Source organism: Bacillus sp. PK3-067, from assembly GCF_056738645.1.
The window spans coordinates 3,506,914-3,737,599 of the sequence record NZ_CP096490.1; the positions used below are offsets into that span (position 1 = coordinate 3,506,914).

Genomic DNA, 230,686 nt, shown 5'->3' on the forward strand with positions numbered 1-230,686 from the left:
GCCATTTTCATGTATACTTTTTCTAATTTCATTTCAAACCAAGTGTGTGCTGTACTGATTTCAAAAGGACAGAATTTCATTTTTTAAAATGTAAAAAAGATAAGGTCCTGTCTACTTTTGGTATAGGACTTTTTCTTTTCACACATACTATTTTTGAACCTGTTTACCAATACGTGTCCTAATGGTGTCTTGAATTCCTCCTAAAAAGGGCTGCAGATACGACTGCATGCCCTTTTATTTACGTTGCTTCTCTATATTGAATAAAATAATTAAAAACTAAAAATGTAATATTACATATTTTTTCTGTTCAGATTATGTTAGGATTTACTTCGTAGTCGAATTATAGTTTCGTATCTAATTCAGCAATATGTGAACTGTTTACTTAAAGAAAAGACACCCAAAAGGTGTCTTTTCTTTTAATCTAAAAAACATTTTTTCTTTTCAGTAAGATCCAATTATCCCTCTAACCTAAACCTCATAATTAAAGGGAATTTAATCATGGTACTCAAGAGTTTTCATACATTTCAATATACCTATAACTTAATTTAAAATCACATTTCCAGCACTATATTTGCTTTCCTACAGATTTTCTGTCTTGTTCTTAATTCTGTCAAAATCCTCATGTAGCTATACAAAGAATATATGCTACTATGATATTAAGAAACTATGCGTTCCCTTAACCCTGTATCCGGCCCTGTATTTATTACAGGGTCTTTGTTTATTTTATTTACTTTTATTGGCTTATAAGGGTTAATACACAACCAATTTCAATTAAAATTGTTTAAATGTTAGTTAGAATTTGAAATAATATATCTATTAACTTTTTTAACAAATGTAATCTAATATTAAATTTCTAAATCTATACTGTACTATACACCAGTTAACACTATATAAATAGTATTAACTATCTTAATTGAATATTAGTAATAGTAAGTATAAATATTATCAATTTACTACATCTTACATTTATGTAAAAATAAATACATGTTAAGCTTTTTCAAAATCTTTCCCCTAATAAAGATTTGAAGTAGCATTTCATGATTCTCCTTACTGTTAATATGCCTTGAAAAAGAACCCTATAGGGTTCTTTTTCTTCTCATTATAACCTCAGTAAGTCCATGCAAAAAGGACTGCTAGTTATTAGAACATTGCTTCATTTTCAAAGAAACAAAAAAGGAATCCTTTACGGATTCCTTTTTGCAATGCACTCTTTTTCAAATGGTACATTTTGTACCTACTTTTAGTATACCTTATAATCCCTATAAGATAAATAAGATTAAATTGAATTTACTTCATTTATTTTCATAAAAGTATATAAATCTATAAATTAATACTACTAGGTTCACTTCCAAAAGGTTTGTATTTTTTCAATAAAAAGAATACATTATACTTCTTTATAATTTTACACTTTAGGTTTATCTGTTAATGCAGTAACAATCCTATCCACTAAGTCTTCTGGCATCCATTCATGATTTATATCATTCGTTTCATTTGTCCCTAAAGAATCAATAAACTTTTTAAACTTTGGAAATAAAACAATAGAAGTGATCCAATGTATCGTATGATTTATGGAGAAGAAATGAAAAGCTCCTTGCTTTTCACCCTCCTGTAATATTTCTTTTAACTGTTCAAAATTACCTATGAAATACGGTTTAATCTTTTCTAATCGTGCACTTTCCTTAATAATCTCCTCATATGCCAATGATCCAATTTCAGGGTTCTCTTTTATATGTGTAGTAAAAACCGTTAAATAGTCTCTAAGGGCATTGATAGGATCAAATTGATTCTTCTCAAGAAAATTGGGTAGCTCATTAGCAAGACCATATTTCTTAAATACCTCATAATATAGGTTTTCTTTCCCGTTAAAATAGTAAGAGGCCATAGCAACATTCACTTTCGCTTCTTTTGCAATTTCTTGTATGCTCGTACCTTCGTAGCCACGCTCTCCAAATTTTTTCTTAGCAGCCTTTAAAATATTTTGCATTGTCTGCTCTCGAGATTTCCCCATTTCACACACCTCAAATAGTATATATTTCACTTCAAAAACCCAATAAGGACTTTGAATAGAGTATCTTTTTAATGAAATTTAATTATATATTTAAAGTGGTAACTTAACAACCGATGAAGTTCTGATTACTTTAAACAATATCCCCTTGCGTAATATCAATAGCTTTCAAATACTTTACGCTCTTTTCTAATCGAGTGAAAGTCTGGACAAAAAACATCTAATATTATCTTAACTTCGTGTGCAAACAAAAAAATAATAAGGACCAAAGTTTATCTATTTTATAGATAAACTTTAGTCCTTTCATTACATTATACAGATTTAAAATAAACTCGTATATTGATGAGATAATTATCCATCAATCGGCCATCATTTACTGACTAGATCTGTTTAATCTCGATATAAGGTCCTTTAATGTTTAATTTGTTAATATCATTAGAGATATTGCCTACAGTTGATTTTTCATTAAAAGTATAGACCTTTTCACCATTTACAAAGATACCCCAATTTTTATCTTCGTAACTGATACCATAACCAGCATTGCTAGATGTAGCTTTAAGTTGATTTCTATTCATTGAAAGAGATAATTTCCCTTTTCCTTTGTTAAGTTTATCATTCACGCTGTTGATACTATTCATTTGTTCTTCAAGGGCTTTTTGGTTATCAAGAGTAACTTGATGGTTTTTCCAGTCTAATTTATAGTGGTTCGTAAAGAATTCATTATATGTATCTTTATTATTTGTTCCCCACCATTTTGAACTTACCCATTCGATATTGTACTGATCTGAAATTCTACGATTTGTTATTTTTAAATCTGATGTAGTTTCTGTTTTATCAGCAGTAATAACCGCTACTACGTTTGGAGAAAAACCATATCCTGTTAAAGCTGGTACTGTATCTTTTGAAACAAAATTATTCGTTCCTTCATTATAACTACGTGATTTCATAAATAGTTGATTACCATAGAAAGTATTGAATGAATCACGATTATAAATTCCCCACTCTGGGAAGTTAAATGATTGGAATCCTACTTTCCAATTTAATTTTTTATCTGTGTGGGTCTCTAATACCGTTTTATAATCTACTTGATCATAAGATACACTTTCTTTCCAAGCAAAGCTACCTGTGATACTTGCATCGGCATTTGGCCCTTTATCATTTACTCCTACTTTAACACTTCCACCAAGTGTATACCCTACCTCCGAAGTGACCTTTGCTGAAGTCATTGTATTAACTGGGGCAGCTTTATGGAATTGAGCACTATCACCACTTGTTATTTCTGCTTCAGTATGATAGGCTGATGGCCATTTTAAACCTGCGTTATAGTATCCGCTATTAATTGTATATTTAGCATCTATATTACTACCATCAGTGGTAACAATTGCAATCTTTTTATCTGCGTAAGGATCCTCAATAAAAGAAACCTTTATTGAATTTTTGATATTTTGCTTCATGTCATAAGTAGTTTTAAAACTATTATAGACCTTCCCACCATTTTGAAGATTTTCTACAGTTCCTTTAGAATCTGCAAATGCAGATGTTGCTTGTAAACCAAATGATCCAGACATAATAACGGACGCTACCGCAACGCATTTAGCTATTTCTTTTGCTTTTTTCATACAGACAGCCACTCCTTCTTAAACATTTAAAAGATATAAATATATTATTTCTAGTTCACAAAAATAGAGATAGATTCATAGCCATACAATATAGAAATTCATTAACTTTTATGACACTAACTAAAAACACATATTTCACTAATCTTCCTCTCACTATTATTGATAACTATTATCAACATTATTAAAACATAAAATAACGATTTAAACAACAATTTTAAATACAAATTTAAAATTGTTGTTTAAAAAAATTAAAAAAATTATAGAATTCTTCATTTCGAGAATTACTATATTTTCAATTACTTATTACAGCCTATATTCAGATACATTATTTCCTTTCCATTCATAATAATCTAAAATTCCTTCATAAATGGCTTCTGCTGCAATTTGTCTGCCATTTTCCGTAGATAATTTACTGTAATCAATACCATTATCTATAAATGCCAGTTCCGTCAACACAGCTGGCATGTCATTTTCCCTTATAACATGAAGGTCTCCATGTTTAACTCCTCTGTCTCGTGTTTGAAGTGCCTCTACTAAACGTGTTTGAATTTTTTCCGCTAAAACACGACTTTCTTCCACATGAGGATTTGTTTTTTCAGATTTAGAAGATTTATAGTAATATGTTTCTGTCCCTTTTGCATTACCATTAAAAGCATTTGCATGTACGCTTATAAAGATATCACCCCGATTTTTCTTAGCAAATTTAACACGTTCCTGTAAAGAACTTTTTTGATCATGTCCTGGTCTATTATCAGATTGACGAGTTAATAAAACTGTAAATGGTGTATGCTTTTCAAGTAATTGTTGTAGACGTAAAGAAGTGTCTAGTACAATCTTACTTTCAGGTAATCCCTTTGTGGATTTCCCAGGATCTTCGCCACCATGTCCAGGATCAATAATAATTGTTTTGCTTTCTAATGGGTTTTTTTGACGATGTTGCATCATATCTGTTTTTGCAGTAAGTTGAGCAGCTTCAGCACGTGCTATAAATCTATTTGGTTGCCAACCGTTCTCGGTACCATTAGAGATTTTTAAATCTATTAAAATATTGGCATATTTTTCTCCCCAATGACCTTTTAAATCTTCAAATCTAACCTGATCATTATGATTTGGTGTGCTTTGTAGTTTATATGCATTTACTAGCATCGTAGCCATAGCAGCGCGAGTTACTTTTCCGGATGGATTGAAGATTCCATTACCCTCACCTTTAACAATACCAGCTTTTTCAGCAGCAGCAATATACGGAGTCGCCCAGTGGTTTTGTGAATCTGTAAATGATGGTTTTGCATTAGAGTCAATTTGTAGACCTAAAACTTTTGTCATAATTTTTGTAGCCGAAGCTCTGTCTAATGAGTCATTTGAACCGAAAGTTCCGTCTGGATAGCCATTCAATACCTGTTTATCAACTAAATAATTAACGGATTTGTCCGCCCATGCAGGAACATCTGGGAACTTATGAGTATTTGCAAATGTATTAGATGAGTAGGATAATAGACTTCCAGCAAGAATTCCTGTAGCAATTAATTTGTATTTCAAAATGTAACACCTCTATCAAGTTATTACAATTTGGTAAATATATCATTTATAATTAATCTTTAAATAATACGACCTTGAATAAAGAATAGATTAAGTTCTTCGCATTACTATATAGCAGATAATGAATTTAAAATCGAACTATTACTCCAAAAATAATCCTCGGACATACACTTATAGATAGAGATTATTAAATATAATTACCAACATTGTGTAACCAGTATAGTTACTCATATATATGAGTGTCAATTAAAATAACCTTACACTTTTGTAAGATAATCACCTTAATAGTAAACCAAGTAATTATTAAATAATATAAATAGTTACTACATATAATAAAATAATAATCTTAAATTTTGAACAAAAGCTAATTATTTTGATAGAAAAACAACTTATAATAACCACATTTTTAACAATGCTTTTGAATCCTACTTTACTCTATAATTCTCTGTTATATCCCAACGTGAATGCTCCTATACTATAGTCAATTGCTGCAATGAATACTACAACTTATAATATTGTATTCCCTCAAAAAACATCTCTAGAAGCCACCTAAAGTAGCCTTTATTAATACACCCACACAATCCATCTTTTCACTCCCTTAAGACATCCTCAAATTTTACAAGGAATGAAAAAAGAAGAGGGATACCTTCCCTCTTCACCAAAAAAATTAAAAAACACCTTAATTTATATCCCCTGCCCTTTACAATCTCACGTCTATTGATAGCCAGTTTAATTCTTCAATTCTATTTTCGTAGATCCATATATTCTTCTAAAGTCTGTTTTTGTTTATATATAGTTCTTAACAGAAAGACTGTATATCCTTCTATTTGTTTGACATCATTAAAATGCTCACAGATATAAATAAATTCTATTCCTACATATAGATAAAAAATCTAAAAATTTATATAATAAGATTAGAAGTGTAGCATATTATTATTGAAGGGTCTTGGTATAATGCTAGGCATTAATGTAAAAAAAACAAATGAAGAGTTAATTATTTCATGGCAATTGGCGGAGATTACAATTCCATTACGTGATGTGATTGAGGTTACCGAAGATGCTACCTATGCTGGTGTTGAAGAAGTAGATGTAATACGTATTGGAACAGCTTATGGGACAACAGACCGTATTTTAATTAAAACAGTAAAACAAAATTATGTATTATTTACTACAAATAAAGTTGCTATTTTAAATGCCATTCACGCTTAAATATAGGAGTCTTCTTGGCTAAAATGATAAAAATAAGCACATCTTGTTATAAAAACAGATGTGCTTATTTTTTAATTTCTATGCATTTTTACGTTTTAAGAAAATCACTCCACCAACAATTAACAGTAATGCTCCTGCAGCCATAGAGATCCAACTTGTAAGATTAGTACCTGTTTGCGGTAACCATCCAATTTTAGATTGAATTTCTTTCTTAAGTTGTGGTTGTTCTTTTACTTGCTCGTTAGGTTGCTCTGGTGTTGTCGTATTTTTACCTGAATTTGGCTGTTCTGGTTTTGGTTGTTCCGATTTTCCCTCTTTAAATTTCACTGTTTGTCCCTTATCTTCAATTTCAGCGTGAATAGCTACTAATATATTATCTTGATACAGTTCTTCAAATACTACTACTTCTTTACCTTGTAATGCAGAAGCATTGAAAGTGAAGTCTAATGTGATAGAACCATTCTTCTCTTTAGCAGTAAACTTAGATTCTACTGTTACTTCTTTACCATCAACTAATAATGGCTTGTTTGTTGCTTTATCCACTAGTTTACCTTTTACTACGTACTCTTTACCCACGATTAAGTCTTTGTATTCCACTTTATCTTGGATTGTTACAGATTTAGAAGCATCTAACTCTTTAGAACCATCAGCTTTGTTTGTTGCTGTCGTTTTTACTGATGGCTTAACGAACTTAACTGTTTGACCTTTATCATTGATATCAGCATGTGTCGTAACAACTTTTCCGTCTTTCAATAACTCTTCGAATACTACTACTTCTTTTTCTTCTAAACCAGTTGCATCAAAAGTGAAATCTAGTGTAATAGAACCATTTGCTTCTTTTGGTGTAAACTTCGTTTCAGCAGTTACTTCTTTACCATTTACAACTAATGGTTTATTAGTCTCTTTATTCATTAATTTACCTTTTAAAGTATACTCTTTGCCTACTTGTAGGTCTTTGTATTCCACTTTATCTTGGATTGTTACAGACTTAGACGTGTGCATTTCTTTTGTACCATCTGTTTTATCAGTAGCTTTTGTTTCTATTGAAGGAATCTTTTCATCTTTGACAATGTGTTTAATGATTTGACCATTCTCTTTAATTTCAAAAGAGAACGTTTCTTCATTTAATACATAACCTTTTGGTGCAACAGTTTCTTTATATGTGTATTTTCCAAATGGTAACTTTTCAAATTTAGCGATTCCTTTATCGTCTGTTTTTCCTTTTACTACTTCTTTTCCTGCTTCGTTATAAATCGTAAATTCTGCATTTGGAAGCTTGTTATTTCCATCAGCTACATCTACCTTTGTAATTTCTAGATCACCTTTGATAAGATGATTAACTGCCAATAGCTCAATAATCTTTCCATGTTCCTTTATTTCGAACATAATCGGTTCTTTAACAAGAACGTAACCATTTGGAGAAGCCTTTTCTACAAATGAATATTTACCATACGCTAAATCTTTGACGTTAATCTCACCATTTTTATCTGTCTTATATTCCCCAACTACTTTTCCACTTGCATCTTTTAGCTCGAATGCTGCACCTTCTAATTTTTTACTAATATCTTCATTATCTACTTTTAGTAATTTTACACTACCTTTCACTTCGGTATTTTCCACTGTAAAAGTAAGTGTTTTATTGTGCTCTTTAATTTCAAAAGGATACTTTGTTTTATTTCCAATATATCCATTAGGTGTTTTTGTCTCTAAGAAATAATATTTACCATACGTAAGACCTTCAACGTTTGCAATTCCATTTTCTTTTGTTACTACTTTTTTCACTTCTTTTCCATCTTCAGTGAAGACTGTGAATTCAACATTTGGTAAAATCTTTCCTGAATCACTAAGCTTTTTAATTTCGATGCTACCTTTTACTTTGTTATTTACTATTTGGACAGCTCCTGTTTCTCCTGTCTTAACTTCAATAGTTTGTGGTTTATCATCTGAAACATAGCCTGTTGGTGCTTTAATTTCTTTTAATGTGTAAGTACCAATTGGTAAGTTGTTTAATTCTGCCATACCATCAGCACCAGTCGTGATTTTTCCGACTGATTCATTATTTACATTAAAGACCTCAAATACTGCACCAGCTAAAACTTCTCCATTTTCTCCAACCTTTTTAATTTTTAAAGAACCAGCTGCTTCCCAATTTACTGCAAGATCACTACTAAGCTTTTCTTCATTTCTCTCTAATAGTACCGTAGCATTCTGAACAGTATCCGTACCACGGTAAGCAATTGCTTGAACTTTAGTTAAATTAGCAGCAACACTTAAATTAAATTCACCCGTTTTTGTATTCTTAGGAATTTGGATACGAAATTTTTCTCCAACTGAAAGCTGATCTTTCACTTCTCCATTTTCACTTACAATTCTAACTCCATTAGGTGCATTTTTCGCTACTACCTTATAAGAACCACTCTTAGCATTTGTTTGTACTGAATATAGATTTGTTTCGAAGAATTCACCCTTTAATTCTGCTTTTTGCTTTTCAGCAGGAATCACATTCATAAAAACATCTTGAGTCTCTTCACTATTATTAGCATTACTAATAATAGCCTTAGCTGCTTTTTCAACATTTTTATTCTCATGTTTTAATTCATTTACATCGAGTTGACCTAATGCATTCCAAACCGCAAGTTGCGTTGCATAATGCGCTTCATTTTTATTAGCTACTCCCAGCTGTTCAGCACTTTTTTGCGGGAAACCATTTAATAAGACTCTATATACTACATTATCTGTTTTCCCCATTTCAGGAAGATCTTCACCATTTGGTGATTTTAATCCAAGGGTTAAGCAATAAGCAATTTGACCACTTGAATTTTTAATCATTTCAGTGCGAATGTACTTACCTAGACTATTACTATAACTCCAGTCCATTGAATATTTCTCATGCGTCATAACCTCTGCACTAGCCCTAGGTAAAAATACATTAAGGAATAATGCCAGTACTGATAATAATGTAAAAACTCTTATAATGACTCTCTTACCCAATTTTGTAACCTCCCTAGAATAAATTAATCCGAGTATATATCGCAATATCTAAAACATTCACGATCGACCCATTTATCATTATAAAACAATAAATTACAAATATTAAATAATTTTAATAAAATAGTCAAAAAATTTACACATTTTATTATTTATCAAGTTTTTTAACGAATTTACTATATACAAATTCTAAAACACGCCTACAATTTAAAAGACAAATATGTATGTTAAATATATAAATAGCAATTCCTTTACTCCAGTTATTAAGCTTTCCCCTATTAAAAATATCTTCTTCATTTTCTTGTTAACCTGAGTAACTTATACACCTCTTCTAATCTATTACACTCCTCCATTTAAATATAAAGGTGACTTCTCGTTCAAAGAATAAAGTGAAACTTTAATCCTCCCGATTCCCATCTAACTTCCTTGCTTTCATTGAATTTTTGGGCGGGAGTCTTACTGCCCCAAAATAGCGGAATATATTATGCAATATTGCATTTGATAATCATTTTCACTGTAACTATAATGATTACAGGGTTACTATTAATCCAATATTCTACATGGAGGTTTTATTATGTTTAAAAAAATTATTGTATCTTCTATGGCGCTTACTATGTTCGGTGGAGCTGCAACTATGCTAGAGGCACCTACTGCTCAAGCAGCTTCTTATAACTCAACGTCATCCTCTTACTTTGATGTCACTCCTGAAGAGGCCGTGGCTTTCTATCAATCTCAAGACTATAAAAAATTAAAAGTATTTTTGGATGACTTTGAAGCAAGAAACCCTTATACTCCAGGTGGAGGCTACGCTCAAGGGAGTGTACGTATGCAAAAATTCAACGATGCTCTTAGAGATGCAAAATTAACAAATGTCTACCAAGAATTTATTAGAATCTCATACTACAATCATTATCCAGAACCAAAATAATAACAACGGATTAAATGTTTATTATTTCTATAACTTAGCCTAATTTTAAATGTATAACCTAAAAATAATTACTAAAACCACTCATATAAGGGTGGTTTTTCTATCTCCCCATATAATTTAGCGGAATGTTACATCATCTTTATTTTAATATGTTTTATAGTAGACATTCTCTAGTTGACACAATCTAGTAGGTTAGCAATGGGAATATCAAAATATATTTATAATTATTTTCTGTTTAATAGCAAAAAACGAACACCCTCTCACAATTAGATAAGGTGCTCGTTTTCATTTTTATCGGTAATTCTCAATTCACTTTAGCTTCTTTCCAATAAGTAAAGATTAAATTAACTTAAAAACAAAGCGTTTTAAAGTTAATTCATAGATCTTACTGAAACTTGGAATTGCCCCTTAGAACCATCATCATTTGAAACGTAAATTTTATATGTTCCATTCGGCAATGGAGATAAAGCATTCCGTACATTTGTAACATTAATTTGTTGTTCTCCAGGTTTTATATAACCACCAACAATTAGCTCTGTATTTGGACCTTTTACACTATATCCCATTGTATTTTGACCATTATTTTTCATAGAAAAGCTTAAGTCAGTACTCCCATCATATACGAAAGAAGTTACAGCCTCGCCACTATAATCCATTGTTTGGGTTAATAATAAGTCTGCAGAAACATGTTCAACTACATGAATTGGATCATTCGTTTTGTGTACTTCTTCAGCATAAGTATTATTCCCTAACACACCAAGTGTTAATGCTGAAACTACTCCACAACTAAGCACTAGTTTATTTAACTTCATTTTAAGTTCCCCCTTGATGTTTGTATTCTATTACCATCATACATCCTTTTTTAAGTGCGTTTTTATGTAATAATTCATATCTATAAACCTATATATTTTAACTTTCTGCCTTAATAGTTATTGAGAAAGCCACATAGATAAAGCTACAATATTACACTTCATAAAAAACTTATAAATTTTAAAATCTTTTTCTAACAAAGTTTTATACGAGGAAGTACCAAAATACTCAAATAAATAGCATTTCTATTTCAGATAAAATGTACTAATAAAATTTTTCTAAAATTTCACTTTGTAATTTGATATATTCCATGTTAATATAACGAAGGCTACAAAACAGGAGTCACCACACATATCATTTTCACAGAATATTCATACTTAAAGAACCTTATTTTATCAGTAACTCAATCCCAATTTTACCTATACAAAAGTTAGTTTATAATTTCATATGCACATGAATTTAAATAGATTTTTTATCTATTATTTTTTCTATTTTCCTTATCGATTTTAATACGAGTAATATAACAGCACTTTTCAAGTACCCTTCCTTTTTAGATAAAAAGTCTACTAATACTAAACATCTTTGTCCAACTCATACATAATTCTACTTACAAACTATCGGAGATGCAAAACTATGGGAATTTCTACTCTTTTATTAAATACCTTTATTATAATAATTTGTATCCTTAGCTATCACGTACTCTGGCTAGAGTTTAAAGAAAAAATAACATGTAATAATATGTTATTTTCTATCCTTTCCTCCATTGCTATTATTTTTTGTATGACTTTTCCTTTTCATTTACATGTGGGATTTATTTATGATTTACGTTTTATTCCTATTATATTAGTTTTTCTATATGGAAATACAAAAAACATTGTTTTTATAGGAATTTTATATCTTTCTTACCGGTTTTACTTAGGAGGAAATGGCGTTCTTCCATCATTTATTATCTTCACTATTATTTTGGGTATAACAATGCTCTTTCGTTACTTATTACCTATGTATTTTAAAGAAAAAAAGATATTATTAAGCTTACTTCTTATTTTAGTATGTACAGCTTCACTTTCTATTTGCGGTATTGTAACTCAAATAAATACAGGAGGTAAAATAGACTCTACTCTCATAGAATTTTTATTAAATTATATAGTCATTAATATTTTCACAGTATTATTATCAGTTTATTTTATAGAGGAAATGATTGAGAAATATAAAATGAAAGAAAAACTGCAACGGGCTGAAAAATTTTATATAGCTAGCGAACTAGCAGCGTCAATTGCACACGAAATCCACAACCCACTAACCACGGTACATGGATTCACTCAATTATTAAATGAAAAACATGCCTCTAAGCTATCTCAGGAGCAATACTTAGAAATCATGTTAATTGAAATGCAGCAAATACAATCTACTATTAATAACTATTTATCTTTAACCAAACCACAGAACACCCTAAAAGAGAAAATAGATATTAATCACATTTTAAATCAGGTGAAAGATACTATTTCACCACTCGCTCTGTCATACAAAGTTGAAATCAAACAAAATAGTACAGATTCCTTTTATATAAATGGGGACCCCGAAAAATTCAAACTCTGTCTAAACAACATCATCCAAAACGGAATTGAGGCTATGAAAAATGGTGGATTATTACAAATAAATATACAAAAAGTAAAAGAAAATATCATAATTGATATTATTGATTCAGGAATTGGGATGTCATCTCAACAAATAAAACGAATTGCTTTGCCATTCTATTCAACAACAGAAAAAGGAACTGGGCTTGGTACTATGATTGCTTATAGTATTATTAGAGAATTAAACGGAGATATAGAGATAGAGAGTGAATTAGGTAAAGGGACACGTTTTTCTATTAGTATCCCTTGCTAACGTGATAACAATTTTCTATTTAGTTAATTACATAAAAGGATCAGATCTTATCTATTGTTACAGATATACTCTGATCCTTTAGTTTAATTCAATTAAAAACACTTAATATTTATAACTTTTCTTACATCGTGATGAAATACTAGTTCATCGATTTTATCTCATTTACTGATTAGATTTGTTTAATGTAAATATAATATCTCGCGATACTTAATTTGTTATTATCATTAGGGACATTTCCTGCAGTTGTTTTTTCATTAAAGTACAGACCTTGTGCCATTCATTGAAAAAGACAACTCCCTTTTTACTACTTCACTTCCACCGTATAATTCCCTGTTCCACCACCATACTGATACACATGTAAATAATACTTCCCTGGATACGTGTAGTAACTACCTACTAGTTTATTCCCTTGTTGCTGAGCATACGTAACATAATTATTTAAATCTGCTTCAGAATAAAGTACCCAGTTCATTCCGATATTATTTTCATTCGTTACGTTAATTTGAAGGTTTTTAGCATTCTCCACATTAATTTCAAAGAAGTCACTTGTATCGCCATTTCCTAAACTAGCACGTAAAACTTGATTTAACTGCAGTTTGTTTGCTGTTTGGAATGAGTTATTCGGTTCTTTTTCTACACTGTTATCTTCTTTCTTTTGAACAGTTACAGTCGCTGTAGCAGTATTAGTTGCTCCTTTATCGTCTGTTACTGTTAATTTAGCCGTATACGCTCCTTCTTTTGTATATACGTGAGTTGGATTTTGCTCATTACTTACTGCTCCATCACCAAACTCCCATTTATATGAAATAATTTTCCCATCTTCATCTTTTGATCCGTTGCTTGTAAATGAAATTGCTTCATTTACATTTCCACTATACGGACCGTTTATAACCGCAACTGGTGCTTTATTCTCTGCCCCTTCTTCCGTATCAATACCATGGAACACAACATCATATTCAAATTGTCCTGATGCATTCACGCGATAATTTACGAAGTATGCTGTTACTGTTTTATAGCCTGTCCATTCCTTTACACTTAAACGTTTTAACGTATCATTAACGTTTTGTGTAATTGTTTTCCAATCTTCATATTCTCCTTTTGCTGCAGTTCCTGTATATGTTCCTTGTAGTGTGAATGTATTAAAGAACTGTGATTTATTTTTCTTCACTGATACATTTTTCAATTTTGCTTCCGCTGTTATTTCTGCTGCAATATCTGAAACTGGCTTCGATGCATGATTCGCTAAATAATCGTCTGATACTAATGGCACATTATACTTCTCACGATTATCAACTAGCATTTGCATATAGTCTTGATATTCTTTATTTAAATTCGCATCTTTACTTAATGTAGAGCGATATGCATCATATGCTGTTACATCATTTTTCCTAATAAGATCATGTATTTTATCGAACATATCATATCTCTTATTGTACATATACGATTGTAAAGCAAAGGAATAATTATAGAAATCCCACGTTCCATACTTTGCATTTAACGTTCGCTCTGCCGTATAACGCTCTGCTGGATTTGAAGATAATCCTCCTATAATACTCTTTCTCGGTACAACATTATCCGTTCTCGTTGCCCCTGCAAAAAATTCAGCATTCCCTTCTTCAAACCAAGATAATCTTTCATTTTCATATATTTTCCCTTGTCCCCATAACCCTGGTACTTCATATCTACCTTGTAAATAATGCGTGAACTCGTGTCTGAATAATTCTTCTAAACTATAAATACTTTCTTCTGGCGTACGCTCATAAGTAAAGAACGTACCTGTTCCTTCTATATAAAGACCACCGTTATTCGTTTCATAACCGTACAATTGACGATTAAATTGATATTCTGCTGGGCTATTATAAATAACCATCGTTAGTACATCATCAGGATTTCCTTTTTCTAAAGGTTGATCACTTTCAACCGTACGATGGAATTGTGCCTTCACTTCTTTTGCCGCCCAATATAAACGTTTTACTTTTTCTTCTGTCACTTTATCTCCAGCTTTTAAAACAATTGCCCCATCATCAAACGTATACGTTTTTGGCAAATATTTTTTCTTTCCATCTTCTCTTATTTGATCTAAATTCACCACTTTACCATTTGCATCTTTTCCGCCATAATTCGTTGCGATTTGCTCAGCAGCTACGAAATATTGCTCCCCTAAATACGGATAAATTTTCATCGCATCTGTTACAACTTGTAACCCTTTCGTTCCTGTACTATGGAATGTACCGAGTCTACCTGTATAATAAATGCCATTATTAATAAGCCAACCGTTTTTTGCTGTAATCGTTCCCATTAATGCAAAACGACTTAGTTCATTAATATAACTATCTATTTTCTGATACCATACTGTATCTTTCGGTGCTTTCCTCGTATCGTACAAATACGATTGAATGTCGTAATCAACACCTTGCATAATATCGTAAATAGCATTTCCAGCTGAAAGATTATCTACTAATGTAGAAAAATTATCATTATATTGTTTAAAAATCTTTGCAGCTGATGTTATCGTTTCCACATCACTCGAAGCGTTTCCTATTAACTTTCCGTATGATGATACCACTCTATTTTGCTCTAATGTACCCAGCTTGAAATTTGAATTGTTAGCTATCGCTTTTAATGCAGGTAAGCATTTATCATGATAACTCCGTTCATTTAATTTACTAAGTTCCGAATTATAAAATCCTAAATAAAATCCTGAACGCAATACCTCCACTAATGTCTCAATCCCTTTTGAATCATCCTTCGTATAGGCTTGTCCTTGCTGCTTCAATTTATCAATAATCGCCTGCATCCTACTATCATTTTGATAGAATGCTAGACTGTCTGTATTAAACTGAAATAGCCCCGTAATTTGCTCCCAATCAATTGTTACAAGTAAATCTACTAACTGCTGATTGCTTAATTGATTTAATTCAGCAATTGTATAAGTTTTCGCTACAGCTAATTGCTTACTTTCTTTTTTCACCTCAGGTGGTCTTTGTGATAAATCGGCAAATTGTAGCCTTTTCTCAAAAGACTTGCTTTCGAGCACTTTCGATGAATGAGCTAATTCTTGTACTGGTAGTTGTACACCGACTGGCTCCATTTTGAGCACATTTCGATAAGAAACTTGCTCTCCCTTAGTATCTTCTGCCAAACTGCCCCCTTGAAAACTCCCTAACATTAAACTAGCAAAACTTACCCCTACTAACATTTTCTTTGAATAGCTTTTCATGCTCTCCCCTACCTTACATTTTTAGTGTCCCGCTCCATTATTTTACTATTTTTACTTTTTGTCCTGTATTGAGAAAAAATAAGGTAACGTTCACACATATATTCATTTCATGTAAAATTAACGCTTGACTTTCCGTGCATTTTAGATCAAAAAAAGATAGATAATAGCAAAATTTCTGCTACATCTATCCTCGTTTTCAACACTATGACTTTAACTTTATAAACGTAACTTCCGGTAATGTTTGCATATGCTGAATAAACTCATTCTTTTCTTCTGACGATATATTTTTCAGCTGCATTCCTACCTTATAAACAGTTTCTGTACCTTGCTGTGAAGCTTCCACCTCATATGAGAGTATTGGGATGCCTTTCACTTGTAGTGTTTCTAATATTTGTTGTATCGCTTCATGTTTATTTACAAACATTTGCACTGTTATATTTTGTGGAAATAGAAATTGCACCTTAAAAATACGACTTATAATTTCTAAACCAATTAAAACGAGGATCGTCGCTCCAATGCCTACTACATACATTCCCGCTCCAATTGCTAATCCTATACCGGCAGTAGCCCATAAACCAGCCGCGGTCGTTAATCCTTTCACCGCCTGCTTTTGAATAATAATTGTGCCTGCACCTAAAAAACCAACTCCACTAACGACTTGTGCTGCAATCCGACTTGGGTCTAGAGACGTATGCTCTTCATACACAATATCTGAAAAGGCATATTTCGAAACAACCATTATTAACGCACTTCCTACCGCTACGAGGAAATGAGTCTTTAATCCAGCTTCTTTCGATCGAATTTCTCTTTCAATACCAATCATTGCTCCTAACAAGCCAGCAACACCGATTCGTATAATAAAATCAAAATCTACACTCACGGGCACTTCCCCCTTTCATTCATTATAGATAGATAAAACAAAAATTATCACAAACATCCATTTATCACCATGAAAGAATACCACTAAAATACACTTAATACTCCGACTGTTTTATGTTAATATTTTAAATATTAACATAAAATAAATAACTCCTGATTTTAAACCTTCACTAATTTTCTAAAAAACCAAAGGTGGATTGCATGAAATTAGGTTGAGAAATTTTAGAAAACGCTTTCATTTTGTTTCATAATTTTTTATAAAAAATACATAAATAAAGGAGCTTACTAACAATGAACGTCTCGTTACTTACACCTACTACTGATTTACAAGAAGAATACTTAGATTTCTATAACGAATGGAAAGATAGCGGTGAAACAATGATCCCGTGGGTTATCTCAAAAAATCCTGCCAACTTCCCAGCTATGGTTCAAGAACTTCTCGATGCGCATAACGGAATAAATATCCCTGAAACTTGGGTACCAGACTCTACATATTGGCTTGTTACAGATGAAAATAAAATTCTGGGAGCTGTTAATATACGTCATAGTTTAACCGAACATTTATTTAACGCTGGCGGTCATATTGGTTATGGCATTCGCCCTTCTGAAAGAAGAAAAGGTTATGCTACGAAGTTACTAGCATTATCATTAGAAAAAACGAAGGAATTAGACATCACGAAAGTACTTGTCGTTTGCGACGCAGTGAATACCGCTTCTGAAAAAACGATTTTACATAACGGCGGGCTTCGTGATGATGATTTCACTGAGGAAGATGGGAATGTAGTAAGAAGATATTGGATTGAGCTATGAATGATCACAAATAAGCGAGAAAGTGATTATACACTTTCTCGCTTATTTTACACTGCTTCTATTTCAAACTGCACTGTAATACCACTTGGATCTACCACCACAAACCCATTTGTAGTTTCATTTATTTCATGTTGTTTTTCTATTAATCTTTCTTTCACTTCATCTAACGCTTCTTTATACGGTAGTACAATCGTATACACCTTTAGCCCAGTTGCATGTACTGGTGGGTGTGGATTGTTTACTCCGTTCCACGTATTTGCACCAATATGGTGATGATATCCCCCTGCTGAAATAAATAAGCAATCCTCTTCACGCTGTTGTACTTCAAAACCTACTGTTTCCACATAAAATTCATGTGATTTCTCTACATCAGCTATTCGTAAATGTACGTGCCCAACGACAGTATTAGCAGGCAAACCATCAAACTCATAATCAACGAGTGTTGCCAATTCTTTTAAATCAAGTGGTGTACTTCCTCCTGGCCCTTCTCCCCATTGATCACGCGGACGGTCTGCATAAATTTCAATACCATTCCCCTCTAAATCTTGCAAATAAAAAGCTTCGCTATATGTATGATCACTTGCACTATTAAACCTTGAAATTGGTAAAATTTCATTTGAATATGTATAACGCCCTTCTTGCTCATCCGGGCTGTCAATTACATTCTTATTACGAAGAACCCCAAATAGCGCAGAAGCAAAAGCTTCACGAGTCGGAACTAAAAAGGCTACATGATATATACCAGTCGTACGCGGTTCTTGCAGTACCCCGTCCTCTAACCTTTCAAGAACAAGTAACGCGTTCTTTCCACCTTTTCCAGATAAATATGCTTTATTCCCCTCTCGCTTAATTACCTCTAATCCTACAACATTCTCATAAAAAGCAATTTGACGCTCTAAATCTTTCACTTTAAATTCAACATGACCAATACGTGTTTTCGGATGAATTTTTACCATGAATAACTTCATCTCCTTATCCCTATATTTTCCCATTACATATAACCGTTACTATGAAGGATACAACTAAAATCATCCTATGTAAATAAGAAAAGTCAGAATTCACATACATTTTTATTTTCATAATAAAAAGCCATCTTTTCTAACTTTTAGAAAAGATGGCTTTTTAACTCTTATCTCATTTTATGTACTTCAGCAACTAGCTTTCCACCCTGAATGCCCATATAAAGCTTCACAGGTGCATCATTCGTATTTTCAAATACTAAATCTAAGTATGGATATGCAATTGTAGCATCTCTTCCTTGTGGAACATAACCTACCGTTTTAGAATGTGTAGTTCTCTCCACCATTTTCAGACCAGCTTGATCTGCTGCATTGTATAAAGTTGAAGATGTTTGACAAACACCACCGCCATATCCATCTACTAATTTACCATCAACTATTTCTTTCCCTAATTGATATCCTTTATCTGGTGTTGTATCACCGATTAATGAATTAAAAGAGAAACGGTCTCCTTTTGCTAACACAACTCCATTTATGCTCGCTGCTGACAAACGAATATTCTCAATACGGCCACCTGTTGAACCACCTAAGTTCGTTTCATATCTACCAATTACCGTACCATTTCCTTGCGCATCACTTAATGTTGCGACTGGTTTTTTCTCCACGATCGGCAACTGATACGTAGCATCCCACATACCAACATTTAACAATTTATCTACTAATTCTTTTTCCATTAATTCATAAGAAGGTTTTCCTTCTTGCCAACTTCCATCAGGTGCTATACGTGAAGGAACCATTTTTTTGTCGACGCTTTTTCCAACCTCACCAACAACCTTTGTTACAGACTTTTTAAATTTCGCTTCATCTTCAAAATAGCCTAAACTAGATAAATCTAATTTTTTCACTTCAGTACCAGTTCGACCATCAACTAAACTAATAGTATCCTGCACTTCTGCTTTAGCCTCTACAGTATGCCCACCAATATCACTTACCAATGCAACATCACTTACTTTTGCACCACAGCCACTCATTATAGCTACACATAACACCCCAACCAATATACCCTTTACTTTACGGAACAATATACTCTCTCCCTTTCCCCAACATCACTATTATGTATTTATTTCATTTTTATGTATGTTTTGTTACAATCATTTTACAATATGTTTATAAAATGTTACAAGTTATTTTTCACTCTATATAAATTACTCTTTTCTTTTATAAATGTCTATACATATTTACATAAAAGTTTGAGTTTGATAGAATTGTAACTTTTATGTAAACTCTCTCTTTTATCCAGTATATACCATTAAGCAAAAGAAATACAAATCAAAAACCCTCAAGCTATTTTTTATAAAGTGAAACTGTAATCAGTGGGGGTTTTACGGGCATCCCGACCTTCTTTGTTTCTGCTGAATTTTGACATGGGGGTCTTATTGCCCAGCAAATAGAGGGATAAAGAGAAATCCCGTCAACATAAATAGGTATTTGCCGTGCCACCACTCCGCTTTTGCACATACATTATGGTGAATTCAACCTATTTTAAAGAAATGGAGGATGTTATTATGTATCCCTACAATCCATATGATCCATATAATCAATATGCGTACCAACAACCACAGTATGACTTACAAACACAATATCAATCTTATATAGATCAAGCAGAGCACACGAATCCATATGACCAAAATAGACAATTCCAACTTCCAATCTCTTTTCCTGGCACTGGAAATCGTCAATTAGAAAGACGCGTAAATGAGCTTGAACAAAGAGTTCGTCAACTAGAAAATACAGTTGAGCGCCATACACGTAGACTAAACCGCTTAAACCAACGTTTACGCACAGTAGAAAACAGACTAAACATTCCATTCGCAGCATTAGAAGACGGATTTTAATCGAGAAAATAAAGATTATATAAAGGAAGGGGCTTCCCCTTCCTTATATAAATTGACGAAAGTTTTTTCCATCTCTATACTGATAAGAGTTAATGAAATGAAACAAGGTGATAAATATGGATTTTGAAATAAATTATCTTTCCTTTTATGTTGTACAAGTAGAAGGAAAAGGTGAAGCAGTTGATAAACGCTACAAACATTTTCAAACTTTAGACGCTGAAGAATATGAAGATAGTTCCTTAAAAGAATTTTTGAATGGTGAGTTATTAAAAATATCGAAGCGAAAAGTAGAACGTCATGCAAAAACAGAACAAGCCCCAACAAAAATTGGTCGCTTTATTGTAGAAGAAGGGCACGAACTTGATTCAAACCCTCATTACAACCTTTTTAATCGTATTCGCTTTGCAGAAACAAAGGACAATTTTAAAGATATGAGCGAACCTCTCGTTTATACATATCTTGACACAAGCGCTGTACGCGGTGGTGTATTTTTAATTGCTCAGGCAAAACTACGCAAATACTTTGATGACCCATTCGTATTCGTAATGAAATGCGACTTCGAACCAAAGGTTGCTTCTATTTCTGATGAATCCACACTGATTCGTAACGTTGAAATGGCCATCACAACAAAGAATATGAAATCTATCCAATATCCGTACATGCCTGAAGAAGGTATGGTTGAAGTAGGCGAACTAAAAATACACCAAGCATCACATGCCCGCTACTTTGAAGACTTCTTAAAATTCGTCGAATATGAACGCTCTATGCCTGAAATTATGAAAACACAAGTAATGGACATGGTATACGACCAAATTGAAGATGTATTTGAAGAAGGTACGGAAGAACGCGAACAATTCGACCAAGCGATGGAAGTATGGGCTGCTAGTCCGAAGCGGGAAATTATGGAACAATTTTCAACCGAAGAAGTAATGGAAGCTACCGCTCAAATCGTCGAGCATGCTCCTGAAGTGGAATTAAAACTAAAAGCCGATCATATCTCTGTGAAGGCTTTGCTTGCTGATTTCGGGGATCAAATACATATTGCGAAGGTAAATGACCGATATGTACTTATGATTGAAGCAGACACACTTACGTTTGAAAAAGGCTTCTCTCCGATTGAGTTTCTGAAGCCAGATGAGCTGCAGGATGTGATTGAGCGGATTGAGAATAAGCAGCAGTATTCGTTTGATCCGAGCGGTATTGAATAAAATGAAACTTTAATCAGTGGGGTTTTGTTCATCCCCCACTAATTATTAACCCTCACCAATCGGGCTTTTACGGGATAAATACTTCCATATAACTGTTGTTACTGGGCGCTTATAATAAGCGCTCTTTTGTTTATATTAAAAACCGATTCTACTAAGAATCAATTTTTCTGCTTTATAATAAAACATGTTTATTTTCAAATTTTTTTGATGCAAGATGACATTTGTTGCAGAATCAAATACATCCCTTCCTTGTTATACAAGCTTATTTCCATTAGAAATATCTACTTCAATATTTCTATTTGACCAAGTCCTTCTATAAGTTGTTAAGATGCAAATTTCACTTTACTACCTCAAATTTATTGTACTCGTAAAAAGATAATTGAAAACGATATTCCGGATGTTCTCTCACCCAATCGTAGGCTTCTTCTAAAATTTCCATTTTGTTTTGCAAGTCATTAAGTTCACTACATTCGTCCCTTTTCTGTTTGCACAGAGGGCAGAATCCATTCACTATTTCCGCACTCGTCGCCCTAATAGTTTTACTTTCTAAATCAACTACTAGACGAAGAATAACAGAATGCTCTTCTTTTGTAGTCACCTTCATTTCAGCAATCCGATCCTCATTCCAAAAGACACCGTTTAATTCCATCTTTACTGTGACATCTTTAATATCCAAGTCTACCACTATCACACCTCCCTTGTACAAAGCTCAATCTTACTCTTCTATTTTAAACTTTAATACACCACAACTTAAAGAGATATTAAGTTTTTTCCAATTCTTCTTTACTATGAAAGAAAGTGTAGTTAATGCTAATTGTGTGGTAAATATTATCCCAAAAACTAAAACAGTTAAAATGTTAAAGATTGTTTCCATTAAACTACACTCTTTTCTTTATATATATATTTATTTTATTAATACGGTTTAAAGCTCTTATTACGTCTTAACACTCCCAAAGCAATTATAATGCACAATCACAACAACAAGTTGATGCCTATTTAATATCAATACGCTGTTATTACATGTATGTAGTTAGAGGCGGAGGAGAAATTCATTTAACCTCTGTATTCTCCTCCATCTCAGCCAAATACCTAATCTGCCGTTCCGCTTTTCTCACTGCTGTACGAAAATGTTTTTTCAGGAGTTCTACTGTATTTTCACTTATATAATATCTTTCCGTTATACTTTCCCACGTGTCACTACTTTCAAATGTACTCCATTCAAAAGGGCGTTCTGTATTTTTCTTTAGTTCTTTAAATACCCATTTTCGCATCTTTTTTTTCGCTTTTTCTGTTAGTTTTCCGTTTTTTACAAGTTCAAGTTCACCATGTCTTTTGTATCGCTTATTAATATCTCTCTCGCTATATACTTTAAGAAGTATATTTGCTGTATTTTCAGCATCTGCTAAAGCACGGTGCTGTTTTCCTTCCCACGTTAAAGCGAGCTGTTCTACCGCAAAGTGTAAACTTGGCGTATGTTCAAACAATTCCTCATATGCTTGGAAAACAAATTTTTGCAAATCAATTCTATTTTCTTTTTCTATACTTGGGCATTCAACACCATATAATGTACAATCATGAGATAGAAAGCGATAATCTTCTTTTCCCCATGAAACAAATATAGAACCTTCGCCGATGAACTGAATAAATTTCTCTATAATTTGAGGGAATTTTTCTACACCCATTAAATCTTTTTTCGTAATACCGGTTAATTTTGTTGTATGACGAGTTAATCGTGCACTTGGTTTTACTAACTCCGAAAATTCTTCAATTATCTTCATTGTACCTATTTCTATTTTTACAGCTCCGATATCAACTATTTCTGATGGATCTTCTGATTTATACGGTCTGAAATTCCTTTCAATATCAAACACAATGAAATGTGTAGCGTTTTTCAATTTATTTACCTCTTTCTAAATTCCTTTTCACACAAACACTTTATTTTCAGTATTTATTTATTCATGTACTTTATACAAAAATACTCCGAATAAATAAATGAAAATTCAGTCTTGTTATGATATGTAAGTAGGAGGACATCTATAAAAATGCAAAAAAAAGAAGGGCGAGCCCTTCTTTTTTCAAAAATTACTTCTTGTTTACGTTAGTAGCTTGAGGTCCACGGTTACCTTGTTCTACTTCGAAAGTAACTTCTTGACCTTCTTCTAAAGTTTTGAAGCCTTCGCCTTGGATAGCTGAGAAATGAACGAATACGTCTTCTCCGCCTTCAACTTCGATGAAACCGAAACCTTTTTCTGAGTTAAACCATTTTACTTTACCGTTTTGCATGAAAAAAATCCTCCTACAATGTACCTATATGTACATATTCATTTTCAACCACCTTACAATAATAAGCCAGATATTAAAAAACTGCAACCCCTGAGGAGATTTAACATTGCTATCCTCCTCGGAAGTTACAGCTCATTTAAATCTCTATATTATTAAAAGTAAAATGGTTTAAATATACTATATCATATCAATATAATAAAAGTAAAGTTTTTTTCTTAAATTATTTTTTGTTCCCACTGCATTGCTTTTAATTCACCTGATCCGGCTACTACATAACCATCTTTTTGATTAACAATGCGCCATCCGTGCCCTTTAACTGAATCACATACTGTAACAATACCTTCTTCAAGAAGCACACGGCACACACTACTAATCCCCGCCTTATTTTGCGTTGAAGTTGTATATAAAACATGTTGATCTACACTTAAGTCTAAATAACTACTTGCTTTCTGCTCACTTTGACATGTATGCCAATATATTTTTTCACTTGCAATACTTTCATCTATTTTACAATAAGAAATATTTCCGCTAACTCCCTTGCACGATCCACTTGCCGCTACTAAATAAGAATTGTGTAAAGTCAACGCGGAGATCATTTGATTCATCGCAATTTTAATCCTCTTTAATTTACGTGTCTTCAAATCAAAGAGCCAAACACCACCATATTTAGCATGTATTTTCGTACCAATAAATAAGTAATGTTTATATAAAAATAATGATCGAATAGACGGTGCCGCACTGCCATACTCAAGAAACGGATGAATAGTTTCCCATGTCAAACCGAAATTATTAGAAAGATACAGCGTTTTTTCTCCATGAGCAACAACAGTTCCTTGTACATTGCTACATACATTCCAACTCGTTGCTTTTGTTGGAAAACGCTGAATTGTCCAGTTCTCTCCACCATTCATACTGCGAATAAAAATCCCTTCGTCACCTACACCATAAACTACATTATCTTCGCTATGTAAATCCCTAATTCGTTTTTGAAAACCATTTAAAATTCGTTTCCATTCTCCGTCTTGTTCAACAAATAAGCCATTATATGTAGTAGCTAACAGCAGTTTTCCATCTCTTAACTTTGTAATAGCAGTTGCACTTAACATTGTCTCCACGTTGACACTCCCATTCTTAGAACTTCTCAGCAAATGCAATTGCAAAATTACTGCATTTTTCAACATCCTCTTCATCTTCTGGAGCTAATTCAATTTTCAGCCCTTCTTGTACAAGCTCTGCACCGCGTTCCACAAGACGTTCTTCAAATATCGTTACCGCTTCACAAAACAGTTCATACGCTGTATCACCCGATCCGAATACCGCTACCTTTTTCCCAGCTAAATCTATATTTTCTAAGTCATCATGAAAATCTTCCGCTTCAAATGGTAATTCACCATCGCCCCACGTATAAGATCCTAAAATGATTCCATCATAAGCTAATAATTCTTCAGCGTCCATGCCTTCCATTTCTTGCAATACTACTTCATGATCAAAAGCATCTAAACTAACTTTAATTAAATCAGCAATACTCTCTGTATTTCCTGACATACTTGCATAAGCTATTAAAATTTTTGCCACTTTGGCATCCCCCTCTAACAATAAATGATTCTCATTCTCATTATATTAATAATGAGAATCAATTTCAATTGATTTTTTCTACTTTTATTTACATTTCACATTACTTATTTCAAATAAGGTGAAACTTTAATCAGTGAGGGTATTCATCCCCCACCTAACTTCTTTGTTTCCGCTGAATTTTGAGGCGGGGGGCTTACTGCCCGGCAAATAGCGGGATAAAGTGAAAGTTTAATGAGTCCTCACCAATCAGGCTTTTTCAGACAACCCACAAAGAGCGGAATAAATAAAAAAGCACAGATGACTATACAATCATCTGTGCTTTTTTATTATTTTTTAAAAATACCAAAAGGCTTTCCTACTGGTAAAACAACTTTTCCGAAGTGTGTATTTAACACTGCTGCAGCTGAACCGTAGAAAGATAATAATGAAATAAGAAGTTCAGAATATGCTGCTAAATTATGCATTGCATGCGGCATAACACCTAAAGTACTTAATGAAAGACCGATAAATAAGAAATCAATAAGGACGAAAATCATAAATAATACTTTATGTGTTTCCATTGCACCAATTGTCATAAAGATTGTGAAAATCAAATATCCGATAAAGGCTACACCAAGCTGTTTTGAATCTGCAGCTTGTGCTAATTTTTCGCCAAATACTCCAAGTTGAATTAACCAAGTCATTCCAACACCTAGCCAAAATAGACCGTACGCACCGAATGCTGTTGTACCGAATGTATTGTTATGCTTTGCATCATGAATGCAAGCAAAGATTTGTGCAAATCCTCCTAAAAAGATTGCCCACGGTAATACAAGTGAAACGCCATCTGTTAAGCCTAACTTTTGAGATGATGCTACAAGTGTTACCATCGCTAATCCAAATAGACCAATTCCAGATGGATCCGCTGTTGTCATTTTCACATGATGTGTAGTAGTTTGATTGCTCATATAAACCTCCTGATTATAAACATACTCGAATACAATACTTAAATCAGAAGACTATGTCAATGGTTTTTTTTGTATGTTGTCAGACGTTATATTTTATAATGATTAAATATATTTCTGACCACTTCATAAGGTTTTATATTCACTTTTCCAACTCGTTTATCGGTAGCCATAACGGAATATAATTTCCCCTACCTTCCAGCTGAAATTCCTCAGCTGTTCCGCTTCCGAACACTCCGCCTGTAATATAGGCAGCATAATAATATTCATTTCCTTTATATTTTACCTTTGCAATAAGGTGCTCCACTTGTATATGTACCCCTAATTCTTCGTATACCTCTCTTTTCGTTGCCTCTTCAGGCGTTTCACCTTCCTCAATCCCTCCGCCAGGAAAAACATAATATCTTTCCTCTTCTCGAATACGTTTTATAAGAGCGATTTTTCCTTCCTGTACAATGATAGCGGCTCCGCGATTTCTTATCATTTTATTACCTCAATACGAATCGCAACTGTTCCCCACTCTTTTTCTTGTTCTTTCGTATATATTTTGTATGTACTTTCTAACATTTCCTCTAAACTATCATTTTCACAATCCAATAATTTTTTATCGATTTGTTCATATATAGCTTTAAAGCTCTCGTATCGCTTTATTTCCGTTACTTTTACCGTCATCATTTCTGTTGTCTTAAGATTCGTAAATACGATTTCATCGTCTTTGTTTATTAGTTGACGTTTTTTATCGTATAGGCGTACTTCATATACTTTTTTCCCTGATCGAATTGACTGAAACGGTTTATTATATAAACCCATTTCGTATCGCATACATCCCACTCCCTTTTGTTCATTTCACCTATTAATACAGTTCACATTACTACATCTTGCATATAATATTCCATACGTATCACTTAATTGAGAAAGGAGGCTGAAGAAGCATGTTATATTTAAATCAAAAACCTGAATATAATAAATATGATATTGGTGATTATACTTATAGTAAAGTAGGGCCAACCATTTTTTCTTGGAACGATGAAACAAAATTGAAAATAGGTAAGTTTTGTTCATTAGCAGAAGAAGTCGTTTTCATACTTGGCGGTGAACATCGCGCAGACTGGATAACAACTTATCCATTTAATGCACTTTTTGATGAAGGAGCACATATTACTGGTCACCCTTCTTCAAAAGGTGATATCGTAGTTGGCAATGATGTATGGATTGGTTATCAATCCTGCATTTTATCTGGTGTTACAATTGGTAACGGTGCCATTATTGGTGCAAAAAGTGTTGTTACAAAAGACGTCCCTCCATATGCAATTGTGGCTGGTAATCCAGCAAAATTTATTCGATATCGTTTCCCGCAAGAAACAATTGACAAACTAGAGAATCTTGCATGGTGGGACTGGGACATTTCTGTTATAAAAGGAGCTATTCCATTACTACTTTCCGACAAAATCGACGAATTTTTCACCTCGCCCGAAAATGAATCTATATGATTAAAACAGAAAGAGCATCCAATTATTTTTCAGGATGCTCTTTCTGTTTTTATTTTTTATGTCCATGCAAATGATTGCACGGAGAACATTGAAATGGAATCTTATCTAAGCAATTAAAGTTTGTTTCGCAAATTTGTTCAATCGTTGGAACAAATGGAATGACAACTATGTTACTTTCTACTATTTGTGTAACAGGTGGCAATACTGTGCCTACTTGATGTTCAAAACGAATACTCGCTTGATTTATATAATTTCCTGAACCATTTGGCGCGCTCTGTACTGCTACTTGGAACGAAACTGTCCTTGCTTCACCAGGATTTAAACTTCCGATAAGAAACCCTACTGCCGGGCTTACATTCGGCACTGGCGTATTATCAACCGTTACACTTCCAGGAACAAATCGAACACTACTATCTAACATATCTTGAAAACGAATATTTTGCATTACAGTATCACCCGTATTTGTGATGACTGTCGTAAACGTAATGACATCTCCAATTGTTGCTACCTGTAAATCTGCCGTTTTTACGACTGTCGTTGAGACATTTTGAGGAATAAACGGGATAACAACTGTATTACTATCACCTTCAACTACTACTGGCGGCTCATTCGGATTTACAGTTGCAAGCCCATTCGCTGTAGCAGTATTTGTAACTAAATTATTTACTTGCCCTCCTATTATTACAACTTGGAAATTAATAATTGCTGCATCATTTGGCTGAAAATCACCTAACGGAATACCAGTATTCGGATTAGCAAATGGAAGAGGTACATCATTTACAGTTACCGTACCATTTATAAATAGCGTATTCGGATCAATGATATCTGTTAACACAATATTGGTCACAGGAACTGTACTATCATTTATAACAGCGATTCCGTAAGTGACAACATCCCCTATCATTGCTACTTCAAAGTTTGCTCCTTTTGCAACAAATAAGATTGCAGTATTTACCGTCACTATAACTGTATTGCTTGTATCCATCACTGTAACTGGCGGCTCCCCTGGTACTAAAATATATTCTGCTAACGCCCCAGCAACGTTCACTACTGTACCACCATCCGGAAAACTTGTAATCGTAGCTTCATATGTTACAAGTGCCGTCTCACCAACTGGTATATCAGGTATCGTAAATCCAATCTGCGGATTTACCCCCGGTTGCGGAACCCCATTTATCGTTACACTATTTGGAACGAAATCAGCTTCCTGAGATAGCACATCGATAAATTGAACATTCATTGCATCAGCAGTACCAGTATTTAATATACGAACAGTATACGTTACCGTTTCTCCTACACCAACAACTGAATGGTCTACTTCTTTTAGCATATCTAAGCTACCTCTATTTACCGGCGTAACCGTCGTATTACTTGAATTTGTAATTGTAGACGGAGGTTCTCCTGGAATCAATTCGAAATCACCCGTTACTCTTGCTGTATTCATAATGCTACTAGAAGGCGGAACTGCGATTACATTTACTTCAAATGTAATTAATACACTATCCCCTACTGCAAGATCAGGCAATGCAAAGCCTACAAATGGATCTAAACCTACTTGCGGAATCCCATTTATTTGTACACTTCCAGGAACGAATTCTAAACTAGGTGATGGAACATCGATAAACTGAACATTCGTTGCTGTTACCGTTCCCGTATTTGTAACTTGCACACTATACGTTAACGTATCTCCTAATCGTGTCGCTTCTTTATTTACAGATTTTATAACGCTGAATCGTCCTCTATTCACTCTAGTTATCGTCGTATTACTCGGCTCTGTTACTACAACTGGTGGTTCTCCTGGCACTAAAGTAAAGCTTCCTGTTATATTTGCAACGTTCGTAATTGTTCCTGATGACGGGATGTTTGTAACTGTCGCTTGAAACGTCACTATAACTGTTTCACCAACTGGGATATCTCCAACTCCAAATCCAGTAATCGGATTTAAGTTTGGTTGCGAGGCTCCATTTATCGTTACACTATTTGGTACAAATGACGCCCCTGCTGAAATGGTATCAACAAACTGAACAGCATTAGCTGTTACTGTTCCAGTATTTGTTATTTGAACCGTATACGTTAATATATCTCCAACGAGAGTAGCAACCCTATTTACTTGTTTAATAACATTAAATTGCCCTCTATTTACAGTTGTAAGTGTTGTATTGCTCGGCTCTGTTACTATAACTGGTGGTTCTCCTGGTACTAATACAAAACTTCCAGTTACATTTGCCGTATTGGCAATTGTTCCGTTTGATGGCGCACTAACAACGGTTACTTGGAAGATGACTTCTACACTTTCACCTGGGTTTATATCTGGAAGCGGGAATCCATTATTCGGATTGAATCCAGGTTGTAACACACCGTCTATCGTTACAGTGTTCGGCACGAATGCTATAGAGGAAGGTAATACATCACTATATTGAACATTCGTTGCTGGCACTGTTCCTGTATTTTGAACTACTGTTGTATATGTGATTGTATCGCCTACTGCAACAACCGGCTGACTCACTGATTTTAAAACATTCAAACCAGGCTCATTGATTTCTGTTAATGTCGTATTACTTGTCGTTGTTTCCGTAATAGGCGGTTCTGTTTCACTTACAGCAAATGTAGCTGTAACGTCTACAAAATTAACAATCGTTCCACCTTCTGGTATGCTTGTAACCACTTCCTGATATGTGACAAGTACAAAATCATCGACAGGTATATCTGGAACTGTAAAACCAATGAAAGGATCTAATCCTGGTGCTGGTACCCCGTTTATGCTCACACTTCCTGGTACAAATGCTACACCCGCGGAAGTAGTATCGATAAATTGAACATTCGTCGCTGGCACTGTTCCGAAATTAAAAATCAATACATCATACGTTAATATTTCTCCTACCGTCGCTACTTCTTTATCTACTAGTTTCAACGGAAAAATAAAGGCTATATTAATTGTCGTAACGACTAAATTTGTTAATATCGTTTCCGTAATCGGTGGTTCCTGCGGATTTGGTTGTGAAGTAAATGTAACATCTGCATCATTTAATATGACTTCATTATCTGGAATTTCTGTAATCGTCACTTGGAATGTGACCTCAATACTTCCACCAGCGATTAATAATGGAGTAACTGTAAATCCTATTTCTGGATTTAAACCAAGTTGCTGCACTCCACCTATCGTTACACTATTGTCAACAAACGTCGTTCCTTCTGGTATGACATCTTGGAAGAACACATCTGTAACAGGGATAATTCCTACGTTTGAAATGAGCACAGTATACGTTAATACATCCCCAACGGCCCCAGTTGCAACATCAACTGTTTTTGTTGCAGTTACTTCACCAGGAGGAGGTAACGGTATTGTAACTACCGTTGTATTACTTGAATTCGTTGTTGTTACAGGTGGCTGTAAAGGATTTAATAAGAAAGTGGCTGTAGCAGATGCTGTATTTAATACCGCTCCACGTGTAGACGGTGCAACTACCGTAACTTGGAACGTTACTGTCAATGATGTTCCAGCTGCAATATTAGGAAGCGGGAAACCAACATTTGGGTCAAATCCAGATTGTGGCGTTCCATTTATCGTTACACTATTTGCTACAAAAGTTGTTTCTAAAGCAATTGGATCAAGGAAAGAGACATTCGTTGCTGTTACTGTACCGTTATTTCGAATGACAACAGAATACGTGTAAGTTTCTCCAAGTGCTGCTTGTTGTACAGATGAAGATTTTTGTATATTTAACTGTGCTGTGTTTACTTGCGTCACTACAAAATTACTATTTGTAACAGTCGTTATTGGAGGGTTTGCTGGATTTATAAGAAAACTTGCAGTAACGTTCGATTGGTTTCTTATATTTCCACCGCTCGGAACACTCGTCACTGTAACTTGAAACGTAATCGTAGCCGTTTGCCCGACCGGAATATTTGGTACCGGGAAACCTAGCATAGGATCCGCGCCTTGCTGTACGACTCCATTTATCGTCACACTATTTGCTACAAAGGCAGTACCAGACGGAATTGGATCTTGAAAAACAATATTCGTTGCAGGAACAGTTCCTGTATTTTGAATAAGAATCGTATACGTTAACGTATCTCCTACACCGGCTTGTAGTGTATTTACACTCTTCATTACATTAAGTGATCCTACATTCACTCGCGTCACAACAATATTACTAATCGTTACAATTGTAATTGGTGGCTGGAGAGGACTTACTTGGAAATCAGCAGTGACATTCGCATTATTCGGAAGAACTCTATTTGGTGGTACACTCGTGATTGTCACTTGAAAAGTGACCGTCACCATTCCTCCTACTGGAATATTAGCAAGTGGAAATCCAGTTGTCGGGTTTAAACCTGGTTGAGGCGTCCCGTTTATTGTTACACTATTCGCTACAAAAGTGGTTCCAACTGGAATCGGATCAAGGAATGATACATTTGTCGCTGTCACCGTTCCACTATTTTGTATACGAACTGTATACGTTAACGTATCTCCTACACCGGCTTCAGTAGCACTTACACTTTTCATTACATTTAACCCTGAAGAATTCACGATCGTCATAACAGTATTACTTGGTACTGTTACAGTAATCGGCGGCTCTGTTGGATTTACAAGGAAATCTCCAGTTACATTCGCATTATTTACAACATTATTTCCTTGGGGAATTTCATCAATTAATACTTCAAATGTAACAATAACACTGGCGCCAGTAGGCAAATTATTTAATGGGAATCCAAGTTCTGGATCTGCCCCTTCTTGTAAAACACCATTCACAACTACACTATTTTCAATAAATAATGTCCCTTGGGGAATTGAATCTTGGAAAAATACATTCGTAGCTGGTACACTACCTGCATTTATGACTTCTATTGTATATACTAAAATATCCCCTACTGTTGCAACATCCGTATTGACTGCTTTCACAACTTCAAAGTTTCCTGATTGTACTGTCGTATTCACAACATTACTCGGTACATTGATTGTTACTGGTGGTTCATTCGGATTCACTTGAAAGCTTGCTGTTACATTTGCTTGATTTAAAATATCTTCATTTTCTGGATTCTGTACAATTACTACGTCAAATGTGACTACAACCGTTTGAGCCGCAGGAATATTCGGAAGAGAGAATCCTGTATTCGGATTTAGTCCACTTTGCTGTACTCCATTAATTGTTACAGAATTTGCAACAAATGAAACAGCAGAAGAAATAGGGTCTTGGAAAAATACATTTGTTAACGGAACATTCCCTGTATTTTGAACGGCAATTGTGTATGTTAAAGTGTCTCCTACTGCCGCTTGCGTTGTATTCACTTCTTTTATTACATTTAAACCGCCTGTATTAACTTGTGTCACAACTGTATTCGTTTGTCTATTAATCGTTATTGGTGGCTGATTTGGAATAACGACGAAATTAGCAGTTACATTTCCGCGATTCGCAATTGTGCCTCCTGATGGCGTTGATGTCACTCGTACTTGAAAAGTCACTGTCCTACTTCCGCCGGGAGATATATTTGCTACTGTAAACCCAGTCGCTGGATTTACCCCAGGTTGTGAAACCCCATCCACAGTCACACTATTTGCTATAAATGTCGTTCCAATTGGTATTGGATCTTGAAAAATAACGTTCGTTGCAAGTACATTTCCTGTATTTTGAATTGTTACCGTGTACGTAAGAACATCGTTAACCGTTGCAAAAGCTCTATCCACTGTTTTTCTCGTTGTTATATCAGCTATATTAATTGTCGTAACTACAGTATTACTTGTCGCTTGCCCTGAAACTGGTTGTTGACCAGGCACTGGAGTAAAGGTAAATGTTGCACTTGCACGGTTTGGAATTGGATTGACAAGAGGGTTCGATGTTACTCGAACTTGAAAGCGCACTACAGTCGTTTGCGAAGCATTAATACTTCCTAGATTAATACTACTTGCTGGATTCGCTCCTGGACGCGCTACTCCATTTACCGTAACGCTATTTGCGACAAATGTTGTTCCAGCAGGGATACTATCAACAAAAATAACATTGCTCGCAGTGACATTTCCATTATTTGTGATATTAACTGTGTACGTTAATACATCATTAAGCGTTGCCGTCTGTAAATCTACAGATTTCTGCATACTTATAGTTGCTTGATTCACTGTCGTTTGTACTGTGTTTGAAGAAGACGTACTTGTAATAGGAGGACTACCAATGAAAGGACGAAATTGATATGACACCATTGCACGATTTAAAATAGGATTGGGATTCGGGAATGATATTATTCGAACTTGAAATGTAACAATTCTTTGCGTGTTATTTGGGATTGTACCTAAATTAATTCCATTAGAAGGGTTTGCATTCGGCTGTGTTACTCCCCCTACCGTAACACTACCTGCAACAAACGTCGTTCCGTTCGGAATACTATCACGTAATACAACGTTTTCTGCACTTCCTGTTCCTGTATTTGGGACCGTAATCGTATAAGTGAGGGTATCCCCTACCCCTGCGACTGTTCTATTAACTGATTTAACAGGATTAATAATTGGACCTGTTGCATCAATTTGAACACCAAAACCAGCTGCTGCGTATCCATCTCCATTTGTAACAAATCGAACCGTTGCTGATGTTTGACTGTTTACTAAAGATGAGGAGGCATCTACATTCGTAATATCCCACCCTTGTCTTCGGACGGCCAAAGCTACCCCTAACGGCTGATTCAAATCTCCAAACGTGCCGCTCGTATCTAAATTTCCACTATCATTACAAATTTGTGACTGAAAGAAATTATTCGCAGGATTTCTCGGTCCGAATAATGCAACTGTAGCATTTGCATTCGGCCCAAAGCGAAGTTGATCTCCAACAATGTTAGAATCACCTTCTTGAGCAGTTACGAGCACTCTTCCTGTAACAGCTCCTGTTGCCGGCGTAGCAAAACCTGAAATTGTAGCATCAACTGGCGGGGATGAAGCATCGATAATTTCTTGACCTGCATATACTGACAAATTTCGAAGTGGTAAACTTGCATTTTGATACACAACCTCAAGCGTCCATCCAGCTGAACGACTGATTGTCGGGTCGGCTGAAGTTCTTGCAGCTGGCACAGCACCCGTTGTATATGTGCCTGCTCCACCTGCACTAACAAGATTTGTTACATTGGCAGAGCGAGCATAATAAAACTGATTTCCTACTGAACCTTGCTGCGCGGTAGCAGGATCTGGCGTAACAGAAAACGTCCCTGCTGGCGTTGTAAATGTAATGTTATCATTTAAAAATGGTAACACATCTTCCGTATCAGTCCGGAAAGTACCAGCCCAAACTAATTCTGCATATAATACACTGCTTCCCGCTGGAAGATTTAAAATTGCACTTGAAGAATTCAATTGCCATTCATCTGTTGTCCCTGCTGGGAACCCTGGTACTTGCAATGCTGTATTTACTGTCGTAAACACAGCAAGTGTACCAAAAATATTACCTGGTGCAGGTGATGTAGGGCTAAGTCCCAGCGTATTCCCAGTAAACGTGACGGCACCAGGTACTGTTGTCGTAAACCTATTTATAAAAGGCACACAATCATCTCATTTCAATTATAGTAAAAAGTGCTCTATACTATAAAATGTAGACAAACTATACAATGTACGTTGTCCAACAAAATTCCGCACATATGAGAGGGGTTTATAAAACTATGCGCTACGTTATCATAACAGGAACTTCACAAGGTTTAGGTGAGGCAATCGCTACGCAATTATTAGAAAAAAATACAACTGTCATCTCTATTTCTAGAAGAGAAAATCAAGAGCTTACAAAACTTGCAGAGCAATATAACAGCAATTGCATTTTTCATTCCCTAGATCTTCAAGATGTACATAACTTAGAAACTAACTTTAAAGAGATCATTTCATCTATTAAAAAAGACAATGTATCCTCTATTCATTTAATTAATAATGCGGGTACAGTTGCACCTATGAAGCCAATTGAAAAAGCTGAAAGTGAACAATTCATTACGAACGTTCACATTAATTTACTTGCACCTATGATTCTTACATCTACATTTATGAAACATACGAAAGACTGGAAAGTAGATAAACGCGTTATTAACATTTCATCTGGTGCAGGAAAAAACCCTTACTTTGGCTGGGGCGCTTATTGTACAACGAAAGCTGGTGTAAATATGTTTACACAGTGCGTAGCAACTGAAGAAGTGGAAAAAGAATATCCAGTAAAAATCGTCGCTTTTGCACCTGGCGTTGTTGATACAAATATGCAATCACAAATTCGCGAAACAAATAAAGAAGATTTCATAAATTTGGACCGCTTCATTGCATTAAAAGAAGAAGGAAAACTATTATCACCTGAATATGTTGCGAAAGCTATTCGTAACTTACTAGAAACTGAGGACTTCCCTCAAGGCGAGGTTATTAGAATCGATGAATAACAAAAAGGCGTGCTAAAATAGCACGCCTTTTTGTTCTACTTCTCTAAAAATATAAGCACAGACTCCGCAATTTGCTCATAACCAATTTCTTGATAAATTTTATTCGATGTCGGATTCGCTAAATCAGTATATAACGTAGTCGTCTTGTACCCTTCATCTAACATACGTTGACTAAGTGCCGCTACACACTTAGATGCGTATCCCTTTTTCCTTGCTTCTTTCGGCGTATATACAAAATTAACTGTTATATTATTTTTAGTTGGTCTCGTTTTTGCAGCTACAGAAACGAGTTTCCCATCCACTTCCAAACCAAACAGTCGATTTGTAGTTATTAATGTATATGCAGTTTGTTTTGCTTCTTCTTTCGTAGTAGGAAGCTTTACATCTTCACAAAATTGATATATCCACTGTTCTATTAATGGTAATTCATCATTATTTACCGCTCGAAAAAGTCCATTCGCATTACACTTCTTCTTTACTCTGTTCAACTCATACACACCTTGCTCCATTGCAACATTCATTTTCTTATTTTCTAATACCGCAATCTCTTCCGCTAATTTCTGTACAATTTTCTTATTACCGATCAATCCAGGAATATCCGGATATACTTTCGTTAACTCTTTTGCAAGTTCCTCAATAGCTACTCCCGAAATTTCAGAAGTTGCAACAATGATTTGTTTCTTCTCTTCTGTTTGCAGAAATACAACCGCAATTTCTTCTCCTTGTTTCGCTATCCCCATAAATGTTGGTTGTTGGACCATTTGTAATACACCTAATATGAGATTGTTTTCCTGCTCATTCTTTTCTAGAAATGGTGTAACATCTTCTTTAAAATGAAAAATCTCTTCATATACATGTAATTGAATCATCGACAATCTCTTCTCTCTATTTATATTTTAATTAAGTATTGGCGATTAATTCATTAAATCCCTCTTTTACGATTCAATAATATTCAAAGCTAATGTATTCAAAGCATTTTCAGCTTGTAAAATTCTCTGTTTTTCCTTTTCAAATACATCTTCTTCTTTTCGAAATGACTCTTGTCGATTTTTAATCATACGATTCATTTCTTTTTTACTCGGTCCACCGTATACATTTCTTTTTTGAATAAAAGCTTCTGGCGATATAATTTCTTTCCACTCTTTTTCTAATAAATTTATTTTAAAATGTTCTTGCAAGTACATATTTACCTCTTTGAAGTGTAATTCATGTAGTTCTTTTTTCTGCTCCAATGACATATTTGCAATAGCACTTGCTGCATGATGAGCATACCGAAATGGAATTTCATAGTTTTTTGTTAAAACATCGGCGAAATCCGTTATCGTTATTGCATGTTTATAGGAACGACTTTTTAACGTTTCTTCTTCTACTTTCATCGTTCGGATCACTGCATTCATCATACAAAAAACACGAATTGCCTTTTCAATCCCTTTATATAAATATGGCTGCAAGTCATCTTCCGTATCGACAATATCACCAAATGGTGTATTATGAATCATTTGAAATACTGTAAATGCTTCTCCTAAAGCACTACTTGTAATTGCACGAGCGTGTTCAATTGAAACCGGATTTCGTTTTTGCGGCATAATACTACTGATTTGTACATATGGCTTTGCAACAGTAATACCGTCATATTCTTTCGTTGCTAACAACAAAAAGTCATGAATCCATCTACTCGTATTCGTCATCATTACCATAAGTAGCGAGCTAACTTCTAATAAATAATCCGCTCCAGCAACAGCATCATATGAGTTCTCAATTACATTTGTAAATCCAAGTAGATGAGCAACTCGTTCTCGTTTAATCGGGAAACTTGTTGTAGAGAGTGCAGCTGCCCCCATTGGAGACTGATTTAAAAGCTGGTACGTTTTTTTCATTCGTTCTAAATCTCTTTGCATCGTATCATAAATTGCTAACGTATAATGACCAAATGTTGTTGGCTGTGCTGGTTGTGTATGTGTATAAGCTGGCATGATCGTTTCCTTATGATCAACGGCAAGTTGCAGTACACTTTCTTGCAATAACAAATGATGTTCTATTAATCGTAATACATATCGCCTTAAACTCATGCGATACATCGTTACGCCCATATCATTTCTACTTCTACCAATATGCATATTACTTACAAAATCGCATTTCGCTTCTTGAGAAATTAAATGTTCGACTAAAAAAAAGAGATCTTCATGCTGCTCTGTATAGAGCAATTGCTCTTCTGGAATTCCCTCTACCTTTTTTAATGCGTGTAATATAACTTTAGCTTCTTCCTTTTTCATTAAATTTTCTTCCGTCAGCATCGTAATATGTGCTTTATGCACTTGAAACATATCTTTCAATAAGTAATTTCTTTGAAAATGAAATACATGTTGTAATACACAATCCACATATGTTTTCCCAGGGAAATCAGCGCCTTCACTCTTTATAAACTCTTCTTTACTTTGTTTCATCACCTTTTCCCCTCTCACCTAAGTATTACTACCCATCATACCCAGAGATAGAAAAAAAGTGCTTGTACATAAAAATAAACTCGGTGCTCTCTGCACCGAGTTTATTTAATAAAAGTCGCATCATACTTATCACTTTGCAACACTTGGAAATGTAAGTTTGCTAAATGTTTCCGTATTTCTGCACTATCGTCTTCATTTAAATTATTTGCCAAAAACACAATCTCCGTACAGTTTCCACGTTTATCCATAGCGTAAACTGCTTTTGTAACCGTCCATGGTGTATAACCATTCTTTTGCCCAGCATGTCTAAATGTTTTACGGTATTTCTTGGCACTCATGTCTGTTTCAACGATATTTGCCCACACTTTTTCTTCAGCTTCTGTCAAGCCACCTTTATGGTTTGCCTTTTGAAGTAATACCATATAATCATTTGCAGAAGCTGCTGGTAATCTATCTGACCAAATTTTGTCGTAACGTTCCTCTAAATAAAGCGGAATTTCCTTCTGTAATAATGGTCCCTTCTTCTTTAAGCGTTCATGAATAATCATCGCATATTCACGATATTGCTCTTGAGACATTTCTTTTAACTTTTTCTCTATTTTATATTTTGGAACATGTAATTCTTTATGCAAATATCCCGGGATATACAAAGATGAAACGATTGGAAATAGTGGTTGATGTGCAGGAAGTGATAAACTTTGTAAATTTCGATTGATGTTATCTAATCCTAACAATTCCATTAAGTATTCAGCATTTGCATTCGAACTAAACTTAACCATTCCTTTTGCCACTTCTTCTAAAGAAACCGCTCCTTCAGTTATCTTGCCCGTTTTCTCCAAATACTTTTGCCATCTATCTTGTGCACCACCATCTGTATTCGGCACATAATAGCGATTCACATCATTAATCGACACGAAACTAGAAGAATCAATTTTCCCTTCAGTAACTTGTTTCGTATATTCAAGCGCCACAATTAATTTCATCGTACTAGCAACTGGCAATACAACATTTGGGTTTACAGAATAAACAACTTTATCATTTCTCTTTACTAGAAGCGCACTATTTTTTTCATCTTTATGTTCTTCAATAAAAGATGCAATATACTGTGCATCATCATTATTTGAACTCCACACTTTTTTCACTAAAAAGTTACCCGATATTAGCAAAACAAAAATACCCACAATTACTGCGCATACTATAGTTTTTTTCAAGTAAAATTCCTCTCCTATTGTGTAACTCTTCTCTATTTATCATTTAAAAACAAAATAATGGAGATGGTTATTTACATAACCATCTCCATTATTTTAACTTGTATGCTCCTATTATGTCTACGTCATAAATTTCACAAAATCCTCAAGAAACTTTTTATAATGTAACGACCAACCAATTCGCACCCAATTTTTTAATGCTTTTGCATCAGGTTGAGGCCGAAAATCAGCAATACTCTCTCCTTTTGCAATTCCAGCTGTATCTACATCGACACGACGATATACATAATCTAAAAGGGATGGATTTGCCGCAACCATCATTGTAACGACGTCATGTACTGGACTTCCTTTTATTTTCGGATTTAACTTTCTATAAGCTTTATAATAGTACGTAAATATCGGCTCGATTAACTTATTAAAACTCGTTTTAGAGTGTTTCGTAATATATTTTACCATTTCCGGTGTAATAATTGCTTCAGATGTAACGTTAAGTGGCACTAATGTCACATTTTTGGCATTTTGCATAACTAATTGTGACGCAATGGGATCACCATGAAAATTCGCCTCTGCGACTGGTGTTACATTGCCAGGCATTAAGAAAGCACCGCCCATTATATAATATTCTTTCACATACTTCATCATCGGCTTTTCTAAAATAAATGCTGTCGCTAATGTTGTTGATCTACCAGCATCGACTATTATTAATTCTCCTTTATATTTTTCAAGAAGATCAAAAAATGTACAAAAAGGCTTTATATTTGGTGAAAAAGTTTTTGGAGGTTTAATTGGCCCTAAACCGTCTGTCCCATGAATTTCTGGATAATACGTCGTAATATCTCCGGATAAAGGAATTTTCGCACCATTAATAACAGGTATATCTTCCCGTCCTGCCATTTGCAATAAATATGCGGCATTACTTGTCGCCTTTTCTTGTGTTACATTTCCATATCCCGTTACTACACCAACAATATCAATATCAGGATGCAACAATCCATACATAATTGCTAAAGAGTCATCAATTCCTGGGTCTCCTAAAAATAACACTTTTTTCATCGACCTCAACTCCATCCCCTCAGTTGTTATTAATTTATGAATAACCGTGGATATACAGAATAAAAAAGAACAAATTCATACGAAAAAACGCAGTCTTATAAGGACTACGTTCTTCAGCTAACCTATACTGTTTTTTTTACAGCACTCATACTTCCAATAACATAAGCGATAAACGCAAAACAAATCGGGAAGACAACTGTATGTATACCGAACGGATTTGGATAGAAAAGATGAATACACATATATGAGCCTACCCCAACTAAAATAGACGCAAGCGCTCCTGTAGCATTTCCTTTCCTCCAATATAACCCTAATACGATTGGCCAAATGAATGCTGCTTCTAATCCACCGAAAGAAAATAAATTTAGCCATATTAAAAAATCTGGTGGTTTAATCGCCGCTGCATAAACGAGTAGTCCTACAATACCAGTAATCCACAAACTTCCTTTTTTTATCGTACTGTCTGCTGCATCTTTATTTATGTAATTTACATATATATCTTTAATAATTGACGAGCTTACAAGTAATAATAAAGAGTTTACTGTAGACATAATCGCTGCCATCGGTGCAGCTAAGAAAACTCCAGCTAACCAAGGAGGTAACACTTCCATCGCAAGTAGCGGCATTACTTTATCTGGTACCGTTATACCTGGAAGTACTACTCTTGCAAATACACCAGTTAAATGCATACCGATCATAATTGTGCCAACGACAACGGTTCCAATTATTAAAGCTTGATGCATCGCTTTTGAATTTTTATAAGACATGGCACGCACGCTAATTTGCGGTAAGCCGACAACGCCAATTCCAATTAAAATCCAAAATGATGTAACATATGATTTCGTTAAACTGCCATCTGCTCCGAATGGTGTAATTAACTTTGGATTAATTTGAACAAGTTCCTGCATAATATTTTCAATTCCACCACCAGCAATGACAGTAGCAATTAAAATGATTGTCGTTCCAACTAACATAATGATTCCTAATAATGTATCTGATAGAGCAACTGCACGAAATCCACCAATTAATACGTACACAAGTACAGAAAAAGTAAATAAAAATAGTGCTGTTGTATACGATAGACCAGTTAGTGACTCGATTAATCGTCCACCACCGACCCACTGGGCTACTGTCGCTGAAAATAAAAAGATAATAATACATAACGCAGAAAGTATAACAACTGCTTTATTATTGTATCTCCCTTTTAAATAATCGATAAGAGTAATTGCTTCCATCTTCCTAGCGATAATTGCAAACTTTTTACCGATAACCGTTAAAACGATATAGCCTGTTACAACTTGAATCGCAGATAACAGTACCCATCCAAGACCCATATTGTAAGCAATACCAGGGCCACCAATAAAGCTACTTGCACTACCGTACGTAGCAATCATTGTCATCGCTAATAATAAACCGCCTAGCTCACGCCCACCAAGAAAATATTCTTGTAAAAATTTATTATGAGCAGTTGCTTGCACACGTCTTGAAGCATATACACCAATTAAAAATACAACGATAAACGAAATTATCATTGGAATGATTACATACCAATTCATCTATTATTCCTCACTTTTTTCTTCCTCATCGAGTGAAATATCTTGAAATACAAAACGAACAACTAAACTAAGTAAAATAACCATAACGATAAATCCAACGATACAGCTATAAAAAAACCATGCGGGAAAACCTAATACATATGTATATTCATTCGGATTTTTACTACCAAGCCCATAAGCAAATCCGTACCATATTATAAAATTAATAATAGCAAGTCCAAGACCAATTAACGCTTCTCTATGGGCTATTCGAAAGCGTGGATCATCATGATAATCTTTCATTTTTACCCCTCCTCTCACGATGTATTATTGTACCATTGTTCTTCTAGTTTTTCCTACTAGAAAGCAAAAACAAGCAGGATTTTTTATAATCATATAGAAGATTCTCTTACATTACATATTTTTTACAATTGTAACACAAATGAAATTTGAATTTTCAGTATTTCTTAATTATGATTTTAATTAGAGGCTTTCCATCTAGTTTCCACATCCTTGATTTCGGAATAAGCGCCGTCTCGTACTGCGTTTACATTATATTTTCAAGGGGGTTATACAATGAGTCAACTAGCTGTAAATCTTCATGAAAAGGTAGAGAAATTTCTTCAAGGTACAAAAAAGTTATATGTGAATGGATCTTTCATTGAAAGCGCTTCCGGTAAAACATTTAAAACACCTAACCCAGCAACTGGTGAAACACTTGCCGTCGTTTCTGAAGCTGGTCGCGAAGATATTCATAAAGCTGTAGTCGCAGCTCGTATGGCTTTTGACGAAGGTCCTTGGTCTCGTATGAGCACCGCTGAGCGAAGCCGTCTCATGTACAAGTTAGCTGATTTAATGGAAGAACATAAAGAAGAGCTTGCACAGCTCGAAACATTAGATAACGGAAAGCCAATCCGTGAAACAATGGCAGCAGACATACCACTTGCAATTGAGCATATGCGCTATTACGCTGGATGGGCTACGAAAATCGTTGGTCAAACAATTCCTGTTTCCGGTGATTACTTTAACTATACACGCCATGAAGCTGTTGGTGTCGTTGGTCAAATTATCCCTTGGAACTTCCCGCTTCTTATGGCAATGTGGAAAATGGGAGCAGCGCTTGCTACAGGATGTACAATCGTTTTAAAACCTGCAGAACAAACTCCACTATCTGCTCTATACTTAGCTGAATTAATTGAAGAAGCTGGATTCCCGAAAGGTGTTATTAATATCGTACCTGGATTCGGTGAATCAGCTGGACAAGCTCTCGTTAATCATCCACTCGTTGATAAAATTGCATTTACCGGTTCTACTCCTGTCGGTAAACAAATTATGCGACAAGCATCCGAAACATTAAAACGCGTTACACTTGAATTAGGCGGTAAATCACCAAATATCATATTGCCAGATGCTGATTTATCTCGCGCGATTCCTGGTGCACTTTCTGGTGTTATGTTTAACCAAGGACAAGTATGCTCTGCTGGATCACGCTTATTTGTTCCGAAGAAAATGTATGATAATGTCATGGCTGATCTCATCCTCTATTCTAAAAAACTAAATCAAGGTGTCGGTCTTAACCCTGAAACAACAATTGGCCCTCTCGTTTCCGAAGAACAACAAAAACGTGTAATGGGCTACATTGAAAAAGGGATTGAAGAAGGCGCTGAAGTCCTTTGCGGAGGAAGTAATCCATTCAATCAAGGCTACTTCGTTTCTCCTACAGTATTCGCTGACGTAAATGATGAAATGACGATCGCAAAAGAAGAAATTTTCGGTCCAGTTATTTCTGCAATACCATTTAACGATATTGATGAAGTAATTGAACGTGCAAATAAATCACAATTCGGCTTAGCGGCTGGTGTGTGGACAGAAAATGTTAAAACAGCACACTATGTTGCAAGTAAAGTACGTGCAGGTACAGTATGGGTAAACTGTTATAACGTCTTTGATGCAGCATCTCCATTTGGAGGATTTAAACAATCTGGTCTTGGCCGTGAAATGGGATCTTACGCATTAAATAACTATACAGAAGTAAAGAGCGTTTGGCTTAACTTAAATTAATGAGAAAGAACCTGACCTACCTGGTCAGGTTCTGTTCATTATGTATTCCTTTAAACTTGCAGTCCTCCGCTCACATTTAATACTTCACCTGTAATATAAGATGCGTATTCTGATGCTAAAAAGGCTGCTGCGTTCGCAATATCTTCTGGCGTTCCAATTCTACCAACTGGAATAGCGCCAACCATCTTTTCTTTCACTTTATCTGGTATCGTTTTGGTCATATCTGTATCCATAAACCCCGGACAAATCGCATTACAAGTAATACCGAAACTTCCAACTTCTTTCGCTGCTGTTTTCGTTAATCCTACAACTCCTGCCTTTGTAGCCGCATAATTTGCTTGACCTATGTTTCCTTCTCTACTAATTGAAGATATATTAATAATGCGTCCATACCCTTGTTGTCTCATGTAAAGAAGCGCGGGTTGCATACAATAAAAAACTCCAGTTAAGTTCACTTGTAATACTTGTTCCCAAGCAGACTTCTCCATTTTATGTAACATTGCGTCTCTTGTAATTCCAGCATTATTCACCAAAATATGTAATGTACCAAATTTTTGAACCGCATATTCAATTAACGACTTTGCTTCATTTTGATTACTCACATCACATCGATATGAGCACACTTCATATCCTTCATCTGATAACTCACGTGTCGTTTTTTGTAGATTTTCTTCATTTACATCGCTAATTAATACTTTCGCCCCTAGTTTTGCATAAACCCTTGCAATCTCTTTTCCAATTCCCTGTGCAGCTCCTGTTACAACAGCTGTTTTCCCATTTAAAAACTCCATTCCTATCCCCCATTTCTATTACTTATACTGTATATTTCGGCTCCTTGCTTTCCAATTCCTCTTTGTATAAAAAAGTCTATTTGTGTCAAACTAACTTTGCAACGTCGCATAAACGCAAGGAGATTGTGTCGAATGAACAAAAAGAATTTCAAACAAAGCAAAGCAACTGATGGCATTGATGTTGAGTTCTCTCGCGAACTCGCTGACCACAATGACTTAGAAGCAAACGCACGTGCAAATGCCGCTGATGCACGTCAAAAGCGCCAATCAACCGAAAAATAAGGTACATCACAACCTTATTCTTTTCAAAAGGGACCTACTACCCAACAAAATAAACCGAGAGACATCTCTCGGTTTATTTTCTATATTTTTTTGCATAATGAGCCAAAGTAAGCAATGGATATATATGAGCATAACTATGATAACGAATATAAAACCCACCTGGTAAACCTGTTCCAGTAGGATATTTTTCATTTATATAAGAGTTGGAGAGCAAATATGAAATACCTTTTCGAATGACTGGCGTTTCTTTATCATAGTAAGAAATGAGGGCATCTAACGCCCATGCTGTTTGGGATGGTGTACTAAATGGCAAAGTAACAAATCTTTTTTCCACACTACTTTGGCAAGATTCTCCCCAGCCACCATCTTCATGCTGTATATGTTCAAGCCATAAAGCTGCTCGTTTCACTGATGGATCGCTAGATGGTATTCCTAGTGACCGTAAACCAGTCAACACTGCCCACGTACCATATATATAACAAATTCCCCATTTCCCATACCACGATCCATTTTCCTCTTGTACATTCATTAACCAATTTATCGCACTTTGTTTTTGTTTCTCGGGCAATTCATTTTGCGTATACGTTCCGAAAAATTCTAATACTCTTCCTGTAATATCTGGTGTAGAAGGATCTGTAATCATATCACTTGCATTTTCGATTGGTAAATTTGCTAATATATGGCTCGTTACCCCTTTTTCAAAAGCCCCCCAACCACCATCATTATTTTGCAATCCTTTAACCCAATTAACCGCTCGCTTCCAAGCAGTGTCTACATTTTCGTTCCCTCTACTTCGCGCCAATGCTCTTAACGCAGCAGTTGTATCATCAACATCTGGAATCGTCGTATTCACATCCGAAAAGCCCCAACCACCCGGGAAGAGATCCGGTGCATGTACACTCCAATCTACTTTCTTCGTTTGCTGTTTTCTTAGTAAATATGCTGATGCATTGTGAATCACTTTACTTGCTTTCGGAACTTGAGCTTCTTGCAAAGCATAACTGAGTAAAGCTGTATCCCATACAGTTGATGGAGAGTTTTGCAAATGGCTCCCTCTCTCCATCTTCCATATATAAGATGTGATTCCCGTTATAGCTTTTTGAATAATTGGTGATTGAATAGAATGTCCTAATGCAAGTAAAGCATAAATCATATAAAACGAGGCAGTTGCGTAGCTATATAATGTTCCATTTTCATCAATACGCTCTTTCATAAAACGTTCTACTTCCTCATATCCTTTATGATGCAAAGAAAGTGGATACGTTATAATTTTCTTCACGTCACTTACTAACGTTTGAAAAACTGGAGACCGATCCTCCCGAAACCATTCTCCCCCCCCGCCTGCAATGTGATTTAAATTTGGCAATAACTTTTTCCCTACTCGAAATCTTTTATTTAAACACAACATCATCGGAATTAAATGAATACGTGCTGAGCTACTCAGTTCAAAAATACTGAGAGGGGAATCATTCTGCAGAAACATAATTGGTGTTGGCAAATGAAAGAGAGAAGGATATTCATATTCTCCATGAATCGCTAATAAAAACTTCGTCATAAAATGAGCACGCGCTACCCCACCGCGCTCATTTATAAACATTTCCGCTCGCTTCATATTCACATCTTCTTTTGTATATTTTTCCGATGCAAGTAAGGCAGCATAAGATTGAATTGTAGCAGATAAATTACCACCCACTTCATCTTCATACAATTTCCATGTTCCTTCATTTGTTTGGAGTGATGCTAATCTTTTTACAAACGGTTCTATCTCTTTATCTTTACCTAATAATTTTAATAAAAAAATCATATGACAATCTGTTAGTGGCGCTCCTTCAAAACAAAACCGCCACGTACCATCTTGCCGTTGCATTGTTTGAAGTGCAGTTGTTCTTCTCGCTATTTCTTCATGCACTTTTTCATATAATAACAAGTTGCTCACCCACCCTTTCGAAATCCGTATAACGATATTCAAAAAGGTAGCTGAATATGTATAAAAACAAAGAAAAGCAGAACATATAAAATGTTCTGCTCATAAACAATACCCTACTCCGACAATAATCCCTAATAAAGCACCGACTACTACTTCATACGGTGTATGCCCAACAAGTTCATTTAACTTCTTATATTCTGTTTCTCTACCGTGAAAAAAATCATTCAATATTTTTGCTTGTTTACTTACTGCAAGCCTTACTCCTGAAGCATCATACATAACAATAATGGCAAAAATTGTAGCAACCGCAAACATCGAGCTTTCCACACCTTCCACTACTCCAACTCCTGTAGCAAGCGCTGTAACTGTTGAAGCATGAGAACTTGGCATCCCACCTGAAGCAAAAAACTTTGCAAAATCAAATTCACCTGTTTTAACTAATTTGAAGACTACTTTCGTTAATTGTGCTAAAAACCATGAAATTACAGCTGCCATAAGCGGATCATTATGTAAAATTGTTTCCATATTCTCAGCTCCTTACTGACTATAATGGAAATTCTATATAATATAAGTATAAAGAAAAATGCGTAGAAAATACTACGCATTATGATACTTTTGCTGATTTATTTTTTATAAATTTCGGTTGTTTCTGCACTAAAAACTTAGTCTTCGCTACCGAGAATACAAATAATGCAACCCATATACAGAAAAATGCAATCATATGAGTAGATGTGAAATGTTCACCAAATACGAATACACCTAAAATTAAGCTAATTGTTGGTGCAATATATTGTAAAAAACCTACCATATAAAGCGGAATAAGTTGGGCTCCTTTTGCAAAATAAAAAAGTGGTAGAGCTGTAACAATACCTGCTCCTATTAATAGTAATGTCGATAACATTGAAATAGATCCAAATGAGCCGAAACCATGGGCGCCTGTCATAACAAGGTAAATGATTGCAAGCGGTGTCACTAACATCGTTTCCATCGTAAGTCCAATTGTAGCATCATAGTTTAACAGTTTTTTCGTTAATCCGTATAATCCAAATGAAAAGGCAAGTGAAAGAGAAACCCACGGAATAGATCCGAAACGCACTGTTAAAATGATAACCCCCACTCCAGCTAAACCAACTGCAACATATTGCCAGAAGTTTAACTTTTCCTTTAAAACGACTGTACCAAGTAAAATACTAATAAGCGGATTAATATAATAGCCAAGACTCGCTTCAATAACATGATTATGATTAACGGCCCATATGTAAACAAACCAGTTTCCGCTAATCAAGACTGAAGCTATTGTTAATGACATTAATAATTTAGGTCGTTTAAAAAGATTCACAAATTCCCCAATAAACTGACGAAACCTCTTCGTAACACCTAATACGAGTAACATAAAAACAAATGCCCAAACGATGCGGTGTGCTAATATTTCATCTGCTGGAACTTCCTCAACCCATTTCCAATAAATCGGTAGGATTCCCCACATCGTGTAAGCACCAGCCGCGTATAGTATCCCTTTTTTTTGCTCTGCTGATTGACTCCCCATCTTCCTTTTTCTCCTCTTCTCATTTTTTCTCCATTATACGGTCTCACATGCTCACTTTACCAATAATCAATCTGCATTTCTTTCGACATTTCTCATACAACGAATAATAAACATACCGTTATTACAACAAGTAACGGTATGCCGAAAACAAATTTCTTTTTATGAGTTTTATGATGAAACATATACATGCCGATCCAAGCTCCAACTGCTCCTCCAGCTGCCGCCGATAAAAACAACGTACTTTCTGGCGTTCTCCACTGTTTCTTCTTTGCTTTTCGTTTATCAAGCCCCATAAGGCTAAAAGCTATAACGTTAATAATAAGAAAATAAATCCATTTCATCGCTTTCTCTCCTTATGAAAAATTCGATTAATAGTAACACGAAAAAACGACGGAAACAACTGAAGAACTCTTTTTATCCAACTAGTTTCATTCCTTTTTCTTAATTAGTTACCTTCATATTTACATAACCAACTAAAATCGCAGTTAAAGCATTTAATATAGAAAAATGTTATGAGTAGAATCTTATATTTCATTACATTCATCCACTACCATATCATCAAAAAAATTGCTCTCAATCACTTTCTCATCAAAACGAAGAACTACAATTAGCCCTACATATAAAGAAACAAAATTTAGAAACCATTCCCCATTCTCATCTTTCTTAGCTAAGCATTTAAATATCTCTTGAAATTGCACCCGCTCGTCTGCAGCAACAATGGGACGTACACCAAAATATTTCAATACAAGATTCAGCTTCAGCTGTACGGATAATGATAAAATATATTTTAATAGCTTCGTATACTCTGCACTATCTTTTTGACTATACAACTTCACAAGCTTTGGATGTAAATTCGAAATCGATAATTCCTCGTCAGTCACTCTAGTTACTTCTATCGTTTCAATCATCTTTTTCATATCCATCACATTCACCCCTTCTGAAAAAATTCTAAAGCCAAAGAGTACTTAATTCAAAATGTACAACAATTGTGCGTTTCTCGTCTCTCGTTCTTCCTCACTGACTAAATCATACTTTTTTAGGAGGTGAAAAACATCATTTAATAATTTCTGTGAATGAATACCTTGCAAAAAACTCTTTAACTCTTTAAAGATCCCTTCAGGTAAAAAATTCTTTTGACTTTCAAGCTTATTCATCACATCTTCAATAGAATGATCAATGTTACATGCCATACTAAACTTCCCCCTCTATCCTCTATAAATAATATCCTCAGCTAACGATGTAAACACTTCTCCAACAAGAGAATCTTCATCATATACAGATGAACCATTATTTTCTTCACGTTTCGCAAAAGGTATTTTGGCAATTACTTCTGTTTGCAATTGTTCTGCAAGCATTTCACCGCCGCCTTTTCCGAAGAGATAATTTTTCGATCCATCTTGTTCTTCATAATAAGCCATATTTTCCACAATACCTAAAATCTCATGCTTCGTATGTTTTGCCATTACACCAACTCTTGAAGCAACGAATGAAGCTATATTGTGCGGAGTTGTAACAATTATTTCTTTCGCTTGCGGAATCATCGCTGCAACATCAATCGCAACATCTCCTGTACCTGGTGGTAAATCAAGTAATAAATAATCTAATTCTCCCCAGTGCGTATTCGCAAGGAAATTTTGAATCCATTTATTTAGCATCGGTCCGCGCCACATCACTGGGTTATTTCCTTCTGTAAAGAATCCCATCGACATGATTTTAACACCGTGACTAATGACTGGAATTGCCGTTTGATCAATCATCGTTGGTTTCTTATTCGTTTCCATCATAGCTGGAATACTAAAACCATATATATCTGCATCTAATATCCCCACTTTTTTGCCCATACGAGCTAGTGCAGTTGCAAGATTAATTGTCACCGTTGATTTTCCAACTCCGCCTTTTCCGCTCGTTACAGTAATAAAACGTACTCCTGAATCCGGGCGAAGCATGCTCGGCATACCAGTTTCTGTTCTAGTATTTCGCTTTAACTTCTCTGTTAAAGCTGCACGTTCTTCTTGTGTCATAGAACCAAATGTTACCTCCACTTTAGAGGCACCAATTGCGTGAAGCGATTCTTCAATATCTTGTTGAATTTTTGCTTTTAACGGACAACCTTGGATTGTTAGTACTACTTCAAGTTTAACCTCTGTTCCGTTCATTTGTATATTTCTAACCATATTTAATTCTACAACACTTTTGTGTAACTCTGGATCCTCTACATGTTTTAATGCATTCATTATTTGTTCTTGAGTAAGCATAGAACTCATCCCTTCTCTTATTCTAATTTATATACAACATTTTCTTGGCACTTCATCTGGTGAAAAAGCTTATTATCCCCCGCTAACGGGTGGGATTAATGCGACTATATCTCCGGCTTTTATCATCTCTTCATTCATTACAAACTCTTCATTAACAGCCACCATCACTTTATCCAGCGATTGTAAACAATAGCTGGCTTTGAGCCATTCTTTTAATTGCTGCACTGTCATTTCTTGCTTTTCTGAAATTACTAATCGATCCGATCCAACTTCCTCACGCAAATTTGCAAACAGTAAAATTGTAATCATTTTCTCATTCTTCCTTCTTTGGTTTTCCTTCTGGATAAGGTGTGTTTTCAAGTTGATCTCCAACCCACATCGTTCCATCTTCCCAAAATTCTTTTTTCCAAATTGGAACGATTCGTTTTATACGTTCAATCGCGTACTCATTCGCTTCATAAGCTACTTTACGATGCGGTGATGAAACTGCAATGACTACCGCAATATCCATTATTTCTAGTCGCCCTACACGGTGCGTAATTGCTACTTTTGCATCCAGCCATCTTTCACTAATTTCTTCACCAATTCTCATAAGTTGTTTTACTGCCATCGGTTTATATGCTTCATACTCTAAATGTAGCGTTCGTTTTCCTTTTGTTAATTCTCTCACCGTACCAATAAATGTTGTAATCGCACCTGCTTCCCTTCTTGCGACTTTATTCGTTACTTCTTCAACTAAAATCGGTTTATCTACAATCTCAAATAGCACTTGTCCCATTAAAACCACCTCTCACTTTATGAAATGTCCAAGTCCATTCACTACCTTCGTTATCTTCTAATAAAAGAACATCGACAAACATATCTTTTTTATATCCTCTTGTCCCGCCCGGCAATACGATAAACGCGTTGGATTCTGCCAATGAAGAAACTGAGCTAGATTTATCAAACCCTGATGGATAAGCGATTAATTTCCCCTCATCATATTGCAATTTTGCTCGTACAAATCTTGTAAATGGATTCGGTTTTAGAAAATCTTCTCCTAATAACGCTTTTTCTCTTTTTAAATGTACTTTTTCACTAAACATATACGTCCGAATACACGGTCTTACGAATAATTCAAACCCTACGTAACAAGCTGATGGATTCCCTGATAAACCAAATAATAACTTGCCATTTAATTGTGCTACAGTCGTAACACTTCCTGGTCGCATTGCAACTTTATTAAAAAGAACAGATGCACCTAACTTTTCGTAAATAGCTGGTAAATAATCATAATCTCCTACTGATACACCGCCCGTTGTAATTAACATATCTACTTGGCCAAGCGCTTCTTTCACAGCTGTAAAACACGTATTAAAATCATCACTAAACTTCCCAAAATATTTTACTCTTCCGCCCGCTCTTCGAATTTGAGACAATATCATGTACGTATTACTGTTTCGGATTTTCCCTGGCTGTAATGAATCATTGACATCCAGTAATTCACTCCCAGTCGCTAACAGTCCAATTACAGGCTTTCTCGCAACTGGTACTTCACTATAACCGAATGTAGCAAGAAGAGCTGAAATACCTGGATTAATGTACGATCCCTTCTTTGCAAGAACTGTTCCTTTACGAGCATCTTCACCTTGAAAAGAAATATTGTCGCCCGTTTTGAATGATCGCTTCACTTCCATATAATTGTTGCCATTCTTCTCATATTGACGAGTCAGCTCTAACATAACAACCGCATCACACCCATTCGGAATTTGTGCTCCTGTCATAATTCGAACTGCTTGAAATGGACCTACTTTCTCATGGAATAGCGATCCTGCACCAATTTCACCCACTACTTCAAATACAATTGGCGTTTCATAACTTGCTAAATTAGTATCTTCTGCTCGAATAGCAAATCCGTCATACGGCGAACGATTAAATGACGGTACATCATGGTCAGCTACTAAATCCTCTGCTAATATACGTCCATAAGCTAATTCAATTGGTAATAGCTCCTTTAAGCCCTTATCAGCAAATCCCATCACTTTACGAACAGCTTCTTCAACCGTAATTGGCACTCTTCTTTCCATTGTTGACACCCTCTCTATTAACCGAATACGCGATAATATAGTTGTTTCGCTTTCGAAATATCATTTGTACCATGAATAAAAACACGACCATCCCGAAAAAAAACGATGCGGTAATCATCGAATTGGCAAGATAGTAAATACGGATTCCGATCTACTTTTCCCAGTTTTTTTAATACTTTTTCTATATCATCAAAATTGTATTTCCTATTGTCTACTGTTCTAATTTGAACTGTATTTCTTCCGCATAAAACAGCTGCTTTCGTTTGATTTTCGTATGATAAATAAGGATAAGTTCGATTCAAACCGCATGAGAGACAAGCGTCTGTTTTTATTTTCCCTAATTTTATAAAATGATTTTGATTACTCCATATATCAAACATGAAAAATGTTTTTCTAATTGCTGAGAAATCTTCCACTAAAATTTTGAGCGCTTCTGCCACTTGATATGCTGCGACGATTTGAACAGTCGGGCTAATAATCCCAGCAGTATCACACGTCACACCTGTAACAGGGATATTTTTCAGCATACAATGTAAACACGGTGTCTCTTGCGGAATAATTATATAACTCATACCATATGATCCAACGCAAGAACCATATACCCACGGAATATTATGTTTTTGTGATAAATCATTTATTACAAATCGAATATCAAAATTATCTGTTGCATCAATGATTACATCTACATTTTTTAATAGACCTTCCATATTTTCTGAAGTTGCATCCATTACGAAAGCATGTATTTGTACTTCCGAATTAATTTGTTCTAGCCGATTTTTTGCAGCAATTGCTTTCGGCATTTTCTCTCTCGCATCTTGTTCAGAGTACAATTGTTGCCTTTGTAAATTACTCCATTCAACGTAGTCACGATCGATAATCGTCAACTTACCAACACCTGCACGTACGAAACTTTCGGCACTTGCACTTCCTAATGCGCCTGCCCCTACAATTAACACATGTTTATTTCGAATTTTTTCTTGTCCTTTACTCCCAATTGGTTTGAACAACTGTTGTCGTGAATACCGATCAGCCATTACATACCCTTCCTCTCAAGAACTCTATTTCATATTAGAATGTTGTTTCTGATAACAAGCAAAGTAAGCAAAACCAACAAACCCAGCTCCTCCAATTACATTTCCGATAAAAACAGGAACAAAATTTTTAGCCAGATCCATCCACGTTAGATGACCAGCAAAAATAACAGCGGAAATGACAAACATATTTGCTACTACTTGCTGAAATCCAATCACTACAAATGCCATAATTGGAATCCAAATTCCGATGATTTTCCCGACAAAATCACTCGTCCCGTAAGCGAGCCAAAGAGCAAGACAAACGAGCCAATTACAACCAATTGCTAAAATTAAAGTTCTCCCAAATGATTCATGTAACTTCCCTTCCGCTATCGCTACCGTTTTATTTAAATACTCTCCCTCTGTTAATCCGCCAAGATGTCCAAAGCAATACGCAACGAAAATTGCCCCAATAAAGTTCATGAGAGTAATCCAAACCCAGTTATTCAGTACACTTATTAATGTAATTTTCTTTGCATAAAGCGCCATAGACAGTGACATCATATTTCCCGTAATTAATTCTCCTCCTGCTAATACTACGAGCATGAGTCCAACAGGAAATACTGCTCCTCCTAAAACATTCACTAGACTTCCCCAGCGCTCAGGTAAATTCCCTAAAACTCGAATGTTAAGTAAAAAACCTATCGCAATAAACGCTCCTCCTAAAAAACCGAGAATAAGCATCGCTGGCAATGTCTGTCTTACTTTTTGAACACCGGCCTCAATGACAAGCTCAGCAATTTGTTCCGGCTTATGAAATGCCATTACCCATTCCTCCATTTTCTCCAAATAAAAAAGCAGCTTCAAAAAACCTCCTCAAAATAAAGGTTTTTGAATGCTGCTTAATTTCTCTGCACATCTTTTACAGAGATATCAATCATCACTTTTACTATAAAATAGAAAATCCACAACTCTTGTAAATTTTCCATTTTTCACTATGACGCTAGCTTTATATATTAACCACCGATATGTGACATTTCAATTTTAGGTATTGTTTTCTTATTTGTATGATTTAAGCGTTCATCTGAATAACGATCTTCCCTATTATTCCATATATCGCGTACTACATCTGTAATGTCCTCATCTGTATGTTCAGAACGAAGCAATTCTCTTAAATCATTTCCTTTAGAAGCAAATAAGCAAGTATATAATTTTCCTTCTGCAGAAATACGAGCTCTCGTACATGATGAGCAAAAAGAATCTGTTACTGATGAAATAATACCTATTTCCTCATCGCTTCCTATATAACGATACCTAGTAGCCACTTCACCAGAATAATTTGCTTCTATCCGTTCTAACGGCATAACTTGATGAATCGTATCTACTATTTCTTGTTTAGAGACGACCTCTTTTAAATCCCAACCATTATAATTTCCAACATCCATATACTCAATAAAACGAAGAATATGCTTATTTTCCTTAAAATATTGCGCCATCTGCAAAATGTCCTGTTCGTTTTTTCCCTTTTGAACGACCATGTTTATTTTAATTTTCATTCCAACTTCAGCTGCAGCCTGTATTCCTTCCAGAACCCTTTGCACTTTGCTCCTATTACCATTTAAATAGAAAAACCGCTCTTCTTCTAAGGAATCTAAGCTAACTGTTACACGTGATAGTCCCGCCTTATATAAATCAGGAGCAAACTTTTTAAGTAACGATCCATTGGTTGTTAAACCGATATCTTCTACACCATCAATTTTATTAAGGCGCTCAATAAGCTTTGGAAGCCCTCTTCGAAGTAACGGTTCTCCGCCTGTAATCCGTAATTTTCTCACACCTAAAGAAACGAAAATACGTGTTATCCTTTCAATTTCATCAAAAGATAAAATTTTATCATTAGACAAAAACGAGTAATCAGGACCAAATATTTCTTCTGGCATACAATATCGGCAGCGAAAATTACAGCGATCAGTAACTGAAATACGTAAATCCTTTAACGGACGTTGCAACTTGTCTAATGTAACTGATTTCATCTTCATTGCCTCACTTTTATTTTATATTTAAAACACGTTCTGGATGGGTATATACATTTAAGGAGTGATTACGAATAAATCCTATTGTCGTAATACCTAAATCTTCCGCTAGTTGCAAAGCTAACTCAGTTGGAGCTGATTTTGATAGTATAATTTCACAACCGATTTTTGCAACTTTCAATAATATTTCCGAAGAAATACGACCACTAAAAACAATGATTTTATCTTTTATAGAAATATCGTTTCTTAAACAATAACCGTAAATTTTGTCTAGTGCATTATGCCTACCAATATCCATTCGGCTTAAAATAATACCATTAACATCACATAAAGCTGCATTATGAACCCCACCAGTACGATGAAACGTATCCGCAGATTGCTGCATTTCTTTCATTAACCGAAAACAATCATCGGCAGCAACCTGTACATGGACACCCCTCATTTTTTTTGCACTTAGTGCATCATTTGCAAAAACAAACCCTTGCCTACTCATACCACAACAAGACGTAATATAGCGTTTATTTTGCATTTGTTCATAATACGGATTTACTTTTGTCGTTGTTACATGCACAAATCCTTCTTTCTCCTGCACCCATACACTATCAATGTCTTCATACTTCCGAATGATTCCTTCAGACGCTAAGAAGCCTATTACCATATCTTCTATATATTCTGGAGTACTAACCATTGTAACAAACTCCTGTCCGTTCATTTTAATGGTGACAGGAAACTCTGTTACAATGCTGTCCTCTATATGTTTAAATGCTCCTTGTTCATAACGAAAGATTTCTCTTTCTACCTGTATCGGTTTCACGATCAGTATCCTTCTCTCACGTTATATTTTTATCAAAAACAAATACAGAAACTGCAATATCTTCTTCTACTTTCATATCTGAAAACAAATTCACTAATTTCGCTCCAACAAGTTCCTCCAAATGTTCACGGGAATTCGCAGCATACACTTCTTGAATCATTTTCGTTCTAGCCATATGAACCATTTCCGCACCGTCCATCGTACTTGAAATAAATTTTTCAGTAGGTGTTAAGTTTCCATAAAGAGTCGCTATAGCCATATTTTCCGCAAAAACAGTATGAATTCGTTCTGGTCCTTTTCCGAAAAGTTCCTTTCGAAGTTTTCGTATCATATCATTAAATTCATGTACTTTTTTTGACATACAATTATACCTCCCAAAAGCCTCATTTTACTCTATTATATATTTTACCAAAATGAGCCTTCCGCCCAAACTATTTCCTACAAATATTTGGGCGGAAAGGTTCACTTCATGAAGTTTATTCGTCTTTTAACCCTTTCCCCATACCTTTTAAGAAATGAAGCCCAAACCCGATAGCACGGTTAATATCTGGGTCTTTCAATACTTTCATAAGATCGAATACCCCTACTTTTTTATTACTTTCTAGATGTTCATTACCTTCTTCTAGCCCGACTAATAAACTACCTATAAGCTTTTTCGTAAGTTCTGGGTCAAGTTCAGTTAACGCACCTGCAGCGCCCATCATATTATTAATTAAATTTGTAACAGGCTCACGAGTTACTTGACCTAGAACAATTTTCGCAATTGGTTCTTTCGCTTTTAGCATTGAATTTGCAGCTTCTAGCATTCCAATGTCATTTAATTCCCCTACTATATTAAACATCTGATTTAGAGCTTCTTCATTATTAGTTAGAAGCTCTTTTAAATCATCTAACTTTTGCTGTTTTATTTCTTCCTCAGTTAATTCTTGTTTTTGAATCATTTTTATAGGTGCAGCCATAGTTTTCTCCTCCTACTTATCCGTTAAATGCACATATCCTGGACGTGCCCACTTACGATGTACCTCAATTCCAGCTTGAGGGTGACGTTTTTTATTGCGTGGGTTCGCTTTTGGCATCGGATTTTCGCCATCAACTTCTAATACTTCCATACGTACTTTTGTTTGTTTATACGCAGGTGTATTCGTACGTACATCCACAGCAGGACCTGTTAAGAAATTAATTGCCGTTTCGTTATCTGTAGAGTTCATCGGTAAATATAACTCATTCGCTTTTACACGATCTGTAACGAGTGCACGTAATTTTAATGCTCCAAAAGGAGAGACAAGACGAACTAACGAACCTGTTTTTACGCCACGTTCTTTTGCAAGGTCTGGAGAGATTTCAACGAAAACACCAGGTACTTTCGTTTGAATACCTGTTGATTTATTTGTCATATTCCCTTCATGGAAATGCTCAAGCATACGACCGTTGTTAATGTGAAGGTCAAACTCAGCTGGAAATTCAGCTGGACGTACCCAGTCAGCAATCGCAAAACGAGCCTTTTTATCTGGGAAGTTAAATCCGTCTTGGAACAGAAGTGGTGTATTCGTTCCATCAAAACTTCCCCAATGGAAACTGTTCCATCCTTCAAGCACTTCATAGTTCGCTTGCGAGAACAATGGTGATAAACTTGCCATCTCAGCAAAGATTTCACTTGGGTGGCTATAATTCCAGTTTGCACCTAGTTTATTCGCAACTTCCTGGACGATCCACCAGTCTGGTTTCGCATCTCCTAGCGTAGGAAGAACTTGATATAATCTTTGGACACGGCGCTCTGTATTTGTGAAAGTACCTTCTTTCTCAAGAGATGGCGCTGCTGGTAATACAACATCTGCATATTGAGCAGTTTTAGAAAGGAAAACATCTTGCACAACGAAGAAATCAAGGCTCGATAACACTTCATGTACATGATTTGCATTAGAATCTACAAGAGCCATATCTTCTCCGACAAGATACATTGCTTTCATTTTTCCTTCGTCAATTGCGTGAAGCATTTCGATATTATTAAGACCTGGTTCACTATCAATTTTCACTCCGTAAGCAGTTTCAAATTTCGCACGTTCCATTTCGTTAGTAACGTGCTGATATCCTGGAAGCCATCCTGGTAAAGTACCCATATCACAAGCACCTTGTACGTTATTGTGGCCTCGAAGTGGGTATGCGCCTGCTCCTGGACGACGGTAGTTCCCTGTTGCAAGAAGTAAGTTTGAAATTGCAGCGGAAGTATCAGAACCACCTGTATTTTGCGTTACCCCCATACCCCAAAGGATACATGTACCATCTGCATCACGAATCATTCCAGCCATTTGAATAAGCGTTTCTTTTGAAATACCTGTTACTTCTTCTGCATATTCAAGTGTATATTCCTCTAGGCTTTCTTTGAAATCTTCAAAGAAGTTTACATTCTCATTAATGAATTCCTGATCATGCCAACCTTGATCAATCATATATTTCGTAACAGCCATTAACCAAACTTGATCTGTTCCTTGTTTTGGACTAATAAAGACATCTGATCGCTCTGCCATTTCGGTTTTACGAAGATCAGCTACAATTAACTTTTGTCCGTGTAATTTATGTGCACGTTTAATACGTGTAGCTAGAACAGGATGACCTTCTGTCGGATTACATCCTACAATAATAACAAGACCAGATTGCGCAATATCTTTAATCGTTCCGGCATCACCGCCCATACCAATTGTACGGAACAAACCATCCGTTGCTGGTGATTGGCAATAACGTGAGCAGTTATCAATATTATTCGTTCCAAATACTTGTCGAGCCAATTTTTGAATTACATAATTGTCTTCATTTGTAATTTTAGAGGAAGAAATAAATCCGATAGAACCTTTACCGTACTCTTCTTTAATAGCGCCTAATTTATTTGCAACTACATTCAGTGCTTCTTCCCATGTAGATTCAACAAACGTTCCATTTTTACGAATTAAAGGTTTTGTTATTCGTTCTTTAGAATTTACGAAATCCCAACCAAATTTCCCTTTTACACAAGTGGAAATTGCGTTAACTGGTGCATCTGAAGATGGCTGTACTTTAAGAATTTTACGCCCCTTCGTCCACACTTCAAACGAACAACCTACACCACAAAATGTACATACTGTTTTCGTTTTCTTCGTACGAGTATCACGCATGGCCGCTTCCACTTCTGATACCGCAAAAATACCGCTATATCCAGGCTCAACTTCTTTAATTAAATCTACCATCGGTTCAAGAATATCTGGTTTTAATCCCGTCATAAATCCAGCTTCACCGAGCATCGTTTTCTCCATTAAAGCGTTACAAGGACAAATCGTTACACATTGACCACAGCTAACGCATGAAGAATCATTAATATTTACTCCTTCATCCCAAATAACTCGTGGGCGTTCCGCTTCCCAGTCTATCGATAACGTTTCATTTACTTGTAAGTTTTGACACACCTCAACGCATTGACCGCATGCAATACATTGATTAGGATCATAGCGATAAAACGGATGCGTCATATCAACTTCACTTACATCTACTTTCGGTTCATACGGATATTTTTGATGTTCAATTTCCATTAATTCTGCTGTATTATGCAGTTTACAGTTCCCATTGTTGTTGTCACATACTGTACAGTATAATAAATGATTTTCTAGTAACCGATCCATCGCCTCTGTTTGTGCTTCTTTTGCGCGAACAGAAGCACGTTCAATGTTCATACCTTCCGTTGCTATCGTCGAACAAGAACGCATTAACTTTCCGTCAACTTCTACAATACAAGTGTCACATGTTTGAATAGGATCTACTTCTGGCACGTAACAAATTTGCGGATGTTCAATCCCGTTCTCATTAATAACACCCAATATCGTTGAACCGGGCTCCGCTGTATACTTTTTTCCGTCAATTGTAATATGAACCATGTTGTTATTCATGGTCTTTCCCCCTTTTTGAGAATAAAAAAACTCCACCACGAAAATATACGCACCACATTTCGGCACGTTATTATCATGGTGGAGTAGTTTATTAGCACATCTTGCTAAAATACCAATCCATTTATTCATAAATAAAACGATAGAGTCATAACAGGTCATATCACGATTCCATCTTTAACACTATAATTATAGCGTTAAAGTTAAAAATATACAATATAAAATTTAAACTACGCATATGTCAGCTTGTAACTATCCATAATAACCCATATAAAGTGAAACTTTAATCAGTGGGGGGGTTTCTTCATCCCCCACTGATTATCAGCCCTCACCAATCGGGATAAAACATAACAAGGAGTAAGCGAACAAATGGGGTCTTTTAATAAATGGATTCGTGGTGAAAAATCTCTTTCTACCCAAGAGCAAGCTGATTACGCATTAAATAAATCTATCTCTTCTTCCCTTTCCCTTAATTTAAAGCACTTGTCCAAACTGTTTAGCGGTATTCCAGAATTAATAACACGCACTTTTCCATTAAAAAACGGACAGGAAGCTGCACTCATATATATGGAAGGACTTGTAGACAAAACTGTTATTAACGTAAACATTCTTCGTCCTCTCTTATTTAAAGATTGGAATGAAGACGATTTTTGGAAAGCCTCTGTTTCTATCGGAAATATTAAAAAAGTTCAACAGTGGACAGACATTGAACAATCTCTTTTACACGGCAAAAGTATTTTATTTATAAACGGACAACTATCCGCTTTAGAGCTCGATACGCAAGCGGCACCAAAAAGGAGTATTGAAGAACCTACAACAGAGAGCTCCATAAAAAGCTCACACGAAGGATTTAATGAAGTAGCGAGCGACAGCCTTGCACTTATTCGTCGATATATTCCAAATCGCGAACTGAAAGTGAAGGAATTCACTGTTGGTGAACGAGCTACTTCAAAGGTTTTTTTGCTTTATCTAGCAGATGTTGCGAACGAAAATGTCGTAAAAGAAATGGCATCCCGTATCGAGTCAGTAAAAGTTGATGCGATTCTTACTACTGGTGAATTAGAGGGGTTTGTTGAAGATAATTCATTTACTCTCTTTCCGCAATTATCAATAACTGAACGCCCCGACACAACAGCACATCATATTCTTGATGGGCGAATTGCCGTTGTTGTAGATCGCTCACCAGGCGTATTAATAGGACCTATGACCTTTTCATCCTTTTTTCAGACGATAGATGATTACAGCTTCAGACCTATGATTCCATCTTTTATACGACTCCTTCGTTTCACTGGGCTATTTATTGCAATATTTGCTCCTGCTCTTTATATTGCTATGATTTCCTTCCATTATGAAGTGATTCCGCTCAAATTGTTGTTAACGATTGGAGAATCTCGAGCCAAAATTCCTTTTCCTCCCATATTAGAAGCTTTATTAATGGAATTAGTTCTCGAAATGCTCCGAGAAGCAGCGATTCGGCTTCCTGGACCTGTTGGGCAAACAATCGGCGTCGTAGGAGGAATTGTAATTGGACAAGCTGCCGTTCAAGCTGGGATTGTTAGTAACGTTATGGTTATCGTCGTATCAATTACTGCGGTTGCCTCCTTCATTATTCCTAACTTAGAAATGTCAGCAGGAATTCGGCTTCTTCGATTCCCAATGATGATAGCCGCCTCTTTATTTGGCGTCATTGGAATTATGGTTGGGATGGCAATCATTATTATTCATATACTTTCTATGGAATCTCTCGGTGTTCCTTATGGTAGTCCTTTTTCTCCGTTATTTGCTTCGGATTTAAAAGATACCCTTGTACGTTTCCCATGGAAATTTATGAAGAAACGGCCACTATCTCTACAATTAAAACAAGATAACCGGCAAAGAGATGTTGAGGAAAAGGAGGATAATAAGTGACAAAACGTGCAAAGAGGGAGATTAGTTTATTTCAATACATTTTAACGATTAGTGGTGTTCAAGTAGGATTCGGTGTCCTTACACTTCCGCGTGAAGTTGCACAAGGGGCAAATACAGATGGCTGGATGTCTATTATTATTGGATGTGCTCTCACTACTTTAGTCAGTTTATGTATTGTGAAAATTATGGAAAATCATCCTGGATATACTTTACTCGATGTGCTAACTCGTTATCTTGGGAAGTGGCTAGGAAGAGTAGGAATGATTTTTTGGATTTTATATGCTGTCCTTGCAGCTATTTCCTTAATTTTTTCCCTCTTATACGTTATTCACATTTGGATTTTACCTAGAACTCCAATGTTTTTAATTATGATTTTACTATCTATTCCAATGTTAATGCTAGCATGTAAAGGCGTTCTTATTATAAGTCGCTATGCTGTTTTCACTGTATTTTTCACACTATGGATGCCTTTTCTATTGTTTATTCCGCTTAAAGATGGGCATTGGATTTATCTTCTTCCTCTTCTTAAAGAAGGCTGGATACCAGTTTTAAACACAGTAAAATCAACTATCATTGCGTTTCTCGGATTTGAGTTTGCATTTGTCCTTTATCCTTATCTCAGTAATAAATCATCTGCAAAAAAAGGAATTGTTCTTGCGAATTTGATTACGCTATTTATTTATCTTCAAGTCACCTTTGTCTCTTTTGTTTATTTTAGTCCAGATGGTATAACAAAGTTTTTATGGCCGACTCTTTCTCTTGTTACACCGTTTCACTTCTCATTTCTTGAGCGATTTGAAATTATCTTTTTGTCATTTTATCTCTTTATTATTTTTGATTCCTGTATTCCTTATATTTTCACTGCTTCAGATGGAATTAATCAATTTCTTAACAAAAAAGGCAGTTCATTACCTATTTATGTTTTATTATTCGGGTGTATTTTCATCTTATTCTTTTATATCCCTTCTTCTTATCAGATAAGTGCGTTGCGGGAATTTTGGGGAACTGCTAGTTATTTTATCGTTTTTCTATTCCCAGTCGTATTTCTCTTATACATGACACTTTATCAGCATTGGAAAAGGAGAAGAGTTTAAATGAGGCGCTTTATTCATTTCACTATACTTTACTTTCTCATAACCTTTTTAACAGGCTGTGGAGATCGACTCGACTTAGAAAAACAATCGATTTCATTAATTTACGGCTTTGACGCAAAAGCAAAAGGAAAATTAATTGTGTACCACGTGAATCCTATTTTTAATGAAGACGTAGAAAAAAAGTACGAAACACATGAAGCGAAAGTACGTACACCTCGAGAAGCAAAAGCAACGTTTAATAGCTCAAGTGGCGGTTTAGTATCTACAGAAAAGTTACAGCTCATTTTATTTAGCACAAATTTTTTAAAACAAGAAGGGGCTATGCCTTACCTTGATGTTTGGTATCGTGATCCTAAAAACACTGGAAACATGCGCATGGTTGCAGTAGACGGTCCAATTTCTTCAGTTATATATAATAACTTTAAAGATAAGCCTGCCCTTCCCGAGTATTTAACAGATTTAATTAATACGAACAAACTGTACAATCGGACCGTTTTTACGACATTCCATGAATTTCACAGGCAAACGTTTAATAAAGGTATAACACCTGCTATTTCAGAAATAAAAAAAGGTAAAAAGGATGTTATCGTTACTGGTTCCGCGCTATTAACTTCTCGCGGAATTTATAAAATGTCATTAAATCGTTATGAAAGCGCCCTTCTTCTTTTGTTACAAAAGAAAGCGAATACACCGGTTTCGCTTACATTGAAAATCCCTTCTACTTCAGTTGAAAGTAATAGTGATTTAAAAGATACCGATGGCGGCGATTTCGTAACAATAAATGTTCTTAGCATGAATCGTGATATCCATACAGATTATAGCGATAACCACTTCAAATTTCATGTTAAAATGGATTTGAAAATTGCTGTCTCTGAACTTACATTCAATATGGATATAGACAAAGATAGAAAGAAATTAACTTCTCTTATTACAAAACAACTAAACAAAGATTTGAACGATTTAATCCACAACATTCAAAAACAGCAACTTGATCCATTCGGATTTGGTGATTATGCGAGAGCGTTTCAATATAAAGAATGGAAACAAGTCGAAGATGATTGGCCGAGTGCCTTTTCAAAAGCTAATGTGAAAGTGGCACCAACTATTAAAATTTTAGAAAATGGGATTATTAAATAGAAAAAACACGCTACTTGTTCTTATATGAATAAGTAGCGTGTTTTCATTTCCATTACAAGTATTATTTCAATGGACTATACTTTATTTCTATTTCTATTTCTAACATTACTATGTTTTTTAGCATATACAAAATATATGAAAACACCTATTATAATCCATGCCACAAAACTAATTAAAGTAAGCTTAGAAAGGTTCAAAGCTAAATATATACAACTTACTATCGAAACGATAGGTAAAAAAGGTACTAGAGGAGCACGGAATGGCCTCTTCATATTAGGATGTGTCTTTCTTAATACAATGACAGCTATAGATACAAACACAAATGCTGTTATCGTTCCCATATTCACTAAATTAGCTAATAAATTCAAATCCACTAATCCCGCTAATAAAGCTGCTAGTATACCTGTAACCCATGTATTAAAAAATGGAGTTTGTAAACGTTTATGGACACTTGAAAGTCTTTTTGGTAACAATCCATCTCGACTCATCGAGTAAGATACACGAACAAATGCAAACATAGCTACTAACAGAACTGTTGTTAGCCCTGCTATCGCTCCCACCGATAACAACCCAGCAATTCTATCTTCTCCTACAGTGCGCAACGCATATGCAACAGGATCAGCAACATTTAATTCCGTAAACGGAACCATTCCAGTTAACACGAATGAAACACCTACATATAGAACCGTACAAATGAACAAGGAAACAAGTAGCCCGATTGGCACGTTACGTTGTGGACGCTTCACTTCTTCTGCGGCTGTTGCAACTGCATCAAATCCTAAAAAAGCAAAAAATACAGTAGCAGCGCCTCCTACCACACCGTGAAAACCAAACGGTAGAAATGGTTGCCAATTCTCTGGTCTTACATATTGTGTCCCTACAACAATAAACCCTACAATAACAGCCAGTTTAATAATAACCATTATATTATTTATTCGTGCACTTTCTTTTGCACCACGGCTTAATAAAAATGTAACAACTAAAATAATAAGAACTGCTGGTAAATCAATGATTCCACCCTTCCCCATTCCTGGTGCCGAAGCAAAAATCGTAGGAATGTGAATATTAAAACCTAGTAGCAATGACTGAAAATATGCTGACCAGCCTGCTGCAACCGCAGAAGTCGCTAATAAATACTCCAGCATAACACACCAGCCAACTATAAATGCAAAAATCTCACCTAGTGTCATATATGTATATGAATATACACTTCCCGAAACTGGAACTGTAGATGCAAATTCAGCATAACAGAAAGCTACACATGCACATATAATTGCCGCTAATACAAAAGATAATACAATCGCCGGACCAGCATGTTTCGCTGCTACAATACCAGTTAATACGAAAATACCTGTACCAATAATTGCTCCAATCCCTAAAAGAGTTAGATCAATCGCTCCTAAAGTTTGATTCAATACTTTTTTCTTTTCTTCATCCATTGCTTTCTTTATGAAAAGACTCATTCTTTGAAACCTCTTTTTCAAGTTTATCTCTTACTTGTTACATTCTTTATTACTGTTCTATTTTAAAAATAAAAATATACATAGTTCACTTCCCCTATAGACTTAGTAACCCACCTCAAAAAAACAGAAAAATCAATCTCTTTATGCCGTATTGAATTTTCAAAATATTAATCGTACCAAAAAACCATTAAGAATGCTGATTGAATTTATCATACAATTAATTATATTGTCAATAATAAATCAATCAAAAACAATCGGTTGATTATGTATCAAATGTTATTTTTATACATAATTATTTTCTCAAAAACATTGTTGTTTTCCACCTTAATATTCATACACATTTTATTACATTGATTTTCATACAATTTTCATTACATACAATGCAATAAAAATTAAAATAACCTCAAATGAATTATTATTTAAAAATAATAATTCATTTGAGGTTATTTTACCATTTTAATACTAACAAAAAAGTGCAGATTTTCATCTGCACTTTTTTTATTCTTCCGCTTCAGCTTCTGCACTACTATTTCCAAGATGCTCCTTCTGAGCTTCCTCTTGCAGCTCCGCTGAAATCATCCCATAATAAAGTTCCGGATATAACCCAAATATTTGATATACACTTCCTAAAAACGGCATCAGAATCCCTCTTTTCTAAAGTTGTATTGCCACTTTTAAGGATTCCCTTTTCATTCATTATACATTCGTTTTTGACGTTTCTTCTTCATCTTGAACACCTAATAAATTTTGCCATTTTTTATACGGAGCGCTATTTGGATCTACATATCCTTTCGCATGCGAGCGATCCCACAATTGTTTAATAAACATTTCTTTCTCTTTCTTTGCCACCATATCGGCACCTGTACCGTAATAGTTCTGGAAATACAACTCGATTTCATCAAGGAATAGTCTTAATAATTCATCTGATGTTTCTTCTAACGTCGGATCATACTTCGCTTCACGATCATACATTAAAATCATATCTAAAAGATTGTGGACATGTTCTTTTCTAAGCCATCTTACATCTTGGGCTCCTAATACGAACGGATGTGTATATAAATGTCCACCTTGTATCATCGCCTTTTCTTGCTCTTCTTCAAATCGTGACAAGATGTTTTCATAAATAAACGGATTATGAAGCAACGCTCTGTGTAATTTATAACTTTCGCTTGAAATATTTTTCCCCATTGACTGAATTAAAAAGCTACGTCCTACACCGTTATATTGATACACAAACTGTCCATCAACAGCAACTAAACTAATCCAGCGATACATATATGCGTATAGTAATGCACGATTACATTTATCATAATCTAATTTTGTTTGAGTCGCATTTAAATCTGGCATAAAGGCTGGTAAGTGCCAATACTTATCTAAATGCGGCGTTAAACTAGATTTTTTACTATTTAATTTGTTTACACGGCGATAATACGATTGGAAATAGTCACCTTTATCATTCATAAATCCATTTGAAATATGTCCTGATGATAATTTAGGAAAGTCTTGCAGCGATAAGCCGTAATGCGCTCGATAACAGATCACTTCAAATGGCGAAAAGGCTTCATGTACTGTATCTTTTTCTTTAAACATTGCTTGAATTAATTCCTCTTGCAACTCTTTCTTTAAAGAAGGATGTATACCCCAATATTGTAATTCCCTATGATGAGCAACTTTCGGAACGAATGGACTCGCTAAATGGAACAGGTCTTCAATTTTTTCACGAACGTATTCATCGCGATCACGTTTCTTATAATCTGCTTCTTTTCGCAACGCTTCAATAATATTCAGTTCTAATTTATCACGATAGCGTACTTGCAGTTCGTCATAACAATAGCTCAGTATATGTTCTCGGTAGAAATCCTCTACCTTTTTCGACTGAATCTCTTCTGTTTTCGCATCACGACAATATTCCCCGTACAAACTCATGTAAATTTCCGCTGATATATCTTTCGGTAGTACACCTAAATTTAAATGTTGCTGCATATCTTGCCATATCTTTTCTTGCAGCTGTTCCTCAGCTAATACATATACATTCGTCGGGTTTGTTTTCCCTTCAAATTCCTTACTGCGCTTTTGGATTTCAAACAGTAAATTTTCACGTGTTTCATGTAAATTATCAAAAAATCTTTCCCAATATTGAATCATTTTATTAACTGCTTGATATAGCGATTGATATACAAGTTCTAATAGCATTTCTTTTCGATATTCATTTAATTTGTGTACATATTGCGTTACGATGTCTTCAAATTCTCTTTTGAATAAACGTTGCTGATTATTAATCATTTTTCCGAACCAGCCTTGTTGTTGAGCAATTTCTACTCGGCGTACAGCCGTTACCGTTCCATCAATATTACCCACATTAAATTTTTTATCGTAATTTTGAATTACATTACGCTTTTGTTCATTATTTTCATGTAGTCGATTCATTTTTTCTACTAACTGCTTTCGAATTTCATATAACATAAAACGCGCTGCTACTGGGTGAACGGGATCTGTTTTCTTTAAAAACCATGTATTTAATTGATAGGACTGCCCTTCAGAACCACTTGGTGAAAAGCGGTCTGATTCAATCATGTCATATAAAAGTGTCGTTACATGTTCATGTACCCGGCTCGGAATCGCATACGCATATAAACGCACCGCATGATCCACTCTTGCCACTTCACCCTTCATCTGTTCCATCATTTTCAGTTTCATAGCTGAAATTTTACACTCATGTTGCAGACGATTTAATTCCTCATCTTTTTGCACCGTTCGTTGTACATAACTTTCTACAGCTTCTAAAAACAGTTTTGATTTCGCAACTCCGAGCTTACCACCCTCTGCTCCTTCACGTGTTTCATTGTACATTTGTCTATAGAAAATATGAGCTTGCTCTGGACGGGTAGCAAGATGCTCCAAGTCCTCTAAATAACTTTTACCTCTCTCCGGCTTTTCACGTTGCATCCCACGTTTTACATCTTGATCGTATCTTTGCTTCTTCTCTTGAAACAGTTGATCTAAATGAAGCCACGATTCATCTAAACCTTGCACAGCCCATTTTAAAGCACAATATTTTAACACATGTTCATATGGATAAATGAGTTTTGCCGTTCCTGCCCCGCAATATCGTCCTTTTCCGCTTGATTCTGCTAATTGCTGAATTTGATTGTCTTCCTGTGCAAAATGACTTGTGGACATCGGGCTAAATAACTGTAAATAAATTGTATTTGCCATCTGTTCCATATAGTCTGATAAATTGTGTAAATGGTGTCCATGTAGGTTTTCGTAATCGTATAAGAAACAATAATTGTACGGTAAATGATGTTGTTTAATTGTATGATTCGTTCTTCCGTCTTCATCTACTTGATCAGGGCGATACTCTAATTCAATTGTTACACCGCCGCGTTTTGATAATTCTCCAGTAGACCCGAGCGTAATAGCATGTAATTCTTTTAACGATGCATAGCCATTTGCTTGCACCGTTTCAAATTCTTTCGCGCTAACCGTTCTCGTCTTTACTAAAACATCCGGCATTAAAAACGCACCGCGTATTAAAATGTTATGATGCTGCAATTTCTTCCGAAGCATTTCACGTAAATATAAAGCAATTTGCAGAAACATCCCTGAACCTGTTCCGCCTGCTAGTGATGTTACTATAATGACACGCACACCATATTCCGTTTGATCACTTGTAACCGGAAAGATTTTCTCGATTTCTTGCCAAAAAGACGTCAATTTATCTTCTTTCATCGCAGCACGTAACGCTAAACGTGAAATGACGCGTAACTGTCCTGCTCCTTCTGTTAATGGTTTATCAAGTATAGTCGGATCCATCGGAAACCACTCTGGGATCGTTGGATCTCCCGCAATATACTCCCTAGGCGTTTTACTAGAACTTGTTTGTGTCTTAAACTTTCGAATATGATCGAATTTACTTAATGTATTCACATCTGTATCAAATACGTGCATTGCTACCTTTTTCCGGCGCTCTTCAGGCAGTTTTTCATATATTTGATGCGTCACAGTACTACCGATTCCACCTAAACCAATTAATATTGTTGGAACTTGTAATGTCATGTGAACCACCTTCCTATTCTTGCTTGTTGGAAAAAAGGGAAAGAGGATTAATACTCCATCCCCTTCTTATCCCTACCTACTATTCACATTCGTACTTGTAAATCTCTTTACCATATCCCCTATCAATTAGTAAAAGTTCATTTGGATATAGTGTCTTATGTTCCATTCCTACTTCATCCTCTGCTATAAACATTCCATCAATAATCATTCCAACTACTTGTGATTCTTTCGCTACAAAGACAGATTTCGAACCTTTCTTCGCTATAAACGTAACGGATTGCACGGTTTTTCTTTCTGCTCTATACGGAATACCAAAATAATGGTTCCACCATTTATTTCGAAGTAATTCTGGTTCAGATTGATATAGCCAATCTTTCGCTACCTCTTGATCCCATTCATAATACAGTAGTGCTTTCCGGTGAAATCTTGGCCGAATAATCCATCCTAAAACAATGATTCCTACTACTAGCAGTAATAAAGTGATAGGAATGACAAACTTAAAAATAAGCGCATATTTTTCATAAAACGGAGCATCTTGAATATGGAATGTTATGTTTTTCTTTACTTCTTGTAACTTTGAATCCTGCATTACGATGGTAGCTTCTACGGTGCCGGTATCTGTAAAATTAAATGTGTCGGAGTAATAGGGACGAGGATAAACATAGATTTGATTTCCATGTTGCTTTATTTCATAATTGATTGATTGTTTAGATGTGACACCAGTAGATTTTAATAGTTTTTTTACAGCCTCTTCTGTCATCGGCTTATCATCTAACTGTGGTTGTATAATAAATGGTTTACTATTCTCTAAATTTGTTACTTTTTCTTCATAATCTTTCGTGACAGTTTGAAGTGATAATTTAGGCTTTTTCGTTGTTTCGATTTTAAATTCTTTCGTCTGTCTGTAAAACCCCTTTATGTTCATATGAACTTTCCCGCGTACTAACCCTTTAGTAAGCTTCGTTTCGTAATAAAATACATGTCTTTTATCGTCCCACTTCATCGCATATTGCTTCCCGTCTATTTCTACTTCTGCCTGAAAGTAAGAAGACTGAACTGGCAACTCAGTAGGTTTTGCTTGAATAACAGCTGTCACATCTTCATACATTTCCTCAACATTTTTTCTATCCTTATCCTCTTTGTCATAAGTAGAAACAGTATAATTAAGTGCCGGTTCGACTAGTACTTGTAATCCTTCTTTCTCAATATCTCGGTCCACTTCTATCGTATACGTTCCTGGTTTAATAACTTCTTCATTTTCCGTACTGATATGAACTATATTTCCGAACAATTTCGCTTCACCTGGTGCATGTATGGAAAAAGAAGATTGTAATTGTAATGGTTTAGAAATTTGTGTGACCTGATAATCGGGCAAAGAAGGCGATTGTCGTACAAGTGTCATACGTTTTAACGGAAATGGTGTTGTAATCTCTACTTTCTTCCCTATTACTTTCGTTTTTACAATCGATTCAACGGAAGAGAACGGATCACGATTTGCAACTAATGCTGCCACTTGATTGACGCTTTTTACAATCCCATCCTCTCCACTAGATGGCATCGTAACCCCGTTGAGCTCTTTCTTCCATATTTCTTTAAACGTATTTAGTTGTGCTTTTTCTTGTTGCCCTAAATCCTCTTCCATCGTAATTAAAATTGGATGTAGCGATATCTTTTTTGCATCCATATCCTTCTTAAACTGTGCTAACTTTTGTGTAATTTGTTCTTTTCCGCCAACCTTATCTTTCTCTAAATCATTAAATGCCCCGTCAGTTAAGACAATAAGCCAAAATTCACGCTTCCCATCTATATCTGCTTCCTTTTTTATAGATTGCATCGCCGTTTCTACCGCGCTAAATGGAGTATTTAAATACGTTTTCCACGCTCCAATTCCCTCAATTTCCATTTGTCTCTTATCCTTCGCTAACGAAATGTTTAATGGATCATTCGGCTTACTCATTGGAACGTAAGAAAATTTATCTTTTTCATCTAATAGCGCAACTAAACTTTGCAAAGCATAATTGGCATATTTCCAGCGATCGTTATTTCTCATGCTGCCCGAATCATCATATACAAGTGAAACGACCCTTTCCTTTGCCTCCTCTCCTTTTGCAAAAGTCCAAAAAGGATGTAACCATATAAATAGAAACAACATGAATGTGGCACAAATTCGAATTTTCATGATGAGGCTTCGCCACCTTTGTAGACAAATTCCTATGTTTAAATTTATGAGAGGAAACAAGATATATGACTTGTATTTTAGGACAACTAACCCACCATAACTTTATTATGTAAACAGATCATACACTTGGTAATATTCCTTCTAGCATTCTCTATCCAATTATATAAGTAAAAAAGCCTGTTTAAGCTCCACGCTTAAAACAGACTTTTCCTACTTTTTATTTTAAAAACACATGACAAAAAGTTTGATTTTTAACTTAACACATCACTTCTATTGTAAATCCACCAGGTGCTTCAACGTAAAACGTATACGCATGGGCATGCTTAGGAGGCTCGACCAAAAATCCATCTTCCTTCAATCTTTGATTTATCTTATCTACTTGTTCTTCACTTTCTTGTGGAAATCCTACATGAAATGTTTTTGGATACTGAACTTCTTTTCCTTTCATTAACGTTAGTATAAATCCATCATTATCACGCATAACTGCAAAGGCATTCCCCCTTGTTCCACTACAAGTTAAGCCAAAATACTTTTCTAAAAACTCTCTTGCAGCTACTACATCTGCAACTGTTAAATTAAGATGTTTAATTCCCAATTCATCACCTTCTTTCTTAATTTTCTAACATTTTATCATACAATTAAAAAACACGCCTTTCACAGCGTGTTTCCTTGCTTTACATACACTTCAACAATCGGATTCTCTTTATGATCCGCATGCAAGCGTATATTCTCTTCACTTGTATTATAAATACTAGCTAATAACATTATCGTTAACACATTAGGTATCTTCGCATCACTTCCGTATTTTCTCTCAAGCGCTTCCTTATATTCAAAATCTAAATCCCCCTGCACATATGTATACACTTCAAAACCATCTTCTAAATTGCAAACTACTGTATCAATAATATCTGCCCCTACTTGCTTCTTCATTTCCTCTCGCAACGCTTCAATAAATTCTTCCCACGGTACTTCGTATGTCTGAAACTGATCTGTAGATTTCATGCCTTTTCCTCCTTATATATCCTCTTCTTATATTTCCCCTTTCCTATAACAATTATGATAGATAGGGCATTCGTACAAGCCGCACTTGTCCCCCTTACATATCGTATTACTGTAATGCGGAAGGAGGAAAGAACATGCATAGACAAAAATGTTATGATACATGCCGACGTTACTTCGGAAAAGTTGTTCGGATTGAAGACCGTGATGGCCGTATACATTTAGGGAAAATAATCGATGTGACACAAAGCTCTGTATGGATTGAACCGGTGCAACAGCGCTCATCTTTTGATTCAGGATTCGGCTACTATGACGCTTATGCAAACGGTGGTTGTGACCTTTGTGGAGGCCTTAGCAGGTGTGATAGTTGTGGATTCGGATGCGGTGGTGGATTCAGCAGCTGCGGATGTGGTGGTCGTGGTTGTAGTAGTTGTGGTTGCGGTGGCTGGGGAGGCGGCAGTTGTGGCTGGGGTGTTGAACTCGGATTTGGTTTCATCTTCGGAATTACATTAGCTGCATTATTTTTCATTTAACATAGTAAAGAGTTGGCTACCTTTAGCCAACTCTTTTTCTTTATTTTTCACATATAAAAATACGATGCCCTAAAATGTGTTGGTACATAAGCCGTATATTTTCATGCTGTACCCACGCCTCATATAACTCATTCGGAATATGTGAGGATACATTCCATTCTGGCTCTTCTACATAGCCAGAGATCGTTTCTGCAATCGTGCCACCGCCAGCAATTGTAATTCTTTTAAAATTTGCTTTCTGAAATAATTGTACCCACTCATTCTCCGTTAATAATTCTTTCATACCATATAATTGGGCGATTTTTTCTTCCTCACCCTTATCAATGTGCCTATCAATAATCATTTCAATGACAACAAGCTTACCGTCCTGCTGTAATACACGATAACACTCCGAGATAACCCTTTCTTTGTCTGTAAAAGCGATGATTGATTCTCCAAGTACGAACTCAAATGAGTTATTCAAACACGGTAAATGCTCCACATTTCCTTCAATTAATTGTATAGCTAACCCTTCAAACAACCATCTATCTTTTGCCTTTTGAATCATAATTTCATTCTTTTCAACCGTTGTTACTTTATAACCAAATTCCCTTGTCATATATGCCGCTGTTTTCCCCGTACCGCAACCTATCTCAAGGACATTCGCTCCATATTTAAAAGGCAGTTGTGCTAACAATTGTTTTGTTAACGTAAAGCCACCAGGATGAGCGCTTCCTATTCCGTAATAAGCTAGGAAATCGATGTATGTGTTTCGCTTCATGGGATTCTCCCTTTTTTATTTTATATATTCGAGCAAGGAAGAAAAGTGCATAGAAAAAAGGGCGTATTGTACGCCCCTCATCTTACTTATCCTCTGTAATATATGCCCATTTATAGCTGTAGTCTCCACCAACTGGATGGTGAACAATACCTTTTACTTTAGGTCTTTGAACGATAGCATCACCACGTTGATATAATGGTGCAATTACAGCATCTTCCAATAACATTTTCTCCGCTTTCAGTAAGCTATCCCAACGCTCTTTCGTTTTCGTTAATAGCTCACCTTTACCTTTTTGTACAATCTCATCATATTTAGGATTTGAATATCCTGTTTGGTTATGAGGGCCATTTGTAACGAACATATCAATGAATGTCATTGGATCTAAGTAGTCAGGCCCCCAACCAGCGTAAGATAAATCATAATCTAGATCTGATTCTAATTTTAACTTTTGTTTAAATGGCTGGTTTTTCAAATTCACCGTTAAACCTGGTAGGTTTTTCTCAAGTTCTCCTTTTAAGAATTCTCCTACTTTTTTCGCACCATCACCATCATAGTTTAATAGTTCTACTGTAATTGCATCTTTTCCAAGCTCTTTTTTCGCTTTTTCCCAATGCTCTTTTGCTTTTTTCACATCTGTTTTTAAAATATCTCCATTTTCTTTACGGAAGTCTTTTCCATCTGGGCTCTTAGCAAATTCTTTTGGCACTAAATAATCTGCAGGTGTAGAACCATCATTTAAAATTACATTCGTTAAGCCTTTTTTATCGTACGCTTTTGCAATCGCTAAACGTAGATCTTTGCTCTTTAACACTGTATCTTGCCCACCACGTTTTTGGTTTAAGCGTAAGAAGAATGTTGACGGTGTTTTTTGTGTAAAGAAGTCGGGGTTTGATTTATATTTGTCAACAAATTCAGATGTAAGTCCTGAACGATCGATTTGTCCACTTTCATATAAGTTAACACGTGTACCGCTATCTTTTACTACGTCAAAGTTGATTTCATCTAACTTAACTGTTTTATTATCCCAATATTGTGCATTTTTCTTTAACTTCCAACCTTCTTCATGTTTCCAGTCTGTTAATGTAAACGGTCCATTGTATAACGTCGTATCTGATTCTAAACCGTACTTTTCTCCTTTTTCTTTTACAAATTTCTCGTTTAATGGATAAAATGTTCCAAATGAAGTTAATTCTACAAAGTAAGGAACTGGATTTTCTAATTCTACTTCTAACGTATAGTCATCTACAGCTTTTACTCCTAACGTATCTAGTTCAGCTTTTCCTTCATTAATCGCTTGTGCATTTTTCAAATCAAACATAATGTATGCATATTCTGCTGCTGTATTTTTATCTACCGCACGTTTCCAAGCAAACACGAAATCCTTCGCTGTTACAGGCTCTCCATTTGACCATTTTGCATTTTTATTTAATGTAAATGTGTATTTTTTACCATCATCACTCTTTTTATATGATTCAGCAACTCCTGGTGTTGCTTTATTATCTTTATCAAGTCGATATAAACCTTCCATTACGTTGTTTAAAGCTAGAAACGATACTTGGTCTGTCGCTTTAGCAGAGTCCATAGATGGAATCTCTTGAGACTCTGTTAAATTAAGCACTTGCTTCGCCGCTAGCTTTCCGCCTTCTTTTTCACCGCTTTTTGGTGTTGTGCTTGCCTTCTCTTTATCTCCTGATCCAGAGCAAGCTGTTAATGCCATACTCATTACTAAAACTGGTGCTACGACCGCTGTAAATTTTTTCATCTTTTTTCTCTTCATTTTTTTGTACCCTCCCCAATTATATGTACGATATTAACATTTAGAAATTCTCTACTAACTTTCGTTATCAGAAAATTCTTATTAATTAATATTCTACTGTTTTTTTAAATTTTGTAAAGTATTTTTGTAAATTTTCTAAATATTTATTTTTTTATTATAGTATCTTGTTGTTTTAACTACTATATGAATTATCCCCCGTCTACTATATGTAAACATCCCTTCTCTTATTCCACTCTATTACTACATTCTATATTTTTCTTATTAGCATGAGGTCTCTTACTATCATTCATCTTTCTTACCACTTACTGACCTCTCTAATTTCCTCAGATAGAACCTTCCTAATCACCTATCCAATTCTCAATAGGCTAAAGAGATTTATTCCCTTATACATACTAAAAAGCATTTCAAAAGCAGCTCAGCCACTTTTGAAATGCTTTCACTTTATTTTTTTCCGCCATCCTCAGTTACATACGCCCACTTAAAGCTATATTCTGGACTGATGTTATGTTTCACAATTCCTTTTACATTCGGTTTCATTACGTACGATCTTCCTGTTTGATATAAAGGAACTAACCCTGCATCTTCTTCAAGGAATAATTTTTCAGCTTTCCCTAACGTTTCCCAACGTTTTTTCGCATCACTCATTAATTCATTACCTGCTTTTCCTACCATTTCATCGTATTTTGGATTTGAATAACTCATTTGGTTGTACGGGCTCTTCGATTCAAACATATCAATAAATGTCATTGGATCCGCATAGTCTGGACTCCAACCTGCATAAGAAATTTCATAATCTTGCGCAGTTTCTAATTTTAATTTTTGTTTGAATGGCTGAATTTTCGTATTAATCGTTACACCTTTTAAATTTTTCTCAATTTGATCTTTTACATAGTCAGCAATCTTTTTCGCAGTTCCATCATCATAACTTAGCAATTCAATTGTCACTTGATCTTTTCCAAGTTCTTTTTTCGCCGCTTCCCAAGCTGCTGCTCCTTTTTTCGGATTATATTTCAGACCATTTTTAAATGTATCTTGATAATCTTTACCATCTGGCCCTGTCGCAAGTCCTTTTGGAACCAATTGATCTGTTGCTTTTGATCCATTATTTAAAATTACATTTGCCAATCCTTTTTTATCAACTGATAATGCAATTGCTTCACGTAGTTTTTTGCTCTTTAAAGGTGTATCTTGTCCGTTACGTTTTTGATTTAAACGTAAGAAGAATGTACTTGATTCCGCATACTCACCATATTCTTCTTTGTTCGATTTATATTTATCTACAAACTCTCCTGATAGTAATGTAAAATCAATTGATCCTGTATCATATAAGTTTACTTTCGTTGCAACCTCTTTTACTACACTATAGTTAATTTCTTCTAATTTCACAGTCTTTTTATCCCAGTACTTATCATTTTTCTTCAGCTGCCAACCTTGTTCATGTTTCCATGAAGACATAACGAATGGACCGTTATACACAGTTGTATCTGCTTCTAAACCGTACTTATCACCTTTTTCTTTTACGAATTTTTCATTTAATGGATAGTATGATGGGAATGCTAATAAATTTAAGAAATACGGTACCGGTTTTTCTAATTCTACTTCTAGCGTGTAATCATCTACCGCCTTCGCTCCTAATTCAGTTACAGGTTTTTCCCCTTTATTAATCGCTTCTGCATTTTTAATATAGTAAGTAATAAATGCATATTCTGCCGCAGTATTCTTATCAAGTAAGCGCTGCCATGCGAAAACGAAATCTTTCGCTGTTACAGGATCACCATTTGACCATTTTGCATCTTTTCGCAGTTTAAACGTATACTTTTTACCATCTTCACTTTTCGTACTAGACTCTGCCGCAGCAGGAATTGGCTTATTATCTTTATCAAGGCGATATAGGCCTTCCATCGTGTTCCCTAAAATTTGCGCACCTAATGTATCAGTAGATTTAGAAGTATCCATCGTCGGAATTTCTTGGTTTTCCGTACGATTTAATACTTGTTTCGCTGCATATTTAATATCAGATTTTTTTTCTTCCCCATTATTTGATGTAGTAGTCGTTTTCTTTTCCCCACCTGACCCAGAACATGCTGTCAATGCAACACTCATCGCTAAAACTGGTACCACAACTGCCGTTAACTTTTTCATCTTTTTTCTCTTCATTTTTGTACCCTCCCTAATTATATGTACATTACCAACCCTTGAGAGACCCCTTACTAAAGATTAATTTTTCTGAAAATTGCAACTAATGTTATTCTACTCTTTTTTTCACATTTGTAAATAGTTTAACTTTAAATATTCTTACTTTTTTATTTTAGTAGGATTTATCCCCCATCTACTATATGTACATACTATACACCTTATTCTCCTCTATTTAACCATACTAAAAATTAGTATTTTAAGCTCACAAAAAAGCATTTCAAAGTAGCTTAGCTACTTTGAAATGCTTTTTTAACTCTATTATTTTTCAGTTACATATGCCCATTTAAAGCTATATTCCGGACTGATATTATGTTTTACAATACCTTTAATATTTTGTTTTAGAACATATGCATCACCACGTTGGTATAAAGGTACAAGTGCTACATCTTTCTCAAGAAGTAATTTCTCAGCTTTTCCTAGCTCTTCCCAACGTTTCTTCGCGTCACCCATTAATTCAGTGCCAGCTTTTTTAATCATATCATCATACTTAGAATCAGCGAAGCTCATTTGGTTATGAGAATGATTAGACTGGAACATATCTAAGAATGTCATTGGGTCAGCATAGTCAGGTCCCCAACCAGCATATGATAAATCATAATCTTGCTCTGTTTCTAGTTTTAGTTTTTGTTTGAATGGCTGAAGTTTAATATTAACTGTTACACCTTTTAAATTTTTCTCAATTTGGTCTTTTACATATTCCCCTACTTTTTTCGCATTACCAGTATCATAGTTTAATAACTCAATTGTAACTTGGTCTTTACCAAGTTCTTTTTTCGCTTCTTCCCAGGCTGCAGCAGCTTTTTTCGCATCTGGTTTGATACCATTTTTAAATGTTTCTTGGAAGTCTTTTCCGTCTGGTCCAGTCGCTAACCCTTTCGGTACTAAGAAGTCTGCTGGTTTAGATCCGTCATTTAAAATAACGTTTGCTAAGTTTTTCTTATCGATAGAAAGCGCGATTGCTTCACGTAATTTCTGACTCTTTAATGGTGTATCTTGTCCACCACGTTTTTGATTCATACGTAAGAAGAATGTACTTACTTGTGAGTATGTGCCAAACTCCTCTTTGTTATTTCTATATTTGTCAACGAATTCACCTGATAGAAGTGCGAAATCAATTGCACCTGTATCAAATAAGTTAACCCTTGTATTTATTTCTTTTACTACACTATAGTTGATTTCATCTAATTTTACAGTCTTTTTATCCCAATATTGATCATTTTTCTTTAGTTTCCAGCCTTGCTCATGCTTCCAATCAGTAAGAACGAATGGTCCGTTATATACTGTTGTATCAGACTCTAAACCGTATTTATCACCTTTTTCTTTTACGAACTTCTCATTTAATGGATAGTACGATGGGAACGCTACTAAGTTTAAGAAGTATGGTACCGCTTGTTCTAATTCAACTTCTAATGTATAGTCATCTACCGCCTTAACTCCTAGTTCAGTTACTGGTTTTTCACCTTTATTAATCGCCTCTGCATTTTTAATTGGGAATGCGATAAACGCATATTCTGCAGTTGTTTTTGGATCTAATAATCGTTGCCATGCATAAGCAAAGTCTTTTGCTGTTACAGGATCACCATTTGACCATTTTGCATCTTTACGTAGTTTAAATGTATATTTTTTACCATCTTCACTTTTCGTACTAGATTCTGCTGCAGCTGGGATTGGTTTATTATCTTTATCTAATCGATATAACCCTTCCATTGTGTTCCCTAAAATTTGAGAACCTAATGTATCTGTATTTTTTGAAGTATCCATTGTTGGGATCTCATTTGTTTCTGTACGATTTAACACTTGTTTTGCTGCTAATTTTTCCCCTGATTTACTATCTCCACTAGAGCTAGAATTTGTGCTTGTCTTCTTATCTCCACCTGATGTAGAACATGCTGTTAACGCCATGCTCATTGCTAAAACCGGTGCTACAACTGCTGTTAGTTTTTTCATTTGTTTCTTTTTCATTTTGTACCCTCCCTAATTCTTAACGATAGCTATTAAAGAATTTTCTGATAATTCTGTTTTTCTCTATATATTTATCAGACGATTCTTACTAATTCTTATTCTACTAATTTTTTAATTTTTGTAAAGTATTATTATTGAAAATTTTTAAAAAATTATTTTTTTACAGTAATATTCATAAAAATTCCATATTTTGTTCAAACCTTATTTCGCATTCATACACATTCGTTGTTTTAATCACTTTCATCTCATTTACCACTTGAATACTTGTTAATTATTGCTAATAAATAATGCATATATCTAAAAACATCTTTTCTACAAAAATAAAAAAGTCAGCAAAGCTGACTTTTTACCCGACCATTTTTTCTCTTTTCATTTCCTCTACTACTCTCGTATACTTCTCATCATCAAATTCATTTTCACTTTTCGCAACAACTACAGTTGCAATACCGTTACCAATTAAATTGACGATAGCACGTGCTTCTGACATGAAACGATCTACACCAAGTAATAACGCTAAACCTTCTAATGGGATAACATTCATTGCCGATAGGGTAGATGCTAGTACAATGAATCCCCCGCCGGTTACTGCTGCTGCTCCTTTAGATGTAACTAACAAAATAGCTATTATAGTTAATTGTTGACCTAGTGAAAGATCGACGTGAAAAACTTGCGCTAAAAATATAGTTGCCATTGATAAATAAATCGTTGTTCCATCTAAGTTAAAAGAGTAACCTGTTGGAATGACTAAACCTACTACCGGCTTCGAACACCCGAAGTCTTCCATCTTTGTCATCATCCGCGGCAGTACTGATTCTGACGATGATGTCCCGAGAACAATAAGTAATTCTTCTTTAATATACGCTAAATATTTCCACAAACTAAATTTATACAATTTACAAATAAAATTTAAAACAATAAAAACAAATAATGCCATTGTCGCATATACACAAATCATTAATTTACCAAGTGGTATGAGCGTGCTTAAACCATACTTCCCAATTGTAAATGCCATCCCACCGAATGCTCCAACTGGTGCTAATTTCATTACAATTGATAAAATGTTAAAAAATACTTTCGATAATCTTTCAAAAAAGTCAATAACCGGTTGTCCATTTTTTCCTAACATCGTTAACCCTGCTCCGAATAAAATGGAGAAGAACAGAACTTGTAAAATATCACCTTTGGCAAATGCTTCAAACATGTTAGACGGCACGATATGTAAAAAGAAATCCATCCATTTCATTTCTTGCCCACTTTGTACATATTGTGAAACATCTCCGCCTTTTAGTTTTGAGGGATCTAATCCATCTCCTGGACGTACAACATTCGCTACGATGATACCAATAATTAAAGCCGCTGTTGTAACAATTTCAAAATATAATAGTGCCTTCCCACCAACACGGCCTACCTTTTTCATACTTCCCATACTTGCAATACCGAGCACAATTGTTAAAAAGATAATCGGTGCAATAACCATTTTAATCATATTGATGAATGTTTCACCAATTGGCTTCATTTGTTGTCCAACACTCGGCCAAATTGCCCCTACTGCAATACCACAAATAATAGCCACAATAACTTGGAATGTCAAATTCTTTACAATTCTCATTTTTGATACTCCCCTGTATTTTCATTTCTGCCATACTATTTCAATAATTGCTAATGATATATTCTATGTAATAGCCCCCCCTGTTATTTAACTTAAACTATAACTTTATGTTACACTATTATCTTAAACCTGAAAATAGTATATAATATTTAAGAATAAAAGACATGCTATTTAACATAATAAAAAAGCAGACATTACATCTGCTTTAATTCTCCTCAATCTGCTTTTCACTTAATCCTAGATGTGTTCTAAGAGTATTACTCAAACTCTGTAGATCTTTTTTATTAGGATTATAATAATATACACGTTGCCCGTTTGGGCCATTAGGTAAGTATAAATCATCACCAGCTAATTGTATTTTTTCAACTGAACCGTTTAAACCGTATTTATAAAAAGATAAAATATCATCCATTACTAAATTTGTTTTAAAATCACCATCAACCGCCTCAACTATTTTTTCTAGCTTCGTAATCGATCCTACACTTTTTAATTTACTTAAAATCGCTTCAATAACAAGTTGTTGGCGCTGTCCTCTCATTGCATCACTATCAATATGGCGCGTTCTTGCTAGTGCAAGTGCTTCTTCCCCATTTAATTTTTGTAATCCTTTTTTCAAATGAATCGCATCAGGTTCATCTTTACTATTTTGCTCCGTAAATTCAACTGGGACATCCACTTCAATACCATCTAACCCATCAACAATTTTAGTAAAGGAACCAAAATTAAATTTCACAAAATAATCAACAGGCACCTGTAACAATTTTTCTACTGCTTCCACAGAAGCTTGCGGTCCTCCATCTTTACCATTTTTAACGAAACCACTTCCATATGCATGGGTTATTTTATCTTTTTTCTTTTCAACTGGAACATATGTATATGTATCACGCGGTATGCTCGTTAATTTCACTGTTTTATCGTCTTTATTAAAAGTCGCTAACAATAATGCATCTGTATGAAATGCACCATTATATTCCTTTTGTCGTTCTTGATTTTCATCAATTCCCATAATTAAAAGTGAAACATGATTTGCAATTGGCTTTACAGATTTCTCACGTAAATTGGATTTTTCACCTCGTGCTAAATTCAAATTAGATTTTTGTACAAGACTAGAAGTTTTCATATATACATAGGCTCCATAGCCAATTCCACCAAATAGTAATACCGCCAGTAGTAAACTTATTATCGTTTTCTTTTTATATTTTTGCTTATTTTTCTCTTCTCTTAAAGATGAATGATTACCCATTTACTCTCCTCCTGTTTCTATTCATCCAATATGTTTTTCATTTTTTCATATTTAGCACTATCCTTTTGAAACATACTTTCTTTCAATCCCTTATCTATTTGTATCCATTCAGTCGTAACTGAATATTGAATCAAGCCTTCTTGAAAACTAAGAAATTTCAACATAATCCCTGTATTTTTCTCCACAACCATTTCGAATTTCCCTCTTAAATCTTCAGAGGTGCTAACAGGCATCTCTATGTTTATAACTCCTTCAATTTTGTAACAATCTAATCCAAGATATTTCGTTTCTTTATAATTCCAATCTTTATATCGAATTAATAAATCTGCGAATTCTGATTGAATACTATATTTAGCTAGCCCTACATATTCATCATCATATCTCTTTTTCTCATCTGATTTTCTCACTAACCTTTCCGTAGGGTTTAATTTTAATAGTTCATTGTTTCTTTCTTTCGGGTTCCATTTTTTCTCTTTATAGGTATACTTCTCATCATCAAATTCTTTTTTCTTCCCCTCGTTATATATAATTGTTCGTTTTTTGGCTAGTTTATCTTCTTTCGAAGAGATACCTCTTTGTTTCTCCGTATCAATCGCATACTTATATGTTGTAGCAATTCTTGATGAGCTAGAATATTCCTCAAATTGTCCTGAAATATTTTTAAAATAATCAATAGAATCTAGCATTTTTTGATGAATCTTTTCTTTATCTGGATAATGTACATTCGATTTTATTTCTTCTTCATTTTCATAATCAGAAAACGCTTTTTTCTTTACATATTCAAATACTCCACTATTTTGCGCAAAACTTTGTATAGAAAACTCAGACATAGATACCACTGAAAGTATACAAACCGCTGCACTAATTATCATCATATGAATTTTGTAACTCTTCTTTTTTACCTTAAGATTATGTAGCGTGCTATTAATCTTTTCATTTAACTCTGGAGGTACTATAACATTTTCATCTTTTATTCTCTTTTTTAATTTCTCATCAAATAATTTTTCATTATCCATCCTTTACACCCCCTATTCCATCTTTAATCGTTTTTGTAGTTGTTCCCTCGCACGTGATAATCTTGATTTCACTGTTCCTTTCGGTATTTCTAACAGCTTTGCTATACTCTCTTGATGCATGTCTTCATAGTAATAAAGCACCGTAACAGCTCTTAATTCTTCATGTAACGATTGAATCGCATTACACAAATCTATATCTTCATACTGATCACAAGCACTCATATTGTAATCATTCTCTTCTGTCACAATTACATTTTTATACGCTCTAATAATATTGTTACACTCATTTATTAGTATTCGAATTAACCAAGTTTGAAAAAATTCTTCTTTTTTTAATTTTTTTATATTTTCATAGGCTTTTAAAATTGTTGTCTGTATCGCATCCTCTATATTTGTCTCATCACGTAACATCGCCTTTGCTATTCGATACATCTTCGCTTTTTCTGTATGTATAAGCGCTATAAAGGCTTCATGATCACCTTTTTTCGCTAAAGAAACATCCGTTTCTTCTTTTACAATCATTTTATATAAAGGGATTACTTTCACAATTGCTCCTCCTGTTTCATCCTCACTTCATCACTTCCAATTTAACTTTACATGTATTAGACGTATGAACCTAGAAAAAGGTTCACTTTTTTGAATATTTCTGTAATTAAAAAGATAAATATCCTTTATAAGTGTTATGTGATAAACATACTAGTTTAAATTTACAAATAAAAAAAGCCCACTTTCTCAGTGGACTTTCTACTCTATAACGGTAAATCTCTCTTCCTAAATACTACAATCGCTACGATAAAAATACAAAGCGCTACAGTAGTTAAACCTATACTTATCGGCCATATATTATATGATCCTTCAGCAATTTCTTTCGGACGAAACAGCGTAAATAATGATAGGTTTTTCATCCATTCTAACTTATCACTTAACTTCCCCACCATATCCAATACGAAAAATAAGATAGTTAAACTCGCTGAATAACTTAGTGCTTTTCTTTCGTCATTACATATACAAGAAAAGAAAAATGAATACGCACTAACGACTAAAAATATGAGCCCTCCGACTACATTTATCTTCAAAAATAATTCTTTATTTAAGTTGTTATCTTGTAAAAACCATTCTGCACCTACTAACCCAGCTACATACGTAACAGATACAATAATTAGAAGTCCCAATATGAGAACAGCAGCTTGTGTAATCGCAATTTGCACTCTAGATACAGGTGTTGCTAGCAAGTATGCCATTGCTCCTTTATCTACATGACGAGCAATTAAATGTGTCGCAACTGTTACGCAAAAAATTGTTAAAATGATAATAAACAATAGACTATAGTATTCGCCCGCTAGAAAATCCATTACGTTTTGAATCGGACTTTCCATACCAACGATTTTTTTCACACTATCAGGCATGGCAGCTATTAATTCATTTAGCCCTTTCGCTGATACCATTGACGGGAATATCCAAATTAATAACCACAGATATAAAGCTGCACCAGACGCATAACTCAAAATACTTTTTTGTGTTTCTTTCAAACTAGCTAAAAATAATTGCTTATTCATGCGTTACCCCTTCTTTCTTATCGTAATAATGCATAAATAAATGTTCTAAATCCATCGCTCTCGTTTGAAGTGCCGTTACATTATAGTTTGAAAGTGTTTGTAAAACAGTTTGATAGTTTCCTTGTACAATGATAGATGCCTCTCTACCTTTTACCGCTTCAAATTGCAAATTACACTTTGTAAGGGACTCAATCTCTTCTTGTGATGATACTGTTACATCTATCACCTGTCTTCTCATACTTTGTAAATCGTGAATATTTTCAACCGTTACGAGTCGACCATCTTTAATAATAGCTACTCTGTCACAAGTTCTCTCAATTTCAGTAAAAATATGTGATGACATTAGGATTGTTTTTCCTCTTTGCTTTTCCTCTAATATTAAATCTATAAACACTTGTTGCATAAGTGGATCAAGTCCAGATGTTGGTTCATCTAAAATTAACACCTCTGGATCGTGCATAAATGCAGCGACTATCCCTACTTTTTGCTTCATTCCTTTAGACATTTTGCGAATCGGTGTTTTCACATCAAATTGCAGACGCTCTATCAGTTCATCTCGTCTTTTCGTATCCTTTAATCCACGCATTCCCTGCATTAATTTTAAAAACTCTAATCCATTCATTCCTTCAATAAAAGAAATTTCACCTGGCAAGTAACCAACTTCCCTTTGAATTTTCGCTGCTTCATTCCAACAATCTAATCCAAAAATTGTCGCTTTACCAGCTGTCGGTTTTATAAATCCCATTAAATTACGAATCGTCGTTGATTTTCCGGCACCATTCGGTCCTAAATAACCAAATACTTCTCCCTCTTTTACATCAAATGTAATATGAAACAAACCTTTTCCATTCGAAAACTGTTTTGTGACATCTTGAACTGAAATCATAATTCCACCTCATTTTTTGAAATATTTAATGTTTGATATTTCAAAATTATTGTACTCCTCATCTTCCATATTCGCAACAACTTTTTGAAATATTTATTAGTCCATATTTCAAAATTATTGTTTTCCATTATTTTTTCTTGTATATTTTAAGTGAGGTGATTGCATTGAACGGCTTTGAAAGAGTAAAAGAAAAGAAAAAGCGTGCCATTAAAGAAGCAGCATTCGTATTATTTTCAGAACGTGGATTTAATGAAGTGAAAATAGAACATATCGCAAAAGAAGCAAACGTTTCTCAAGTTACAATTTATAATCATTTCGGAAGTAAAGATGCGTTATTTAGGGAGCTTATACAAGAATTTATCATATCTGAATTTCAATATTATAAAGAGCTTGCAGAAGAAAAATTACCTTTTCATGATATGATGCAAAAAATGATTGTAAGAAAAATGAATACTGGCGGATTATTTCAACCTGATATGTTACTACAAATGATGCAAAGGGACGAAGAACTCCGTAAGTTTATTTATAGTTATCAAAATGAAAAAATCCTACCCTGGTATTTAGAAATATTAGAACAAGCTCAGCGCAAAAACGAAATTAATCCACACCTTACTAAAGAAATGATGTTACTTTACATTCAAATGTTTACAAAATTAGGTGATGAATTTGGAGCACAACTTCTTGAAGGAGATCGGGAAAAACATATAAAAGATATCGTTACGATGTTCTTTTATGGACTGTCCGTCCCAGAAAAATAATTGTTTCTAAAAAACAAATACAATCACCAAAAAGCCCTTTGGATATTTAAATCTCAAGGGCTTTTTCATATCAAATAAATAGCTAAAACTAACTTTATCTTAAAGAAGTTAAATGCTGCTTTATAGATAACACCTTATTATAGATTAACTCTTTTAGCATAACAGGCTGAATTGAAATAATCGTTTCACCGAAATTCAGAAAATAATTTGAAATAAAATCAGATTCTTGCTTGTTAAAATAGCCTGTTATAATGTAATTTTCATTTTCCTTTTGCAACCTCATGGAAGGGTAATTCTCTTTATCAAAAATGTCTTTTCCTTTTTGATTAACAATGACGCTAAAATCAATTGCATCAGACTTTCTGTGAAAGGTAGTAAGATAACTTAATAATTCTTCAAGATTTTTTGGATGAACATTGCTTGTTTCCACAATAGAAAGAATTTTATCACATCTAATTATTTGAACATGATTTGTCTCAAAATTAAAGATTTTAGCATACCACTGGCCAAATTTAGATTCTATTCGAATAAATTGGGCAACCAATGCTTTCTCCTCACCTTTTTTTAAATATGTTAAATGATAAACTTGCTCAGCAAAAATTCCCTGTAAAATTTCTTTTAAGAACGGACTAAAATTACTATGATTTGTTACTTCAAAGGAAAGCGTTCGTTCCATAATTGAAATATTTTTACTCACATTATCAGGTAATACATGTTTAAATTTATTTTCAAGCGCAATACTTTCTACATTAAATGGTTTTGTCTTGTATCCATTTAGCGTAAGAATTGAAAAGTATAACGCATACATTTCATCCACACTAAAATAAATTGGCGATAACACACTATTTTCTATAATTTTATAACTTCCATTTCTACCTAATTCAGAATATATGGGTACACCTATTTCTTCCAATGATTGAATATCTCGCAACGCAGTACTTTTAGAAATATCATATCTAGCCATTAAATCTTTTAAATTAAAATATCTTTTATTATTTAAGAAAATAAGCATGTCATTTATTCGTTCAGTTTTTTTCATATTTCCCTCCCAAAAAGGTATCATGTATTGAAACCTTTTTAATCTATATTATAATTATCAACTAATAAAGGAGTTATATATTTATGACATTAGAGATAGCTATTTTTCTTTCAATGAACGGGCAAGCAAAGGAGGCGATTAACTTTTATACACGTAATTTAGAAGCCAAAAAATTAATGATTGTTACGTATGAAGAACTGGCGAAAAGAGATAGTTCTTTTAAAATTACAAGTGAAAATAAAGATCATATTGCTCACTCTGTTTTACAAATTGGGAATACAAAGCTAATGATAGCAGAAGATACAATGAAGCATAATGAACGTTATAACGTTGGAAATAACATGTCACTTTGCATTCAAAGCGCTAATTTAGAAGAAATACAACGGTTTTATAATAATTTAATTTCCGATAAGCATGTGAAAATAATCTCTCCGCTAGAAAAAAATATATTTAGTGAAGCATATGGTATTATTGAAGATCCTTATGGCATACAAATCCAATTAATGTATGATAAACGACTAAACTAATTAATTAATCATATTCACATATTCCTAATAAAAAAGACACGAATTTCGTGTCTTTTTATTTTATAGAAATGACTCTACCCTTTTCACTACTTTCAATCGCTAATTGAATCATTTTAATAACATCTAAACCTTCTTTTGCTGTTACAGGTAGTTCCTCACCATTTAATATACTATCTCGTACACCTTTATAATAATTGTCATAACAACCGACTTCTGTTGGAATACGCTCTAAGCTTTCTTCTGTTTCTAAAGTAGCAAAATTCTCTTCATCGTCTACTCCATAACCGTTATCACCTGGCTTCATTCCATTTTTTAATTGCTCTTCCTGCGAATCCATACCGTACTTCACGATAGAACCTTTCTCTCCATGCACTATAAAATGTGGTCCAGCTTTTTTCACATAACTGCTACTACGTAAAATGACACGTTTAACTCCGTAATGAAGTACTATGTGGAAATAATCATCCACCTCTGCACCTGGTCGTTGTTTTATTACATCTGCACTTATCGCATCTGGTTTCCCGAATATTGATAACGCTTGGTCAATTAAATGCGATCCTAAATCGTATAATATACCGGAGCCTGGTAGATTTTTTTCTCTCCATCGATCACGTACATGTGGACGGAAACGATCAAAATTCGATTCATATGCGTATACATTCCCTACTCTGTTTTCTCCTAACAATTTCTTAATTGTTAAGAAATCATTATCAAAACGACGATTATGATATACGCTTAACATTACATTATGCTGCTCTGCTAATGAAATAAGCTCTTCCCCTTCTTCAATTGAGACAACAAATGGTTTTTCTACAACAACATGCTTACCTTTTAAAATTGCTTCTTTTACATATGGAAAATGAGTTGTATTAGGTGATGTAATAACAACTAAGTCAACATCAGCTCGCTTCACCAATTCATCAATTGTACTAACAACATTAGCGTTTGGTAATGTGTCTTTTACTACCTCTTCTTTTGAGGATAATACAGCACGAATATCATATTCTTCTATTGTTTGTAATAGTGGGATATGAAATGTCGTACTAGAAAAACCAAATCCTACAATCCCTACACCTATTTTTTTCATGTTGCCCCTCCATTTGTGCCGCTTTAACGAGCAGTAAGATTCCTAACCCAAAATTCAGTGAAAGCTAAGGAATTAGGTGAGGAATCAACTGCTTGTTAAAGCCCGATTAGTTGAACTTTATGAGAACGATTTCATTCAGTTATTATAACAAGATTATTATTATTTACATAATAAATTGCCTAGAAAAAAGCATCTTGCTACTATTCATAGCAAGATGCCCTCTTTATTCTGGTCTTTTCTTCGTCCACGTTTCTACTACTTCACCAGTATCATTAACATCTAGCACAAGGCTACCATTACTATACCGGTCTTTATTTCGATACGCTTTCGGATCAATTTCTTCTACAATGTTTTTCTCTGTCTTCATGTAAACTAATTCATCGTCCCGAACGATTTCAATACCGACAATGCGGTACGGATTACGTTTTAATTCTTTGAAAATAACAAGACCTCGCTTCGCCCTCGTTGATTTCTCAATTTCTGATGCTTTTAGGCGTTTTACAGCACCGCGCTGTGTTACGAGAATAAGTTGATCTTTGTCACCATTTAACGGTTTACCAGAAGCGACATAGTCATCTTCTTTTAAATTAATTGCTTTCACTCCAGCAGCTCTTACACCGACTGGACTTACTTCCTCTTCATGGAAAATAAGTGCATATGCACCGTGTGTAGCAAGAACGATATCACTCGTTCCATCTGTCGCAAATATATCGACAACTTCATCATCTTTTTTCAAGTTTACAGCAACGAATGCTCTTGAATAACGCTGAACTTTATATTGATTTAATTCTGTTTTCTTTATCATACCATTTCTTGTTACAAATACGATAAATCGTTTTTCTTCCTCAAAGTTCGGTACAACCGTTGCCCAAATGATTGTTTCATCCCGGTCGAGTGAAACGATATTAGCAACGTGCTGACCTAAATCTTTCCAACGAATATCTGGCATTTCGTATACTGGCAGATATATATAGTTTCCTTTATTCGTAAATAAGAGGACTGTCTCTGTCGTATTCGTATCGAATCGTTCAAGTAAGATGTCACCCTCTTTCATACCGAAGTCTTTGCCGTTTGAGGCATTATGTGAGCGCCATCCAGTACGTTTCACATATCCTTCTTTCGTTACAGTAACGATGACATCTTCTTGTGGGATCATCACTTCTACATCGATTTTAATTTCCTCGATTTGATCTTCAATAATAGCGCGTCGATCATCACTATACGTTTTCTTAACTCTCTTTAAATCAGTTTTAATTACTTGAAGCAATCTTTTTTCACTTTGTAAAATTGCCTGTAGCTCAATAATTTTCTTATTAAGCTCATCTGCTTCTTCTTGTAACGCCGTAATGTCTGTATTCGTTAAGCGATATAATTGCAAGGAAACAATTGCTTCTGCCTGTGCTTCTGTAAAGCCAAATTTTGCACTTAAATTATCTTTCGCGTTACGTTTATCTTTTGAAGCTCGAATTGTCTCAATTACTTGGTCTAAAATCGATAATGCTTTCTTTAAACCTTCTACAATATGTTGACGATTTTCTGCTTTTCTTAATTCATATTGCGAACGTCTCGTAATAACCTCTTTTTGATGTCCAATATAAGCATCTAAAATTTTCGGTAATGTCATAAGTGTTGGACGACGATTATTGATCGCTACCATATTAAAGTTATATGGAATTTGCAAATCTGTATTTTTATATAAATAATTTAAAATACCTTCGGAGTTTGCTTCTTTCTTTAATTCAACAACAATTCGTAAACCAGTACGATCTGTCTCATCACGCACTTCAGCAATACCATCTAACTTTTTATCTAGACGTAATTCATCCATTTTCTTTACAAGGTTTGCCTTATTCACTTCGTAAGGAATTTCAGTGATTACAATTTGTTGTTTCCCACCGCGCACTGTTTCAACTTCTGCTTTTCCGCGAATAATAATTTTACCTTTACCTGTTTCATACGCCTTTTTAATACCATCAATCCCCTGAATAATACCACCTGTTGGGAAATCTGGTCCTTTCATAACTGTTAATAAATCGTCAACAGTACTATTTGGCTTATCGATACGCATCATTGTAGCATCAATAACTTCTCCAAGATGATGCGGAGGAATTTCTGTTGCATAACCAGCGGAAATCCCTGTAGATCCGTTCACTAATAAATTCGGGAACGCTGCTGGTAATACAACTGGTTCTTCACTCGTATCATCAAAGTTTGACACGAATTCAACTGTTTCTTTATCAAGATCACGTAATAATTCAGATGCGATTGGTGATAAACGAGCTTCCGTATAACGCATCGCTGCCGCTGGGTCCCCATCAACACTACCGTTATTACCATGCATTTCAACTAAAACATTACGTACTTTCCAAGTTTGGCTTAAGCGTACCATTGCTTCATATACAGAGGAATCTCCATGTGGATGATAATTACCGATAACATTACCTACTGTTTTAGCTGATTTACGAAACGCTTTATCATGTACATTACCTTCTACATACATAGAATATAAAATACGTCTTTGTACTGGCTTTAAGCCATCACGTGCATCTGGAAGTGCACGATCTTGAATAATATATTTACTATAACGTGCAAAGCGATCACCTAACACGTCTTCAAGCGGGAGGTCATGAAACTTCTCTGCTTGCATGTTATTCCACCTCCGTCTCCATAATCATTTCATTTTCTAAAATATTTCCTTCTTCTTGCATACCAAACTGTACATTACGTTCAATCCATTTACGGCGCGGTTCTACTTTATCGCCCATTAATGTTGTAACGCGACGCTCTGCTCTTGCTGCATCATCAATTTTCACGCGAATTAATGTACGCGTTTCAGGATTCATTGTTGTTTCCCATAATTGATCCGCATTCATTTCACCAAGTCCTTTATAACGTTGTAACATATAGCCTTTTCCAACTTTTTTCGTTACACCGTCTAATTCCTCATCTGACCAAGCGTATTCAATTACCTCACTCTTACCTTTTCCTTTACTTACTTTGTATAAAGGAGGAAGTGCGATAAATACTTTACCAGCTTCGATAAGTGGCTTCATATATCTGTAGAAGAACGTTAATAACAATACTTGAATATGAGCCCCATCCGTATCGGCATCGGTCATAATTACAACTTTATCGTAGTTAATATCTTCAACATCAAATTCATTTCCTACACCGCCGCCAATCGCATAAATGATTGTATTAATCTCTTCATTTTTAAAGATATCAGCAAGCTTTGCTTTTTCTGTATTAATTACTTTACCACGTAACGGTAATACGGCCTGGAAACGTCGGTCTCGTCCTTGTTTCGCAGAACCACCGGCAGAGTCACCCTCTACTAGGTACAGTTCATTTTTTTGCGGGTTACGTGATTGTGCAGGTGTTAATTTCCCGCTTAACGTACCTTCTGATTTTTTCTTTTTCTTACCACTACGCGCTTCTTCTCTTGCTTTACGGGCTGCTTCACGGGCTTGTGCTGCTTTAATTGCTTTTCTCACAAGAAGTGTAGCTACATCAGGGTTTTCTTCTAAAAAGTATGCTAAATGCTCAGATACAATGGCATCAATTGAAGAACGCGCTTCACTTGTACCTAGTTTCCCTTTCGTTTGCCCTTCAAACTGAAGCACTTCTTCTGGTACACGTACCGAAACGATAGCCGCTACACCTTCACGAATATCTGTACCTTCTAAGTTTTTATCTTTTTCTTTTAATAGTGCTACTTTACGAGCATACTCGTTAAACACACGCGTCATCGCTGTTTTAAATCCAGCTTCGTGTGTTCCACCATCTTTTGTACGTACGTTATTTACAAACGAAAGAATATTTTCTGAGTAACCATCATTAAACTGGAATGCTAGTTCTGCTTCAATCCCGTTTTGTTCACCAGTGAAATATACAACCGGGTGAATTGAATCTTTTTCTTCGTTTAAATATGAAACGAAAGCTTCGATTCCTGTTTCATAATGAAATATATCTTCTAAATCATTACGTTCGTCTTTTATCGAGATTTTCATTCCTTTTAATAAGAATGCAGATTCACGTAATCTCTCACATAATGTTTCATAATTGTAATTTGTCGTGCTGAAAATCGTTGTATCTGGTTTGAAGTGCATTGTCGTACCAGACTCTTTTGTTTTCCCGATTTTCTCTAACGTTGTTGCAGGAACGCCACCATTTTCAAAACGTTGTTCATAAATGTTACCATCACGCTTAATTGTTACTACTAACCATTCTGACAAAGCGTTTACAACTGATGCCCCAACACCGTGTAAACCACCACTCGTTTTATAGCCACCTTGACCAAACTTACCACCTGCATGAAGTACAGTTAAAATAACTTCAGGTGTAGGTTTCCCAAGTTTATGCATTCCCGTAGGCATTCCTCGCCCTTTATCTATAACGCTAATACTATTATCTTTATGTATTACGACTGAAATTTCGTCGCCAAATCCCGCTAACGCTTCGTCAACGGAGTTATCTACTATTTCATATACTAAATGATGCAATCCACGGCTATCCGTACTCCCGATATACATACCCGGGCGTTTTCGAACGGCTTCAAGTCCTTCTAACACTTGAATCGCATCTTCATTATATTGGAACTGATGCTTCGCCAAACTCCTTGCCCCTTTCCTAATCCAAAATCAGAACATATGTTTCTATTATAGAATAACGCCTCGACTATCGTTTTGGCAAGTTATCTTATCTCTTTTATATACCATCTTCAATAGAAAAATCCTTGTTTTCTCACAAGGATTCCTCTAGGCTACTATTTCAGAAAAATAATCGTTTGTCAACGAGAAATGGATATGTATTCCAAGATTACACATTCCAAACCTTTATTATGATCCAAATGATCAAGATCCAAAATGGGATTACAAATAACAATCCCCAAAAACAGCCTTTAAAAAATCTCATGATGAACACCTCGTTCATCGGCCCTACTTATCTATAATGAGGGCTGAATCAATCTTTCTACCTTTAAATCTATACTATTTTGTCATCGCATGTTCTACTTTAATACAACGATCCATTATTACAGTATAGTCTTTTTCTTTTAAAAGTTTATATGTATCCTCATCTTGTACTCCTAATTGTGCCCAAAAAACATCTGCATCAATCTCTACAAATTCTTTTGCAACATCCATTAAAAACTCTGAGCGACGAAATACATTTACAATGTCAACGTGTTCCTTAATATCCTTTAGTGAAGAAACTGCCTTTTCTCCGAGCACCTCATCTACTGTCGGATTAACTGGAATAATGCGGTATCCAGCATCTTGCATTGCTTTTGAAACCATATACGATGTACGTTCTGGCTTATCTGATAATCCAACAACCGCAATTATTTTGCTTTTCTTTAACACTTCACCAATTTCCGTACGAGTTGGGTTTTCAATTGTCATAATTAATCCCTCCTATTCCTTTAGTATAGCCGATAAAGAAAGTCTCTTTCAATATGAAAGAGACTTTCTTTTATTTCGATTATTGATTCTTTGTAGCTGAATTATCTGCTAAAGTAGCCGATTCCGTCATTTTTTGACCGTTACGGTAGAATGTAACTTCTACTTTCTCGCCTACTTTTTTCTTTTCATATAAATATTTACGGAATTGAAGAGCATTCTCTACTTTTTGATTATCTAATGCTACTACAATATCATATTGCTCTAAACCAGCTTTTTCAGCTGGTGATATTGGGTAAATTTTACCTAATACAACGCCGTTTGTTACTTCTTTCGGTACTTTCAATTGATTGACTGCATAAGCTTGCACATCTTCTAGTGAAACAACACCTACTCCAAGAGCTGGACGTTTTACTACTCCATCTTTTTCAAGAGATTCAATAACTGGTTTTGCGATGTTAATTGGAATAGCAAATCCAATTCCTTCAACTTCTTGTTGTGCAATTTTACTTGAATTAATCCCAATTATTTCACCATTTTGGTTAAATAATGCACCACCACTATTACCTGGATTAATCGCTGCATCCGTTTGAATAACTTGTGCTTGCCAATCTGGTCGTTTATCCCCATCAATATCAACCGGAATTTCGCGTTCTTTACTACTGATTATACCTTCCGTTACACTTCCATCAAATCCAAGTGGATTACCGATTGCAATGGCTTTTTCACCCGCACGAAGTTTACTTGAATCACCTAAAGTGGCAACTTTATTTACATTAGATCCATCAATTTCAACAACCGCTAAGTCTAACCAAGGGTCCTTACCAACTAATTTCGCATCAACTTGCTTTCCGTCGCTCAGCTTCACAGCAAGTTTATTTGCTCCATCTACTACGTGGTTGTTTGTTACAATATATGCTTTATTTCCTGCTTTTTTATAAATAACACCTGATCCTGAACCGGCTTGTTGTTCTTGACCTGTCGGTTGCATTGCAAATGGATCAACACTTTGTTGCATATTAATAACACCTACAACAACATCTTTCGCCCCTTCAATCATACCAGGTAAATCAGTTTCATTTTTCGCTTTATTTACAACAGGAACTACAGTACCTTCTACTTTTGAATCCGAACTAAATGATGATACTGGCGCTCCATTATTTTGAGCCCATGGCATATATGGTGCTGCAAAACTAATCGAAACCGCTCCGACTACAGCTCCCACTAAACCTGTGAAGAAATAGCCTTTTTTACTACCTGATTTTCTCACTTCTCTCGTTTCACTATGCTCTTCATTTAAATTTGGTCCGTCGTAATATCCCATGTTTTATTTCCCCTCTCTGGTGAATTCGTATTTTCAGTATAGTCACGTTTTGTGTCCTTCTTGTGAACTCATCGTGAAATCCAATTAAAAAAATACACTTATCTAACATTGTAGACAAAAAAAGTATTTTTTGTACATTTTACCTTCAAAAGAGAGTATAAAATTACCATTTCCCTAGGCTAAATTACACAAATCGTTCTAGATTATTCTTCAAATTTATAACCAACTCGAATAACAGTACCGATATGCTTCGCTTTATCTCCTAGCTTATTTCGAAGTTTTTTAATATGGGTATCAACCGTTCGGTCATCACCGTAATAGTCATATCCCCATAACTGGTCTAATAAATGTTGACGTGATAACACAATTCCTTTGTTCTCCATTAAATACACAAGAAGTTCAAATTCTTTATGTGTCAATATAATTTCTTCTCCATCTACTAAAACAGTTCTAGATAGACGATTCACTTCTATTCCAGCTAAAGACATAGCATTTTCTTCCGCTACTCCTACCGCACCATCCGCACGTTTCAATAACGTCTTTGCACGAGCTACTAATACTTTCGGGCTAAATGGTTTCGTTACATACTCGTCTGCACCTAATTCGAAACCTAGCAATGTATCATCCTCATCCGAACGTGCTGTCAACATAATAATTGGTACTGCTGATTCTTTTCTAATTCTTCTACAAACAGACCATCCATCTATTTCCGGTAACATAATATCTAACATAATTAAATCAATTTCATGCTCTGCAAATAACTCTAACGCTTTTTTTCCATCTTCTGCTTCGATTACTTCAAAGCCTTCATTACGAAAATAATCACTAACAATTTCACGTAATCTTCTTTCATCTTCAACAAGCAATACCGTTTTGTTCATATAATCTATCCCGCCTTTTTACTCTTTCAATCGAATAATACGTTGATTGGAGCTTCCGCGAAATGGAAGTGTTAAATCTTTTTCCTCAATTTCAAACCTTCCATCGACTAAAACATCCCCATAATGTAACAACTCTATCATATCATTATTTTGAGAACTCTGTATCTCTTCTAACGTATAACCTGTATACATCCATAGGTTTTTTTTCAAATCTTTCACGATTTTTGCTACCATTTTCACTTCAGCAGCTTGAAAAAATGGATCTCCACCTGAAAATGTTACATCAGTTAATGGATTACTTGCAATCTCTTTCACAATTTCTTCTACTGTCATTTCCGTTCCGTTGCAAATATTCCACGATTTCGGATTGTGGCAACCAACGCAACGATGCGGACAGCCCGCAAAAAACACGACTGTCCGCAATCCTTCTCCATCTACTACACTATCATGAATAATATTCATCACTTTCATTTATGTTTCACCCGATCTATCTCTTCACTACGTTTCGCACTATTCCACTTTGACATATCTCCTACAAGATAGCCTGTTATACGGCGAATTCTTTCTATATTAGCCTCATCTTCATTCCCGCAACTTGGACATTCATTCCCAATAACCCCGTGATAACTACAGCACTTACAACGGTCAACAGGATGATTAATTGAACCGTATCCAACGCCATGTTCTGCCATGGCTTGTACAATTTGTTTTAATGCCTTTTTGTTATGCATTGCTGCTCCGTCTAGTTCAATATAAGTAATATGTCCCCCGTTACATAGAGCATGAAACGGGCCTTCTAAACGGATTTTATTTATCGCTTGAATGTTATAATAAACTGGAATATGGAATGAATTCGTATAGTAATTATGGTTCGTTATACCGCTAATCACGCCAAATTCTTTTCTATCTTTTTTCACAAACTTCCCTGATAATCCTTCTGCTGGAGTTGCAATTACTGAGAAATTCAGTTGATGTTCTTCTGTCGCTTTATCCATTCTATCTCTCATAAAGGAAATAATTTCATACCCAAGTTTCCATGATTCTTCATCTTCCCCATGATGCTTTCCTGTTAAAGCTACTAAACATTCCGCAAGACCGATAAAACCAATACTTAACGTCCCTTGTTTTAAAATCGAGGCTACGGAGTCTTCAGGCTGCAACGTTTCTCCACCACGCCATACACCTTGTGAATATAAAAACTGAAAATCTCTTGCTCGCTTCGTACATTGATACGCAAATCTTTCTAATAACTGCTTAATTCCTAAATCTAAATAATAGTTTAGCGCTTCAAAAAACGCTTCTTTTGAACCACTAATTAACGCTAATTTCACTAAATTAATAGACGTAAATGATAAATTCCCTCTACCAATCGCTGTTTCTCCTCCATGTATATTAGACATAACACGAGTACGACATCCCATGTAACATACTTCACTTTCTGGTCTTCCATCATAATGCACTGCATTAAACGGAGCATCTAAAAATGAAAAGTTAGGGAATAATCGCTCTGCGGTTGTCTCTAATGCTAATTCAAATAAATCGTAGTTCGGATCACTTTCTTCAAAATTCACACCTTTTTTCATCTTGAAAATTTGAATCGGAAAAATCGGTGTCTCTCCTTTACCAAGTCCAGCTTGTGTCGCTTTTAAAAGTTGTTTAATTAACATTCTTCCTTCTTTCGATGTATCTGTTCCATAATTAATAGAAATAAACGGTACTTGTCCTCCGCCCCTACTATGCATACTATTCGAATTATGAACGAAAGCCTCACACGCTTGATACGTATCATTTTCCGTTTCTTTCCATGAAAATTCTTCTATTTGTTCTTTCGTAAGCGGATATGATTGTAATCGTTTTTTATGTCTCTCAATTGTTTTTCGTACATAAGGTGCTAAATCAATATCAAAGAGTGCAAACGATTGACCACCATGCTGCATATTTTGATTCGCTTGAAAAATAATAGACGAAAGAGCCAATGCACTTTTAATGTCTTGCGGTTGTCTCATATGTCCATGTCCAGTATGAAAACCATTAGCAAGCATTTGCGCTAACGGAATTTGTGAACAAGTCGTCGTTCCTGTTGCATAAAAATCTAAATCATGTGGATATAATATATTTTCATTTATCGCTTTTTTCACTTGATCTGACAATAAATTCTCAACAGCATAATATTTTGCACTCTCAGATGCGAACGTTCCCATTACGCCCATTGGAGAGCGGCCGTCTACATTTGCATTTTCTTGCATCAAATCTTGTTCATTGCCGTGGACTATTGTCTCAAACACTTTCATTAATTCTTCTTCTCCACGTGTATTATTTTGTAACATTTATAACCCTCCACCAATATGTTGTTATCTTTTGATTAAAATGTTACTACATATAGTCTTACTGTTTCTGTGAGAAATGTAACATTACTGTGAAATTTTTTTCACGAAATAATGAATTTTTCATTTACAAAAAAGAAATGTGCTCTTTACAAATGTATGGTACAATATACGGGAAAAACTCTTTTTACCCTTTATCAACACATTTGAATAAAGGAGACTGAACTTATGGTTACTACATATCTTTTATTTATCGTTGCCTACTTACTTGGCTCGATTCCATTTGCACTAGTTGTTGGAAAAATCGGCTACGGAATCGATATTCGTGAGCACGGGAGCGGTAATCTAGGCGGAACAAACACATTCCGCACATTAGGGAAAAAAGCAGGTTTTACCGTTACAATTGCTGACATTTTAAAAGGGACATTAGCAACAAGTCTACCAATGATTTTCGGATTAGATATTCATCCACTATGGTTCGGGTTAGCGGCTGTTCTTGGACATGTCTATCCAATCTTCGCGAAATTCCGCGGTGGTAAAGCAGTTGCAACTTCTGCTGGGGTGCTATTATGCTATTCACCAGTTGTTTTTGCAATATTGGCTGTTGTATTTTTCACCCTTTTATTTACAACAAGATACGTATCACTTTCTTCTATGGTAACAGCAGTTGTTGCTGTTATTGCATCCATTGTTAGCGGGGATAAAATCTTCATTATTGCGATGTGTTTATTAGCAGGTATGGTTATTTATAAACACCGTGCAAATATCGGACGAATTATAAATAAAACTGAACCAAAAGCAAACTTTTCAAAAAAGCAAAAATAAGATCGTAACCCACATAACGCAAAAAGAAAACGTGAAGCATATTAATAGCGTCTTTTTGCGTTATTTTTTATACTAAAGAAAAAGCAACATAATTTGGAGGAACTATACATGAATCTTTCCGTAACAAAAGAAGCAGCACAATGGTATAAAACTGAATTAAACTTACAATCAAATGAAACACTACGCTTTTTCGTACAATACGGTGGTTGCAGTACTGTGCAAAAAGGACTTTCTTTAGGTATTCGTAAAGATGATCCTGCACATCCTGCTGTTCAAATTCAAGAAGAAGGTATTAATTTCTTTATTGAAGGCGATGATGAATGGTTCTTCGATGGACATAATTTATCTGTTACACTTAACGAAGGTGACGACTTCCCACAATTTAATTATGAAAAATAAAAAAACGTGGCTTCTGCCACGCTTTTTTATTTTTTCTTAATTTCCTCATATTTCGCATACCACTCAGGATATAACTTTTTAAATGATACAGGGCGGAACCCTTCTTTTTTCGCACAAATATTCGTTGTGCTTGCAGTAATACACAGTTCACCATCACCATTATATATTTCATATCCATATACAACGCGAAGTGGGCTCACAGTATCTACCCATGTTTTTACGCTTGCTTTTTCTCCGTAACGCATCGCTTTACGGTATGAAATTTGTAAATCTAACACAGGAGAAATAATTCCTTCTTTCTCCATTTCAACATATGAAAAACCTAAATCTTGTATAAGTTTCGTGCGACCTAACTCAAGCCACACTAAGTAGTTTGAATGGTAAACAACACCCATTTGATCTGTTTCCGCATAACGGATTTCAACTTCATGTTCTGCTACAAACATATGTATTCGCCTTCTTTCACTTCTGCTACCTTGCATACATTTAATCATAATACAGTGACATCAAAAATAAAATAAAAATAGTGAATCTTTTCCCGAAAGGAGCAAGCATATGATTCAAATTGTAACGGTTCGTAGTGGTGATAGCGTATATAGCTTGGCATCAAAATATGGATCAACACCTGACGAAATAGTAAAAGACAATGGATTAAATCCAGCTGAAACGCTCGTTGTTGGTCAGGCACTTATCGTTAATACGAAAGGGAATAATTATTATGTACAGCCTGGTGACAGCCTATATCGAATCTCTCAAACATATAATGTCCCCCTCGCTAGTTTAGCTAAAGTTAATAATTTATCTTTAAAATCTATTCTCCATGTCGGACAACAATTATACGTACCAAAAGGTACAAAACGAACTGTAGAATCCATCGCTTATTTACAGCCTTCCACTATACCGATTAAAGAGAGTTTAGTTAATGCTACACGTGCCATCAATCCATTTTTAACATACTTAGCTTATTTTAGTTTTGAGGCAAAAAGAGATGGCACATTAAAAGAACCTACTGAAACAGCTAAAATCGCTAATATTGCAACGCAGGGTAAAACAATCCCTATGCTCGTTATTACAAATATTGAAAATGGTAATTTCAGTGCCGATCTAACATCGGTTATTTTACGCGACGCAACGATTCAAAACAAATTTATTACTAACATTTTGCAAACAGCTCAAAAATATGGCATGCGAGACATTCATTTCGATTTCGAGAGTGTAGCACCTGAAGACCGCGAGGCGTATAATCGCTTTTTACGAAATGTAAAAACACGCTTACCTAGCGGGTACACATTGAGCACAACTCTCGTACCGAAAACAAGTTCAAATCAAAAGGGAAAATTTTTCGAAGCTCACGATTATAAAGCGCAAGGGCAAATTGTTGATTTCGTCGTCATTATGACATATGACTGGGGATGGCAGGGCGGGCCACCGATGGCGATTTCTCCTATCGGTCCGGTGAAAGAAGTACTTCAATATGCAAAATCTCAAATGCCTCCCCAAAAAATTATGATGGGGCAAAATTTATACGGGTTTGATTGGAAGCTTCCATTTAAACAAGGAAATCCACCCGCAAAAGCAATTAGCTCTGTCGCAGCTGTTACACTAGCTCGTAAATATAATGTCCCTATTCGTTATGATTTCACAGCCCAAGCTCCTCATTTTAATTATTTTGATGAAAACGGCGTGCAACACGAAGTTTGGTTTGAAGATTCACGGTCTGTTCAAAGTAAATTCAATTTAATGAAAGAACAAGGTATAGGTGGTATTAGTTACTGGAAAATCGGTTTACCATTCCCACAAAATTGGCGTTTACTTGTTGAAAACTTTACGATTACGAAAAAGGGCTGACAAAAGTCAGCCCTTTTTTTCATATTACTGCTAAAAACTCATCTTTCATTTCCTCACAAAAAAGAAGAATGATAACATTCTCCTTTTTAACCGTTATCAACAATCGGTTGTTTACCTGTTTGATCTTGCATTTGCTTTCCTTTATTTCCACCAGCTTTTTTCGATTGTGTTCCAATATGATTTGGTGCAAAGTCTTTTGAATTTTTTTTCGGATTACCCATTACTATCGCCTCCTTAACACTAGTATCGTACTAGTGTTAAGAATTATTCAGCTTGCTTAAAAAGTTTCATTTCATAACGTTTTTCAATGCGCTCTTCAATGCGATCAATTGCATCACGATCGCTTAATAATTGTTGTTTATTTTCATTTACAAGTTCTTCAAACGATTTACGGCGACTTCTTCTCATGTTGCTCACCCTCTCTCCTTCGCTTTCTTATTACATAGTATGAGCAAACGAAAAACTCTTTAATCAGATTTGTAAGAAAATTTTATGTTTTAGTACTCCTAAAAAAACTCCGTGTACAATATATTGCACACGGAGTTTTTTATACCATAATATTTAAATACTCTTTCAACTTTTCATCTGCATCCATTTCATTTTCTTTATAATCATGAAGCGCCTGTAATACAAAATCATACTGTTCTAAAATATAACTTTCTAATCTCATAACATCCTCTAAGCTATTAAGCATAATTCTCGTATTACCAACTTCACTTTTTAACGCTGGTTCACATTTTAAGCTTGTACATATTTCTTTCACATCTTCTTCTAATATCTCTGTTAATATATATTTCTTTCGCCCTTTTACCTTTACTCTCATAACTGGATAAAAAGCTTTTATATCTAAATAACTTCCTACGTTCATACAACGTAGCCATTCTACATTACGTTTATTACATGCAAGTATTTCTTTCACCGCTTCATATACCGCAGTTTCATCAAGCATAACCTTATTTACTTTTCGTTTCCCTTCTTCTTCAATAGCTGCACACTTTTGATAAACAGCAGCACACGTAATGCAATCGTCAAATGCATTATGAGAGCTTAAACGAATTCCAAGCATTCGCTTTAACGTTTCAAGTTTATGATTAGGCGCATGCTTCATGTATTTCTTCGCTAAAAATACAGTATCAATTACTTTATTTTTAGGTTCAGGCAACCCAAGCATATTTACATTACTTTTCAAAAAGCGCATATCAAAAGAAGCATTATGGGCCACAATAACATTTGTATGTAAAAATGCTAAAAATAAAGGTAATACCTCTTCAATCGTCGGTGCATCTGAAACACGATAATTGGTAATACCGGTTAAACTTGTTATTCGGTCCGGAATTGGCCGCTCTGGATTCACGTATGAAACAAATTGATCTACCAGTTCATGATTACGATATTTCACCGCTGCAACTTGAATAATTTTATCATTATAAGGGTTAAATCCTGTTGTTTCAAAATCAATTACAACATAATCTAACGGTAAGGATACATTCCCCACTCCATACACTCCTTTATCTCTAAACGATTATATTTCTTACATCATATCATGAAGTTATTACTACTTGAAAAAGAAAAGGCAGAAATGGGAACTCTCCACCTCTACCTTTTCACCATTATTTTAATTTAGCAACCCTTTTCTCCATCTCTTTTTGCGTCATCGGCCCAATAAACTTATCTTGAATGACACCTTTTGTATCTATAAAATACGAAGTTGGAATCGTAATTACTTTATACGCTGTTGTCACATCAATGTTCTTGTCCAATAAAATAGGAAAAGTAATTCCTTTTTCTTTAGCAAAATTGCTTACCTTTTCTGCCCCCCCACCTTTTTCTGAAGGCGTATAGTTGATTGCTAAAATTTCTACGTTTTCTTTATGTTCTTTATAGAAAGCCTCCATATCCGGCATTTCTTGTTGGCAAGGTCCACACCACGTTGCCCAAAAGTTTAAAATCACTTTCTTTCCTTTTAAATCTGATAGCTTTACATTCGTTCCATCTAACTTCGTTAATTCGAAGTCTGGCGCACTCTTCCCTATTTCAATACCATTCCTTGCGATAATCTCTTTCATCGCAGCTTCACTTTTTTCTTGCTTCACTTTTACCGCCTGCTCTTTATTACCAAACTGTTCATAAGCTGCATATCCCGCTAAACAAAGTAACACTACAATAATCGTAAGCTTCCGCCACATTTTATATCACCCTAACGTATTATCTTCTTTTAACACATTCATCAAAATACTATATACCTTATTTTAGCTTATACGGACAAGCTTGGAAATATTCAGAGTCGAAATAATCAGAATTTTCATAACCGAGATGAAATATTTACCTTTTTATCATATAATTAGAAATATATGTAATGTTTCACAATGAAAGGAGCTCCTATGAATTTATTTGAAAAAGTACTTCTATATATTCTTAGTTTTATATTTTCCCCAATCGGTATTATCACATGGATCATCTCACTATTCAGTAAAGACCCTGAGAAAAAACAAGTTGGTCGTATTTGTCTCTATATCGCTTTAATTTCATTTATCCTGTTAGCAGGCCTCGGTGTTCTTACTTTCTTCACGACGACCACCATCACTACTACAGAATAATTATAGAAAGGATGACTGTTTTGGGAGAACATCCAATTTACAAAGAACTTCGATATATACGAATATATTTAGTTGTTTTAGTGATTGTTCTTTTATTTTTTAACGGCAAACAAGTCGTTGAAATTTCTACAAATCATGATTCCATAGAAAATGTTCCCACCAGTAATATGACACAAATTGCGGAAAATACATTCGCTATTCAAGAATATAATCCATTACTAAGTAGCGAACATACAATTAAGATTTTCAAATATAATCCAGATACAAATCAACTTACTCTCGTCAAAGAAGTTAATTCTAGTGATCCGAATTCTTATACTTATCAACTTAATGAGAACGAATAAAGTGAAACTTTAATCAGCCCTCACCAATCGGGCTGCCCGGCAAATAGCGGAATAAAGATAAGGGCATTACATATCTCTTATCTTTTTGTTTGCAACTCTTTGTACAATGAGTTGCAATTTAATAATTCTCTAGGATTCCCACATTCCACAATAGTCCCATTCTTTATGACAACAACACAATCTGCTATCATCGCTCTCTCTACATCATGTGTTGCCACAATTCTCGTTACATTTCTCCCTATCCCTTCAATTATATTCCAAACCAGTTCTTGATTGCCTGGATCTAACCCAGCCGTCGGTTCATCTAAAATAATAAGAGTTGGATGTGATACAATCGCTCGCAATAATGCGAGACGTTTTCTTTCGCCTCCTGAAAGCTCTTCACCGCTTTTATGTAGCACAGTTTGACTCCCTTCAGGTAACCCTCTAATAATCGGCGTTACATTTATAAGTTCACTATTTTTTTCTAACTGATTTTCTAAACACTCTTCCCCGAAATACATATTCTCTGTTACCGTCGTTCGGAAAAAACGTGGTTCTTGCCAAACTGTAGTCATACGAGCTTCATTACCATAATAAGCAATGCTACCGTTAGATGGTTTATACAAGCCCGTTATTAACTTTAAAAGCGTTGTTTTTCCTGCACCGCTTTCTCCCACAATAATAACGAGTTCACCAGGACGAATTTGCAAATCAATATTACGAATTCTGCATTTCTCTTCGTCATTCTCCTGAAATGAAACATTTGTTATCCTGATACCCATCGCTCTTTCTACATTGTTATCTGCTGCTCGTTTATTTAAAAAGCAAAAAGTTCTATTTGCCGAAGCGACTGCAACTTGTGTCATTATTAATAAATCGCCTACATAACGGACAGGGAAAAAGAGCATCTCAATTGTCGCTAACACTGCAATGAGTGAACCAACTTCTATTTCTCCCCTCATTATTTTTTGTGCACCTATAATGAGAACAAGGATATATGCTCCTGTTTCAATCACCGTTCCAACTACTCCAATACAATGTTGCATCATCGTCTTCTTTACTTCCGATTTATACGATTGTGCCGTTACTCTTTTAAATAAGCGAATTGCCCATTTTTCTTTTTGTAAACTACGTAAATCTTGTACTCCTTTTACAAACTGTGACACCATCTCTACGACACTTGACTGATTTTTTTGAGCAATGCTTGCGATATTTCTTACCTTTTCCCCAAACAACATCGGAACTGTTGCACTTAAAAATAAAAACGGAGTTATCCACAATATGAACTGTATATCTATATGTTGTAGTGCTATGAACGCACCTATAAATTGCGCAATGGCATGTATATATTCTATTAATATAGAACTATATAACCTAATCCAATTCGGAATATCAGATACAACTAGCGTCTCTAACTCTCCTTGTTTAATTTTCTCACTCTCTTCAAACGGTAATAGGAAAAAATGGCGCAATACATCTATACGCTTCTCTCGTAATATTCGCTGACTCGCTTTTGAGCTTATATAATCAAATGAGAGGTTGTTCACCCACATCAACAAGCGGCAAACTGTAAACAAAGTAATGTAAAAATATGCTCCCTTCAACTCCCGTTGAATCAAATTATCTACAATTAGTCCCATGAATAGTGGCCGAGATAAATTTAAAATCGCTGCAAAAAGCCCACTACATACAGCTGCTATTACTAATATTTTTTCTTTCTGTAACGGTAACAAAATTCTTTTATATTCTTTCATGACGTTTCCTCCATTTTTTCACAGTAAAAAGAAAGGGATGAAACCAAATGGTTTCATCCCTTTCCATAAAATAAGGAAGCTAACAGTTGTTAGCTTCCTTCTCGTTCATTTCAATTATTTAGTTTGACACTTTTGACTCTTCAATTTTCTCACGAAGAACCATTTGCAGAATACCACCGTGACGGTAGTAATCAATTTCAACTTCACTATCGAAACGAGCTACTACTTCAAATTGTTTTTCGTTGCCATCTAAATCAGTTGCAACTACTTTTACAAGATCACGTGGTCTAACTGATTTGTCGATTTGAATTTCAAATGACTCGTTACCAACAAGACCTAACGTTTCAGCACTTTCGCCATCTTTAAATTGAAGTGGTAATACACCCATTAACACTAAGTTACTGCGGTGAATACGTTCGAAGCTTTCTGCGATTACTGCTTTAATACCTAATAAGTTAGTACCTTTCGCAGCCCAGTCACGAGAACTTCCCATACCATAATCTTTACCAGCAACAACTAGAAGACCTGTGCCATCTTCTTTATATTTCATAGCAGCATCATAGATTGATGTTACTTCACCAGTCGGCCAGTATGTTGTATATCCGCCTTCTGTTCCTGGTGCAATTTGGTTTTTAATACGGATGTTCGCGAATGTACCACGCATCATAACTTCATGGTTACCACGACGAGAACCGTAAGAGTTAAAGTCAACTGGTTGTACGCCGTTTTCTAATAAGTAGCGTCCAGCTGGTGTGTGCTTACCGATTGAACCTGCTGGTGAAATGTGGTCTGTCGTTACAGAGTCACCAAATTTACCAACTACGCGTAAGCCTGATAACGTTTCAACTTCACCTGGTTCTTTAGATAAACCTTCAAAGAATGGTGGGTTTTGAATGTATGTTGAATCATTATCCCAAGTATATAAAGCTTCGTTTGAAGTTTGGATTTCATTCCAACGCTCATTGCTATTAAATACTTGTGCATATTCTTTCTTGAACAGCTCAGATGTAACAACGCTTTGAACTACATCTTCAATTTCTTTAGCTGATGGCCAAATATCGTTGAAGTAAACAGCATTACCATTTGCATCTTTACCGATTTCATCATTTTTCAGGTCAATATCAACAGTACCTGCAAGTGCATATGCCACAACAAGTGGTGGTGATGCTAAGTAGTTCGCTTTTACAAGTGGATGAATACGACCTTCAAAGTTACGGTTACCAGATAAAACAGATGTTACTAATAAGTCGTTTGCTGCGATTGCTTCTTCTAATTCTGGCGCTAATGGACCAGAGTTACCGATACAAGTCGTACAGCCGTAACCAACTGTTTGGAAACCTAATTGGTCTAAATATGTTGTTAAACCTGATTTATCTAAGTACTCAGTAACAACTTTAGATCCTGGTGCTAATGATGTTTTTACGTACTCAGGTACTACAAGTCCTTTTTCAATTGCTTTCTTCGCAACTAGACCTGCTCCAATTAATACGTATGGGTTTGATGTATTTGTACAGCTTGTAATTGCTGCGATTGCAATTGCACCTGTTTTCATCGTTACTTCTTTATCTTCTAATGTAACCTTCACTTCTTTATCGAACTCTTGCTCATTAAATCCAAGTCCTTGTGTTCCAACTGGTGCTACAACAGCTTTGTGGAACGCATCTTTCATATCTGAAAGTGGAATTAAATCTTGTGGGCGTTTCGGTCCAGAAAGGTTAGATTCAATTGTATTTAAATCAATTTCAACAAGATCAGTGTAAATTGGATCTTTGCTGTCTGCTGTATAGAATAAGCCGTTCGCTTTACAGTATTCTTCAACAACGCGAATTTGTTCTTCATCTCTACCTGTTAAACGTAAGTATTCTAATGAAATATCATCGATTGGGAAGAATCCACAAGTTGCGCCATATTCTGGTGCCATGTTTGAAATTGTTGCACGGTCAGCTAAAGGCATGCTCTTTAGTCCATTACCGAAGAACTCAACGAATTTACCAACTACACCTTTTTGACGTAATACTTGTGTTACTTTTAATGCAACGTCAGTTGCTGTAGTACCACTTGGAAGTGTACCAGTTAATTTTACACCGATTACTTCAGGTACTGGGAAGTATGAAGGCTGTCCAAGCATTCCTGCTTCTGCTTCAATACCACCAACGCCCCAACCAAGAACGCCGATACCGTTAATCATTGTTGTATGTGAGTCTGTTCCAACTAATGAATCTGGGTATGCAACTAAGTCACCTTCAGCATTTTTCACCGCGTGAACAACTGGTGCTAAATATTCAAGGTTTACTTGGTGTACAATACCTGTAGCTGGTGGAACTGCGCGGTAGTTATCAAATGATTTCTGTGCCCAGCTTAAAAATTTATAACGTTCTTCATTACGTTTAAACTCTAAGTCCATGTTGAATGCAAGCGCGTCTGCCGTACCCGCTCTATCAACCTGTACAGAGTGATCGATTACAAGGTCTACAGTAATTTCCGGATTAATTTTATCAGGATCCCCACCCATGTCTGCCATTGCTTTACGAAGCGAAGCCAAATCAACAACAGCTGGAACACCAGTGAAATCTTGTAAAATTACACGAGATGGTTTAAATGGAACATCGATATCTTGCACATCTTTCGTTCCCCATTTCGCTAAATTTGTAACATGCTCTTCTGTGATTACACGTCCGTCTACTTGACGAAGTACTGATTCAAGTAAAACTTTCACGGAATATGGTAATTGAGATACGTTGCCAACCCCTGCGTTTTCAAGCGCTTTCAAATCATAATAATGATACGTTTTTCCATCTACTTCAAAAGTTGCGCGTGATTGAAATGGATTATGTTTGACCATTATGTTTCCCCCCTGTTAAACGTGACTAAGTTGTCTGAATATAAAATGTAGACAAACTTTTCAATACCTTACGATAATATCTTATTACAACTTTCTAAATAAGTAAATAATAAGAAACTTATAGATTATCATAAGTTTTCTTTATGTTTCTAAATTTGAATAGTGTTCATGTTCCTTATGAATACTATTACCATAAAGTAAAGTGCTCTATTAGCGCTTTCTTTACAGTTCATACATACTATGAACTGCTCATCATGCAACTTACAAAAAAAGTTATAGAGGTGAAATAAAATGGGTAAAAGAAAAGCAAATCATACTATTTCAGGAATGAATGCGGCATCTGCACAAGGACAAGGTGCTGGTTATAACGAAGAGTTTGCAAATGAAAACTTAACTGCTGCAGAACGACAAAATAATAAGAAACGCAAAAAGAACCAGTAACGAAAAATCCCAAAAGGAGCATTCACCTTTTGGGATTTTTTCTAATGTTTATAACGTAACAATTCCGAAACCGTTACAAATCGATAGCCCTGCTTTTTCAGTTCAGGTAAAATTTTTGCTAGCGCTGCTACTGTTTGACTACGATTATTTCCACCATCATGTAACAATACAATATCACCACTTTTTGCATTTTTCACTACATGATTTACAATGGATTCAACCCCTGGATTTGCCCAATCACGTGGATCTTGATGCCACGACCATAGAACAGTTTGATAACCAGCTTCTTTCGCTGTTTTAAATACAGCATCGTTAATATATCCACCCGGTGGACGGAATAGCAAAGGTTCTTTCACCCATTTTTCGAAAAATTTCTTTCCATCTAAAATATCATTTTCTAATTTTTCATCTGATGAATTACTCGCATACAAATGATTCATCGTATGATTTCCAATTTCATGTCCCTCTTTTAACACTTGTTTCACTAAATATGGATTACGCTGAACCCGAAATCCAATCATAAAAAATGTCGCTTCTGCTTTATATTGACGTAATAAATTTAAAATTTGTGGTGTATAAGTTGGATCCGGTCCATCATCAAATGTAATAGCAATAATCTTTTCATTATTAGGTACTTCCCATGTTACATAGCCAGTTGGTTCTAGCTCTTTTCTGAGCAACATTTTCGCTTCCACTTTTTCAACTTGAAATATATGTACTGCGCATAATAAAGAAAAAACGAGTAGAAAAATTTTCTGTTTTAGCATAATATTCGTTAAAGTAATGAGGTTGTCGAATACACAACAACCTCATTTACTTTTCTAATTGATCTACATGCTGCATAATATTTTGAAGGTTATTTTCGTATTGCTCAAGTTGTGGGCGTTGTGTTTCTGAAGCTACTTCTAGTGCATTTTGAATTTGTTCATACGCTTCCTGAACCTCTTGGCGTAATTCTTTTAAATCATGACCGTAGTTTGGATCATTTTTTACAATGTTGTTAAATGCATTTTCTGCTTGTGTAACACCTTGCTGAGCTGCTTGAAACGCTTGTTGTTTATCTTTATGATATGGCATTATATAATCCCCTTTCCATAATAGTTAGTCCCATTTATCTTTACCTTTTTTTCTAAAAACATTCTCGTATAAATTTGCAAACTTCTCTCATTCTAAAGAGGAAGAGGAGGTGTCACATACAATGGGAAAAAACAATCGTGAAGCGAAAGAAAAAAAAGGACAACCTGAACCATTAAGCGGATCTCATAAAGTAAAAAACCGTAACCATTCACGCCAAAAACATCATGCGCATCATGATATGTAAAACAAAAAGTGCACACTAGCTATCTTTTCCACATACAATGTTTATATTTTCCCATTTATTCTTCACCCCTACTTCATTCATGCATAACATAGTATGAATTGAGATTTCACGGAGGGTGTCTTACATGGGCAAGAAAAAGAAGGATTGTCTTTTTCATGTTGATGGTTTCGAAGAATGGATGGATCAATTTTGTTCTGACTCTTGTAGTAACTTTAGTTTCCCAAATCAAATTCATATTGACCTTTGCGAAACGGAACAAGAATACATTTTGGAAACAGATGTACCAAATGTAACTGAACAAAATGTAGTCATTAAAAAGATGAAGACAGGCCTAACCATTTGCATACTTCATAATAATATTTCTTTACAGCGGATCATTCCTTTACCCGATAATATTATTTATAAGAAGATGCTAGCCTGCTTAGAAAATGGATATTTAGCCATTCATATTTCCAAAAATGAAGTTGCTGATAAGCATGAAAAGAAAGTTCTTTTTTCAAATTAAGAGTTAATATAATACACACTAAGCCCCAGTTGGTTACTGGGGCTTATGTTATTTCGCATGCATTTCTATATTAGAATTTCTATCATATCTTTTTTTCGATAAACCTTTTGTAACTAAAAGCACAGGAAATGCCACAGTTGAAAATATAGCTAGTGCTGAAAATATTGCAAACCCATTTTGGTACCCGTAGTAATCGAGAAGTACTCCTCCAAACCACGGACCTATTACTGCTCCAATTCCCGAAAAACCCATCGCACCGAAGTATGTTCCTTTTAGATGCGCAACAGCAATATCATCAATAAATACATCCGTCATTGAAAACATTAAGACTTCTCCAATTGTAAAAATAATTGTACAGACGGCAGCACCTAGCATAGATTCTACTACTCCAAATCCAAACAATCCTCCGCTCACAAATAAAGTTCCAACCATAATGGATGCTAATGGTGTGTATTTTTTGCACATTTGAATAACAGGGTATTGGATAATCACTACAACAATTGCATTTAAAGCGAGCATATATGAGAATAGCTTCACTCCATCCTCAAATATATGTGCATTTGCAAAATATTGAGATACTGTCGTCGTTAAATGTGAAAAACCGCAATTACTCAAAATAATACCGACTAAAGCAACTAAAAATACTATATCTTTTCGCAATATACGCATTGCATTTAACATTGTAACAGGTTTTTCTGTACTCACTTTCTTTTTTTCCATTGGATACTTCTTAAATTGGAACGCTAATATAGCTGTATATAGAATATATACCCCAGCTGCTACTAAAAAAGGAATTGTTGATTTTGCACTTCCAATCTGTAATCCAACAATTGGTCCAATAGCAACTCCAACATTTATTGCACCGTATCGTAAGTTATAGACGAGTAACCGATACTCAGGCTTTGTTAAATCTGATAATAATGCTCTTGATGTTGGCTCAAAAAACGACCTACATAATCCATTTAAAGCGTTTAATAAAAAGAAAATTAAAACATGATCCGCAAGTGAAAAACCTATAAACACAAAAATCCAAACGATCATGGACCAGAGCATAATCGTTTTCCGGCCAAATCGATCTGATAAATTCCCTCCGATAAAACTAGCAAAAACACCAACAAGTGCACTCGTTCCGATAATAGCACCAGTCATTCCAGCTGATACACCTTTAACAGTCGTTAAATAAATCGCTAAAAAAGGGATACTCATTGAAGTTGCAAACCTAGCAAACAATGTCCCTAAAATAATACTCATTCCAAGCGGATGAATATGCTGTAACTTCCCCTTCATCGTTAAACCTACTCTCTCTATTTTCACAAAAAAAGAAAGCAAAGGATCTGCTTTCTTTTCCTTTTTCTATACTTGAGCTGTTGATACCCGAGTTGTTCTCGTTATGTCCATATCAATTCCATATGTGAACTGTAATTCTTTACACACATCTTTAATTAAGATTGCGACATTATACTTTTCATTAAATTGTAAAACTATGTTTTCTACTTCTTCATATGTATACTTATATTCCCCTGTAATGACACTTTTTAGATCAAAGCATTCGTTAATACAAAGTTGTACAAGTAGCTGGTCATATTTCTCTATTACATCTTCTTTCTTCCAAAGTAACTCTTTTACATATAATCGATCAAACTTCACACTTTCTCGATTACAATCCGTTAAAATCCGGGTCATTTCGTTTAATTCTCGATATAATTCGGAAATATTTCTACTTAAACTAAGCAGTTTATCTACGCCGTTTTCATATAACATATTCATTCCACCCCCGCATTTTCTTTTTCTTATTATAGCAAGAAAATTCTAAAAATAGTTTCTTTCTTCTGAAATATTAGGAAACTAATTTCAATTGCTTTACAATGAAACTAGTTAATGCGAGAGGAGAAAGAAAATTGGAGCACAAATTATATTACACTGACGCTTATAAGCAAGACTTTACTACTAAAATTATAAAGCAAGATTATGATAAAGGCGGTAACTTATACGTTGTTTTGAATGAAACAGCATTTTATCCGACAGGTGGCGGACAACCATATGATACTGGTACATTAAATGATATCAATGTAATCAATGTAGAAGAGATAAACGGAGAAATTCGTCATTACATTGCAGAACAATTACATACAGAAGACGTAGAAGGTAAAATCAATTGGGAGCGCCGTTTTGATCATATGCAGCAACATGCGGCTCAGCACATTTTATCTGCTGCCTTTTGGGACCATTTTAACATGCCTACAATTGGATTCCATCTTGGTAAAGAAACAGTAACAATTGATTTAGAAACAGAAAATCTTCATGCAGAAACGGTTGAAAAAGCAATACAAATTGCAAACAAAATTGTTTTTGAAAACCATCCAATCCGCATCCAGTGGATGAACTTAGAAGAAGCGAAAACGTTGCCCCTTCGTAAAGAACCGACTATGACAGAAAATATACGCGTTGTTATGATCGAAAACTTTGATTATAACGGCTGTGGCGGAACACACCCGAAACGTACTGGTGAAGTAGGTCCTATTCAAGTTCTTAGCTGGGAACGCAATAAAGGTGGCATACGACTAACGTTTATCGCTGGCTGGCGCACACTTAAATTAATAGGGCAGCAACAACAAATTATGAAGAATGTCTCCAAACAATTAAACAGTAGCGAAACTGATATTCCAACAAAAGTGGCGCAACTGCTTACTTCTCAAAAAGAAAACGAAAAAGCAATACAAACAATGAATGAAAAATTATTATTTGCAGAGGCAAATGAACTACTTCAACACCCTACGGAAATACATGCCGGCATACTTATTTCTAAAGTATTTACAAATCGTTCTATGCAAGAAATCGCAAAGCTTTCCGCTATTATTACAGAACAACAAGAGCATGCAATTACGTATTTCGTCATCGAAAATGATGACAAACTACAATGTATTCTCGCTTGCGGAAAATCAGTATCACTCGATATGAATGCTCTTTTAAAAGACGCTCTTCCTACAATCGAAGGAAAAGGTGGCGGAAATAAGAAGAGTGCTCGCGGTGGCGGGAAAGCAATTATGAGCGGAGATGAATTTTTAAATCAGCTTGTTTCTTCTTTACAGTCAACAGTTTAAAACATGTTATGAAGGATAGCGAACGGCTATCCTTCCCCTATATTTACAGACCTATATTTTGTTTCAAACCTTGATAACTCCCTGCATTTACAAAACCTTCACTTATAAGATTGATAAAAGTTTCCGAAAAACCATAATGACTTAAATCTTTAATCGGCACCATTTGCACATCATGAATTGGATTATGATCAAACTCGTTAGAAGGTAGCATAATTTCACCTTCAATCCTTTTAAGCAAAAACGTTATATGTAATAAAGACGGGCGAGCATCTGGTTTATCACAAACATAGAGTAGCTTCTGAATGTTAACTTCTAACCCTGTCTCTTCTCTCATTTCTCGAATCATTGCTTCCTCTAACGTTTCGCCATTCTCTGCTCTTCCTCCAGGTAAAGACCAATTTCGATTAGCCACTTTTTGCTTTACTAGCAATACCTTTTCATCTTCAATTAAAATTCCTGTAACACGAACTTGCATTACATTTTCCATATGCAATCTCCTCTTCCCATTATATTTACAAATTAACCCTCCCATAAAAAGAACATATGTTTTATAATTGAAGAAAATTATGGAAGAAAGTAGTTGTTACATTCATGCGTCCACCTTTAACAAAGTCTATAGCAATTGAAGATTTCCAAAACTATTATTGGCTAAAAGCAGAACTCCAAACATTTTGTCGTGAGAATGGGTTGCCAGCTAGTGGCTCTAAGATCGAAATAACCGATTGTATCTCACATTATTTAACTACTGGTAAAATATTAAAAAACAGCTCTGTTCAAAAGGTGAGTAAAGCTTCCCTATCCTATAAAGACCTTTCTCTTCAAACGATTATTACTAACAATCACCGCTGTAGCGAAGATGTTCGTGCTTTTTTCAAAGAAAAAATCGGAACAAACTTCAGCTTTACAGTAGCTCTTCAAAAATTTTTCAAAGAGAATGTTGGAAAAACATATGAAGACGCGATAGCTTTTTGGCATGAAGAAAACGAACGAAAAAAAGACCCTACATACAAAACAACTATCGGTGCACAATTTGAATACAATCGCTTTACTCGTGACTTTTTCGAAGATCCAAATAATAAAGGGAAAGCAAAAGCTGATGCGATTGCTGCTTGGAACGAAATGAAAGCGAAGCCTGGTAGTAATGTTTATGTTCCTCAAAAAGTAGAAAACTAGTTACCTCGCTAGTCTTCTATTTTCTCAAATAATAGCGCCATCCCTATCCCGCCTCCAATTCCTAATGTAGCAATTCCATATTTCATAGACTCTCTTTGAGCCTGATAAAACAAACGTGTTACAAGCATAGCACCAGATGCACCGTACGGATGACCGAGCGCAATTGCTCCACCATTTACATTTACTTTTTCGTACGGAATTTGTAACTCTTTTGCGCAAGCAACAACTTTTGAGGCGAATGCTTCATTTATTTCAAAATAATCGATGTCCTCTACTTTTACATTCATTTCGTTTAATAATTTGTTCACCGCAAATATCGGACCAGTCCCTGGAAGCTTGGGATCCACTCCCACTACAGCACTACGAACGAAACGAAGGACAGGTTTATAACCTAACTTTCGAGCTTGTCCCTCTTCCATTACAAGAACAGCACATGCCCCATCATTTACACCACATGAATTACCTGCCGTCACTGTTCCATTTTGTAAAAATGCGGGCTTTGTTCTTTTAATGATTCGTTCATAATTCATTTCTGGCTTTATAGATTCATCTAATAATCCATTAAAAGAAAATATTTCATCATGTATATATCCTTTTTCTAACGCTTGCAGTGTCCGCTTATAACTAAGACAAGCATACTCGTCTTGCATTTCTCTCGTTATATTATAACGCTCCGCAACATATTCAGCCGCTACTCCCATGTCAGGATCACCAATTGTTTCAGGTGAAAATCGTGCTCTTTTTTGAAAAGGTGACGTACTTGTACTCTCTACTCCCCCGGCGATATAACACTTACCTGCTCCGCCTTGAATGAGATGACACGCAGTTCGAATTGCTTCTAAACCAGCACCACATTGCCGATCAATCGTTACACCAGGAATATGATAGCCAAGTCCCGCCTCTAAAGCAGATAGTCTCGCAACATTCCCTCCTGGCCCAACAACATTACCTAATATGACATCATCTATTTCCCTCTCAATCCCTTTACTTAAAAACGTAAGAAGCAGCGTTGTTAATTGCTGAACTTCATACTCTTTTAACATCCCATTCTTCTTACCAATAGGTGTTCTTTTCGCCTCTACAATGACTGCTCTATTCATATATTTTCTCCCGGTTTTCAATCATACTTTTTGCTTCCATACGAGCGATTTTCCCACTATTTGTATAAGGTATTCCATCTACAAAATGCCATTCTTTCGGTATTTTAAAAGAGGATAATCTCTGTAAGCAAAAACTCTTTAATTGTTGTTTCGTAGCACTTCCTTTTACGATCGCGACGGGCTTTTCACCCCAGTAACTATCTTTCACACCAATTACAACTATTTCATCAACAGCTGGGTGTTCATGTAATACACTTTCTATTTTTTCTGGATAAATATTGATTCCTCCAAATAAAATCATATTCTTCTCTCTACCAACAATATATATAAAGCCTTCTTCATCTTCATAGCCTACATCTCGCACTGTCATCCAACCTTCTGCATTCAACTCCCGTGTTAAAACCCCATCTATTATGTATCCCATAAAAAACTGATCACTTTTCACATAAACAGTTCCTATTTCACCTTTTTGTACTTCTTCGCCTGCTTCATTACATATTCGAACTTGCACATTATGACAAGGTTTTCCTACTGAATTTGGCCTTCTTTCGCTTTCTGCATCGACTAGTGCTGTTACAAAACTTAACTCTGATGCACCATAAAATTCATATCTTTTCGCATAAGGAAATATATTCTTTATTTTTTCTTTCGCTTCAGCTTCCCATTTCGCTCCTGATGAAATAATTTTCATTTTATTTTCTATTAATCTATTTTCTTTATATAAAGATTCAAGCATTGTCGGAACTGTATACATAACCGATATATTTTCAGTTTCTAACTTATCTAATACTTGATTCGGAATGAACTTTCTCATAATGTGCACTGTTTGTCCTACATATAATGCACTTATTGCCCCGTATAAGAAAAGAGAATGAACGAGCGTCCCAGCTATTAAAATTGAATCCTCCCTTTTCATATGAAAGTCATGTACATTACAATCAAAACTATGAACCCACGATTGCTGTGCACGTAAAAATGCTTTTGCTGTTCCTGTTGATCCTGATGTAAATCCCATATAAAAAGGAGCATGTTGTACACTTTCTACAGTGGAATATGTAGGAAGATATTTCTCTATCATTCTTTTCCACTCATCAATTTCAATTACTCTTCCTTCTTCATCCAATAGATCATTCACCTTATATCGTTCTGTCACAATCATATCCGGATTACTAATTTCAATTCTTTCTCTGAGCTCATCTTGTTTCCACTTTATATCTAACGGAACACAAACCCACCCGGCCATAGCGGCACCAGAAAATAGTTGTAAAAACTCTATACGATTTTCTAATAGGATTGCTATCGTTTTATTCTTCGATTTTTTTTCATTTAACCAGCTTGCTACTTTACAAACTGATTCAAACCACTCTTTATATGTTAAAACTCTATCATTTTCCTTTATCGCTATTTTATTTGGTTGTAAAGAGGCATGCTTTTTATATTCTTTTGTAATCCCCATATGAGACGTCCTTTCTTTACAATAATAATAAAAAGAAACACGCAATTAACGTGTTTCTTCCCTTTATCATCCCGCATTTGTATATTTTCCATTCTTTAAAGCGGGCGTAATAATATGTTTCAATGAACGATGTAATTTTGTTACGAGAACTGCCGCAATAATTGCTTTTATACAATCCCCTGGTAAAAACACAGCACTCACTTTCATTGTCTCCCATACAGAAACATCCATTAAGAACGCTTGTACAGTAATACCAAATACATAAACTACGAAAATACCACCAATTATATTAATACATAATACTTTTATAATAGAAACTTCACGTAAACGCTCAATTAAATAACCAATAACAAACGCCCCAATGATGTAACCAAGTAAATATCCTGCACTTGGTCCAACAAATACACCAAGGCCACCGCGTCCACCAGCAAGCAATGGTGCTCCAACTCCTACAATAAGTAAGAAAATAAGCTGACTTAACGCACTTAGACGTGATCCTAACAACCCACCCGCAAGCATAACACCGAGTGATTGCAATGTAATTGGAACTGGTGTAATAGAAAGAGCAATCGGAGGTATTAACCCTAACACTCCCATAATAGAACTAAATAAAGCGACAAAAACTAAGTTTTTTGTATTCATATTTGCTTCTCCTATTTGTAAACTTAAAATTTATTTTAGGTAACATATTACAAAAATTATATTATCTTTCCCCCCCTCTTTTGTCAACCATTAATGTATTAGAGTTTACAAATAGAAGTTCACTTATTTCTCTCTATGCAAATGCTCCAGTTCTTTCCGAAGCGCCTGTTTTAAAAACTTCCCAACAGATGTTTTCGGTATTTCTTCCATAAAGACAATATCGTCTGGCAACCACCACTTCGCAAACTGTGGTTTTAAAAACTCATATATTTCTTCTTTTGTAACCGTACTATTTTTCTTTTGAACAACGCAGGCAATTGGTCGCTCTTGCCACTGAGGGTGAGGAACTGCAACGACAGCCGCTTCAAATATAGCATCATGTGCCATTAAAGCATTTTCAAGATCGACCGAAGAAATCCATTCTCCCCCGCTTTTAATAACATCCTTCGTACGGTCAACAATTTTCACGCAACCTTCCTCATCCACTGTGACAACATCACCAGTATATAACCATCCATCGCGAAAACCTTCGACAGTACGATCATCGTTATAATAGCTTTCAGCGATCCAAGGTGCTCGTAAACATAGTTCTCCCATCTCCGTACCGTCCCACTTCACTTCACCATTTGTACCGACTACTTTCATCTCTACACCAGGGACAAGATACCCTTGTTTGGAGCGAATTTCTAGTTGCTCTTCATACGATAATTCCGTTTCATAACTTTTTAAACGTGCAAGTGTTACGAGTGGACTCGTTTCAGTCATACCATATGCATGTATGAACGGAACATTATGTTTCTGTTCAAATGCTTTAATAACACTTTTCGGCGCCGCTGCACCTCCGCATAGTATTCTCGTCATACTAGATAAATCGTAACTATTATTTTCTAACTCTTGTAATACACCGAGCCAAATTGTCGGCACACCGGCAGCTAACGTCACTTTTTCAGATTGGATCATTTCTAATAAAATTTTCGGCGTAAACATCGGTCCTGGAAGAACTTGTTTTGATCCAAACCAAGTAGCAGCGAAAGGAAGTCCCCAAGCATTCACATGGAACATCGGTACAATTGCCATCGCCGCGTCACTTTCCGATAAAGCAGCTGTATCCGCTAAACCGAGTGCCATGCAATGCAGTACAGTACTACGATGCGTATATACAACACCTTTCGGATTTCCTGTAGTCGCTGACGTATAACACATACCAGCTGGTGTATTTTCATCAATATCTTTTACAAATTGGAAATTGGGATCGCCTTCTTCTAATAGCTTTTCATAATGATATACAGGCTTCAGCGTAGTGTTTGGGAGTTCATCTTTATCAGTCATAATAATGTAAGCTTGTACAGTTGATAATTGTGATTGAATATTTTCAACAAGCGGTACGAGATCTTCATCTATAAGTAGAATTCGGTCTTCTGCGTGCTGAATAATGTATGAAATATGTTGAGGAGATAAACGAATATTAATTGTGTGTAAAACGGAAGCAATACCAGGAATAGCAAAATACGCCTCCACATGTCGATGATGATTCCACGCTAACGTTCCTACACGTTCGCCTTCCTTAATCCCAAGCTTTTTTAACGCACTAGAAAGTCTTCTCGTCCTTTCTCCTAGCTGCTTATACGTTAATGTCGTAATGGTATCATGTGTGCGAGAAACAATTTCTTTCTTTGAAAATAACTTTTCTGCTCTTTCCATCATAGAACTAATTGTTAGCGGTACATTCATCATCATATTGGTTACATCCCCCTTTAAAGCGTTTTCATTTTTTCGTTTATTATAACAGACTTCCGCAAATGATTACGACATTTTTCTGTATTTTCTGAATTATTTCTTTGGAAATAATTCAGAACGATAAACTATCTACCTTTTTTCTTACTTTCTTTTTCAGTTTAAAAATAAAACGATTACTGTATTCCTTATTTTCTACTAAAATTCGATATATCTCCCATACTCCTAACACACGAACAAAAAGATAAACTCCGATTTGTTGTTATCAAAATAAAAAACTCCTTGATTCATTTAAAGGAGTTTTTCAATGTAAGATATTTCATTGATTCATATATCCTTCTCTAGATATAAAATATCTTTTTGTATCGCGATTCTTACCTTTAATAAACATATCCTTCTGAATTGTATATTTGTACTCCATATTCAAACGTTTCATTAATTTTTCAGATGCTTCATTTTCTGAATCACATCCCGCTTCAATACTATTAAGATGCAACTCATGAAAACCATAGTAGAAAAAAGCTATTGCAGCCTCCGTGGCTAATCCTCTTCCCCAATATTTTCGAGATAAGGCGTATGCAATTTCTGCTGTATGTGTGACCAAATCATATTTTATAAATCCACACGTGCCTATAAGTTTTTTCTCCTCTTTTAATACAATTCCAAGAGGTGCTACTTGCCCTTCATTATATTGCCCCACAATTTCTTCTACATAGTTATATGTGTCACATAACGATCGATGAGCATCCCATACAGTAAAAGTTGTCATCTCTTTATCTGTAGCATACTCATATATATGTAAACTATCACTCATATTCATTTTCCTTAACATAAGTCGTTTCGTATACAACGTTGGATATGACCATTTCTCAATGATCATAACGGCTTCTGCTTAAACTTTTCATAATGTCGTACTTTTAATAGAAGGATATTCCCACAATCTGTACAAATATACGCATCCACCGGTGAAGATGTGAACATCGTTTCCTTTTTCCGTATTTGTGCATATCCGACAAACTCACCTTCTCCTATGTTTTGAGAACCACAATTAGAGCATGTCTGCACGGTTTTTTGTTTCATGAGAGCACCACCTTTAATCTGTTTCCACTCCCTTCGACAGCTCACTTCCATTTCCCTTCCAAAAAAACTCTTATTCTCTCACATTTCAACAGGAATCTCAAAACAAAAATCGTATATGTACTATGAAATATATTTATTAACGGAGGAATTTTATGACTACTGTTATGACACTCGATATAGCAACAGAAATTGAAAATGCAGAAATTGACATGCTCTCTTCTAGATTAGAGAGACTACAAACAATAAGCGGAAACCCAATGCAAGTGCAAATGAAAAAATTCGGTAGCGCCACTGCCTTTTCATCAAAAATAATTGCTGGTCCTGCTTTTAATACAGTAAAAGGTATTACAAATGCAGATGCGATTGATGCAATCATTTCTTATTATGAATCACTACAAATCCCTTGTCGTTTTGAAATTACCCCAGCACAAGGTACAACTGAATTATTTCAATACTTATCTCAAAAAGGGTTTTATCAATCTAGCTTCCATACTGCTTTGTATAGTATACCGAGAGAGGGTTCATCACTTCTTCCTTCTAATATTACAATACGAAAACTAAAAGAAAATGAGTTTGATATTTTTGCAGACATTTATGTACGTGGATTTAATATGCCATCCTTTACAAAAGATAGTGTGCGCCAAAATAATGAAATTCTTTACAATGAACCAGGGTGGCATTTTTTCATAGCTGAAGTTCAAAATATCCCTGCTGGTATTGGTGTCCTGTATATAAATAAGGGTGTCGCATCATTAGCTGCTTCTGCTACTTTGCCAGAATTTCAGCGTAAAGGCTGTCATACTGCATTAATTCAAAAACGAATTAAGAAAGCTATTGAATCCAATTGTACTTTAATAGTTGGACAAGCAAGGTTCGGTAGCGGCAGTCAAAATAACATGGAACGTGCTCACATGAAAATCGCTTATACAAAATCAATATGGACCGCAAAAGACATATTATAATTTACTTTATTTCTCCTTCCGTTACATTTTTAAACATTTTATGACAATTCCTTTTCTATCCTATTAATCATTTGAATATTCAAACTAGATTTGTTACGCTATTACTAGATACATCATTCAACTTGCAATATGAAAAGAGAATTCTAATCAAACTACAAGGAGGAGAAATGTATGACTAAACATGATCATGGTTTAAAAGAAAAAGTAGAAGGTGCCATTGATAAGGTAAAAGGTGAAGTAAAAGAAGTTGTTGGGAAAGTAACTGACAATAAAAAATTACAAGCTGAAGGAAAATGGGATAAGGTGAAAGGCACTGCTAAAGATACAGCTGGTAATGTGAAAGAAAAAGTACATGAATATAAGGAACATAAGAAAGAAAAATAAAAAAGAGCCCATCGGCTCTTTTTTTATTTCCCTTCATTTTTCTCTAACACGTATAAATCTTCTTCCATATTCGTTAATTTCTCACTTACAAGCTTTCTTGCATCTCCAATTGCTTGATTGTATGCAAATGGTCCAACTAATTTAATCATTTCTTCTATTAAACGCTCTGCTTGGAAACGCCCAATTTCATCTAGATCTTCTTCCATGAAAAATTGCTGAATTTGCGCTACAAGCTCTTCTTTTTTATCATTTGGTATTTTTATATTCATCATCGTTGTTACTCCTCTATATTTAAGATAATATCTTCCTTAACTCTACCATAGAAAAACGATTACCAGGACAGCTTTTTGTAACTCCTTCTAACTCCCTATGACCTAGTATATTTTCTTTCTTTATAGCAAATTGCTTCATAAACATTTTGCATAAAGAATATAATGCATTCACTTGCGGGGGAGTGGGATCGTATTTATCGAAATTTCCCGTCATACATATTCCAATTGTATGACGGTTATGGTCTTTCGCGTGCGCTCCAATATGTAAACCTCGCCCTTCCACTACAGTTCCATCCTTTTCGATAAAATAGTTGTAACCAATTCCGCTCCACCCCCTTACAGTTTGATGAAATTCATGCGTTTTATACACGTCCCATCCATCTTCAGCTGTATGGTGAATAATCAGTTTGTTTACTTTTTCTAAAGGAACTAATTCATCTTGAAATGTTAGATTGACACGTTTAATTTCCATTTGAACTGCCTCCTCTTAAAAATCAATCATAATAATCGTTTTATCATCTGGCCTTATTCTCTTTTCCGCTTCTAGCTCTTCAATAATTGCTATATATTCGTTTATACTATTCTTTCTTATATATGCAACAGTTTGTTCTAATGACCAATCTGGGTGAAATAACCCGTCTGAACAAATAAAAATCCCACTCACTTCATCTGTATGTAATTCACCATGTTGTAAATAATGTATCGCTTCTTTCATTCCATTTGCAACTGAATAACCATTTGGCATATTTGCAAGATAACGATTGTATTTTAACTGTTCTCGAACATCTTGAAAAACATATTCTTCTGGTACAGATAACCCTTTTTTACGATCTTCTTCCCTCTTCTTTTTTGCTCTTTTACTAATTCCTTCAACTGTGTCTTTCGTTAATACTTGCATCGTTCCATTTTGAAAAGTTGCGACAATCATACAGTCCCCAAGCTGCGCATATTCAATTTTCTCACCAACTATTTGGACTGCCGCGATACATGTGCACCACAAATGCTCTTTTTTTCTCGTGTCTACTTCATATTCTAACATTTTGCTTTGCAATACTTCATTTGCTTTGGCAACTGCAAATTGTAAACTATGATTCTCTCGTAATGCAGTAAAATAACTTGCAAATAAATGCGAAGCGATGTATGCTCCATTATGTCCCTTTTCATCACGAAACGGGACAAGTGGTGTTGCACCGTCACATACACCATAAATCTTTTTTTCTTTATTACAAAAATAAGAATCCTCACATTCTTGCTTCAACGGGCTTTTCTGTTGATATGTTTTTATCTTCACAACTGTATCCCCTTTCAAATGATAAAATACTCAAATTCTTTTGATTAATCTAATTTACCTAAATAAACTGTTTTTACCCAAAACTTTCAATATCATATATAATCTTGAAATAATATGAATTTTTCAGTGAAGGACGGGAAAGAAATGGTCAGATTCCTTGGTGTTATTATCGGTTCTATTATTATTGCGGTTGCCTTTAATCTTTTCCTTATCCCCCACAAAATTTTAAGTAGTGGAATTGGCGGTATTGCTATTATTTTAGGGATTGTAACCCCTGTAAACACAGGCATTATTAACTTTGTATTAAACTTACCTATCCTTATTTTAGGGTACATAGGTCTTGGAAAAAAAGTAATTTTTAACACAGTTGTCTCTGTAGTTGTATTATCTGTTGCATTATACTACGTTCCAGTAAAAGTCGTAGCAACAGATCCATTGTTATCTTCTATCTTCGGAGGTGTAATCGCCGGAGCTGGTATTGGTCTTGTTTTTAACTGTAATGGATCCACTGGTGGATTTGATATTATCGGTATGCTTTTATCCCGCAAGCGAGACATTAAACTTGGCGGATTCCTTATTATTTTAAATGCAGTCGTTGTAATAATCGCAGGATTCTTCTTCACCTGGGATGTTGCACTTACAAGCTTACTTTCAATTTATGTAACTGGTAAAGTAATTGATGCTGTTCATACAAAACATCGTAAAGTTACACTTATGATTGTAACAAATGAAGCAGAAAAAATGAAAAAACAACTTCTTTCAACTGTTGTACGTGGAATAACGTTACTTGATGGCGAAGGTGCTTATTCAAGCGAGAAAAAGCGTGTACTTATGACCGTCGTTTCTCGTGAAGAATTAGCAAGTATGAAACTAACAATTTCTGAAATCGACCCGAATGCATTCGTTAATATTACAGAAACTGTAGAAGTGTTAGGACTTTTCAGAAGAAGTTAAAGACTAGGTGGGAATCCACCTAGTCTTTATTTTGCATAAATTCAATTCGGTTTCCAAATGGATCTGACACGTAAAATCGAATTACATCTGGCCTTGCATAATCATCAATCACTTTAACACCTTGCTCTATAAGTGTTTGCTTAAATTCATTAATTTCATTCACATAAAAAGCTGGATGAGCCTTTTTAGCTGGTGTAAAGTTCCGCTCGACACCAATATGGATTTCTTGATTTCCGCATTTAAACCAACATCCACCTCGTTTTTTCAACTCTTCTGGCTTTGGAATTTCTTCCATACCAATCGTATTCCCATAAAAATCACGCGCCTCTTCTTCACACCCTACAGGTGCAGCTACTTGCACGTGATCAATCCCTTGAATATAATTTTTCATTTTCTCTCCCCCTCCTCTACCCTAATGTTATACGGAAAACAACCGTCTGTAACTTACAAAAGGTTTATAAAACAATATAAGCTCCCCTTATTACCATCCTGCATTCACCTTGCAAAAAATAAAAAAAACAAAATTTATTCTATAACTTCCATTTTTTATAGAAATACACATTACATCTATATTATAGTTATGAATAGACAAATCTTTTTAGATGCTATTTGTACGGAGGAACTATTATGAGTCGTAAAAAATATTCACCAACTCAAAAAAAACGTCATCCGAACATTTCTAGACGTTTGCGAAACCATATACAAGATCGTTCATTAACAGAAATGTACGCATCTCTGTTCGAACACAATCCTGATAGTATTATTTCATTAAATTTAGAAGGAGTTATTCTACATATAAATCCTTCTGCCGAAAGAATATTAGGTTACACTTCTTTAGAATTAGAACAGAAAAATATTACCTCTATTTTAGAAGCCCATATTTCTGAGCAAGTATTACAAAATATAAAGAATACTGAAGCGGATAATCAACAAGAGTATATCTTATCTATTTATCATAAAAATGGATTCTTATTAGATGTTGTGACAAAACTAGTTCCTATTTTTGTTCAAAATCGTCTTACTGGCGTATATGCTATTATGAAGCCGCTTGAAAAATCAGAAAGAATTGAGAATATGCTAAAAGAAAGTGAGAAGAGATTACGTACATTAGTAAACTCCATGCCTGCGTTTGTTATTTTTAAAGATCATGAAGGGCGCTGGCTTGAGGCAAATGATTACGCACTTTCTTGCTTCAATTTCCATCATGTACCTTACCACGGGAAAAAAGATAGCGAACTCATTCAATATAATGAAGCATACCGAGAAGCTTTTTTACATTGTGAAGAAATCGATGAACTAGCATGGCAACAAAGACAAATTCTTCATGGCGAGGAATTTATTATACATAGAGATGATTTCAATCTAATCTTAAGTATATCAAAAGTTCCGCTTTATCATCCTGATGGTTCTCGCAAAGGTCTTATCGTGATGGGGAGAGATGTTACTGAGCTAAAAGAAACTGAAAAGTTACTACGAAAATCAGAGAAGCTCGCAGTAGTCGGACAACTGACAGCTGGAATTGCCCATGAAATTCGAAATCCACTCACTTCTCTAAAAGGTTTTCTAACGTTGCTCCTCCCTGAAATAAGTGAGGAGCAGAAATGGTATATCGATGTTATGTTAAGTGAGATTTCACAAATGGAATCCATCACGAGTCAATTTATGGCGATGTCTAAGCCACAAGTATTATCTATCCAAACTTGTAACATACAAACTTTAATTGAAGAGGTAGTTACATTTATTTTACCGACTGCAATTATGCATAGCGTTCATATCATCATGGATCATTTTGATTACGTATATGATATTCAATGTGACGGTAACCAATTAAAACAAGTTTTTATAAACATATTAAAAAATGCGATAGAAGCAATGCCAAATGGCGGAAATATTTTCATCCAAACAAAACCATTAGAGGATAATTTCATCTTAATACGAATTATCGATGAAGGTTGCGGCATTCCTGAAGATCGTATCTCCCGTCTAGGCGAACCTTTTTATAGTTTAAAAGAAAAAGGCACAGGACTAGGATTAATGATGTGTTACAAAATAATTGAAGAACATCATGGTAGATTACACATTTCAAGCGAATTAAATAAAGGTACGATTGTTGATATTGAGCTACCACTTTCTTCATCTCATCTTGCAATCCAGTCTTAAATAAAAAAGAAGCATCTGCTAATCGTTAGCAGATGCTTCTTTTTTAAAATGCTTTGTCATACCACTCTTTTGCTTTTTCTACTTCACCCATCGTTAATTGATGCCCTCGATTTTCCCAATGCATTGTTACATTCGCATTTGCATTTTCTAATAGTACCTTCAATTCCTCTGACTCTGCTGATGAACAAATTGGGTCATTTGTCCCAGCAGCAATAAACACAGATTTCCCTGCTAAATTTGCTAATTGAATTCCTCTTCTTGGTACCATTGGGTGATGAAGCACAGCACCTTTCAATGCATTTTCGTAATGGAATAATAAGCTTGCTGCGATATTTGCCCCATTCGAATAACCGATAGCTACAATGTTATTTCTATCGAATTTATATTCTTTAGCCGCTTCATCTAAAAATTCATTTAATTCCTTCGTACGGAAAATTAAATCCTCTTCATCAAAAATGCCCTCTGCTAATCGGCGGAAGAAACGCGGCATCCCATTCTCTAACACATTTCCCCTAACGCTTAATACCGACGCTTCCGGATCAACTATTTCTGCAAGTGGTAGTAAATCTAATTCATTACCACCTGTGCCATGAAGTAATAACAGCACTGGTTTTGACGTATCTTTTCCTTTTTGAAAAACATGTTTCATCATAATCCTTTTCCCCCTTCAATCACTTTAATCTAAATTTCTCACTTCAAATGGTAAAAGCGTTTGTTCAATCTGTTTTCTATGTTGTTCATATTGTTCCGGTAACTTTAATTCCTCTCCCATCGTCTCTAACGATTCATCATGAGCGAAACCAGGAGGATCTGTTGCAATTTCAAATAAGATTTCACCATGTTCTCTAAAATAAATCGCGTTAAAATAATTTCGATCTTGTACAGGAGTTACGTGATATCCAAAACGCGACACATGCTCTTTCCAGTCTAGCTGATCAGCATCGTCACTCGCTCTCCAAGCTATATGATGAACTGTACCAACGCCCATTTGGCCACGACCGATTGTTGATAATTTCAAATCAATAATATTTCCAATGTCAGCAGAAGAACGGAATCGAACAAATTCGCCCTCTTCTCCAATTTTTTCAAGACCCATAATATGTTCTAACAATTCAGCTGTTTTTTGAGGCTGTGCAGATAAAAGAACAGCACCTCCAAACCCTTTAATTGCTACTTCTGGTGTAACTTCTCCAAAACTCCAATTGTTTAATTCGCCTGCTTCTCTTTCAACTAATTCTATATGCAAACCATGCGGATCATCAAATTCTAAATACTGCTCTCCAAAACGAGTCATTTTTGTATACGAAACATCGAATTTTTCTAATCTATTTTCCCAAAACTCCATTGTACCTTTTGGTACAACGTAAGACGTAATTCCTACTTGACCGTCCCCAATAATACCTTGACGAGCACCTGCCCATGGGAAAAACGTAATAATTGTTCCAGGCTTTCCTCCTTCATTTCCAAAATAAAGATGGTACGTACCTGGATCATCAAAATTCACTGTTTGTTTCACTAAACGTAACCCTAATACACCAGCATAAAAGTCTACATTTTCTTGTGGATGCCCTACAATCGCTGTAATGTGATGGATTCCCATTGTTTTCTTTTCCATTTCTTCCACTCCTTTTTTATTTCATTATAAAAATTCTTTTACATTTAAATTCATTATTCATTTTGTCCATGCTGCAAAGTAAAATCCGTTATAACAATTTTATCTCGAATTCGAGATATTAATTACAAAAATACATATTGGTGTCTAACCTATCAAATTATCTTGAACTCAAGATAATTTACAAAAAATATTCGTTCGATTTATAACCATAATATTTCTTCATTATGCATGTTATTTATCTCGAACTCGAGATTTATTATAAGTTACTTATTTTTTATTGTCAATAAGTCCTTACTTTCATTTTACATGTAAAAAGAGTAAACGCTATTCATCGTTTACTCTTTTTGCAAATCATTTCTTTTCTTCTTCCAGTACTGCTTCCATCTCATTAAATTCACGATGAACTGCCTTAACGGGTTCTTTCGTTAATAAACTTACAATGATAACAGTTAATAAACTACAGAAGAATCCAGGTACCATTTCATACATAGTCGCTTTTAAACTTAGAATTTGTACCCAAGTGATAACAACTAATGCACCGACAATCATCCCAGCAAGAACGCCCCATTTGTTCGTTCTCTTCCAATATAAACTTAATAAAATTGCTGGTCCAAATGCTGATCCAAATCCTGCCCAAGCATATCCAACAAGCGTTAAAATTGTATCACTCGGATGATACGCTAAAACAACTGCAATCATCGCTACAACTAATACTGACAGCCTACCGATAAATACAAGTTCTTTATCACTTGCATTACGACGGAAAAATGTTTTATAGAAATCTTCCGTTACTGCACTTGAAATAACAAGTAATTGTGAGGAAATACTACTCATAATCGAAGCCAAAATAGCTGATAATAAAAATCCTGTAATATACGGATGGAATAAAATATTTGAGAATGTTACAAAGACCATTTCTGGGTCTTGTAGTGTCGCATTATTTTTAGCATAATAGGCGATACCAATTAGACCAGTAAGCATTGCACCTATAATTGAAATCGTCATCCAACCGATACCGATTCTACGAGAAGTTTTTAAATCTTTAATAGAGGTAATTGCCATAAAGCGGACAATAATATGTGGTTGACCAAAATATCCAAGGCCCCATGCTAAAAATGAAATAATACCAAGTATTGTGGTCCCTTTAAACATATCTAAATGCGATGCATCGACTTGCTTAATCGTATTAAATGTTTCTGTTACACCACCGACATCCGTAAAAGCAACAATTGGCACTAGTACAAGCGCAATAAACATAATACAACCTTGCACAAAGTCCGTCCAACTTACGGCTAGAAAGCCACCAAATAGTGTATACGCAACAACGACACCTACTGTTACAAATAAACCAATTTTATAATCAAGGTTAAAAGAATTTTCAAACAAACGTCCACCTGAAACTAAACCAGCCGACGCATAAAATGTGAAAAATACTAAAATGACGATAGCGGAGACAAAACGAAGTATTTTCGTACGATCTTTAAACCGATTCTCTAAAAAGTCTGGAATCGTAATTGAATCATTTGCCACTTCTGTATACGTTCGTAAACGCGGGGCAATGATTAAATAGTTTGCATACGCACCTATTAATAAACCTATCGCAATCCATACACTTGATAATCCTGTTGCATACATCGCACCAGGTAATCCCATTAGCATCCAGCCACTCATGTCAGAAGCACCAGCTGATAAAGCTGTAACTGCTGGACCAAGTCCCCTTCCACCTAACATATAATCTGATAAATCGGATGTCTTCTTATAAGACCAATATCCGATATACAACATACCTGCCATATAAATAGCAAGCGAAACCATAATTTCAATCTTCACCAAATCTCTCCCTTAGTCCATAAGCCATTCAAAATTTCGAAAAATGACTTTTTCTATTTTCTTGTTTTCGCTTATGGTTCCCTACCTTAACAAACATTTTTTGTTCTTTCAAGTGAACGAGCACTTTTCATTACATGTGAAAACCTTTATAAACGCCTTTATCCCAGTGGATTACCCTGTTTTCAAAAGGAATTAAAATAAAAATATTCAGATAATTAAACGCCTTATTTTTTAATAAAAATAAGCCATACAAATGTATGACTTTTAATCTATTAAACACAGCTTACTATTTACTAGTAGGAAACAATTCTGAGAGAGGAACTACCCGCCCCATCTCGTCTTTAAATACAATATGCTCTCTCTTTAAATGACGCGGGCTCTTCACTCCCACCGCTGCCGCTAATGAAAATAAACTATATCTCATACTAATAATATAATTCATGACTCGCCACTTCTTCTCATACGGATCTAACGCTTTTTGATAATGCGGATTCGTCGTGGCTACACCAGATGGACATTGGCCAGAATTACATTGAAGGGCCATAATACAGCCGCTTGCCATCATAAATCCGCGGGCTGAACTTACAGCATCCGCCCCAATCGCTAAAGCAATCGCTACTTTATCTGGTGTGATTAATTTACCCGATGCAAATACTTTAAACTTGTTACGAACACCATAATGGTTTGCTGTATCAATAAATGTAAGTAATGCTGGAATAAGCGGCAGTCCCATACAATCTGCCATCGATTTATACGTTGCCCCTGACCCGCCTTCTGAACCGTCTATTGTAATAAAATCTGGATAAATGTTTAGTTCTTTCATTGTTTTTATTAAATCTTCCAAAGGCTTCTGCTGACCAATTACAATTTTCATTCCAACTGGTTTACCGCCGCTTTCTTGCAACTGTTGAATAAAATAAAGTGTATCCGCTGCATTCTTTAAAAATGAAAATCGATTCGGTGAATTAATCGTCTCTCCCTTTCGGACGTTGCGAACAAACGCAATTTTCTCATTTACTTTTTGCCCCTCTAAATGACCACCACGTATTTTAGCACCTTGCCCAAATTTCAATTCGAATGCTCTAATATTACTTTCTTTCACTTTCTCCATGAATTTTCCCATTGAAAAATTACCGTCTTCATCACGATATCCAAATAACCCTGGACCAATTTGCGCAACGATATTCGCTCCTGTATGTAAATGTTCTGGAATAACGCCACCTTCACCCGTATTAATCCACGATCCGCCTGCCATTTTTGCTCCAAGACCACTCGCTAAAATATAATTTTCTCCAATCGCACCATAAGAAGTCGCAGATGCACCAAACATGCCATGTAGCTTCCACGGATATTTACGGTTCTCACCGACTATAATTGCATCATCTTCTTCGTACAGCCAAAGATTCGTTGTATCCGCTGTCAATTTTTCTCTTCTTGAAAATAACCCTTCTTTATGAATCACGTACTTTTTACCTTCTCGCTCTTGCGTGAGATTCACACTTAATTCCTCCGTTAATATCGGAAATAATGTATTAGCAATATAATATCCAGAAGCTTCAAAATCTCGTTTTGATCCAAAACCAAGTATTTCAGAGCGATATTTTGCTAAAAACATAACACTTTGAAAATCATAACGTGAGAAAGGCTTTCCATCCGTATCATGATCAAACCAATATTGTCGAAATTCAGGCCCTATCTTTTCCAGTAAGTAGCGCATTCTTCCTAAGTACGGATGTAATTTTAAAATAGAATGATGTGTTCGTTTTTTTATAAAAAATGTAATGATAAAAAAGACGATTAAAAGCAACATTAAAAATAGTAATATACTAATAATAACGAGTAGCGTTTCACTCATCCCGCTTCCCCCTATGAAATTCCATAATAAAAGGAGAACACTAGATGTGTTCTCCTTTTATCTTTATTCATACTAACGTAGCAAGATGCTCTTTCGCGTCATATTCAACTAAACTTTCAGCGTGTTTAATTCGATGAACAAAGTCTGGATTAGCAATTAACGGTCTTCCGAATGCCGCTACATCAATCGTTCCTTCTTGCAACGCTTCTTCGGCCTCTTTCGGATTTAAATTACCAACCCCAACAATCGTACCATCCCAATATTTTCTTACTAGTTGATGAAAATTCTTTCCGTCAGCAATCTCTTGGGTATAATTCATCGTTGAAGGATGGATCATCGTTAACCCAACCTCTTTAAACATATTTATGAACGTTTCAATTGCAAACTCAGGGTTTTCCCACATATAAGTAGGATTATCACCTTTGAAAGCAGAGAAACGAAGAAGTGTTTTATTAGCTCCAACAGCTTCTATTACAGCCGCCGTTACTTCTTTCATAAACGTTAACCTTTGTTTTAAATCACCGCCATATTTATCTGTTCGCTTATTCGCAAACTCATACGTAAATTGATCGATTAAATATCCGTGTGCACCGTGAATTTCTACTCCATCAAATCCAGCTTCGATTGCATTTTTCGCAGCTTGTGCGTATTGACCGATCACTTCTTGTATTTCTTCTAACGTCATTGCTTCTGGCGTATCAAACGGTTTACGAAAGCGTGGAACATTTCCCTCTGCAGCGATAGCCGACGGTGCTTGTGGCATTTGACCACCAATTATTTCATGATGACTCATACGCCCAACATGCCATATTTGAGCAATAATCGTCCCGCCTTCTTTATGTACTGCCTCTGTAACAGGTTTCCAAGAATCGATTTGTTCTTGTGTATAAATACCTGGTACTCCTGGGTTTCCTTTTGCTCTCGGACTAATGACAATTCCTTCTGTAATAATTAGTCCAATTCCATCTGCAGCACGTTTTCTGTAGTACTCCACTACATCCGCACCAACTACTCCAGTCTCATTATCTGCAAAGCATCTTGTCATCGGTGCCATCGCTATACGATTACGAAGAGACCAAGCTCCAACTTGAATTGGATCAAACAACTTTGTTTCTTCAACGTTTCCAAAAAATCCCCCAGCATTTACATTTGTTCCTTCATAAATACTCGCTGCTTTATTACTTGAACTTGTCATTTTTCTTCCCCCTAAAAAATCTTACTATAATCGCATCATACTTACTTTTAGATAGTAACGTCAATTTTTACGACTTTACAATAAAAAATTCGAATATCCAAAAAATAAAATACTTTAAATAATATTAAAAAGGTTTCCTTAGGAGGAAACCTTTTTTGTTGACCATATATGGCTGTCAATTCGTTTATCTCTTTAATAAAAAAACACCTTATCAATAGAAGTGAAAATGGTTCAGTATTCTTCTAAAAATAATAACTTATATACCTAAAACAATGAAAGCCCTACCTCTCTTTCATCCTTACGGCTCCTCGTCCGTGCCAGTGTGAATCAGGATTGCAAAAATCAAGTAACTATTTTATCGAAGTATTCAATTAAACTTCGAACATTCATAAATGAAATTAAAAAATAAAAATGGATTTGATTGTAGTAATAACAATAGAGGTAATGCTCTAAAAGTGGTTTGAAAGAGTTGAATGTCTTTGAAATGATAAATTTTCTATAATTATGTTCCCAAAAAATTCAAGATCTTTTTTGGGATATAATACATTATTTGTAATGAACCTTAACAAAAGCTTTTTATCTGATTTTCTGTGATACCTTCAATTAATCCCAGTTCACTAATCAAAAATTCATATGCGTTATCTAACATCTTCTTTTCGCTTGCATTAAGTGCTTTTTCTTTCTGTATACGCATTAAATCACGCACAACTTCAGCACCTTCTTGCATTTTACCCGTCTTTATTTTATCAGTGTTCAATTTATACCTTTGTTTCCATGTAAGTAATCTATCTGATTCCCCATATTGAAAAATATCCATTATGTGTGCTAATGCGGTTATATCCGTAACTGGACGTATATTCGAATTCAATATTCTCCCTGCTGGAATCATTAGTTCCATATTACTAGCCGACATTTTTATAACATAATACTGTTGTTTTTCTCCTGAGATTTCCTTCTCTTCTATGGCTTTAATTATACCTGCTCCCTGCATTGGATAAACAATGTTATCGCCAATTTGAAACAAATAATCCACCTCCATATATGGTAACCTTCTCAAGCTTAACACACTTTTAGTTTTTTAGCAAAATTTTTATTTTATCATAAAATTATTTTACACGTCAACACTTCAGAAGCAAGAAATTAAATTTACACAATACACTATAAAAATCGCAATTCCATTAACGATTCCACACACACATTCATTCTCTTTTAATACAAAAACACATCACTACATTTAAGCAGTGATGTGTTTTTGATAAGACATAAATAAAGATCTACTTTTCCGTCTATATGCTAACCTGCTTACTAACCGTTTCCCTCGCTAAAAGAAAACTCATAATCACTTGCGCTGCTACTCTACTCGTCATATCTCTGAAATCAAGAGTTGGATCAATCTCTACTATATCCATCCCTTGAACGAGCGGTTCTTTACCAAGGAATTCAATCGCATCTAGTAAAGTCGTACTATCCATTCCACCAGGCCCAATTGCTGGACAACCTGGTGCAAACGCTTGGTCTAGCACATCCATATCAAGAGAAATATAAATAGAAGTCACACCTTGATTTCTTAATAATTCAATACTTTCCGTGATAATATCTTTTATTTCTCGCTCTCGTACGTCTTTCATTGTATACACTGTTACACCATGCTCTATTGCATATTCATGGTACGCACGTGCATTAGAAAAATTACGAATTCCAATTTGAACAAGTTGTTTCCCTGTAATGACATCATTTTCTAGTAAACTACGGAATGGTGTACCATTTGACGGGCCTCCATCATCTAAATTACGTAAATCATGATGAGCATCAAATTGAATAATCCCGACCTTTCCTTTACTGTTTGCAAAACCTGTTATACTCGGAAAACTAATCGAGTGGTCACCACCAAGAACGATTGGTATCATGTTCGGGTTTACTTTCGTTACATGACCAACTGTTTTCGCAATTCGTTTATGACTTTCTTTTATATCCGTCACATGCATCGTAATATCGCCGCAATCATATAAGACACTTTCTTTCATATCGTGTTTTTCTGTAATTGCATATGTACTATATGCATCTAACATCGCACGAATTGTCTTTGGAGCAAAACTCGCTCCTGAATGACTAATAGATGGTTTAGAAAGGGGTGCTCCAATTAAGGCAGCACCGAATATTTCTACACCTTCCTCCCAATCTTTAATCATCTCACTCCATTTTGTCACTTCACGATCAATAAACTTTGCGTTTTTCTTTAAATAGTGGCCGTGCTCCACGATTGTTCACCTCTTGTATATGCAATATTACCATTCTTCCATACTGTATTCACATGACTTACGCCGTAATGATACGGTACGTAAGCATAATTGTAAGCATCCCATAAAACTAAATCTGCCTTACGACCAACTCTAATTTTCCCAGCTACATCACCACGGTTAATGGCATATGATGAGTTAACCGTTACGGCATTCCAAACTTCTTCTGGTGTCATTTTCAATTTTAGCATCGCAATGCTCATAATAAGCTGAATATTTTCAGTTGGACAGCTACCTGGGTTAAAGTCTGTAGCTAACGCAACTGCAACACCTTCATCAATCATTTTACGACCGCGAGCAAAGCTTTCTTTATTTAAATAGAAAGTTGTTCCTGGTAATAATGTTGCTACTGTATTCGAGTTTGCAAGCATTTCAATCCCTTTATCAGAAGCGCCAACTAGATGGTCTGCTGATGCTGCACCGATTTCTGCCGCTGCTTCCGCACCACCAAGAGGGTCGATTTCATCTGCATGAATTTTCACATCAAAGCCAAGCTCTTTTGCTTTTAATAAAAATTCTTTTGATTCTTCTACTGAGAACACACCTGTTTCACAGAAAATATCAACGAATTCCACCAATTGTTTCTCTTTCATTTCTGGTAATAGGTCTAACATCCATTGTAAAAATTCTTTCGATCTACCTTTATATTCTTTCGGAACTGCATGAGCACCTAAAAATGTGGAAACTAAATCGATCGGATGCTCTTTTTGTAATTGTGCAGTTGCCTCTAATTGTTTCCATTCCGTCTCATCATCTAATCCGTAACCACTCTTCGCTTCTACAGTTGTAACGCCGAAAGATAACATACGGTCTAAATGGAATTTCGCTTTTTGAACAAGTTCTTCTTTCGATGCTTGTTTCGTTGCATTTACAGTTGAAAGAATACCTCCGCCTTGTTCTAAAATTTCTAAGTACGGAACTCCTTGTAATTTTAGCGCAATTTCATTTTCACGAGATCCACCAAATACAAGATGGGTATGCGGATCAACAAGACCAGGAGAAACCATTTTCCCCCCGCTATCAATAACTTCTTTCGCTTGTAATCCTTTCGCTTCTTCCGCTGTTCCAACGAAAGTGATTACACCATTTTCAATTCCAACCGCACCGTTTTCGATAACAGGAAGCGTGTTCATCGCTTCTCGTCTTAACAAGCCATCTTCTTGATCCATTGTTAGTAATTGACCGATATTGATTAGTAAAGTGTCCAGCATGTTTTCTCCTCCTTATTTCATCATTGGAATGTTAACGCCTTTTTCTTTCGCAGTTTCCACAGCTAAGTCATACCCTGCATCAACGTGACGAACAACACCCATACCAGGGTCAGAAGTTAATACGCGCTCAATACGTTTTGCTGCTGCTTCTGTTCCATCTGCAACGATAACCATTCCCGCATGAAGTGAATAACCCATACCAACGCCACCACCGTGGTGAACAGATACCCAGCTTGCACCGTTTACACTATTAATTAATGCATTTAAAATTGGCCAGTCAGCTACTGCATCACTACCATCTTTCATCGCTTCTGTTTCACGGTTTGGAGATGCTACTGATCCACAATCTAAATGGTCACGACCGATAACGATTGGTGCTGATAATTCACCATTTGCAACCATTTCATTAATGATGCGACCAAATTTCGCACGCTCACCGTAACCTAACCAACAAATACGTGATGGAAGTCCTTGGAACTCAACTTGTTGACGTGCCATACGAATCCAGTTACATAAATGTTCATTATCAGCGAACTCACGTAAAATTACTTCGTCTGTTTTATAAATATCTTCTGGATCACCAGAAAGCGCTACCCAGCGGAATGGCCCTTTTCCTTCACAGAATAATGGACGAATAAATGCTGGAACGAATCCTGGGAAATCGAAAGCATTTTTCAAACCTTCATCGAAAGCAACTTGGCGAATGTTATTTCCATAATCAAATGTAATTGCGCCTTTTTCTTGCATCGCAAGCATCGCTTCCACATGTTTTGTCATACTTTCTTTTGATAATTGTACGTAACGTTCTGGATCTTCTTCACGAAGTTTCGCTGCTTCTTCTAATGTGTAACCTACTGGAATATAACCGTTTAATGGATCATGAGCAGATGTTTGATCTGTAACTAAATCTGGCGTAATATTACGCTTCACTAGTTCTGGTAAAATCTCTGCCGCATTTCCTAACAAACCAATTGAAATTGGTTCTCTCTTCTCTTTATACTCGTTCGCAACAGTTAATGCTTCTTCTAATGATTCTGTATACATGTCACAATATCTCTTTTCAATACGACGATCAATGCTGCGCTTATCAACATCAATAGCAATAACAACACCGCCGTTCATCGTTACAGCAAGAGGTTGTGCACCACCCATACCACCTAAACCAGCAGTAAGTGTTAATGTACCTTTTAATGAACCGTCGAAATGTTGACGAGCTGCTTCACCAAATGTTTCATATGTTCCTTGTAGAATCCCTTGTGTTCCAATGTAAATCCAGCTACCAGCTGTCATTTGTCCGTACATCATAAGACCTTTTTTCTCTAGTTCTCGGAAGTGATCCCAGTTTGCCCATTTTGGTACTAAGTTTGAGTTCGCTAACAGAACGCGAGGTGCATCTTCATGTGATTTAAAAATGGCAACTGGTTTTCCTGATTGAACAAGTAACGTTTCATCGCTTTCTAACGTTTTTAATGAATCTACAATCGCCTGATAGCTTTCCCAGTTACGAGCTGCACGGCCAATTCCGCCATACACAACTAATTCTTCTGGTTTTTCAGCAACTTCCGGATCTAAATTGTTCATTAACATACGAAGTGCAGCTTCTTGCACCCACCCTTTCGTTTGTAACTCTGTACCTCTTGGCGCGCGAATTGTTTGTTGTACTTTTTCCATTTCAATCTCTCCCTTTTCTCGTTTTATAGTGCTGCGTTTACATCCAATCTTTCTTTTATCGAATAATTCGTTTTTAACCAATGTGCAATATTTTCAATATCCGTTGAGAAGATGCGATCATTTGTAATAGATGGTACTTGCTGACGCCCTTGATGGTAGAAGCTCTTCGTCACTGTACTCATGTTTTCAATCCCGCGATATTCTGCCGCTTGCATCGCACAAATCATTTCAATTGAAAGAACACGTCTTACATTTTGAATAATTTGATGTGCATGACGTGAAGCGATTGTTCCCATACTTACGTGATCTTCTTGGTTAGCTGATGACGGGATTGAATCAACACTCGCCGGATGTGCTAACGTTTTATTTTCAGAAACTAGTGACGCTGCAGCATATTGCATAATCATTGCACCAGACTGAAGTCCTGGTTCTGGACTTAAAAATGGCGGTAAATCGTTTAACTGCGGATTTACTAAACGCTCAATACGACGCTCTGAAATGTTTGCAAGTTCCGCCATTCCTACTTTTAAGAAGTCCATCGCAAATGCAATCGGTTGACCATGGAAATTACCACCTGAAATTACTTTTTCCCCGCCATCAAAGATTAGCGGATTATCTGTTGCGGCATTCATTTCAATTTCTAATTTTTCTTTCACATAATTCAAAACTTGCCAAGAAGCACCGTGTACTTGCGGGATACAACGAAGTGAATAGGCATCCTGTACACGTAGTTCTCCTTGTTTTGTTGTTAACTTACTATCATGAAGAATGTCACGAATTCTGCTTGCTACATCCACTTGCTCTTTATAGCCACGTGCTTTATGAACATTTTCATCAAATGCATCAATAATGCCTTGTAACCCTTCAATTGTCATCGAAGCAATTAGTTCAGCTTGATATGCCGTTGCTTCTGCTTCTATATAAGAAAGAACTCCTTGTGCTGTCATCGCCTGCGTACCATTAATTAACGCAAGACCTTCTTTCGCTTCAAGTTCAATTGGCTCAAGCCCTTCTTCTGTAAGAGCAACCATTGCATGAACGCGTTTCCCCTTATAGAACACTTCACCTTCGCCTAATAATACGAGCGCAAGATGAGATAAAGGTGCTAAATCTCCACTTGCACCAAGTGAACCTTGTTGCGGAACGACTGGATGAATTTTACGATTTACAAACTCAAGAAGCATATTTACAACAAGCGGCCTTACGCCTGATACTCCTTTAAGCATCGTGTTCGCTCGTAAAATTAACATTCCGCGCGATACTTCTTCCGGGAATGGATCACCTATCCCACATGCATGTGACTGAATTAAATTATGTTGAAGTGCCTTTACATCATCTTTTTGGATAAGCACATCACTAAACTTTCCAAATCCAGTTGTAATACCGTAAACGACTTTTCCGTCCTCTACAATTTTCTCAACTACTTCGCGGCACTCCGCTACCTTTTGCATACTAGTTGGACAAGCTGTTACACCTTCTCCTTCCAGTAATAACCTCTTCATTTCTTCAACTGTCAATGTATGTCCTGTTAACGTAATCATCATTTTTCCTCCTTAAAAAGGCAAAAGGGGACCTTATCTTTTTAAGACAGACTTCTGTCCTAAAAAAGTAAGGCCCCCTTCTAACTAATAGACTATGGGCAAATCATATGTGATTAATTCCTAAACCAATCGCCTCATGCTCAGATCCTTTTACAGGTGCACCAATCGTTCCATATAATGCAACAGCAACCCATTCGCCTTCTTTTTTCCCGTCGTATGGTGTACCGCGCACAATCGCAAAACGAAGTCCTACTGTACGAAGAACGTCTGCTAACTGAATTTGACCTCTCGTCACTCCGTACAAAGCTTCCATAATTGCATGATAAAGTGCATGTGTTTCTCTGTAAACGTCTGTTTCAATAACTTGGTTGCTTTTAGCCGCTGTTTCCATTGCTGCGACAACCTTTTGCGAATTCATCGAACCCACTTTCCCCGTACAATACTTCCAACCTTTTGGAATGGATAATACAGGACTTTCATTCTCATCCGCAAGTGCCAACAGCATGGCCATACGACCAATTCGATGTGTTCCTTGAAGAAGCATGTGACTCTCTCATTTCTTTTGAATTATTTGAATATTACTTAATTTAAGAATATATGAAAACGGTTAAATCGTCAATAGTTTAAAATCATATTCAAACATTTTTTTCATCCCCCTAATTTTGTGTACACAAATGATTTACACAAAATTTCCAGACGTGCTATAGTCTCACTAACAGATGCAAAGGGGCGAAATTTCAGTGACAAAACGAAAAGATATTCATTTTTGAATTGAAGAGAAATTACTTGAAAGGTTTGAATCAGCACTCCATTACGAAGGTTTAAAGAAAACAGATGTATTAACACATGCAATCCAACAATTTTGCACAAAGGTGGAATGTGACAAAATGAATGATGTAAAACGTCAATATAACGTTAGCAACCATTTACAAACACGCATCGACACACATACACATTACGAAGAAAAACACGTAGATTTAGATAAGATCGTCATTGAACATTTACACCTTCAAGGGGATGAAAACATATTAGAGGTTGGGTGCGCTAGTGGAAAATTCCTTTCCCTTTTACAAACAAATGGTCATAAAGGCCCATTAACCGGGTTTGATCAATCCGAAGCTATGCTTGCTGAAGCTGCTAAAATAAATAACTTAATAGAATGGAGACGAGGGGACGCTAGTAAACTTCCTTTCGAAACAAATTGTTATGACCTAATAATTGCAAGACATATGTTATACCATGTGAAAGATGTTGAAAAAACAATTCAAGGCTTTTATAAAGTCATTCGTTCTGGCGGAACACTTTTAGCTACAACAAATTCTAAAGTTTCATTACCTCGTATAGTTGAAATGTGTAACAACATGCTTGACGCATTTGATCTAGCGAAAACATCACCAGCAGTCTCTCCATTTTGTTTAGAAAATGGTAAAGAGATAGTAGCATCTGCTTTTCCAACGGTTGAAGAAACAGTTATTCATAATGCGCTCGTTTTTCATCATGCTACCCCAATAGTAAACTATATTTCCAGCATGTTTCCATCGTTAAATATACCCGATAATATGTATCTTCAAGCCGAGATGAAAGAATGGCTAACAGAAGAAATCAACAAGGAATTATCGCTCCATAACGGTATATGGCGCGATCCAAAAACGTTAGTAATTTATCGGTGTAAAAAAGCTAGCATTTGCTAGCTTTTACACGTTTTCTCGTAAAAGTTTCTCCATTACTACATTGCCTTTACCACAATAAAAATCTGTATTATGTTCGTCTGCCACTCCAAAATAAGAGGCAATCGCTATTCCAAATGGTACAAATGCATGCCCTTGTGCTGTAATGATATTTGAGTGTTGCACAACTTCTTCATACACGAAATTTTCTACTGGAAAACAATCGAATTTTTGATAATCTATAGTCGCAGTATAAGAAATCCCTTTAAATAACCCTGCTTTTGCTAGCGCATACGGTCCAGCACAAATTGCCGCCACTAATTTTTCTTGTTCGTGAAATTGACGAATGACTGAAAAAAGAGATTTCGCATCTTTCAACTGTACTTCTTCTCCACCTGGAATAAGTACCCCCTCATACTCATCTACACGTACTTCACTTACTTCTATATGTGGTTGCACTTGCAAACCTGTTTCACTTATAATCAATTCTTTTGTTAAGCCCGCTGTAATGATTTCAAATTTATTTTTCAGCAATGCCGTCGCTACTGTTATTTCAAACTCCGCAAATGTTGGGTATACAAATAAAAGTATTTTTTTCATAGCCCTCTCTCCTTTAACCAGTCCATAAAATATACCTCTAAATCGTCAACTGTTAATCTATTTGTGTCCACATAAGTTACAGGAAATTGTTTATACCAGTCTTTTTCAGTTTCTGCTAATTTAAATTGCTCCTCAAATGTACTTCTGTTTCTTGTTCTATCATTATTTTTTCTATCATATACATTCTTTTTCGTAACATCTAAGTAAAAAATCACATCCGAACGGCATTCTCTTAATTTATATAATTCATCTTTCAATTCAGTTTCTATATCCCACTCTTCTCCTATACTCGTTGGATAAAAGAGTGTAAAAAACTCAATGTCTTCTGGTCCGCGATCAAAAATTACGACTGAATCTTTCACATTTTGAAACTCCTTTATTTTTGCTTCCATAAACATTTTTTGATTCATAATAAACCCTACTTTTGAATTCATATCTAAATTCAATTTTTTTCGCTTCTCTACAATTGGATATGGATTTTCATATATAACTCGAAACCCTCTCTTTTCTAACCTTTTTGCTAATGTTGTTTTCCGCTAGCCATCGGCCCTTGCAGTGAAATTACGTATGTCACACCTCTCATTCCCTTACACTTTAGTACACCTATAATATACAGAATCTTGAAAACTCTCAACATTATATATATCATCTTGTTTCTTATTCTTATCTAACTTATAATGAAAAATAGAGATTATGACGGACGCATCAATAATGTAAGCTTGGAAATCCAAGCTTACATTATTTTTTGCTTTCCCTTTTCTAATAAAAAGAGTATACTAGATTAGAACGTATGTTCTTAATAATTACATACAGTAAGGAGATAGAACAATGGTATACGACACAAAAGCAATTTCTTGGAATGAATCTTTAAAACAACTTCAACGCCGCTATACAAACAAACAAGTTGACCGAAAAGAATTTGAGGATATTGAACTGATGGAATTCTTCCGCGATAACGACTACATTTCTTTACCTACACACATAAGCGGCCTATCAAAAACACGTTTTACTTCTTACTCTATTTTCACAACTGAAGATAAAGATCGTAAAGTTGGCACATTAATCATTGAATATGTAGAAGATGATAATAATAATTTACATGTGGAACAACTATACTTTGTTTAAATGATAACGCTTGGTCAAAATGACCAAGCGTTCTTGCTTTCTATGAATCTCACTGTATATAATATGAATAAAAGAAAACCGCTATCATTAAGGGGGGATATGCTTGCTCGAAGGATGGTTCAGTTGGTTCATTGTATTATGGACGGTTATTTTATTAGGGCTTATGTCTATCGGTGGATACTTTATGTTCAGAAAATTTTTAAAACGTTTACCAAAAGAAGACGGCATGTCCATTTTGGATTGGGAAGAACACTACATAAATAAAACGAGACATTTATGGGCTGACGAACAAAAACAATTGTTAGAAGAGCTTGTAAGTCCTGTTCCAGAACTATTTCGCGATGTTGCAAAATCAAAGATTGCTGGAAAAATCGGGGAACTTGCATTACAAGAAAATGCCTCTCAAATTACACAAGACTTAATTATTAAAGGATATATCATTGCCACACCAAAGCGTGATCATAAATTTTTAATTAAAAAACTACAAGAAAAAAAGATTGATTATTCTAACTATCGATCTTTACTCGCAAAGTAACTTCATATTATTTTCGATAAAAAAGACAGCGCCTTTGACGCTGTCTTTTTATTTGGTACATATACAGTTTTTAAGTTAGCTTCATATCTTTTTCATTATAAAAACCATCTTCTTTTTCCATTTCCTTTTGTAATTTCGTAAAGGAACGGTACATGGCAATTCTCCATGACACAATCATCGCGAACGCCAGTAAGAAGAACATGCCACTAAGTTGTCCTAAATCAAGAGATTGGCTTAAGTATGTTTTAAATACAATCCGCACGACAAGTAATCCAATTAATATAAAAACAAAGGCTTTTGAACGCTTCAAATAAATCTCTTGTCCTCTAATTTCAAATTTAGATGTTTTAATAAGAAAAATAGAGAAAAACAAACCGACGCCAATTGCTTCTAACATTTCCGCTGGAGTTAATCGAAATTCAGGAAAAACATACATCAATGCTCCCGTGCTCATAAAAAATGGCGGAAGTATAATTTTTTTCAATGTTGCAGGTTTCTTAGCTGCTTTTAAACGAATAAACATCGCACCGACAGCCATACAAACAGCAACGATACTTGATAAAAGAACTATGTTCATATTTTCTCATCCTTTTTTGTGGCTATATGCAAAATATACTTTCATTATATGCTTTTCCGTTAGTATTTCCAACATTTTCGCAGAATAATACTAAAAACCGGTAAAACCACCAAATAAACTTGAGAAATATACGATAATTTTCGTCATCCAGTTAAAGTATAGGAAGACCCCCATAACAATCATAATATATCCTCCGACTTTCATGAAGGCCATACTATTTCTTTTAATCCAAGACATTTTCGTAATAAAGAATGACAGTACGAAAAACGGGATAGCAAATCCAAGTATGTAAGCAATCATGTAAATCATTGCTGATTCTGGGTTTGTTGCTGCTAATCCAATTACGGACACTAGAATTGGTCCGGTACATGGCGTCCACCCTGCTGCAAAGGCTAATCCAATTAGTACTGATCCAAAATAGCCACTTGGACGATTTTTAAATGTAAATTTACGGTCTTGCATTAAAAATTTCGGCTTAAACACCCCGACAATAATTAAGCCGAACACGATGATAAATATACCACCTAACTGTCTGATTAAATCTTTATAGTCAGTAAAGATTCCTCCAATAAAACTTGTACCAAATCCAATTGCAATAAATATAATTGAAAATCCAAGTAAGAAAAACGCTGTATGTATCATACTTCTTTTGCGAAGCATTGCATTTTCTTCTTTCAATTCAGAAACCGACATACCTGTTATGTACGATAAAAATGCCGGATAAAGCGGTAAGCAACATGGGGAAATAAATGATAAGAACCCGGCGCCAAACGCTAAAAAAATACTAATATCTTGCATCATTCCACTCCTCTCCCTAAATATTGTAACAAAAACACATAAAAATACTATGAACAATTCGTGAAATCACTTTTACAACGTGGCAATAAGAAAAACCGTACTTCCTCACAGTTTCTAATAAAACGTTTTCATTTCCTTCTATTATATAGAAAAAACTCAAATGGATTATGAAAACTCCTTTAATTGTCATTACCATAACAAAGGTAACATAGTTTCTCAAATAATTAGCACGTTACTAGTACGTCTATATACATATTGGTTTAAAAAATATTTTTTCAAATGCTGGCTCTATACAATGCAAAGTTGATTTTATAATACTTCTACTATTAATAATTTCAAGATTATGCATAAATATCATACTTTTATTATTATTCTATAAAATGTCATACTTTTCTTTCATTTGACCCTTTATTTCTAATTTTGTATACTTCCCTCTAGTTATATATTTTCGATACGGAACAACTTCATATAGATGGGAGGAATTTTTCATGCTTCGTTATTCTCTTTTAGTTTTATTAGGAGCGTGTAGTTATGGAATTTTAGCTATTTTTGTTAAGCTTGCATATGCAGAAGGATTTTCACTTGGAGAGGTAATTGGCAGCCAATATTTGTTCGGTTGGATTATTTTGCTTGCTATTACACTTCTATTTTCTAGACATCGCGTTCCTTTAAAGCAAGCATTACTTTTATTCGTTGCAGGAACATCTGCAAGTTTTACCGGAATTTTTTATTATGCTTCATTAAAAACTGTACCAGCTTCTATTGCAATTATTCTTTTATTCCAATTTGTTTGGGTCGGAATTATCATTGAAGCAGTCGCAACAAAAACATTACCTTCAAGAGAAAAAGTTATTTCTGTTATTTTCTTACTTGTAGGGACATTTTTATCAAGTGGTTTACTTGAACAATCAGCAGGTGCTTTCGATACGACTGGGATCATTTTAGGTTTATTATCTGCTGTTACATTCGCAACATACATTTTCGTGAGCGGAAAAGTTGCTGTTGAAGTACCTTCATTACCGCGCGGTGTTCTCTTAATGACTGGTGCTTTAACTTTAGTCATGATTGTATTCCCACCAACATTTATTTTTAATGGTGCCATTTCTCAAGGTCTTTGGAAATACGGTTTAGGATTAGGAACATTTAGTATCGTAATTCCATCTATTGCCTTTACAATCGGTATTCCAAAAATCGGTTCTGGCTTAGCAACTATTCTTGGTGCAGCGGAACTACCAGTTACAACAATTATGTCCGTATTCGTTTTAAAAGAGGCTGTACTATCTTCACAATGGTTCGGTGTATCACTTATTTTAATCGGGATTGCAATCCCGCAAATTGCATACGCAATGCGTGGACGTTATCGTAAACATCATACGCATAAAAAAGTCGCAGCATAAAGCGAAACTTTAATTAGTTGAACCAATCGGACTGCCCATTAATACGGGATAAACGAGAGAGGATTTTCATTTGAGAATCCTCTCTTTTATTGTTGTATACTTATGATAAATATTTTGCTGAAGAAAGAAGGCATACTACATGGTATCTATTTCAAATCAACTAAAAGAAAAACTTATTTCCATCCGTCGACATTTACATGAGTATCCGGAACTATCATATGAAGAGTTCGAAACAACAAAAGCAATAAAAAATTGGTTAGAAGAAAAAAACATTACTATCATTGACTCCAATTTAGAAACAGGAATTATCGCTGAAGTGTCTGGTAATAAAAACGGGCCAATTGTAGCAGTTCGTGCTGATATTGATGCCCTTCCTATTCAAGAAGAAACACATTTGTCCTATGCATCTAAAGTACGAGGAAAAATGCATGCTTGTGGACACGATTTTCATACAGCTGCCATTTTAGGTACTGCTTTCTTATTAAAAGAAAGAGAATCTTCCCTAAATGGAACGGTTCGCTTCATATTCCAACCAGCTGAAGAAAGTAGTAATGGCGCTTGCAAAGTTATTGATGCTGGACATTTACGTAATGTGCAAGCGATTTTCGGCATGCATAATAAACCTGATTTACCAGTAGGTACAATTGGCATTAAAGATGGTCCACTGATGGCTGGAGTTGATCGATTTGAAATTGAAATTCACGGAGTTGGTACACACGCGGCTGTACCAGATGCTGGCGTAGATCCTATTGTCGCATCCTCTCAAATTGTGATGGCACTGCAAACAATTGTAAGCCGAAATATAAGTTCATCTCATAATGCGGTTGTTAGTGTTACAAATATTCACGCAGGAAATACGTGGAACGTAATTCCTGAAAAAGCTACGTTAGAAGGAACGATTCGCACGTTCCAAGCTGAAACACGTGAAAAGATTCCAGCACTCATGGAGCGTATTATTAAAGGTGTATCTGATGCATTAGGTGTAAAAACGAAATTCCGTTTTTATTCAGGTCCTCCTGCTGTTCACAACGATAAAGCTCTTTCAGACTTATCTACTCAAGTTGCCACAAAGATGAATCTTAATATCATCTCGCCTAGTCTATCAATGGCTGGAGAAGATTTCTCATTTTACCAACAGGAAATACCAGGTTCATTCGTCTTTATGGGAACGAGCGGTACACATGAATGGCATCATCCTGCTTTTACAATTAATGAAGAGGCACTGCCTATAAGTGCAGAATACTTTGCTTTACTAGCCGAAAGAGCACTTAAACAATTCTCATAAAAAAAGCCGTTCAAAGTGCATCTCAGCACCTGAACGGCTTTTCTTATTAAGTTAAATCACGTTTTAAAAACACAGTATATGAAATACATAAAAATACGAACAAATAAAGTAGCAACATACATGATGCAAACGGGAATGTTACTCCATCAATAAAACTTCCGTTCTTTGAAATACTATATAAATCTGTGTTTGCTGGCAATAAATATTTCGCCCAGTTATATCTAGTGGCTGCTAATAACGCAATATTGCCTGATAAAGCAAGGAATAGTGAAATACCAATTGCACCTCCACTAGATCTCGTTAACACAGAAATCATAAATGCAAACGATGCGTACACAACCGTTGGTAACCACGATAAAACATAATATTTACTTGCTTCTACAAAAATGTTTTGTTTTATTATATTTCCATCTTGGAAAATAAACTCACTCCATGCAGGCTGTTGGAATTTATAAATAACAAGTCCACATAAAGCGGAGAAGATCATATTAAATATAAATAATAAAGCTGCAAATATAACGATTGCTAAAAATTTTGCTGTTAAAATTTTAAAGCGACTCGCTGGTCGTATCGTTAAAAATTTATATGTTCCCCAGCTATATTCATTCGCAAAAATTGTACTTGCATACACGAGGATAAATGGGAGCAAAATTGGAAATACGATAAAACCTGTATCTCTCATGAAAGAAAGTGGAGAACTGCTTGCCGGTGCTGTATCCGTATCTAAATGCTTCATCTTAAGCTGGTATTCTTTTACAAGCTCATCCCCTGATTTTTCTGCTAAAATAGCTTCTTTTTTCATGCCAAGCTTTTTCTCAATTTCTACAGTTCGTTCTGTATAATCTACTTTCCATCCTTTTGTTTCCGGTTCAAAATACTTTACCGTAACCCATCCTAATCCGATTATTAATACTGCAATAACTGCAAATGGAATAATCGTTCGCTTCCGCTTAAATATTTTATACAGTTCGTTATATACTAAATTAAACAATATCTTTTCCCCCTGTTAATTCTAAAAATTGCTCTTCTAACGTTTTTCTTTCTTCATATACACGATACACTTGAATATTTTTCTCAAGCAATGTACGAATAACATTTGGGATTTCTTCATCTTTTACATTAATAAGTAATTCATTATCTTTTACTAAAACATCATGCCCTAATATTTCTGCTGCTTTATTCGCATCATCTACACGTATACGGATCGTCTCCATCTCTTCGCTTTGGCTATGCTGAATATTTTGCGTAGCCACATATTCCCCGTGCTGAATAATGATAACTCTGTCACACATTAATTCAACTTCTGAAAGTAAGTGACTTGATACAAGTACAGCTTTTCCTTGTTCATGTGCAATTTTTTTTATGTACATTCTCATTTCATGTATTCCACTAGGGTCTAATCCATTTGTCGGTTCATCTAGTATCAACACGTCTGGATCGTGAATAAGTGCCTGAGCGATTCCTAAACGTTGTCTCATGCCGAGTGAATACGCTTTTACTTTGCGATCAATTACTTGTCCCATCCCTAACAATTTCACTACTTCATCGATACGTTCTTCGGTCACATTACCATTCATTCGTCCGAAATATGTTAAATTTTCATAGCCGCTCAAAAAAGGATAAAATTCAGGTGTCTCAATTACCGCTCCAATTTTCGCAGCTGTTTTTTCGAATTGCTGTTTCACAGATTGACCATCAATCCATACTTCACCTTCTGTCATACGGATCATACCAACCATCATTCTCATTAAAGTCGTTTTTCCAGCACCGTTTGGTCCGAGTAAACCGACAACCTCGCCTTTTTTCACTTCAAAACTAATATTTTGTACAAGTGTCTTTGATCCGATTCGCTTCGTTAACCAATCGACTTTTACAATTGATTGTTCATTTGTCATTCTATACAACCTTTCCTTCCCATTCTTTGTCAGGTCTTTTCACTGTAACATGATTATTTTTATGTGTAAAATGGAAAAAGGCATGATTTCTCATGCCTTTTTCTTGAAATGCAACGAATTTTTATCTTGTAAACTTTGAACAAATCGAAAACATTGCACCATCGATAATAGAAGGATAACAATCATAATTATACTCACTACTACTATTGCATATATTGTAATCGGTGCACTATTTATCCCTTGTATTCCTGCTATTCTTATAAAGATAATCGTAAATAATTTTAAAAATAACATCCCATTAACTAATCCAAAAACAAACGCTGCTCCATAAATGAATAATTGCTCCTGACATAATAAACATAGTACTTCTTTTCTTTTTATATTTTCTGCTACATAAGATGTAAACTCCTCTCTCCTCACTAGCAAAAGGGAGTACATCATTTTATATGTAGTAAAGATACATATGAAAATTAGTACAATAAACAGTGTGTAAAAATACATTTGAAATACAAATGCATCCCCTACTTTCAAAATAGCTCCTTCATTAAATTGTAACGATATCATAAAAAACAAAATCATAATACTCATAGCAATCCACATAAATTGCTTCATCCTTTTGGTAGCAAATGTTCTAATATTTTTTCTCGCTAACCGACATAAAGACATAAAATTCTTCCCCTACCTTATTACATACGCATTCTATACTACTAGTGTATAAAAATATGACATTTTAAACATCGCACTACAATCGGAATTTCTTCTAAGTCTTTAGTCCTAGAAAACGAAATGATAAAAAATCACATTTAGAATATAATTGTAAAAAGGAGGAGATTGCATGCGTATAAAATTACTATCAATCTTGTTTTTATTATTACTCACAAGTTGTAGCAAAATAAAAAACAATGAAGTTGCCATTGTTGAGCCATACAAATTAACAAAAGAGCAAGCTTCTATTTTACAAATGACTCCTTTTCAAGAAGGAAATAGCATGTTTTATAACGTTACGCTTAAAAATGATAAAGATGAAATAAATGCTACAATTGATTATTATAACAATGGTAAAAAAACAAAAGAAATTGCTAATATAGCTACCTCACATTTTTCAAAAAAGAAAGTAAAGCTTTCTTTTTTACCACCACATTTCCAATTCGATAAAGATATACAAGAAAAAAGGCAGTGGTATATGAATATTGAAGGTGCTTCAACGCTTGTTCATGAAGAAGCACCACCAAGCGTAAATAGCTCCGCAACTACTACAATCCAATCTATAAAAAATTTAAAATACAATCAAAAAACAATTTTAGCTGCTGTAATCCAAACAAGTAAAGAAACTGTAAGCGTCCCTACAATTGACGAAGACAAAGGTATTGATTTACTCTTAAAAGAAAATGAACACGTTTATCTATTTAGTATCGAGCTAAAAAAAGAACAATAAAGCGGAAATGCAACTTAAGTTGCATTTCCGCTTTATTGTTTAACAAGGTGTACTTTTATAAATCTGAATTAACTTCATTTTCTGTTACTACTATTACTCATCTTCTACTTCTATTCTTTTCTTCTCTCTTGCAATTTTTAAAAACTCTAGCAACTCTGGATTACTATTCATTTTTTTGTAAGCCACTGACATTTCTGCCACAAAATTAGAATCATATAATTCTTTATATACAACTTCTGTTTTATATAACTTATTTGCCGATACGGGTATTACTGTAATTCCAATTCCTGCCGCTACAAGCCCCATAACTGTTTGATACTCTGTTGCTTCTTGTACAATACGTGGACTAAATCCAACTTCTCTGCAAAGAGATAAAATTGTATCATACAAAGCTGGCCATACTGGTCTCGTAATAAATACAAACGGCTCATCTCGTAAATCTTCTATATGTATTTCATCTTTCTCTGCAAGTGGATGTGCCTTTGGTAAACATAAGGTACAAGATAACCTTTGAATTGGCTCTAATTCTAATAATTGTGTTGGAATTGGTGGACGTAAAAAGCCAATATCAATACGGTTATCATGAAGTGCATGAACTTGATCTGGTGTTGACAATTCATGTAATGCAACAGACACTCTCGGAAATTTCTTTCTATATTCCCTAACAATTGATGGTAAAATATCATATATCGCCGCACCTACAAAACCAATTGAAAGTGATCCTACTTCTCCCCTTTGCGCACTTTGTGCAACTTCTACTGCTTTTTCAATTTGTTCAAACGCTTTTTTTACTTCTTTTAAAAACATTTCTCCTGCTTCTGTTAGTTCAACCTTTCTTTTCGTTCTTGAAAATAATGTAACTCCCATTTCTTTTTCTAATTGCTGTATTTGTTGACTAAGTGGTGGTTGTGTCATTTGTAAACGAGCAGCTGCCCGTCCAAAGTGTAACTCTTCTGCCACAACAACAAAATATTGCAAATGCCGTAATTCCATTTTTGGACACCCTTTTCACTTTCGATTAATATGTCTAATATATTAATAACATATAATTTATATATTAGACAAATATTTTGAATGAACGTATAGTAGAAATTGTTAATTCTTTTTTACAATTTTTATGTAAAAAAAGAAAGAGGTGGTTACTGTATGAAATGGTGGAAGTTAAGCGGACAAATTTTGTTACTATTTTGTTTCGCTTGGACAGGTGAATGGATTGCAAAACAGGCACACCTCCCAGTTCCAGGAAGTATAATCGGTATTTTTTTATTATTAATTTCGTTAAAATTTAACCTAGTTAAGAAAGAATGGATACAGGACGGAGCAGATTTTTTATTAAAAGAACTTATTTTATTTTTCATCCCTTCTGCAGTCGCTGTCATACGTTACAGAGATACACTAACACAATATGGAATCGATCTCATTTTAATTATTATGATTAGCACTCTTTGCGTTACCTTAGTTACAGGACTTTTAACAGAATTGCTACTAAAGCGGAAAGGATCAACGCAATGATCGGATTTCTTTGTTTACTATTAACACTATTCACATATTGGATATCAAAAAAAATGTATCAACGTTGGAATTGGAGTCTACTTTCTCCTCTTCTCGTCTGTCCCATTATTTTAATTGCTTTATTGCTCGGATTAGATACACCTTATGAAACATATGAATCTGGTGGTCACTGGTTAACTGAATTATTAAAGCCCGCAACAGTTGCTTTTGCATGGCCAATCTATAAATATTTTGATTTGTTAAAGAAACATGGAATGGCTATCTTACTTAATGTCATTGTCGGTTCGTTTTTATCAGTCATTACTTCAGCACTACTAGCAAATTATTTTCAAATTGATTCATCACTAGAACATAGTTTAGCGCCACATATCGTAACAACACCAATCGCAATGGCTATTTCAGAAATGATTGGTGGTATGTCACAATTAACTGCTGTATTTGTCGTTTTAACTGCCTTAACAGGAGCATTGCTCGGTCCTTCTCTCATACGCATTTGCCGCATTAAAACAGCAATCGCAAAAGGTATTATGTTAGGAACGAGCGCAAATGGAACCGGTACATCAAAAGCATTCGAAATCGGTCCTGTGGAAGGAACAATTGCAAGTTTATCCATGCTTTTAACAGCAGGCGCTAGTTTAGTTATCGTTCCGCTTTTCTTGTCTTGGATACATTAAAGAAGCAAGTATTTACATACTTGCTTCTTTATCTATATATTGGCACAGCAATTCATAATCCTCTGGAAAAGCTAAACACAATTGTTCAATTTCATGTATCCCTTTCCAAGCAATTTCATGTATTAACTCATCAGGATCTTGGATTTTCATATTACCGCCTATTTGTTTAACAAAATAATAATGGACATACACTGGAACACCGTATGTAATACCCTCTTTTTCATATATTTTATTTACCACTTCCACATTGTAACCTGTTTCTTCCCAAACTTCCCTGATACAACATTCTTCTAGTGTCTCTCCCTTTTCAAGTCCTCCACTTGGGACAGACCATCTTTTTTCTTCTCCCTCTTTGCCCTGCAGTACCATTAAAACTTCATTTCTTTCATTTACACATACCGCTGCACTACCTATCCATCTCTCCATAAACATCCCTCCCCTACTAAAATTCGCCCTCTTTTTTATTTTCCCCTTGAAAAAAAGAGGAAAATAATAAAACAATGACGAAAAATTATATCAACTTCATAGACAATCCTTTTTTAGAAATTAAAACTGGAAGGATGAAAATATGATTTCTAATTATGTTGTGGAATGTGTCTTTTGTGAAGAAAATCGAAAGGCTCGCCAAGCTATTGTCACAGTTCCCGCGACTACTCAGCTACTAGCCATTGAAAAAGTGCGTGCGGAATGCAAACGTCGCTTTGGAAAAACTGTATTATTACAAACAGAAATTAAAGAAAAAATTGTTTTTGAACAAAAAGAAAGCCGACCATAAATTGGTCAGCTTTCTTATCCGATCATATTTTCACATGAAGATTAGGGGCATCCTCTTTAAGGATCGGGATTTTCCCATTATGTACGTTCCATAATGGTCATCGAACAATATATTTCTATGCAATTAACTATTGAATAGAATAGGGCAAAACTTGTTCGCATTTTTAGAAAAGGGATAGGGATATAATTCAAGTAGTACTTCGAATACTCGAACTTTACACTCATAATATTAAAACAAATCCTTTTATATGGGAAATATGAATTACCTACATAATTCATTCGTAAAATATATTAATAGTTTGCTATATTAATTTTATCCCGCTATTTGTAAGCAGTAACCCCCTACTTATTATAATTTCACCTTACTCCATCAATAGCATACATCCAGCTAAAACCGGTGTCATAATCATCGAAAACCTCAAAAGCATTCGCGGTGCATAATTTGTAAACTTCGCGCCAATATATGCCCCTAACATGGTCCCAATTAATACTTGCAATAACAATATATAATCTAAATATCCTTCCGAACTATATCCTAGACCGCCTCCAATTGCAATCGGTAATATAACAAGCATTGTTGTCCCTACAGATTGCTGAATCGTTAATCCCAATAGAACCATTAATCCAAGCTGAATAAACGGTGCAGAACCAATCCCAAATGAACCAGCCATCATTCCAGTAACTAATCCAAGGCATATACATTTCAACAAGTAGTTCATGGAAAACTCTTTATGCTTATATAAAGATGACTGTTCTTTGTTTTGGAACATAATTAATTTAATAAACATAAAAATTGCCGATAAAAATAACATCCCAGCTGTAAACCAATGAAGAAGATGTGCTGGTATAAGTGAACCAAATTTAGAACCAATATAAGAGCCAATTGCGCCAAATCCCCCAACAATCCCGCCTATAATAAGTGCTACATTACCTTCACGGTAATGACTGACAACACCTGATAATGTCGTAAACGCCATTGCAGTTAAAGATGTTGCAAGAGCAACATGAATAGGAATATGAAATACTAAAGTGAGTATCGCGATAATAAACCCAGCTCCTCCAGCTCCAACAAATCCTAATAAAATACCCATTACTAACATTGTTATAATAATTGCCACAGACTTTCCCTCCAGTAACACAATTATCCATCATATTTATCCTTACATACAAATAAAAAGCATCCTAGATGGATGCTTTTTATTTCAATGATATGTACTTAATCTTGATTAATCAAAATAACCGCTGGACCAGCTACTACTACTCCAGCTACTTCTATTTTTTCAAATTCCTTTACTGTAATAGATATAACTCCTTCTCTTTCCATCAATTCTTTACTCAGGACATCAGTCGGGATTGCTTTCACCGTCTTACCTCCTTTTCATTTATACAATATGATAAAGTGAAACTTTCATCAGTGGGGTTTTGGTCCGTACTTATTGATTATTAACCCTCACCAATCGGGCGAATAATCGCCCAATGCATCTATATATATGCATCACCTCCGCTTTCATTCCTTATTCCACTCAAAAACCTTCTCCCCCTTCCTTGACATATTGAAAAATAAAAAAGAAGCTATAACATATAGCTTCCCTCCACGTTTCTTTAATCTTTATGCACCGTATATTCCATGACTTTACCATCTCTATCAAATTGTAAAATAAGCTGTTCGCTATCTATTGGGATAAAGCCACGTTCAGTCCCAAGATAATACAAAGTGATAACTCCTTCTCCCCCACTTCTCGTTTCCGTTGGGGCTCCTAACAATTGTGTAATTTCTTCATTTGATTTCCCTATTAATTTATATTTTTGTAATAGATCATCTACCATATGTACCCGCTTATCTGCATGATTTAACCATCTATTTTGATTAAACTTTGATGTATATTCATTTACACTTAGTTGTACAGTGCACACTATTAATGGTATGAGTGCTACTATTAACCCCCCCAACATTTGCTTCTTTTCTTCATTACGATTTTTAGAAACATATAAAATAGCCCTTTGAATCATGACTAATAAAACAAATGGTATGAATACTACAAAAATGCTCCTTACACTTAAGGGTATATGGACCATATCAATGACGAATATAAATACAATGTACATTACTATATACAAACAAAAATAGACATACAAAAATAGACATACAAAATGCCACGTAGCATAGCGTTCAGAAAGATCTCCCCTTTTAACTCACTATATAATTCATCCGGCTAATCATTTCTCGAATCTGTTCTAATTCTTGCACTGTATATACTATTTTTCCTGCTAAGATTTCATTTCTGAAGAACGTTACAATTTGCTCCCGATCTTTTAATCTAGGTGTTTCCTCACTTGAAAGATCTATTATTTCTTTTCCATTTTCATTATAAAAATATACAACTGGTTTTACCTTTTCTTTTATACTATTAGCCTGCATTTCTTTCAAACAATTGTATAAAATTTGAGATAGTTTCTTCGCCTTATATACTGGATTCCCTTCATTTTTCACTTGTATAGTTGCCGAATCTTTACCTACTATATATTCAAATGTCTCTTCTTTTTCAAGTTCTTGTTGATACTTACCCATTTCATCAATCATAAATGAATATATACCAGCATTTTCTTTCGTTAAACCATGAATTAATTTCTCTTCCCATTCTTTCGTCTCAAGTAGATAAATACCAGTTTTGCACAAAATGAGATGATGGATTCGATTATCGTTTATTTCACTATTATTTTTAATAAAAACATTCGGCATGATTTCAATTTCAGCATCTAATATGATGCCTTGCTCTATGAATCCTCGCTTCATATAATGTAATGTTTCGTACGTATTCATTTCAGCGCCGTTTTTAGTATATTCTCGTAAATTTGCAATTAATTTTTGAAACATATGTATTTCGTTATTATGTTTATTTTGTATTTCACCACGTTCTTTACTATGTTGCATAGCTAATTGATTCTTCATCATACGCATATTTTCAATTTCTCTATTTGCACTTACTTGTAAATCATTGTATTTTTTCTGTTCCATATTTTTTAAATTATTTTGTTGTTCTTTATGCTCTATCACCGTAGCTGCAATTTCGTTTTCATACGTTTCAATTGCTTGTTTCTTTTCAAATTCTACTTGCTGACTCTCTGATTCTAACTGTTTATTTTTATAAAACAGCACAAATACTACAGCTAATAATATTAAAACCGCACCTATTAGCACATAATTCATATTTTTACCCCTTTATTTCATTTTCGATTATTTTTTATAAATATATCTATTATAGTATACTATGGTTTCGATATAGACTTTGTAAAAGTTGTATATTTTTAATAAAAGGCACCTCTGACGGGGCACCTTTTATTTTCACTCTATTGTACACCATACTGAATATAACTTGGATCATAGTATATCCATTGATTTGTCCCTAAGCAAAGCCATCCATCTTGCTTACTCCATACTCGATACGATTCACCATGATGTAACTGTCTTATAACATTTCCATTTAATGATGGAGCATCACGCAAATTTACATTATCACCAGTAATAGTCGCCACATAATGTTTATACTGAATATAACTCGGATCATTATATACCCACTGATTTGTCCCTAAACAAAGCCATCCATCTTGTTCTCCCCAAACTTCATATGTTTCGCCACGATTCAATTGGCGAATTACACTAGACTGCAAAGATGGTCCACTTCTCAAATTCACATTATCTCCATTAATTATAGCAACCCCGTACACTGGAGTTGCATTATTAGGCGGGGAAACATTACCTCCACCACTTGCTCCATTCCCTTTTAAAGCTTCTAATGAAACTGCAGCTGATACATCACAATTTCCTACGCCTGAAATTTGTCCTGAATCTGTGTACTGCCACGCTGTCCACGTTGTCCATCCACCAGCATCAGCAGGCGGTGTACTCGAGTATTTAGCAATCCAAAGCGGTATATCACTTAATCCGCTAATTCCGAACTCATTAATATACCAAACTCCTGTATATAACATTACATCTTTTCCAGTAGCCTGTTTCACATAATTTATGAAGCTTCTTGCCCAATTCGATATAGCGTTACCAGTTAAATTACTGTTACTCGGATCTATTGGTGATTCTAAATCCAGAACTGGCATTAAGTCTGTCTGGTTATTTTGTAATATACTCACAAAATATTTTGCCTCTGAAATTGCATCATTTTGTTCTGGGCGTGCAAAATGGTATGCACCAATTAATACATTCGCATTTCGTGCTGCTTGTACATTCTTAGTAAAAGTAGGATCAATGTAGTTTACACCTTCTGTCGCTTTTGCATACGCTGCTGGAATTCCAGATGCCTTCACTGCATTCCAATCAATATTCCCTTCCCAATGAGACACATCAATAAACGTAACATTTGAACTTGATCTGTTTTGCATATAAAATCTCCTATCATTTTTTTACTTCGTATACATACAATATGTACAAGTTTCATAAGAGGACACGACATTTATGCTATAGAAACAAAGAGTAAACATATTTTGTATACAAAATAAAAAAGACCTTGTATTACAAGGCCTTTTGCAAACTCACTTTATTTTGTAGCAAATACATATTATAATACAAACCTTGCTCACTTAATAATTCTTGATGTGTCCCTCTCTCTACTATCTCTCCATCATGCATCACAAAAATTTGATCCGCATCTTGAATTGTAGATAACCTATGCGCAATGGCTATCGTCGTTCTACCTTTTCGCATTTGTTGCAACGCTGTTTGAATAGCCTCTTCTGTTTCTGTATCGATATTAGCTGTTGCTTCATCTAATACTAATACTTTCGGATTCGTTGCTATCGTTCTAGCAAAAGCAATTAATTGTCGTTGACCGCTTGAAAATGCTGCACCTCTTTCTACTACTTCTGTTTCATACTGTTTTGGTAACTTTTCAATAAACGTATTCGCTTGCACAAATCGAGCAGCTTCTTTTACTTCTTCATCCGTAATTTCTTCATTATACTTACGAATATTTTGCTTTACATTTCCAGCAAATAAAAATGCATCTTGCAATACGAGTCCTATTTTCTTTCTAATTTCTCGTTCTTCAAATTTTTCTAAATCTACACCGTCTATTACAATATTTCCTGACTTAATATTATAAAATCGCATTAACAAATTCATAATCGTACTTTTTCCGCTACCAGTATGCCCAACAAAAGCAACCGTTTGCCCTTGTTTCACGTGAAATGATACATTTTTTAAAACGTCACGCTTTCCATCATATGAAAAAGTAACATTTTTAAATTCAATATCTCCATCCACGATTTGAGGATTCTCATTGCCTTTTTGAACCGGTGCTAAATCTTTCTCGTCCATTAAATGAAATACACGTGATGACGAAACAAGTGCCTGTTGGAAGAAGGACAATTTCATCATCATCTCATTTACAGGTTGGAAGAAACGATGTATATAGTTAACAAAAGCATATAAAACTCCTACTTCAACAGGACTCTTTAAAGCATCAATCCCAAATAAACCTAGTACTAACGCAATAGCTACAATATGTACTAAATCCGTAGCTGGTCGTAAAAGTAATGCGTCTAACTTCAAAGTACGTCGCCCTGCACTATAATGTTTATTATTCACTTCTTCAAACTCTTTTCTCATACGTTTTTCTTGTCTGAACACTTGAACAATATTCATTCCTTGTATGGACTCGTTCAACTTTGCATTTAACACGCTTAGTTGATTACGTACTTCTAAATAAAAAGCTGCACTTTTCCGGCGATATAATACCATAATCGCAAACATTATCGGAATTAATACGAGAGAAAATAGCGCTAATTTTACATCTAATAAAAACATCGCTACTAAAATACCTACTAAAAAGACTACATTTTTTACAAATGTTGATAATACACTGACATAAAAATCTTTAATCGCTTCCGTATCATTTGTTATACGCGATACAAGTGTACCAATCGGCGTACGATCAAAGAAACTTAATGACAGCTTTTGAACATGTTCATATACTTCAACTCGCATATCTTGAACAATCTTAAAAGCAATGTTCTGAAAGTACAATAGATTTAAATACGTAAATAGTACTTTTAATAAATGAGCAACTATGTAAATTACAAATAAAGTAACGAGCGCTGATCGTTCAAAATCCCGCGGTACTAGGTGTTCATCGAGGAATTGTTTAATTAAAAAAGGACCCATCATTTCCGTTACTGTCGCACCAACTAAAAAGATAAATGCTAAAGATAGTAACCCTTTATATGGCTTCATATAGGAAAGCAATCTACTTAAATCACTTCGCTTCTTCTCTACCATCATACGCCTCCTTTCTCGACTAAAGCTTCTAATTGCTGGCTTTCATACATTTCCTTATACCAGCCGTTTTCCTTCATTAATTCCTCATGTGTACCTCTTTGTACAATTCTACCTTCATCAACAACAAGAATAAGATTGGCATGCTGAATTGCACTTAATCGGTGTGCAGTAATAATCGTCGTTTTCCCTGCTCTCTCCCTCTTTAAGGCACTTAAAATCGTCTCTTCTGTTTTTGCATCTACCGCTGATAAACAATCATCCAAAATTAAAATTTCAGCATTTGTTAATAAAGCACGAGCAATAGAGATTCGCTGTTTTTGACCACCAGATAACGAAACACCTCTTTCCCCTACTACTGTTTCATATCCTTCTGAAAATTGGAGGATGTCATTATGAATACAAGCAATCTCTGCTGCTTGGGTAATTTCATTATATGTAGCATCCGCCTTTCCAAAGGCAATATTCTCGCCAATACTTGCTGAAAATAAAAAATGATCTTGCGGCACGTATGAAATGGCAGAACGGACACCATGAAGTGTTATATCTCGAATATCTCGCTCCCCAATTTTTAATTCACCATTAAAATGATCATACTCACGGATTAAACATTTTAATAAAGTCGTTTTCCCTGCGCCTGTACGTCCTACAACTCCTAGCGTTTCGCCCTTCTTCAAATCAAAGTGAATATCGTTTAAATGTAACAATTCATTTTTCTTATACGAAAATGAATCAACGGCAAACGAAACATTACCGCTCGCTATTGTATGTACAGCATTTTCGCTATTTACTACATCTGATTTTTGTGAAAGAATTTTTTCTACACGGTCATATGAAGCACGCCCACGCTCCATAATATTGAATAACCATCCAAACGCTAACATTGGCCAAACGAGGGTACCTAAATATGTCGTAAATGTAACGAGATCACCTACTGTTAATTCACCTCTTACAACTAATACCGATCCGTAACATACTGCGATTAAAAAAGAAAATCCAACGATAAGAGAGATTGTCGGATCAAATAACGAATCAATACGTGCAACTAACACATTTTTATGTACAACATCTTCTGATTTTCTTCGAAACGCCTGTAAATCTTCTTTCTCTTGTCCAAGCGAGCGAATCACTTTCATTCCACTCATACTCTCTTGCACTTTATCATTGATTTCCGAAAACGATTGCTGTGCTTTATGAAACCTTTTATGTAATAAAGTTCCATAATAATTTGTCGAAATAGCTACAATCGGCATTGGAATTAAACTTAATAATGTTAACTTCCAACTAATTGTAAAACCCATCGCTACGAGTACACATCCTCCGACAGCTAATGAGTCAACAAGCGTCAAAACACCTGCTCCAGCAGTTTGCTGGATCGCTTGAATATCATTGGTCGCATGTGCCATTAAATCACCTGTCCGATTTGACTGATAGAAAGATGGACTCATCTTTGTAAAATGTTCATACAAATTTTTTCGTAATTGGCGAGCTAATTTTAATGAAGACCCGAAAATCATAATACGCCATATGTAACGTAATATGTACATCGTAATACCTACAATTACTAATAGTACAACCCATTTTAGTAACTTATCGGTCGTCAATGTTCCATCATTAATTTCATCTACAACGATTCCAATTACTTTTGGTGCTACAAGTTCTAAAAGTGCAACGCCAAACAATAAAATAATTCCAGTTATGTACGCTCGTTTTTCTTGTTTAAAAAACCACGCTAAATTCATAAACACTTTCATTTTTTTCCTCCTCCCTTAAAATGAGCGATGTTTTCAGTTTACCAAAAATACAGAATTTTTAAAAGTTTTAAAAACTATAACTAACAAAAAGAAAGACACTCTTAGCGAGTGTCTTTTAGCGCTTATTTCATTTGTTGCTTGTTCATTGCGCTCATCATTTGATTGATTTTCTTTTGGGAAGGTTTTTGTCCCATTTGCATCATCATCATTTTTAACATTTGTTCGTTAATTGGTGGATTTTTTTGTAAGTAATTCATCATGTATTTGCGGGCAATGAAAAATCCTAACGCCACGCCTGCTACTAGTGCTACTACGCCCACTAGAATACCTAACCAAATTGGCATATATTTTCCTCCTTCATGTTGTCTACCTTACAGTGTACTAAAACCTTTTCAATAAGACAAGATACAATTCGACATTTTTTACACATATGTTCGTACTTGTTTTAGAGGATTCAGCCATCCGTACTTTGTATTTTCATAATCCATAGCTAAAAATGTTAATTCACACTTTCTTAACACCTCAAAGAACGTCGTTTCCATAGAGACATTTCCAGAGGTATTCATACGAATATAGTGCGGTTTCACCATTATTTCGCCGTACTCCGCTCCCGTATAAAGTGTATGTGTATGATGTGTTCTATCATATTTACCAAGAACGCGCAAAGCTTGTTCTAATTTATGATGAATTTTCATTACTTGCAATGGCATCGTTATATACATCATTTGCTTATATAACACTTTTTTCTCCGAAAGGGACCCAGATTCTGAAAATCGAGCAAATAAATCAAAAAACAAATATTCACGACCAAAATAAGCTTTCGCAATATCCTCTTGAATTAAATACAATTCATACGTTTTCATTTTTCCACTCCCAATCTGGACAACCTTTTCTCTTCATTATATATAAGAAAATTTGCAATGATTGTCTGACTGCGGAGAGATAAAAAACTTTTTCTGTCGAAAAAACTCATTTACATAGAAAAACCTCTCCATGCCGGAGAGATTTTTCTGAAATGATTAAAGCATTTCTTTTACTTTACGAACAACGTTCTCTACAGTAAATCCATACTCTTCCATAATCTTCTCACCAGGAGCAGAAGCACCGAATGTATCGATACCTAACACATCTCCTTCAAGACCTACGTAACGGTGCCATCCGAATGTAGCACCCATTTCGATTGCGAAACGTTTTGTTACTGCTTTTGGTAATACAGATTCTTTGTACTCTGCAGTTTGAGCTTCGAAGCGATCCATAGATGGCATGCTGACAACAGCTGCGTCAACGCCGTCTACTGCTAATGCTTTTTGAGCTTCAACAGCTAGGCTTACTTCAGATCCAGTTGCAAGTAAGATTACGTCAGCCGTTTCTTTCTTGCTTGCAGAAACTACATATGCACCTTTTGCTACTTTTTCATACGTATCATCTTTTGCACCTTCTAATGTTGGAAGGTCTTGACGAGTTAATACTAAAGCAGTTGGTTTGTTTGTAGATTCTAAAGCTAGTCTCCAAGCTGCAACAGATTCGTTACCATCAGCAGGACGGATAACAGAAACGTTTGGCATTGCACGAAGCGCTGCTAATTGCTCGATTGGTTCATGTGTTGGACCATCTTCACCAACAGCGATACTGTCATGTGTGAATACATACGTTACTGGCAATTGCATTAATGCTGCAAGGCGAATTGCTGGACGTAAGTAATCAGAGAATACGAAGAACGTACCACCGTAAGTTTTTAAACCACCATGTAGTGCAATACCGTTCATTGCTGCACCCATTGCGAACTCACGTACACCGTACCAAATGTTTTTACCGCTGTAATCATCTCTTGTAAAGTCTTTTTCGTTATTCATGTATGTTTTGTTAGAACCAGCAAGGTCAGCAGATCCACCGAAGAATGATGGTACAGACTCTGCAATTGCATTAATTACAGCACCAGAAGAATTACGAGTTGCTGCTTTTGATCCTAATTCATAAGTTGGTAAGTTTTGCTCCCAACCTTCTGGAAGTTGACCGTTCATTGCTGCTTGGAATTCGTTTGCTAATTCTGGGTATGCTTGTGCATATTCACCTAGCATCGTGTTCCACTCAGCTTGCGCAGTTTCACCAACATCTTGTACTGTTTTACGGAAGTTGTCATATACTTCTTCTGCTACGTGGAAGTCTTGCTCAGCAGTCCAAGCATATGCTTCTTTCGTTAATTTTGTTTCTTCTACACCAAGTGGAGAACCATGTGAAGCTGATTTTCCTGATTTGTTTGGAGAACCGAAACCAATTGTCGTTCTTACTTCAATTAGCGTTGGGCGTTTTTCGTCAGCTTTCGCTTCTTCAATTGCTTTCGCGATTGCTTCAATATCGTTTCCATCCTCAACACGGATTACTTGCCATCCGTATGCTTTGTAACGATCTTCTACACTTTCAGAGAATGAACGATTTAAATCGCCATCTAATGAAATATCGTTTGAATCGTAAAGCACAACAAGACGACCTAATTGTAAATGAGCAGCTAATGAAGATGCTTCAGCAGAAACGCCCTCCATTAAATCTCCATCACCACAAATAGCGTATGTATAATGATCTACTACATTATACGCATCACGGTTATATTTAGCAGCTAAATGTCTTTCAGCCATTGCCATACCTACAGCAGTTGCAATACCTTGTCCAAGTGGACCAGTCGTTGCATCTACACCAGCTGTATGACCATACTCAGGATGTCCTGGAGTTTTGCTTCCCCATTGACGGAAGTTCTTTAAGTCATCCATTGTTACATCATAACCAGATAGGTGAAGTAGGCTGTATAATAACATTGAACCATGACCTGCAGATAATACGAAACGATCACGGTTAAACCACGTTGGGTTATTTGGATTGTGTTTCATAAATTGAGTCCATAATGTATAAGCCATTGGTGCTGCACCCATTGGCATTCCTGGGTGACCAGAGTTTGCTTTTTCAATCGCATCGATGGATAATGTGCGAATCGTGTTGATAGAAAGTTGTTCGATTGAATGTGACATGCTATTCTTCCCTTCGCTTATATTAGTAAACGTTTTATACATTTATATGATAGCTTCCCACGCAAGATTATACAACATGTATCGACAAATATGTTGATATTTTTTTGATTTTTTATAAAAAAATCAATGTATCCGGGAATGTATGGGCATTCAATATGACATACTTTTTCATTATTTTTATTTTAAAAAGAAAGGGAATTATCTGTATATTTATACAAATTTCTTCTACACTTACTTTTTTAAATAAGTTTTTAAAAACATAAAAAAGCATCTAACTTCGATGCTTTTCAAATAAGTTAAACAATCCGTTTCCGAATCGAGCTTGAAATCAAATCAATTATAATTACCATTAAAATAATACCTAATAAAATAATACCAACACGAGACCAATTCCGTGAACTCAGCGCAAAAATTAAAGGTGTACCAATCCCTCCTGCTCCGATAACTCCTAAAATCGCAGCGGATCGTACATTAATTTCAAATCTGTATAACGTATACGATAGAAAATCTGGTAACACTTGCGGTAACACCGCATACCAAAGTATTTGAAAACGATTTGCTCCTGTTGCTAGTAACGCTTGCGTCGGTCCTTTATCTATGTTTTCAATTCCTTCTGAATATAGTTTTCCTAACATTCCAATAGAATGCAATCCTAAGGCTAATACTCCTGCAAAAGAGCCTGGACCAACAGCTTTTATAAATAAAAGAGCCATAACTAATTCAGGAAACGTACGAACAAAACTAAGTACAAATTTCCCAAATCCTGAAGTTAATTTTCCACTACTCATATTCGTTGCCGCCCAAAAAGCAAACGGAACAGATAAAAATGCAGAAATAAATGTACCTAATATCGCAATTGCCAACGTATCAATTAATCCATGTAATAAATCTTCACCATCTGGCAAAGATACATACGACCAGTCTGGAGTCAATATCCCTGTCATAATTGCTTTTGTAATTTCTCCCGCCGTTTCCTTTATTCCCTCTAGCGGTACTCCTGAAAAAGCCCATATATAAACAAATGTAAGTGCTATAAAAATAAACGAGCGATACACACTCGGTTTCTTCGGTTTTGGTACGATTATCGTCGTTTTACTCATTATAATTTCTCCCGCAACAATGTACTTACATAATCAATTACCAATACAACAACAAGAGTATAGATGATAATAGATGCAGTTTGTTGATATTGTAAAAATCCAAGTGTACGATCATAATATAGTCCAATACCACCTGCTCCTACTAAACCTAGGACAGCCGCTGCCCGTACATTCACCTCAAATGTATATAGTACATAGGAAACAAAGTGTGCTTTTACTTGTGGAATGACTCCATAAACAATCCATTGCACCTTATTAGCCCCTACAGCTGTCATCGCTTCTAGTGGGCCAGGGTCAATTGATTCAATTGATTCATACAACAATTTCGCCACGAGCCCAATTGAGAAAAAAGTAAGAGCTAAAATACCCGGAAGTGGTCCTATTCCAAAAATAGCTACGAAAATTGCCGCTAATAATAAATCTGGTATCGTTCGAATAAAATTTAAAATCAATCGAGCTGGACTGTATAAAAATGTACTAGTAAACACATTACTTGCCGCAAACAGTGCAAGTGGAATAGCTAAAATCGCTCCTAAAGTCGTCCCAATAATCGCCATACGTATTGTATCTAACATTGCTGTTGTAATAACTTGAAAATAACTCCAATCTGGCGGCACCATTTCTTTTAACAAATCCATTATATTAGGAAAACCAACTACTATCTTTGAAAATGATGCGTCGACCTGTATACTACTTCCCCACAACAGTAAAATGAATAGAATAAACGTTAACATATGTTTTAACTTACTCGGCGGCTTCGGTATCGACTTCGAATATATCGTCACATCATTCATTTAGCTGCCACCTCTAACAATTCACTTTTCTGTGCTACGTCACCATAAATTTCAGCAAACTTTTCATCCGTTGCTGCTTCTACTAAACCATCAAAAACAATTTCGCCTGCATGTAATCCAATAATACGCGTCGCATATTGCCTAGCTAAAGCAATAGAATGTAAGTTTACAATTGTTGTAATTCCAAAATCTTCATTAATTTTCTTTAAATCATCTAATACTTGCTTTGTTGTTAGCGGATCTAACGACGCAACAGGTTCATCTGCCAATATGATTTTTGCTTCTTGCGCCAATGCTCTAGCTATCGATACACGTTGTTGTTGTCCTCCTGATAATTCATCAGCACGTGCATATGCTTTTTCTAAAATATTCACTCTTTTTAACGCTTGAAATGCGAGCTCCACATCCTCTTTCGGAAACAAACCTAACGTTGTACGCAATGTCGAATGATATCCAACACGGCCAGCTAATACATTCTTCAATACTGTTGATCGCTTTACAAGGTTAAAACTTTGAAAGATCATACCAATATCCCGGCGCATACGTCGTAAATCTTTTCCTTTTGCAGCAGTAATAGACTCACATTCAATCATGATTTCGCCTTCTGTAATCTCATGAAGACGATTTACCGATTTTAGAAGTGTAGACTTTCCAGCTCCGGACAGCCCTACCATTACAACAAACTCACCTTTTTGAATTTTCAAGTTTATATTATTCAATCCTTTTGTACCATTTGGATACACTTTGGAGACATTTCGAAATTCTATCACACATCTTACCTACCTTCTATGTATTCAAAACGACAAACTAACTGAAAACATTCCCTTTCAGCTAGCTGCCATTTCCATATGTATTATTGCGTTTTTACTTTCTTCCCATATTCACGAACGATGTCAAATTTACTATCATCAGATTTAACATATCCTTCATGTGAATATACTTCTTTAATGATTTTGTGACCTTCCTCATTTTTTCCAATTTCAATGAAAGCATCCTGTAATTTCTTGCTCCACTCTTCATCTAAATCAGAACGTACCGAAATCGTATCGTTTGGAATTTTCTCCGTAAATTTCACTATTTTCGTTTGCTCGAATATATTCGGATAATCTTTTTTTACAATATTACGAGCATCTTGGAATACAACAGCTGCATCTACGTCACCATTTAAAAGAGCAATAAGCGACTGATCGTGACCTTTTAATGTAACAGGTTTCACATCTTTTAACGGATCAATTCCCTCTTTTAATAGAACAGCTGCAGGCCATACATACCCTGCTGATGATGTTACATCTTGATAACCAATCTTTTTACCTTTTAAATCTTTTACACTATTTATATTAGAGTCTTTTTTAACAACAAACTCAGATTTATAATAATCTACTAAATCTTTTGTAGGAGCTCCTGTTTCATCCTCTACTCCAAAACGTTGTGCTTGTAAAATTACATTTGCAGCCTTCTTTTCATGTGCTAATACGTACGCTGTTGGCGGTAAAAATCCTACATCTACTTGTTTAGATGCCATCGCTTCTACAATTGTATTGTAGTTCGTTGAAATACTAACTTTTACTGGAATATTTAACTTATCACTTAATAGCTTCTCAAGCGGTTTTGCCTTCGCCTCTAACGTATCTGCATTTTGAGAAGGAACAAATTGAACATTTAAAGTCTTCGGTACATACCCTTTTTTCGTATCTTCATTTTTACTTGCACTTGATTCCTTCGTTCCACAGCCACTTAATAATCCCGCTGCTAGTACAACTGTTGTGCTCATTGCAAAAACTTTTTTCAACATATTAATGCCTCCATTTTTCATTGTTATAAAATAACCTTTCATAAACATGAAGAAATATATCACATATTTTTACAAATAATTGATTATTTACAGAATCTTTACACATTCTATACACTCACATTAAAATTCTCTTCACATATTTGATATGATGAATTGGAAGATAACAATAGAAAAGGTGAGTCATATTGGAACAAAATCAAACTGTAACTTTAAACATCTTATTAACAAGCGATATACATGGCACTGTTTATCCTATTCACTACCAAGATAACTCCCCAGCAGAACTTGGTTTAGCTAAAATTTCTACTCTTATAAAAAAAGAACGTTCCCAAAATACAAACGTTCTTTTAATTGATAATGGCGACTTTATTCAAGGAACACCATTTACTTATCATTATGTTACATACGAAAAAAACAAAAAAAACCCAATGTCCTTATTAGCGAATTACTTACAGTATGACGCTGCAATTATCGGCAATCATGAGTTTAATTACGGGATGGGTATATTAAATAACGCTGTGACTACTGCGAACTTCCCGTACCTATCAGCAAACATTTTAGATAAAAACATAAAGAAACCTTATTTCGGAAAACCTTATATAATCAAACAGATTGAATCCAATATAAAAATCGCTATTTTAGGGGTGACAACGCACTACATTACCAATTGGGAACAACCCCATCACATTAAAGACTTACAATTTGAAGATGCATTAGAAACAACGAAAAAGTGGGTTTCTTACATTCGCAAACATGAGAAACCAGATTTACTAGTCGTAGCGTATCACGGGGGAGTTGAACGAGATTTACAAACCGGGGTACCGACTGAAGTTTTAACAGGAGAAAACCAAGGATATGCAATGTGCCATGAAATTGAAGACATAGATATTTTATTAACAGGTCACCAACACCGGGAAATTGCTCACACAATGGCTAACGGTGTAACAATTTTACAGACCGGATGTAATGGAAACTCAGTTGGAAAAGTAAAAATAACATTCAAAAAAACAAAACATAAATGGGTTAAAAAAGAGAGTTCTTCTGAATTATTATCTGTACAAGGAGTTGAGGCTGACCAAGATGTACTTTCATTGGTAGCCGATTACGAAGAGAAAACACAAAAGTGGCTTGATCAACCTATTGGAATCATTCAGGGGGATATGCAAATTTCAGATGCTATGCAAACTCGTTTGCATGATCATCCTTTTATCGAATTCATAAATAAAATACAGATGGATATAGCTAATGTATCAATTTCTTGTACAAGTTTGTTCCATAATACATCTCCAGGTTTCCCGGAACATGTAACAATGCGTGACATCGTTTCTAATTATATTTATCCAAACACATTAAAAGTAATTAGAATAACTGGAGCGGATATAAAAAATGCTCTTGAACTCTCTGCTTCTTATTTCACATTAAAAACAGATGGATCCATCACCGTAAGTCCTACCTACATAGAACCAAAGCCACAACATTATAATTATGATATGTGGGAAGGGATTTCATACGTATTAAACATTTCAAAACCAATTGGTGAAAGAGTAGAATCTTTACAGCATAACAGTGCTCCTCTTAATATGAATGAAGAATATGACGTTGTAATGAATAATTATCGTGCAAGTGGCGGGGGAAATTTCTTTATGTTTCAAAACAAACCGGTAGTAAAAGATATACCCACAGATATGTCTGAACTTATCGCTAATTATATATTGGAACATAAAACGATAGAAGCAACAGTTAATAACAACTGGAAAGTTATTAAATAACGATTTTTACATATAAAAAAGATGGGCTTCGCCCATCTTTTAATTTAATTTTGCATTATCTTGCTTTTTTAAAGCTTTTAATTTCGTCGGTGTAACATCTGTACCTTCTTCGTTAACAACTTTAATACCTTTAAGTTCGTTTAACATATTTTGACGAAATCCTTTTAAATATTGTTCACGTAGCGATTGACGCTCACGTTGCTCTTCTTCAGTTAAACCTTCAGCTTTTGCTTTTTTCGCTAAGAAGTTAATGCGTTCAACGAGTTCGTGATTAATCATCTCGAATCCCCCTTCTAATCAAAACTGATTATTATCATACAATAGTTACTCTTCTTTATCAAGCAATTGCTTCGTATACTCTACATATCTACGATGTACAGTCGCCTTTGAAACATTATGACCAAATCCACGTAATGTTGCTGCAATTTCTTCAAACGTGAGTTCACTTTTTCGCAAACGTACAATTTCCTCAATTGGCACTTCTTTTTTCTCTCTTCCTACACTTAAATGACGATTTTTTAAATTTTTTTCTGGACGATAACCTTTTTCTACTGCACGTTGCATACCTCGTTTAATTTTCAAATTATGAATCTTTCTTTGATATTCTTCAACAATACCAATAATATCTAATACCATTGAATCAGAATCCGACAATTGTAATTCACCATTATGTGTATGCGTATATACTTTTATGCCTTCTTTATGTAAACAATGCATTAACGCGATCTTCGCATTTCCTCTACCAAGACGCGTTTCATCTTGTATAAGTAACACATCAATTTGTTCGTCTCGAATTGTATCCAACACCTCTAATATACCGTCACGTTCAATTGTATATCCACTAGCCTGCTCTTCAATCACCTTAGTAACATTCATTTGATAGCGCTCAGCTAAATGCAATAATTCATCTTTTTGACGTAATAATGATGTTTCTTGCGCTTCTTTCGTTGTACTCACACGTGCATAAATAATTGCATTCATTTTGAACCCCTCTTTCTCCCTATTATTTCCCTATAGTGTAACATAAATCCGCCATTTGTTCGAACTTATGTTTGTAGAATGTTTTTTCACATGTTATACTTATTAATAAGAAAAATGAAAGAAAACGAGGTGTTAGAAAACATGGAAAAGTTAACGAAACGCCAGCAAGACATTCTCGACTTTATTAAGCTAAAAGTACAAGAAAAAGGATATCCACCTTCCGTACGTGAAATTGGTCAAGCAGTCGGCCTCGCTTCTAGTTCTACAGTGCACGGACATTTATCACGATTAGAAGAAAAAGGATACATTCGACGCGATCCAACAAAACCACGTGCCATTGAAATTTTAGGTGAAGACCGAATGGATACGGAAACACAATCTGTTATTCAAGTTCCAATTGTCGGAAAAGTCACTGCTGGTTTACCAATTACAGCGGTCGAAAGCGTAGAAGAACATTTCCCACTTCCAGCTAGTATTGTTGCTGGAGCAGACCAAGTGTTCATGTTACGTATTTCTGGAGATAGTATGATTGAAGCTGGTATTTTCGATGGAGATTTAGTTGTTGTTCGCCAACAGCAGTCTGCATATAATGGTGAAATTGTAGTCGCTTTAACAGAGGATAACGAAGCAACAGTTAAACGTTTCTATAAAGAAAAAGACCATTTCCGTCTACAACCAGAAAACTCTTCATTAGAACCTATCATTTTAAAACAAGTGTCAGTTATCGGGAAAGTAATTGGCGTATATCGTGATTTACATTAAAAATAACAAAAAGAAGATAATTACCTTATTTATATACGGTAATTATCTTCTTTTTGTATTTTGATAGATTTCCATGCATTCTATTTCTTATTAACGAGTTTCAATCGTCACATCTCCCGCAGCCGTTTTACCGCTAATCTTTTTACTACCATTTCCAATTGTTACATTTTTATTTTCTTCATTAAAAATTGTTACATCTCCAGCAGCACTTTGCCCAGTAATTACCGCATCTTGTGGTTTTTCCGATAAAGTAATATCTATATCTCCCGCAGTTGAACTTGCTTCTAGATTATACTTAGAATCATGATCTTGAATATTTATTTCCCCACTTGTTGTTTTTGCGGTCACTTTCCCTAATACCTTCTTAAAGTTCACCTCACCAGCTTTTGTCGATCCCTCCACATTCTTAGCCGTTACTTGTTTCAACTCTACTTCTCCAGCAAGTGTCCTAACACTTACGCTATCACTTTTCACATCACTCATTTCGATTTGTCCAGCAGATGAATTTACTTTTACATCTTGGTAAGAGCGTTCGGGCACAAGGAGAGTCAATTTAGACGTTTGAAACCTAAAATCGTAAAAAGAAAAATCAAATGAAGCACCTTTTTCTCTTTCCCCAATAATTTTTAATGTGTCACCATCTTCTGCGATACGAATCTCTTGTTTACGTACATCTCCCGATTGCTTTACATAAAAAGAAGAGTCAGGAGATTTTTGGACAATAATATCCCCGGCATCTAACTTAACTTCTATATTTTTTAATGTTTCGTTTTTAATTACATTTTCTTTATCGCCTTTTTCAGCAGTTTGTACTGCTTTTTCATATGTTTGGGAAATTCCTATTACTCCAATAATGATACAAGCGATAGCGATTAAAAATAGTTTTTTCATCATTTACTCTCCTTTTATCATTTTGAAGTTCCATATTACATATCGTACACACAATCTCTTAAACCACTTTGTACTATAAAAAGCGATAATACATAAAAATAAACCTACCCCAACAAACGTTATACTAACGAAAAGATCCAACCATATAAAAGTACCCATAAATACTTTTCCAATAACGAAAAATGGTGTTACTACACTAGCAATACCACCGATCCAAAAAGAAAATATAAAAGCAATAATTGCGACTAACGGGCCTAACACAATAATAAAATTAAACAAACTAAGTCCAATCGCTGCCATAACAGCTCTTGTCACATTTGAAGTCGATGGATTTTTTTTCATTTCATCGAAGCGATACATCGCAAGTAATTCTTTCGCGATTACTTTCGGAGAACCAAGGCCCTGTATTATTTCCGATTCAGTTTTCCCCTCTTCTAGTCCAAACTGAAAGTGCTCTTCATAATCCAATAAAATATCTTGCCTCTCTTCCTCTGGTAACTTTCTAAGATAACTTGATAATTCTTTAAGAAACCCTTCTTTACTCATCCCATTCCACCCCTTCAACAATTTCTTGTACCCCTTTCGCAAAATCACGCCATTCTGTTACTAACAAATGAAATTGCGTCTCCCCTTGCTCTGTTAATTGATAATATTTACGAGGTGGCCCTTCCGTAGATTCCTTTAAATACGTTTGAAAATACCCTTCTTTCGTCAAACGACGTAATAAAGGGTATACTGATCCTTCCGATATTAAAAATTTATTAGAAATTTGCTGAACAAGTTCATAACCGTAACTATCTTTACGTTTTACAAGTGCTAATACACAAAGTTCAAGCACACCTTTTTTAAATTGAACGTTCAAGTGCCATCCTCCTTTCCTATCTTAGTACTGTTCAATACACGGTACCTGTTTTATCCATAATATACCACTTAGTATTGTTTATTGCAAGGTACTAAACTATATTTATTCCCTAAATTTAGAAAATGAACTAACGAAATCCTGAATAAGACTGCGTTATAACTAAGCATCATTACGTTAATATCATTGAGTGATAATCTGATTCACAAGCCACAAACTTATAGCCTTGCAGATGAGGACATAAAAATCATCGCTCGCGTTGTACAGGCAGTAAAGAATTATTAAGTTATAGCACAAGTGATTTAAAAAAGATAAAATCAATTCTTTTGAAAAGATTTTCTTAGTAACATGATTCAAAATAACCAAAAACAATCCATTATCTAGTAGTTAATATATCCAATAACTTCACTAAAAAAGCCCTGATACCGTAGTATCAAGGCTTTTTTAGTTCATAAATTATATAAAACTTACGTTTATCTGATAATGTTTTTCTATGATATCACTACTTGTTATTAATTATTGGCTTTTATGTGGTTGTTTTTCATTTTGCAACCACATAAAATTGTAATAATAGGGAATTAAAAAACCCTTGATACTAGTTGTATCAAGGGTTCAAGCCTCTTAGTATAGAGACATATATTGATCGCGTTCCCATTGGTGAACTTGTGTTCTAAAGATATCCCACTCAATCTCTTTCGCTTCGATGAAGTGCTCAAGTAAGTGTTCTCCTAGTGCACCGCATACTACTTCATTAGATTGTAATGTAACTAATGCTTGCGCTAATGTTGCTGGTAAGTCAACGATACCTGCTTCTTCGCGCTCTTCTTTTGTCATTACATAGATGTTACGATCTACTGCTGCTGGTGGAGTTAATTTGTTTTTAATTCCATCAAGACCTGCAGCTAATAATGTAGCCATTACTAAATATGGGTTTGCAGCTGGGTCAACACTACGCACTTCTACGCGTGTACTAATACCACGAGATGCAGGGATACGTACTAACGGACTACGGTTTTGTGCAGACCATGCTACGTAACAAGGCGCTTCATATCCAGGTACTAGACGTTTATATGAGTTTACAGTTGGGTTTGCTATCGCTGTAAATGCTGGTGCATGTTTTAAAATACCTGCGATGAAGTGACGAGCATCATCACTTAATTGTAAGTCACCGTTTGCATCAAAGAATACGTTCTCACCATTTTTAAATAATGATAAGTTACAGTGCATACCTGAACCGTTCACACCATATAGTGGTTTTGGCATAAACGTTGCGTGTAAACCATGTTTACGAGCAATTGTTTTTACAACAAGTTTGAATGTTTGAATGTCATCACATGAGCGAATTGCATTTGCATATTTAAAGTCAATTTCGTGCTGTCCTGGAGCAACCTCATGGTGAGATGCTTCAATTTCAAATCCCATTTCTTCAAGTTCAAGAACGATATCACGACGACAGTTTTCCCCTAGATCCATCGGCGCAAGGTCGAAGTATCCACCGTTATCGTTTAGTTCTAATGTTGGATTTCCTTTTTCATCAACCTTAAATAGGAAGAATTCTGGCTCTGGTCCAAGATTGAAGTCTGAAAATCCTAAAGCTTCCATTTCTTTTAACACACGTTTTAAGTTGTTACGTGGGTCTCCATCAAATGGAGTGCCATCTGCATTGTAAATATCACAGATTAGTCGAGCTACTTTACCTTTTTCAGCTGTCCAAGGGAAAATTACCCAAGTGTCTAAATCAGGATATAAATACATATCAGACTCTTCAATACGTACGAAACCTTCAATCGAAGATCCATCAAACATCATTTTGTTATCAAGAGCTTTCGTTAATTGTCTCACTGGAATCTCTACGTTTTTAATTACCCCTAAAAGGTCCGTAAATTGTAAACGGATATACTTTACATTCTCTTCTTTCGCCAAACGGAAAATATCTTCTTTTGTGTATCTAGACATTATAAATTCCTCCTTAGTCCCTCTAATCGCCTTCAGAATCAGTTATCTTTAGTGAAAAAATCTTGAAATGTCACCTTGTCGCAATGAAGTTCGATTGAATCTACCTGTATGTTGTAGTTCATCTCGAAGTATTTTGCGAAGCTCAGTTTTTGAAATTTCTTTCGTTTCTTCTTTTACTTTCACTGCTTCTGTTTGATTTTCTTTCATTAGTAACACTTGTTTAATACCAGCCATATTCAGGCCTTGATCTAACAAATCTTTAATTTCTAACAACTTATCTACATCGTTAAATGAAAATAATCTACGATTCCCCTTTGTACGGGTTGGAGAAACAAGATTATGCTCTTCATAGTAGCGAATTTGACGTGCAGACAATTGTGTTAAATCCATAACAATACCAATAGGAAACAGCGGGGCAGAACGTCTATCTTCTTTCATTTTTCAGTTCCTCCTTCGCCTTAACTGCTTCTCATTTTATACCATGTTATGTTTAGTGTCAATAGATGTTAGCTTTTCTCACATGATTTTTTATAATTTTTTTTACGAATTTTTTCATTCTTTTTTCTAATCGCATAAATCATTACTTTTATACGAAAAAAGCTGCCAAAATCGACAGCTTCCCATTAAGAAATTATTAATAAATTCTTTTCAATCAATTCGTCAATCGCAGAACAAATCGCAATTTTAACATGCGAATACGTTAAGCCACCTTGCACATACGCAACATACGGTGGTCTAATTGGACCATCAGCAGACAATTCAATACTTGCACCTTGAATAAACGTTCCCGCCGCCATGATTACATCATCTTCATAACCTGGCATATAGTTTGCATACGGAGTAAAATGCGAATTAATTGGAGATGCATATTGAATCGCTTGGCAGAAGGCAATCATACGGTCTTTATCATCAAATTGAACCGATTGAATTAAGTCTGTTCTTGGCGCATTCCACGCTGGTGACGTGTTCATTCCTAACTTTTCTAAAAACGCAGCTGTAAAAATTGCACCTTTCAGCGCTTGTCCTGCAACATGTGGCGCTAAGAAGAACCCTTGATACATTTCTTGCAGACTGTATAAAGACGCTCCAGCTTCCGCACCAATTCCCGGAGATGTTAAACGATATGCACACGCTTCAACATACTGTTCTTTCCCGACAATATAACCGCCAGTTTTAACAATTCCGCCGCCCGGGTTTTTAATAAGTGAACCCGCCATTAAATCTGCACCAACATGACATGGCTCTTGCTCTTCAATAAACTCGCCATAACAGTTATCTACAAACACAACAACATCAGGTTTAATTTCTTTAACAAACGCGATCATCTCTTTAATTTGAGAAATAGTAAACGATGGACGAGTAGCATAACCTTTCGAACGCTGAATACCGATCATTTTCGTATTATTATGAATCGCCGCTGCAACAGCCTCAAAATCAACAAGCCCAGCACTAGTTAGCGGAACTGCATTGTAACCGATATTATATTCTTTAAATGAACCTACACCTTTCCCACGCACACCAACAATTTCCTCTAACGTATCATACGGTTTCCCAGTGATATATAATAACTCATCTCCCGGGCGTAAAATACCAAATAACGCTGTAGAGATAGCGTGAGTACCTGAAATAATTTGCGGACGAACAAGTCCAGCTTCCGCCCCAAATACATCAGCATACACTTTTTCTAACGTATCACGGCCAATATCATCATAACCATAACCTGTTGTCGGGATAAAATGCGAGTCACTAATTTTATGTTTCCGAAAACTTTCTAATACACGAAACTGATTGCTTTCAATCACTTCATCCGCACGTTTATGTACTTCTGTAATCTGACTCTCTACTTCTTTTACAATTGGAGCAATTTTTTCTCCATTTTTCAAACGATCAAACATTTTTATTTTCTCCTTCTTCCACTAAAAATCTCTTTAATTGCACATTAAGCGATGAATGAGTAAAAATATACCCTGCACAATCATATACAAATTTATCTTCTAGAAACTCCATCTTTGCTAATAGAGTTTCCGTCTTTAAAAGCGTTAACAACTTACCTTCACTCGGAGGGATTTCCACTCGATAACAATCCATTTCTTTCTTCATCTTCGTTTCTATCGCTTCTTTTATACGCAATAAATCACTTTCTTCAAAAGCACTAGTCATTAAGAAATCACTTTTCGGAAACGGAATAAAGTTTTGATGTAATTCATCTTTTTTATTATATAACGTAATAATAGGAATATGGTTAATTTCAAGTTCTGATAATAATCGTTTTACTGTTTTTTCATGCCCTATGTAGTTAGAATCCGCGGAATCAACTACATGTAAAATGACATCTGCTTCCCCCGCTTCTTCCAGTGTCGAACGAAAAGCAGCGATTAATGAAGTGGGTAAATCTTGTATAAAACCAACAGTATCAGTTAGTAATACTGTATAACCAGAAGGTAACGGCATCTTCCTCGTCGTTGGGTCTAATGTTGCAAACAGAAGGTTTTCTTCAAACGTATCAGCTTCCGTTAATCTATTAAACAGTGTCGATTTCCCTGCATTTGTATACCCTATTAACGAAACTTGAAATACTTTATTATCTTTTCTTCTCTCACGATATCTTTTTCGATGTTCCACAACAACTGCAAGTTGTTTCTTTATTTCATCAATACGGGATCGAATATGACGACGATCCGTCTCTAATTTCGTCTCACCCGGTCCTCTCGTTCCAATACCACCACCAAGACGCGATAAGGACAATCCCTGCCCCATAAGACGCGGCATTGTATATTGCAACTGAGCTAATTCTACTTGAAGCTTACCTTCCCTCGACTTCGCACGTTGCGCAAAAATATCCAGTATTAGTTGCGTTCGATCAATTACTCTCGCATTTAATACTGAGGATAAATTCCGAATTTGACTCGGCGTTAATTCATTATTAAATACAATAACATCCGGCTCTAATTCTTCAGTTAACATTGTAAGCTCTTCTAATTTCCCTTTACCTATGTAAGTTGCCGGATGAAACTTTGGTCGTTTTTGCGTTGTTGACACTAACAATTCTGCTCGTGCAGTCTTCGCTAGTGATGCAAGCTCTTTCATGGAATGCATAAATTTTTCATCATCATCTTGTGGCAATTGACAGCCTACTAATATGACTTTTTCTTTTTCTTCCATCAAATATGTTCACTCATCCTTTTCGAAATTTAAACCTTCTAATATAATAGCAGAGGAAGCACATTTCATCTAGTTAGCGGGGGAGAAAATTCATGGCATGGGAGATTTTTAGCATCATAGGCACAATCGCTTTCGCACTAAGCGGAGCCATTGTTGCAATGGAAGAGGATTATGATATTTTCGGGGTGTATATTTTAGGAATGGCAACCGCATTTGGGGGAGGTGCCCTTCGTAATTTATTAATCGGTTATCCGATTGTCGCATTTTGGCAACAAGACATGTTATTCCAAATCGCACTTTTATCAATGACTATTATTTTTCTTTTTCCAAATAAGTTAATTAGACATTGGAAAAAGTGGGAAAATATCACTGACGCTATCGGCTTATCAGCATTTGCTGTACAAGGAGCATTATATGCCCAAAAATTAAATTTACCAATTAGCGCCACAATTGTAGCAGCTGTTTTAACTGGTATCGGCGGCGGTATCATTCGCGATCTTTTAGCCCGCAGAAAACCTCTCGTTCTTCGAGCTGAAGTATATGCCTTTTGGACAATTTTAGCAGGTTTCTTAATTGGCGCTCAAATTATTGTTAGCGATTGGGCTCTTTACATTTTATTCATTTTAATTGTTTGCTTCCGCATGGTTTCTATTCATTACAAATGGCATTTACCACACAGACGTATCGAAACGAAAGAACGTTCAATGCATAAATAGCAATCTAACCTCTTTGCATATCGTAAAGAGGTTTTTCTTTTCTAACGATTTTTTCTTTATATAATGTTTATACTAATTTTTAAAGTGAGGTGAATACAAATGACAAACCACGTTAATAAAGGAGCTCAAAAAAGCTCAGTAAATCAATTCGGGCACGATCCTAATTCAGCACACGAAAAGAGCGCTAAAATGGAACACTTCCATAAAGCACACCAAGAAAAAGCAAAAAAAGAGTAAACGAACTTATACACAAAAATCGACGCACAGTTTATGTACTGTGCGTCTCCTCTTCGAGCATCAAATCCATGCTCGATATTCCAATTAAATCATTTTTATCATAGGCATCTTCTTGCAACAACCGCATCGCCTGTGTACGAATTGATTTTTCAACAATATTCCGTACATACCGCCCATTACTAAACGATGTAATTTGCGACGAATACTTTACAGCATGTAAATGATCCCTAAATTTCCATTCAGCCTCTTTCGATAACTGATATTCACGCTCTTCATACATTCTTTTCCCAATTTCCAACAACTGATTTACCGAGTAATCCGCAAATTCAATAATAAATGGAAAACGAGATTGCAGCCCTGGATTTAATGAAAGAAAGTGATTCATCTCTCTTGAATATCCAGCTAAAATCAATACAAAACCATGTTGTTTATCTTCCATATGTTTTACAAGCGTATCAATTGCTTCTTTTCCAAAGTCCTTCTCTCCTCCTCGAGCTAAAGAATACGCCTCATCAATAAACAAAATACCTCCCATTGCTTTTTTTATTAAGTCTCTTGTTTTTTGGGCTGTATGGCCGATGTACTCTCCTACAAGATCAGCACGTTCAGCTTCAACCAAGTGGCCTTTCGATAGAATATTCATCTCAAACAGCAATTTTCCTATCATTCTAGCAACTGTTGTCTTCCCTGTACCTGGATTCCCTTTAAACAGCATATGAAGTACTTGCTTCTCTGACTTCAATCCCTTCTCTTGTCTTTTTTTATTCACATAAATCCAAGCATATATTTCTTTTATTATCTTTTTTATATCATCCATCCCAACAAGCTTCCCCATCTCTTCTTCAATTCTCTGCAGCATTTCATGTTTAATTGTAGTTTCATTTGAAATTACCGTTTTATTTTCTGCGGCTGGCAAAGAAATTTTCTTTCGATGGTTTAACACAATATTAATTTGATTATTGTTTTTCTTTCGCATCGATTGTTCCATACAATCACCTCATTTTATCCACTCACCAAATATTATTATTCCTGTCCCCCTTGTAAATGCCTATTTTCAGAAAAGTTTGCTATAATATAAGAAATAATTAAGGTGGTGGGACTATGGAGACAACGGAATTCCATGATACAATACAAGCCTTTTCTATTTTTTTATTGAATAAAGGCCGAAAACCCTCAACTATTAAACGTTATGTTTATGACGTTGAAGACTTCGGACATTGGTTAGAAAAAAACAAAAAGCTCCCTTCCAGTAATATATGGGCTACACTTTGTACAAAAGACTACGAAGATTACTTTTCCGATTTAAAAACGAATCGACATTACTCAGAAAAAACGATGCATCGTGTATTTATTGTACTAAATAGAATGCATCATTTTCTAAACATTCCTAATCCATTGAAAAATATGGAGATATCTATTCAACCAGACCGTACACTTCGTAACGAAGATTTCATTTCACCTGATGAAGAAAAAAGGTTAAAGTATATAGTCACTTCATTAGAAGGACTTTCAGAAAAACAACTTCCTGTGCGCCCCTTATTAATGGATCGCAATATTGCTATTTTAAATCTATTGATTGACTACGGTTTATCCTTACAAGAACTTACAGCATTAACAATGCATCACGTTCACTTTGAAACTAACACATTATCAATCCCAGCAACCGCAGGTGTAGAAAGAACAATTACATTAGCAAAAGAAGACAAAAAACAACTATATAATTATTACAAAAGCATCCCGGAACCAGTTCGTCCTAAATACCATAGTGATGATCCATTATTTGTCGCATTCGATTTTAACCGTGGAACATACAGGTGGGTATATGAAAATGATGCACCAAAGGCATTAACGGAAATTGCTATACAAAAAATGATTCGCCTCGAAGTGGCTAGAGCCAATTTACGTAAAGGAATTTCAGGACAACATTTTCGTAACACCTATATTTTAAACTTAATAAAAAAAGAAACTCCTGAATCAGAAATTATAAAACTCGCTGGATTCAAATCAAAAATTTCATTAAAGCGATATTATCAATACGCAGAAAATAGAAAAAACGCCTTATTGTAAGGCGTTTTTTCTATTTTTTCTTTAAACAAACGATTTTATTATGACCATTTAACTAATTTCTGCATCTACTATGATGAGTTTCGTTCACATTTTCGTGAGAAAGGAGAGATTTAATGTCTCGTTATAACGACAATCAAAACAAATTCTCCAAACCATGCTTTCCAAGTAGCGCCGGACGAATTCCAAATACTCCATCAATCCCAATTACTAAAGCTCAACTTAGAACATTTCGTGCGATTATTATTGATTTAACAAAAATAATCCCAAAACTTTTCGCAAATCCATCTCCCCAAAATATTGAAGATCTAATCGATACATTGAACCTACTGAGTAAATTTATTTGTTCACTAGACGCTACTTCCTCCCTGAAAGCACAAGGGTTAGCTATTATTAAAAACTTAATAACTATATTAAGAAATCCAACCTTTGTAGCAAGCGCTGTATTTATTGAGCTTCAAAATCTCATTAACTATTTACTATACATTACAAAATTATTCCGAATTGACCCTTGCACACTTCAAGAGCTCCTTAAATTAATAGCAGCATTACAAACTGCTCTAGTTAATTCTGCTTCGTTCATTCAAGGACCTACCGGACCTACTGGACCAGCAGGCGCTACTGGTGCCACTGGGCCTCGAGGTAACACGGGCGCTACTGGTGCCACTGGGCCTCGAGGTAACACGGGCGCTACTGGACCTACCGGTGCCACTGGGCCCCGAGGTAACACAGGCGCTACTGGACCTACCGGTGCCACTGGACCTCGAGGTAACACAGGCGCTACTGGACCTCAAGGTAACACGGGCGCTACTGGGCCTCGAGGTAACACGGGTGCTACTGGCGCTACTGGACCTCAAGGTAACACAGGTGCTACTGGTGCCACTGGACCTCGAGGTAACACGGGCGCTACTGGTGCTACTGGACCTCAAGGTGTTCAAGGTAACACAGGTGCTACCGGCGCTACTGGTGCTACTGGACCTCAAGGTAACACGGGTGCTACCGGTGCTACCGGCGCTACTGGACCTCAAGGTAACACGGGTGCTACCGGTGCTACCGGCGCTACTGGTATAGGAGTTACCGGACCTACTGGACCTTCTGGCGGGCCTCCTGGACCTACTGGACCTCAAGGTAACACAGGTGCTACCGGTGCTACTGGACCTCAAGGTGTTCAAGGTAACACAGGTGCTACCGGCGCTACTGGTGCTACTGGACCTCAAGGTGTTCAAGGTAACACAGGTGCTACCGGCGCTACTGGACCTCAAGGTGTTCAAGGTAACACAGGTGCTACCGGCGCTACTGGTGCTACTGGACCTCAAGGTGTTCAAGGTAACACAGGTGCTACCGGCGCTACTGGACCTCAAGGTGTTCAAGGTAACACAGGTGCTACCGGCGCTACTGGACCTCAAGGTGTTCAAGGTAACACAGGTGCTACCGGCGCTACTGGACCTCAAGGTGTTCAAGGTAACACAGGTGCTACCGGCGCTACTGGTGCTACTGGACCTCAAGGTGTTCAAGGTAACACAGGTGCTACCGGCGCTACTGGACCTCAAGGTGTTCAAGGTAACACAGGTGCTACCGGCGCTACTGGACCTCAAGGTGTTCAAGGTAACACAGGTGCTACCGGCGCTACTGGACCTCAAGGTGTTCAAGGTAACACAGGTGCTACCGGCGCTACTGGACCTCAAGGCGTTCAAGGTAACACAGGTGCTACCGGTGCTACTGGACCTCAAGGTGTTCAAGGTAACACAGGTGCTACCGGCGCTACTGGACCTCAAGGTGTTCAAGGTAACACAGGTGCTACCGGCGCTACTGGTGCTACTGGACCTCAAGGTGTTCAAGGTAACACAGGTGCTACCGGCGCTACTGGACCTCAAGGTGTTCAAGGTAACACAGGTGCTACCGGCGCTACTGGACCTCAAGGTGTTCAAGGTAACACAGGTGCTACCGGCGCTACTGGACCTCAAGGTGTTCAAGGTAACACAGGTGCTACCGGCGCTACTGGACCTCAAGGTGTTCAAGGTAACACAGGTGCTACCGGCGCTACTGGACCTCAAGGTAACACGGGTGCTACCGGTGCTACCGGCGCTACTGGTATAGGAGTTACCGGACCTACTGGACCTTCTGGCGGGCCTCCTGGACCTACTGGACCTCAAGGTAACACAGGTGCTACCGGTGCTACTGGACCTCAAGGTGTTCAAGGTAACACAGGTGCTACCGGCGCTACTGGTGCTACTGGACCTCAAGGTGTTCAAGGTAACACAGGTGCTACCGGCGCTACTGGTGCTACTGGACCTCAAGGTGTTCAAGGTAACACAGGTGCTACCGGCGCTACTGGACCTCAAGGTGTTCAAGGTAACACAGGTGCTACCGGCGCTACTGGTGCTACTGGACCTCAAGGTGTTCAAGGTAACACAGGTGCTACCGGCGCTACTGGACCTCAAGGTGTTCAAGGTAACACAGGTGCTACCGGCGCTACTGGTGCTACTGGACCTCAAGGTGTTCAAGGTAACACAGGTGCTACCGGCGCTACTGGACCTCAAGGTGTTCAAGGTAACACAGGTGCTACCGGCGCTACTGGACCTCAAGGTGTTCAAGGTAACACAGGTGCTACCGGCGCTACTGGACCTCAAGGTAACACGGGTGCTACCGGTGCTACCGGCGCTACTGGTATAGGAGTTACCGGACCTACTGGACCTTCTGGCGGGCCTCCTGGACCTACTGGACCTCAAGGTAACACAGGTGCTACCGGTGCTACTGGACCTCAAGGTGTTCAAGGTAACACAGGTGCTACCGGCGCTACTGGTGCTACTGGACCTCAAGGTGTTCAAGGTAACACAGGTGCTACCGGCGCTACTGGACCTCAAGGTAACACGGGTGCTACCGGCGCTACTGGACCTCAGGGTGTTCAAGGTAACACGGGTGCTACTGGCGTTACCGGTGCCACTGGACCTCAAGGTAACACAGGTGCTACTGGTGCTACTGGACCTCAAGGTGTTCAAGGTAACACAGGTGCTACTGGTGCTACTGGACCTCAGGGTGTTCAAGGTAACACAGGTGCTACCGGCGCTACTGGACCTCAGGGTGTTCAAGGTAACACGGGTGCTACTGGCGTTACCGGTGCCACTGGACCTCAAGGTGTTCAAGGTAACACAGGCTCTACCGGGCCTCAAGGCATTCAAGGACCAACGGGTGCTACCGGCGCTACTGGCATAGGAGTTACTGGACCTACTGGGCCAACTGGACCTAGCTTCCCTATAGCAACAATTGTTGTAACAAACAATATTCAGCAAACAGTACTGCAATTTAATAACTTTATTTTTAGTACTGCAATTAACGTAAACAATATTATCTTCAACGGCACAGATACAGTTACTGTTATTAACGGTGGTATTTATGTAATTAGCGTATCCATTTCTACAACTGCGCCAGGATGCGCTCCACTCGGAGTAGGAATTTCAATTAATGGAGCAGTCGCAACTGATAATTTCTCTTCAAATTTAATAGGCGACTCACTTTCATTTACTACAATAGAAACATTAGCAGCTGGTGCAAGAATCTCTGTCCAATCTACTCTTAATGAGATTACGATCCCTGCGACAGGAAATACTAACATCCGCCTTACTGTATTTAGAATCGCTTAAATTTCACTATATATTGTTTATGACAAATAAAAAAAGAGCGAGGAAACTCGCTCTTTTTTGTTATGTACAATAATTCATTACTATTCTAATTCAATTGAAACATTTTTTTGTGGTACAAATGTAGAAATTGCATGTTTATAAATAAGCTGTTGCTTACCTTCTGTTTCCAGCAGGACTGTAAAATTATCAAATCCTTTAATTAGTCCACGAAGCTGGAAACCATTTAATAAGTACAGCGTAACAAACGTATTTTCTTTACGGAGTTGATTTAAAAACTGATCTTGAATATTGATTGATTGCTTCATGTCGAATCCTCCTCTTTTTCTCTACTTACTATTATTCGACTTTACTTGTAACTTTCCTTCTATGTATCGTAAAATTTCTGACGTTTTTTCACCGTCTGTAACATCAAACCACGTGACATCCATTTTATTACGGAACCACGTTAATTGACGTTTTGCATAACGACGCGAATTCGTCTTTAATTGTGACACCGCATCTTCTAAAGAGGCTCGATTCTCAAAATAATCATAGATTTCTTTATATCCAATCGCTTGAATAGATTGACAATCTCGTATCCCTCTATTATACAGCCCTTCTACTTCCTCTAATAGGCCTTGTTCCATCATCAAATCCACTCGTAAGTTAATGCGATCGTATAGCATTTCTCGATCCATTGTCAAGCCAATTAATGAAACATCATAGAGTAACTCTTTTTCTTGTTTCTCAATTTGTTCACTCATTTTTTCACCCGTCGTGTGGAAAATTTCTAACGCCCGAATGACACGTCGTACATTATTTGCATGAATACGCTCCGCACTTTCTGGATCTACTTCTTGCAATTTTTTATGTACATATTCCACACCGCGTTCTAAAGCTAACTTTTCCATTTGCTCTCGGTATATCACATCACCAGCATCATCTGTAAACTGATAATCGAATAAAACAGATTGTATATAAAGACCGGTCCCACCAACTATAATTGGTAATTTACCACGTTCTGTAATTTCTCGAATATGCTTGCGAACACGTTCTTGAAATTCCGCGACAGAAAATGAATCTTCCGGATTTTTTATATCGATCATATAATGTGGAATTCCGTCCATCTCTGCTTTTGTTACCTTTGCGGTTCCAATATCCATCGTTCGATAGATCTGCATGGAATCACCACTAATAATTTCACCGTTCAACGCTTTGGCAAGATCGATACTTAACTTCGTCTTTCCAACAGCAGTTGGTCCAATGATGACAGCAACTTTTTCACGTTGCACTTCTCCCATATCATTCAACTCTCTTTATGTAATATACTCCATCTATTGATTATACCCAATCTTACCAATTTTAACGGCATGATTGCAAGTTCTTTCATTTCGGTACATGAAATTATACAGAAAAAAGAACATAGTTTGTCCAATTCTGCATATACATGATAAAAATAGTTTCGAGAGGATGAGTTAACTATGAAACAATCCACCATCAATTTTTCATCTTTGACAAAAGACCTCATTTTAGCCACTTCTACAAAAGAACAAAATTGTTCACAAGAGGAATTATACTTCGCCCTAAATTGTTTACTACGGGCTTTTCATTCTACTCTCCATGAAACAACATTACATCCAGAAAATAAAAATACAGAATATATACAAACGCAATTTTGCAGTGCATATAAAATTATTACAGGTAAAACTATTTATCCATTTCAATAATCCATAAAAAGCGGCTGCTTACATAGTTTCAAGCAACCGCTTTTTATATTAATATCGATAACCTATTGTATAACTTTCACTTTTACAGATTTGCGCCCCCAGCTATTAGCACTACCATCTGAACCGACTAATACATCAATACGATTTCCTTTAATCGCACCACCGGTGTCTCCAGCAATCGCTTCTCCATATCCTTCTACCCATACTTTTGATCCAAGCGGAATTACTTTCGGATCAACAGCAATTACTTTCATATTTGGATTTGCTGTTAAATCATGCCCCATTGCAGTTAATACACGACCACCATACGAACCATTCTCACTCGGATCTGCTGTATATGCCGTCGCTTCTACTGTAATTTCACGACCACCAGTAGGCGCACTTGTTTCAGTAGATTTTGCAACTGGTTTTGCAGCCGGTTTTTCTTTTACCACAGGTTTACTTGATTCTACATTCTTAATAGAATCATTACTCTTAACAGACTCTTTATTCTTAACTACTGTATTATTTTTAACTGGCGTATTTGTTCTAGCTGGCGCTTCTTCTTGAGCTACAACCTCTTTCTTTTCGATTACAGGTGCTGTTCCTGTTAAAAATGGCACGTGAACATATCCAACTTTTCCATTGTAGTCGAATTGTAACCATTCATTTTGAACTTGATTCGTCGTTTCAATCACATCATTTTTATTAAGTTTACCCAAAATTTCAGAATCAGTATTCGCTCCAGCACGAACATTTAATACGCCCGCCGTTACATAATATGTGCTCTTTGTAAAATCGGCACTTACAAACGCTTCCTTACCGTTCAACTTAATTTTTGTCCATCCATTTTCTGTATTTATAACATCTAGTGTATTCCCACTGAACACTTTACCTACAAGCTTTGACTCTACATTTGGGTTTTCTCTAACATTTAATACGTCTGTTGTTACAATTGTTTCCGCTTTAGCAGAACCCACAAAAATCCCAAGACCAAAAACTGCTGCTGTTGCTATACCTAATAATTTTTTCATGAATAGCCTCCATTTGCTTTGTTTTCGTATTTTCATTATAGCAACAGATTTTTAGAATTTTTAGAAATCACACAATTACAAAGCATTCGTAATATACGATTAACGAGTTGTAACATAAATTTCCATATTAATAAAATGCATTTCTAATACAATCTTCAGTGGTTTTCATATATTTTTCATATACGAGCACAAGAACTTTTTCCCAGAAAAAATTACAGTGTTACTTTTTTGTTACAAAAAATTCACAATTCGTTACATATTTTACCAAAAAACATCAATATTCAATTGTTAACCTATTTTTTTGTAATAAAAAGAGAGCAGCTACTAAAAACTGCTCTCTTTTTATTTGTTATTGAACTTTCTTTTTCCAAACACCTAGCATAACAGCCGAGACAATTGTTCCAATTAATATAGAGAAAATATATAGTAACGGTTTATTTACTAACGCTATTACAAATAATCCACCATGCGGTGCCGGTAATGTAATTTGGAATAACATAGATAACGCACCTGCAATACTTGAACCAACAACACAACTTACGATTACTCGAACCGGATCTGCAGCTGCAAACGGAATCGCACCTTCTGTAATGAACGACGCTCCCATAATATAATTTGTTAAACCAGATTTACGTTCCGCTTCTGTAAACTTTGATTTAAAGAATGTAGTTGCGAATGCAATCGCAAGTGGTGGTACCATCCCACCAGCCATAACTGCTGAGTGCACTCCAAAATTCTGCGCTTCTATTGCAGCAATACCAAACGTAAATGCCGCTTTATTAATTGGCCCCCCCATATCAATTGCCATCATACCACCTAAAATAAGACCTAGTAATATAGCATTCGTACCGTTTAAACCATTTAACCACCCTGTCAACATTTCATTTAATGCTACTACAGGCGGAATTACTACTTTTTGCATTACAACTCCTGTAATCAATAATCCAAAGACTGGATATAACAATACAGGTTTAATTCCTTCTAATTGTACTGGTAGTCCTGAAAATAATCTTTTCAACCCTAAAACAACATATCCAGCTAAGAAACCAGCAATTAATCCACCTAAAAATCCAGCATTCGCATTCGCCGCTAAAAATCCACCTACAACACCAGGCATAAAACCAGGACGATCAGCAATAGAACTTGCAATAAATCCAGCTAAAATTGGTACAAGGAATAAAAACGCACCTGTTTTTCCTCCACCAATTGACATGAACAATTCAGCTAAAGGACCTTCCGCCTTTATACCACCAAACGAAAACGCTAGCGCTATTAAAATCCCGCCACCAACAACGAATGGAAGCATATTACTTACACCGCTCATTAAATGCTTATAAATTCCTAATCCTTTTTCTCCCTCAATACTTTCTGATTTCCCGTCCTCTTTTACACCTTTAAAGATTGGTGCATCTTGTTTGACAGCTCGCTTAAGCAGATTTTCCGTTTTTCGAATCCCATCAGCAACTGGCACTTGAATGACATGTTTACCAGCAAAACGATTCATTTCTACTTGTTTATCCGCCGCAACAATAATAGCTGTTGCACGTTCAATATCCTCTTTCGTTAAACCGTTTTTAATACCTGTTGATCCGTTTGTTTCAACTTTAATCGCTATTCCTAACTCTGTCGCTTTTGCTTTTAAGCTATCCGCTGCCATATATGTGTGAGCGATTCCAGTTGGACAAGCTGTAACAGCAAGTACGTACGGTTCATTTCCTTCTGGTTTTGCGACTTCAATCTCTTCTTCTTTTTCATTCTCTTTTTCATCAAATAGTTGAAGAAGCTCACTTTCATCCTTTGCTTCTAATAGTTGCTTGCGAAATCCTTCATCCATTAATAATGTCGATAAACGAGACAACGTTTCTAAATGAGTATTATTCGCTCCTTCACTTGCAGCAATCATAAAGAATAAGTGTGCTGGCTGTCCGTCAAGCGACTCATAATTGATACCGCTTACACTTCTACCAAAACAAATCGATGGTTGTTTAACAGCCTTTGTCTTCGCATGAGGTATTGCAATACCTTCCCCTATTCCAGTCGTACTTTGGGCCTCCCGCTTTAAAATAGCTTCTTTAAATTCCGTTTTACTATTTAAACGATTTGCCCCGTTTAATTTCTCAACTAATTCATCTATGACAGCTTCTTTATTTGAAGCTGTCAAATCCATAATGACTGTATCCCTTTTTAATAGTTCTGTAATTTTCATATGTTGCTTCCCCCTATCGCTTAGCTACAATTACTTGCGACAATAATTCTTCTACTTTTTCCTTCTTACATAAATCAGCTGAAAATGCTGTTGCACTCCCTGTTGCAACGCCGTATTGAAATGCCTTTTCAATATCTTTTGTCTGTTCATATTTGCCTACAAACCCTGCAACAAGAGAATCCCCGGCCCCAACTGAATTAATTACAACACCTTTTGGAACAGTCGCTTCATATATACCTTCTGCCGTAAATAATAAAGCTCCCTCTCCAGCCATCGATACGATAACGTGTTTTACACCTTGTTCAATTAATTTTCTTCCATAAGGTAAAACGTCCTCTACTGTTGAAAGCTCCACTCCAAACAACTCACCAAGTTCATGGTGGTTTGGCTTAATTAAAAATGGCTTATTTTTAATTACATGTTGCAGTGCACTTCCACTTGCATCTACTACTACACGAATACCTTTTTCAGCTCCAAACGCAGCAATTGATTCGTAAAAGGTACTTGGAATAGAAACTGGTACACTCCCAGCAAGTACAACACAATCTCCAGGTTGCATACTCTCAATTTTTTTCATTAACTGTTCGAACTGCTCTTTTGTTACAATAGGACCTTGGCCATTTAATTCTGTTTCTTCTTCCCCTTTTATTTTCACATTAATGCGAGTATCTTCATCTACTTGGACGAAGTTTGTTGTTACACCTTCCGTCTGTAATACCTCTTTAATAAATTGACCAGTAAATCCACCAGTAAATCCAAGTGCTATATTTTTAACACCTAAACGCTGAAGAACACGAGAAACATTAATTCCTTTTCCTCCAGGAAACTTCATATCTTTTTCCGCTCGATTTATTGTTCCTAAATCAAAGGAAGAAACTTGCACTACATAATCAATAGATGGGTTTAAAGTAACTGTATAGATCATTGTTTATCAGCCTCAATTACATTGGTTTGTTGTTTATATTTTTCTAAATCAATTTCTAAATGGTTTGTAATAATATTTGCATCTTCAACATTTGCAATTTTCGCAAACGCAACTTCTGAAAACTTACTTTCATCAATTAAGAAATATCCTTCGTTTGCTAATGTTAATGCCATTTGTTTTAAGAGCGCTTCTTCTGGATCTGGCGTTGTAAAGCCAAGCTGTTCATGTACACCATTTGCACCTAAAAAACATTTATCAAAACGATACTTCTGCATACTTTCCTGTGCCATAGCACCGATTAAAGCTTTCGTCCTACTCTTCATCATTCCGCCTAGTAAATACGCACGAATATTATTTTCTACTAAAGCTTCAATATGCATAAGTCCATTCGTAACGACAGTAACATCTTTATTTATTAAAAATGGAATCATTTCAAATGTTGTACTTCCTGCATCTAAATAAATACAATCACCTTGTTCAATAACGCTAGCCGCATACTTAGCAATTTGTTGTTTTATTTGAATGTTTTTGGATGATTTTTCGACCATCGTTGGTTCTTGCCCTTTTCCTGTTAAAACAGCGGCACCACCATGAACTCTTTTTAATAACCTTTGCTTTTCCAATTGTGCTAAATCACGGCGAATTGTCGACTCAGAGCTTTCTGTTCTTTCAACTAATTGCTGTAATTTTACAACTTTCTGTTCTTTTACAAGTTGCAATATCATTTGATGACGTTCAGGAGTTAACATTTTATTCACCTCTTCTTTGATTACAGTATAATGAAAACGGTCACAAAAATCAACCATAAACAATCAAAAATAACCAAAAACATCCACAAACATTTATAAACAGCAAAAAAAGAAACCTATTCGATCAAACAATCAAATAGATTTCTTTTCTAAATTCACTTATAAAGAAGCTTTATATATACTTAAAACATCATCTTTATTTAATTTTTTAAAGTTACCAAATTCACCATACGCCATCGCTTTATCCGCCATTAAATCAATTTCATTTTCTCCAATAGCGTAATCAGATAATGTTACTGGCGCCTCAATTGAAGTCCAAAATTGACGTAACGCCTGAATTCCTTCTAACGCAATTTCTCGATCAGTCTTTCCATCTGTTTCTACATTGAATACTCGAATAGCAAACTGTTTAAAACGACTTACATTTCCCTCTACAACATGCTTCATCCAGTTCGGGAATAAAATCGCAAGGCCACCCCCGTGTGGTATATCATGAACAGCAGAAACTGCATGCTCAATATTATGAGTCGCCCAATCTCCTTTTACTCCCATTGCTAAAATGCCGTTTAACGCCATAGTACCACAATATAAAATAGTTTCTCTATGCTCATAATTTTCTAAATCACTTAAAAGCTTAGGAGCTGTCTCAATTACTGTTTTTAAAACAGCTTCACAATAACGATCTTGTAGTTCTGTATTCGTTCCATGATGGAAATATTGTTCTAATACGTGCGACATAATATCTACCATACCGTAAATTGTTTGATCTTTCGGTACAGAAGTAGTATGAACTGGATCTAAAATCGAAAACTGCGGGAAAGTAACCGGGCTACCCCATCCATACTTTTCATTCGTTTCCCAGTTTGTAATTACCGAGCCTGCATTCATTTCAGATCCTGTTGCTGCAAGAGTAAGTACAGTACCAAATGGTAATGCCTCATTAGCAAATGTTTTTTTCGTTACAATATCCCATACATCTCCATCGTACTTACTACCAGCTGCAATTGCCTTCGTACAGTCGATTACACTTCCTCCACCAACTGCTAAAATAAATTCAACACCATTCTCTTTACAAATTTGAATCCCTTTCTTTACAGTTGATACACGTGGATTCGGTTCAACACCTGTTAATTCAAATACTTCTGCATTAATATCCTTTAAAATAGAAATTACATTATCATAAATACCGTTTCTTTTAATGCTGCCTCCCCCGTATACGAGAAGAACTTTTTTACCGAACTGTGGAATTTCAGTTTTTAACTGTTCTAATTGACCTTTACCGAAAATAAGTTTCGTTGGATTACGAAATACAAAATTTTGCATATTTCTTTACCATCCCTTCTATATGAAAAGCAACTATACTTTTGTATACCATATTTTTTTCATTTCACAAAAATATTTGCCTAATAAAAAAATCCCAGCCTACAGGCTGAGATTTTTTTATTGGTAATAAGGTGAGATCATTAAGTAAACAATAACACCAGATAAACTTACATATAACCAAATCGGCATCGTCCAACGTACAATTTTACGGTGACGTGTTAATTGATTTGTAAAACCAAATACAAGCGCAAACAATGCAAGTGGTACGATAATTGCTGCTAGGATAATATGTGTAATTAAAATGATGAAATACACATATTTAATGAATCCTTCTCCGCCAAAATGTGTTGCCGGTGCTAAGTAATGATACGATAAATACGACACACAAAATAGTAAAGTTGTCGTAAATGCTGCAAGGATAAAACCACGATGCATTTTCACATTCTTTTTAATAATAGAGAATAACGCTGCTAATAAAAATACGAACGTAAAGCTATTAAAAATCGCGTTTAACATTGGTAAAATCGTTACATCAAAATGTACTTCTCCTTCATAGCCAACAGGTCCAAAGAACAAAAATAAAATAATCGCATTTACAATTACAGAAAGCGTTATCACAATAGGAGCATAGCTTTTCTGATTTGTTGATTGATCCACCAAAATGGTCACTCCCTCTTCCTTCAAGTATGTATACATAACCTCACTATTTTAACATATTATTCACAGTGTAAATGTGACAATAGTTTGACACAGCAAGACCAGACAAAGAAAAAAATCCTTCTTAATAAAACTTCTTAAGAAGGATTTTATCGCTTTATTATTCAAATAGCAATGCGATTAGTTTTTGTTAAAAAATGTATCGCTATATGCTTGAAAAATTTCAGACACTTGATATCCCATTAATGAAATTGCTGTTAATGAAAAGAAACCAATCATAAGAAATCGAAACCACATATAAATCTCCTCCTTGTATTTAGCTTAAAAAACGTTAGCTACCTTACAAGTTGAGTGGCACTCTTCATCATCACTTTCCTTTTTCCTTACAATTGCTGTAATAAATCGAATCATAAAGAAAACTACAAAAGGAAATTGTTCGTAATTCACATTGGCATAGTTTAGCAACGGCTCGCGCTGCACATCGAACGGAGATGAGAAGGAATAGAACATACCTTGCTCTTCCATATATACAATTACAATTTTCATGCAAAATACGATTCCTAGAAACGAAACAATATCTTGCCATTCTGTCGTATATAACAGGTTATACAGCTCTAATACGTACTCTTCCATCATCATCCCCCCTTCCTTTTTTACCATTTTGCTCGCCTTCGTATAAAAAGTCAAGAAAAAAGTTTATATCCACTATGACAATAGTAATTACTTGTTTCTATGATTATATATGATTCTTTTATAGCAATGACTGGGTGTAACTCTCTTCGAAAATAAGAAAATTAGAATCGAACAGATTCCTCATTCTTACTTTTAGGATTCAAAACTGTGCTATTTTTATTTCTATTAAAAATAAAATAAGAAAGTATGATAAGAACTGTAACAAACATTGTTAAAAGTGCTTGTGAACGTAAAGTATCAATTGCGAACATCGCAACTAAAACTGCTATAATAGCAGCAATTGTAACATACGTTACATACGGAAAAAGCCACATTTTCACTTTCAAATTTTGTTGTTCTACTTTCCCCATTTTTTTACGCATCTTTAAATGCGAAACTGCAATAACGAGATAAACTAGTAACGCAATCCCGCCAGATGCATTCACTAAAAACAAAAAGACTTTATCTGGAGAAATGTAACTAAACACAACTCCAATATAAGCGAAGAAAGTTCCAAATAAAACCGCTCGAACGGGAACACCACTACTGTTCAATTTTAAAAATGACTTTGGAGCATCTCCTCTTTCTGCCATTGAAAAAAGCATTCTTGAATTTGTATATAAGCCTGAATTTAAGCAAGAAAGTACAGCTGTTAAAACGATAAAATTCATAATTTGTGCTGCCGCTGGTATTCCTATATGTTCAAGTACAGCTACAAATGGACTTTTTAATATGTTTGCTGAATTCCATGGCAGTAGCGTAACAACTACCGCTATAGACCCAATAAAAAATACAAGAATACGCCAAATCACACTGTTTGTTGCTGTTTTTACTGCTTTTACAGGTTCTGCAGATTCACCAGCCGCTACTGCTACAATCTCTGATCCCATAAATGAAAATATAACAACAGTAATTCCAAGCAGGACCGAACTTATACCGTTTGGCATAAATCCACCTTGTCCAATTAAATTCGAAGTGCCGGGTGCTTCTGTTCCTGGAACAAATCCTAAAATAACAGCAAGACCTAGACAAAGGAACAAAACAATACTTATTACTTTAATAAAAGAAAACCAATATTCAAACTCTCCAAATGATTTCACCGAAAAAACGTTCGTCAGCGTTAATAAAATTGTTAATATTAAACTTAATAACCAAAGCGGTATTTGTGGAATCCAATATTGGATAATACCAGCACCTGCTGTGGCTTCTATTGCAATAACAATTACCCAAAAAAACCAGTATAACCAGCCTATTGTATAACCCGCCCAAGGACCAATCGCTTCTCTTGCATACGTTGCAAATGAACCACTTGTCGGATTAACAGCTGCCATTTCTCCTAGCATTCTCATGACGAAAATGACTAGAAGTCCTGCTAATGCATATGAAACGATAGAACCTGGTCCTGCCGAATGTACAACTGCACCACTTCCAACAAACAAACCAGCCCCTATTACGCCGCCAATTGAAATCATTGTAATGTGGCGTATTTTGAGGTCTTTCTTTAGATTTTTATCCAAATCTTGTACATCCCCTTCCAAACTAAATTTTGAAACTTATGTAAGAGTACTGTGCGAAAGATTTTGTTCTATACGTTAAAATATATCAAAATATTCTGAATTTAACAATTACAATTCAACCTTCTTCAAAAATTATTACATTAGGTTTAATACTTTCCCATACACAATTGTTGAGAAAATTATAGTCCCTTTACAAAAGAAAGAATTTTCAGATATTATTAAATAAACAAGATTATACATCTAGACAACTTTTTGTATAGGAGTGTTGATATGTTAAACAAGTTCAAATTTTTTTGTTGTATTTTAGTAATGTTCTTACTTCTACCGCTATCCCCTTTCCAAGCACAAGCAGCAAACAATTTAGGTTCAAAATTACTCGTTGGATATTGGCATAACTTTGATAACGGTACTGGCATTATTAAATTAAAAGACGTTTCACCAAAATGGGATGTAATCAATGTATCTTTTGGTGAAACTGGTGGTGATCGTTCCACTGTTGAATTTTCTCCTGTGTATGGTACAGATGCAGACTTCAAATCAGATATTTCTTATTTAAAAAGTAAAGGAAAGAAAGTAGTTCTTTCAATAGGTGGACAAAATGGAGTCGTTTTACTTCCTGACAATGCCGCTAAGGATCGTTTTATTAATTCCATACAGTCTCTAATCGATAAATACGGTTTTGATGGAATAGATATTGACCTTGAATCAGGTATTTACTTAAACGGAAATGATACTAATTTCAAAAATCCAACTACTCCCCAAATCGTAAATCTTATATCAGCTATTCGAACAATCTCAGATCATTATGGTCCAGATTTTCTATTAAGCATGGCTCCTGAAACAGCTTATGTTCAAGGCGGTTATAGCGCATATGGAAGCATATGGGGTGCATATTTACCAATTATTTACGGAGTGAAAGATAAACTAACATACATTCATGTTCAACACTACAACGCTGGTAGCGGGATTGGAATGGACGGTAATAACTACAATCAAGGTACTGCAGACTACGAGGTCGCTATGGCAGATATGCTCTTACATGGTTTTCCTGTAGGTGGTAATGCAAATAACATTTTCCCAGCTCTTCGTTCAGATCAAGTCATGATTGGGCTTCCAGCAGCACCAGCGGCAGCTCCAAGTGGTGGATACATTTCGCCAACTGAAATGAAAAAAGCTTTAAATTATATCATTAAAGGAGTTCCGTTCGGAGGAAAGTATAAACTTTCTAACCAGAGTGGCTATCCTGCATTCCGCGGCCTAATGTCTTGGTCTATTAATTGGGATGCAAAAAACAACTTCGAATTCTCAAATAACTATAGAACATATTTTGATGGTCTTTCCTTGCAAAAATAACAAAGTAAAACTATAATTAGCCCCCATCAATCGGACATTTATGGGCAATCAATGCAGGATAAAAACAGCAATAGGACCCTTTATAGGTCCTATTGTTGTTTTTTATTTATGAAAATTACTTTGTCACATCTAAAGTTTTAAGAAACTGTTTTCCATCGCCCAACATCGCACGTTCCTCCGAATCATATTGTTAAATATTCTAGTCACTCTTTTGCTTCAACACAAAAACTGAAAGTTCAGGTACACTACAAAATCTAACAGGCATCCTAGTAGTCCCAATACCACGATTTACATATAAATATAACTGCTTACTCTTCCCCTCCACTTCATACATACCTTCAACATAACTCTCAGCTAGTTTGGTAGTAATTAACGGACCTACAAAAGGGATTTGGACTTGTCCCCCGTGACTATGTCCTGACAGTTGAAGATCAACTGGGTAACGATTTATTTTGGTTACAACATCCGGCTCATGTACTAATAACATGTTGAAATCATTTTGTTTCAAGTTTTTTAAAGTTGAATCTATTTTCGGCTTCCCTAATAGAAAATCATCCAAACCTGATATTGTAATATATTTGCCGTTTTCCACTTTAATTTTCTGCACTTCATTTACTAATACAGAAAAACCAGCTTCCTCGATATATTTTTTGTAAAATAAACTACCGCCCCCGCCCCTATCATGATTCCCAAACACAGCATATTTCCCTAAGGGAGCATAAATTTTCTGCAAAATAGCCTTCGCTCCCTCTCTTTCTGCACTATAAGAACCAAATTTATCTATTAAATCTCCGGTAAAAACTACTATATCTGGATGTAATTCATTCATCTTCTCCACCAAATGTTCAAGTTGCTTCAATGTAAACTCTGGCCCTAAATGTACATCTGAAAACTGTAATATTTTTTTATTATTAAATTCTTTAGGAATTGCAGAAGCTTCTATTTCATTCCATGTAACTGTTACTAGTTTTCGTTCTATTTCTGTCGCATAATAATACAAACTTACTAGTATCATTAATATACTTATAAAACTAATAATAAATATCTTTACGATTGATTTTTTTCGTTCTTTTTTTACATGATTCGTATTCATGTTTTCACCTCTAGAAACACTTTAAATCCTTATTGTTACATTAATGTGACAACATGAACAATGTTATTAATATGTAATTTCCTCCCTATTCACTTTGACAATTTTATACAGAAGTCATACCATATTTTTATAATACATATATTTTCGAATCTTTTTCTATTCATTCCATCATTTTATTACGGAGGGGTTATTCATGTCTGTATTTACACCAGAAGAAATTACGGAACTTGCTGCGAATTCCGGAAGGAAAAAAGCTCATTTATCATTACTCCCTATGCTAATTCTCGGTTTTTTTGGCGGTGCTTTTATCGCATTAGGGTATTTACTCGATATTCATGTTATTGGAACAATGCCAAAATATTGGGGATCATTTACTAGTTTTCTAGGCGCTGCTGTATTCCCTATCGGTCTTATTCTCGTTATTCTTGCAGGCGGTGAACTAGTAACTGGTAACATGATGACAGTTTCTATGGCTTGGCTTCAAAAGAAAATTACTTTATTTCATTTCATACGAAATTTAGTTATTGTTACGTTTAGCAATTTCATAGGGGCTGTATTTGTAGCCTACTTTTTCGGCCATATCGTTGGCTTAACTGAAGGAGCTTTTTTAGCGAAAACTATTTCTATCGCTCAAGCGAAACTACAAGATACACCATTGCAAGCATTTATTTCTGCAATCGGATGTAATTGGCTCGTTTGTTTAGCTGTTTGGCTCAGTATGGGAAGTAAAGAATTTATCGGAAAGATTATCGGTATTTGGTTCCCAGTTATGACTTTTGTTGCGATTGGATTTCAACACGTTGTAGCAAATATGTTTGTCATCCCAGCCGCAATTTTTGCCGGTCATTTCACTTGGGCTGAATATTTTCCAAACTTTATTTTTGTTTTCTTTGGAAATTTAGTAGGAGGTATGTTATTTGTAGCACTACCTTACTTCATATCTTATAATAAGAAACTATCTTCTTATCAAGAGAAGACTGAAATGAAGAACAAATCTCTGTCGGCTTAAATAGAATGTCTATAAAGAACCCTAAAAATATTACAAATTTCATTTTTTTTGCGAATATATGTACGTACACTTGTTCTCGAATGTTTTATACGTTATAATAACAACTTAAATAGCATTATTTACATATGAGGTGAAAAACATGAACAAAACAGAATTAATTAAAAACGTAGCACAAAATGCTGAGATTTCTCAAAAAGAAGCTACTGTAGTTGTACAAACTGTAGTAGAATCAATCACTAACACTTTAGCTGCTGGTGAAAAAGTACAACTTATCGGATTCGGTACATTCGAAGTTCGCGAAAGAGCTGCTCGTACAGGCCGTAACCCACAAACTGGTGAAGAAATGCAAATCGCAGCTTCTAAAGTACCTGCTTTCAAAGCTGGTAAAGAACTAAAAGAAGCTGTAAAATAATGAAAAATATCCTTCTCATTTATGAGAAGGATATTTTTTCATAACATAATTAATAAAAATCTGACCATTATGCTGTTTCTTTTGTTCTTTTATGCAAATAAAATCTTTACTTTCAAAAAAAGGTTTTGCGGTAATGCTCGCCTCTGTATATATCTCCCTATGTCCCAAGTTCACTGCTTCTTTTTCTAACTTCTGTAGTATGTATGAAGCGACTCTTTTCCCTTGATAATCTTTATGCGTAAATAAACGATCTACGTAACGATCATCGTTATAATCCCCAAACCCCACAATCATACCTTTATGATCCGCTACATAGCTAATATTCTTTTCTAAAGACTGTAACCAATTTTCTCTATCTAGTCGCTCCGGTGCCCACGCCTGTAGCTGTAACTCATTATAATCTTTTGCATTAACCGTATGAACTGTTTCATAGAACAATTGTAATACTTGATCTAAATCTTTTTTCTGGAATGTTCTAATTATAATATCTTTTAACATATATAAGTCTCCTTACCAAACTACCTCTTAACTTTTCTACTACATACGATTCTATATTTCTGCTTTATTATATCGTTTTAATTTCTATACGAACAAAAAAACAATACTTATTCAAGTATTGTTTTTTAATTCTATTCAATTACTTAATGTAGCTTTTTAAGGTTTTAATTTAACTCTTTGTAATCGTAATGCATTTAATACAACGGATACAGAACTAAATGCCATCGCTGCTCCAGCAACCCAAGGGGCTAAGAAACCTAATGCCGCAATTGGAATTCCTAACGCGTTATAAGCTAATGCCCAGAATAAATTTTGTTTAATATTTCTTATCGTCATTTTACTCATAAATATCGCATCAGCAATACTATTTAAGTCACCGCGGATTAACGTTATATCCGCTGCTTCCATCGCTACATCCGTTCCCGTTCCAATTGCCATACCAATGTTCGCTGTAGCAAGAGCAGGAGCATCATTTATCCCGTCTCCAACCATCGCTACTTTCTTACCATTTGCTTGCAGTTTTTTCACTTCTTCTGCTTTTCCTTCTGGCAATACTTCTGCAATTACGTGATCAATACCAACTTGCTTTGCAATTGCCTGAGCAGTTTGTGTATTATCTCCTGTAATCATCACAACGTCTAGACCCATTTTTTTCAGTCTTGCGATAGCTGCTTTTGAAGTATCTTTCACAGTATCTGCAACGGCAACTATACCAGCATATTCTTTATCGATTGCAATAAGCATTGCTGTTTTTCCTTCTCGTTCTAGCGCTTCCATTGATTTAGAAACTTCTTCAATATCAATATTGAATTTCTTCATTAATCGACGTGTACCAATTAATAAGTGTTTTCCTTCTACAACTGATTCGATACCAAATCCCGGAATCGCTTCAAACGTTTCTGAACTCGGGATATCAATTTTCTTTTCTTTAATTCCTTCTACAATCGCTTCTGCAAGCGGATGTTCAGAATTTCTTTCTGCTGCCCCTACTAATCTAAGCAGTTCATTTTCATTGAATCCATCTGCTACAATTACATCTGTTAATACCGGCTTCCCATTTGTCACTGTACCCGTTTTATCTAGAATAACCGTATCTAATCGGTGCGTTGCTTCTAAATGCTCTCCACCTTTAAATAAAATACCATACTCAGCCGATCTTCCTGATCCTGCCATAATAGATGTAGGCGTTGCAAGACCTAATGCACATGGACAAGCAATAACAAGTACTGCTATCATTTTCTCAAGTGCTCCGCCAAAATCACCAGGTGTAACAAATATCATCCATACTGCAAATGTGATAATCGCAATCACAACTACAACCGGTACGAAAATACCTGAAATTTGATCTGCTACCCTTTGAATAGGAGCTTTTGAACCTTGTGCCTCTTCTACTACTTTAATAATTTGAGCTAATGCAGTATCTCTTCCTACCTTAGTTGCTTTCACTTTTAAAAATCCATTTTTATTTATTGTCGAACCTATTACTACATCCCCAATTGACTTATCAACAGGAATACTTTCACCCGTTAACATCGATTCATCAATTGCTGACTTTCCTTCTACAATCTCACCATCTACTGGTATTTTTTCACCAGGCTTTACATAGACGATATCACCAGTTACTACTTCTTCAATCAAAATTTTTATTTCTGTTCCATCTCGCACAACTGTAGCTGTCTTCGCTTGTAAACCCATCAATTTTTTAATTGCTTCTGATGAGCGCCCTTTTGCTTTCGCTTCAAATAATTTACCTAAAATAATTAATGTAATAAGTACCGCACTCGTTTCAAAATATAAATCTGTCATATGTTCCGAAGAACCAATAGATTGAATACTTAAATATACACTATAGAAGTACGCGGCCGACGTTCCAAGCGCCACGAGAACATCCATATTAGCACTTTTATTGCGTAACGCTTTATAAGCCCCAACATAAAACTGTCCACCAATGATAAATTGAACAGGAGTTGCAAGTGCTAGTTGCACCCAAGGGTTCATTAACATATCCGGTAAATAAATAAATGACGTAAATGAGAAATGACTAACCATTGCCCACAATAATGGGAAAGATAAAATAAACGAAATAATAAACTTCTTCTTTTGTCTTTCAATTTCTTGTAATCGATGATCAGTTGATTCATCTTGATCATCTGGTTTCACTTCTAATTTATATCCTAGCTTCGTAATCGCGCTCTTCATTTCATTTACATTAACTTCATCAGGGTTAAAGTCTACTGTGGCTGATTCTAAAGCAAAATTTACTGTCGCCTTGTTCACACCATCTAACTTATTTAAACGCTTTTCAACTCTATTTGCACATGCTGCACATGTCATTCCTGAAACAGTAAATTCAGCTTTATCACTTACAATTCCATATCCTAATGATTCAACTTTTTCTTTAAATTGTTGCGGATTTGTTTTAGTTGGATCGTACATTATTTTTGTTTTTTCAAGCGCAAAATTTACATTTGCCTCATGAACACCTTCTACTTTTTTTAGACCTTTTTCAATTCTATTTGCACATGCCGCACATGTCATTCCTGATATTTGAAGATTGGCCTCTTTTTTTTCATTCATGTCTCTCACCTCTATATACCCTTATGAGGTATAATGATTAGCAAAATAAATCGTACTTCATTTAAAGTACGATTTATTTTCATATCTAAAAATAATTATTGAACATCGTATCCTTGATCTTCGATTACAGCAACGATATCTTTTAATGTGACAGCAGACGAGTCGATAGTAACTTCAACAGTTCCTTCTGCTAATTGAACCTTCACTTGTTCAACACCGTTTAGCTCTTTCACACTGCTTTCGATAGCATTTACACAATGTCCACAAGACATACCTTCAACCTGTAATGTTAACTGTTCCATTTAAAATCCTCCTCTTGTTTATTCATTGTTTGTTAATCACAATTATATCTTACCATACCCCCCTAAGGTAATCAATGGTTTTGTATCATGATTTTTCAATTATTTTCTAAAAGTTTATTTTACACACACTTTTTCACTACAATACACCCAAATCCAATATGAGGGTAAACAAAAAAACAAGCCAGTTAAATACTAGCTTGTTTTTACGCTTTTGAAAAACGTTCAAATACTGTCATTAATTCTTCAATTGCTTCGTCACCATTTCCATTTTTAATAGCTCCTGAAACACAATGACTCGTATGATTTTTGAGAACGCCCATTCCTACTTTTTTCATCGCTGCATTAATCGCTGAAATTTGCACTAAAATATCTACGCAATAACGATCATTTTCAATCATGTTTTGAATACCGCGGACCTGTCCTTCAATTCTCTTTAATCTATTTATAATCTGTTCTTTTTCTTTTTCTGATCTATGTGTTACTGCTTCATGCTCTTTATGATCCATATTATCACCTTCTTAAAGTTTCTCTTCATCCAATAAAACAATTGTTTTTTATGAGTATACCAATTATAGCATTAAATATCTACGCATGATACCCCATAAGAGTATATTTACACTTTATGATTATTCTTAACAACGCATTAGCTTCTTAATCTCAATTTTCAGTATACCCTTTCCTTTTTGTCAAAAAATCATTATATCTCTCATCAAAATTCAATAAAGTGAAACAAGAATAAGCGGGGATTACCCGCCCCCGCTTATTCTTCGTCTATAATGTTTTAATTTAAATTTTCAGATATTTAACCCGAGAATTTTTTCTTTCCATATATAATTATTGCTGATCACATACTTTTGTATCATTCACTACTGAAGTTCCTTCAACGGTTACCGTATGAAAACAGTCATTTACTCGAACTGTCACAACATTATCTTGCCGATCAATGATATGATATTCATTAAAATTTTTATTTAGAGCACTGCGAATTTGTTCTCCTTCATAAATTGGAATGCCATGTGATAGAACCCAAATAAGTCCAGCGATAGCAAGAATTGTTTTCATACGATCTACCTCCTTGGGAATATAGTGAACTTTTCATCCATGCTTTTTCAGCTCTACGAATCCTGATTGTAATAAACCAAGCCTTTTGGAAATAAGTTCATTTCGTCTATTTTATGTTTATGCTAATTGTGACCGAATTGTGACAACTTTTTGTCTCTTTAGACGAAAAGTTGAAACAAAACTTTCGAAAAGGACAATTCTACACATTAAAAAAGGTTATGGAATGTTTCATCCATAACCTTTTTTCCTATACGTAACTAATAAACCTCAATCCTTTACTTAAAGACGTCGGCACAACAGATGCATGATTCTCCCCTTCAGCTTCATAAAACTTAAATTTAAGTTTATCGTGGTTTACTTGGAGAAGGCGCTCTGATAATTCATTTGCACCTACAACCATATGCTCTCGTTCAAGTGATCCAACTGTAAGGAACACTCCTGTTTCAAACTTAGCATTGTTTAATTCAATTATAAGGTTCTCTTCTTTTTCAAGAACGGATTTATTATTCCACCATATAGATGGACTACTAATAAAATAATTTTGAAAAGCATTCAAGTTTGTAAATAGTATATGCAAAGCGAATAGGCCACCTAAAGAATGCCCAAATAAAGTTTGCTTACCTTTATCAATCTCAAAATTCTTTTCAATTTGTGGTTTCAGTTCTTCTTCAATAAAAGTAAAGAAATTATGTGCTCCTCCTGTTTTAGGCCACGGTTTACCGTCTGGTTTTAAAGGGGCATCTTTTGAAATTACGCTAGGCGTAAAATCATAGCACCTTTCTTCCCCTGAAAATGCGCCTTCAATTGGATAACCCACTCCTACTATAATAGCTGGTGAAACACCGGTTTTTTCCGCTCTTACTGATTGTATTTTAACTGCTTCATGAAATGTTTGAAAAAAGGCATTGCCATCTAATACGTAAATGACAGGATATCCTGAATCCGGTGCTGGTTGCTTCGGCTTTGAAATATGAATTTGATATTCCTTACCTTCTAATTTTGAATACATTTTCCACTGCTCTGTATTAGATGTTATAATCTGCTGTTTTTCAACTGTAGTATTCACCCTATCCCCCCCTTTTTAACTTGTTACATATATTTCGATTTTTTCTTCTTGAGATACAACGCTATCATAACCGAAACAAACAGGAGCCCCGTTATACGGATCAATCATGACACGCGCATCAATATGAAATACTTCTTTTAACACTTCATTTGTAATGATTTCTTCTGGGCTACCAGTTGTAACAATTTCGCCTTCCTTCATTGCAATAATTTCATCTGAAAACCTTGATGCATGGTTAATATCATGTAATACCATAACAACCGTACAATTATGTTCTTTATTTAACTTCTCCACAATTTGTAATACATCTAATTGATGAGACATATCAAGGTATGTAGTTGGCTCATCTAATAGCAACACTTCTGTCTCTTGTGCTAATGCCATCGCTAGCCATACCTTTTGTCTTTGACCACCTGATAAATTTGCAATTTGTCTCGTTCGAAATTCAGAAGTTTTCGTTATATCTAATGCCCAATCAATCATTTCTTTATCTTTTGTCGTTAACTTATTTACGTTATTTCGATGTGGATAGCGTCCATAAGAAATTAATTCTTCCACTTTAAGCTCACCTGGTGCAATTGGAGTTTGCGGGAGTAAAGCTAACTGCTTCGCAATTTCTTTCGTTGGAATTGTATGTAAATCCTGTCCTTGCAAATATACTTTACCGCTTTTTTGTTTTAAAATTCTTCCCATTGTTTTTAACAATGTCGATTTACCGCAACCGTTTGGACCTATAATTGTCGTTACTTTTCCTTCTTGTATTTCCACATTTAAATCGCGAAACACTGTAAGCTTTTCATAACTTGTTTCTAAATTTTTTGCACTTAAAATACTCACTTTTATTCCTCCTCTTACGCTTTCGCCTTATAAAGTAAATATAAGAAATACGGTACACCGACAATAGAAATAACGATTCCCACTGGTAGCTCTACAGGTGTAAAAACTGTTTTCGCAATAAAGTCTGAAGCAATTACAAGAAACATTCCGATTACGCCGCACGTAGGAATTATATACTTATGTTGAATACCGACAAGCCTTTTCGCTATATGCGGTGCCATTAAGCCAATAAAACCGATACTCCCTGAAACAGCAACACATGCGCTCACAAGCCCGATACTACTTAATAGTAAAATCGATTTCTCTCTTTCTACTGAAACACCTAAACTTGTAATACTCGTTTCTTCCAATTGAAATAAATCTAATAAATAAGCTTTCTTTTGTATAAGCGGAATTAAGATAATAAGCCATGGTAACATAGCCACAATATACTTCCAGTTTGCACTATATATGCTTCCAGACACCCACACTGCGGCCATTTCAAAATCAGTTGACTTCATTTTGAGTGATAAGTACATAGAAAAGGCTCCAAATCCTGATCCAATTGCAATCCCTGTTAATAAAAGTCGCTGCGAATCTAATTTACCGTTTTTCCAAGAAAACAGATAAATGATGATAGCTGCACCTAATCCGCCTACTAAACCAAACATTGGCATCATCATAATAGAAACCCAGTCTGTGCTTTTTAATTGCCCTTGAAAGAAAAACATAAAAATGACAATCGCTGTTCCTGCTCCGGCATTTACGCCTAAAATACCTGGGTCCGCCAACCCATTTCTCGTAATCCCTTGAATAACGGCACCCGCAACACCAAGGCCTAATCCTACTAATCCAGCAATTACGATGCGCGGAAGGCGAAACTCAAAAATAACTAAATCATGTTCTGGTACTGGATCAATTCTAAACAGTGTTTTAAATACATCTGTAATCGTAATGTCGAACGTACCATTTGTTAAACTAATATAAATAGCACATAGTATTAAAAATATAATAATCCCCATCGTCATTCCGAAACGTTGACTTGAACTTTTAAGCATGTCTCTCTCCTCCTCTAGTACGGATTAAATAAAGGAAGAAAGGAATTCCAATTAAAGAGGTAACGACTCCAATAGGTGTTTCAAATGGATAGTTTACAAATCTACTCAAAACGTCACATAACGCTAAGAAAACGCCACCAATAACACCTGCACATGGCAAAATCCACTTATAATCTACCCCAATTATAAAGCGCGTAATGTGCGGAATAATTAAACCTACAAAACCAACTTTCCCCACTAAAGCAACTGCTGTTCCTGTTAAGAAAATTACCGATAAAATTGCCATCGCTTTAACTAGTTTTGTACGTTGCCCTAAATTAATAGAAACCTCTTCGCCTAATGAAAGAATGGTAATAGATTTTGATATTAACAATGCTAAAATTATTCCAATTATCCCAAACGGTATCGTGATTTTAATGATATTAGGATCTACTTGATCTAACTTTGCATTAAACCAAAAACTAACATTTTGAGAAATTTGGAAATACGAAGCCATTGCAGCCGATACACTACTTAAAAATGTTCCAATAACTGTTCCTATAATCGCTAACCTAACTGGTGATAAGCCATTTTGAAGGAGCGAACCAAAACCAAACACGATACCGGCTCCTAGTGCAGAACCAATCATTGAACATACAACCATACCAATTGATGACATTCCCGGAAGAAAAATCATGCTAAGTGTAATAACAAAGGCAGCGCCATCCGTCACACCCATAATAGAAGGGGATGCAAGATAGTTTCTTGTCATCCCCTGCATAAGTGCTCCTGATATGGCTAGAAATGCTCCGACTAAAAGAGCTGCAACTACCCTTGGTAAACGTGAAGTAATAATAATATTATGATTTACATCGCTTGAATCAAAATGAAATAATGCGTTCCACACTGTTTCAGCGTCAATACTTTTTGCCCCATACAAAATCGAAAGTATAATTGTAAATAAGATGAGTATGGGTGCTATACATAATATAGTTACTGGTACTGCATTTGTTTTCTGCATATCATTCAACGCACCTTACTTATTGTATTATTTAGATAAATTTTTCACGGCTTCTTTTAAGAATGCTGTTTTACTCCAAGCTGTACCACCTTGTGCCATTGGATCTACAACATTTACAAATACTTTCTTTTCCTTCGCAGCATTCATACTTTGCCAAATTGGATTACTTTCAATTTCTTCTAACACTTTCGGGTTTTTATTTTCACTTGCCTCATATTGTAAGAAAATATAATCTGGGTTAAGTTCAGCAAGTTTTTCAAATGAAATTTTCTCTTGTGCTTTTACAGTTTTCAATTGTTCTGGAGCAGTTAGTCCAAGATCTTTATAAATTACAGGATTGAAGTATACTCCTTCTGGATATAGGAATAATTCGTTTGCTCTTAGTCTTATGACAAGTACTTTTTTATCTTTTAACTTATCTCCTAGTTTTGCTTTTGCTTTTTCAGCGTCCGAATTGTAATCCTTAATAATTTTTTCGGCTTTATCTTTTTTACCAGTTAATTCTCCCATTAACTTTAAGTTATCTTCCCAATTTGTTGAAACGTGTGATACCGGGAATGTAGGAGCTACTTTCGTAAACTTTTCAGCTGTTTCTGCTGGGAATTTCGTACTCGATGTAATAACATCTGGTTTTAATTGTAGTAATGTTTCGAAATTGGGTTGCATTTTCTCACCAACAGATTTAGCACCTTCTAACTCTTTTTCAAGATATTTTGGTAATTTACCACCTACAGTAATGGCACCAACTGGTTTAATTCCAAGTACTGCCGCATCTTCCATTGACTCTAAACTAGCTGTCGCAATTTTATCTACTTTTGCTGGCACTGTATACTCTTTACCTAAATATGTGATTTTTCGTTTTTCATCTTTTTTCGTTTCCGTAGCTTTTGTCTGTTGTTTTTGCTCGCCTGAAGTTTTATCCGCACTATTACATGCCGCTAAACCTACACTTAAAACTGTAACCATCCCTAAAGTAAATAATTTCTTGTTCATCTTTATATGTCTCCTCTCGAATTTTCAAACTATATTCTCAATAAAATTTAACTATATGAACCTTGTCCCATATATATATTTCATTAGATTAATAATTTTATCCAGAACTCATTCCCGTTCACTTCCCCTAGACTATAATTCTTTTACGCCTTCATCACTTGATAATCATTTTCACTGATAATGATTATCGTTACTAAGTATATATTTAATATGAAATTATTTCAAGAATGATTTGAAAAATTTTAACAAACTGAATTAAAAAAAGAAGTATCTCCCTAATATTAGGGAGATACTTCTTTTTTTTTAGAAATTTATATGTAATTCAACTGGACAATGGTCTGACCCCATTACTTCACTATTAATTTTCGCTTCTGTTATTTGGTCTTTCATTCTTTCCGAAACAACAAAATAATCTAAACGCCATCCGATATTTTTCGCTCTCGCGCCCATACGATACGACCACCACGAGTATGCACCTTCTTGATTAGGATAAAGGTAACGATATGTATCAATAAATCCTTCTTCTAAAATACATGAAAATTTCTCTCGTTCCTCATCAGAGAATCCAGGATTTTCACGATTACTTTTCGGATTTTTCAAATCGATTTCTTTATGAGCAACATTTAAGTCTCCACAAAAAATAACTGGTTTCTTCTCATCTAATCGTTTGATATAGGACCTGAAATCATCTTCCCATTTCATTCTGTAATCTAATCGTTCTAATCCACGTTTTGAATTTGGTGTATATAACGTTATCATGTAAAAATCTTCGAATTCTAAAGTAATAAGTCGCCCTTCTTGATCATGCTCTTCAATGCCTAAACCATATGTAACTGAAAGCGGTTCTTTTTTCGAAAAAATAGCAGTTCCTGAATATCCTTTTTTCACAGCATAATTCCAGTATGTATAATATCCCTCTAAATTTAAATCAATTTGCCCTTCTTGTAATTTAATCTCTTGTAGACAAAATATGTCAGCACTTGATTCCTCAAGATATTCCAAAAATCCACCTTTTGCGATAACAGCTCGCAAACCATTTACATTCCATGAAATTAACTTCATTTATAGTCCTCCTCTTGATGTTTATTTCCAAATTTCATGCTATCACAAAATAGAAAACAATCATATTTTCACCTTTGTAATCTTGCTCTTACATTTATGAATACATACATACGCACTTTATTCAGGTTATACTAATTTCAGAGGTGATGTTCTATGCACAATGAAGGAGTTACATTAACAAATGAGTATTGGCAAGCAATTATTCATAATGATTCTTCCTATGATAGCAAATTCTTTTATGCTGTGAAATCAACTGGAATCTTTTGCAGACCATCATGCAAATCAAGAATACCGAATAGAAACAATGTACGAATTTTTCATCATGCAGAGCAAGCATTAAGTGAGAACTTTCGCCCGTGCAAACGTTGTAAGCCAAATGGGATCACTTTACCTAATGAAGAGTGGGTAGAACAAATTAAAGACTATATCGAAAAGCATTATGACGAATCCTTAACTCTCGACATGCTTGCGGAAATGTGTCACGGTAGCCCTTTTCATTTACAACGTACTTTCAAAAGAATAATAGGGTTAACTCCTATAGAATATATACAACAATTCAGGGTTCTTAAAGCAACCGAATACCTTTTACACACAAATCAATCTATTAAAGAAATTAGTACTGCTGTCGGGATAGAAAACCCAGAGTATTTCGCAACTTTATTTAAAAAGAAAACCGGATTTACTCCTACTGAATATCGAAAAAAGAACGAAATGAAAGAGGGATACGATAATGAATTCCTACAAAAATAATTATATATATTGGACGCTACTTACACATAAAAATTGGCGATTTCATATTGCTGCAACTGAAAATGGACTATGTTTCATTGGATCACAAGACGAAAACTTTGAAGAATTAAATATATGGGCTAGAAAAAAACTGCCCCAACATATATTGACCCATAGTCCAGGTTACTTGCAAATATATACGCAAGAAGTTATCGAGTATTTAGAAAACAAGCGAGAAACTTTTACATTTCCTATCGATGCTTATGGAACTAATTTTCAATTATCTGTTTGGAATACGGTACGTGAAATTCCTTATGGAAAGACATATTCTTATACAGAAATTGCTGAAAGAATTCAAAAACCTAAAGCTGTGCGCGCCGTTGCTTCTGCTATTGCTGCTAACCCTCTTCTTATTACCATTCCTTGTCACCGCGTTATTGGGAAGAATGGGAAACTAACCGGATTTAGGGGTGGATTAGAAATGAAGAAAAAATTGCTTACATTAGAAAAGTTGCAGGTGGAATTCATATGACAGCAGAATATAATAGCGCATTATCTATAGCAGTTCCAAAAGAATTTTGTTTCCAAGAAAATTTACGTTATCTATCACGCTCTAACAATGAATGTATGTTCCATATTGAAGATAACAAAATTTATAAAGTTATCCCTGTTCAAGATGTAAATCCTTTAGTTGAAATTAGTGTGAATACAGATGGGAATATTCAAATACGTTGTTTAGAAGAACCATATACATCTGAAAAATCGATACGTGAAGCTGTAGTTAACTATGTAAAAGAATGGTTTGATTTAACTACTGATTTAGCCCCATTTTATACATTAGCTAAACATGATTTACTCCTTCAAGGACCAATTGAACAATATTATGGCCTTCGTACTTTAGGCATTCCAGACTTATTTGAGGCACTTTCCTGGGGAATTATCGGTCAACAAATTAACTTAACATATGCTTATACACTAAAAAGGAGATTAGTTGAGCAATTTGGAAGTTATGTAGAATGGGACGATAGAAAACATTGGATATTCCCATCACCTGAAACAATTGCAAATCTACATGTAGAAAATCTTCAACAATTAAAAATGACGACTAGAAAATGTGAATATTTAATCGGTATTGCGAAGCTTATTACAGAGAGAAAATTATCAAAAGAGGATTTACTGCAAACACAAGATGTAAAGGTTGCTGAGAAACAATTAACTGCTATCCATGGTATAGGACCATGGACTGCCAACTATGTTTTAATGCGTTGTTTAAGATTTCCTTCGGCTTTTCCAATTGATGATGTTGGTCTGCATAATGCAATTAAATTTATAACAGGTTCCGAAAATAAACCGACAAAAAATGAAATAAAAGATTTCGCGGCAAACTGGGCTAATTGGGAGTCTTATGCGACTTTTTATTTGTGGCGAGTACTATATTAAAAGAACCAAGTAGCACATTCGTACTACTTGGTTCTTTTTTAAGCTTGCTCCTCAAAACGTCTTGCAATTTCCACAATAACTTGAACGGCTTTTTCCATAGTATCTACCGAAACATACTCAAATTTACCGTGATAGTTTTCACCACCAGTGAAAATATTCGGCGTCGGTAATCCCATATATGATAATTGTGATCCATCTGTGCCTCCGCGAATCGGATGAATATTTGGTTCAATGTCTAAACTTTTCATTGCTTCATATGCAATATCAACAATTTCTCTTACCGGTTCAATTTTTTCAAGCATGTTATAGTATTGATCATTCATTTCTAAAACGACTGCATCTTCGCCATATTTTTCTTGCATAGTCTTCACAATATTTTTAACGTTATTTTTACGTGCCTCAAAATTTTCACGATCAAAGTCTCGAATAATATAATATGCTTTACTTTGCTCAACATCACCATTTAAAGAAAGTAAATGATAGAATCCTTCATAGCCTTCTGTATATTCTGGCGCATCTTCTACTGGTAAATACCCATTAAACTCCATAGCAAGTTTAGTAGCATTGCGCATTTTATTTTTTGCTGTTCCAGGATGTGTATTCGTTCCGTTAAACGTTAACTTAGCACCTGCAGCATTAAAACTTTCATACTCTAAACCACCTAATGGACCTCCATCCATCGTATAAGCGAATGATGCACCAAACGCTTCTACATCAAAATGCGCTGGCCCACGACCAATTTCTTCATCCGGTGTAAATGCTACTCTTATTTTCCCGTGCTTAATTTGTGGATTATGTATTAAATGGTTCATTGCAACCATAATTTCTGTAAGACCAGCTTTATCATCTGCTCCTAGAAGTGTTGTACCATCAGTTGTAATAATGGTATGTCCTTTATATGATGGTAATTCCGGGAACTGCTCTGGTGTTAACACAACATTTAGCTCTTCATTTAACGTAATTGCATTACCATCAAAATTTTCATAAATTTGTGGTTTGACGTTTTTCCCTGTAAAGTCTGTTGCCGTATCTAAATGGGCTAAAAATCCGATTACAGGAACATCCTTGTCCGTATTAGCTGGAAGTGTTGCCATTACATAGCCATTATCATCCATCGTTACTTCTGTTAAACCAATTTCTTTTAGCTCTTCCACTAATAACTTACCAAACTCAATTTGTCCTGGTGTTGTTGGTACTGTATGACTTTCTTCATTTGATTGCGTATCAATTTTTACATATCTCGTAAATCTTTCAATAAGTTCTTGTTTCAAGTTCATTCACTCCCTTTTATGTTCCTCCCTCCATTATAATCCTTAAAACGAAATATTTTAACTTTTTTGACTGTGAAGATGTATATTTCATTTACATTGTTAACACTTTTACATAACAAAAAGAAAATTAGTGAACATATTTAAAGTACAGCTTAATACAAATAAATTCACCCTATTTACGACTCTCATCGCAAATAGGGTGTTTCTGTTTTTATCTCGCAATTTAAGAATATATACTACTCATTTACAATAAAAGTATATACATCATCATAAATACAGCCATTTACTTTAATCACATACTTCCCAGGTTTATTAAAACTAATTGTGTATTTATTTAACTGAATTGCTTCTTTATCTCCAGAAAGAATATCAATGCTTCTGCCACTTAATACATACAATTCATTTAGATTCATCGTTACATCAATTGTATTGAAATTTTCTACTTTCACTTGCTGTGCTTCCGCAACGCTTACACTTGGTTCTAAAAACAGTAATCCACTTAATCCAATCGTCCCCGCTAAAGCAACTCCCGCAAACTTTTTAATCTGTTTCATTACAATGACCTCCTTATAGATTTTACGTAAAGGCAATGTCCTCCCTTACACCACAAAGCCTATATGTAATGAAATGAAAAGTAAACGGGGACTGTAAGACAAAATTCTACATCTTTTTCTCCTATTGAATATAAATCCAACGTTTGGAATTTTGACACATTTAAAATTGTTTCCCTAAACCAATTTCTCCATAATTTATTCAAAGACTGAATAATTACTTATTTATTTAACATTCTAACAATAGTTGATAAAGATGCTTTCTATTCAAAAAAAGACTTTGCTATAAAAGTAACTTTTACAACAAAATCCATGCAACTAATTTTATTCAGCTTTCCATAATCTCTCTACATTCATTAATTGTTCTTCTTTAAATTCCATCTTATATATATCCGGTTTTGACGTATTCATTAAAAATTCAAAACCATATTGTTTATCAAAATAGTTCATCATTAATGTCATGACAAGCCCATGTGTACCAATTACAATTTTGCATCCTCGAAAATCCATTAAGATTTCTTTTAATACTTTCACTACTCTTCTCTGGCAATCTGCATATGACTCTCCTTGCGTTCGTGCAAAGTCCGGATTAGAGAACATCTTCTGTACAAGTGGATACACCTCTTTGTCTGATATAACCTGCTCCTCACTTGAAAACATACACTCTTTAAGATTTTCATATACTACTATTTCTTTTTCATGGAAATTAGCTGACTCCTCTATCGTTAGCATAGCCCGATTATAAGGACTGGAAATAAAAGTATCAATCCTCTCCGCTTTTAATATGTCAGTTACTCTACGGGCATCCATATGTCCCCTCTCAGTTAATCCACGCATTCTTTCATTTCCTTCTAGTTTTGGTGATTCACCGTGTCTAACCATATAAATATATGTGCTCATAATTTCTCCTTAAAATTTTTTATAAAGTGAAACTTTAATCAGCCCTCACTAATCGGGCTGCCCGGCAAATAGCAAGATAAGTTAATAAATCACGTTCATTTATCCCATTTCAACACTTAGGGGTAATACTAAAATACTTTATAAACTGTGCTGATTTGTTCGTCTAATCCATTCTCCTACTAAACTCTCAAATAATTCAGGCTGCTCAATTTGCAAATTATGCCCTGCCATATCTAACACTGCTAATGTTGCCCTTGGATATTCTTCAATAATTTCTATAATATTTTGATAACCTACTGATATATCTTGTCTTCCAGTCAGTAAAAGAACGGGATTTTCATATTTTTCATGCTGAAAATCCATAGTAAGAGAGTAATTCTTTTGCAACCTTTCAATAAATTCATAATTAGCAACATCTAACCCAGGCTTAATTTCTTCTTTAAATCGCTTATATGTATATTCATTTGCTATTACAGCTAACTCACAAAACTCCTCTCTTTCTGCGGAAGTGAGCGTATTTAAAAATTCCTCATCTTGTACAATTACCTGTTTATCTGGAAGAATCCTTTTTTCTGGCTCCGCTACAACAACAGGACATACTAATAGTAATCCGCTAACTCTCTCAAACATCTTTGCAAGTATACCTTTGGCTAAATAGCCTCCATATGATTCTCCTACCAATAAAAATTTTTCAGTAGAAATGATTTCCTCAATAAATGTGATAAGCACTTCTACTATACGATCTGAACTATTTATCCAATTTGGAGCATTCGATTTTCCCATTCCAGGTAAATCAATATATATTCGCTTATAACCTTCATATTTCTGAAATACTGATTCCATACATTTCATCATTAACCTATGGTCAGGGGCGCAGCCATGTATGATAATGACCGGTTTACCCTCTCCCACAATTTCATAGTATATTTCTGCATCTTTAATTCGATATATCATAAAAAAGCCTCCCTATTTAGTGGCAATACTATTCCACTCTGTAAGAATACACGTTCTTATTTTATATCTTTTCTCAACATTTTCACAAATATTAATCTTCAGATTAAAAATAAAAAGCTCACCAAAAAAAGATACTCATCATTTTATATGCAATTTTGCATCTCCACTTACAAATCACTAAAAAAACTTTACAATTCAAAGGATGACTAAATATACAATTTCTATTTAAAGTCTTGATACAGTCTATACTATCAACCGTAATATTTTTTCAACTTTAAGAATACTTACACTCTTTAACACTTTCCTTATAAACATGATTTTTATAAGGAAATCTGATACAATTCTTAAATAATATTATTATGTATAGATATAACGAACATAGTGCATAATTAAAGAAGGTGATTTCATTGAAATTAAATAAAAATTTACAATTATGTATATTAATCGGAACATTAATATGCTATTCAATCTATTTTATGTTTTTCTATCTGTTCCCTACTCATTTTTCAAATTCAGATGTACGCTTCGCTTCACTTGTCGTTGAAGCCATTACATTTGTATCACTGATTTACTCTATATATTCTAAAAAAGTCAGTTCAAATCCGTTTTGGATATGTATTACAATAGCAATTGGTAGTTTTTTATTAGGGAAAATAGTATATACATATCAAGATAGCTTCTTCGAAATTCCAATACATCGTTTTACGGTTTCTGATGTATTTTACATGTTTTTTCTATTTTTCTGTCTTATCGCTTTCTGCTATAAAATCTTAAAGGAATGCAATAAATGGGAAAAAGCGTTCTTTATTTGTGATATATGCATAGTGCTTACTTCCATATTTACATTAGAATGGTATTTATTTAATCAACCAAATTTAAATATATTCGCTCTTTCACTAGGAGATGTTTTCCTTTCATTTTTATACCCAATTGCAGATTTATTATTTCTACTGCTAGGTGTTAGTCTCTTTTTCCGTCCAACAATTTTTAATTCCAAACGGAAAATTTATATCTTTATTTTTGTATTAATAAGTTCTGCAACTTTTAACTATATTTATTTTTACTTAAATAACCACTTATCAACTGAAACGATAATATTATTACGTCTTTTATATAGAATACCTATATTACTTATTGCAATAGCTGGCTCTATTTCAGAAGATCATAATAGCCATAAAAATTATTTCCTTGTAAACCCTATAATAGGAAAAAAAGCTTTAGTTGTATTTCCCTATCTTGCTGTTGCAATACTAATCGGGTTTACATTAAAAGAACAAACATCATCTTCAACTCTCATTACAGGAAATTGTATTACTTTTATTTTCGTACTCATTCGTCATTCTATCGTACGTATGCAAAACAATTCCTTAACAAAACGTTTGCAGGCATTTAATGCCCAACTAGAAGAAAAAGTTACTTTACGGACTTCTGATTTAGTTCATAAATCAGAGGCTCTTTCTCAAAAACAGCAAAAGTTTAAATCATTATATGAATATCATCCTGACCCTATTTTCACCATTGATTTAAATGGAATATTCTTAAATGTAAATAAGGCTGGGAGTGTACTACTTGGAGCACCAACAGATGAGTTACTCGGTGAAACTTGTTTTTCGATTATTTTAGATGAAGATAAGCATAAGCTAGCATTGGCGTTAGAGAAAGTGAAACAACAAGAATCGGCATCCTTACAACTTAGTTCTCAATATAAAGATGGCTTTACTTATTTTTTATACGTTACAATCATTCCTATTATAATAGACGGACAAATTTCAGGAAGCTATATTATGGTGAAAGATATTACTGCACTAAAAAAACAGCAAGAAGAAATAAAATATTTAGCATTCCATGACACTGTAACGAAAATTGGTAACCGTGCCTTTTTCCATAAGAAATTAAAGAGAGTTATAAAAAATGCTGAAATAACAGAAAGCGAGTTTGCATTATTATATTTAGATTTAGATCGCTTTAAAGCAATTAACGATACACTTGGACATTCATCAGGAGACTACATATTAGAAGAAGTAGCAAAGCGCTTCCAATCATGTCTTCCATCACATACTCATCTTTCAAGAATCGGTGGCGATGAATTTACAATCATAATTGAAAACTATACTGACGAAGATTACTTATTCCAATTATGTAACCAATTATTTAAATGCATGAAAAAGTCATTTATCATACATGAGCATAAATTAACTTTATCACTGAGTATCGGCATCGCTATTTATCCACATTCCGGAATCGATACCGCTACACTTCTGAAAAACGCTAATGTTGCAATGTATGATGCAAAAGCAAAAGAACTTAACTCTGTATCTATTTATGACGATGTAATCGCTAAAAAAATTGAAAGACGATTGCGATTAGAAAAAGATTTACCAAACGCACTACAAAATGAAGAATTGTTCCTTTTGTATCAACCTCAAGTTGATAGTGAATCTAATAAAATTATCGGTGCAGAAGCTTTAATTAGGTGGAATCATCCTGAATTAGGTATTATTTCTCCATACGAGTTTATTCCGATTGCAGAAGAAACACTACAAATTATTTCAATAGGTAAATGGACATTAGAGCAGGCTTGTAAACAAATGAAACGTTGGCACGCACTCGGATATTCACATTTAAAAATAGGTGTAAATTTATCTGCTAAGGAATTTGAACAAGAGGATTTTGTAAAATCTATTTCTTCTACTTTAACAAATACAGGTTTACCAGCAAGCTCTCTTGATCTTGAATTAACAGAGCGAATTGCAATGATGGATGAGCGAGAAACATTGATAAAACTGCGTACACTAAAAAGTTTAGGGATTCACATTTCTATCGACGATTTTGGTACAGGTTATTCTTCGCTAGCCTACTTACCTTTGTATCCAATTGATACGTTAAAAATCCCGAGAGAATTTATTACAATGTCTGAAACATGTGATGATGGAATGGAAATTATTAAAACGATCATCACATTAGCAAATACATTAGGAATGTCTGTCATTGCTGAAGGTGTAGAAACGAAAGAGCACGTAAATTTCCTTCAAAAAAATAAATGTCAGTTTATTCAAGGTTATTATTACAGTAAACCTATTCATATTCATGCATTTACTGAGCTATTAGAAAACGGCATTCACCCATAGTACATAACTAATTAGAACAAATATAGCAAAAAGGAAAGAAGATACCTTCTTTCCTTTTGTTTTTCTATTTACATTTCTATTACTTCACCACTTCATTTATTATATCTATTATTTGATGAATTCCCTCATCATTTGTTTTCTTATATCCATTCATGTTTTGAATATATTTCTCCTTATTTGTATACAACTTATTTACTGCATGTATAAATGTATTCGTACTTACTCTGTCTTGGAGTATAACTTCCGCATATCCTTGCCGTGAAAAATATTCAGCATTTAAAACTTGATCTCCCCTACTGGAACTGTTAGTTAACGGGATAAGCAACATCGGTTTCTTCAAAAATAACAATTCAGAAATAGCAGTAGAACCCGCTCTAGAAACTACAACACTTGCCATATTTAGTATATGCGGCAACTCGTCGCCTATATATTCAAATTGCATATATCCCTCCATGCCAATAGATGGGTCTATCTTCCCTTTACCACATATATGAATAATATTAAAGTTTAATAGTATTGTATCTAAACATTCCCTTACCATATCATTTATCCACTTAGCACCTTGACTCCCACCCATAATTAATAATACTGGTTTATCTTGCTGAAATTCACAATATCTTCTTCCTCGTAATACGTTACCCTTCTCAATTTCTTCCCTTACAATTGGTCCTACATAAACCTTCTTCTCATTACTTACATTCTCTCCTGTCTGAGGAAATGTTGTGCATAGCTTTGTAGCAAAAGGTAATGCTATTTTATTGGCAAGCCCTAATGTGCTATCTGGTTCACGTATAATTATAGGCACACGATTTAACCATGCTCCTATAGCTACAGGAACTGAAACAAATCCTCCTGCTGAAAAGATAACGTCAGGCTTTGTTTTCTTAATTAAATTATAACTTTGTAAACAACCGCGTATAATTTTAAAAGGATCTTTAAAATTCTCCCAATCCCAATATCTCCTAAGCTTTCCCGTTGAAACACTATTGTATTTAACATTTTGCACTAATGATTTTTCAATTCCATTTTTGGATCCAATATACTCGACTCTCCAGCCTTTCTCTATAAATTTAGGAATTAATACAATATTAATCATAACGTGTCCGGCTGTACCGCCCCCAGTAAAAAGAATCGTTTTGCTCATAACTTATACCCACCTTTATTATTAAAAATCTAGCTTTCTCTTTACCTTTTAAATGTAAATAAACTTATTATTTTTTATATAAATCTTTAACTCCACCTCTATATCTTGTAAAAGATCGTTAATGAGTTCATAAAAATCATTTCCATACTCACTACACTCGTATTGAGCAAAGATTTGAATTACATATCTAGTTTCCGTCTCTAATGCTGACTTTATTCGATTAACCCTTTTTTCTTCTACATACGCTTGATATTTATGTATTGCCTCATAAATAAGCAATACATGCGCTTCTTCATCTCTCCAGTCCAGCGTATCAACAATTGAAAGAAATAGCGTATTTTGATTATCTATTACTTCATAACCATTCATATATTTCTTACACCCTTTTTTGTTTTTCATTGCACGCAGATGTCACTACACTTCGCATACTCAAGTACATCTTTTAATGATTGATGAAATTCAATTTCTGGGATCCAACCTAAATTTTTTATTTCCTCTGTTGCTAAACTCTCATTTGAGTCGCTCCCACTTTTCTCTGTTTCCTCTATAAAAAAATTTAGCTGTGTTAATTCTTTATATTGTTCTAGTACATCTAATAAAGATCGTTTTACTCCTGATCCGATATTATATTGTTTTCCATTTATTCCATCTCGTAATAACACATGATACGCTTTGACCGCATCACGTACATCTAGAAAATCTCTACTATCTTTCAAACTGTTTACTTCGATAATAGCCTTACTTCTACCTGATTCTATATCTATTATTTTCTTTGCGAGAATCGAACAAATACCATTCGATACCCCTGGACCAATTAAGTTTGAGGGCTTTGCAATGATAATATTTGAATCCATTAATCCTCCCCAAGCCTCTGCAATAATGACTTGCATCGTTTTACTTAAACTATATGGATTTGAAATTTTCATTTCGTTCATACTATCTGCTTGCAAAGCAGATCCTATAACTAATGTTCTACAATGCGAGGCTTCTTGCTTAATTGCTTCTAATAAATATAACGTTCCTATTACATTAATCTCTATATACTCAAGAGCAGCTGTCCAAGATTCTATAACCGAATTCCTTCCCGCTAAATGCAATACGTAGTCTGGCTTTATTTGTTTCATTACCTTCATTACTTCGCTCTTATTAGTTAAATTACACGTAATACCATTTCTAATTTTTTCTCTATGTGCACGATTTTGAAACATAGGAATTACATGAAAGCCCTGCTCTAAAAAATAGTGGCAAGCATGGCGGCCTGTGAAACCATTTGCACCAGTTATTAAAAGGCTCGCATTTTTTTTCATCGCAAAAACCCTCCTTTTAATAGCATTTGTTTCACCTCATGTTTTGCAAGTAAATCTTGTTGAGAACTAAAATTCTTCACATCCACTAGCGGATAGCTAGAATAATATTCTTGAAGTCCTTCGATAGGAATCGTCGGTAGTACCACAAAATAATTTTGATCAAAACTTATACTTGTTTTACTCTCTACCTCAGATAGAAGCATTTCACTTAATTTTTCACCCGGTCTTATCCCTACCTCTTTCACCTTAATATTTTCTTTTTTTGAATCTTCAATTAATATTTCCGCTAAATCTGTTATTTTACATGCCGGCATTTTCATAACAAAGATTTCCCCGCCTCTACCTTGATATACGGCTTTAAATAACAATCCAACAGCATCTTCAACTGTTAAGAAAAATCTAGTCATATTCGCATCGGTAATCCCTACTTCTGAAGATCTTTTAATTTGTTGTTTAAAAAGCGGTACTACACTTCCACTCGTTCCTAAAACATTTCCACCACGAACACAAATGAATTTTGTTTTCTTCGTTTGTATATTCGCATGAACCATTAATTTTTCACCAATTGCTTTTGTCATCCCATACGTATTTGATGGATCAGCTGCTTTATCCGTTGAAACATATATAACTTTTTCAACTTGCATCTGTGTAGAGGCTTCAATTACATTTTGCGTACCATGTATGTTAGTTTTTATAGCTTCATAAGGATAATACTCACATACTGGAACGTGTTTTAAAGCTGCAAGATGGAATACATAATGTACACCTTGGCATGCATAGACTAGTTGATCTTTATCACGAATATCTCCAATAATAAATTTTAGCCTATGATCATTTATAAACTGTTGCTGCATTTCAAACTGAACCGTTTCATTTCTTGAAAAAACTCTAATTTCTTTCGGTGATTTTTCTAATAGTTGTTTTATAAGTTCATGCCCCCACGAACCTGTACCACCAGTAATTAAAATTATTTTATTTAACATTCCTTTTCCTCCTACGAAACATCTCAATTTAAATAATATTTATTGAATTATTTTCAATTGATTCAAATCATAATCGTCGTTTGTTACATTTAATTGACAAAATAAAAAAACAGAAACTATTAAACTTAGTTTCTGTTTTTCATTTCACCTCACAACAGTAAGATTTTCCATACTGTTTGCATGATAAATAAATTCCTTGTAAAAAAACACCGCTCATTTATTTCTTATACTCGTAATAAAATAAATAGAATGATTCATAGCCAATAATCATGTTTAAATTTATGAAAAAGGGAGGTAACGGAATGGACCGAAGCAATTCAAATCATACATATAACGGACCTTCCAAAGCACTGCCTCTCTCCCTATTCGACGTAAAAAATGAATTAAAACAAAAAAGCAAACTTATTCCTTCTGATACCATGTATAAATTAACGAAAGAAGAGCAACTCATCATCAACAAAATAAAAATACAAACAGAACAGCTAAATAAAAATAATGTTACAAGAACACGCGCATACTACCAATTTTACATTCAATATCCAGAAATACATTGGGCACTGCTTGGACATATGGTATCACGTAACGGCGGTTGGAATATGACTGATTTAAAGGGGGATTTATATACGAGAATTTTATCAGAGAAAGATCAATTCATATTTTTTTCTTTTTTAGAAAAAGGGAATTGGCTTATTTTCCAAGATGTATACCCTCAATTTTTACTTTACGAACAAAGTGTAAAGAGATCACAAAAGTTATTTCACCTTCTCCCTCACCTAAATGTTTCTACATTTATGGAAACGATGTGGCACCATTTTTGGAAAACAGGTAACAAAAAAACTTTAGCGATTGCCACTATTATTAATGAACAAAACTACTTAGAAAAAAGAGTGATTCAAAATGTACAATTTAAAAAGACTGTACTAAATAGTATTGGATTTAAACTCTTTGATTTCTTTCAGTTTAATCATATTCTTTTCCCATTCTACGAAAATGATAAGAAACAAAAAGTATTACTATTTGGTGATACAATGAAACATTTCACTTCCTTACATGAACGGATATTAATTGGAAAAAGATTGTACTCATTATTATTTCGAGATACACATGTTTTATCTCAAATAATAAGCTGGGCTCAACACCATCCACATACAGGATCAAGGAAAGATTACTGGCCCCATTTATTTTCAAGTGTAAATGAATCTTTTTCCCGTGAGTTTTATAAGCGCCGAATAAAGAAATGCCAGTTACGAAATGGCGCTTATCGCATATACAGCCCTGCACTCATCTATGCATGGCGAGATATGAAGCATGAAGAAGTTGACAGTGAAGATTGGTTTACCGATTGGCAAGTTGTAAATTACTTAGTTGATAAGGAGGAAAATATAAATGGACAAATTACAGAAGACTACTGCAAAACACTCGAAAAAATTGAACTCGCCATTCTCGCAAAGAAAAATGTCCTCCTCCGAGAAGAAGAATGAGTTTCTAGCATTAGTAGTTACAATCTTTCTCTCTTCTATTATTGGAACTTGCTTAGATGCCTTTTTTGTTCATAAACAAATATATTCCTTTCCGGCTAGGCCCTTCTCATCCACATTTTCGGTTAATATAGCTTTTACATTGTTCGTACTGCCGATTTTAACAGTTATCTTTATACACATTTCAAAAAAATTATCTAACGTTTCTAGAATTTTATTTATTATTTCAATCGGTATTTGTGCTAGCCTTTTTGAACAGATTGCTGAAAGTTTAGGTTTATTTGTACATAACGCGAATTGGAACCATACATATTCTTTATTTGGTTATATGATTTTTCATTCTTTTATTTGGAACGTATATAATTGGATAAAAAAATAAAGAGACCATTATAGGTCCCTTCTTAAGCATACTCTTCCGTTATTGCTAATGGTGCCAATGTTTGAAGGCTTTTAGAGCGTAAACGATAGGCAACGACTTTCTTCTTATATTGCTTAATGACATCAACATGTTCTTCATAGCTATATAGCGAAAATCTAATCTCTTTATTCCCTTTCTTCGTATCAATGACTATGGGTGTCCCTTCTCCGTGCGGCGGGAAATAATGTTTATCTAAAAACAAAGCCTCATTAAATTCATGAATAACTTGTAGTTTCATTTCTCCCTCTATATTTTTTCCATCTATCGATATAGAAGTATTTTCCGCCTCAAGCTTTTGATGCAATTCAAATTTACTAATAATTGATTCCACAACAGAAGTGGGCATGCTAGAAACTAATACTTTAATAGCTCCAAAAACAAATAATGTAACTATAAACCATGTTGTCATTGTTATCATCTCCATTACATTTAAAAAATAAATTTCGTTCCATACGGTATTAGTATACTAATGAGTATTCCAGTTACAATCATCGTTACCGAACCGATTGTCGCCTCTTTCTCGCCTTCCTTCACGAGACGGCTCACACCGATAATATGTGATGCACAGCCCATTCCAACTCCTTTTCCAATCGTACTTGTTATACTGAAAAACTTAAGTACTGTTGGTCCGATAATAGCGCCTGTTATTCCTGCAACAACTACAAAACTAGAAGTCATAGATGGAATACCACCAATTTGATCCGCTAATGATAGGGCAATAGGCATCGTTGCTAACTGTGGTAAAGTAGTTAATATAAGTTCCTTATCTATATTTAAAATTCCGCCAATCACTACATTCATACTCGTTACAGCCACTATACCTATCACTACTCCAATAAGTATCGATAAAAAATTTTTCATAAGTATCTTTCGCTCTTTAAATAGAGGTATGGCTAATGCTACAATTGCAGAGCTCAATAAGCTTGAAAGAATGTCTCCTCCATTTTCCCTATACTCATGATGAGAAATACCAAAAATGAAAAATAAACAAATCATAATTGCCGTAACTGTTAACACCGGTAACGTAAATGCAAACGTAAATTTTTTATATAGCTTTGTCGCCAAGAAATAAATTGCTACAGTAATAATAATTAAGACCATTTGAATCGTGCACCTTGTCGATTTTATTTTTTTGTTGTTATTAATAATTGACTTATATACCCTGAAACAATCAAAGTTACTACAGTACTTGCAACTACTAAAAGGAATATAATACTCTCCTTACTGAAAAGAAAAGACCCGTATTCCATGAGCCCTGTTGTCGAAGGGATTAAAAATAACGGTAAAAATACGATTAACTTTTCCGCACCTAACTCAAACCATTTTAACGGTAAAACGCGAGTGGAAAGGAGCAGGAACAGTATTAACATCCCTATTAAACTTCCTGGCATTGATAGATGGAATACTCCTTGAATCCACGTACCCACTAGGCTAAATACATATAGCACGCCTACTTGAAGTAAAAGCGTCACGTACTTCATTTCTTTCCCTCATTTCACTATCACACATCCATATTATGAAATCTCATTTAGCGTGTCGGCAAACCGTTTAATTCCAAGTTGAATTTGTTCTATATTCGCTCTACCAAA

General features: G+C 35.2%; 221 protein-coding genes and 4 pseudogenes (1 of these 225 cut by a window edge). 56 read left to right on the forward strand and 169 right to left on the reverse strand.

Annotated features, from left to right (window positions below):
* Positions 1-1,402 precede the first annotated feature (1,402 nt).
* The 3 genes from hlyIIR to M1D73_RS18045 all read right to left on the reverse strand — a co-directional run bounded on the left by hlyIIR (position 1,403) and on the right by M1D73_RS18045 (position 5,160).
* Complete coding sequence (hlyIIR, locus tag M1D73_RS18035) at positions 1,403-2,008, reverse strand: hemolysin II regulator HlyIIR (RefSeq protein WP_121868212.1); 606 nt, start codon at positions 2,006-2,008, stop codon at positions 1,403-1,405.
* 377 nt (positions 2,009-2,385) lie between these two features.
* Positions 2,386-3,624, reverse strand: a complete 1,239-nt coding sequence (gene hlyII / locus M1D73_RS18040; RefSeq protein ID WP_121868211.1) for a hemolysin II HlyII — start codon at positions 3,622-3,624, stop codon at positions 2,386-2,388.
* Between the two features lie 303 nt (positions 3,625-3,927).
* The gene (locus tag M1D73_RS18045) at positions 3,928-5,160 is read right to left on the reverse strand and encodes an N-acetylmuramoyl-L-alanine amidase (protein ID WP_121868210.1); all 1,233 of its coding nucleotides are present in this window, start codon (positions 5,158-5,160) and stop codon (positions 3,928-3,930) included.
* 954 nt (positions 5,161-6,114) lie between these two features.
* On the opposite strand from M1D73_RS18045, the gene M1D73_RS18050 reads away from it, so the two are divergent.
* Complete coding sequence (locus tag M1D73_RS18050) at positions 6,115-6,369, forward strand: SunI/YnzG family protein (RefSeq protein ID WP_000900695.1); 255 nt, start codon at positions 6,115-6,117, stop codon at positions 6,367-6,369.
* Between the two features lie 78 nt (positions 6,370-6,447).
* Here the strand turns inward: M1D73_RS18050 and M1D73_RS18055 are convergent, their stop codons facing one another.
* On the reverse strand, positions 6,448-9,360 hold the full coding sequence (locus M1D73_RS18055) for a VaFE repeat-containing surface-anchored protein (protein WP_121868209.1): 2,913 nt from the start codon (positions 9,358-9,360) through the stop codon (positions 6,448-6,450).
* Positions 9,361-9,931: 571 nt separating this feature from the next.
* Here M1D73_RS18055 and M1D73_RS18060 point away from each other — a divergent pair.
* Positions 9,932-10,285 carry a hypothetical protein gene (locus M1D73_RS18060; protein WP_000473483.1) on the forward strand — a complete coding sequence of 118 codons (354 nt, stop codon included), beginning with the start codon at positions 9,932-9,934 and terminating at the stop codon, positions 10,283-10,285.
* A 371-nt stretch (positions 10,286-10,656) separates the two neighbouring features.
* Here M1D73_RS18060 and M1D73_RS18065 read toward each other — a convergent pair whose 3' ends face one another.
* Positions 10,657-11,097: a hypothetical protein gene (locus tag M1D73_RS18065; protein ID WP_000773522.1), complete on the reverse strand. Its 441-nt coding sequence runs from the start codon at positions 11,095-11,097 to the stop codon at positions 10,657-10,659.
* Between the two features lie 631 nt (positions 11,098-11,728).
* On the opposite strand from M1D73_RS18065, the gene M1D73_RS18070 reads away from it, so the two are divergent.
* Positions 11,729-12,982, forward strand: coding sequence for a sensor histidine kinase (locus M1D73_RS18070; protein WP_000513034.1), 1,254 nt, complete (start codon positions 11,729-11,731; stop codon positions 12,980-12,982).
* 304 nt (positions 12,983-13,286) lie between these two features.
* Here M1D73_RS18070 and colA read toward each other — a convergent pair whose 3' ends face one another.
* Positions 13,287-16,202: a collagenase ColA gene (gene colA / locus M1D73_RS18075; RefSeq protein ID WP_000844553.1), complete on the reverse strand. Its 2,916-nt coding sequence runs from the start codon at positions 16,200-16,202 to the stop codon at positions 13,287-13,289.
* A 202-nt stretch (positions 16,203-16,404) separates the two neighbouring features.
* A complete protein-coding gene (locus M1D73_RS18080) occupies positions 16,405-17,082 on the reverse strand; it encodes an MgtC/SapB family protein (protein WP_481157931.1) in 678 nt (225 codons plus the stop codon).
* Between the two features lie 290 nt (positions 17,083-17,372).
* Here M1D73_RS18080 and M1D73_RS18085 point away from each other — a divergent pair, with 290 nt between their 5' ends.
* Positions 17,373-17,891, forward strand: a complete 519-nt coding sequence (locus M1D73_RS18085) for a GNAT family N-acetyltransferase (protein WP_086692785.1) — start codon at positions 17,373-17,375, stop codon at positions 17,889-17,891.
* Positions 17,892-17,938: 47 nt separating this feature from the next.
* On the opposite strand, the gene M1D73_RS18090 is transcribed toward M1D73_RS18085, so the two are convergent.
* Entirely contained in the window at positions 17,939-18,883 is a 945-nt protein-coding gene (locus tag M1D73_RS18090; RefSeq protein ID WP_121868208.1) for a VOC family protein, read from the reverse strand.
* Positions 18,884-19,020: 137 nt separating this feature from the next.
* Positions 19,021-19,932, reverse strand: coding sequence for a VanW family protein (locus M1D73_RS18095; RefSeq protein WP_000488973.1), 912 nt, complete (start codon positions 19,930-19,932; stop codon positions 19,021-19,023).
* Between the two features lie 483 nt (positions 19,933-20,415).
* Between M1D73_RS18095 and M1D73_RS18100 the strand changes: the two genes are divergently transcribed.
* Positions 20,416-20,745 carry a hypothetical protein gene (locus M1D73_RS18100; RefSeq protein ID WP_000283715.1) on the forward strand — a complete coding sequence of 110 codons (330 nt, stop codon included), beginning with the start codon at positions 20,416-20,418 and terminating at the stop codon, positions 20,743-20,745.
* A 116-nt stretch (positions 20,746-20,861) separates the two neighbouring features.
* Entirely contained in the window at positions 20,862-21,953 is a 1,092-nt protein-coding gene (locus tag M1D73_RS18105) for a DUF3900 domain-containing protein (protein ID WP_000345034.1), read from the forward strand.
* 337 nt (positions 21,954-22,290) lie between these two features.
* Here the strand turns inward: M1D73_RS18105 and M1D73_RS18110 are convergent, their stop codons facing one another.
* The 8 genes and pseudogenes from M1D73_RS18110 to M1D73_RS18145 form a co-directional block, all read right to left on the reverse strand.
* Entirely contained in the window at positions 22,291-22,638 is a 348-nt protein-coding gene (locus M1D73_RS18110) for a hypothetical protein (RefSeq protein WP_000227983.1), read from the reverse strand.
* Positions 22,639-23,002: 364 nt separating this feature from the next.
* Positions 23,003-23,848, reverse strand: a complete 846-nt coding sequence (locus M1D73_RS18115) for an exonuclease (RefSeq protein WP_000786414.1) — start codon at positions 23,846-23,848, stop codon at positions 23,003-23,005.
* Between the two features lie 187 nt (positions 23,849-24,035).
* Positions 24,036-24,236 (reverse strand): cold shock-like protein CspB, encoded by a 201-nt coding sequence (cspB, locus tag M1D73_RS18120; protein ID WP_001179150.1) that lies wholly within the window; start codon positions 24,234-24,236, stop codon positions 24,036-24,038.
* Positions 24,237-24,451: 215 nt separating this feature from the next.
* Entirely contained in the window at positions 24,452-25,351 is a 900-nt protein-coding gene (locus tag M1D73_RS18125; RefSeq protein WP_000449496.1) for a WD40/YVTN/BNR-like repeat-containing protein, read from the reverse strand.
* 16 nt (positions 25,352-25,367) lie between these two features.
* Positions 25,368-25,811 (reverse strand): flavodoxin, encoded by a 444-nt coding sequence (locus M1D73_RS18130; RefSeq protein ID WP_001062752.1) that lies wholly within the window; start codon positions 25,809-25,811, stop codon positions 25,368-25,370.
* A gap of 326 nt (positions 25,812-26,137) precedes the next feature.
* On the reverse strand, positions 26,138-26,758 hold the full coding sequence (locus tag M1D73_RS18135) for an acetate uptake transporter (protein ID WP_000070938.1): 621 nt from the start codon (positions 26,756-26,758) through the stop codon (positions 26,138-26,140).
* A gap of 86 nt (positions 26,759-26,844) precedes the next feature.
* Positions 26,845-27,239: pseudogene (locus M1D73_RS18140) on the reverse strand (NUDIX hydrolase).
* Complete coding sequence (locus M1D73_RS18145) at positions 27,236-27,577, reverse strand: ASCH domain-containing protein (RefSeq protein WP_001268367.1); 342 nt, start codon at positions 27,575-27,577, stop codon at positions 27,236-27,238. The pseudogene M1D73_RS18140 and the gene M1D73_RS18145 overlap by 4 nt, the downstream one beginning before the upstream one ends.
* 110 nt (positions 27,578-27,687) lie before the next feature.
* On the opposite strand from M1D73_RS18145, the gene M1D73_RS18150 reads away from it, so the two are divergent.
* Positions 27,688-28,245 carry a CatB-related O-acetyltransferase gene (locus M1D73_RS18150; RefSeq protein WP_000966303.1) on the forward strand — a complete coding sequence of 186 codons (558 nt, stop codon included), beginning with the start codon at positions 27,688-27,690 and terminating at the stop codon, positions 28,243-28,245.
* A gap of 49 nt (positions 28,246-28,294) precedes the next feature.
* On the opposite strand, the gene M1D73_RS18155 is transcribed toward M1D73_RS18150, so the two are convergent.
* On the reverse strand, positions 28,295-35,767 hold the full coding sequence (locus tag M1D73_RS18155) for a DUF7507 domain-containing protein (RefSeq protein WP_121868207.1): 7,473 nt from the start codon (positions 35,765-35,767) through the stop codon (positions 28,295-28,297).
* A 116-nt stretch (positions 35,768-35,883) separates the two neighbouring features.
* On the opposite strand from M1D73_RS18155, the gene M1D73_RS18160 reads away from it, so the two are divergent.
* Positions 35,884-36,633: a (S)-benzoin forming benzil reductase gene (locus M1D73_RS18160; RefSeq protein ID WP_001271070.1), complete on the forward strand. Its 750-nt coding sequence runs from the start codon at positions 35,884-35,886 to the stop codon at positions 36,631-36,633.
* Between the two features lie 35 nt (positions 36,634-36,668).
* Here M1D73_RS18160 and M1D73_RS18165 read toward each other — a convergent pair whose 3' ends face one another.
* The 6 genes from M1D73_RS18165 to M1D73_RS18190 all read right to left on the reverse strand — a co-directional run bounded on the left by M1D73_RS18165 (position 36,669) and on the right by M1D73_RS18190 (position 43,176).
* The gene (locus M1D73_RS18165) at positions 36,669-37,502 is read right to left on the reverse strand and encodes a GNAT family N-acetyltransferase (RefSeq protein ID WP_000615384.1); all 834 of its coding nucleotides are present in this window, start codon (positions 37,500-37,502) and stop codon (positions 36,669-36,671) included.
* Between the two features lie 66 nt (positions 37,503-37,568).
* Complete coding sequence (gene argH, locus M1D73_RS18170; protein WP_481157932.1) at positions 37,569-39,077, reverse strand: argininosuccinate lyase; 1,509 nt, start codon at positions 39,075-39,077, stop codon at positions 37,569-37,571.
* A gap of 101 nt (positions 39,078-39,178) precedes the next feature.
* On the reverse strand, positions 39,179-40,288 hold the full coding sequence (locus M1D73_RS18175; protein WP_000751366.1) for a serine hydrolase: 1,110 nt from the start codon (positions 40,286-40,288) through the stop codon (positions 39,179-39,181).
* 117 nt (positions 40,289-40,405) lie between these two features.
* Positions 40,406-41,338: a nucleoside hydrolase gene (locus M1D73_RS18180; protein WP_000756458.1), complete on the reverse strand. Its 933-nt coding sequence runs from the start codon at positions 41,336-41,338 to the stop codon at positions 40,406-40,408.
* 122 nt (positions 41,339-41,460) lie between these two features.
* Positions 41,461-42,894, reverse strand: coding sequence for a sodium/pantothenate symporter (gene panF, locus M1D73_RS18185; RefSeq protein ID WP_481157933.1), 1,434 nt, complete (start codon positions 42,892-42,894; stop codon positions 41,461-41,463).
* Positions 42,895-42,897: 3 nt separating this feature from the next.
* Positions 42,898-43,176: a YhdT family protein gene (locus M1D73_RS18190; protein WP_000656239.1), complete on the reverse strand. Its 279-nt coding sequence runs from the start codon at positions 43,174-43,176 to the stop codon at positions 42,898-42,900.
* A gap of 273 nt (positions 43,177-43,449) precedes the next feature.
* Here M1D73_RS18190 and dhaS point away from each other — a divergent pair, with 273 nt between their 5' ends.
* A complete protein-coding gene (dhaS, locus tag M1D73_RS18195) occupies positions 43,450-44,934 on the forward strand; it encodes an aldehyde dehydrogenase DhaS (RefSeq protein ID WP_121868206.1) in 1,485 nt (494 codons plus the stop codon).
* Positions 44,935-44,984: 50 nt separating this feature from the next.
* On the opposite strand, the gene fabG is transcribed toward dhaS, so the two are convergent.
* Positions 44,985-45,725: a 3-oxoacyl-ACP reductase FabG gene (gene fabG / locus M1D73_RS18200; RefSeq protein WP_000395038.1), complete on the reverse strand. Its 741-nt coding sequence runs from the start codon at positions 45,723-45,725 to the stop codon at positions 44,985-44,987.
* A 132-nt stretch (positions 45,726-45,857) separates the two neighbouring features.
* Here fabG and M1D73_RS18205 point away from each other — a divergent pair, with 132 nt between their 5' ends.
* Positions 45,858-46,007, forward strand: a complete 150-nt coding sequence (locus M1D73_RS18205; RefSeq protein ID WP_001035815.1) for a YfhD family protein — start codon at positions 45,858-45,860, stop codon at positions 46,005-46,007.
* Positions 46,008-46,080: 73 nt separating this feature from the next.
* Here M1D73_RS18205 and M1D73_RS18210 read toward each other — a convergent pair whose 3' ends face one another.
* The 17 genes from M1D73_RS18210 to fdhF form a co-directional block, all read right to left on the reverse strand.
* Positions 46,081-47,934: a terpene cyclase/mutase family protein gene (locus M1D73_RS18210; RefSeq protein ID WP_000928146.1), complete on the reverse strand. Its 1,854-nt coding sequence runs from the start codon at positions 47,932-47,934 to the stop codon at positions 46,081-46,083.
* Between the two features lie 99 nt (positions 47,935-48,033).
* Positions 48,034-48,459, reverse strand: a complete 426-nt coding sequence (locus tag M1D73_RS18215) for a divergent PAP2 family protein (RefSeq protein WP_000447820.1) — start codon at positions 48,457-48,459, stop codon at positions 48,034-48,036.
* Positions 48,460-48,538: 79 nt separating this feature from the next.
* Positions 48,539-49,480 (reverse strand): EamA family transporter RarD, encoded by a 942-nt coding sequence (gene rarD / locus M1D73_RS18220; protein ID WP_000535539.1) that lies wholly within the window; start codon positions 49,478-49,480, stop codon positions 48,539-48,541.
* 92 nt (positions 49,481-49,572) lie between these two features.
* A complete protein-coding gene (locus M1D73_RS18225) occupies positions 49,573-49,821 on the reverse strand; it encodes a DUF1294 domain-containing protein (protein WP_000871349.1) in 249 nt (82 codons plus the stop codon).
* A 183-nt stretch (positions 49,822-50,004) separates the two neighbouring features.
* Positions 50,005-50,403, reverse strand: coding sequence for a hypothetical protein (locus tag M1D73_RS18230; RefSeq protein ID WP_000367300.1), 399 nt, complete (start codon positions 50,401-50,403; stop codon positions 50,005-50,007).
* A gap of 42 nt (positions 50,404-50,445) precedes the next feature.
* Entirely contained in the window at positions 50,446-50,670 is a 225-nt protein-coding gene (locus tag M1D73_RS18235; RefSeq protein WP_000752375.1) for a hypothetical protein, read from the reverse strand.
* 15 nt (positions 50,671-50,685) lie between these two features.
* Positions 50,686-51,735: a P-loop NTPase gene (locus M1D73_RS18240; RefSeq protein ID WP_000957508.1), complete on the reverse strand. Its 1,050-nt coding sequence runs from the start codon at positions 51,733-51,735 to the stop codon at positions 50,686-50,688.
* 72 nt (positions 51,736-51,807) lie between these two features.
* Entirely contained in the window at positions 51,808-52,044 is a 237-nt protein-coding gene (gene moaD / locus M1D73_RS18245; protein WP_000628500.1) for a molybdopterin converting factor subunit 1, read from the reverse strand.
* 4 nt (positions 52,045-52,048) lie between these two features.
* Entirely contained in the window at positions 52,049-52,513 is a 465-nt protein-coding gene (gene moaE, locus M1D73_RS18250; RefSeq protein ID WP_000531881.1) for a molybdopterin synthase catalytic subunit MoaE, read from the reverse strand.
* Entirely contained in the window at positions 52,494-53,801 is a 1,308-nt protein-coding gene (locus M1D73_RS18255) for a molybdopterin molybdotransferase MoeA (protein ID WP_086692780.1), read from the reverse strand. The genes moaE and M1D73_RS18255 overlap by 20 nt, the downstream gene beginning before the upstream one ends.
* 17 nt (positions 53,802-53,818) lie before the next feature.
* Positions 53,819-54,835 (reverse strand): molybdopterin-synthase adenylyltransferase MoeB, encoded by a 1,017-nt coding sequence (locus M1D73_RS18260; protein ID WP_000785259.1) that lies wholly within the window; start codon positions 54,833-54,835, stop codon positions 53,819-53,821.
* Positions 54,836-54,859: 24 nt separating this feature from the next.
* Positions 54,860-55,639: a formate channel gene (locus M1D73_RS18265; RefSeq protein ID WP_000863998.1), complete on the reverse strand. Its 780-nt coding sequence runs from the start codon at positions 55,637-55,639 to the stop codon at positions 54,860-54,862.
* Between the two features lie 191 nt (positions 55,640-55,830).
* Positions 55,831-56,847, reverse strand: a complete 1,017-nt coding sequence (moaA, locus tag M1D73_RS18270; protein ID WP_000844124.1) for a GTP 3',8-cyclase MoaA — start codon at positions 56,845-56,847, stop codon at positions 55,831-55,833.
* A 16-nt stretch (positions 56,848-56,863) separates the two neighbouring features.
* A complete protein-coding gene (gene fdhD, locus M1D73_RS18275; protein ID WP_000802690.1) occupies positions 56,864-57,661 on the reverse strand; it encodes a formate dehydrogenase accessory sulfurtransferase FdhD in 798 nt (265 codons plus the stop codon).
* Between the two features lie 16 nt (positions 57,662-57,677).
* On the reverse strand, positions 57,678-58,022 hold the full coding sequence (locus M1D73_RS18280; RefSeq protein ID WP_000039582.1) for a Na-translocating system protein MpsC family protein: 345 nt from the start codon (positions 58,020-58,022) through the stop codon (positions 57,678-57,680).
* Between the two features lie 115 nt (positions 58,023-58,137).
* Complete coding sequence (locus tag M1D73_RS18285) at positions 58,138-58,620, reverse strand: helical membrane plugin domain-containing protein (RefSeq protein ID WP_000729897.1); 483 nt, start codon at positions 58,618-58,620, stop codon at positions 58,138-58,140.
* A gap of 12 nt (positions 58,621-58,632) precedes the next feature.
* A complete protein-coding gene (fdhF, locus tag M1D73_RS18290; RefSeq protein ID WP_001063638.1) occupies positions 58,633-61,572 on the reverse strand; it encodes a formate dehydrogenase subunit alpha in 2,940 nt (979 codons plus the stop codon).
* A 366-nt stretch (positions 61,573-61,938) separates the two neighbouring features.
* Here fdhF and M1D73_RS18295 point away from each other — a divergent pair, with 366 nt between their 5' ends.
* The 3 genes from M1D73_RS18295 to gerSC are packed head-to-tail and all read left to right on the forward strand — an operon-like array spanning position 61,939 to position 65,708.
* Positions 61,939-63,477 (forward strand): spore germination protein, encoded by a 1,539-nt coding sequence (locus M1D73_RS18295; RefSeq protein ID WP_000534523.1) that lies wholly within the window; start codon positions 61,939-61,941, stop codon positions 63,475-63,477.
* Positions 63,474-64,571, forward strand: a complete 1,098-nt coding sequence (locus M1D73_RS18300; RefSeq protein WP_071739326.1) for an endospore germination permease — start codon at positions 63,474-63,476, stop codon at positions 64,569-64,571. Before M1D73_RS18295 ends, M1D73_RS18300 begins: the two co-directional genes overlap by 4 nt.
* Positions 64,572-65,708, forward strand: coding sequence for a spore germination protein GerSC (gene gerSC, locus M1D73_RS18305; protein ID WP_001252213.1), 1,137 nt, complete (start codon positions 64,572-64,574; stop codon positions 65,706-65,708). It abuts the gene before it with no gap.
* Between the two features lie 74 nt (positions 65,709-65,782).
* Here the strand turns inward: gerSC and M1D73_RS18310 are convergent, their stop codons facing one another.
* From M1D73_RS18310 to M1D73_RS18335, 6 genes are all read right to left on the reverse strand, one after another.
* Positions 65,783-67,171, reverse strand: coding sequence for an APC family permease (locus tag M1D73_RS18310; protein WP_000051653.1), 1,389 nt, complete (start codon positions 67,169-67,171; stop codon positions 65,783-65,785).
* Positions 67,172-67,669: 498 nt separating this feature from the next.
* Entirely contained in the window at positions 67,670-67,810 is a 141-nt protein-coding gene (locus M1D73_RS18315; protein WP_001116195.1) for a hypothetical protein, read from the reverse strand.
* Positions 67,811-67,867: 57 nt separating this feature from the next.
* Positions 67,868-71,230, reverse strand: coding sequence for a tubulin-like doman-containing protein (locus tag M1D73_RS18320; protein WP_071741003.1), 3,363 nt, complete (start codon positions 71,228-71,230; stop codon positions 67,868-67,870).
* Positions 71,231-71,309: 79 nt separating this feature from the next.
* Complete coding sequence (locus M1D73_RS18325) at positions 71,310-73,409, reverse strand: vWA domain-containing protein (protein ID WP_000702081.1); 2,100 nt, start codon at positions 73,407-73,409, stop codon at positions 71,310-71,312.
* Between the two features lie 256 nt (positions 73,410-73,665).
* Positions 73,666-74,004, reverse strand: coding sequence for a VOC family protein (locus tag M1D73_RS18330; protein ID WP_000511515.1), 339 nt, complete (start codon positions 74,002-74,004; stop codon positions 73,666-73,668).
* 59 nt (positions 74,005-74,063) lie between these two features.
* A complete protein-coding gene (locus M1D73_RS18335) occupies positions 74,064-74,411 on the reverse strand; it encodes a hypothetical protein (RefSeq protein WP_000842896.1) in 348 nt (115 codons plus the stop codon).
* Between the two features lie 134 nt (positions 74,412-74,545).
* On the opposite strand from M1D73_RS18335, the gene M1D73_RS18340 reads away from it, so the two are divergent.
* Positions 74,546-74,941 carry a hypothetical protein gene (locus tag M1D73_RS18340; RefSeq protein ID WP_033695952.1) on the forward strand — a complete coding sequence of 132 codons (396 nt, stop codon included), beginning with the start codon at positions 74,546-74,548 and terminating at the stop codon, positions 74,939-74,941.
* 40 nt (positions 74,942-74,981) lie between these two features.
* On the opposite strand, the gene M1D73_RS18345 is transcribed toward M1D73_RS18340, so the two are convergent.
* The 10 genes from M1D73_RS18345 to M1D73_RS18390 all read right to left on the reverse strand — a co-directional run bounded on the left by M1D73_RS18345 (position 74,982) and on the right by M1D73_RS18390 (position 87,946).
* Positions 74,982-75,701: a class I SAM-dependent methyltransferase gene (locus M1D73_RS18345; protein WP_000828243.1), complete on the reverse strand. Its 720-nt coding sequence runs from the start codon at positions 75,699-75,701 to the stop codon at positions 74,982-74,984.
* An 82-nt stretch (positions 75,702-75,783) separates the two neighbouring features.
* Entirely contained in the window at positions 75,784-77,478 is a 1,695-nt protein-coding gene (locus M1D73_RS18350) for a peptide ABC transporter substrate-binding protein (RefSeq protein WP_000823435.1), read from the reverse strand.
* Positions 77,479-77,919: 441 nt separating this feature from the next.
* On the reverse strand, positions 77,920-79,635 hold the full coding sequence (locus M1D73_RS18355; RefSeq protein ID WP_121868205.1) for a peptide ABC transporter substrate-binding protein: 1,716 nt from the start codon (positions 79,633-79,635) through the stop codon (positions 77,920-77,922).
* A 297-nt stretch (positions 79,636-79,932) separates the two neighbouring features.
* Positions 79,933-81,636: a peptide ABC transporter substrate-binding protein gene (locus tag M1D73_RS18360; protein ID WP_000730163.1), complete on the reverse strand. Its 1,704-nt coding sequence runs from the start codon at positions 81,634-81,636 to the stop codon at positions 79,933-79,935.
* A 346-nt stretch (positions 81,637-81,982) separates the two neighbouring features.
* The gene (locus tag M1D73_RS18365; RefSeq protein WP_001223629.1) at positions 81,983-83,245 is read right to left on the reverse strand and encodes a dicarboxylate/amino acid:cation symporter; all 1,263 of its coding nucleotides are present in this window, start codon (positions 83,243-83,245) and stop codon (positions 81,983-81,985) included.
* Positions 83,246-83,450: 205 nt separating this feature from the next.
* Entirely contained in the window at positions 83,451-84,488 is a 1,038-nt protein-coding gene (locus M1D73_RS18370) for an LCP family protein (RefSeq protein ID WP_000526730.1), read from the reverse strand.
* Between the two features lie 17 nt (positions 84,489-84,505).
* Entirely contained in the window at positions 84,506-85,504 is a 999-nt protein-coding gene (locus tag M1D73_RS18375) for a hypothetical protein (RefSeq protein WP_000368252.1), read from the reverse strand.
* 12 nt (positions 85,505-85,516) lie between these two features.
* Positions 85,517-86,050 carry a sigma-70 family RNA polymerase sigma factor gene (locus tag M1D73_RS18380; protein WP_000864731.1) on the reverse strand — a complete coding sequence of 178 codons (534 nt, stop codon included), beginning with the start codon at positions 86,048-86,050 and terminating at the stop codon, positions 85,517-85,519.
* A 203-nt stretch (positions 86,051-86,253) separates the two neighbouring features.
* Positions 86,254-87,060 (reverse strand): ABC transporter permease subunit, encoded by an 807-nt coding sequence (locus M1D73_RS18385; protein ID WP_001041430.1) that lies wholly within the window; start codon positions 87,058-87,060, stop codon positions 86,254-86,256.
* Positions 87,053-87,946, reverse strand: coding sequence for an ABC transporter ATP-binding protein (locus M1D73_RS18390; RefSeq protein WP_000626569.1), 894 nt, complete (start codon positions 87,944-87,946; stop codon positions 87,053-87,055). The genes M1D73_RS18385 and M1D73_RS18390 overlap by 8 nt, the downstream gene beginning before the upstream one ends.
* Before the next feature lie 155 nt (positions 87,947-88,101).
* Between M1D73_RS18390 and M1D73_RS18395 the strand changes: the two genes are divergently transcribed.
* Complete coding sequence (locus M1D73_RS18395) at positions 88,102-88,704, forward strand: TetR/AcrR family transcriptional regulator (protein ID WP_002041614.1); 603 nt, start codon at positions 88,102-88,104, stop codon at positions 88,702-88,704.
* Positions 88,705-88,798: 94 nt separating this feature from the next.
* Here M1D73_RS18395 and M1D73_RS18400 read toward each other — a convergent pair whose 3' ends face one another.
* Entirely contained in the window at positions 88,799-89,767 is a 969-nt protein-coding gene (locus M1D73_RS18400) for a helix-turn-helix transcriptional regulator (protein ID WP_002041615.1), read from the reverse strand.
* 59 nt (positions 89,768-89,826) lie between these two features.
* On the opposite strand from M1D73_RS18400, the gene M1D73_RS18405 reads away from it, so the two are divergent.
* Complete coding sequence (locus tag M1D73_RS18405) at positions 89,827-90,270, forward strand: VOC family protein (protein WP_000171342.1); 444 nt, start codon at positions 89,827-89,829, stop codon at positions 90,268-90,270.
* A 55-nt stretch (positions 90,271-90,325) separates the two neighbouring features.
* Here the strand turns inward: M1D73_RS18405 and M1D73_RS18410 are convergent, their stop codons facing one another.
* The 8 genes from M1D73_RS18410 to M1D73_RS18445 all read right to left on the reverse strand — a co-directional run bounded on the left by M1D73_RS18410 (position 90,326) and on the right by M1D73_RS18445 (position 101,288).
* Positions 90,326-91,357, reverse strand: a complete 1,032-nt coding sequence (locus M1D73_RS18410) for an oxidoreductase (RefSeq protein ID WP_000719747.1) — start codon at positions 91,355-91,357, stop codon at positions 90,326-90,328.
* Between the two features lie 223 nt (positions 91,358-91,580).
* The gene (parC, locus tag M1D73_RS18415; RefSeq protein ID WP_001147471.1) at positions 91,581-94,004 is read right to left on the reverse strand and encodes a DNA topoisomerase IV subunit A; all 2,424 of its coding nucleotides are present in this window, start codon (positions 94,002-94,004) and stop codon (positions 91,581-91,583) included.
* Between the two features lies 1 nt (position 94,005).
* The gene (gene parE / locus M1D73_RS18420; protein ID WP_001062194.1) at positions 94,006-95,970 is read right to left on the reverse strand and encodes a DNA topoisomerase IV subunit B; all 1,965 of its coding nucleotides are present in this window, start codon (positions 95,968-95,970) and stop codon (positions 94,006-94,008) included.
* A 375-nt stretch (positions 95,971-96,345) separates the two neighbouring features.
* Positions 96,346-96,759, reverse strand: coding sequence for a CoA-binding protein (locus M1D73_RS18425; protein WP_000151376.1), 414 nt, complete (start codon positions 96,757-96,759; stop codon positions 96,346-96,348).
* A 79-nt stretch (positions 96,760-96,838) separates the two neighbouring features.
* On the reverse strand, positions 96,839-98,080 hold the full coding sequence (locus M1D73_RS18430) for a S1C family serine protease (RefSeq protein ID WP_481157934.1): 1,242 nt from the start codon (positions 98,078-98,080) through the stop codon (positions 96,839-96,841).
* 203 nt (positions 98,081-98,283) lie between these two features.
* A complete protein-coding gene (locus tag M1D73_RS18435) occupies positions 98,284-98,961 on the reverse strand; it encodes a response regulator transcription factor (protein ID WP_001044679.1) in 678 nt (225 codons plus the stop codon).
* Between the two features lie 18 nt (positions 98,962-98,979).
* Positions 98,980-99,432: an anaerobic ribonucleoside-triphosphate reductase activating protein gene (nrdG, locus tag M1D73_RS18440; protein ID WP_000867081.1), complete on the reverse strand. Its 453-nt coding sequence runs from the start codon at positions 99,430-99,432 to the stop codon at positions 98,980-98,982.
* Entirely contained in the window at positions 99,429-101,288 is a 1,860-nt protein-coding gene (locus tag M1D73_RS18445; protein WP_086692770.1) for an anaerobic ribonucleoside triphosphate reductase, read from the reverse strand. The genes nrdG and M1D73_RS18445 overlap by 4 nt, the downstream gene beginning before the upstream one ends.
* Before the next feature lie 225 nt (positions 101,289-101,513).
* On the opposite strand from M1D73_RS18445, the gene plsY reads away from it, so the two are divergent.
* Together plsY and M1D73_RS18455 are read left to right on the forward strand one after the other, a co-directional pair.
* Positions 101,514-102,110, forward strand: coding sequence for a glycerol-3-phosphate 1-O-acyltransferase PlsY (gene plsY, locus M1D73_RS18450; RefSeq protein WP_000258974.1), 597 nt, complete (start codon positions 101,514-101,516; stop codon positions 102,108-102,110).
* A 108-nt stretch (positions 102,111-102,218) separates the two neighbouring features.
* On the forward strand, positions 102,219-102,509 hold the full coding sequence (locus tag M1D73_RS18455) for a HesB/YadR/YfhF family protein (protein WP_001054455.1): 291 nt from the start codon (positions 102,219-102,221) through the stop codon (positions 102,507-102,509).
* A gap of 26 nt (positions 102,510-102,535) precedes the next feature.
* On the opposite strand, the gene M1D73_RS18460 is transcribed toward M1D73_RS18455, so the two are convergent.
* Positions 102,536-102,955, reverse strand: coding sequence for an acyl-CoA thioesterase (locus M1D73_RS18460; RefSeq protein WP_000495817.1), 420 nt, complete (start codon positions 102,953-102,955; stop codon positions 102,536-102,538).
* Positions 102,956-103,064: 109 nt separating this feature from the next.
* Here M1D73_RS18460 and M1D73_RS18465 point away from each other — a divergent pair, with 109 nt between their 5' ends.
* Complete coding sequence (locus tag M1D73_RS18465; protein ID WP_000614866.1) at positions 103,065-104,357, forward strand: glycoside hydrolase family 18 protein; 1,293 nt, start codon at positions 103,065-103,067, stop codon at positions 104,355-104,357.
* Positions 104,358-104,443: 86 nt separating this feature from the next.
* Here M1D73_RS18465 and sspN read toward each other — a convergent pair whose 3' ends face one another.
* The 4 genes from sspN to M1D73_RS18485 form a co-directional block, all read right to left on the reverse strand.
* Positions 104,444-104,578: an acid-soluble spore protein SspN gene (sspN, locus tag M1D73_RS18470; protein ID WP_000527987.1), complete on the reverse strand. Its 135-nt coding sequence runs from the start codon at positions 104,576-104,578 to the stop codon at positions 104,444-104,446.
* Positions 104,579-104,621: 43 nt separating this feature from the next.
* The gene (locus M1D73_RS18475) at positions 104,622-104,765 is read right to left on the reverse strand and encodes an FbpB family small basic protein (RefSeq protein ID WP_001254699.1); all 144 of its coding nucleotides are present in this window, start codon (positions 104,763-104,765) and stop codon (positions 104,622-104,624) included.
* 139 nt (positions 104,766-104,904) lie between these two features.
* The gene (locus M1D73_RS18480; protein WP_121868204.1) at positions 104,905-105,852 is read right to left on the reverse strand and encodes a 3'-5' exonuclease; all 948 of its coding nucleotides are present in this window, start codon (positions 105,850-105,852) and stop codon (positions 104,905-104,907) included.
* Between the two features lie 115 nt (positions 105,853-105,967).
* Entirely contained in the window at positions 105,968-106,543 is a 576-nt protein-coding gene (locus tag M1D73_RS18485) for a redoxin domain-containing protein (protein ID WP_000269082.1), read from the reverse strand.
* Positions 106,544-106,738: 195 nt separating this feature from the next.
* Between M1D73_RS18485 and M1D73_RS18490 the strand changes: the two genes are divergently transcribed.
* Both M1D73_RS18490 and M1D73_RS18495 read left to right on the forward strand, forming a co-directional pair.
* Positions 106,739-106,954, forward strand: a complete 216-nt coding sequence (locus M1D73_RS18490; RefSeq protein WP_016125104.1) for a hypothetical protein — start codon at positions 106,739-106,741, stop codon at positions 106,952-106,954.
* Between the two features lie 11 nt (positions 106,955-106,965).
* Positions 106,966-107,298, forward strand: a complete 333-nt coding sequence (locus tag M1D73_RS18495) for a YmzC family protein (RefSeq protein WP_078214827.1) — start codon at positions 106,966-106,968, stop codon at positions 107,296-107,298.
* A 77-nt stretch (positions 107,299-107,375) separates the two neighbouring features.
* Here the strand turns inward: M1D73_RS18495 and M1D73_RS18500 are convergent, their stop codons facing one another.
* Together M1D73_RS18500 and acnA are read right to left on the reverse strand one after the other, a co-directional pair.
* Complete coding sequence (locus M1D73_RS18500) at positions 107,376-109,034, reverse strand: ABC transporter ATP-binding protein (RefSeq protein ID WP_121868203.1); 1,659 nt, start codon at positions 109,032-109,034, stop codon at positions 107,376-107,378.
* A gap of 118 nt (positions 109,035-109,152) precedes the next feature.
* The gene (acnA, locus tag M1D73_RS18505; RefSeq protein ID WP_000238564.1) at positions 109,153-111,876 is read right to left on the reverse strand and encodes an aconitate hydratase AcnA; all 2,724 of its coding nucleotides are present in this window, start codon (positions 111,874-111,876) and stop codon (positions 109,153-109,155) included.
* A gap of 291 nt (positions 111,877-112,167) precedes the next feature.
* On the opposite strand from acnA, the gene sspO reads away from it, so the two are divergent.
* A complete protein-coding gene (sspO, locus tag M1D73_RS18510; RefSeq protein ID WP_000518051.1) occupies positions 112,168-112,317 on the forward strand; it encodes an acid-soluble spore protein SspO in 150 nt (49 codons plus the stop codon).
* A gap of 41 nt (positions 112,318-112,358) precedes the next feature.
* Here the strand turns inward: sspO and pdaB are convergent, their stop codons facing one another.
* Complete coding sequence (gene pdaB / locus M1D73_RS18515) at positions 112,359-113,084, reverse strand: polysaccharide deacetylase family sporulation protein PdaB (protein WP_002041622.1); 726 nt, start codon at positions 113,082-113,084, stop codon at positions 112,359-112,361.
* 46 nt (positions 113,085-113,130) lie between these two features.
* Positions 113,131-113,394, reverse strand: a complete 264-nt coding sequence (locus M1D73_RS18520) for a hypothetical protein (RefSeq protein ID WP_001146294.1) — start codon at positions 113,392-113,394, stop codon at positions 113,131-113,133.
* Between the two features lie 121 nt (positions 113,395-113,515).
* On the opposite strand from M1D73_RS18520, the gene M1D73_RS18525 reads away from it, so the two are divergent.
* Both M1D73_RS18525 and M1D73_RS18530 read left to right on the forward strand, forming a co-directional pair.
* The gene (locus M1D73_RS18525; protein ID WP_000517649.1) at positions 113,516-113,638 is read left to right on the forward strand and encodes a small acid-soluble spore protein P; all 123 of its coding nucleotides are present in this window, start codon (positions 113,516-113,518) and stop codon (positions 113,636-113,638) included.
* A 124-nt stretch (positions 113,639-113,762) separates the two neighbouring features.
* Positions 113,763-114,143 (forward strand): Hsp20/alpha crystallin family protein, encoded by a 381-nt coding sequence (locus M1D73_RS18530; protein WP_000516748.1) that lies wholly within the window; start codon positions 113,763-113,765, stop codon positions 114,141-114,143.
* A gap of 48 nt (positions 114,144-114,191) precedes the next feature.
* Here the strand turns inward: M1D73_RS18530 and M1D73_RS18535 are convergent, their stop codons facing one another.
* Together M1D73_RS18535 and M1D73_RS18540 are read right to left on the reverse strand one after the other, a co-directional pair.
* A complete protein-coding gene (locus M1D73_RS18535; RefSeq protein WP_000676808.1) occupies positions 114,192-115,430 on the reverse strand; it encodes an MDR family MFS transporter in 1,239 nt (412 codons plus the stop codon).
* Between the two features lie 66 nt (positions 115,431-115,496).
* Positions 115,497-115,904 (reverse strand): hypothetical protein, encoded by a 408-nt coding sequence (locus tag M1D73_RS18540; RefSeq protein WP_000965149.1) that lies wholly within the window; start codon positions 115,902-115,904, stop codon positions 115,497-115,499.
* Between the two features lie 137 nt (positions 115,905-116,041).
* Here M1D73_RS18540 and M1D73_RS18545 point away from each other — a divergent pair, with 137 nt between their 5' ends.
* Positions 116,042-117,244 carry an alanyl-tRNA editing protein gene (locus M1D73_RS18545; protein WP_151639600.1) on the forward strand — a complete coding sequence of 401 codons (1,203 nt, stop codon included), beginning with the start codon at positions 116,042-116,044 and terminating at the stop codon, positions 117,242-117,244.
* A 43-nt stretch (positions 117,245-117,287) separates the two neighbouring features.
* Here the strand turns inward: M1D73_RS18545 and M1D73_RS18550 are convergent, their stop codons facing one another.
* Positions 117,288-117,731 (reverse strand): NUDIX hydrolase, encoded by a 444-nt coding sequence (locus M1D73_RS18550; protein ID WP_000432568.1) that lies wholly within the window; start codon positions 117,729-117,731, stop codon positions 117,288-117,290.
* Between the two features lie 104 nt (positions 117,732-117,835).
* On the opposite strand from M1D73_RS18550, the gene M1D73_RS18555 reads away from it, so the two are divergent.
* On the forward strand, positions 117,836-118,417 hold the full coding sequence (locus tag M1D73_RS18555) for a DUF6434 domain-containing protein (RefSeq protein ID WP_086401146.1): 582 nt from the start codon (positions 117,836-117,838) through the stop codon (positions 118,415-118,417).
* Positions 118,418-118,425: 8 nt separating this feature from the next.
* Here the strand turns inward: M1D73_RS18555 and M1D73_RS18560 are convergent, their stop codons facing one another.
* The 7 genes and pseudogenes from M1D73_RS18560 to M1D73_RS18590 form a co-directional block, all read right to left on the reverse strand.
* Complete coding sequence (locus M1D73_RS18560) at positions 118,426-119,517, reverse strand: acetyl-CoA C-acyltransferase (protein WP_086692766.1); 1,092 nt, start codon at positions 119,515-119,517, stop codon at positions 118,426-118,428.
* A complete protein-coding gene (locus M1D73_RS18565; RefSeq protein ID WP_481157935.1) occupies positions 119,510-120,973 on the reverse strand; it encodes an acyl-CoA synthetase in 1,464 nt (487 codons plus the stop codon). Before M1D73_RS18565 ends, M1D73_RS18560 begins: the two co-directional genes overlap by 8 nt.
* Positions 120,974-121,039: 66 nt before the next feature.
* Positions 121,040-121,615, reverse strand: coding sequence for a biotin transporter BioY (locus tag M1D73_RS18570; protein WP_001093349.1), 576 nt, complete (start codon positions 121,613-121,615; stop codon positions 121,040-121,042).
* A gap of 123 nt (positions 121,616-121,738) precedes the next feature.
* The gene (locus tag M1D73_RS18575) at positions 121,739-123,352 is read right to left on the reverse strand and encodes a long-chain fatty acid--CoA ligase (RefSeq protein WP_000980172.1); all 1,614 of its coding nucleotides are present in this window, start codon (positions 123,350-123,352) and stop codon (positions 121,739-121,741) included.
* A 112-nt stretch (positions 123,353-123,464) separates the two neighbouring features.
* A pseudogene (locus tag M1D73_RS18580) lies at positions 123,465-123,605 on the reverse strand (helix-turn-helix domain-containing protein); the annotation flags it as partial.
* Between the two features lie 63 nt (positions 123,606-123,668).
* Positions 123,669-124,229 (reverse strand): GNAT family N-acetyltransferase, encoded by a 561-nt coding sequence (locus tag M1D73_RS18585; RefSeq protein ID WP_071740991.1) that lies wholly within the window; start codon positions 124,227-124,229, stop codon positions 123,669-123,671.
* On the reverse strand, positions 124,226-124,429 hold the full coding sequence (locus M1D73_RS18590) for a hypothetical protein (protein ID WP_000810948.1): 204 nt from the start codon (positions 124,427-124,429) through the stop codon (positions 124,226-124,228). The genes M1D73_RS18585 and M1D73_RS18590 overlap by 4 nt, the downstream gene beginning before the upstream one ends.
* Before the next feature lie 152 nt (positions 124,430-124,581).
* Between M1D73_RS18590 and M1D73_RS18595 the strand changes: the two genes are divergently transcribed.
* Together M1D73_RS18595 and M1D73_RS18600 are read left to right on the forward strand one after the other, a co-directional pair.
* Positions 124,582-125,391 (forward strand): GNAT family N-acetyltransferase, encoded by an 810-nt coding sequence (locus M1D73_RS18595; RefSeq protein WP_000214341.1) that lies wholly within the window; start codon positions 124,582-124,584, stop codon positions 125,389-125,391.
* A gap of 171 nt (positions 125,392-125,562) precedes the next feature.
* On the forward strand, positions 125,563-125,775 hold the full coding sequence (locus tag M1D73_RS18600; protein ID WP_481157936.1) for a CsbD family protein: 213 nt from the start codon (positions 125,563-125,565) through the stop codon (positions 125,773-125,775).
* Between the two features lie 23 nt (positions 125,776-125,798).
* Here M1D73_RS18600 and M1D73_RS18605 read toward each other — a convergent pair whose 3' ends face one another.
* The 3 genes from M1D73_RS18605 to M1D73_RS18615 are packed head-to-tail and all read right to left on the reverse strand — an operon-like array spanning position 125,799 to position 127,356.
* Positions 125,799-126,047, reverse strand: coding sequence for a DUF2164 domain-containing protein (locus M1D73_RS18605; RefSeq protein WP_000981066.1), 249 nt, complete (start codon positions 126,045-126,047; stop codon positions 125,799-125,801).
* Positions 126,048-126,066: 19 nt separating this feature from the next.
* Positions 126,067-126,519 carry a peptidoglycan recognition protein family protein gene (locus M1D73_RS18610; RefSeq protein WP_000404002.1) on the reverse strand — a complete coding sequence of 151 codons (453 nt, stop codon included), beginning with the start codon at positions 126,517-126,519 and terminating at the stop codon, positions 126,067-126,069.
* Between the two features lie 15 nt (positions 126,520-126,534).
* On the reverse strand, positions 126,535-127,356 hold the full coding sequence (locus tag M1D73_RS18615) for a protein phosphatase 2C domain-containing protein (RefSeq protein ID WP_002026192.1): 822 nt from the start codon (positions 127,354-127,356) through the stop codon (positions 126,535-126,537).
* A gap of 126 nt (positions 127,357-127,482) precedes the next feature.
* Between M1D73_RS18615 and M1D73_RS18620 the strand changes: the two genes are divergently transcribed.
* Complete coding sequence (locus M1D73_RS18620) at positions 127,483-128,292, forward strand: YitT family protein (protein ID WP_000251344.1); 810 nt, start codon at positions 127,483-127,485, stop codon at positions 128,290-128,292.
* 19 nt (positions 128,293-128,311) lie between these two features.
* On the opposite strand, the gene M1D73_RS18625 is transcribed toward M1D73_RS18620, so the two are convergent.
* Positions 128,312-128,683 carry a VOC family protein gene (locus M1D73_RS18625; RefSeq protein WP_000800772.1) on the reverse strand — a complete coding sequence of 124 codons (372 nt, stop codon included), beginning with the start codon at positions 128,681-128,683 and terminating at the stop codon, positions 128,312-128,314.
* A gap of 236 nt (positions 128,684-128,919) precedes the next feature.
* Here M1D73_RS18625 and M1D73_RS18630 point away from each other — a divergent pair, with 236 nt between their 5' ends.
* The gene (locus tag M1D73_RS18630; RefSeq protein WP_078994814.1) at positions 128,920-130,452 is read left to right on the forward strand and encodes a BA3702 family sensor histidine kinase; all 1,533 of its coding nucleotides are present in this window, start codon (positions 128,920-128,922) and stop codon (positions 130,450-130,452) included.
* Positions 130,453-130,495: 43 nt separating this feature from the next.
* Here M1D73_RS18630 and M1D73_RS18635 read toward each other — a convergent pair whose 3' ends face one another.
* From M1D73_RS18635 to hutP, 11 genes are all read right to left on the reverse strand, one after another.
* Positions 130,496-131,104 carry an alpha/beta hydrolase gene (locus M1D73_RS18635; protein ID WP_033695652.1) on the reverse strand — a complete coding sequence of 203 codons (609 nt, stop codon included), beginning with the start codon at positions 131,102-131,104 and terminating at the stop codon, positions 130,496-130,498.
* Between the two features lie 24 nt (positions 131,105-131,128).
* On the reverse strand, positions 131,129-132,067 hold the full coding sequence (locus M1D73_RS18640) for a ring-cleaving dioxygenase (protein WP_000412738.1): 939 nt from the start codon (positions 132,065-132,067) through the stop codon (positions 131,129-131,131).
* A 351-nt stretch (positions 132,068-132,418) separates the two neighbouring features.
* Complete coding sequence (gene putP, locus M1D73_RS18645; protein ID WP_033695651.1) at positions 132,419-133,897, reverse strand: sodium/proline symporter PutP; 1,479 nt, start codon at positions 133,895-133,897, stop codon at positions 132,419-132,421.
* 286 nt (positions 133,898-134,183) lie between these two features.
* Positions 134,184-135,752: an FMN-binding glutamate synthase family protein gene (locus M1D73_RS18650; protein ID WP_000005169.1), complete on the reverse strand. Its 1,569-nt coding sequence runs from the start codon at positions 135,750-135,752 to the stop codon at positions 134,184-134,186.
* 67 nt (positions 135,753-135,819) lie between these two features.
* Complete coding sequence (locus tag M1D73_RS18655; RefSeq protein ID WP_000204592.1) at positions 135,820-136,947, reverse strand: alkene reductase; 1,128 nt, start codon at positions 136,945-136,947, stop codon at positions 135,820-135,822.
* 562 nt (positions 136,948-137,509) lie between these two features.
* On the reverse strand, positions 137,510-137,971 hold the full coding sequence (locus M1D73_RS18660) for a CarD family transcriptional regulator (RefSeq protein ID WP_179880370.1): 462 nt from the start codon (positions 137,969-137,971) through the stop codon (positions 137,510-137,512).
* A 262-nt stretch (positions 137,972-138,233) separates the two neighbouring features.
* Positions 138,234-139,205, reverse strand: coding sequence for a formimidoylglutamase (gene hutG / locus M1D73_RS18665; protein ID WP_000399851.1), 972 nt, complete (start codon positions 139,203-139,205; stop codon positions 138,234-138,236).
* Entirely contained in the window at positions 139,184-140,455 is a 1,272-nt protein-coding gene (gene hutI / locus M1D73_RS18670; RefSeq protein ID WP_000887536.1) for an imidazolonepropionase, read from the reverse strand. Before hutI ends, hutG begins: the two co-directional genes overlap by 22 nt.
* 12 nt (positions 140,456-140,467) lie before the next feature.
* Complete coding sequence (gene hutU, locus M1D73_RS18675; protein ID WP_000416948.1) at positions 140,468-142,126, reverse strand: urocanate hydratase; 1,659 nt, start codon at positions 142,124-142,126, stop codon at positions 140,468-140,470.
* A 23-nt stretch (positions 142,127-142,149) separates the two neighbouring features.
* Positions 142,150-143,667 (reverse strand): histidine ammonia-lyase, encoded by a 1,518-nt coding sequence (gene hutH, locus M1D73_RS18680; RefSeq protein ID WP_000631874.1) that lies wholly within the window; start codon positions 143,665-143,667, stop codon positions 142,150-142,152.
* Positions 143,668-143,770: 103 nt separating this feature from the next.
* A complete protein-coding gene (hutP, locus tag M1D73_RS18685) occupies positions 143,771-144,211 on the reverse strand; it encodes a hut operon transcriptional regulator HutP (protein WP_000926516.1) in 441 nt (146 codons plus the stop codon).
* Between the two features lie 226 nt (positions 144,212-144,437).
* Between hutP and M1D73_RS18690 the strand changes: the two genes are divergently transcribed.
* Positions 144,438-145,358 carry a class I SAM-dependent methyltransferase gene (locus M1D73_RS18690; RefSeq protein ID WP_244191058.1) on the forward strand — a complete coding sequence of 307 codons (921 nt, stop codon included), beginning with the start codon at positions 144,438-144,440 and terminating at the stop codon, positions 145,356-145,358.
* A 3-nt stretch (positions 145,359-145,361) separates the two neighbouring features.
* Here the strand turns inward: M1D73_RS18690 and M1D73_RS18695 are convergent, their stop codons facing one another.
* On the reverse strand, positions 145,362-145,934 hold the full coding sequence (locus M1D73_RS18695; protein ID WP_000722200.1) for a DJ-1/PfpI family protein: 573 nt from the start codon (positions 145,932-145,934) through the stop codon (positions 145,362-145,364).
* Positions 145,931-146,517 (reverse strand): annotated as a pseudogene (locus M1D73_RS18700) (AAA family ATPase). The gene M1D73_RS18695 and the pseudogene M1D73_RS18700 overlap by 4 nt, the downstream one beginning before the upstream one ends.
* 245 nt (positions 146,518-146,762) lie before the next feature.
* On the opposite strand from M1D73_RS18700, the gene M1D73_RS18705 reads away from it, so the two are divergent.
* Positions 146,763-147,059: a hypothetical protein gene (locus tag M1D73_RS18705; protein ID WP_000262401.1), complete on the forward strand. Its 297-nt coding sequence runs from the start codon at positions 146,763-146,765 to the stop codon at positions 147,057-147,059.
* A 103-nt stretch (positions 147,060-147,162) separates the two neighbouring features.
* On the forward strand, positions 147,163-147,594 hold the full coding sequence (locus M1D73_RS18710) for a DUF2621 domain-containing protein (protein ID WP_000889373.1): 432 nt from the start codon (positions 147,163-147,165) through the stop codon (positions 147,592-147,594).
* A 70-nt stretch (positions 147,595-147,664) separates the two neighbouring features.
* Here M1D73_RS18710 and M1D73_RS18715 read toward each other — a convergent pair whose 3' ends face one another.
* From M1D73_RS18715 to M1D73_RS18725, 3 genes are all read right to left on the reverse strand, one after another.
* Positions 147,665-148,171, reverse strand: coding sequence for a CcdC family protein (locus M1D73_RS18715; RefSeq protein ID WP_001028439.1), 507 nt, complete (start codon positions 148,169-148,171; stop codon positions 147,665-147,667).
* 90 nt (positions 148,172-148,261) lie between these two features.
* Positions 148,262-148,969, reverse strand: a complete 708-nt coding sequence (gene ccdA / locus M1D73_RS18720; RefSeq protein WP_001152676.1) for a cytochrome c-type biogenesis protein CcdA — start codon at positions 148,967-148,969, stop codon at positions 148,262-148,264.
* A gap of 16 nt (positions 148,970-148,985) precedes the next feature.
* On the reverse strand, positions 148,986-149,135 hold the full coding sequence (locus M1D73_RS18725) for a peptidase T (protein WP_071732505.1): 150 nt from the start codon (positions 149,133-149,135) through the stop codon (positions 148,986-148,988).
* Positions 149,136-149,457: 322 nt separating this feature from the next.
* Between M1D73_RS18725 and M1D73_RS18730 the strand changes: the two genes are divergently transcribed.
* Both M1D73_RS18730 and M1D73_RS18735 read left to right on the forward strand, forming a co-directional pair.
* Complete coding sequence (locus M1D73_RS18730; RefSeq protein WP_000947043.1) at positions 149,458-150,366, forward strand: EamA family transporter; 909 nt, start codon at positions 149,458-149,460, stop codon at positions 150,364-150,366.
* Between the two features lie 139 nt (positions 150,367-150,505).
* Positions 150,506-151,651 (forward strand): M20 peptidase aminoacylase family protein, encoded by a 1,146-nt coding sequence (locus M1D73_RS18735; protein WP_000253674.1) that lies wholly within the window; start codon positions 150,506-150,508, stop codon positions 151,649-151,651.
* Between the two features lie 46 nt (positions 151,652-151,697).
* Here M1D73_RS18735 and M1D73_RS18740 read toward each other — a convergent pair whose 3' ends face one another.
* From M1D73_RS18740 to M1D73_RS18750, 3 genes are all read right to left on the reverse strand, one after another.
* Complete coding sequence (locus tag M1D73_RS18740) at positions 151,698-152,642, reverse strand: ABC transporter permease (RefSeq protein WP_000482759.1); 945 nt, start codon at positions 152,640-152,642, stop codon at positions 151,698-151,700.
* Entirely contained in the window at positions 152,635-153,546 is a 912-nt protein-coding gene (locus tag M1D73_RS18745) for an ABC transporter ATP-binding protein (protein ID WP_481157937.1), read from the reverse strand. The genes M1D73_RS18740 and M1D73_RS18745 overlap by 8 nt, the downstream gene beginning before the upstream one ends.
* A 90-nt stretch (positions 153,547-153,636) precedes the next feature.
* Entirely contained in the window at positions 153,637-154,212 is a 576-nt protein-coding gene (locus tag M1D73_RS18750; protein WP_000050617.1) for an ABC transporter permease, read from the reverse strand.
* 169 nt (positions 154,213-154,381) lie between these two features.
* Between M1D73_RS18750 and M1D73_RS18755 the strand changes: the two genes are divergently transcribed.
* Positions 154,382-154,981 (forward strand): hypothetical protein, encoded by a 600-nt coding sequence (locus M1D73_RS18755; RefSeq protein WP_001220612.1) that lies wholly within the window; start codon positions 154,382-154,384, stop codon positions 154,979-154,981.
* A 93-nt stretch (positions 154,982-155,074) separates the two neighbouring features.
* Here M1D73_RS18755 and alsR read toward each other — a convergent pair whose 3' ends face one another.
* Positions 155,075-155,974 (reverse strand): acetoin biosynthesis transcriptional regulator AlsR, encoded by a 900-nt coding sequence (alsR, locus tag M1D73_RS18760; RefSeq protein WP_000423234.1) that lies wholly within the window; start codon positions 155,972-155,974, stop codon positions 155,075-155,077.
* 153 nt (positions 155,975-156,127) lie between these two features.
* Here alsR and M1D73_RS18765 point away from each other — a divergent pair, with 153 nt between their 5' ends.
* Both M1D73_RS18765 and M1D73_RS18770 read left to right on the forward strand, forming a co-directional pair.
* Positions 156,128-156,493, forward strand: coding sequence for a CidA/LrgA family holin-like protein (locus tag M1D73_RS18765; protein WP_000872365.1), 366 nt, complete (start codon positions 156,128-156,130; stop codon positions 156,491-156,493).
* Positions 156,490-157,167 carry an LrgB family protein gene (locus M1D73_RS18770; protein WP_000578954.1) on the forward strand — a complete coding sequence of 226 codons (678 nt, stop codon included), beginning with the start codon at positions 156,490-156,492 and terminating at the stop codon, positions 157,165-157,167. Before M1D73_RS18765 ends, M1D73_RS18770 begins: the two co-directional genes overlap by 4 nt.
* Before the next feature lie 12 nt (positions 157,168-157,179).
* Here the strand turns inward: M1D73_RS18770 and M1D73_RS18775 are convergent, their stop codons facing one another.
* Complete coding sequence (locus tag M1D73_RS18775; protein WP_000442981.1) at positions 157,180-157,593, reverse strand: NUDIX hydrolase; 414 nt, start codon at positions 157,591-157,593, stop codon at positions 157,180-157,182.
* Positions 157,594-157,735: 142 nt separating this feature from the next.
* On the opposite strand from M1D73_RS18775, the gene M1D73_RS18780 reads away from it, so the two are divergent.
* A complete protein-coding gene (locus tag M1D73_RS18780; protein ID WP_000625222.1) occupies positions 157,736-157,942 on the forward strand; it encodes a DUF3903 domain-containing protein in 207 nt (68 codons plus the stop codon).
* Positions 157,943-158,303: 361 nt separating this feature from the next.
* On the opposite strand, the gene M1D73_RS18785 is transcribed toward M1D73_RS18780, so the two are convergent.
* The 14 genes from M1D73_RS18785 to M1D73_RS18850 form a co-directional block, all read right to left on the reverse strand.
* A complete protein-coding gene (locus M1D73_RS18785; RefSeq protein WP_000974659.1) occupies positions 158,304-159,059 on the reverse strand; it encodes a sulfite exporter TauE/SafE family protein in 756 nt (251 codons plus the stop codon).
* Positions 159,060-159,157: 98 nt separating this feature from the next.
* Entirely contained in the window at positions 159,158-159,304 is a 147-nt protein-coding gene (locus M1D73_RS18790; RefSeq protein WP_000644411.1) for a BC1881 family protein, read from the reverse strand.
* A 239-nt stretch (positions 159,305-159,543) separates the two neighbouring features.
* A complete protein-coding gene (locus M1D73_RS18795; protein WP_071741034.1) occupies positions 159,544-160,047 on the reverse strand; it encodes a hypothetical protein in 504 nt (167 codons plus the stop codon).
* 82 nt (positions 160,048-160,129) lie between these two features.
* Complete coding sequence (locus M1D73_RS18800; RefSeq protein ID WP_025689692.1) at positions 160,130-161,149, reverse strand: NERD domain-containing protein; 1,020 nt, start codon at positions 161,147-161,149, stop codon at positions 160,130-160,132.
* Between the two features lie 140 nt (positions 161,150-161,289).
* Positions 161,290-162,336: a GH25 family lysozyme gene (locus M1D73_RS18805; protein ID WP_001181393.1), complete on the reverse strand. Its 1,047-nt coding sequence runs from the start codon at positions 162,334-162,336 to the stop codon at positions 161,290-161,292.
* A 130-nt stretch (positions 162,337-162,466) separates the two neighbouring features.
* Positions 162,467-164,230 carry an ABC transporter ATP-binding protein gene (locus M1D73_RS18810; protein WP_481157938.1) on the reverse strand — a complete coding sequence of 588 codons (1,764 nt, stop codon included), beginning with the start codon at positions 164,228-164,230 and terminating at the stop codon, positions 162,467-162,469.
* Entirely contained in the window at positions 164,230-165,981 is a 1,752-nt protein-coding gene (locus M1D73_RS18815; protein ID WP_000862455.1) for an ABC transporter ATP-binding protein, read from the reverse strand. Before M1D73_RS18815 ends, M1D73_RS18810 begins: the two co-directional genes overlap by 1 nt.
* Positions 165,982-166,103: 122 nt before the next feature.
* The gene (locus tag M1D73_RS18820) at positions 166,104-166,325 is read right to left on the reverse strand and encodes a YneF family protein (RefSeq protein ID WP_001123317.1); all 222 of its coding nucleotides are present in this window, start codon (positions 166,323-166,325) and stop codon (positions 166,104-166,106) included.
* 78 nt (positions 166,326-166,403) lie between these two features.
* Positions 166,404-166,844, reverse strand: a complete 441-nt coding sequence (gene sirA / locus M1D73_RS18825; RefSeq protein WP_000860645.1) for a sporulation inhibitor of replication protein SirA — start codon at positions 166,842-166,844, stop codon at positions 166,404-166,406.
* A 156-nt stretch (positions 166,845-167,000) separates the two neighbouring features.
* Positions 167,001-169,001 carry a transketolase gene (gene tkt / locus M1D73_RS18830; protein ID WP_000019766.1) on the reverse strand — a complete coding sequence of 667 codons (2,001 nt, stop codon included), beginning with the start codon at positions 168,999-169,001 and terminating at the stop codon, positions 167,001-167,003.
* 296 nt (positions 169,002-169,297) lie between these two features.
* Positions 169,298-170,101 carry a phosphonate ABC transporter, permease protein PhnE gene (phnE, locus tag M1D73_RS18835; protein WP_121868201.1) on the reverse strand — a complete coding sequence of 268 codons (804 nt, stop codon included), beginning with the start codon at positions 170,099-170,101 and terminating at the stop codon, positions 169,298-169,300.
* The gene (phnE, locus tag M1D73_RS18840) at positions 170,101-170,895 is read right to left on the reverse strand and encodes a phosphonate ABC transporter, permease protein PhnE (protein WP_001000760.1); all 795 of its coding nucleotides are present in this window, start codon (positions 170,893-170,895) and stop codon (positions 170,101-170,103) included. The genes phnE (M1D73_RS18835) and phnE (M1D73_RS18840) overlap by 1 nt, the downstream gene beginning before the upstream one ends.
* On the reverse strand, positions 170,892-171,665 hold the full coding sequence (phnC, locus tag M1D73_RS18845; RefSeq protein WP_000569244.1) for a phosphonate ABC transporter ATP-binding protein: 774 nt from the start codon (positions 171,663-171,665) through the stop codon (positions 170,892-170,894). The genes phnE (M1D73_RS18840) and phnC overlap by 4 nt, the downstream gene beginning before the upstream one ends.
* An 83-nt stretch (positions 171,666-171,748) precedes the next feature.
* On the reverse strand, positions 171,749-172,687 hold the full coding sequence (locus tag M1D73_RS18850; RefSeq protein ID WP_000915065.1) for a phosphate/phosphite/phosphonate ABC transporter substrate-binding protein: 939 nt from the start codon (positions 172,685-172,687) through the stop codon (positions 171,749-171,751).
* A 185-nt stretch (positions 172,688-172,872) separates the two neighbouring features.
* Between M1D73_RS18850 and M1D73_RS18855 the strand changes: the two genes are divergently transcribed.
* Positions 172,873-174,456 (forward strand): bifunctional metallophosphatase/5'-nucleotidase, encoded by a 1,584-nt coding sequence (locus tag M1D73_RS18855; RefSeq protein WP_121868200.1) that lies wholly within the window; start codon positions 172,873-172,875, stop codon positions 174,454-174,456.
* A 39-nt stretch (positions 174,457-174,495) separates the two neighbouring features.
* Here the strand turns inward: M1D73_RS18855 and M1D73_RS18860 are convergent, their stop codons facing one another.
* Positions 174,496-174,735, reverse strand: a complete 240-nt coding sequence (locus M1D73_RS18860; RefSeq protein WP_000607015.1) for a DUF896 domain-containing protein — start codon at positions 174,733-174,735, stop codon at positions 174,496-174,498.
* A gap of 45 nt (positions 174,736-174,780) precedes the next feature.
* Positions 174,781-175,437, reverse strand: a complete 657-nt coding sequence (locus tag M1D73_RS18865) for a YneB family resolvase-like protein (protein ID WP_000991469.1) — start codon at positions 175,435-175,437, stop codon at positions 174,781-174,783.
* Between the two features lie 141 nt (positions 175,438-175,578).
* On the opposite strand from M1D73_RS18865, the gene lexA reads away from it, so the two are divergent.
* Positions 175,579-176,199: a transcriptional repressor LexA gene (gene lexA / locus M1D73_RS18870; RefSeq protein ID WP_000413738.1), complete on the forward strand. Its 621-nt coding sequence runs from the start codon at positions 175,579-175,581 to the stop codon at positions 176,197-176,199.
* A gap of 90 nt (positions 176,200-176,289) precedes the next feature.
* Here lexA and M1D73_RS18875 read toward each other — a convergent pair whose 3' ends face one another.
* Genes M1D73_RS18875 through M1D73_RS18885 form a run of 3 tightly spaced genes read right to left on the reverse strand, consistent with a single transcriptional unit; the run spans position 176,290 to position 177,952 of the window.
* Positions 176,290-177,093, reverse strand: a complete 804-nt coding sequence (locus M1D73_RS18875; RefSeq protein ID WP_000976237.1) for a DUF4097 family beta strand repeat-containing protein — start codon at positions 177,091-177,093, stop codon at positions 176,290-176,292.
* Positions 177,094-177,636: a DUF1700 domain-containing protein gene (locus M1D73_RS18880; RefSeq protein ID WP_000031382.1), complete on the reverse strand. Its 543-nt coding sequence runs from the start codon at positions 177,634-177,636 to the stop codon at positions 177,094-177,096. It abuts the gene before it with no gap.
* Positions 177,629-177,952, reverse strand: coding sequence for a PadR family transcriptional regulator (locus tag M1D73_RS18885; RefSeq protein ID WP_001102629.1), 324 nt, complete (start codon positions 177,950-177,952; stop codon positions 177,629-177,631). The genes M1D73_RS18880 and M1D73_RS18885 overlap by 8 nt, the downstream gene beginning before the upstream one ends.
* A gap of 162 nt (positions 177,953-178,114) precedes the next feature.
* On the opposite strand from M1D73_RS18885, the pseudogene M1D73_RS18890 reads away from it, so the two are divergent.
* Positions 178,115-178,234: pseudogene (locus M1D73_RS18890) on the forward strand (LexA family protein); the annotation flags it as partial.
* A gap of 336 nt (positions 178,235-178,570) precedes the next feature.
* On the opposite strand, the gene glnA reads toward M1D73_RS18890, so the two are convergent.
* The 4 genes from glnA to hflX form a co-directional block, all read right to left on the reverse strand.
* On the reverse strand, positions 178,571-179,905 hold the full coding sequence (glnA, locus tag M1D73_RS18895; RefSeq protein ID WP_000092763.1) for a type I glutamate--ammonia ligase: 1,335 nt from the start codon (positions 179,903-179,905) through the stop codon (positions 178,571-178,573).
* A gap of 48 nt (positions 179,906-179,953) precedes the next feature.
* Complete coding sequence (glnR, locus tag M1D73_RS18900) at positions 179,954-180,343, reverse strand: transcriptional repressor GlnR (protein ID WP_000656783.1); 390 nt, start codon at positions 180,341-180,343, stop codon at positions 179,954-179,956.
* Positions 180,344-180,528: 185 nt separating this feature from the next.
* Complete coding sequence (locus M1D73_RS18905) at positions 180,529-181,800, reverse strand: methionine gamma-lyase family protein (RefSeq protein WP_000460304.1); 1,272 nt, start codon at positions 181,798-181,800, stop codon at positions 180,529-180,531.
* Positions 181,793-183,067, reverse strand: coding sequence for a GTPase HflX (hflX, locus tag M1D73_RS18910; protein ID WP_000391408.1), 1,275 nt, complete (start codon positions 183,065-183,067; stop codon positions 181,793-181,795). Before hflX ends, M1D73_RS18905 begins: the two co-directional genes overlap by 8 nt.
* 92 nt (positions 183,068-183,159) lie before the next feature.
* Between hflX and M1D73_RS18915 the strand changes: the two genes are divergently transcribed.
* Together M1D73_RS18915 and M1D73_RS18920 are read left to right on the forward strand one after the other, a co-directional pair.
* The gene (locus tag M1D73_RS18915; RefSeq protein WP_000312267.1) at positions 183,160-183,783 is read left to right on the forward strand and encodes a trimeric intracellular cation channel family protein; all 624 of its coding nucleotides are present in this window, start codon (positions 183,160-183,162) and stop codon (positions 183,781-183,783) included.
* Positions 183,784-183,882: 99 nt separating this feature from the next.
* Positions 183,883-184,020, forward strand: coding sequence for a hypothetical protein (locus M1D73_RS18920; protein ID WP_000181500.1), 138 nt, complete (start codon positions 183,883-183,885; stop codon positions 184,018-184,020).
* Between the two features lie 31 nt (positions 184,021-184,051).
* Here M1D73_RS18920 and spoVK read toward each other — a convergent pair whose 3' ends face one another.
* A complete protein-coding gene (gene spoVK, locus M1D73_RS18925; RefSeq protein WP_000438178.1) occupies positions 184,052-185,008 on the reverse strand; it encodes a stage V sporulation protein K in 957 nt (318 codons plus the stop codon).
* A gap of 113 nt (positions 185,009-185,121) precedes the next feature.
* On the opposite strand from spoVK, the gene M1D73_RS18930 reads away from it, so the two are divergent.
* Entirely contained in the window at positions 185,122-186,087 is a 966-nt protein-coding gene (locus M1D73_RS18930; protein ID WP_000450326.1) for a tyrosine-type recombinase/integrase, read from the forward strand.
* A 113-nt stretch (positions 186,088-186,200) separates the two neighbouring features.
* Positions 186,201-189,725, forward strand: a complete 3,525-nt coding sequence (locus M1D73_RS18935; RefSeq protein WP_481157939.1) for a Gly-Xaa-Xaa repeat protein — start codon at positions 186,201-186,203, stop codon at positions 189,723-189,725.
* Between the two features lie 80 nt (positions 189,726-189,805).
* Here the strand turns inward: M1D73_RS18935 and hfq are convergent, their stop codons facing one another.
* Positions 189,806-190,030, reverse strand: a complete 225-nt coding sequence (hfq, locus tag M1D73_RS18940) for an RNA chaperone Hfq (protein ID WP_000813896.1) — start codon at positions 190,028-190,030, stop codon at positions 189,806-189,808.
* A gap of 21 nt (positions 190,031-190,051) precedes the next feature.
* The gene (gene miaA, locus M1D73_RS18945; protein ID WP_000504929.1) at positions 190,052-191,005 is read right to left on the reverse strand and encodes a tRNA (adenosine(37)-N6)-dimethylallyltransferase MiaA; all 954 of its coding nucleotides are present in this window, start codon (positions 191,003-191,005) and stop codon (positions 190,052-190,054) included.
* A 180-nt stretch (positions 191,006-191,185) separates the two neighbouring features.
* On the opposite strand from miaA, the gene M1D73_RS18950 reads away from it, so the two are divergent.
* Positions 191,186-191,431: a hypothetical protein gene (locus M1D73_RS18950; RefSeq protein WP_000814429.1), complete on the forward strand. Its 246-nt coding sequence runs from the start codon at positions 191,186-191,188 to the stop codon at positions 191,429-191,431.
* 62 nt (positions 191,432-191,493) lie between these two features.
* Here the strand turns inward: M1D73_RS18950 and entD are convergent, their stop codons facing one another.
* From entD to gabP, 8 genes are all read right to left on the reverse strand, one after another.
* Positions 191,494-192,444, reverse strand: a complete 951-nt coding sequence (gene entD / locus M1D73_RS18955) for a cell wall-binding protein EntD (protein WP_000734640.1) — start codon at positions 192,442-192,444, stop codon at positions 191,494-191,496.
* Between the two features lie 349 nt (positions 192,445-192,793).
* Positions 192,794-194,650 (reverse strand): PTS fructose transporter subunit IIABC, encoded by a 1,857-nt coding sequence (locus M1D73_RS18960; protein ID WP_000704605.1) that lies wholly within the window; start codon positions 194,648-194,650, stop codon positions 192,794-192,796.
* A 13-nt stretch (positions 194,651-194,663) separates the two neighbouring features.
* Positions 194,664-195,575, reverse strand: coding sequence for a 1-phosphofructokinase (gene pfkB, locus M1D73_RS18965; protein ID WP_000640859.1), 912 nt, complete (start codon positions 195,573-195,575; stop codon positions 194,664-194,666).
* Positions 195,572-196,324, reverse strand: a complete 753-nt coding sequence (locus M1D73_RS18970; RefSeq protein WP_000957279.1) for a DeoR/GlpR family DNA-binding transcription regulator — start codon at positions 196,322-196,324, stop codon at positions 195,572-195,574. Before M1D73_RS18970 ends, pfkB begins: the two co-directional genes overlap by 4 nt.
* A gap of 159 nt (positions 196,325-196,483) precedes the next feature.
* Positions 196,484-197,647 (reverse strand): iron-containing alcohol dehydrogenase, encoded by a 1,164-nt coding sequence (locus M1D73_RS18975; protein ID WP_001179093.1) that lies wholly within the window; start codon positions 197,645-197,647, stop codon positions 196,484-196,486.
* A 117-nt stretch (positions 197,648-197,764) separates the two neighbouring features.
* Positions 197,765-198,307 carry a DUF420 domain-containing protein gene (locus M1D73_RS18980; RefSeq protein WP_000228315.1) on the reverse strand — a complete coding sequence of 181 codons (543 nt, stop codon included), beginning with the start codon at positions 198,305-198,307 and terminating at the stop codon, positions 197,765-197,767.
* Positions 198,308-198,625: 318 nt separating this feature from the next.
* Positions 198,626-198,964: a hypothetical protein gene (locus M1D73_RS18985; protein ID WP_121868051.1), complete on the reverse strand. Its 339-nt coding sequence runs from the start codon at positions 198,962-198,964 to the stop codon at positions 198,626-198,628.
* A 134-nt stretch (positions 198,965-199,098) separates the two neighbouring features.
* Positions 199,099-200,493: a GABA permease gene (gabP, locus tag M1D73_RS18990; RefSeq protein ID WP_000360113.1), complete on the reverse strand. Its 1,395-nt coding sequence runs from the start codon at positions 200,491-200,493 to the stop codon at positions 199,099-199,101.
* Between the two features lie 270 nt (positions 200,494-200,763).
* Between gabP and M1D73_RS18995 the strand changes: the two genes are divergently transcribed.
* On the forward strand, positions 200,764-201,846 hold the full coding sequence (locus M1D73_RS18995; protein WP_000932436.1) for a chitinase: 1,083 nt from the start codon (positions 200,764-200,766) through the stop codon (positions 201,844-201,846).
* 199 nt (positions 201,847-202,045) lie between these two features.
* Here the strand turns inward: M1D73_RS18995 and M1D73_RS19000 are convergent, their stop codons facing one another.
* The gene (locus M1D73_RS19000; RefSeq protein WP_001095335.1) at positions 202,046-202,939 is read right to left on the reverse strand and encodes a metallophosphoesterase; all 894 of its coding nucleotides are present in this window, start codon (positions 202,937-202,939) and stop codon (positions 202,046-202,048) included.
* A gap of 193 nt (positions 202,940-203,132) precedes the next feature.
* Between M1D73_RS19000 and M1D73_RS19005 the strand changes: the two genes are divergently transcribed.
* Both M1D73_RS19005 and M1D73_RS19010 read left to right on the forward strand, forming a co-directional pair.
* The gene (locus M1D73_RS19005) at positions 203,133-203,948 is read left to right on the forward strand and encodes a formate/nitrite transporter family protein (RefSeq protein ID WP_000110545.1); all 816 of its coding nucleotides are present in this window, start codon (positions 203,133-203,135) and stop codon (positions 203,946-203,948) included.
* Positions 203,949-204,087: 139 nt separating this feature from the next.
* The gene (locus tag M1D73_RS19010) at positions 204,088-204,360 is read left to right on the forward strand and encodes an HU family DNA-binding protein (RefSeq protein ID WP_001043904.1); all 273 of its coding nucleotides are present in this window, start codon (positions 204,088-204,090) and stop codon (positions 204,358-204,360) included.
* 15 nt (positions 204,361-204,375) lie between these two features.
* Here the strand turns inward: M1D73_RS19010 and M1D73_RS19015 are convergent, their stop codons facing one another.
* The 11 genes from M1D73_RS19015 to M1D73_RS19065 all read right to left on the reverse strand — a co-directional run bounded on the left by M1D73_RS19015 (position 204,376) and on the right by M1D73_RS19065 (position 214,794).
* Positions 204,376-204,858: a GNAT family N-acetyltransferase gene (locus M1D73_RS19015; RefSeq protein ID WP_000910167.1), complete on the reverse strand. Its 483-nt coding sequence runs from the start codon at positions 204,856-204,858 to the stop codon at positions 204,376-204,378.
* A 156-nt stretch (positions 204,859-205,014) separates the two neighbouring features.
* The gene (locus M1D73_RS19020) at positions 205,015-207,435 is read right to left on the reverse strand and encodes a heavy metal translocating P-type ATPase (RefSeq protein WP_121868052.1); all 2,421 of its coding nucleotides are present in this window, start codon (positions 207,433-207,435) and stop codon (positions 205,015-205,017) included.
* A 95-nt stretch (positions 207,436-207,530) separates the two neighbouring features.
* On the reverse strand, positions 207,531-207,737 hold the full coding sequence (gene copZ / locus M1D73_RS19025) for a copper chaperone CopZ (RefSeq protein WP_000436973.1): 207 nt from the start codon (positions 207,735-207,737) through the stop codon (positions 207,531-207,533).
* Positions 207,738-207,940: 203 nt separating this feature from the next.
* Positions 207,941-208,243 carry a metal-sensing transcriptional repressor gene (locus M1D73_RS19030; protein WP_000349637.1) on the reverse strand — a complete coding sequence of 101 codons (303 nt, stop codon included), beginning with the start codon at positions 208,241-208,243 and terminating at the stop codon, positions 207,941-207,943.
* 328 nt (positions 208,244-208,571) lie between these two features.
* Positions 208,572-208,799 carry a hypothetical protein gene (locus M1D73_RS19035; RefSeq protein WP_000849103.1) on the reverse strand — a complete coding sequence of 76 codons (228 nt, stop codon included), beginning with the start codon at positions 208,797-208,799 and terminating at the stop codon, positions 208,572-208,574.
* Positions 208,800-209,046: 247 nt separating this feature from the next.
* Positions 209,047-209,865, reverse strand: a complete 819-nt coding sequence (locus M1D73_RS19040; RefSeq protein WP_001098699.1) for an alpha/beta hydrolase — start codon at positions 209,863-209,865, stop codon at positions 209,047-209,049.
* Positions 209,866-209,880: 15 nt separating this feature from the next.
* Complete coding sequence (locus M1D73_RS19045) at positions 209,881-210,702, reverse strand: ABC transporter ATP-binding protein (protein ID WP_000025766.1); 822 nt, start codon at positions 210,700-210,702, stop codon at positions 209,881-209,883.
* Positions 210,703-210,716: 14 nt separating this feature from the next.
* Complete coding sequence (locus tag M1D73_RS19050) at positions 210,717-211,739, reverse strand: FecCD family ABC transporter permease (protein ID WP_000920450.1); 1,023 nt, start codon at positions 211,737-211,739, stop codon at positions 210,717-210,719.
* A complete protein-coding gene (locus M1D73_RS19055) occupies positions 211,732-212,739 on the reverse strand; it encodes a FecCD family ABC transporter permease (protein WP_001173042.1) in 1,008 nt (335 codons plus the stop codon). The genes M1D73_RS19050 and M1D73_RS19055 overlap by 8 nt, the downstream gene beginning before the upstream one ends.
* A gap of 27 nt (positions 212,740-212,766) precedes the next feature.
* Positions 212,767-213,732, reverse strand: a complete 966-nt coding sequence (locus M1D73_RS19060) for an iron-hydroxamate ABC transporter substrate-binding protein (protein ID WP_001035506.1) — start codon at positions 213,730-213,732, stop codon at positions 212,767-212,769.
* Between the two features lie 303 nt (positions 213,733-214,035).
* Positions 214,036-214,794, reverse strand: coding sequence for an exodeoxyribonuclease III (locus M1D73_RS19065; RefSeq protein ID WP_000767620.1), 759 nt, complete (start codon positions 214,792-214,794; stop codon positions 214,036-214,038).
* A gap of 153 nt (positions 214,795-214,947) precedes the next feature.
* Between M1D73_RS19065 and M1D73_RS19070 the strand changes: the two genes are divergently transcribed.
* The 3 genes from M1D73_RS19070 to M1D73_RS19080 are packed head-to-tail and all read left to right on the forward strand — an operon-like array spanning position 214,948 to position 216,963.
* Positions 214,948-215,544 carry a bifunctional transcriptional activator/DNA repair enzyme AdaA gene (locus M1D73_RS19070; protein WP_000551322.1) on the forward strand — a complete coding sequence of 199 codons (597 nt, stop codon included), beginning with the start codon at positions 214,948-214,950 and terminating at the stop codon, positions 215,542-215,544.
* A complete protein-coding gene (locus M1D73_RS19075; protein ID WP_001089842.1) occupies positions 215,525-216,055 on the forward strand; it encodes a methylated-DNA--[protein]-cysteine S-methyltransferase in 531 nt (176 codons plus the stop codon). Before M1D73_RS19070 ends, M1D73_RS19075 begins: the two co-directional genes overlap by 20 nt.
* A complete protein-coding gene (locus M1D73_RS19080) occupies positions 216,052-216,963 on the forward strand; it encodes a DNA glycosylase (protein WP_000123503.1) in 912 nt (303 codons plus the stop codon). Before M1D73_RS19075 ends, M1D73_RS19080 begins: the two co-directional genes overlap by 4 nt.
* Positions 216,964-217,001: 38 nt before the next feature.
* Here M1D73_RS19080 and pepT read toward each other — a convergent pair whose 3' ends face one another.
* The 4 genes from pepT to M1D73_RS19100 form a co-directional block, all read right to left on the reverse strand.
* Positions 217,002-218,234, reverse strand: coding sequence for a peptidase T (gene pepT / locus M1D73_RS19085; RefSeq protein ID WP_119684214.1), 1,233 nt, complete (start codon positions 218,232-218,234; stop codon positions 217,002-217,004).
* Between the two features lie 236 nt (positions 218,235-218,470).
* Complete coding sequence (locus tag M1D73_RS19090; RefSeq protein WP_000809495.1) at positions 218,471-218,788, reverse strand: hypothetical protein; 318 nt, start codon at positions 218,786-218,788, stop codon at positions 218,471-218,473.
* A 321-nt stretch (positions 218,789-219,109) separates the two neighbouring features.
* The gene (locus tag M1D73_RS19095; protein WP_000109182.1) at positions 219,110-219,685 is read right to left on the reverse strand and encodes a histidine phosphatase family protein; all 576 of its coding nucleotides are present in this window, start codon (positions 219,683-219,685) and stop codon (positions 219,110-219,112) included.
* A gap of 138 nt (positions 219,686-219,823) precedes the next feature.
* Positions 219,824-220,639 carry an alpha/beta fold hydrolase gene (locus tag M1D73_RS19100; protein WP_000640329.1) on the reverse strand — a complete coding sequence of 272 codons (816 nt, stop codon included), beginning with the start codon at positions 220,637-220,639 and terminating at the stop codon, positions 219,824-219,826.
* A 407-nt stretch (positions 220,640-221,046) separates the two neighbouring features.
* Between M1D73_RS19100 and M1D73_RS19105 the strand changes: the two genes are divergently transcribed.
* The gene (locus M1D73_RS19105; RefSeq protein WP_000773557.1) at positions 221,047-223,767 is read left to right on the forward strand and encodes a sensor domain-containing protein; all 2,721 of its coding nucleotides are present in this window, start codon (positions 221,047-221,049) and stop codon (positions 223,765-223,767) included.
* Between the two features lie 79 nt (positions 223,768-223,846).
* Here M1D73_RS19105 and M1D73_RS19110 read toward each other — a convergent pair whose 3' ends face one another.
* Genes M1D73_RS19110 through M1D73_RS19125 form a run of 4 tightly spaced genes read right to left on the reverse strand, consistent with a single transcriptional unit; the run spans position 223,847 to position 227,201 of the window.
* Positions 223,847-224,911 (reverse strand): undecaprenyldiphospho-muramoylpentapeptide beta-N-acetylglucosaminyltransferase, encoded by a 1,065-nt coding sequence (locus M1D73_RS19110; RefSeq protein WP_000047561.1) that lies wholly within the window; start codon positions 224,909-224,911, stop codon positions 223,847-223,849.
* Positions 224,912-224,959: 48 nt separating this feature from the next.
* The gene (locus M1D73_RS19115) at positions 224,960-225,310 is read right to left on the reverse strand and encodes a DUF6572 domain-containing protein (RefSeq protein ID WP_002164458.1); all 351 of its coding nucleotides are present in this window, start codon (positions 225,308-225,310) and stop codon (positions 224,960-224,962) included.
* Positions 225,307-226,218, reverse strand: a complete 912-nt coding sequence (locus M1D73_RS19120; protein ID WP_000739078.1) for an SDR family oxidoreductase — start codon at positions 226,216-226,218, stop codon at positions 225,307-225,309. The genes M1D73_RS19115 and M1D73_RS19120 overlap by 4 nt, the downstream gene beginning before the upstream one ends.
* Complete coding sequence (locus tag M1D73_RS19125) at positions 226,215-227,201, reverse strand: UDP-N-acetylglucosamine 4,6-dehydratase family protein (protein WP_071741412.1); 987 nt, start codon at positions 227,199-227,201, stop codon at positions 226,215-226,217. The genes M1D73_RS19120 and M1D73_RS19125 overlap by 4 nt, the downstream gene beginning before the upstream one ends.
* A 302-nt stretch (positions 227,202-227,503) precedes the next feature.
* Here M1D73_RS19125 and M1D73_RS19130 point away from each other — a divergent pair, with 302 nt between their 5' ends.
* Both M1D73_RS19130 and M1D73_RS19135 read left to right on the forward strand, forming a co-directional pair.
* Positions 227,504-228,682, forward strand: a complete 1,179-nt coding sequence (locus M1D73_RS19130; RefSeq protein ID WP_000376159.1) for a DUF2515 domain-containing protein — start codon at positions 227,504-227,506, stop codon at positions 228,680-228,682.
* Complete coding sequence (locus M1D73_RS19135; protein WP_033666325.1) at positions 228,657-229,058, forward strand: CBO0543 family protein; 402 nt, start codon at positions 228,657-228,659, stop codon at positions 229,056-229,058. The genes M1D73_RS19130 and M1D73_RS19135 overlap by 26 nt, the downstream gene beginning before the upstream one ends.
* Before the next feature lie 22 nt (positions 229,059-229,080).
* Here M1D73_RS19135 and M1D73_RS19140 read toward each other — a convergent pair whose 3' ends face one another.
* The 4 genes in view from M1D73_RS19140 to pdxR are tightly spaced (at most 33 nt apart) and all read right to left on the reverse strand, a layout consistent with a single transcriptional unit that may run on beyond the window.
* Positions 229,081-229,506: a YfmQ family protein gene (locus tag M1D73_RS19140; protein ID WP_000214634.1), complete on the reverse strand. Its 426-nt coding sequence runs from the start codon at positions 229,504-229,506 to the stop codon at positions 229,081-229,083.
* Positions 229,507-229,526: 20 nt separating this feature from the next.
* The gene (locus M1D73_RS19145; protein WP_000242943.1) at positions 229,527-230,198 is read right to left on the reverse strand and encodes an LrgB family protein; all 672 of its coding nucleotides are present in this window, start codon (positions 230,196-230,198) and stop codon (positions 229,527-229,529) included.
* Positions 230,199-230,221: 23 nt separating this feature from the next.
* Positions 230,222-230,578 carry a CidA/LrgA family holin-like protein gene (locus tag M1D73_RS19150; RefSeq protein ID WP_000878488.1) on the reverse strand — a complete coding sequence of 119 codons (357 nt, stop codon included), beginning with the start codon at positions 230,576-230,578 and terminating at the stop codon, positions 230,222-230,224.
* A gap of 33 nt (positions 230,579-230,611) precedes the next feature.
* Positions 230,612-230,686 carry the 3' portion of a MocR-like pyridoxine biosynthesis transcription factor PdxR gene (gene pdxR / locus M1D73_RS19155; RefSeq protein ID WP_481157940.1) on the reverse strand. 1,359 nt of this gene lie beyond the right edge of the window, so only the last 75 of its 1,434 coding nucleotides appear in the window; its start codon lies off the right edge, out of view — the gene reads right to left on this strand; the stop codon is at positions 230,612-230,614.

Coding starts and splice junctions, on each gene's coding strand:
- hlyIIR (WP_121868212.1), bottom strand. CDS start 2,008: ATGGGGAAATCTCGAGAGCAGACAATGCAAAATATTTTAAAGGCTGCT.
- hlyII (WP_121868211.1), bottom strand. CDS start 3,624: ATGAAAAAAGCAAAAGAAATAGCTAAATGCGTTGCGGTAGCGTCCGTT.
- M1D73_RS18050 (WP_000900695.1), top strand. CDS start 6,115: ATGCTAGGCATTAATGTAAAAAAAACAAATGAAGAGTTAATTATTTCA.
- M1D73_RS18060 (WP_000473483.1), top strand. CDS start 9,932: ATGTTTAAAAAAATTATTGTATCTTCTATGGCGCTTACTATGTTCGGT.
- M1D73_RS18065 (WP_000773522.1), bottom strand. CDS start 11,097: ATGAAGTTAAATAAACTAGTGCTTAGTTGTGGAGTAGTTTCAGCATTA.
- M1D73_RS18070 (WP_000513034.1), top strand. CDS start 11,729: ATGGGAATTTCTACTCTTTTATTAAATACCTTTATTATAATAATTTGT.
- colA (WP_000844553.1), bottom strand. CDS start 16,202: ATGAAAAGCTATTCAAAGAAAATGTTAGTAGGGGTAAGTTTTGCTAGT.
- M1D73_RS18085 (WP_086692785.1), top strand. CDS start 17,373: ATGAACGTCTCGTTACTTACACCTACTACTGATTTACAAGAAGAATAC.
- M1D73_RS18090 (WP_121868208.1), bottom strand. CDS start 18,883: ATGGGAAAATATAGGGATAAGGAGATGAAGTTATTCATGGTAAAAATT.
- M1D73_RS18100 (WP_000283715.1), top strand. CDS start 20,416: ATGTATCCCTACAATCCATATGATCCATATAATCAATATGCGTACCAA.
- M1D73_RS18105 (WP_000345034.1), top strand. CDS start 20,862: ATGGATTTTGAAATAAATTATCTTTCCTTTTATGTTGTACAAGTAGAA.
- cspB (WP_001179150.1), bottom strand. CDS start 24,236: ATGCAAAACGGTAAAGTAAAATGGTTTAACTCAGAAAAAGGTTTCGGT.
- M1D73_RS18135 (WP_000070938.1), bottom strand. CDS start 26,758: ATGAGCAATCAAACTACTACACATCATGTGAAAATGACAACAGCGGAT.
- M1D73_RS18145 (WP_001268367.1), bottom strand. CDS start 27,577: ATGCGATACGAAATGGGTTTATATAATAAACCGTTTCAGTCAATTCGA.
- M1D73_RS18150 (WP_000966303.1), top strand. CDS start 27,688: ATGTTATATTTAAATCAAAAACCTGAATATAATAAATATGATATTGGT.
- M1D73_RS18160 (WP_001271070.1), top strand. CDS start 35,884: ATGCGCTACGTTATCATAACAGGAACTTCACAAGGTTTAGGTGAGGCA.
- M1D73_RS18165 (WP_000615384.1), bottom strand. CDS start 37,502: ATGATTCAATTACATGTATATGAAGAGATTTTTCATTTTAAAGAAGAT.
- argH (WP_481157932.1), bottom strand. CDS start 39,077: ATGAAACAAAGTAAAGAAGAGTTTATAAAGAGTGAAGGCGCTGATTTC.
- M1D73_RS18180 (WP_000756458.1), bottom strand. CDS start 41,338: ATGAAAAAAGTGTTATTTTTAGGAGACCCAGGAATTGATGACTCTTTA.
- panF (WP_481157933.1), bottom strand. CDS start 42,894: ATGAATTGGTATGTAATCATTCCAATGATAATTTCGTTTATCGTTGTA.
- M1D73_RS18190 (WP_000656239.1), bottom strand. CDS start 43,176: ATGAAAGATTATCATGATGATCCACGCTTTCGAATAGCCCATAGAGAA.
- dhaS (WP_121868206.1), top strand. CDS start 43,450: ATGAGTCAACTAGCTGTAAATCTTCATGAAAAGGTAGAGAAATTTCTT.
- fabG (WP_000395038.1), bottom strand. CDS start 45,725: ATGGAGTTTTTAAATGGGAAAACAGCTGTTGTAACAGGAGCTGCACAG.
- M1D73_RS18205 (WP_001035815.1), top strand. CDS start 45,858: ATGAACAAAAAGAATTTCAAACAAAGCAAAGCAACTGATGGCATTGAT.
- M1D73_RS18215 (WP_000447820.1), bottom strand. CDS start 48,459: ATGGAAACAATTTTACATAATGATCCGCTTATGGCAGCTGTAATTTCA.
- rarD (WP_000535539.1), bottom strand. CDS start 49,480: ATGGGGAGTCAATCAGCAGAGCAAAAAAAAGGGATACTATACGCGGCT.
- M1D73_RS18225 (WP_000871349.1), bottom strand. CDS start 49,821: ATGAAATGGATTTATTTTCTTATTATTAACGTTATAGCTTTTAGCCTT.
- M1D73_RS18230 (WP_000367300.1), bottom strand. CDS start 50,403: ATGGATATGAAAAAGATGATTGAAACGATAGAAGTAACTAGAGTGACT.
- M1D73_RS18235 (WP_000752375.1), bottom strand. CDS start 50,670: ATGGCATGTAACATTGATCATTCTATTGAAGATGTGATGAATAAGCTT.
- M1D73_RS18240 (WP_000957508.1), bottom strand. CDS start 51,735: ATGCTTACTCAAGAACAAATAATGAATGCATTAAAACATGTAGAGGAT.
- moaD (WP_000628500.1), bottom strand. CDS start 52,044: ATGATTACAATTTTACTGTTTGCAAATTTGCGTGAGGAAGTTGGATCG.
- moaE (WP_000531881.1), bottom strand. CDS start 52,513: ATGGGACAAGTGCTATTTGAGATTGTAGATAAACCGATTTTAGTTGAA.
- M1D73_RS18255 (WP_086692780.1), bottom strand. CDS start 53,801: ATGGAAAGAAGAGTGCCAATTACGGTTGAAGAAGCTGTTCGTAAAGTG.
- M1D73_RS18260 (WP_000785259.1), bottom strand. CDS start 54,835: ATGGCTGATCGGTATTCACGACAACAGTTGTTCAAACCAATTGGGAGT.
- M1D73_RS18265 (WP_000863998.1), bottom strand. CDS start 55,639: ATGGCATTTCATAAGCCGGAACAAATTGCTGAGCTTGTCATTGAGGCC.
- moaA (WP_000844124.1), bottom strand. CDS start 56,847: ATGAAATCAGTTACATTAGACAAGTTGCAACGTCCGTTAAAGGATTTA.
- M1D73_RS18280 (WP_000039582.1), bottom strand. CDS start 58,022: ATGTCAAAAAAAGTACATGAATTTAATGATATGATACGAAAACTTCGA.
- M1D73_RS18285 (WP_000729897.1), bottom strand. CDS start 58,620: ATGGCTGCACCTATAAAAATGATTCAAAAACAAGAATTAACTGAGGAA.
- fdhF (WP_001063638.1), bottom strand. CDS start 61,572: ATGAATAACAACATGGTTCATATTACAATTGACGGAAAAAAGTATACA.
- M1D73_RS18295 (WP_000534523.1), top strand. CDS start 61,939: ATGGGGTCTTTTAATAAATGGATTCGTGGTGAAAAATCTCTTTCTACC.
- gerSC (WP_001252213.1), top strand. CDS start 64,572: ATGAGGCGCTTTATTCATTTCACTATACTTTACTTTCTCATAACCTTT.
- M1D73_RS18310 (WP_000051653.1), bottom strand. CDS start 67,171: ATGAGTCTTTTCATAAAGAAAGCAATGGATGAAGAAAAGAAAAAAGTA.
- M1D73_RS18315 (WP_001116195.1), bottom strand. CDS start 67,810: ATGCCGTTTTTAGGAAGTGTATATCAAATATTTGGGTTATATCCGGAA.
- M1D73_RS18320 (WP_071741003.1), bottom strand. CDS start 71,230: ATGACATTACAAGTTCCAACAATATTAATTGGTTTAGGTGGAATCGGT.
- M1D73_RS18325 (WP_000702081.1), bottom strand. CDS start 73,409: ATGAAAATTCGAATTTGTGCCACATTCATGTTGTTTCTATTTATATGG.
- M1D73_RS18335 (WP_000842896.1), bottom strand. CDS start 74,411: ATGAAATCTACAGATCAGTTTCAGACATACGAAGTACCGTGGGAAGAA.
- M1D73_RS18340 (WP_033695952.1), top strand. CDS start 74,546: ATGCATAGACAAAAATGTTATGATACATGCCGACGTTACTTCGGAAAA.
- M1D73_RS18345 (WP_000828243.1), bottom strand. CDS start 75,701: ATGAAGCGAAACACATACATCGATTTCCTAGCTTATTACGGAATAGGA.
- M1D73_RS18350 (WP_000823435.1), bottom strand. CDS start 77,478: ATGAAGAGAAAAAAGATGAAAAAATTTACAGCGGTCGTAGCACCAGTT.
- M1D73_RS18355 (WP_121868205.1), bottom strand. CDS start 79,635: ATGAAGAGAAAAAAGATGAAAAAGTTAACGGCAGTTGTGGTACCAGTT.
- M1D73_RS18360 (WP_000730163.1), bottom strand. CDS start 81,636: ATGAAAAAGAAACAAATGAAAAAACTAACAGCAGTTGTAGCACCGGTT.
- M1D73_RS18365 (WP_001223629.1), bottom strand. CDS start 83,245: ATGAGAATTGTAAAGAATTTGACATTCCAAGTTATTGTGGCTATTATT.
- M1D73_RS18370 (WP_000526730.1), bottom strand. CDS start 84,488: ATGGGTAATCATTCATCTTTAAGAGAAGAGAAAAATAAGCAAAAATAT.
- M1D73_RS18375 (WP_000368252.1), bottom strand. CDS start 85,504: ATGGATAATGAAAAATTATTTGATGAGAAATTAAAAAAGAGAATAAAA.
- M1D73_RS18385 (WP_001041430.1), bottom strand. CDS start 87,060: ATGAATAAGCAATTATTTTTAGCTAGTTTGAAAGAAACACAAAAAAGT.
- M1D73_RS18390 (WP_000626569.1), bottom strand. CDS start 87,946: ATGATTTCAGTTCAAGATGTCACAAAACAGTTTTCGAATGGAAAAGGT.
- M1D73_RS18400 (WP_002041615.1), bottom strand. CDS start 89,767: ATGATACCTTTTTGGGAGGGAAATATGAAAAAAACTGAACGAATAAAT.
- M1D73_RS18405 (WP_000171342.1), top strand. CDS start 89,827: ATGACATTAGAGATAGCTATTTTTCTTTCAATGAACGGGCAAGCAAAG.
- M1D73_RS18410 (WP_000719747.1), bottom strand. CDS start 91,357: ATGAAAAAAATAGGTGTAGGGATTGTAGGATTTGGTTTTTCTAGTACG.
- parC (WP_001147471.1), bottom strand. CDS start 94,004: ATGCAAGCAGAGAAGTTTCATGACCTCCCGCTTGAAGACGTGTTAGGT.
- M1D73_RS18425 (WP_000151376.1), bottom strand. CDS start 96,759: ATGACAATTGAAAACCCAACTCGTACGGAAATTGGTGAAGTGTTAAAG.
- M1D73_RS18430 (WP_481157934.1), bottom strand. CDS start 98,080: ATGGGATATTACGACGGACCAAATTTAAATGAAGAGCATAGTGAAACG.
- M1D73_RS18435 (WP_001044679.1), bottom strand. CDS start 98,961: ATGAACAAAACGGTATTGCTTGTTGAAGATGAAAGAAGATTACGTGAA.
- nrdG (WP_000867081.1), bottom strand. CDS start 99,432: ATGAAAGTGATGAATATTATTCATGATAGTGTAGTAGATGGAGAAGGA.
- M1D73_RS18445 (WP_086692770.1), bottom strand. CDS start 101,288: ATGTTACAAAATAATACACGTGGAGAAGAAGAATTAATGAAAGTGTTT.
- plsY (WP_000258974.1), top strand. CDS start 101,514: ATGGTTACTACATATCTTTTATTTATCGTTGCCTACTTACTTGGCTCG.
- M1D73_RS18455 (WP_001054455.1), top strand. CDS start 102,219: ATGAATCTTTCCGTAACAAAAGAAGCAGCACAATGGTATAAAACTGAA.
- M1D73_RS18460 (WP_000495817.1), bottom strand. CDS start 102,955: ATGTTTGTAGCAGAACATGAAGTTGAAATCCGTTATGCGGAAACAGAT.
- M1D73_RS18465 (WP_000614866.1), top strand. CDS start 103,065: ATGATTCAAATTGTAACGGTTCGTAGTGGTGATAGCGTATATAGCTTG.
- sspN (WP_000527987.1), bottom strand. CDS start 104,578: ATGGGTAATCCGAAAAAAAATTCAAAAGACTTTGCACCAAATCATATT.
- M1D73_RS18475 (WP_001254699.1), bottom strand. CDS start 104,765: ATGAGAAGAAGTCGCCGTAAATCGTTTGAAGAACTTGTAAATGAAAAT.
- M1D73_RS18485 (WP_000269082.1), bottom strand. CDS start 106,543: ATGTGGCGGAAGCTTACGATTATTGTAGTGTTACTTTGTTTAGCGGGA.
- M1D73_RS18490 (WP_016125104.1), top strand. CDS start 106,739: ATGAATTTATTTGAAAAAGTACTTCTATATATTCTTAGTTTTATATTT.
- M1D73_RS18495 (WP_078214827.1), top strand. CDS start 106,966: ATGACTGTTTTGGGAGAACATCCAATTTACAAAGAACTTCGATATATA.
- M1D73_RS18500 (WP_121868203.1), bottom strand. CDS start 109,034: ATGAAAGAATATAAAAGAATTTTGTTACCGTTACAGAAAGAAAAAATA.
- acnA (WP_000238564.1), bottom strand. CDS start 111,876: ATGGTCAAACATAATCCATTTCAATCACGCGCAACTTTTGAAGTAGAT.
- sspO (WP_000518051.1), top strand. CDS start 112,168: ATGGGTAAAAGAAAAGCAAATCATACTATTTCAGGAATGAATGCGGCA.
- pdaB (WP_002041622.1), bottom strand. CDS start 113,084: ATGCTAAAACAGAAAATTTTTCTACTCGTTTTTTCTTTATTATGCGCA.
- M1D73_RS18520 (WP_001146294.1), bottom strand. CDS start 113,394: ATGCCATATCATAAAGATAAACAACAAGCGTTTCAAGCAGCTCAGCAA.
- M1D73_RS18525 (WP_000517649.1), top strand. CDS start 113,516: ATGGGAAAAAACAATCGTGAAGCGAAAGAAAAAAAAGGACAACCTGAA.
- M1D73_RS18530 (WP_000516748.1), top strand. CDS start 113,763: ATGGGCAAGAAAAAGAAGGATTGTCTTTTTCATGTTGATGGTTTCGAA.
- M1D73_RS18535 (WP_000676808.1), bottom strand. CDS start 115,430: ATGAAGGGGAAGTTACAGCATATTCATCCGCTTGGAATGAGTATTATT.
- M1D73_RS18540 (WP_000965149.1), bottom strand. CDS start 115,904: ATGTTATATGAAAACGGCGTAGATAAACTGCTTAGTTTAAGTAGAAAT.
- M1D73_RS18550 (WP_000432568.1), bottom strand. CDS start 117,731: ATGGAAAATGTAATGCAAGTTCGTGTTACAGGAATTTTAATTGAAGAT.
- M1D73_RS18555 (WP_086401146.1), top strand. CDS start 117,836: ATGCGTCCACCTTTAACAAAGTCTATAGCAATTGAAGATTTCCAAAAC.
- M1D73_RS18560 (WP_086692766.1), bottom strand. CDS start 119,517: ATGAATAGAGCAGTCATTGTAGAGGCGAAAAGAACACCTATTGGTAAG.
- M1D73_RS18565 (WP_481157935.1), bottom strand. CDS start 120,973: ATGGGGATTACAAAAGAATATAAAAAGCATGCCTCTTTACAACCAAAT.
- M1D73_RS18570 (WP_001093349.1), bottom strand. CDS start 121,615: ATGAATACAAAAAACTTAGTTTTTGTCGCTTTATTTAGTTCTATTATG.
- M1D73_RS18575 (WP_000980172.1), bottom strand. CDS start 123,352: ATGATGATGAATGTACCGCTAACAATTAGTTCTATGATGGAAAGAGCA.
- M1D73_RS18585 (WP_071740991.1), bottom strand. CDS start 124,229: ATGATCATTGAGAAATGGTCATATCCAACGTTGTATACGAAACGACTT.
- M1D73_RS18590 (WP_000810948.1), bottom strand. CDS start 124,429: ATGAAACAAAAAACCGTGCAGACATGCTCTAATTGTGGTTCTCAAAAC.
- M1D73_RS18595 (WP_000214341.1), top strand. CDS start 124,582: ATGACTACTGTTATGACACTCGATATAGCAACAGAAATTGAAAATGCA.
- M1D73_RS18600 (WP_481157936.1), top strand. CDS start 125,563: ATGACTAAACATGATCATGGTTTAAAAGAAAAAGTAGAAGGTGCCATT.
- M1D73_RS18605 (WP_000981066.1), bottom strand. CDS start 126,047: ATGATGAATATAAAAATACCAAATGATAAAAAAGAAGAGCTTGTAGCG.
- M1D73_RS18610 (WP_000404002.1), bottom strand. CDS start 126,519: ATGGAAATTAAACGTGTCAATCTAACATTTCAAGATGAATTAGTTCCT.
- M1D73_RS18620 (WP_000251344.1), top strand. CDS start 127,483: ATGGTCAGATTCCTTGGTGTTATTATCGGTTCTATTATTATTGCGGTT.
- M1D73_RS18625 (WP_000800772.1), bottom strand. CDS start 128,683: ATGAAAAATTATATTCAAGGGATTGATCACGTGCAAGTAGCTGCACCT.
- M1D73_RS18630 (WP_078994814.1), top strand. CDS start 128,920: ATGAGTCGTAAAAAATATTCACCAACTCAAAAAAAACGTCATCCGAAC.
- M1D73_RS18635 (WP_033695652.1), bottom strand. CDS start 131,104: ATGATGAAACATGTTTTTCAAAAAGGAAAAGATACGTCAAAACCAGTG.
- M1D73_RS18640 (WP_000412738.1), bottom strand. CDS start 132,067: ATGGAAAAGAAAACAATGGGAATCCATCACATTACAGCGATTGTAGGG.
- M1D73_RS18650 (WP_000005169.1), bottom strand. CDS start 135,752: ATGAGTGAAACGCTACTCGTTATTATTAGTATATTACTATTTTTAATG.
- M1D73_RS18655 (WP_000204592.1), bottom strand. CDS start 136,947: ATGACAAGTTCAAGTAATAAAGCAGCGAGTATTTATGAAGGAACAAAT.
- hutI (WP_000887536.1), bottom strand. CDS start 140,455: ATGCTGGACACTTTACTAATCAATATCGGTCAATTACTAACAATGGAT.
- hutU (WP_000416948.1), bottom strand. CDS start 142,126: ATGGAAAAAGTACAACAAACAATTCGCGCGCCAAGAGGTACAGAGTTA.
- hutH (WP_000631874.1), bottom strand. CDS start 143,667: ATGATTACGTTAACAGGACATACATTGACAGTTGAAGAAATGAAGAGG.
- hutP (WP_000926516.1), bottom strand. CDS start 144,211: ATGCTTCTTCAAGGAACACATCGAATTGGTCGTATGGCCATGCTGTTG.
- M1D73_RS18695 (WP_000722200.1), bottom strand. CDS start 145,934: ATGAAAAAAATACTTTTATTTGTATACCCAACATTTGCGGAGTTTGAA.
- M1D73_RS18705 (WP_000262401.1), top strand. CDS start 146,763: ATGGTATACGACACAAAAGCAATTTCTTGGAATGAATCTTTAAAACAA.
- M1D73_RS18715 (WP_001028439.1), bottom strand. CDS start 148,171: ATGAACATAGTTCTTTTATCAAGTATCGTTGCTGTTTGTATGGCTGTC.
- ccdA (WP_001152676.1), bottom strand. CDS start 148,969: ATGCAAGATATTAGTATTTTTTTAGCGTTTGGCGCCGGGTTCTTATCA.
- M1D73_RS18730 (WP_000947043.1), top strand. CDS start 149,458: ATGCTTCGTTATTCTCTTTTAGTTTTATTAGGAGCGTGTAGTTATGGA.
- M1D73_RS18735 (WP_000253674.1), top strand. CDS start 150,506: ATGGTATCTATTTCAAATCAACTAAAAGAAAAACTTATTTCCATCCGT.
- M1D73_RS18745 (WP_481157937.1), bottom strand. CDS start 153,546: ATGACAAATGAACAATCAATTGTAAAAGTCGATTGGTTAACGAAGCGA.
- M1D73_RS18750 (WP_000050617.1), bottom strand. CDS start 154,212: ATGTCTTTATGTCGGTTAGCGAGAAAAAATATTAGAACATTTGCTACC.
- M1D73_RS18755 (WP_001220612.1), top strand. CDS start 154,382: ATGCGTATAAAATTACTATCAATCTTGTTTTTATTATTACTCACAAGT.
- alsR (WP_000423234.1), bottom strand. CDS start 155,974: ATGGAATTACGGCATTTGCAATATTTTGTTGTTGTGGCAGAAGAGTTA.
- M1D73_RS18765 (WP_000872365.1), top strand. CDS start 156,128: ATGAAATGGTGGAAGTTAAGCGGACAAATTTTGTTACTATTTTGTTTC.
- M1D73_RS18770 (WP_000578954.1), top strand. CDS start 156,490: ATGATCGGATTTCTTTGTTTACTATTAACACTATTCACATATTGGATA.
- M1D73_RS18775 (WP_000442981.1), bottom strand. CDS start 157,593: ATGGAGAGATGGATAGGTAGTGCAGCGGTATGTGTAAATGAAAGAAAT.
- M1D73_RS18780 (WP_000625222.1), top strand. CDS start 157,736: ATGATTTCTAATTATGTTGTGGAATGTGTCTTTTGTGAAGAAAATCGA.
- M1D73_RS18795 (WP_071741034.1), bottom strand. CDS start 160,047: ATGTACATTGTATTTATATTCGTCATTGATATGGTCCATATACCCTTA.
- M1D73_RS18800 (WP_025689692.1), bottom strand. CDS start 161,149: ATGAATTATGTGCTAATAGGTGCGGTTTTAATATTATTAGCTGTAGTA.
- M1D73_RS18805 (WP_001181393.1), bottom strand. CDS start 162,336: ATGCAAAACAGATCAAGTTCAAATGTTACGTTTATTGATGTGTCTCAT.
- M1D73_RS18810 (WP_481157938.1), bottom strand. CDS start 164,230: ATGGTAGAGAAGAAGCGAAGTGATTTAAGTAGATTGCTTTCCTATATG.
- M1D73_RS18815 (WP_000862455.1), bottom strand. CDS start 165,981: ATGAAAGTGTTTATGAATTTAGCGTGGTTTTTTAAACAAGAAAAACGA.
- M1D73_RS18820 (WP_001123317.1), bottom strand. CDS start 166,325: ATGCCAATTTGGTTAGGTATTCTAGTGGGCGTAGTAGCACTAGTAGCA.
- sirA (WP_000860645.1), bottom strand. CDS start 166,844: ATGAAAACGTATGAATTGTATTTAATTCAAGAGGATATTGCGAAAGCT.
- tkt (WP_000019766.1), bottom strand. CDS start 169,001: ATGTCACATTCAATCGAACAACTTTCTATCAACACGATTCGCACATTA.
- phnE (WP_121868201.1), bottom strand. CDS start 170,101: ATGAGTAAAACGACGATAATCGTACCAAAACCGAAGAAACCGAGTGTG.
- phnE (WP_001000760.1), bottom strand. CDS start 170,895: ATGAATGATGTGACGATATATTCGAAGTCGATACCGAAGCCGCCGAGT.
- M1D73_RS18850 (WP_000915065.1), bottom strand. CDS start 172,687: ATGTTGAAAAAAGTTTTTGCAATGAGCACAACAGTTGTACTAGCAGCG.
- M1D73_RS18860 (WP_000607015.1), bottom strand. CDS start 174,735: ATGATTAATCACGAACTCGTTGAACGCATTAACTTCTTAGCGAAAAAA.
- M1D73_RS18865 (WP_000991469.1), bottom strand. CDS start 175,437: ATGAATGCAATTATTTATGCACGTGTGAGTACAACGAAAGAAGCGCAA.
- lexA (WP_000413738.1), top strand. CDS start 175,579: ATGGAAAAGTTAACGAAACGCCAGCAAGACATTCTCGACTTTATTAAG.
- M1D73_RS18875 (WP_000976237.1), bottom strand. CDS start 177,093: ATGATGAAAAAACTATTTTTAATCGCTATCGCTTGTATCATTATTGGA.
- M1D73_RS18880 (WP_000031382.1), bottom strand. CDS start 177,636: ATGAGTAAAGAAGGGTTTCTTAAAGAATTATCAAGTTATCTTAGAAAG.
- glnA (WP_000092763.1), bottom strand. CDS start 179,905: ATGTCTAGATACACAAAAGAAGATATTTTCCGTTTGGCGAAAGAAGAG.
- glnR (WP_000656783.1), bottom strand. CDS start 180,343: ATGAAAGAAGATAGACGTTCTGCCCCGCTGTTTCCTATTGGTATTGTT.
- M1D73_RS18905 (WP_000460304.1), bottom strand. CDS start 181,800: ATGTTTGATCGTTTGAAAAATGGAGAAAAAATTGCTCCAATTGTAAAA.
- hflX (WP_000391408.1), bottom strand. CDS start 183,067: ATGGAAGAAAAAGAAAAAGTCATATTAGTAGGCTGTCAATTGCCACAA.
- M1D73_RS18915 (WP_000312267.1), top strand. CDS start 183,160: ATGGCATGGGAGATTTTTAGCATCATAGGCACAATCGCTTTCGCACTA.
- M1D73_RS18920 (WP_000181500.1), top strand. CDS start 183,883: ATGACAAACCACGTTAATAAAGGAGCTCAAAAAAGCTCAGTAAATCAA.
- spoVK (WP_000438178.1), bottom strand. CDS start 185,008: ATGGAACAATCGATGCGAAAGAAAAACAATAATCAAATTAATATTGTG.
- M1D73_RS18930 (WP_000450326.1), top strand. CDS start 185,122: ATGGAGACAACGGAATTCCATGATACAATACAAGCCTTTTCTATTTTT.
- M1D73_RS18935 (WP_481157939.1), top strand. CDS start 186,201: ATGTCTCGTTATAACGACAATCAAAACAAATTCTCCAAACCATGCTTT.
- hfq (WP_000813896.1), bottom strand. CDS start 190,030: ATGAAGCAATCAATCAATATTCAAGATCAGTTTTTAAATCAACTCCGT.
- miaA (WP_000504929.1), bottom strand. CDS start 191,005: ATGGGAGAAGTGCAACGTGAAAAAGTTGCTGTCATCATTGGACCAACT.
- M1D73_RS18950 (WP_000814429.1), top strand. CDS start 191,186: ATGAAACAATCCACCATCAATTTTTCATCTTTGACAAAAGACCTCATT.
- entD (WP_000734640.1), bottom strand. CDS start 192,444: ATGAAAAAATTATTAGGTATAGCAACAGCAGCAGTTTTTGGTCTTGGG.
- M1D73_RS18960 (WP_000704605.1), bottom strand. CDS start 194,650: ATGAAAATTACAGAACTATTAAAAAGGGATACAGTCATTATGGATTTG.
- pfkB (WP_000640859.1), bottom strand. CDS start 195,575: ATGATCTATACAGTTACTTTAAACCCATCTATTGATTATGTAGTGCAA.
- M1D73_RS18970 (WP_000957279.1), bottom strand. CDS start 196,324: ATGTTAACTCCTGAACGTCATCAAATGATATTGCAACTTGTAAAAGAA.
- M1D73_RS18975 (WP_001179093.1), bottom strand. CDS start 197,647: ATGCAAAATTTTGTATTTCGTAATCCAACGAAACTTATTTTCGGTAAA.
- M1D73_RS18985 (WP_121868051.1), bottom strand. CDS start 198,964: ATGGTAAAAAAGGAAGGGGGGATGATGATGGAAGAGTACGTATTAGAG.
- M1D73_RS18995 (WP_000932436.1), top strand. CDS start 200,764: ATGTTAAACAAGTTCAAATTTTTTTGTTGTATTTTAGTAATGTTCTTA.
- M1D73_RS19000 (WP_001095335.1), bottom strand. CDS start 202,939: ATGAATACGAATCATGTAAAAAAAGAACGAAAAAAATCAATCGTAAAG.
- M1D73_RS19005 (WP_000110545.1), top strand. CDS start 203,133: ATGTCTGTATTTACACCAGAAGAAATTACGGAACTTGCTGCGAATTCC.
- M1D73_RS19010 (WP_001043904.1), top strand. CDS start 204,088: ATGAACAAAACAGAATTAATTAAAAACGTAGCACAAAATGCTGAGATT.
- M1D73_RS19015 (WP_000910167.1), bottom strand. CDS start 204,858: ATGTTAAAAGATATTATAATTAGAACATTCCAGAAAAAAGATTTAGAT.
- M1D73_RS19020 (WP_121868052.1), bottom strand. CDS start 207,435: ATGAATGAAAAAAAAGAGGCCAATCTTCAAATATCAGGAATGACATGT.
- copZ (WP_000436973.1), bottom strand. CDS start 207,737: ATGGAACAGTTAACATTACAGGTTGAAGGTATGTCTTGTGGACATTGT.
- M1D73_RS19030 (WP_000349637.1), bottom strand. CDS start 208,243: ATGGATCATAAAGAGCATGAAGCAGTAACACATAGATCAGAAAAAGAA.
- M1D73_RS19035 (WP_000849103.1), bottom strand. CDS start 208,799: ATGAAAACAATTCTTGCTATCGCTGGACTTATTTGGGTTCTATCACAT.
- M1D73_RS19050 (WP_000920450.1), bottom strand. CDS start 211,739: ATGCTTAAAAGTTCAAGTCAACGTTTCGGAATGACGATGGGGATTATT.
- M1D73_RS19055 (WP_001173042.1), bottom strand. CDS start 212,739: ATGCAGAAAACAAATGCAGTACCAGTAACTATATTATGTATAGCACCC.
- M1D73_RS19060 (WP_001035506.1), bottom strand. CDS start 213,732: ATGAACAAGAAATTATTTACTTTAGGGATGGTTACAGTTTTAAGTGTA.
- M1D73_RS19065 (WP_000767620.1), bottom strand. CDS start 214,794: ATGAAGTTAATTTCATGGAATGTAAATGGTTTGCGAGCTGTTATCGCA.
- M1D73_RS19070 (WP_000551322.1), top strand. CDS start 214,948: ATGCACAATGAAGGAGTTACATTAACAAATGAGTATTGGCAAGCAATT.
- M1D73_RS19075 (WP_001089842.1), top strand. CDS start 215,525: ATGAATTCCTACAAAAATAATTATATATATTGGACGCTACTTACACAT.
- M1D73_RS19080 (WP_000123503.1), top strand. CDS start 216,052: ATGACAGCAGAATATAATAGCGCATTATCTATAGCAGTTCCAAAAGAA.
- M1D73_RS19090 (WP_000809495.1), bottom strand. CDS start 218,788: ATGAAACAGATTAAAAAGTTTGCGGGAGTTGCTTTAGCGGGGACGATT.
- M1D73_RS19095 (WP_000109182.1), bottom strand. CDS start 219,685: ATGAGCACATATATTTATATGGTTAGACACGGTGAATCACCAAAACTA.
- M1D73_RS19100 (WP_000640329.1), bottom strand. CDS start 220,639: ATGATATATCGAATTAAAGATGCAGAAATATACTATGAAATTGTGGGA.
- M1D73_RS19110 (WP_000047561.1), bottom strand. CDS start 224,911: ATGAGCAAAACGATTCTTTTTACTGGGGGCGGTACAGCCGGACACGTT.
- M1D73_RS19115 (WP_002164458.1), bottom strand. CDS start 225,310: ATGAAAAACAAAAAAGGGTGTAAGAAATATATGAATGGTTATGAAGTA.
- M1D73_RS19120 (WP_000739078.1), bottom strand. CDS start 226,218: ATGAAAAAAAATGCGAGCCTTTTAATAACTGGTGCAAATGGTTTCACA.
- M1D73_RS19125 (WP_071741412.1), bottom strand. CDS start 227,201: ATGTTAAATAAAATAATTTTAATTACTGGTGGTACAGGTTCGTGGGGG.
- M1D73_RS19130 (WP_000376159.1), top strand. CDS start 227,504: ATGGACCGAAGCAATTCAAATCATACATATAACGGACCTTCCAAAGCA.
- M1D73_RS19135 (WP_033666325.1), top strand. CDS start 228,657: ATGTCCTCCTCCGAGAAGAAGAATGAGTTTCTAGCATTAGTAGTTACA.
- M1D73_RS19140 (WP_000214634.1), bottom strand. CDS start 229,506: ATGACAACATGGTTTATAGTTACATTATTTGTTTTTGGAGCTATTAAA.
- M1D73_RS19145 (WP_000242943.1), bottom strand. CDS start 230,198: ATGGTCTTAATTATTATTACTGTAGCAATTTATTTCTTGGCGACAAAG.
- M1D73_RS19150 (WP_000878488.1), bottom strand. CDS start 230,578: ATGAAGTACGTGACGCTTTTACTTCAAGTAGGCGTGCTATATGTATTT.